Annotated in this window: 198 protein-coding genes, 2 rRNA genes, 4 pseudogenes, 1 CRISPR repeat array and 1 riboswitch; of the genes and pseudogenes, 165 read left to right on the forward strand and 39 right to left on the reverse strand. The window is 34.1% G+C overall.

Annotation, left to right across the window (positions count from 1 at the left end):
- The 51 genes from EPK97_RS14330 to EPK97_RS14580 all read left to right on the forward strand — a co-directional run.
- Positions 1 to 110 (forward strand): 16S ribosomal RNA (locus tag EPK97_RS14330); the annotation flags it as partial.
- 56 nt (positions 111 to 166) lie between these two features.
- Positions 167 to 283, forward strand: a 5S ribosomal RNA gene (rrf, locus tag EPK97_RS14335).
- 380 nt (positions 284 to 663) lie between these two features.
- The gene (locus EPK97_RS14340; RefSeq protein ID WP_162037315.1) at positions 664 to 3,384 is read left to right on the forward strand and encodes a glycoside hydrolase family 38 N-terminal domain-containing protein; all 2,721 of its coding nucleotides are present in this window, start codon (positions 664 to 666) and stop codon (positions 3,382 to 3,384) included.
- Positions 3,385 to 3,423: 39 nt separating this feature from the next.
- Positions 3,424 to 4,752 (forward strand): glycoside hydrolase family 125 protein, encoded by a 1,329-nt coding sequence (locus tag EPK97_RS14345; protein WP_162037316.1) that lies wholly within the window; start codon positions 3,424 to 3,426, stop codon positions 4,750 to 4,752.
- A 21-nt stretch (positions 4,753 to 4,773) separates the two neighbouring features.
- Entirely contained in the window at positions 4,774 to 7,449 is a 2,676-nt protein-coding gene (locus EPK97_RS14350; RefSeq protein WP_162037317.1) for an endo-beta-N-acetylglucosaminidase, read from the forward strand.
- Between the two features lie 169 nt (positions 7,450 to 7,618).
- Positions 7,619 to 10,759, forward strand: coding sequence for an alpha-mannosidase (locus tag EPK97_RS14355; protein ID WP_162037318.1), 3,141 nt, complete (start codon positions 7,619 to 7,621; stop codon positions 10,757 to 10,759).
- Between the two features lie 113 nt (positions 10,760 to 10,872).
- On the forward strand, positions 10,873 to 12,597 hold the full coding sequence (locus tag EPK97_RS14360) for a sensor histidine kinase (RefSeq protein WP_162037319.1): 1,725 nt from the start codon (positions 10,873 to 10,875) through the stop codon (positions 12,595 to 12,597).
- Positions 12,590 to 14,110 carry a response regulator transcription factor gene (locus EPK97_RS14365; protein WP_162037320.1) on the forward strand — a complete coding sequence of 507 codons (1,521 nt, stop codon included), beginning with the start codon at positions 12,590 to 12,592 and terminating at the stop codon, positions 14,108 to 14,110. The genes EPK97_RS14360 and EPK97_RS14365 overlap by 8 nt, the downstream gene beginning before the upstream one ends.
- A gap of 261 nt (positions 14,111 to 14,371) precedes the next feature.
- Complete coding sequence (locus EPK97_RS14370; RefSeq protein WP_162037321.1) at positions 14,372 to 15,310, forward strand: ABC transporter permease; 939 nt, start codon at positions 14,372 to 14,374, stop codon at positions 15,308 to 15,310.
- A 17-nt stretch (positions 15,311 to 15,327) separates the two neighbouring features.
- Positions 15,328 to 16,260 carry a carbohydrate ABC transporter permease gene (locus EPK97_RS14375; protein ID WP_162037322.1) on the forward strand — a complete coding sequence of 311 codons (933 nt, stop codon included), beginning with the start codon at positions 15,328 to 15,330 and terminating at the stop codon, positions 16,258 to 16,260.
- A gap of 30 nt (positions 16,261 to 16,290) precedes the next feature.
- Positions 16,291 to 17,775: an ABC transporter substrate-binding protein gene (locus EPK97_RS14380; RefSeq protein WP_162037323.1), complete on the forward strand. Its 1,485-nt coding sequence runs from the start codon at positions 16,291 to 16,293 to the stop codon at positions 17,773 to 17,775.
- A gap of 150 nt (positions 17,776 to 17,925) precedes the next feature.
- Positions 17,926 to 19,344 carry a glycoside hydrolase family 1 protein gene (locus EPK97_RS14385; RefSeq protein ID WP_162037324.1) on the forward strand — a complete coding sequence of 473 codons (1,419 nt, stop codon included), beginning with the start codon at positions 17,926 to 17,928 and terminating at the stop codon, positions 19,342 to 19,344.
- Between the two features lie 21 nt (positions 19,345 to 19,365).
- The gene (locus EPK97_RS14390; protein WP_162037325.1) at positions 19,366 to 20,268 is read left to right on the forward strand and encodes an ROK family protein; all 903 of its coding nucleotides are present in this window, start codon (positions 19,366 to 19,368) and stop codon (positions 20,266 to 20,268) included.
- Between the two features lie 18 nt (positions 20,269 to 20,286).
- Positions 20,287 to 21,171 (forward strand): ROK family protein, encoded by an 885-nt coding sequence (locus EPK97_RS14395; protein WP_162037326.1) that lies wholly within the window; start codon positions 20,287 to 20,289, stop codon positions 21,169 to 21,171.
- A 266-nt stretch (positions 21,172 to 21,437) separates the two neighbouring features.
- Entirely contained in the window at positions 21,438 to 22,304 is an 867-nt protein-coding gene (locus tag EPK97_RS14400; protein ID WP_162037327.1) for a metallophosphoesterase, read from the forward strand.
- 392 nt (positions 22,305 to 22,696) lie between these two features.
- On the forward strand, positions 22,697 to 23,449 hold the full coding sequence (locus tag EPK97_RS14405) for an SDR family NAD(P)-dependent oxidoreductase (RefSeq protein ID WP_162037328.1): 753 nt from the start codon (positions 22,697 to 22,699) through the stop codon (positions 23,447 to 23,449).
- A gap of 383 nt (positions 23,450 to 23,832) precedes the next feature.
- On the forward strand, positions 23,833 to 24,471 hold the full coding sequence (locus EPK97_RS14410; protein WP_162037329.1) for a helix-turn-helix transcriptional regulator: 639 nt from the start codon (positions 23,833 to 23,835) through the stop codon (positions 24,469 to 24,471).
- Between the two features lie 6 nt (positions 24,472 to 24,477).
- Entirely contained in the window at positions 24,478 to 25,350 is an 873-nt protein-coding gene (locus EPK97_RS14415) for a hypothetical protein (RefSeq protein ID WP_162037330.1), read from the forward strand.
- 18 nt (positions 25,351 to 25,368) lie between these two features.
- Complete coding sequence (locus EPK97_RS14420) at positions 25,369 to 26,529, forward strand: beta-ketoacyl-[acyl-carrier-protein] synthase family protein (RefSeq protein ID WP_162037331.1); 1,161 nt, start codon at positions 25,369 to 25,371, stop codon at positions 26,527 to 26,529.
- 2 nt (positions 26,530 to 26,531) lie between these two features.
- Positions 26,532 to 27,350, forward strand: coding sequence for an RnfABCDGE type electron transport complex subunit D (locus EPK97_RS14425; protein ID WP_338075713.1), 819 nt, complete (start codon positions 26,532 to 26,534; stop codon positions 27,348 to 27,350).
- Positions 27,343 to 28,152: a beta-ketoacyl synthase N-terminal-like domain-containing protein gene (locus EPK97_RS14430; RefSeq protein ID WP_162037333.1), complete on the forward strand. Its 810-nt coding sequence runs from the start codon at positions 27,343 to 27,345 to the stop codon at positions 28,150 to 28,152. The genes EPK97_RS14425 and EPK97_RS14430 overlap by 8 nt, the downstream gene beginning before the upstream one ends.
- The gene (locus EPK97_RS14435) at positions 28,136 to 29,389 is read left to right on the forward strand and encodes a beta-ketoacyl synthase N-terminal-like domain-containing protein (protein WP_162037334.1); all 1,254 of its coding nucleotides are present in this window, start codon (positions 28,136 to 28,138) and stop codon (positions 29,387 to 29,389) included. The genes EPK97_RS14430 and EPK97_RS14435 overlap by 17 nt, the downstream gene beginning before the upstream one ends.
- 16 nt (positions 29,390 to 29,405) lie before the next feature.
- A complete protein-coding gene (gene fabG / locus EPK97_RS14440) occupies positions 29,406 to 30,158 on the forward strand; it encodes a 3-oxoacyl-ACP reductase FabG (protein WP_162037335.1) in 753 nt (250 codons plus the stop codon).
- A 35-nt stretch (positions 30,159 to 30,193) separates the two neighbouring features.
- Positions 30,194 to 30,412: an acyl carrier protein gene (locus EPK97_RS14445; protein WP_162037336.1), complete on the forward strand. Its 219-nt coding sequence runs from the start codon at positions 30,194 to 30,196 to the stop codon at positions 30,410 to 30,412.
- A gap of 3 nt (positions 30,413 to 30,415) precedes the next feature.
- Complete coding sequence (locus tag EPK97_RS14450) at positions 30,416 to 31,435, forward strand: DUF1702 family protein (protein WP_162037337.1); 1,020 nt, start codon at positions 30,416 to 30,418, stop codon at positions 31,433 to 31,435.
- Positions 31,422 to 33,179 carry a CRTAC1 family protein gene (locus EPK97_RS14455; RefSeq protein ID WP_162037338.1) on the forward strand — a complete coding sequence of 586 codons (1,758 nt, stop codon included), beginning with the start codon at positions 31,422 to 31,424 and terminating at the stop codon, positions 33,177 to 33,179. The genes EPK97_RS14450 and EPK97_RS14455 overlap by 14 nt, the downstream gene beginning before the upstream one ends.
- Positions 33,172 to 34,476, forward strand: coding sequence for an aminotransferase family protein (locus tag EPK97_RS14460; RefSeq protein ID WP_162037339.1), 1,305 nt, complete (start codon positions 33,172 to 33,174; stop codon positions 34,474 to 34,476). The genes EPK97_RS14455 and EPK97_RS14460 overlap by 8 nt, the downstream gene beginning before the upstream one ends.
- A 13-nt stretch (positions 34,477 to 34,489) precedes the next feature.
- A complete protein-coding gene (locus EPK97_RS14465) occupies positions 34,490 to 35,227 on the forward strand; it encodes a class I SAM-dependent methyltransferase (protein ID WP_162037340.1) in 738 nt (245 codons plus the stop codon).
- A gap of 5 nt (positions 35,228 to 35,232) precedes the next feature.
- Positions 35,233 to 35,595 carry a cupin domain-containing protein gene (locus EPK97_RS14470; RefSeq protein ID WP_162037341.1) on the forward strand — a complete coding sequence of 121 codons (363 nt, stop codon included), beginning with the start codon at positions 35,233 to 35,235 and terminating at the stop codon, positions 35,593 to 35,595.
- Positions 35,582 to 35,995 (forward strand): hotdog family protein, encoded by a 414-nt coding sequence (locus EPK97_RS14475; protein ID WP_162037342.1) that lies wholly within the window; start codon positions 35,582 to 35,584, stop codon positions 35,993 to 35,995. The genes EPK97_RS14470 and EPK97_RS14475 overlap by 14 nt, the downstream gene beginning before the upstream one ends.
- A gap of 11 nt (positions 35,996 to 36,006) precedes the next feature.
- Complete coding sequence (locus EPK97_RS14480) at positions 36,007 to 37,056, forward strand: class I SAM-dependent methyltransferase (protein WP_162037343.1); 1,050 nt, start codon at positions 36,007 to 36,009, stop codon at positions 37,054 to 37,056.
- On the forward strand, positions 37,049 to 37,459 hold the full coding sequence (locus tag EPK97_RS14485) for a hotdog family protein (protein ID WP_162037344.1): 411 nt from the start codon (positions 37,049 to 37,051) through the stop codon (positions 37,457 to 37,459). The genes EPK97_RS14480 and EPK97_RS14485 overlap by 8 nt, the downstream gene beginning before the upstream one ends.
- Entirely contained in the window at positions 37,422 to 37,670 is a 249-nt protein-coding gene (locus tag EPK97_RS14490; RefSeq protein WP_162037345.1) for an acyl carrier protein, read from the forward strand. Before EPK97_RS14485 ends, EPK97_RS14490 begins: the two co-directional genes overlap by 38 nt.
- A 4-nt stretch (positions 37,671 to 37,674) precedes the next feature.
- The gene (locus EPK97_RS14495; protein WP_162037346.1) at positions 37,675 to 38,559 is read left to right on the forward strand and encodes a glycosyltransferase family 2 protein; all 885 of its coding nucleotides are present in this window, start codon (positions 37,675 to 37,677) and stop codon (positions 38,557 to 38,559) included.
- Positions 38,560 to 38,583: 24 nt separating this feature from the next.
- Complete coding sequence (locus tag EPK97_RS14500) at positions 38,584 to 39,936, forward strand: class I adenylate-forming enzyme family protein (protein WP_162037347.1); 1,353 nt, start codon at positions 38,584 to 38,586, stop codon at positions 39,934 to 39,936.
- Positions 39,937 to 39,938: 2 nt separating this feature from the next.
- Positions 39,939 to 40,868: a hypothetical protein gene (locus EPK97_RS14505; RefSeq protein WP_162037348.1), complete on the forward strand. Its 930-nt coding sequence runs from the start codon at positions 39,939 to 39,941 to the stop codon at positions 40,866 to 40,868.
- Complete coding sequence (locus tag EPK97_RS14510; RefSeq protein ID WP_162037349.1) at positions 40,865 to 41,659, forward strand: alpha/beta hydrolase; 795 nt, start codon at positions 40,865 to 40,867, stop codon at positions 41,657 to 41,659. The genes EPK97_RS14505 and EPK97_RS14510 overlap by 4 nt, the downstream gene beginning before the upstream one ends.
- A gap of 1 nt (position 41,660) precedes the next feature.
- Positions 41,661 to 42,500 (forward strand): alpha/beta fold hydrolase, encoded by an 840-nt coding sequence (locus tag EPK97_RS14515; RefSeq protein WP_162037350.1) that lies wholly within the window; start codon positions 41,661 to 41,663, stop codon positions 42,498 to 42,500.
- 61 nt (positions 42,501 to 42,561) lie between these two features.
- Entirely contained in the window at positions 42,562 to 43,728 is a 1,167-nt protein-coding gene (locus EPK97_RS14520; RefSeq protein ID WP_162037351.1) for a glycosyltransferase family protein, read from the forward strand.
- Positions 43,729 to 43,908: 180 nt separating this feature from the next.
- Entirely contained in the window at positions 43,909 to 44,193 is a 285-nt protein-coding gene (locus EPK97_RS14525) for an acyl carrier protein (RefSeq protein WP_162037352.1), read from the forward strand.
- A gap of 22 nt (positions 44,194 to 44,215) precedes the next feature.
- Positions 44,216 to 46,282 (forward strand): hypothetical protein, encoded by a 2,067-nt coding sequence (locus tag EPK97_RS14530; RefSeq protein WP_162037353.1) that lies wholly within the window; start codon positions 44,216 to 44,218, stop codon positions 46,280 to 46,282.
- 28 nt (positions 46,283 to 46,310) lie between these two features.
- Complete coding sequence (locus EPK97_RS14535) at positions 46,311 to 47,507, forward strand: nucleotide disphospho-sugar-binding domain-containing protein (RefSeq protein WP_162037354.1); 1,197 nt, start codon at positions 46,311 to 46,313, stop codon at positions 47,505 to 47,507.
- Between the two features lies 1 nt (position 47,508).
- Entirely contained in the window at positions 47,509 to 48,543 is a 1,035-nt protein-coding gene (locus tag EPK97_RS14540; protein ID WP_162037355.1) for a Gfo/Idh/MocA family protein, read from the forward strand.
- A 146-nt stretch (positions 48,544 to 48,689) separates the two neighbouring features.
- Positions 48,690 to 49,043, forward strand: a complete 354-nt coding sequence (locus EPK97_RS14545) for a VOC family protein (protein WP_162037356.1) — start codon at positions 48,690 to 48,692, stop codon at positions 49,041 to 49,043.
- A gap of 121 nt (positions 49,044 to 49,164) precedes the next feature.
- Positions 49,165 to 49,701, forward strand: coding sequence for a hypothetical protein (locus EPK97_RS14550; RefSeq protein WP_162037357.1), 537 nt, complete (start codon positions 49,165 to 49,167; stop codon positions 49,699 to 49,701).
- A 68-nt stretch (positions 49,702 to 49,769) separates the two neighbouring features.
- Positions 49,770 to 50,495: a PDZ domain-containing protein gene (locus EPK97_RS14555; protein WP_162037358.1), complete on the forward strand. Its 726-nt coding sequence runs from the start codon at positions 49,770 to 49,772 to the stop codon at positions 50,493 to 50,495.
- The gene (locus EPK97_RS14560) at positions 50,485 to 51,726 is read left to right on the forward strand and encodes an NAD(P)/FAD-dependent oxidoreductase (RefSeq protein ID WP_162037359.1); all 1,242 of its coding nucleotides are present in this window, start codon (positions 50,485 to 50,487) and stop codon (positions 51,724 to 51,726) included. The genes EPK97_RS14555 and EPK97_RS14560 overlap by 11 nt, the downstream gene beginning before the upstream one ends.
- Positions 51,723 to 52,583: a PDZ domain-containing protein gene (locus tag EPK97_RS14565; RefSeq protein ID WP_162037360.1), complete on the forward strand. Its 861-nt coding sequence runs from the start codon at positions 51,723 to 51,725 to the stop codon at positions 52,581 to 52,583. The genes EPK97_RS14560 and EPK97_RS14565 overlap by 4 nt, the downstream gene beginning before the upstream one ends.
- 122 nt (positions 52,584 to 52,705) lie before the next feature.
- Positions 52,706 to 53,542, forward strand: a complete 837-nt coding sequence (locus tag EPK97_RS14570) for a class I SAM-dependent methyltransferase (RefSeq protein ID WP_162037361.1) — start codon at positions 52,706 to 52,708, stop codon at positions 53,540 to 53,542.
- Entirely contained in the window at positions 53,536 to 54,123 is a 588-nt protein-coding gene (locus EPK97_RS14575; RefSeq protein ID WP_162037362.1) for a class I SAM-dependent methyltransferase, read from the forward strand. Before EPK97_RS14570 ends, EPK97_RS14575 begins: the two co-directional genes overlap by 7 nt.
- A gap of 73 nt (positions 54,124 to 54,196) precedes the next feature.
- Positions 54,197 to 55,147 (forward strand): aldo/keto reductase family protein, encoded by a 951-nt coding sequence (locus EPK97_RS14580; RefSeq protein ID WP_162037363.1) that lies wholly within the window; start codon positions 54,197 to 54,199, stop codon positions 55,145 to 55,147.
- Between the two features lie 115 nt (positions 55,148 to 55,262).
- Here the strand turns inward: EPK97_RS14580 and EPK97_RS14585 are convergent, their stop codons facing one another.
- Complete coding sequence (locus EPK97_RS14585) at positions 55,263 to 55,631, reverse strand: DUF423 domain-containing protein (protein ID WP_162037364.1); 369 nt, start codon at positions 55,629 to 55,631, stop codon at positions 55,263 to 55,265.
- A gap of 613 nt (positions 55,632 to 56,244) precedes the next feature.
- Positions 56,245 to 56,346: riboswitch (purine riboswitch) on the forward strand.
- Between the two features lie 192 nt (positions 56,347 to 56,538).
- Between EPK97_RS14585 and purE the strand changes: the two genes are divergently transcribed.
- The 12 genes from purE (at position 56,539) to purD (ending at position 70,639) form a co-directional block, all read left to right on the forward strand.
- Positions 56,539 to 57,030, forward strand: a complete 492-nt coding sequence (gene purE / locus EPK97_RS14590) for a 5-(carboxyamino)imidazole ribonucleotide mutase (protein WP_162037365.1) — start codon at positions 56,539 to 56,541, stop codon at positions 57,028 to 57,030.
- Complete coding sequence (gene purK / locus EPK97_RS14595) at positions 57,027 to 58,229, forward strand: 5-(carboxyamino)imidazole ribonucleotide synthase (RefSeq protein ID WP_162037366.1); 1,203 nt, start codon at positions 57,027 to 57,029, stop codon at positions 58,227 to 58,229. Before purE ends, purK begins: the two co-directional genes overlap by 4 nt.
- A gap of 235 nt (positions 58,230 to 58,464) precedes the next feature.
- Entirely contained in the window at positions 58,465 to 59,760 is a 1,296-nt protein-coding gene (purB, locus tag EPK97_RS14600; protein WP_162037367.1) for an adenylosuccinate lyase, read from the forward strand.
- A 146-nt stretch (positions 59,761 to 59,906) separates the two neighbouring features.
- The gene (locus tag EPK97_RS14605; RefSeq protein ID WP_162037368.1) at positions 59,907 to 60,791 is read left to right on the forward strand and encodes a phosphoribosylaminoimidazolesuccinocarboxamide synthase; all 885 of its coding nucleotides are present in this window, start codon (positions 59,907 to 59,909) and stop codon (positions 60,789 to 60,791) included.
- 23 nt (positions 60,792 to 60,814) lie between these two features.
- On the forward strand, positions 60,815 to 61,057 hold the full coding sequence (gene purS, locus EPK97_RS14610; protein WP_162037500.1) for a phosphoribosylformylglycinamidine synthase subunit PurS: 243 nt from the start codon (positions 60,815 to 60,817) through the stop codon (positions 61,055 to 61,057).
- Between the two features lie 20 nt (positions 61,058 to 61,077).
- Positions 61,078 to 61,767 (forward strand): phosphoribosylformylglycinamidine synthase subunit PurQ, encoded by a 690-nt coding sequence (gene purQ, locus EPK97_RS14615; protein ID WP_162037369.1) that lies wholly within the window; start codon positions 61,078 to 61,080, stop codon positions 61,765 to 61,767.
- On the forward strand, positions 61,748 to 63,988 hold the full coding sequence (purL, locus tag EPK97_RS14620; protein WP_162037370.1) for a phosphoribosylformylglycinamidine synthase subunit PurL: 2,241 nt from the start codon (positions 61,748 to 61,750) through the stop codon (positions 63,986 to 63,988). The genes purQ and purL overlap by 20 nt, the downstream gene beginning before the upstream one ends.
- Positions 63,973 to 65,412, forward strand: a complete 1,440-nt coding sequence (gene purF, locus EPK97_RS14625) for an amidophosphoribosyltransferase (RefSeq protein WP_162037371.1) — start codon at positions 63,973 to 63,975, stop codon at positions 65,410 to 65,412. The genes purL and purF overlap by 16 nt, the downstream gene beginning before the upstream one ends.
- Positions 65,413 to 65,566: 154 nt before the next feature.
- Positions 65,567 to 66,610, forward strand: coding sequence for a phosphoribosylformylglycinamidine cyclo-ligase (gene purM, locus EPK97_RS14630; protein WP_162037372.1), 1,044 nt, complete (start codon positions 65,567 to 65,569; stop codon positions 66,608 to 66,610).
- The gene (purN, locus tag EPK97_RS14635; protein ID WP_162037373.1) at positions 66,607 to 67,224 is read left to right on the forward strand and encodes a phosphoribosylglycinamide formyltransferase; all 618 of its coding nucleotides are present in this window, start codon (positions 66,607 to 66,609) and stop codon (positions 67,222 to 67,224) included. Before purM ends, purN begins: the two co-directional genes overlap by 4 nt.
- A gap of 543 nt (positions 67,225 to 67,767) precedes the next feature.
- A complete protein-coding gene (purH, locus tag EPK97_RS14640) occupies positions 67,768 to 69,309 on the forward strand; it encodes a bifunctional phosphoribosylaminoimidazolecarboxamide formyltransferase/IMP cyclohydrolase (RefSeq protein ID WP_162037374.1) in 1,542 nt (513 codons plus the stop codon).
- A 61-nt stretch (positions 69,310 to 69,370) separates the two neighbouring features.
- A complete protein-coding gene (gene purD / locus EPK97_RS14645) occupies positions 69,371 to 70,639 on the forward strand; it encodes a phosphoribosylamine--glycine ligase (RefSeq protein WP_162037375.1) in 1,269 nt (422 codons plus the stop codon).
- A 164-nt stretch (positions 70,640 to 70,803) separates the two neighbouring features.
- On the opposite strand, the gene EPK97_RS14650 is transcribed toward purD, so the two are convergent.
- Positions 70,804 to 71,370, reverse strand: a complete 567-nt coding sequence (locus EPK97_RS14650) for a TetR/AcrR family transcriptional regulator (protein ID WP_162037376.1) — start codon at positions 71,368 to 71,370, stop codon at positions 70,804 to 70,806.
- Positions 71,367 to 72,254, reverse strand: a complete 888-nt coding sequence (locus EPK97_RS14655; protein WP_162037377.1) for an SDR family oxidoreductase — start codon at positions 72,252 to 72,254, stop codon at positions 71,367 to 71,369. Before EPK97_RS14655 ends, EPK97_RS14650 begins: the two co-directional genes overlap by 4 nt.
- A gap of 216 nt (positions 72,255 to 72,470) precedes the next feature.
- Between EPK97_RS14655 and EPK97_RS14660 the strand changes: the two genes are divergently transcribed.
- The 7 genes from EPK97_RS14660 to EPK97_RS14690 all read left to right on the forward strand — a co-directional run bounded on the left by EPK97_RS14660 (position 72,471) and on the right by EPK97_RS14690 (position 78,907).
- A complete protein-coding gene (locus EPK97_RS14660; protein ID WP_162037378.1) occupies positions 72,471 to 73,139 on the forward strand; it encodes a Bax inhibitor-1/YccA family protein in 669 nt (222 codons plus the stop codon).
- A gap of 238 nt (positions 73,140 to 73,377) precedes the next feature.
- Positions 73,378 to 74,424 carry a DUF3048 domain-containing protein gene (locus tag EPK97_RS14665; RefSeq protein ID WP_240903839.1) on the forward strand — a complete coding sequence of 349 codons (1,047 nt, stop codon included), beginning with the start codon at positions 73,378 to 73,380 and terminating at the stop codon, positions 74,422 to 74,424.
- A gap of 399 nt (positions 74,425 to 74,823) precedes the next feature.
- On the forward strand, positions 74,824 to 75,141 hold the full coding sequence (locus EPK97_RS14670; protein ID WP_162037380.1) for a PadR family transcriptional regulator: 318 nt from the start codon (positions 74,824 to 74,826) through the stop codon (positions 75,139 to 75,141).
- Complete coding sequence (locus EPK97_RS14675; protein WP_162037381.1) at positions 75,138 to 75,689, forward strand: DUF1700 domain-containing protein; 552 nt, start codon at positions 75,138 to 75,140, stop codon at positions 75,687 to 75,689. The genes EPK97_RS14670 and EPK97_RS14675 overlap by 4 nt, the downstream gene beginning before the upstream one ends.
- A gap of 1 nt (position 75,690) precedes the next feature.
- Positions 75,691 to 76,632 carry a DUF4097 family beta strand repeat-containing protein gene (locus tag EPK97_RS14680; protein ID WP_162037382.1) on the forward strand — a complete coding sequence of 314 codons (942 nt, stop codon included), beginning with the start codon at positions 75,691 to 75,693 and terminating at the stop codon, positions 76,630 to 76,632.
- Positions 76,633 to 76,762: 130 nt separating this feature from the next.
- Positions 76,763 to 77,893, forward strand: a complete 1,131-nt coding sequence (locus EPK97_RS14685; protein ID WP_162037383.1) for a DUF4097 family beta strand repeat-containing protein — start codon at positions 76,763 to 76,765, stop codon at positions 77,891 to 77,893.
- A gap of 132 nt (positions 77,894 to 78,025) precedes the next feature.
- Positions 78,026 to 78,907, forward strand: a complete 882-nt coding sequence (locus EPK97_RS14690) for an SPL family radical SAM protein (RefSeq protein WP_162037384.1) — start codon at positions 78,026 to 78,028, stop codon at positions 78,905 to 78,907.
- Positions 78,908 to 78,946: 39 nt separating this feature from the next.
- Here the strand turns inward: EPK97_RS14690 and EPK97_RS14695 are convergent, their stop codons facing one another.
- Positions 78,947 to 79,525 carry a hypothetical protein gene (locus tag EPK97_RS14695; protein ID WP_162037385.1) on the reverse strand — a complete coding sequence of 193 codons (579 nt, stop codon included), beginning with the start codon at positions 79,523 to 79,525 and terminating at the stop codon, positions 78,947 to 78,949.
- Positions 79,526 to 80,235: 710 nt separating this feature from the next.
- On the opposite strand from EPK97_RS14695, the gene EPK97_RS14700 reads away from it, so the two are divergent.
- From EPK97_RS14700 to EPK97_RS22440, 13 genes are all read left to right on the forward strand, one after another.
- A complete protein-coding gene (locus EPK97_RS14700) occupies positions 80,236 to 80,526 on the forward strand; it encodes a YerC/YecD family TrpR-related protein (protein WP_162037386.1) in 291 nt (96 codons plus the stop codon).
- A 28-nt stretch (positions 80,527 to 80,554) separates the two neighbouring features.
- Positions 80,555 to 81,316 carry a sirohydrochlorin chelatase gene (locus EPK97_RS14705; protein WP_162037387.1) on the forward strand — a complete coding sequence of 254 codons (762 nt, stop codon included), beginning with the start codon at positions 80,555 to 80,557 and terminating at the stop codon, positions 81,314 to 81,316.
- Positions 81,317 to 81,475: 159 nt separating this feature from the next.
- On the forward strand, positions 81,476 to 82,390 hold the full coding sequence (locus EPK97_RS14710) for a diacylglycerol kinase (RefSeq protein ID WP_162037388.1): 915 nt from the start codon (positions 81,476 to 81,478) through the stop codon (positions 82,388 to 82,390).
- Between the two features lie 20 nt (positions 82,391 to 82,410).
- A complete protein-coding gene (gene rlmD, locus EPK97_RS14715; protein WP_162037389.1) occupies positions 82,411 to 83,811 on the forward strand; it encodes a 23S rRNA (uracil(1939)-C(5))-methyltransferase RlmD in 1,401 nt (466 codons plus the stop codon).
- A 319-nt stretch (positions 83,812 to 84,130) separates the two neighbouring features.
- Positions 84,131 to 86,590 (forward strand): CRISPR-associated helicase Cas3', encoded by a 2,460-nt coding sequence (gene cas3, locus EPK97_RS14720; RefSeq protein WP_162037390.1) that lies wholly within the window; start codon positions 84,131 to 84,133, stop codon positions 86,588 to 86,590.
- Positions 86,591 to 86,756: 166 nt separating this feature from the next.
- Positions 86,757 to 87,464 (forward strand): type I-C CRISPR-associated protein Cas5c, encoded by a 708-nt coding sequence (gene cas5c / locus EPK97_RS14725; protein WP_162037391.1) that lies wholly within the window; start codon positions 86,757 to 86,759, stop codon positions 87,462 to 87,464.
- Between the two features lie 11 nt (positions 87,465 to 87,475).
- Positions 87,476 to 89,374 (forward strand): type I-C CRISPR-associated protein Cas8c/Csd1, encoded by a 1,899-nt coding sequence (cas8c, locus tag EPK97_RS14730; RefSeq protein WP_162037392.1) that lies wholly within the window; start codon positions 87,476 to 87,478, stop codon positions 89,372 to 89,374.
- A 15-nt stretch (positions 89,375 to 89,389) separates the two neighbouring features.
- A complete protein-coding gene (cas7c, locus tag EPK97_RS14735) occupies positions 89,390 to 90,253 on the forward strand; it encodes a type I-C CRISPR-associated protein Cas7/Csd2 (protein ID WP_162037393.1) in 864 nt (287 codons plus the stop codon).
- Positions 90,243 to 90,902 carry a CRISPR-associated protein Cas4 gene (gene cas4 / locus EPK97_RS14740; protein WP_162037394.1) on the forward strand — a complete coding sequence of 220 codons (660 nt, stop codon included), beginning with the start codon at positions 90,243 to 90,245 and terminating at the stop codon, positions 90,900 to 90,902. The genes cas7c and cas4 overlap by 11 nt, the downstream gene beginning before the upstream one ends.
- Positions 90,899 to 91,930 carry a type I-C CRISPR-associated endonuclease Cas1c gene (gene cas1c, locus EPK97_RS14745; RefSeq protein ID WP_162037395.1) on the forward strand — a complete coding sequence of 344 codons (1,032 nt, stop codon included), beginning with the start codon at positions 90,899 to 90,901 and terminating at the stop codon, positions 91,928 to 91,930. Before cas4 ends, cas1c begins: the two co-directional genes overlap by 4 nt.
- Before the next feature lie 9 nt (positions 91,931 to 91,939).
- Positions 91,940 to 92,230, forward strand: coding sequence for a CRISPR-associated endonuclease Cas2 (gene cas2, locus EPK97_RS14750; RefSeq protein WP_162037396.1), 291 nt, complete (start codon positions 91,940 to 91,942; stop codon positions 92,228 to 92,230).
- A gap of 166 nt (positions 92,231 to 92,396) precedes the next feature.
- A CRISPR array of direct repeats spans positions 92,397 to 94,214; the repeat unit is 32 nt; unit sequence GTCGCACCTAATGTAGGTGCGTGGATTGAAAT.
- 1 nt (position 94,215) lies between these two features.
- Positions 94,216 to 94,458: a hypothetical protein gene (locus tag EPK97_RS14760; protein WP_162037397.1), complete on the forward strand. Its 243-nt coding sequence runs from the start codon at positions 94,216 to 94,218 to the stop codon at positions 94,456 to 94,458.
- 44 nt (positions 94,459 to 94,502) lie between these two features.
- The gene (locus tag EPK97_RS22440; protein ID WP_338075716.1) at positions 94,503 to 94,985 is read left to right on the forward strand and encodes an RsiV family protein; all 483 of its coding nucleotides are present in this window, start codon (positions 94,503 to 94,505) and stop codon (positions 94,983 to 94,985) included.
- A 71-nt stretch (positions 94,986 to 95,056) separates the two neighbouring features.
- On the opposite strand, the gene EPK97_RS14770 is transcribed toward EPK97_RS22440, so the two are convergent.
- Positions 95,057 to 95,788, reverse strand: a complete 732-nt coding sequence (locus EPK97_RS14770) for a TMEM164-related integral membrane acyltransferase (protein WP_162037399.1) — start codon at positions 95,786 to 95,788, stop codon at positions 95,057 to 95,059.
- Between the two features lie 433 nt (positions 95,789 to 96,221).
- Between EPK97_RS14770 and EPK97_RS14775 the strand changes: the two genes are divergently transcribed.
- The 5 genes from EPK97_RS14775 to EPK97_RS14795 all read left to right on the forward strand — a co-directional run bounded on the left by EPK97_RS14775 (position 96,222) and on the right by EPK97_RS14795 (position 98,590).
- On the forward strand, positions 96,222 to 96,551 hold the full coding sequence (locus EPK97_RS14775; RefSeq protein ID WP_162037501.1) for a PadR family transcriptional regulator: 330 nt from the start codon (positions 96,222 to 96,224) through the stop codon (positions 96,549 to 96,551).
- Between the two features lies 1 nt (position 96,552).
- Positions 96,553 to 97,347 (forward strand): permease prefix domain 1-containing protein, encoded by a 795-nt coding sequence (locus tag EPK97_RS14780; protein ID WP_162037400.1) that lies wholly within the window; start codon positions 96,553 to 96,555, stop codon positions 97,345 to 97,347.
- Between the two features lie 102 nt (positions 97,348 to 97,449).
- A complete protein-coding gene (locus tag EPK97_RS14785) occupies positions 97,450 to 97,644 on the forward strand; it encodes a YwbE family protein (protein WP_162037401.1) in 195 nt (64 codons plus the stop codon).
- 148 nt (positions 97,645 to 97,792) lie between these two features.
- On the forward strand, positions 97,793 to 98,296 hold the full coding sequence (locus tag EPK97_RS14790; protein WP_162037402.1) for a DUF6933 domain-containing protein: 504 nt from the start codon (positions 97,793 to 97,795) through the stop codon (positions 98,294 to 98,296).
- Positions 98,297 to 98,395: 99 nt separating this feature from the next.
- Complete coding sequence (locus tag EPK97_RS14795; RefSeq protein ID WP_162037403.1) at positions 98,396 to 98,590, forward strand: tautomerase family protein; 195 nt, start codon at positions 98,396 to 98,398, stop codon at positions 98,588 to 98,590.
- A gap of 139 nt (positions 98,591 to 98,729) precedes the next feature.
- Here EPK97_RS14795 and EPK97_RS14800 read toward each other — a convergent pair whose 3' ends face one another.
- The gene (locus tag EPK97_RS14800) at positions 98,730 to 99,344 is read right to left on the reverse strand and encodes a TetR/AcrR family transcriptional regulator (RefSeq protein WP_162037404.1); all 615 of its coding nucleotides are present in this window, start codon (positions 99,342 to 99,344) and stop codon (positions 98,730 to 98,732) included.
- Positions 99,345 to 99,556: 212 nt separating this feature from the next.
- Between EPK97_RS14800 and EPK97_RS14805 the strand changes: the two genes are divergently transcribed.
- The 12 genes from EPK97_RS14805 (at position 99,557) to EPK97_RS14860 (ending at position 117,082) form a co-directional block, all read left to right on the forward strand.
- Positions 99,557 to 100,738: a YhgE/Pip domain-containing protein gene (locus EPK97_RS14805; protein ID WP_162037405.1), complete on the forward strand. Its 1,182-nt coding sequence runs from the start codon at positions 99,557 to 99,559 to the stop codon at positions 100,736 to 100,738.
- Positions 100,739 to 101,114: 376 nt separating this feature from the next.
- The gene (locus EPK97_RS14810) at positions 101,115 to 102,380 is read left to right on the forward strand and encodes a class I SAM-dependent methyltransferase (protein ID WP_162037406.1); all 1,266 of its coding nucleotides are present in this window, start codon (positions 101,115 to 101,117) and stop codon (positions 102,378 to 102,380) included.
- A gap of 2 nt (positions 102,381 to 102,382) precedes the next feature.
- A complete protein-coding gene (locus EPK97_RS14815) occupies positions 102,383 to 104,968 on the forward strand; it encodes a metallophosphoesterase (protein ID WP_162037407.1) in 2,586 nt (861 codons plus the stop codon).
- A gap of 353 nt (positions 104,969 to 105,321) precedes the next feature.
- On the forward strand, positions 105,322 to 105,507 hold the full coding sequence (locus EPK97_RS14820; RefSeq protein ID WP_240903830.1) for a hypothetical protein: 186 nt from the start codon (positions 105,322 to 105,324) through the stop codon (positions 105,505 to 105,507).
- Between the two features lie 43 nt (positions 105,508 to 105,550).
- Positions 105,551 to 106,435: an SDR family NAD(P)-dependent oxidoreductase gene (locus EPK97_RS14825; protein ID WP_162037408.1), complete on the forward strand. Its 885-nt coding sequence runs from the start codon at positions 105,551 to 105,553 to the stop codon at positions 106,433 to 106,435.
- 230 nt (positions 106,436 to 106,665) lie between these two features.
- The gene (locus EPK97_RS14830; protein ID WP_338075715.1) at positions 106,666 to 108,738 is read left to right on the forward strand and encodes a choice-of-anchor J domain-containing protein; all 2,073 of its coding nucleotides are present in this window, start codon (positions 106,666 to 106,668) and stop codon (positions 108,736 to 108,738) included.
- Positions 108,739 to 109,078: 340 nt separating this feature from the next.
- On the forward strand, positions 109,079 to 111,154 hold the full coding sequence (locus EPK97_RS14835; protein ID WP_240903831.1) for an immune inhibitor A domain-containing protein: 2,076 nt from the start codon (positions 109,079 to 109,081) through the stop codon (positions 111,152 to 111,154).
- Between the two features lie 463 nt (positions 111,155 to 111,617).
- Positions 111,618 to 112,715 carry a threonine aldolase family protein gene (locus EPK97_RS14840; protein ID WP_162037411.1) on the forward strand — a complete coding sequence of 366 codons (1,098 nt, stop codon included), beginning with the start codon at positions 111,618 to 111,620 and terminating at the stop codon, positions 112,713 to 112,715.
- Between the two features lie 193 nt (positions 112,716 to 112,908).
- Positions 112,909 to 114,696 carry an alkaline phosphatase gene (locus tag EPK97_RS14845; RefSeq protein WP_162037412.1) on the forward strand — a complete coding sequence of 596 codons (1,788 nt, stop codon included), beginning with the start codon at positions 112,909 to 112,911 and terminating at the stop codon, positions 114,694 to 114,696.
- Between the two features lie 263 nt (positions 114,697 to 114,959).
- Positions 114,960 to 116,123 carry an MFS transporter gene (locus EPK97_RS14850; protein ID WP_162037413.1) on the forward strand — a complete coding sequence of 388 codons (1,164 nt, stop codon included), beginning with the start codon at positions 114,960 to 114,962 and terminating at the stop codon, positions 116,121 to 116,123.
- Between the two features lie 12 nt (positions 116,124 to 116,135).
- On the forward strand, positions 116,136 to 116,666 hold the full coding sequence (locus EPK97_RS14855) for a carbonic anhydrase (protein ID WP_162037414.1): 531 nt from the start codon (positions 116,136 to 116,138) through the stop codon (positions 116,664 to 116,666).
- A gap of 98 nt (positions 116,667 to 116,764) precedes the next feature.
- Positions 116,765 to 117,082, forward strand: coding sequence for a thioredoxin family protein (locus EPK97_RS14860; protein ID WP_162037415.1), 318 nt, complete (start codon positions 116,765 to 116,767; stop codon positions 117,080 to 117,082).
- A gap of 40 nt (positions 117,083 to 117,122) precedes the next feature.
- Here the strand turns inward: EPK97_RS14860 and EPK97_RS14865 are convergent, their stop codons facing one another.
- Complete coding sequence (locus EPK97_RS14865; protein WP_162037416.1) at positions 117,123 to 117,962, reverse strand: DUF2935 domain-containing protein; 840 nt, start codon at positions 117,960 to 117,962, stop codon at positions 117,123 to 117,125.
- Positions 117,963 to 118,030: 68 nt separating this feature from the next.
- On the reverse strand, positions 118,031 to 119,209 hold the full coding sequence (locus tag EPK97_RS14870; protein ID WP_162037417.1) for an oxalate decarboxylase family bicupin: 1,179 nt from the start codon (positions 119,207 to 119,209) through the stop codon (positions 118,031 to 118,033).
- 288 nt (positions 119,210 to 119,497) lie between these two features.
- On the opposite strand from EPK97_RS14870, the gene EPK97_RS14875 reads away from it, so the two are divergent.
- The 3 genes from EPK97_RS14875 (at position 119,498) to EPK97_RS14885 (ending at position 123,350) form a co-directional block, all read left to right on the forward strand.
- On the forward strand, positions 119,498 to 119,719 hold the full coding sequence (locus EPK97_RS14875; protein ID WP_162037418.1) for a YdbC family protein: 222 nt from the start codon (positions 119,498 to 119,500) through the stop codon (positions 119,717 to 119,719).
- 79 nt (positions 119,720 to 119,798) lie between these two features.
- Positions 119,799 to 121,541 carry an ABC transporter ATP-binding protein gene (locus tag EPK97_RS14880; protein ID WP_162037419.1) on the forward strand — a complete coding sequence of 581 codons (1,743 nt, stop codon included), beginning with the start codon at positions 119,799 to 119,801 and terminating at the stop codon, positions 121,539 to 121,541.
- Between the two features lie 45 nt (positions 121,542 to 121,586).
- Positions 121,587 to 123,350 carry an ABC transporter ATP-binding protein gene (locus EPK97_RS14885; RefSeq protein WP_162037420.1) on the forward strand — a complete coding sequence of 588 codons (1,764 nt, stop codon included), beginning with the start codon at positions 121,587 to 121,589 and terminating at the stop codon, positions 123,348 to 123,350.
- Between the two features lie 318 nt (positions 123,351 to 123,668).
- On the opposite strand, the gene EPK97_RS14890 is transcribed toward EPK97_RS14885, so the two are convergent.
- The 4 genes from EPK97_RS14890 to EPK97_RS14905 are packed head-to-tail and all read right to left on the reverse strand — an operon-like array spanning position 123,669 to position 127,291.
- Positions 123,669 to 124,412 carry an IucA/IucC family C-terminal-domain containing protein gene (locus EPK97_RS14890; protein WP_162037421.1) on the reverse strand — a complete coding sequence of 248 codons (744 nt, stop codon included), beginning with the start codon at positions 124,410 to 124,412 and terminating at the stop codon, positions 123,669 to 123,671.
- A complete protein-coding gene (locus tag EPK97_RS14895) occupies positions 124,399 to 125,217 on the reverse strand; it encodes an ABC transporter ATP-binding protein (protein ID WP_162037422.1) in 819 nt (272 codons plus the stop codon). Before EPK97_RS14895 ends, EPK97_RS14890 begins: the two co-directional genes overlap by 14 nt.
- 41 nt (positions 125,218 to 125,258) lie before the next feature.
- Positions 125,259 to 126,284, reverse strand: coding sequence for a FecCD family ABC transporter permease (locus EPK97_RS14900; RefSeq protein ID WP_162037423.1), 1,026 nt, complete (start codon positions 126,282 to 126,284; stop codon positions 125,259 to 125,261).
- Entirely contained in the window at positions 126,281 to 127,291 is a 1,011-nt protein-coding gene (locus EPK97_RS14905) for a FecCD family ABC transporter permease (protein ID WP_162037424.1), read from the reverse strand. The genes EPK97_RS14900 and EPK97_RS14905 overlap by 4 nt, the downstream gene beginning before the upstream one ends.
- A gap of 186 nt (positions 127,292 to 127,477) precedes the next feature.
- Here EPK97_RS14905 and EPK97_RS14910 point away from each other — a divergent pair, with 186 nt between their 5' ends.
- The 9 genes and pseudogenes from EPK97_RS14910 (at position 127,478) to EPK97_RS14945 (ending at position 138,483) form a co-directional block, all read left to right on the forward strand.
- Positions 127,478 to 128,473 carry an ABC transporter substrate-binding protein gene (locus EPK97_RS14910; RefSeq protein ID WP_420826797.1) on the forward strand — a complete coding sequence of 332 codons (996 nt, stop codon included), beginning with the start codon at positions 127,478 to 127,480 and terminating at the stop codon, positions 128,471 to 128,473.
- A 143-nt stretch (positions 128,474 to 128,616) separates the two neighbouring features.
- Positions 128,617 to 129,960, forward strand: coding sequence for an aspartate aminotransferase family protein (locus EPK97_RS14915; RefSeq protein ID WP_162037502.1), 1,344 nt, complete (start codon positions 128,617 to 128,619; stop codon positions 129,958 to 129,960).
- Between the two features lie 3 nt (positions 129,961 to 129,963).
- On the forward strand, positions 129,964 to 131,490 hold the full coding sequence (locus EPK97_RS14920; protein WP_162037426.1) for a pyridoxal phosphate-dependent decarboxylase family protein: 1,527 nt from the start codon (positions 129,964 to 129,966) through the stop codon (positions 131,488 to 131,490).
- A gap of 4 nt (positions 131,491 to 131,494) precedes the next feature.
- Positions 131,495 to 133,285, forward strand: a complete 1,791-nt coding sequence (locus EPK97_RS14925; protein WP_162037427.1) for an IucA/IucC family protein — start codon at positions 131,495 to 131,497, stop codon at positions 133,283 to 133,285.
- Between the two features lie 7 nt (positions 133,286 to 133,292).
- A complete protein-coding gene (locus tag EPK97_RS14930) occupies positions 133,293 to 133,832 on the forward strand; it encodes a GNAT family N-acetyltransferase (RefSeq protein WP_338075718.1) in 540 nt (179 codons plus the stop codon).
- On the forward strand, positions 133,819 to 135,156 hold the full coding sequence (locus tag EPK97_RS14935; protein ID WP_162037429.1) for a lysine N(6)-hydroxylase/L-ornithine N(5)-oxygenase family protein: 1,338 nt from the start codon (positions 133,819 to 133,821) through the stop codon (positions 135,154 to 135,156). The genes EPK97_RS14930 and EPK97_RS14935 overlap by 14 nt, the downstream gene beginning before the upstream one ends.
- Positions 135,153 to 136,940: pseudogene (locus EPK97_RS14940) on the forward strand (IucA/IucC family protein); the annotation flags it as partial. The gene EPK97_RS14935 and the pseudogene EPK97_RS14940, both read left to right, overlap by 4 nt.
- Positions 136,941 to 136,988: 48 nt before the next feature.
- Entirely contained in the window at positions 136,989 to 137,549 is a 561-nt protein-coding gene (locus EPK97_RS21960) for a GNAT family N-acetyltransferase (protein ID WP_338075719.1), read from the forward strand.
- On the forward strand, positions 137,539 to 138,483 hold the full coding sequence (locus EPK97_RS14945) for an alpha/beta hydrolase (protein WP_162037431.1): 945 nt from the start codon (positions 137,539 to 137,541) through the stop codon (positions 138,481 to 138,483). The genes EPK97_RS21960 and EPK97_RS14945 overlap by 11 nt, the downstream gene beginning before the upstream one ends.
- Positions 138,484 to 138,497: 14 nt before the next feature.
- Here EPK97_RS14945 and EPK97_RS22690 read toward each other — a convergent pair whose 3' ends face one another.
- Both EPK97_RS22690 and EPK97_RS14950 read right to left on the reverse strand, forming a co-directional pair.
- Positions 138,498 to 138,746, reverse strand: a complete 249-nt coding sequence (locus EPK97_RS22690) for a hypothetical protein (RefSeq protein ID WP_476695769.1) — start codon at positions 138,744 to 138,746, stop codon at positions 138,498 to 138,500.
- Between the two features lie 63 nt (positions 138,747 to 138,809).
- Entirely contained in the window at positions 138,810 to 138,953 is a 144-nt protein-coding gene (locus EPK97_RS14950) for a hypothetical protein (RefSeq protein WP_162037432.1), read from the reverse strand.
- Positions 138,954 to 139,307: 354 nt separating this feature from the next.
- Here EPK97_RS14950 and EPK97_RS14955 point away from each other — a divergent pair, with 354 nt between their 5' ends.
- The gene (locus tag EPK97_RS14955; RefSeq protein WP_162037433.1) at positions 139,308 to 140,717 is read left to right on the forward strand and encodes a DEAD/DEAH box helicase; all 1,410 of its coding nucleotides are present in this window, start codon (positions 139,308 to 139,310) and stop codon (positions 140,715 to 140,717) included.
- Positions 140,718 to 140,834: 117 nt separating this feature from the next.
- Here EPK97_RS14955 and EPK97_RS14960 read toward each other — a convergent pair whose 3' ends face one another.
- The 4 genes from EPK97_RS14960 to EPK97_RS14975 form a co-directional block, all read right to left on the reverse strand.
- A complete protein-coding gene (locus EPK97_RS14960; protein WP_240903833.1) occupies positions 140,835 to 141,908 on the reverse strand; it encodes a CotS family spore coat protein in 1,074 nt (357 codons plus the stop codon).
- Between the two features lie 75 nt (positions 141,909 to 141,983).
- Positions 141,984 to 142,760 carry a HipA family kinase gene (locus EPK97_RS14965; RefSeq protein WP_162037435.1) on the reverse strand — a complete coding sequence of 259 codons (777 nt, stop codon included), beginning with the start codon at positions 142,758 to 142,760 and terminating at the stop codon, positions 141,984 to 141,986.
- 5 nt (positions 142,761 to 142,765) lie between these two features.
- Positions 142,766 to 143,854 (reverse strand): glycosyltransferase family 4 protein, encoded by a 1,089-nt coding sequence (locus EPK97_RS14970; protein ID WP_162037436.1) that lies wholly within the window; start codon positions 143,852 to 143,854, stop codon positions 142,766 to 142,768.
- Positions 143,855 to 143,860: 6 nt separating this feature from the next.
- The gene (locus EPK97_RS14975) at positions 143,861 to 144,670 is read right to left on the reverse strand and encodes a sugar phosphate nucleotidyltransferase (protein WP_162037437.1); all 810 of its coding nucleotides are present in this window, start codon (positions 144,668 to 144,670) and stop codon (positions 143,861 to 143,863) included.
- A gap of 223 nt (positions 144,671 to 144,893) precedes the next feature.
- Between EPK97_RS14975 and EPK97_RS14980 the strand changes: the two genes are divergently transcribed.
- The 4 genes from EPK97_RS14980 (at position 144,894) to EPK97_RS14995 (ending at position 148,202) form a co-directional block, all read left to right on the forward strand.
- Complete coding sequence (locus EPK97_RS14980; protein ID WP_162037438.1) at positions 144,894 to 146,033, forward strand: glycosyltransferase family 4 protein; 1,140 nt, start codon at positions 144,894 to 144,896, stop codon at positions 146,031 to 146,033.
- A 6-nt stretch (positions 146,034 to 146,039) separates the two neighbouring features.
- Positions 146,040 to 147,107 (forward strand): CotS family spore coat protein, encoded by a 1,068-nt coding sequence (locus EPK97_RS14985; RefSeq protein ID WP_162037439.1) that lies wholly within the window; start codon positions 146,040 to 146,042, stop codon positions 147,105 to 147,107.
- On the forward strand, positions 147,091 to 147,873 hold the full coding sequence (locus EPK97_RS14990; protein ID WP_162037440.1) for a hypothetical protein: 783 nt from the start codon (positions 147,091 to 147,093) through the stop codon (positions 147,871 to 147,873). Before EPK97_RS14985 ends, EPK97_RS14990 begins: the two co-directional genes overlap by 17 nt.
- A gap of 83 nt (positions 147,874 to 147,956) precedes the next feature.
- On the forward strand, positions 147,957 to 148,202 hold the full coding sequence (locus tag EPK97_RS14995; protein WP_162037441.1) for a hypothetical protein: 246 nt from the start codon (positions 147,957 to 147,959) through the stop codon (positions 148,200 to 148,202).
- 65 nt (positions 148,203 to 148,267) lie between these two features.
- On the opposite strand, the gene EPK97_RS15000 is transcribed toward EPK97_RS14995, so the two are convergent.
- On the reverse strand, positions 148,268 to 149,545 hold the full coding sequence (locus tag EPK97_RS15000) for a UDP-glucose dehydrogenase family protein (protein WP_162037442.1): 1,278 nt from the start codon (positions 149,543 to 149,545) through the stop codon (positions 148,268 to 148,270).
- A gap of 253 nt (positions 149,546 to 149,798) precedes the next feature.
- On the opposite strand from EPK97_RS15000, the gene EPK97_RS15005 reads away from it, so the two are divergent.
- The 3 genes from EPK97_RS15005 to EPK97_RS15015 all read left to right on the forward strand — a co-directional run bounded on the left by EPK97_RS15005 (position 149,799) and on the right by EPK97_RS15015 (position 152,895).
- On the forward strand, positions 149,799 to 151,151 hold the full coding sequence (locus tag EPK97_RS15005; protein WP_162037443.1) for an alpha/beta hydrolase: 1,353 nt from the start codon (positions 149,799 to 149,801) through the stop codon (positions 151,149 to 151,151).
- Positions 151,152 to 151,227: 76 nt separating this feature from the next.
- Positions 151,228 to 151,815: a hypothetical protein gene (locus tag EPK97_RS15010; protein ID WP_162037444.1), complete on the forward strand. Its 588-nt coding sequence runs from the start codon at positions 151,228 to 151,230 to the stop codon at positions 151,813 to 151,815.
- A gap of 231 nt (positions 151,816 to 152,046) precedes the next feature.
- Positions 152,047 to 152,895: a hypothetical protein gene (locus EPK97_RS15015; protein WP_162037445.1), complete on the forward strand. Its 849-nt coding sequence runs from the start codon at positions 152,047 to 152,049 to the stop codon at positions 152,893 to 152,895.
- A 366-nt stretch (positions 152,896 to 153,261) separates the two neighbouring features.
- Here the strand turns inward: EPK97_RS15015 and EPK97_RS15020 are convergent, their stop codons facing one another.
- Complete coding sequence (locus tag EPK97_RS15020) at positions 153,262 to 154,179, reverse strand: aldo/keto reductase (protein WP_162037446.1); 918 nt, start codon at positions 154,177 to 154,179, stop codon at positions 153,262 to 153,264.
- A gap of 94 nt (positions 154,180 to 154,273) precedes the next feature.
- Entirely contained in the window at positions 154,274 to 155,032 is a 759-nt protein-coding gene (locus tag EPK97_RS15025) for an MBL fold metallo-hydrolase (protein ID WP_162037447.1), read from the reverse strand.
- 120 nt (positions 155,033 to 155,152) lie between these two features.
- Here EPK97_RS15025 and EPK97_RS15030 point away from each other — a divergent pair, with 120 nt between their 5' ends.
- The 6 genes from EPK97_RS15030 (at position 155,153) to EPK97_RS15055 (ending at position 161,299) form a co-directional block, all read left to right on the forward strand.
- Positions 155,153 to 155,569 (forward strand): Lrp/AsnC family transcriptional regulator, encoded by a 417-nt coding sequence (locus tag EPK97_RS15030; RefSeq protein ID WP_162037448.1) that lies wholly within the window; start codon positions 155,153 to 155,155, stop codon positions 155,567 to 155,569.
- Between the two features lie 177 nt (positions 155,570 to 155,746).
- Positions 155,747 to 156,868, forward strand: coding sequence for a stalk domain-containing protein (locus EPK97_RS15035; RefSeq protein WP_162037449.1), 1,122 nt, complete (start codon positions 155,747 to 155,749; stop codon positions 156,866 to 156,868).
- An 80-nt stretch (positions 156,869 to 156,948) separates the two neighbouring features.
- Complete coding sequence (locus EPK97_RS15040; RefSeq protein WP_162037450.1) at positions 156,949 to 158,187, forward strand: hypothetical protein; 1,239 nt, start codon at positions 156,949 to 156,951, stop codon at positions 158,185 to 158,187.
- Between the two features lie 78 nt (positions 158,188 to 158,265).
- Entirely contained in the window at positions 158,266 to 158,955 is a 690-nt protein-coding gene (locus tag EPK97_RS15045) for a response regulator transcription factor (RefSeq protein WP_162037451.1), read from the forward strand.
- Positions 158,952 to 160,343 carry a sensor histidine kinase gene (locus EPK97_RS15050; RefSeq protein WP_162037452.1) on the forward strand — a complete coding sequence of 464 codons (1,392 nt, stop codon included), beginning with the start codon at positions 158,952 to 158,954 and terminating at the stop codon, positions 160,341 to 160,343. The genes EPK97_RS15045 and EPK97_RS15050 overlap by 4 nt, the downstream gene beginning before the upstream one ends.
- Before the next feature lie 287 nt (positions 160,344 to 160,630).
- The gene (locus tag EPK97_RS15055) at positions 160,631 to 161,299 is read left to right on the forward strand and encodes a tetratricopeptide repeat protein (RefSeq protein ID WP_162037453.1); all 669 of its coding nucleotides are present in this window, start codon (positions 160,631 to 160,633) and stop codon (positions 161,297 to 161,299) included.
- 82 nt (positions 161,300 to 161,381) lie between these two features.
- On the opposite strand, the gene EPK97_RS15060 is transcribed toward EPK97_RS15055, so the two are convergent.
- On the reverse strand, positions 161,382 to 161,603 hold the full coding sequence (locus EPK97_RS15060; RefSeq protein WP_162037454.1) for a DUF1128 domain-containing protein: 222 nt from the start codon (positions 161,601 to 161,603) through the stop codon (positions 161,382 to 161,384).
- Positions 161,604 to 161,755: 152 nt separating this feature from the next.
- On the opposite strand from EPK97_RS15060, the gene EPK97_RS15065 reads away from it, so the two are divergent.
- The 8 genes from EPK97_RS15065 to glpX all read left to right on the forward strand — a co-directional run bounded on the left by EPK97_RS15065 (position 161,756) and on the right by glpX (position 170,149).
- The gene (locus EPK97_RS15065) at positions 161,756 to 161,959 is read left to right on the forward strand and encodes a hypothetical protein (RefSeq protein ID WP_240903834.1); all 204 of its coding nucleotides are present in this window, start codon (positions 161,756 to 161,758) and stop codon (positions 161,957 to 161,959) included.
- Between the two features lie 375 nt (positions 161,960 to 162,334).
- Positions 162,335 to 163,531: an NADP-dependent malic enzyme gene (gene ystJ / locus EPK97_RS15070; RefSeq protein ID WP_162037455.1), complete on the forward strand. Its 1,197-nt coding sequence runs from the start codon at positions 162,335 to 162,337 to the stop codon at positions 163,529 to 163,531.
- Between the two features lie 163 nt (positions 163,532 to 163,694).
- Positions 163,695 to 164,738 (forward strand): type I glyceraldehyde-3-phosphate dehydrogenase, encoded by a 1,044-nt coding sequence (gap, locus tag EPK97_RS15075; protein ID WP_420826796.1) that lies wholly within the window; start codon positions 163,695 to 163,697, stop codon positions 164,736 to 164,738.
- On the forward strand, positions 164,717 to 164,887 hold the full coding sequence (locus EPK97_RS15080; protein WP_162037457.1) for a GapA-binding peptide SR1P: 171 nt from the start codon (positions 164,717 to 164,719) through the stop codon (positions 164,885 to 164,887). The genes gap and EPK97_RS15080 overlap by 22 nt, the downstream gene beginning before the upstream one ends.
- Positions 164,871 to 167,519, forward strand: coding sequence for a pyruvate, phosphate dikinase (gene ppdK, locus EPK97_RS15085; protein ID WP_170295539.1), 2,649 nt, complete (start codon positions 164,871 to 164,873; stop codon positions 167,517 to 167,519). The genes EPK97_RS15080 and ppdK overlap by 17 nt, the downstream gene beginning before the upstream one ends.
- A 59-nt stretch (positions 167,520 to 167,578) precedes the next feature.
- On the forward strand, positions 167,579 to 168,214 hold the full coding sequence (locus EPK97_RS15090) for a helix-turn-helix transcriptional regulator (protein ID WP_170295540.1): 636 nt from the start codon (positions 167,579 to 167,581) through the stop codon (positions 168,212 to 168,214).
- A 15-nt stretch (positions 168,215 to 168,229) separates the two neighbouring features.
- Positions 168,230 to 169,054 (forward strand): pyruvate, phosphate dikinase/phosphoenolpyruvate synthase regulator, encoded by an 825-nt coding sequence (locus EPK97_RS15095; RefSeq protein ID WP_162037506.1) that lies wholly within the window; start codon positions 168,230 to 168,232, stop codon positions 169,052 to 169,054.
- A 108-nt stretch (positions 169,055 to 169,162) separates the two neighbouring features.
- Positions 169,163 to 170,149 carry a class II fructose-bisphosphatase gene (gene glpX, locus EPK97_RS15100; protein ID WP_162037458.1) on the forward strand — a complete coding sequence of 329 codons (987 nt, stop codon included), beginning with the start codon at positions 169,163 to 169,165 and terminating at the stop codon, positions 170,147 to 170,149.
- A 57-nt stretch (positions 170,150 to 170,206) separates the two neighbouring features.
- Here glpX and EPK97_RS15105 read toward each other — a convergent pair.
- From EPK97_RS15105 to EPK97_RS15120, 4 genes and pseudogenes are all read right to left on the reverse strand, one after another.
- Positions 170,207 to 170,278 (reverse strand): annotated as a pseudogene (locus EPK97_RS15105) (IS6 family transposase); the annotation flags it as partial.
- Positions 170,279 to 170,378: 100 nt separating this feature from the next.
- Positions 170,379 to 170,813: a hypothetical protein gene (locus tag EPK97_RS15110; RefSeq protein ID WP_162037459.1), complete on the reverse strand. Its 435-nt coding sequence runs from the start codon at positions 170,811 to 170,813 to the stop codon at positions 170,379 to 170,381.
- 348 nt (positions 170,814 to 171,161) lie between these two features.
- On the reverse strand, positions 171,162 to 171,845 hold the full coding sequence (locus tag EPK97_RS15115; protein ID WP_162037460.1) for an SOS response-associated peptidase: 684 nt from the start codon (positions 171,843 to 171,845) through the stop codon (positions 171,162 to 171,164).
- Positions 171,846 to 171,856: 11 nt separating this feature from the next.
- Positions 171,857 to 173,395, reverse strand: coding sequence for an NAD(P)H-hydrate dehydratase (locus EPK97_RS15120; protein ID WP_162037461.1), 1,539 nt, complete (start codon positions 173,393 to 173,395; stop codon positions 171,857 to 171,859).
- A 140-nt stretch (positions 173,396 to 173,535) separates the two neighbouring features.
- Here EPK97_RS15120 and EPK97_RS15125 point away from each other — a divergent pair.
- Positions 173,536 to 173,769, forward strand: a pseudogene (locus tag EPK97_RS15125) (cupin domain-containing protein); the annotation flags it as partial.
- 132 nt (positions 173,770 to 173,901) lie between these two features.
- Here the strand turns inward: EPK97_RS15125 and EPK97_RS15130 are convergent.
- From EPK97_RS15130 to EPK97_RS15145, 4 genes are all read right to left on the reverse strand, one after another.
- Positions 173,902 to 176,175 (reverse strand): YcdB/YcdC domain-containing protein, encoded by a 2,274-nt coding sequence (locus tag EPK97_RS15130; RefSeq protein ID WP_162037462.1) that lies wholly within the window; start codon positions 176,173 to 176,175, stop codon positions 173,902 to 173,904.
- A gap of 52 nt (positions 176,176 to 176,227) precedes the next feature.
- Complete coding sequence (locus tag EPK97_RS15135) at positions 176,228 to 178,525, reverse strand: M56 family metallopeptidase (RefSeq protein WP_162037463.1); 2,298 nt, start codon at positions 178,523 to 178,525, stop codon at positions 176,228 to 176,230.
- Between the two features lie 81 nt (positions 178,526 to 178,606).
- Positions 178,607 to 178,987, reverse strand: a complete 381-nt coding sequence (locus EPK97_RS15140) for a BlaI/MecI/CopY family transcriptional regulator (protein ID WP_162037464.1) — start codon at positions 178,985 to 178,987, stop codon at positions 178,607 to 178,609.
- A 382-nt stretch (positions 178,988 to 179,369) separates the two neighbouring features.
- Positions 179,370 to 180,731 (reverse strand): MATE family efflux transporter, encoded by a 1,362-nt coding sequence (locus EPK97_RS15145; protein ID WP_162037465.1) that lies wholly within the window; start codon positions 180,729 to 180,731, stop codon positions 179,370 to 179,372.
- Between the two features lie 233 nt (positions 180,732 to 180,964).
- On the opposite strand from EPK97_RS15145, the gene adh reads away from it, so the two are divergent.
- Together adh and EPK97_RS15155 are read left to right on the forward strand one after the other, a co-directional pair.
- Entirely contained in the window at positions 180,965 to 182,485 is a 1,521-nt protein-coding gene (adh, locus tag EPK97_RS15150; protein ID WP_162037466.1) for an aldehyde dehydrogenase, read from the forward strand.
- A gap of 1 nt (position 182,486) precedes the next feature.
- A complete protein-coding gene (locus EPK97_RS15155) occupies positions 182,487 to 182,828 on the forward strand; it encodes a DUF779 domain-containing protein (RefSeq protein WP_162037467.1) in 342 nt (113 codons plus the stop codon).
- Between the two features lie 123 nt (positions 182,829 to 182,951).
- On the opposite strand, the gene EPK97_RS15160 is transcribed toward EPK97_RS15155, so the two are convergent.
- Together EPK97_RS15160 and EPK97_RS15165 are read right to left on the reverse strand one after the other, a co-directional pair.
- Positions 182,952 to 184,271 (reverse strand): D-arabinono-1,4-lactone oxidase, encoded by a 1,320-nt coding sequence (locus EPK97_RS15160; protein WP_162037468.1) that lies wholly within the window; start codon positions 184,269 to 184,271, stop codon positions 182,952 to 182,954.
- The gene (locus tag EPK97_RS15165; protein ID WP_162037469.1) at positions 184,259 to 185,446 is read right to left on the reverse strand and encodes an amino acid deaminase/aldolase; all 1,188 of its coding nucleotides are present in this window, start codon (positions 185,444 to 185,446) and stop codon (positions 184,259 to 184,261) included. The genes EPK97_RS15160 and EPK97_RS15165 overlap by 13 nt, the downstream gene beginning before the upstream one ends.
- A gap of 205 nt (positions 185,447 to 185,651) precedes the next feature.
- On the opposite strand from EPK97_RS15165, the gene EPK97_RS15170 reads away from it, so the two are divergent.
- Together EPK97_RS15170 and EPK97_RS15175 are read left to right on the forward strand one after the other, a co-directional pair.
- Complete coding sequence (locus tag EPK97_RS15170) at positions 185,652 to 187,442, forward strand: 5'-nucleotidase C-terminal domain-containing protein (RefSeq protein ID WP_240903835.1); 1,791 nt, start codon at positions 185,652 to 185,654, stop codon at positions 187,440 to 187,442.
- 571 nt (positions 187,443 to 188,013) lie between these two features.
- Complete coding sequence (locus tag EPK97_RS15175) at positions 188,014 to 188,253, forward strand: hypothetical protein (RefSeq protein WP_205690273.1); 240 nt, start codon at positions 188,014 to 188,016, stop codon at positions 188,251 to 188,253.
- Between the two features lie 105 nt (positions 188,254 to 188,358).
- Here EPK97_RS15175 and EPK97_RS15180 read toward each other — a convergent pair whose 3' ends face one another.
- Positions 188,359 to 188,682, reverse strand: a complete 324-nt coding sequence (locus EPK97_RS15180) for a dehydrogenase (RefSeq protein WP_162037470.1) — start codon at positions 188,680 to 188,682, stop codon at positions 188,359 to 188,361.
- A 192-nt stretch (positions 188,683 to 188,874) separates the two neighbouring features.
- Between EPK97_RS15180 and uptA the strand changes: the two are divergent.
- From uptA to nfsA, 6 genes and pseudogenes are all read left to right on the forward strand, one after another.
- Positions 188,875 to 189,477, forward strand: a pseudogene (uptA, locus tag EPK97_RS21965) (undecaprenyl phosphate transporter UptA); the annotation flags it as partial.
- 15 nt (positions 189,478 to 189,492) lie between these two features.
- The gene (locus EPK97_RS21970) at positions 189,493 to 189,969 is read left to right on the forward strand and encodes a nuclease-related domain-containing protein (RefSeq protein WP_338075720.1); all 477 of its coding nucleotides are present in this window, start codon (positions 189,493 to 189,495) and stop codon (positions 189,967 to 189,969) included.
- Between the two features lie 4 nt (positions 189,970 to 189,973).
- Positions 189,974 to 190,228 (forward strand): hypothetical protein, encoded by a 255-nt coding sequence (locus tag EPK97_RS15190; RefSeq protein ID WP_162037472.1) that lies wholly within the window; start codon positions 189,974 to 189,976, stop codon positions 190,226 to 190,228.
- Between the two features lie 439 nt (positions 190,229 to 190,667).
- Positions 190,668 to 192,650, forward strand: coding sequence for a methyl-accepting chemotaxis protein (locus EPK97_RS15195; protein WP_162037473.1), 1,983 nt, complete (start codon positions 190,668 to 190,670; stop codon positions 192,648 to 192,650).
- A 35-nt stretch (positions 192,651 to 192,685) separates the two neighbouring features.
- Positions 192,686 to 193,315 carry an MBL fold metallo-hydrolase gene (locus EPK97_RS15200; protein ID WP_162037474.1) on the forward strand — a complete coding sequence of 210 codons (630 nt, stop codon included), beginning with the start codon at positions 192,686 to 192,688 and terminating at the stop codon, positions 193,313 to 193,315.
- Positions 193,316 to 193,335: 20 nt separating this feature from the next.
- Positions 193,336 to 194,076 carry an oxygen-insensitive NADPH nitroreductase gene (nfsA, locus tag EPK97_RS15205; protein ID WP_162037475.1) on the forward strand — a complete coding sequence of 247 codons (741 nt, stop codon included), beginning with the start codon at positions 193,336 to 193,338 and terminating at the stop codon, positions 194,074 to 194,076.
- A 166-nt stretch (positions 194,077 to 194,242) separates the two neighbouring features.
- Here the strand turns inward: nfsA and EPK97_RS15210 are convergent, their stop codons facing one another.
- A complete protein-coding gene (locus EPK97_RS15210; protein ID WP_162037476.1) occupies positions 194,243 to 195,937 on the reverse strand; it encodes a M4 family metallopeptidase in 1,695 nt (564 codons plus the stop codon).
- Between the two features lie 868 nt (positions 195,938 to 196,805).
- On the opposite strand from EPK97_RS15210, the gene EPK97_RS15215 reads away from it, so the two are divergent.
- Positions 196,806 to 198,029, forward strand: coding sequence for a cytochrome P450 family protein (locus tag EPK97_RS15215; protein ID WP_162037477.1), 1,224 nt, complete (start codon positions 196,806 to 196,808; stop codon positions 198,027 to 198,029).
- Between the two features lie 158 nt (positions 198,030 to 198,187).
- On the opposite strand, the gene EPK97_RS15220 is transcribed toward EPK97_RS15215, so the two are convergent.
- Complete coding sequence (locus EPK97_RS15220; RefSeq protein WP_170295541.1) at positions 198,188 to 198,754, reverse strand: isochorismatase family protein; 567 nt, start codon at positions 198,752 to 198,754, stop codon at positions 198,188 to 198,190.
- A 293-nt stretch (positions 198,755 to 199,047) separates the two neighbouring features.
- Here EPK97_RS15220 and EPK97_RS15225 point away from each other — a divergent pair, with 293 nt between their 5' ends.
- From EPK97_RS15225 to EPK97_RS15260, 8 genes are all read left to right on the forward strand, one after another.
- Entirely contained in the window at positions 199,048 to 200,085 is a 1,038-nt protein-coding gene (locus EPK97_RS15225; RefSeq protein ID WP_240903836.1) for a class I SAM-dependent methyltransferase, read from the forward strand.
- A gap of 31 nt (positions 200,086 to 200,116) precedes the next feature.
- A complete protein-coding gene (locus EPK97_RS15230; RefSeq protein ID WP_162037478.1) occupies positions 200,117 to 201,313 on the forward strand; it encodes a M24 family metallopeptidase in 1,197 nt (398 codons plus the stop codon).
- Between the two features lie 232 nt (positions 201,314 to 201,545).
- Positions 201,546 to 203,111 carry a DNRLRE domain-containing protein gene (locus EPK97_RS15235; protein ID WP_162037479.1) on the forward strand — a complete coding sequence of 522 codons (1,566 nt, stop codon included), beginning with the start codon at positions 201,546 to 201,548 and terminating at the stop codon, positions 203,109 to 203,111.
- 135 nt (positions 203,112 to 203,246) lie between these two features.
- Complete coding sequence (locus EPK97_RS15240) at positions 203,247 to 203,816, forward strand: hypothetical protein (RefSeq protein ID WP_162037480.1); 570 nt, start codon at positions 203,247 to 203,249, stop codon at positions 203,814 to 203,816.
- Between the two features lie 9 nt (positions 203,817 to 203,825).
- On the forward strand, positions 203,826 to 204,191 hold the full coding sequence (locus EPK97_RS15245) for a hypothetical protein (RefSeq protein ID WP_162037481.1): 366 nt from the start codon (positions 203,826 to 203,828) through the stop codon (positions 204,189 to 204,191).
- A 47-nt stretch (positions 204,192 to 204,238) separates the two neighbouring features.
- Entirely contained in the window at positions 204,239 to 205,636 is a 1,398-nt protein-coding gene (locus EPK97_RS15250; protein ID WP_162037482.1) for a hypothetical protein, read from the forward strand.
- A 15-nt stretch (positions 205,637 to 205,651) separates the two neighbouring features.
- Positions 205,652 to 205,993: a hypothetical protein gene (locus tag EPK97_RS15255; protein ID WP_162037483.1), complete on the forward strand. Its 342-nt coding sequence runs from the start codon at positions 205,652 to 205,654 to the stop codon at positions 205,991 to 205,993.
- 120 nt (positions 205,994 to 206,113) lie between these two features.
- Positions 206,114 to 207,307, forward strand: a complete 1,194-nt coding sequence (locus tag EPK97_RS15260) for a cytochrome P450 (RefSeq protein WP_162037484.1) — start codon at positions 206,114 to 206,116, stop codon at positions 207,305 to 207,307.
- Positions 207,308 to 207,435: 128 nt separating this feature from the next.
- Here the strand turns inward: EPK97_RS15260 and ytvI are convergent, their stop codons facing one another.
- Entirely contained in the window at positions 207,436 to 208,533 is a 1,098-nt protein-coding gene (gene ytvI, locus EPK97_RS15265) for a sporulation integral membrane protein YtvI (protein WP_162037485.1), read from the reverse strand.
- 171 nt (positions 208,534 to 208,704) lie between these two features.
- Here ytvI and EPK97_RS15270 point away from each other — a divergent pair, with 171 nt between their 5' ends.
- The 5 genes from EPK97_RS15270 (at position 208,705) to gatB (ending at position 215,006) form a co-directional block, all read left to right on the forward strand.
- Positions 208,705 to 209,082: an ATPase gene (locus EPK97_RS15270; RefSeq protein WP_162037486.1), complete on the forward strand. Its 378-nt coding sequence runs from the start codon at positions 208,705 to 208,707 to the stop codon at positions 209,080 to 209,082.
- Between the two features lie 229 nt (positions 209,083 to 209,311).
- Positions 209,312 to 211,645, forward strand: coding sequence for a sensor histidine kinase (locus EPK97_RS15275; RefSeq protein WP_162037487.1), 2,334 nt, complete (start codon positions 209,312 to 209,314; stop codon positions 211,643 to 211,645).
- A gap of 122 nt (positions 211,646 to 211,767) precedes the next feature.
- On the forward strand, positions 211,768 to 212,055 hold the full coding sequence (gatC, locus tag EPK97_RS15280) for an Asp-tRNA(Asn)/Glu-tRNA(Gln) amidotransferase subunit GatC (RefSeq protein ID WP_162037488.1): 288 nt from the start codon (positions 211,768 to 211,770) through the stop codon (positions 212,053 to 212,055).
- 41 nt (positions 212,056 to 212,096) lie between these two features.
- A complete protein-coding gene (gatA, locus tag EPK97_RS15285; protein ID WP_162037489.1) occupies positions 212,097 to 213,554 on the forward strand; it encodes an Asp-tRNA(Asn)/Glu-tRNA(Gln) amidotransferase subunit GatA in 1,458 nt (485 codons plus the stop codon).
- 15 nt (positions 213,555 to 213,569) lie between these two features.
- Entirely contained in the window at positions 213,570 to 215,006 is a 1,437-nt protein-coding gene (gatB, locus tag EPK97_RS15290; RefSeq protein WP_162037490.1) for an Asp-tRNA(Asn)/Glu-tRNA(Gln) amidotransferase subunit GatB, read from the forward strand.
- Between the two features lie 215 nt (positions 215,007 to 215,221).
- On the opposite strand, the gene EPK97_RS15295 is transcribed toward gatB, so the two are convergent.
- Entirely contained in the window at positions 215,222 to 215,530 is a 309-nt protein-coding gene (locus EPK97_RS15295; protein ID WP_162037491.1) for an alpha-helical endospore appendage domain-containing protein, read from the reverse strand.
- A gap of 417 nt (positions 215,531 to 215,947) precedes the next feature.
- Here EPK97_RS15295 and EPK97_RS15300 point away from each other — a divergent pair, with 417 nt between their 5' ends.
- From EPK97_RS15300 to EPK97_RS15325, 6 genes are all read left to right on the forward strand, one after another.
- Positions 215,948 to 216,544 (forward strand): RNA polymerase sigma factor, encoded by a 597-nt coding sequence (locus EPK97_RS15300; RefSeq protein WP_162037492.1) that lies wholly within the window; start codon positions 215,948 to 215,950, stop codon positions 216,542 to 216,544.
- On the forward strand, positions 216,504 to 216,875 hold the full coding sequence (locus tag EPK97_RS15305) for a hypothetical protein (protein ID WP_162037493.1): 372 nt from the start codon (positions 216,504 to 216,506) through the stop codon (positions 216,873 to 216,875). Before EPK97_RS15300 ends, EPK97_RS15305 begins: the two co-directional genes overlap by 41 nt.
- A gap of 18 nt (positions 216,876 to 216,893) precedes the next feature.
- Complete coding sequence (locus EPK97_RS15310) at positions 216,894 to 217,490, forward strand: TM2 domain-containing protein (protein WP_162037494.1); 597 nt, start codon at positions 216,894 to 216,896, stop codon at positions 217,488 to 217,490.
- A gap of 21 nt (positions 217,491 to 217,511) precedes the next feature.
- Positions 217,512 to 218,753, forward strand: coding sequence for a DUF4097 family beta strand repeat-containing protein (locus EPK97_RS15315; RefSeq protein ID WP_162037495.1), 1,242 nt, complete (start codon positions 217,512 to 217,514; stop codon positions 218,751 to 218,753).
- An 86-nt stretch (positions 218,754 to 218,839) separates the two neighbouring features.
- Positions 218,840 to 219,265, forward strand: a complete 426-nt coding sequence (locus tag EPK97_RS15320) for a Fur family transcriptional regulator (protein ID WP_162037496.1) — start codon at positions 218,840 to 218,842, stop codon at positions 219,263 to 219,265.
- Positions 219,266 to 219,380: 115 nt separating this feature from the next.
- A complete protein-coding gene (locus tag EPK97_RS15325) occupies positions 219,381 to 221,132 on the forward strand; it encodes a glycosyl hydrolase family 18 protein (RefSeq protein ID WP_162037497.1) in 1,752 nt (583 codons plus the stop codon).
- Positions 221,133 to 221,257: 125 nt separating this feature from the next.
- On the opposite strand, the gene EPK97_RS15330 is transcribed toward EPK97_RS15325, so the two are convergent.
- Positions 221,258 to 221,602, reverse strand: coding sequence for a DUF2614 family zinc ribbon-containing protein (locus EPK97_RS15330; RefSeq protein ID WP_162037498.1), 345 nt, complete (start codon positions 221,600 to 221,602; stop codon positions 221,258 to 221,260).
- Positions 221,603 to 221,733: 131 nt separating this feature from the next.
- A complete protein-coding gene (locus EPK97_RS15335; protein ID WP_162037499.1) occupies positions 221,734 to 222,252 on the reverse strand; it encodes a gamma carbonic anhydrase in 519 nt (172 codons plus the stop codon).
- Positions 222,253 to 222,757 lie beyond the last annotated feature (505 nt).

The raw sequence follows: 222,757 nt of genomic DNA on the forward strand, positions 1-222,757 counted from the left end.
GTCGGTGAGGTAACCCTTAGGGGAGCCAGCCGCCGAAGGTGGGGTAGATGATTGGGGTGAAGTCGTAACAAGGTAGCCGTATCGGAAGGTGCGGCTGGATCACCTCCTTTCTATGGAGAATTAGTTCACTCGTTTTCAGTTTTGATGGTGTAACCACTGTCTATCGTTTGGTGATGATGGCGGAGGGGTACCACGCGTACCCATACCGAACACGACCGTTAAGCCCTCTAGCGCCGATGGTACTTGGACCGCAAGGTCCTGGGAGAGTAGGACGTTGCCAAGCAAAATATAAAGTTTAAAGAAAATGGCTCTGGTATTCATTACCAGAGCCATTTTTTTAATTCTTAAAATTAATTTTGACAAACTCCTCTGTATACATACATATTTCTTTATTTTCATAAGTCCGCGTGTATAATTTCACTACTATTTTGATGTTCTTATATATTCTTTGTACCTCCCCAATCTATTGAATATTCCGATATCCCTGAATCTTTTGTTTTTTTAAATGATGGATTTTTTTTAGATATGATGGAAAAACTTTATCTCCTTTAGAAGATGAATTGACTTTAACTTGGGATAAAAATATTGTAAGGATAAGTAGAGTAAAATCATGAACTTACTAGAAAGTAAATTGATTACGTTTACAATAGGGAAGTGGAAAAAGTGGAAAAGTTGACGGCACATATTATATCTCATTCACATTGGGATAGAGAATGGTACATGCCATTTGAAAAACATCGTTATGATTTAGTCAAGCTGATTGATCGTTTGTTGGATTTATTTCAAATTGATCCTCGGTTTAAAAGCTTCCATTTGGATGGACAAACCGTTCTTTTAGAAGATTATTTGGAGATTCGCCCAGAACGCAAACAGGAGTTAATGCAAGCAATACAAGATAAAAAAATATACATTGGTCCGTGGTACGTGTTGCAGGATGCTTTTTTGACAAGTAGTGAAGCGAATGTGCGCAATTTATTGTACGGATTGCAGGACAGCAAACAATACGGCGTAATGACAAAACTTGGTTACTTCCCAGATACATTTGGAATTTACGGCCAGGCACCTCAACTATTGAAACAAGCAGGAATTGAAACCGCAGCTTTTGGCAGGGGAGTAAAACCAACGGGATTTAATAATACCGTTGGAGAGATGCAAAGTTATGAATCTCCTTTTTCTGAAATGAACTGGTTATCACCAGATGGATCTTCTGTGTTAGGTATTCTCTTTGCAAATTGGTATTCCAACGGAAATGAAATACCGGTAGGAGAAGATGCGAAGTTATTCTGGGACAAAAAATTAAATGATGTACAAAAATATGCATCAACCCCACATTTGTTGTTTATGAATGGATGTGACCATCAACCCGTTCAAAAAGACATTGGAGAAGCGATAGAAAAAGCAAAAGAACTATATCCGAATATCCAATTTGTACATTCTAACTTTGATGATTACATCGAGGCAATCCATGAGCATCTACCTGAAAATTTGCAATCGATTCATGGAGAATTACGCAACCAGCGAACGGATGGCTGGTCTACGCTCGTTAATACAGCTTCAGCAAGGATTTACCTAAAACAGATGAATCAAGAGTGCCAATCTTTATTAGAAAAAGCCGCTGAGCCATTATCCGTGATGGCCTATTCACTTGGTTTTGAATATCCACGCCATTATTTGCGTTATGCATGGAAAACACTAATGCAAAATCATCCGCATGATAGTATTTGTGGGTGTAGCGTAGATGAGGTTCACCGTGAAATGGTAACTCGTTTTGAGAAGGCAAAACAAACGACAGAAATGATTATTGATGATAAAACAGCGGAAATCGCTGCAAATATCCATACAAACTACTTTAATCATGCAGAAAACAGCGTTCCACTTGTTGTTTTTAACGCTTCAGGTAAAAAAAGAAACAAAGTGATTACTAAAGTGATTGAATTTGAAAAAATATATTTTGAAGACATGCCTTATGAACAAATTCCAGATTATTTGCAAACAAAACCACTGCCAAAGTTAAACATAACCGATAGTAACGGCATCGTACAGTTGTCTGAAATAAAAGATAAAGGTGTGAAATTTGGCTACGATTTACCAGATGATGGATTTAGAAAAGCGTATTTTGCAAAGATCATTGAAGTACAGTTTATGGCTAAAGATCTTCCTGGATTGGGGTACAGCACTTATTATGTAACAGACGTCAAAATGGGCGATCATACAACTGAACGAAATATTTTAACCTCGGATCGTGAACTAGAGAACGAATTTCTTCACATCGAAATTCATGATAACGGCTCTTATACGTTAACGTACAAAGAAACGGGTAAAGTATATCATCAACTCGGAATTTACGAAAACACGGGTGATATCGGAAATGAATACATGTTCAAAAAAACACAAGATGATTCGCTGACAACAGAACAATTAGCCGCAAACATTACAGTAATAGAAAATAATCCGCTTCGTGCTGCTGTAGAAATTGTTCATAACTGGGAAATCCCTAAATGTGCTGCTGAAAGTTTTGAAAAAGAAAAATTGAAACTGACATGGCACAAAAATCGGTCATCTGGTCGTTCAGATGAAACAACAGTGATTCAAATTCGTACTAGACTTGCGCTCGATAAAAAAGCAAAGGGTCCACATATTAAAGCCTTGATTAATAATTCGGCAAAAGATCATCGTATCCGTGTCTTGTATCCTACGAATTTGCACAGTTCTCATCATTATGCAGATAGCATTTTTGAAGTTGTGAAAAGAAACAACCAACCTGAAATAGATTGGGAAAACCCAAACTTTGATCATCATCAGCAAGCGTTTATCAGTGTGTCAGATGAAAATCAAGGATTAACGATCGGAAATAAGGGTTTAAATGAGTACGAAGTGTTGCCGGAAAAAAATACAATAGCAGTCACAATCCTTCGATCAGTTTCTGAACTAGGTGACTGGGGAGTCTTTCCGACTCCTGAAGCGCAGTGTTTAGGAGAAAATACAGCAGAATGGACAATCATCCCACACGTAGGGAATGTGGTTACTTCACAAATGGCACAGCAAATGTATGAATACCAAACACCATTGATCGTTGTTCAAACAGATTCGCATGATGGAGATTTACCAAAAGCAAAATCTTTCTTGCAATGGCAAGGACAGTCACTCGCCCTGACCTCTGTAAAACTGGCAGAAGAAAGCAATGATATCATGACCCGCTGGTTTAATACGTCTGATAAAAACGTAAACTTAACTGCAACATTTGAAGATACATCATCCCATTTTCATAGCAACATTGTCGAGGAAAAATACAATGTTCATGAAGGAAATGAAATAAGGAAAACAGTTAAACCGTATGAAATCATTACTTTAGGATGGGGAATGGAAAAAAGACGTGAAAGGTAGAACAAGACCTATTAATCTATCAAAAGGAGATCAGACAGCATGAAAAAAGAAAATATCGACATTCCACAATCAATGCGAAATCTAATAGATAAAGTAAAACAACACTTTCCTGATGATGCCAAACTGCAAAACATGTTTGAGATGTGTTTCGTAAATACATACCTGACAACATTAAAGCCACAAAATGACGGTACAACCTTCGTCATTACTGGAGATATTCCAGCAATGTGGCTTCGCGATTCAGCTGCACAGGTAAGACCCTATCTAATCCTTGCTGAGGAAGATGAAGAAATGGCTGCACTCATCGAGGGTGTTGTACGCAGACAGTTTCAATACATTAACCATGACCCGTATGCCAATGCATTCAATGAAAACTTGAATGGAAAAGGGCATCAATCGGATGAAACCGATATGACTCCATGGATATGGGAGCGCAAATATGAGATTGACTCTCTGTGTTATCCGGTCCAGCTCGCCTATTTGCTGTGGAAATCCAGCGGCAGAACCACTCATTTCGATGACAACTTCGTGCAAGGTTTGAACAACATTTTAAAAGTATGGAAGACAGAGCAAGATCACGAACAAGATTCTCCATACCGTTTTGAGCGTTATGATGTTCGTCAATCAGATACATTAACACGTGATGGAAAAGGTGGAGAAGTGAAAAAAACTGGAATGACCTGGAGTGCATTTCGTCCGAGTGATGATGCTTGTCACTATGGATATTTAATTCCTTCTAACATGTTTGCCGTCGTCGTGTTGCAGTATGCAGTAGAGATATGTGAACAAGTATTGCTAGATTATGATCTTGCTAAACAATGTCTAGTGTTAGCTGCAGAAATTAAAAATGGTATTGAAAGCTACAGTATCTTTGACCATCCGATTTATGACAAAATCTACAGTTATGAAACCGATGGATTTGGAAATTACAATTTCATGGATGATGCGAATGTACCGAGTCTACTTGCTATGCCTTATTTAGGGTACTGTGAGTTTAAAGATTTAACATATATCAATACACGCAACTTTATATTGAGCCGTAACAACCCTTATTATTACGAAGGAAAAAAAGCCGAGGGAATCGGCAGTCCACATACACCTGATCATTATATATGGCATATTGCATTAGCCATTCAGGGGATGACTGCCAATGATGAAAAAGAAAAAACTCATATTTTAGAATTGTTTAAACAAACCGATGGAGGAACTGGATTTATGCATGAGGGATTTGATGCTGATCATCCTGAGAACTTCACAAGAGATTGGTTTTCTTGGGCCAATTCGATGTTTAGTGAGTTTGTTTTAAGTTTACTCAACATTGCTGTCAAAGGAAGTCCGCTTTATCAAAGGCTTCAAAATAAATATTAATCCAAAAGGAGTTGTCCAATGATGTCAAAGTCAAAGTTGTTATTAGGTACATTGTTATGTTTGGGACTATTATTTATTATTCCTACTATAAGTTCAGCATTCGAACAACCACACTCATCGTATTGGTTTCCAGAGGATCTAATGCAATGGAGTCCAGAAACTGACCCAGATGCAGTATACAACCGAAGCCAGGTCCCATTAGCAGAGAGAAATACACTGTACGCTGTGAATGACACAGCACAATCTGAGGCAAAACTTGTAGCATTGTCCGCATTAAATCAACAAACAAGTGGTGTACCATCACAAGGTAGTAAAGACTTTTACTCTAACACATTTGGTTACTGGCAGTATGTAGATATTATGGTGTATTGGGCTGGTTCATCAGGTGAGGGAATCATAGTTCCACCAAGTGCAGATGTAATCGATGCTTCCCACAAAAATGGTGTTCCCATCTTAGGTACCGTTTTCTTTCCACCAGAAGTATTTGGGGGGCAGTTTGCTTGGATAGAACAAATGCTTGAGCAGGAAGCAGATGGTTCTTTCCCAGTTGCCGACAAATTAATTGAAGTCGCACAATACTATGGTTTTGATGGCTGGTTTTTTAACCAAGAAACAAATGGTGGGACCAAAGAAACAGCTCAAAAAATGCAGGACTTCCTCGTTTATATCCAAGAGAAGAAACCCGAAGGCATGCATATTATGTGGTATGATTCCATGACTAGAGATGGAAATATATCATGGCAAAATTATTTAACAGATGCAAACAGCTTTTTTGTGCAAGATGGAGAAAAGCGTGTCTCTGATAGCATGTTTTTGAACTTTTGGTGGAGCAATCAACAACAGAGTTATAACAAAGCAAATGAAATTAGCAGAAGTCCATATGATTTATTCGCTGGAATTGATACTGAAGCGGCTGGAACTTCAACAAATGTACCATGGAACGGGCTTTTCCCATCTGGCAAAGCACCTTATGCATCTTTAGGTATTTACCGTCCAGATTGGACATATAAAACTTCGGATACAATGGAGCAATTTTACCAGAAGGAGCAAGACTTTTGGGTAGGATTAGATGGTGATCCTGCTAATACAGAAGATCCTGGAAGATGGAAAGGCATGGCGAATTATTTTATAGGCAAAACAGTGATTAATAAATACCCGTTTGTTACTCATTTTAATACGGGCAGCGGTAACCTTTTCACAGTTGATGGAGAGGTCATGAGTGAGCAGTCTTGGAACAATCGCAGCCTACAGGACATTTTGCCAACTTGGCGCTGGACAGTAGAAGGAGGACAGTTGCTTACCCCTGAATTTGATTGGGAAACTGCATATTATGGTGGAAGTTCTTTGAAGATATCAGGGATGGTTGATGCAGATGAACCAACAAATATTAAGTTGTATAAAACGAATTTAACGGTAGATAAGGATACAGAACTATCCATCACTTATCAGACGAATACAAATGAAGCAGATATGAAGGTAGGAATCAGCTTATTAGATGATCCAGACCAATTTATTTACCTACATAAAGAAGATGATGAAGATGAAGATGACAGTATGGAAGAAGAATGGGTAACCCAAGTATTAAAGTTAGAAAAATATGAAGGAAAACAAATTGCAGCTATTTCCTTATATTTTGAAAGTGAAGAAGATGTTCAAGATTACACGATGAGTATAGGCGAGATGAAGTTGTATAACAAAAAAGAGAAATTGAATTTAGATCAACCAGAATTATTCCAAGTAAAAGATAGTTCATTTGAAAATGCTGTTTTTGCAGATGTATCACTTACATGGAATGCAGTAACTGACGCAGATCATTACGAGATCTACAGAATAATGGCAGATGGAAGTAAGGAATTTATCGGTGCTACACCAAATCAAATATTCTTTGTATCTGAAATGAGACGTGACGGAAAAGAAACGGAAACATCGTTTGAAATCGTAGCTATAGGTTCTAATTTTGAAAAAAGTGAAGATGCTGGAGTGAAGATGGAGTGGCCCTCATATCCAGTTCCTGTAGCGAATTTTACAGTGGATAAAACAGTGATTGGTCCAGGTGAGGAAATTCAGTTTTTCAACACATCTTCATCAGTGACAGAATCATTGTACTGGGAGTTTGAAGGTGGAATGCCAGCAACAAGTACAGAAGAAAATCCAATTGTGACGTTTGCAAACGAAGGTCTTTATACGGTAACCCTAACTGCTATTAATAGTGAAGGTGAAAACGTAATAACAAAAGAAGATCTGATCTTTGTTACAAAAGGCGCTGAAAACATGACGAATGTTGCATTGAACAAGTTTGTAGAGGCCGACGATGCATGTGCTGCTTCTGAAGCAGCGGTTTTTGCTGTGGATGGGACAGTAACGAATAAATGGTGTGCATTAGGTGATGCACCGCACTGGTTGAAAGTTGACCTTGGAGTAGAATATTCCATCGCTAAATTTGTGACAAAACATGCTGAAGCTGGTGGTGAAGGTGCAGCTTATAATACAAAAGCCTATTCGATTGAAGTCAGTACAGATGGTGAGAGTTGGACAACTGTTACTGAAGTGATGGAGAACACAAAAGCTATTTCAGAGGATTCAATTGCATTAACGTCAGCAAGATATGTACGTTTATGGGTTAATCAACCGACACAGGGCGGTGATCAAGCAGCTAGAATCTACGAATTTGAAGTTTATGGGTTTCCTGCTCAGTGATTAGCTTCAGCTATGCTGAATGAATTCATTTACTAATTTGATTTTAGCTATTTTATTTCGGGGGAAATGATATTTTTTGATATTTTTCTCCCGAAATGTTTTTTTTAGAGAGAATCATTTTGATCCAATTTAAATATTTAGCTAAATGCTCAGAAAGGAAGAAGTGGACTTGTTTCATACAGAAAACAAACTAGAGGCGAGAATTCAAGAGTTGTTAACATTTAGATACCAGCAGAAAAGGGGGATTTTCAGTTTCCGTTGTCAGGAGGATGAGGGGGAGATTGGCCAGTATCCACTTGAGTTGACTTCTAATCAAACCATAAACGTTGACGATAACTGGAAAGGAAGGGATAAATATATTTGGCTTCAGGCGGATGTGGACATCCCACACGAATGGAAAGGGAGAAAAACTGTCGGTTTATTTGATTTTGGAAATACTGGTGGTGGGAATAATTCAGGCTTTGAATCGTTATTGTTTTTGAACGGACGTCCTTATCAAGGTGTTGATTCTAACCATCAGGAAGTTTTTTTTCCAGAAGATGCAGTAGGGAAAACGAATCGTTTGGATTTTCGGTTGTGGTCTGGTCTCGAAGGAGGAGGTCTTCTTAAAGAGCAAGAGCATAAGATCAAAACGGCACAAATCGCTTGGTTGGATGAAAAAGTGGATGATTTGTATTATACTTCGCTTGCCACTTTACAAACTGTGAAAGAATTGAGCGAGGATCAACCAGAAAAACAACTTCTACTAAATACCTTGAACCAAACTTACTTAATGATTGATTGGTCTTTACCTGGCAGTGAAAGTTTCTATCAATCTTGTTACGAAGCGCAAGCAAACTTAAATGAGAAGATCAACCAAATTGAAAAACAGCACCCAGTAACAATCCATTGTATAGGTCATACACATATTGATGTTGCTTGGCTGTGGCGTTTAAAACACACACGAGAAAAAGCGGCCCGTTCGTTTTCGACCGTGCTTCGTTTGATGGAACAGTATCCAGAATATGTTTTTTTACAAACACAGCCGCAACTGTACGAATATATAAAAGAGGACTATCCAGAAATATATGATCAAATGAAAACACGTATTAAAGAAGGCAAGTGGGAGCCCGAAGGAGCAATGTGGCTTGAAGCTGATTGTAATGTCACAAGTGGCGAATCATTAGTACGTCAAATTTTATATGGAAAACGATTTTTTGAAAGAGAATTTGGTGTGACCTGTAAATATCTATGGCTGCCTGATGTATTCGGTTACAGTTGGGCTTTGCCGCAAATTTTATGCAAATCAGGAATTGAAACGTTCATGACTACTAAGATTAGCTGGAATCAATATAATCGCATGCCGCATGATACTTTTCATTGGAAAGGTATAGATGGTAGTGAAATCTTAACTCATTTTATAACAACACCTGAACCTTGGAATTCAGATGACTCTTGGTTTTATACGTACAATGGACTTGTATCAGCGAAAACGGTTAAAGGTCTATGGAAATCGTATCAAAATAAAGATGTAAATCAGGATTTGTTATTGTCTTATGGTTACGGTGACGGCGGCGGTGGTGTCAATCGCGATATGTTAGAGTTACGAAGAAGATTAGATCGTATGCCGGGTCTTCCTCAAGTGAAACCAACAAAAGCGGGAGAATTTTTCGACAAACTCCATCAAAATATTGAGAATACGGAAGGTTACGTGCATACATGGGACGGTGAGCTGTATCTTGAGTATCATCGTGGTACATATACAAGCCAAGCACACAATAAAAAAATGAACCGCAAACTAGAATTGGCCTACCGTGAAGCAGAATGGTTAAATGTGATGAATGCTCTGAGCAGGGGTTGGAATGAGTATCCTCAAGCGGAATTGGATGAAGGGTGGAAGATCATCCTGCGTAACCAGTTTCATGACATCATTCCAGGTTCCTCAATCAAGGAAGTTTATGAGGATTCCAAAGTAGAGTATGAACAGTCTTGGGATCTGCATCGAAGTATCTCTAATAAAGCATTGGCTGGGTTGATAGATTCTAGTGTACAGCAGTATACAGTTATGAACGCTTCACACTGGCAACAGGGAGAGCTGGTGCAGGTAACATATGATGAAGTAAATCAACAAGATGGTAATTGGCGTGATCAGGAAGGAAACCACTTAATATCTCAAAGATCGGAGCACGGATGGTATGTGCAGGTCTTAGGTTTAAAAGGTTTTTCTGGTACAGAAATATTATTTGAACCTCATTCCAACAAGCATCAGACAGAATCAGTGAGTTTATTTGATTATACAGATTCTTCAATTAATACACCTTTTTATAAGATTAAATGGAATAAATCAGGACAGATCGTACAGATCTATGATAAGGTTGCCGAGCGACAAGTCTTTGCAAATAGGGAAAAAGGAAACATACTTCAGGTGTTTGAGGATAAACCGTTGGCGCATGATGCATGGGATATTGATATTTTCTATAAGGAAAAAATGGAAGAAGTAACAGAGCTCACCTCTGTGGAATTGGTTGAATGTGGTCTATTGCGAGCGGTAATTCGTTTTAACTGGACTTATCTACAATCAACCATGAGTCAAGATATGATTGTCTATACACGTTCGAAACGGATTGATTTTAGTACAAACGTGGATTGGCATCAACAAAGGAAATTGTTAAAAGTGGCCTTTCCTGTAGATGTGCGTACAACTGAAGCAACCTATGATATTCAATACGGCAATGTGAAGCGGCCAAACCACCAAAATACAAGCTGGGATATGGCACGTTTCGAAAGTGTCGGTCACATGTGGGCTGATTTATCAGAAACAGGTTATGGAGTCAGCTTGCTTAATGATTGCAAATATGGTTACGACATTATGGACAACATCATGCGACTGACATTGATTAAATCAGCCACTCATCCTGATCCTACAGCAGATCAGGGAGAGCATCAATTCACATATTCACTGTTACCACATCAAGGTGATTGGAGACAAGCGGAAACGGTACGAGAAGCATGGGTTTTAAACGAGCCATTACAGGCGATAAAAGGTACGTTAACTGCTCCGTTTTCATCATTCTTGAACTTATCTTGCCATCACGTTCATATCGATGCCATTAAAAAAGCAGAGAATGATCATGCGGTTATTGTACGTCTTCATGAATTTGAAGGAAGAAGAGCTGAAGTAACTATTACTTCAGACTGGGGTATTGAAGAATGGCAAGAGGTTGACTTAATGGAACAACCGATATCCGACATTTTTAAGGGGAATTCGATCAATTGTTCCATTAAACCCTATGAAATCAAAACATTCGCCATAAAATTCCTACGAAGGTAAACACATTTTTTTAGTATAATAAACTTAGCATCTTTCAAGAGATGTTAGGTTTATATGCTTATCCAGACAATACACATATATTTACAACAGGAGCAGGAGGTGTATCGTCAACAATGTTCAATAAAATTAAACAATATCGACATAAAGTGTTTTTTCAAATATTGCTAGCAAATTCTTTAATTATTATCATTTTTATGTTTCTACTTTTTGCTGTTCTGTGGTCCTACTATACGGAAATAGAGGTACAGAGAAAAATTGACGCCAATACTGCCATTTTAGAACGAATGGAAACTTATTTTAATCATAAACAAGATTTGCTGAAAACAGCGGTTCATGATCTTAGTTATACAAACAAAGAAATAATGGATGAAATTGTCTTTTCATTGGATCATAGTGAACAAGAATTAATAGAATATCGTCTAGAAAAATATATGCTAAGCAGTTCCTTTCAAATGGTTAGTAGTTGGTCATTTTTTGAAGACTATTTTGGACAAGATGAAGATGTGAGAGCAGTTACCTTAACAAGTGAAAAATCACTCAGTGAAAAAAAACTATATTCTAGACGGCATATGGATCAAAAATCTAAAAATACATTTCAAATATCCCATCCCTTGTACTACGGAAATGCAATGGAGCTGCTAGGTATACTAAATGTATATTATGATTATGCTGGAATCAATGATCTGCTAGATTCACAAAAGGAGCAGTTAAAGGGAACGGTATATGTATATACAGAAGAGGGAAAACTTCTATATTCCACAGAAGGAGGGATTCTGTTAAAAAATATCAATGTCCCGAGTTATGAAACGTCAATAAATACGATTCAGATAGATGGAGAAAAGTTTTATGCTAACAAGTTAGTAGATGAGCGATCGCAGTTAATGTTTGTTGGTATGATACCAAAAAAAGAAGTTGAACAAGTGACAACAGTTCATGTTGTGATGTTGTTATTGACTGTAGCTTTAGCTTCGACAGCCATCACAATGACATACTGGACCATGCGAAAATATTCAAAGCGCATTCAGTCTATTGAACAATCAATAAAAAAAGTACAAACCGGGGATTTAAATGTAAGAATCCCAGAAAATAATAACCAAAGGGATGAATTAAGCACGATATCGAATAGTTTTAACAAAATGTTAGAAGAATTAAACCGATATATCGATATTGTATTTGTGTCTGAAATTAAGCAAAAAGAAGCCGAGATGAGAGCATTGCAATCACAAATTGACCCACATTTCTTGTACAACACTTTAGAAGCGATTCGGATGAAAGCCATTGCTGATGGCAACAAGACAACAAGTGAAATGATTGTTCTATTAACGAAAATGTTCCGTTACTCGATGAAAAATCATGATGAAGTGACCATAGAGGATGAAATTTCACATGTAAAAAGCTATTTGAATTTGTTCCAAATTCGTTATCCAAATCGATTAAATGTAGTCTATGAAATTCCAGAGCATATATTAGCTTATCCTATTCCAAAATTTATTCTTCAACCGATTATTGAGAATTATATACTGCATGGATTAAGGAAGGATGAATACTCGAATTTGCTTACAATTCATATCGAAGAGCAGAAGAAGACACTAAGTATTCGAATTCAAGATAATGGAATAGGTATTGAAAGCGATCGCTTAGAAAAAATAAGAGAGATGTTGAATGATGAAAGTGAAGTGTTAGATTCCTTAGGTTTGTCGAATGTTCATCAAAGAATTCGTTTGAAATTTGGAGATGGATATGGACTTGAGATTAATAGTGTAGAGCATAGAGGGACCGAGGTTACAATTAACATTCTGGTTCCATTTTGGAACAGAGGTAGGGAAACGCATGTATAGAGTGTTTTTAGTTGATGATGAACCATTTATTGTAGAGGGTATGAAGTCCATTATTAATTGGGAAGATTATGGTCTTCAGGTCATTGGAGTAGCGTATGACGGCAAGCAGGCATTACAAGCATTAGAAAATCTGGAATGTGACCTTTTGATCACTGACATCATGATGCCAAATATGAACGGTCTTGAACTAATTAAGGTAATTAAACAGAGAAATCAAGATATGAAGTTTATTGTCGCAACTGGTTATCAAGAATTTCAATACGTGAAAAAAGGGATCTCTTTAGGGATTGAAAATTACTTGTTAAAACCGATAGATGAAGGAGAACTTATATCTACGCTTAGAAATGCTGTTGAAAAATTAGATAAAGCCAAACATGATGATGAAGATAGTTATATACTTAGAGATAACAGTATATGGAGATGGTTGAACCAAGACATTAGCAATCAAGAATTTACAGATCGCTTAGAATTGTATGGGATGGCACCATTCATGAATCCATTGGCTGTAGCTATTTTGCAGGTGGAATTTGATCAAACCACCCAAAAAAGATCTTTCTCTGAATTAAGAAGGTGGATTGAATCTTGTTTTTCTTGTATTTGTACATTAAGTCCAGAGCAGGAATTTATTTTAATTTGGTCTGGCGTAGAAGTGAGTCATGTCCAGCAGGACGTAGAACATTTGCAAGCCGAACTGCGTAATCATAAAAAACTTGCACAATATTTTATCGCTCTTGGGTCAGAAGCGAATTCAATAGAAGAAATATTTTCAAGCTTTTTTCGGGTTAAAGAATTAAGGGCTTATCGCTTTGTTCTACCTGAAAACACGCACGTGATTACGGAAACAGGAACTCAAAATTATCTCCAAACATCAAATCTCATGATAGATTACAATTTTCAAGACCTTGTGAATCATGTATTGAACGGTGATCTAGATGGTGCCATGCAGTGGGTTGATCAGGCATTTCAGCGATTTGTCGAAGTGATATCAGTTGATATACCAAAATTATCTAAAGGATTTGCCATTAAACTATTATCGATTGTTTTAAACGCAATAGAATCTCAAATAGATCTAAACGTCTTTTCGGAAATGGTCACTAGAATTATGCATACAAATACGATTGAAGAGCTGAAACAAGTTATGAACCAGTTTATTATCGAAACCTTTGAAAATATTGAGAGGCATAATCAACAAATGAGTCCTATTATTAAAAGTGTTTTGCAATATGTACATGAACATTTGCATAAGGAACTTTCTTTAAAGACGTTAAGCCAGCGTTTCCATGTGAATACCAATTATTTAGGACAGCTTTTCCAAAAGGAAGTGGGTACCGTATTTTCAGATCATATTAACCACCTGCGAATTGAAAAGGCAAAGAAACTGCTGAAGCTGCCCCAGTATAAAGTGGGTGAAATTGGTAAGATGGTCGGTTATTCAGACCCTACTTATTTTTACAAGCAGTTTAAAAAGAGCATCGGTTTAACCCCAACGGAGTGGCGTAGTAAACAAGTGTAAAAATAAAGTGGATTGATCTATTTTCTCATCTTTACGTAACACAAAGGTGAGTTTTTTTAATGTTAGGAAAGTGTGATTTTCCACCATATAATGACCAAAGAGTTTGCTGTTGTATTGGTTTTCAGGTTATTTGAACATAGTAGATTTTGGGAAATAAGATTAGTCCAGCAAATCTAATAATTGTTAACTATCGAGTGAGATTGAACGGTTATACAATATAGATGAGGGAGAGAAATATAATTGAAAGGATCGGAGGGCTACATGAAATGGTTTAAAAATACTCTAAAAGATTTATATGCTAATCGCATATGGCTAATGTTTGTTTTACCAGCAACCATTTGGTTCATCATTTTTTCTTATTTACCAATGATTGGACATGTTATTGCATTTAAAGATTTTAGAATTCATAGAGATGGCTTTTTCGCCAGCCTATGGCATAGCGAATGGGTTGGATTTGAAAATTTCGAGTTTTTATTTAAAACGAATGTGGCTTGGGAGATAACACGCAACACGATTTTATACAATTTAGTATTTATTTTTCTAGGACTTTTTTTAGCGGTGGCTTTTGCAATTGGCTTAAGTTTACTAGCAAATAAAAAGCTAACAAAAATTTATCAAACGGGAATGCTGTTTCCTCACTTTTTATCTTGGGTTGTTGTAAGTTATTTTGTTATGACCTTTTTAAGTACTGATCGCGGGGCAATTAACAGTCTATTATCTTTCTTCGGAGTGGAAGCGATTTCTTGGTATTACGAGCCGATCTATTGGCCTTTCATTCTTGTTTTTATGGCGATGTGGAAAGGTGTAGGATATCAGATGATTGTGTACTTAGCAGCTATTGTCGGCATCGACCGTTCCTACTATGAAGCGGCAATGATTGATGGAGCATCGAAGTGGCAGCAGATCCGCCATATAACGATTCCGATGATTACTCCTTTAATGATGATATTGACCATTATGAATATTGGGAGAATTTTTTACTCTGATTTTGGCTTGTTTTATCAGGTTACACAAAATTCAGGTGCATTATATGACGTTACAAATACCATCGATATGTATGTGTATAATGGGTTGACAACATTAGGGGATATGAGTATGACAGCCGCTGCAGGATTTTATCAATCAGTTGTGGGTTTTGCGCTAGTGATTATAACAAATTATGTGGTGAAGAAAGTTGATGAAGACTATGCTTTATTTTAGAAAAGGGGAATATGACCATGACAAAAAAAGCAAATAATTCATCATTGACATTGACAAATGGATATACTCCATATGGCTTAAAGGGGATTTCTAATGTTATCTTGAGCATCATGATGGCAGTTTTCTCGTTCATTTGCCTCTTTCCATTTATATATGTCATTATTATTTCTTTCACTGCTGAAGAAAGTTTAATACGAAATGGGTTCCAGATTATTCCGGATGCCTGGAGTTTAGAAGGGTATAAATATTTGTGGAAGTCGCAGGGACAAATACTACGTTCGATTGGGGTCACCCTGTTTATTACTGTATTTGGGACATTGTTAAGTGTGGTAATGATTTCTTTATTTGGATATGCGATATCACGAAAAGAGTTCAAATATCGTAGATTCTTTACATTTTTAGCTTTTTTCACGATGTTGTTCGGTGGTGGTTTAGTACCAACTTACATCGTTGTGACACAATTTCTTGGTTTACGAGATAACGTTTTGGCATTGATTTTACCTCTTGTTGTCCAAGCATTTTGGATCATCATTATGAGAACCTTTTTCATAAGATCTGTACCGGAAGCGGTGATTGAATCGGCACGAATTGATGGTGCAAGTGAAATTAAAATATTTATGAAAATTGTGATGCCTTTATCTTTACCCGCTATTGCAACAATTGCGTTATTCAGTACACTGACTTATTGGAATGACTGGTTTCAGGCACTTCTTTACATCACTGATCCAGATTTATATCCGCTGCAAGCGCTGCTTTCCAAGATTGAAAGCAACATTGAATTTCTTAAGGAAATGAAATTGATATCTGGATTACAGGCGGGTATTGCTATACCAGAAGATTCGGCTAAAATGGCTATGGTGGTTATTTCAACATTACCTATCGCACTTTCTTATCCGTTTTTCCAAAAATATTTTGTAGAAGGGTTAACGGTAGGAAGTGTTAAGGAATAGATACATTGATATTATAAGGGAGGTTTTACAATGAAGAAGTTTTTATTATTAATGTCAGTAGTGTTAAGTTTTAGTTTTATACTTGTAGGATGTAGTGATAATGAAACAACAGAACCTGGCACAGATACAACGAACACAGAAACAAATGCCACGCTTGAGCCGTATGAGATCAAGTGGTACGCGATTGGTGGGCCTCCACAAGATCTTGATTTGGTATTGGAAGAGCTTAATCCATATTTGAAGGAAAAAATTAATGCTACTCTAGATTTGGAGTTTATCGACTGGGGTGAGTATGACAAAAAAATGACAACAATGATTACTGCTGGTGATAAATTTGATATCGCTTTTACTAGCTCTTGGGCAGCAAATTATATAATAAACGCTCAAAAAGGTGCTTTTCTAGGATTGAATGATCTTATGGATCAATATGGACAGGATATGAAGGCTGTTATTGATCCAGCGTTCTTAGAGGGTGCAAAAATTGATGGGGAATTGTATGCTGTTCCTGTGAACAAAGAAGTTGGGCAACAAAGCGTATATGTATTCAACAAACGTCTCGTTGATAAACACAATATGGATATTTCAACGATTCAATCTTTAGAAGATTTAGAACCGTTTTTAAATACGATTAAAAATAATGAAGCAGATATAGAAGCACCAATCGCACCATTTTCACCATATTTGCCGTTTGACTACATCTTACAAGAGAAATTACCGTTTGCAGTGAACATGGATGGGGATCAAGCGAAAATAGTGAATTGGTATGATGAACCAGAAACGATGGAAACGTTAAAAACAATGCATCAATATTATAATGCAGGTTACATACCAGCTGATGCCGGTACAAATGAAAATGCGACTTATGATTACCAAGTAGAAAATTGGTTTGTTAGAAAAGAAATGTACCAGCCTTATGCAGAACTTTTGTGGCAGCGTTCTGGTAATTATGAGGTAGTCGTTCAACCGATGCATGATCCTATTACGTTTAATAACTCAGTTTTGGGCTCTATGCATGCCATCTCAATTACATCAGACAACCCAGAACGTGTAATGATGTTTATGGATTTACTGAATACCGATCCTTTTGTCCGTACTACAATTGATAAAGGAGTTGAAGGTGTCCATTATGAAACACTTGATAGTGGAAAAATTAGAGATATTGGTACAGTGCGCTCAGAGCGCTACTCCGTACCTACCTTTGCACTAGGGAATCATTTCATCCTACCTCTATATGAGGATGATCCAGATGATAAATGGGAATCTTTCCAAACTTTTAATGATTCATCAACTAATGCACCTACGTTAGGATTTGTATTTGACACTGATTCTGTTCGTACTGAAATAGCAGCTATCTCTAACGTAGCGGAACAGTACAACAAATCGTTAATGAACGGGGCTGTAGATCCAGAAAAATACTTGTCTGAAGCGAATAAAAAGTTTACGGATGCTGGTATAGATACTGTTATTGAAGAAATGCAAAAGCAATATGATGAGTGGAGAAATGCACAAGGGTAAATAAATGAGTGAAATGGTTCAAGCATATCTTGAACATCGGCGAATCAGATGGTGAATCTACACCACCTGATTGAAAATCATTGATTTTAAACAAACTGGTGCGGATGATGAATGGATCATCCGCACTATGTTTATTGAAAGGTGAAATGTATGATACAAACCAATGAAGATCATTGCGGAGATTTACAATTTGTCTTTCCTGAACATTTTTGGTGGGGCTCCTCATCATCTGCAACGCAAATGGAAGGTGGAGCATATAAAGATGGGAAAGGAGTAAACATTTGGGATTATTGGTATGAGACAGAACCTGATCGTTTTCATCATGGGATAGGGCCTACTCAAACTTCGCAATTTTACGAAAAATATCGTGAAGATATTCAACTGATGAAGGCAACAGGGCATAACAGTTTCCGATTCTCGATCTCGTGGTCAAGAATGTTTGCAAAAGGAGTAGGGGAGGTCAATCCAAAGGCTGTTTCGTTTTATAACAATGTGATCAACGAGTTAATTAAACAAGGAATAGAACCATTCGTCAATTTATACCATTTTGATATGCCACTAGACATGCAAAAGATAGGGGGATGGGAAAATCGAGATGTTGTCAAGTTTTATGTTAACTATGCAAAATCTTGCTTTGAGCTTTTTGGTGATCGTGTAAAAAAATGGTTTACTCATAATGAACCAATCGTACCGGTAGAATGTGGTTATTTATATGGTCATCACTATCCTGCACTATGTGATTTTCAAAAAGCGGTTCAAGTAGCTTATCACTCCATGTTGGCCAGTGCAGAAGTGATTAGGGTATACAAACAACTTTGGCAGGATGGGAAAATCGGTATTATTATCAATTTAACTCCTTCATATGCTCGCAGTGCTCATCCTGAAGATGTCAAGGCAGCGAATATTGCCGACTTACTGTTCAATCGTTCTTTTTTAGATCCATCTGTTAAGGGAGGATACCCTGTAGAACTTGTAGAGTTTTTACGAAATCACAACTTTTTACCTTCGTTTGAACGGGAAGATTTAAAAACGATAAAAGAGAATACCATTGACTTGTTAGGGATCAATTATTATCAACCGAGAAGGATTAAAGCGAAGGAGCATATTCCTAATCCTAAAGCACCTTTCATGCCAGAACAATTTTTTGATTATTATGAAATGCCAGGACGCAAGATGAACCCTCATCGTGGATGGGAAATATATGAAAAAGGAATTTACGATATTTTGATCAACGTAAAAAACAATTATGGCAATATTGAATGCTTTATTTCTGAAAACGGAATGGGCGTGGAGAATGAGCAGAGATTCTTAGATGATGATGGCTGTATACATGATGATTATCGAATTGACTTTTTCAAAGGTCACCTTAGGTGGGTCCATAAAGCTATCGAAGAAGGAGTCAACGTGAAAGGTTACCATCTTTGGACGTTCATGGATAATTGGTCTTGGTTAAACGCATATAAAAATCGCTACGGTCTTGTATCTGTAGATTTAAATAGAGATGGTGCAAGAATGGTTAAAAAAAGCGGACTTTGGTTTAGTAAGTTAGCTGAGAATAACGGATTTTAATCTTATTTGTAGGTGAACACAATGGAACGATATGTTATATTTGATGTTGGTGGAACAACAGTGAAACATGCAATTATGAATGCGGAAGGTGTAGCGATTGAATCTTCTTCATATCCTACACCAGCGCAAGGAAACGATGAAATTTATGAACTGCTATTACAACTAATCAACGAGAGTAAAAGAAAATACCCTGTCAAAGGAGTCGCTTTAAGTATTCCGGGTGCTGTGGATATAAACTCAGGTGAGGTGTATTACGCAGGTTCTGTCATAGATCTTATGCATTCAAATGTCAAAGAAAAGTTAAAAGAAACTGGACTTCCGATTGAGTTGGAAAATGATGCGAATTGTGTGGCTTTAGCCGAAAATTGGAAAGGCAATGCTGTCAATACTGATAACTTTGTCTGCATTACGTTAGGTACAGGTATTGGGGGTTCGATATATTTAAATGGGAACTTATATCGAGGAAAACATGGCATGGCTGGAGAGATTGGTTTAATGTTACTTCATGCTGATTCAAAAACACCTGAACAGCTTCTATTTGAAAAATATTCTTTTAGCCGATTAGGATCAACTTGGAACTTGGAAGATAGAATTTCAAAGAAATTAGAGAGACCTTTGACAGGAAGAGAGATATTTGCTTTATATGAGCAGAGAGATGAAGGAGTTACAAAAGAGGTAGAATCTTTTTATCATACATTAGCAATAGGAACTTTAAACATCATTCATGTCATGGCACCTGAGAAAATATTGTTCGGTGGTGGAATCAGCTCACAGCATAATTTCATCTCTAAAATTAAACAAAAAATTAGTACCATACGCCCAGAAGCTTTAGAGTTAACAGAACTTGACCATTGTCATTTCTATAATCAATCTGGACAACTAGGGGCATTGCATCATTTTCTTAAACAAACAAATAAATGTTGACAGGGTGTGAAGATATATATGATTTTCGGAGGAATTGAAGCAGGTGGAACAAAATTTGTTTGTGGCATTGGGAATGAAAAAGGCGAAATTACAAATCGTGTATCCATCCCTACCACGAATCCAACAGAAACGATGGCACAAGTAAAGCATTTTTTTAGAGGGACTCAATTGGATGCAATAGGTGTTGGTTCTTTTGGTCCCATTGATTTAAATCGAAACAGTGAAACGTATGGATATATTAAAAATACACCGAAGATGGAATGGAAGGATTTTGATTTTGCTGGAGCGATAAGCTCGATTTGGAACGTGCCTATTGGTTTTGACACAGATGTTAATGCTGCTGCCCTTGCCGAAAGTATGTGGGGAGCCGCAGAAGGACTTCCTAGCTGTTTATATATTACCATCGGCACAGGTATTGGAGCAGGTGTTATTGTTCAAGGTTCGATGTTAAGTGGGATTTCACACCCAGAAATGGGGCATGTTCGCGTGAGAAGACATCCTGAAGACCATTATGAAGGCTGTTGTCCGTATCATCATGATTGTTTAGAAGGGCTTGCTGCTGGACCTGCTTTAGAAGAGAGATGGGGGAAAAAAGGTGTTGCCTTAAAAGATGTAGATCAAGTGTGGGAGTTGGAAGCCTATTATTTATCGGAAGCGCTTGTTAATTTTATTTTAACCCTTTCACCGATGAAAATTGTCCTGGGTGGTGGGGTCATGAAGCAACATCAGTTATTTCCACTCATTCAAAAAATGGTTCAAGATAAACTAAATGGTTACCTATCTTTTAATGAGTTGTCACAAGAAAATATTGCTCAATATATTGTTCCACCAGGGTTGGCGGATGATGCCGGACTGAAGGGGGCAATTGCACTAGCGAAGAGAGCTTGCCAGAGCAAGTTATGATCAACAATGATAATAAATTCAATCACGTTTACCCTCATTAACACCTAACATAACGTTTGTTGTATAAAGAGTCCGTTCCTCAATCTGAATTAGGATTTTTTGATAAAACAACGTATTCCAAATGTTTACACAACAGGTGTTGCTTCTGCATGTTCGTATAATCTTTTCAGTGCTGAAAAGATTATACGAACATGCATTTTTAATGAAGGTTTTGAATAAATCTGTTAAAGTGTTAACATATGTATTTATTGGGATGTGAGATTGGGATGAAAGAAAAGATTTCCAGAAGAAGTTTTCTGAAAAAAATATGGAAAAGTGGCTTAGCTTTAATAGGATTAACTGTATCCATCCCTACCTATTCTTATTTTGGTGAGAGAAAGTGGCTTCAAACAAATCAGATTAAGTTGAGTTCTAAAAGAATACCTTCACAGTTTTCAGGATTAAAGATCGTTCACTTTAGTGACTTGCACCTTGGTTTTCATATGGATGATCAATATTTAGATGATTTAATTAAACAAGTAAATGCTCATTATCCAGATATCATCTGTTTTACGGGTGATTTAGTAGATGAAGATGCCTCTATATTAGAAGCTTATATACCTAAGCTACAACAGTTTGAGGCTTCTTATGGCAAGTTTGCAGTATTAGGTAACCATGATTATAGAAGTAGAACAAAAACAGCTACAGGGGTTACTGAAGCTTTAAGACGTTCAGAATTCAATCTGCTCGTGAATGAGAATATACAAATTAAAAGAAATAATGCAGTGATTAATATTAGTGGTGTCGATGATATTATGGATGGTAATCCTAATTTGGACAAAACGCTATTAGAAGCTTATAAAGATACATATACGATTTTGCTTGTTCATGAGCCAGATTTTGCAGATGTTGCACAGAATTATCCGATAGATTTACAGCTCTCTGGGCATAGCCACGGAGGGCAAATAAGATTACCTTTAATCGGACATATTATTACGCCACCTATGGCTAAAAAGTACGTAAATGGTTTGTATGAAGTAGGGGATTCGTTAAAGGTATATACAAACAAAGGGATAGGTACAACAATTTATCCTTTTCGTTTTTTTTGCAGACCTGAGATTACGGTCATTACTCTTGAAACCTCGTCAGTATAACTACACTATAAATATAGTAGATTAAAGGTTGGACATAATTTTATTGTAATGTAGAAAAAAAGTAACGAAAAACAACCGCTCTAGCACAGCAGAGCGGTTGTTTTTCGTTTTTTAATGCCTAAAGTTCCATCACCAAAAATGTAATAAAATCCCTTTTATGGATTTGTTTTAAGTTCAGTGTTTTATATATATATATTATTCTTATTGTACTCCATGTTATATCCAAAAATGTGAAGATATGTTCATGTTTTAAACAAAATATGCCTAATTCAAATCAATTTGTGCTGAGTCATGTCAGCTCTCCCTAAGAGATAATAATTCTATTGTGGAAGATAAGATTTTTCAGTGGAATTAAAATTTACCAAAATATGATATTGAAAGGTTGAGAAAATATGGGGAGATTAGATGGCAAAGTTGCTATTATTACAGGTTCTGCGAGTGGAATGGGGAAAACGGAAATATTTCTTTTTGCAGAAGAAGGTGCAAAAGTGGTAGTTACTGATATTTTAGAAGATAAAGTAAAAGACATCGTTTCAGAAGTTAACACAAATGGTGGAGAAGCTATTGGATTTTATCACGATGTCACATCAGAAAAAGACTGGATTCGAGTTGTAAAGGATACGATTGAGCAATTTGGGAAAATAGATATATTAGTAAATAATGCAGGAATAGTAAATGCTGCTTCATTGCTCGATGATAGTGTAGAACAATGGCAGAAAACTGTTGATGTTAATCTTACAGGGACTTTCTTGGGAATGAAACATGTAATTCCAAATATGATGGAAAATAATGGAGGATCTATCATTAATATTTCTTCAATAACTGGATTATCTGGAGGTTTGGGAGGAAATTCTTACTCCGCTTCAAAAGGTGCAATACGCATATTAACAAAGGGTGCAGCCATAGATTATGCCAAACAAAACATTAGAGTTAATTCTGTACATCCTGGTTTCATTCAAACACAAATGCTAGAAAATCTAATAAGTAATAAAAAAATAATGAAAATGTTTATGAATCTTACTCCTTTACCTCGATTTGGAAAACCTGATGACGTCGCAAGAAGTGTATTATTTTTAGCTTCTGATGAGTCTGCCTATATAACAGGAATTGAATTACCAGTAGACGGAGGGTATTCTGCAAAATAAATAAACTAGCATAATGACTGGATAGTTAAAATTTTGTTCTTTTAAGAAGCCAGTAGATTCTCATCAACTAAAGGATCTACTGGCTTTTTTTTCATCATCACTTCTGTCAAAAATATCTTTTATTTTCATTTAATTGACAATTTATGCATGATTTTAGGCAATTTGTGCTGAGTCATGTTGGATATCTCTAAGAGATAATAATGGTAATCATTTGAAAGGAGGTGAAGGAGCATGTATTTTTCCAGAGTTAATTTTAGCTGTTCATTGTATTTACCATATTTACAACATGAATATTTTTATTTGAATACCAATGATTTTTACAATTTAAATGAAACATAATGTAAGGAATTTTGGAACAAAAAAGTATCGAGGAGGGAGACGTTTTGAATGAAATTCTAGTTTTAATTTATCAGAATGATACTAATAATTTGCTCGAAAAATTTTCAAAAGATTTTAAAGTAGAAGTTATAAGTTGTTTAATTAATATAAAAGAAAAACTATTATCTGAAAAATATAAACTACTGGTGTTCATGTCTCCATTCAAAAAAATTCCAAGTCATTTTAAATTAGAAGAACTAGCAGTCCCCGTCATTAGTATGTTGGGAGTGGGAAAGCTTCAAATGGTTTCTTTTCTTAAGACGTTAAAATATATCAATTTAGTAAATGATTTAGGCATGAGTTTAAAAGAACAGCCTCACTCCCCATTATTTTATGAGTCTTTAGTTTACATCGAAGAAAACTTGTGCAGCAATGACTTATCCCTCAAAGATGTAGCAAATACAATGTTTGTTAGTCACACACATTATTCAAGATTTTTTAGAAGATATATGGGAAAAGGATTTAAAAAATACATTACTGAGAAGAGAATTCAGAAGGCAAAATTCTTATTGGAAAGTAATTTACAAGTGACAGATGTTTGTTATGAAATAGGTTATACTGATTTGACACATTTTGCTAGAACTTTCAAAAAGTTAGTGGGTGTTAATCCATCACAATACAAAAAAATAATAAATGAGGACTGATAAAATTTGCAAAAAAAAATTGTAACGATCTTAGTGGCATTTGTAATTTTGACCATTAGTTATGCTGTTTACGATTTTTTAAAACCATATGAACTTCCAGATGTTGATGCAGATCTTTCCAAGAATGATTTAAGTTTAAATTTTGAAAATGAACGAGCTTCTTATCGAAAATATGTTATTGAAACAAATGAAAGCCAAAACCTACATAATGAAAAACAATATCATTTGGTAGTAGAAAAATTAAAACAGCATTTGAAAGAAGATCAGGAAAATCTTTTTTATCTCAATGAGTTAAGGATTGTTATGAATAACAATGGTGAGATAAATAAGTATATTGACTATATAAACGAAATGAATTACACCTCCAAAGAAGCCTTCTTACAACTCGCCTTAGCCTATATTGACAAACTACAAGAACTAAACTTAGGGACAGGTTCTCTTGGGAAACTGTCAACTCTTTCCATTCGTGAATTAAATAAAATCATTGAAAATGATGAATACCACTGGTTGGCTCATTATGCTAGAGGATTAAATAATTTATACTGGCCCCTTGGTTTAAAGAGAATTGATAAAGCAAAACAGGATTTATCCTATTGTTTATCCATCGCAAAAAAATATAAAAACTACGAAAATCCACTCTGGCAGGAAATTTATATTGCTTATGGAGATGCATTGATTAAGGGTGGTGAAATTAGTACTGGATTTCAAGTATGGCAGGATGGTTATAACTTATATCCAGATAATATTGGACTAAAAGAAAGAGTAGGGTCAGGTGAAGAGGGTGCATATTCAATCGTAAAAAAAGAAAGGGGAATCGATATTTTCCAAAGACCTGACAAAATGTTAACAGATATCAGTGGCCTTTGGGATCAAAAATAGGGTAGTGGAGATGAGGGTATGAATGTTTATATTACTGGAATTGGTGTATGTACATCTGTTGGAACTACGGTTGAGGAAACATGGAAAAAAATACTGCTTGGTAAACATGGAACTAAAAAAATAAGCAAGTTTCCAAATTTAGAGCTGAATGCTTGTGAAATACCAAATATTCGGGGTCTTAATTGTAATTTTTCCCACAAGGATGACATCGGAAATGCAACAAAGTTATTCCTGAAAACTGCAGAAGAAGCAATACAAGACGCTGAGTTAGAGATCAATGACAACGCCAAAATTGGATTAGCCATCGGTACAACGATGGGGGAAATTGATTGTTTAGAAGAAAGATTGTTAAACAAGTCGTTTCATGCAAAATTTCAAGGTGGTCCCGATACGATAGCCAATCAATCCTATAAGTTATTAAATTTAAACGGACCTTCATGGACGATTACAAATGCTTGTGCAGCAGGGAATATTGCGATTAGTCGAGCCATGGATGAAATTTTTTATCAACATGCAGACGTGATGATCGCTGGAGGAGTGGATGTCCTTTCTTGGGTCGCTATTCATGGTTTCAGGAGTTTAAAAGCTATGAGTCCGGATTTATGCACACCATTTGATAAGGAACGTAAAGGATTAATTTTAGGTGAAGGAGCTGGCGTATTAATTCTTGAAAGTGAACGTCATTTAATGAAAAGAACCAAATTGCCAAGAGCTAAATTGTTAGGTTACGGGCTAAGCAGTGATGCTCATCACATTACACAACCAGATCCGAATGGTCTTGGAGCGAACAATGCAATGAAATCAGCGATAAAGATGGCTGGAATTAGTGTGGAGGATATCCAATATGTGAGTGCGCATGGCACGGGAACCGCGGCAAATGATCTGATGGAAGCAAAGGCAATTAAAGCAGTTTTTAACCATACGAATCCATATGTAAGTTCTATAAAAGGTCAAATTGGACATACGTTAGGCGGAGCAAGTGCCATTGAGGCTGCATTATGTGTGCAGGCTATCAACACGAATACTTTACCCCCTAACATTCATTTGAAAAATCAGGACCCTGAAATAAAATTAAATGTGATCAAAAATTCTCCGGTAAAAACTCATGTTGATCATATGATGTCAAATGCTTATGCGTTTGGTGGAGTTAATACTTCAATTATAATTGGGAGGCCATAATGGTGGAAAAAAAATTAGATCTTATTACATCATGGACAGATTATAAAATTGATCCAAGGAATTTAATTTTGGTTTTTTTACTTTCTTTTGTTGTAGCTGGACAAACATACTTGAATTTTAATCAAGGAGTAGATGCGATCTTTGTATCCATTCTGACTACAGTCACTACGGAACTCGCTTTAGCAAGGATCATATTAAAAAAATGGATTATTCCTAAAAGTGCTTTTATTACTGCATTAGGCGTCAGCCTTTTAATTAATTCCTACTTACTCTGGCCATATGTGCTGACTGCATTTTTATCTATATGTATAAAGTATATTTTACGATATAAGGGAGGGCATCTATTTAACCCGAACAATATTGGTGTAGTTATCGTTATATTCACCTTGCCTCAATTTGCAGTGACTACTCCAAAACAATGGTCAAACGGCTTTGAAGTGATGACGATCATTCTGCTCTTAGGTTTTGTTGTTGCCTACTTTGCTAAGAGGTTAGACACTGTTATTGCCTTTTTATCTACATTTACTATGATCGCTTTCGTAAGATCCTTTGTTTTTGGTGCCCCGTTATTAGCCGCCTTAGGACCATTGTTAGGAGCATCGATGCAATTATTCACCTTTTTTATGATGACTGATCCAAAAACAACACCAAATACAAGAAAAGGAAGGATTTTATTCGCGATATTCATTGCGATTATTGATGGAATTTTAAGAATACAGCGGATTCCAAATGCTCCGTTTTATGCGTTGTTTATCAGTACGATTTTATTTATGATTCCATATCGATTGTATTTAACTAGAAGGAGTGTTAGTAATGTTTGACACTTTTATTAAAGGAAGCAGCGTACTAACCCCTAACAGCATAGGTTTAGAAAAACTACCAGGCAATAGGCTTGAGGATTACTTTAAAGAAGAAAAACAAAAAGTGGATATAAACGTTGATTTAGTTGGAAAACGTTTAGGATTTACAGGTTTTAAAAGATTACCCAGAGAAACAAAGTTAGCTTGTTATGCAATTGAACAAGTTCTTGAAAACAGTGGGACACCTATTCCAAAACAAAAATGTAATCAAACGGCTGTTATCATCGCTAGTACTTTCTCAAATTTAAATCCCATCGTAGAGTTATATAATGATGTTGAAAAGTTTGGTGCAGACAAGCTTAATCCAGCTATTTTTCCTAATACAGTCATTAATTCCATAAGTGGTTATGCATCTATCATGTTTAATATCACTGGACCAAACATTACCATTTCACAAGGCAAGTTTTCTGGTCTAAAAGCACTGGAATTTAGTTTGGATTTGCTGCAGAAACAATTAGTGGAAAATGTCGTGATATGCGAATTGAATCTACAACCTCCTCAGTTATTTCATGGATTAATATCTAGGCATGTCCAAAAAGAATCAATTGCTTCTTTACTTCTTTCGACACATCCATCTAAGAATACAATCATTATGGATAAAAACCCGAAGTTGATCGATATAAAGGCAGAAAATAAACTAAACTCATCTTTTGCAATTTTGGAACTCCTATATTTATTAAAACAAAAAACACACATTTACTTAAAAAAGAGTTCTGATGCGAATTGTTTTGTTTGTGAGGATGGTGATGATATTGCAAGATAACCTTGTAACTGGGACAAGCATATTAAGTGCTGGAGGAATTGGTATTGAGGAAGTGTGGCAGTCGATATTGGAAAAAAGGCAAAAGATCACCCAAAGAATAAAAACATTAAGAGATAGTGAAAGCATTCAATATCCAGTGTATGAAATTGAAAAATTTGATTTAAGTAACTGGCTTTCGAAAAAACAGATCGATGTTATGGTTGAAAATCATTTAATTGATGATTTGGATTTTAGACTTCTAGTTTTATCTTCCATCTTAGCACTAAAAAATGCGAAGTTACAAGTGAATCCAAATTCCAAAGTATCACTTATTGTTGCCCATGAAAATCCAGGAGTTGTGAGTTTAATCGATCGAATGTTTATGGATGACGATTATATAAATAAAGCTAGAAATGTGAGGGAAAAATTTGCACTCCATCAGCAGCAATTTTATAATTTACAGTCATTTCCTCATCTCTTTTATTTGGCAAAAATTTTAAATATAAGTGGATCAACATTTATAGTGAATAATGCTTGTGCTTCAGGAACCTATGCATTGGAGTTAGGGAATTTGCTTATCAAAAGCAAACAAAGCGATGTTGTACTCATCGTTTCTTCAGATTATGCGCATTTTACAGAATATCTTTGGTTACAACAAAGAGGATTTTGCTCTGAATCAGGGGTGATTCGTCCTTTTGATAAAAACAGGGATGGCACAGTGTTAGGTGATAGCGCTTCAGGCATTGTGTTGGAATCAAGCAATCATGCTGCTGCCAGAAATGCACCTGTTAAATGCTGTTATCAGGGTGCAGTACTGCAACAAGACCATTGGAAAATGACTTTGCCTGATGTATCAAAACATACTTATTCCAACATCATAAAAAAAATCATGGGGGATTTAAACATTCATCAATTGGATTTACTAGTCCCGCACGCAACAGGCAGCCCGCTATGGGATAAATATGAAGCAAACCAAATAGCAAAGTGTTTTCAAGAAAAAGCGATGCCGCTAATTACGGCATTTAAACCTTATATCGGTCATTCATTAGGAGCCAGCTCTTTAAGTGAAACGGTATTATTGATTCAATCACTTATAGCAAATACGATACCGCCAATTTTAAATTATGGTGAGGTAGACCATAAAATACCACTTCCTACAATTGCAACAAAGTTTGAATATAAAGATCTTCATCATGTCATGAAAACTGTATCTGCATATGGAGGGTTTCATTCTGCTTCACTATTTTCAAAAATTTAAAAAGGTGGGGGCAACAATGAGTGATGTTCAATTTAATTTCAAACATAAAACTGCATTGGTTACGGGTGGAACAAGAGGAATAGGCAAACAAATTGTTCAAGATCTAGTGAAATCAGGTGCAAATGTGATATTTACCTATTCTTCACAAAAAGAAGCTGCTCAATCAATCATTAGGGAATTATCAATCCATTCTTCTCCAACAATCCAAGGTATTCAAGTAGACTTTAGAAAAACAGATGAAATCACAAAATTAACAGAATCTTTAGAAAAAGTTCCTAATTTGGACTTTTTGGTGAACAATGCAGGCATGAAAATCGATAAACCGATTTTTTTATTAAGCGAAGAAGATTGGAAAGATGTAATGAATGTGAACCTCATGTCTGCCTTTTTACTTTCAAAACAATTCGTTCGAAAATTAGCATTAGCCAAAGGGTGTGTTGTGAATGTATCTTCCGTATCTGGCTTAGCGGGTACCATGGGTCAAACTAATTATTCAGCTGCTAAAGCAGGTATCATAGGTTTCACTAAATCATTAAGCAAAGAATTAGCGTCTTTAGGGGTTAGGGTAAATTGTGTTGCCCCAGGTTATATCGAAACGGATATGACCAAGGAACTGATGAAAGAAGAAGGCATCAATATAACACAAGAGATACCCTTGCAAAGACTAGGAAAACCTTGTGAAGTATCTGCAACTGTGATGTTTTTATTATCTCAAGCTTCCTCATATATCACTGGGAAAGTGATCATACCAGATGGTGGCTTGTTATAGATAGAACACGTACTTATAGAAAAGGAGAATGAATTATGTATAAAGATGTGGTTATAGAATTTATAAGTGACCTGATTGAAAGGGAGGTATCTGATCGAGATTTTGATACACCTTTCCCTGACTTAGGGATAGATTCTCTGATGGCACTTGAATTAGCCGTCCATATTGAAAGAGAGCTATCTATTGTAATTACTGAACAGGAATTAGCAGATCTTACTTGTATAAATGATCTTCTAGGAAAGTTAAAGGTTTAAATGATGTTCGTTTTATATGTTGTACTTCTTATCCTTGGTTTCGTGTTTCTCAAATTTTTGATTTTAAAAATAATATATGCTAGGACGTTTCATCGATATATTGATAGAAAAAAGAATGATTTTTACAATCTCTTTTTTCAGAAAATTCTGTCTAGTTTTCTTTATGGATTTAAATTAGGTTTGCAGTGGATCACCACACCAAAACATGTGAAACAAAAAATGATGAAAAAGGTTGAGCCTTATTATCTTGGATTTGCATATGAAGGTTATAGTATGGCAATCGCTGCGAAATTGACGGTTACAGGTCAAAAAAAATATTTTGAAAGGCATGTTAAAAAAGTGGATCCTACAAATATATACCAATATTATGTTGGTTTAGGGTGGTGGTTATACAAGGTTTATGTTTTTAACCCAGCAAGATATCAAAAATGGATCAATCACTTAGACCCTCGTTTAGCTCCAGTGATTTATGATGGCATTGGATTTTCTGCAGCCTTAGAGCGTTATCATCAAGACAACCATTTTATTGCTAGTTTTCAAGTATTGAAAGAAAGAGAGCAAAGAGTATTATATCAAGGAATTGGACGATGTTTATGGTTTTTAAAACAATTTGATTTAGTGCTTGCTTTGGACAGTTTGGCAGCTTTACCTAAAAAATATCATAAAGATTGTGCATCAGGGTTAGGGTTAGCTGCTGCATATAGCTTTTTTGATCGAATGGATCAAGTTTTCATGGTAACAAATAAAATTCCCAAGTTATTAAAGGCAGCTTTTTTGCAAGGAATGGGATTTGGTTTTGAAGCAAGGAGGTTGCAAAATCCCCAATTATTTAAAAATATGATGTTGGCATTAAATGTGAATCAAAGAAGAGAAGTAACCGCCTTACTGGATATCGTTGATTCTGTAAAGCAAGAATTAAACGAGAACGATGAAATCAATCAAGGTGAATTTTATTACTTATGGATTGATTTTGTAAGAGAGTGTGTAGAGAAAAGAGGAGGTAAATTTTATGAAGGTTCGTAACATTTTATATTTATTATGTTCCGGTATTTTAATTTTAGCAGGTTGTAACACTTTCGGTGCAGGAGAAAAAGTGGACTTAAATTTTAATTTTAAAGAGGTAACAGAGGTAGCCAATGTTGAGTTTGATCATGAAATCCCTGTTTTTGATGAAAAGGTGAACAACATTATGCCTTGGTTAGCTTCAACAGGTGCATCAGTTGCGACAGGGGATTACAACAATGATGGATATATGGATCTTTATTTTACAAATTCCAAAAAAGGCAGTTTAAATGTTTTGTTCCAAAACAATGGGGATGGTACATTCACCAAGGTTGACTCGATTCTATCGGATATCAATCAAGAAGGAATATCTGCAACGGCTTTATTCTTAGACTACGACAATAATGGAACGTCTGACTTGTATGTTGGATTTTGGGGTCAAAGCAAGCTCTTCAAAAATAATGGAGACGGGACATTTACAGAAGTTTCTGAAGAAGCTGGTGTTAATCAATTCTCCTATGCTGCGAAAGCAATCACTTTAGACTATAACAAAGATGGTTTTTTAGATATTTATGTGGGCAACTATTTTAGAAGTGAGAATAACTTATGGAATCTAAAAACAACAAAAATTATGCATGATGATTTTGAAAATGCTAGAAACGGCGGTTTTAATCAGTTATATAAAAATAATGGAGACGGTACTTTTACTGAAATAGCAGAACAAATAAATCTCAATGATACGGGTTGGACACTTGCTACAGGCTCAGCTGATGTCAATCACGACGGTTACCCTGATATATATAATGCAAATGATTTTGGTCCTGATGTACTTTATATAAATGAAAACGGAAAGAAATTTAAAAAAATCATTCAACGTAATGGCATTGGGTTAGATACGCATAAAGGCATGAATGCTGATTTTGTAGATATTTTCCATAAAGGAGAACTTGGTATTTATGTGAGTAATGTAAGTAAACCTACTTATATTATTGAAGGGAATGACTTTTGGTATCCAAATGATGAAGGACAATACGAGAATATCGCAAAAAAATTAGGGTTGAATTTTGCTGGTTTTTCATGGGGAGCTAAATTCTTCGATACAAATAATAGTGGTGAGTTCAGTTTAATCGTCACGAATGGATTTATTACAGGAAAAAGTAAAGATAATTACTGGTTTGATTTAGGAACACTTGCTACAACACCAGAGAGTATTGTTGAAGATACTAAAAATTGGCCGGCTATTGGTAAAAAAGATCTATCAGGAAACGAAAATAAATTTTTATTTCTGAATCTTATGCAGTCAAATAACGGATTTGAAAATGTTGCATTACAAGCGGGAATTGATTTCACTGAAGATGGAAGAGGAGTATCTGTCGTAGACCTTGATAATTCTGGTGAGTTGGACTTGGTTTTTGCAAACCAAGGAGGGAAGGCCAGAGTTTATAAAAATCAAATAGAAGGAAACAATTGGATAAAACTTAGTTTACAAGGTGTTTATCCTAGTAATAGAGACGCTATTGGTGCAAGGGTAACTATCGTGTCGGGAGATAAAACAACACTGATTGAAAAAGATGGTGGGAATGGATTTGGTGGGCAAAGTGACCCAAGAATACATTTTGGAATTGGAGAACGGAAAAAAATTGATGAAATAATAATAAAATGGCCTAGTGGAAGAATCCAATCTTTGAAAGATATTAAATCGAATCAAACGCTTCATATTAAAGAGAACAACAACCTGCCTATGAAGGGGGAACATAATGAGTAGATATTATGTGATTCATCCTTTTACGAATATGCCTAAAAAAAGCAATTTAACGGAGGAAGAGGTCAATAATCAATTCTTTATGGCTTATAAAGGTGAAAGGCATTGGGTACTAAACAAAAATGATCAAGCCTTTTTAAATTTATCCAATGCAGCCTACTCATTAGATCAATCGAATGCAGTGATCTTAAAAGCTATTTTTGAACAGTATAACAGGCTTTCAGCTTCCATTATGGTGAATCAGGGACACTGGATTGCAAATAAATTAGCTGAAAAATTATTGAATTTAGCACCGAAATTTAGTTCTGTGTTTTACTCAAATGATGGGACAGGTGCAATGGAATCAGCTTTAAAAGCAACAAGACAATATTTTATTGAAAATGATATGCCAAATAAACAAAAGTTTATCAGTGTGAATGGTGGTTATCATGGGTCAAGCATGGGAGCACTTTCGATTACAAACTTAGGGTTTGAGGGTGTTTTTGGTGACCTGTTACAAGGATGTATAAGCAGCCCTTCACCTGAAGATTTTCGTGAAAAAGAAGAAGAGTTAGATGATCGTCATGCGAAACAAGCTGCATATGAATTAGAACAAACTATTTTAAAAGCGGGACCAGATACCGTTGCAGCTTTTGTAATAGAGCCAGTACAGAGTGTGAATGGCATTCGTGTATTTCCAGATTTATATTTTCAATTGGTGAGGCAAATTACGAGGAGATACAACATTCTTGTTATTGCAGATGAAATCACTACAGGGATTGGTAGAACAGGTGAATGGCTAACCAGCTCCTCACTCATGTTAGACCCTGATATTATCACAATTTCTAAAGGATTAACCGCTGGATATTTTCCCTTGGGGGCCACTTTGTTTTCTTCTCAAATTACGGACCATTTGATTGAGAAAGGTTCGGGGTTTCCACATGGCACAACTTTAAGTGGACATCCTGTCGGTTGTTCGATCGCTATCAAAGTTTTGGAAATTTTTGAAACAGAAAATCTTCCATTCAGAGCGAAAGAAGCAGGGGAATATATCATGAATGAACTAAGAGAAGGACTGAATAAGGAAGACATCGTTAGGGAAATTCGAGGCAAGGGTCTCATGATTGGAATAGAACTGAACATAGATTCAGAGGAAGATGTTGAGAGATTTAACACCATCAAAAGCAATATTAAAAAATCAGGGATTTTAGCAACGTTTTCCCATAACGTCATTAGTTTATATCCACCATTAAATATTTCAAAGAGTGATATGGATTATATGATTGATGCGCTAAAATCAAGCATATTATTAATAGGTTAGGAGATTAAAATCTATGAGTAAAAATAATGAATGGAAACACTTTTTTGGCTCAGCCTATCAAAAATTTTCTCAATATATCCTTACAGAAGATAGAACACAAGTTGAAGTAGAAAACATAGAAAATATTTTAAATTTGCAAACTGATTCTAACATTTTAGATTTGGGATGTGGAAACGGAAGAATTACAATCCCACTTGCTCAAAAAGGTTATCATTTAACAGGTTTTGATGGCTCAAACTATTCACTAAACATCGCTAGAAAAAATGCTGGGAATTTACCGATTACTTGGATTGAAAACCAGATTAAAGATTTGGATAGCGAGCAGAAATTCGATGCCATTTTAAGTATTGGCACAGCTTTTGGTTATGTTGATGAACATGAAGATAAAACTACAATGAAAAAAATATATGACATGTTAAACCAAGGTGGAAAGTTATTAATTGATACGGAGAATAGAGATTTTATGCTAAATGAATATAGGGAAAATGCATGGAATGAAATGGGTGATCAGATCGTTTGGTCAAAAAGGAAGTTCAATCCGATGAACAGTAGATGGCGTGAAGTGATCAGTTGGAATAAAGATAACAATCAAGAAAGCTCCATTCTTGATGTAAGGATATACTCAGCCCATGAATTAATAACCATACTAGAAACGATTGGATTTAAAGTACAGAAGCTATATGGAAGTTTGAAATTAGACGATTTCCACATACGAAGTTCTAGAATCGTTATTGTAGCAGGAAAGGGGTAATGAAAATGAAACAAGATCATATTGTCATTAAAAAAGAAGATCGAGATTGGATAGAAGGTATGTTTCATAATTCAGAGTATCAAATGTTATATTCTGAAACAGACGAAGAAAAAGAGACACAGGCTTTTATTGTCAGGTTTGGTCCTGGAGGGTTTATCCCATATCATGATCATCCAGGTAGAGAATATGCTTATGTTATTGAAGGAACCATGAAGGTTGGAGATGATATTCTTGGTCCTGGAGATTTTTTAACTGCAGGCAAAAATGAAAAACATATAGTAGAAACGCAGGATGGTGTTACTTTTTTAACGATCATTGAAAAACCAATAGATATTGTTGAGGATGTTACGGAAGATGGAACTTTTTAATATGTTGCCCCAGAAATGGCCATTCCGCTTTATAGATCATATTACAGCTTATAAACAAAGGGAATATATTCGAGGAACGTATTATATTTCACAAGCAACATCGATCATAAAAGATCATATTCAAACCTTCCCAGCTTCTTTTATAACAGAAGGTTTAGCTCAACTAGCTGTTATTTTTATTACTTTGGAGACAAAACCTTTGCGAGAGAATGAGGTTCCGCTGTTGGGTTCGATCAAAATGGAAAGCTTTCAAGATTTGCCCTGGCATTTAGAAAAAGTCAAATATGAAATTTCCCCTATTAGAATCGTTGATAGTCAAGCTGTTTTATATGGGGTAGCCTCAGTAGAAAAGAAGGTAATTTGTAAGGGAGAATTATGCGTTGCCAAATCAATTCGTTAGGAGAAAGGAATATGGCGATTTCTACTAATTTATTTACAGAGAAATATTTTACTGCATATCAATATGCTAGTCGTTACACCGCTGAGAAAATATTAGAAGTATTCAATCTACATGGATTGTTTTTACGTGCTGCTGTTGCCCATCAACGACTTGAGATAATTGATAAATTAAAGTGTACAGAAGCATTTATTCCTTCATTAGATTTTGCGCTAAATTTTTTAGTACAGGAGCTGTATGTTGTTCAGGATGTAAAAGATGCTGACTATTATAGCAGAACAGAAAAAAAATTGGAGACATGGATAGATATAAATATAGAAACAAATATCAAACATTCGTTAAAAATGATAGATTTCGTTGCTGATCATTGGGCATACATTCTATCAGGAAAAAATTCTCCAATTCATTTATTATTTGGGGCTCAGGGTGAACAGATCTGGAGGGATTATTTTCAACACCCGAGCGATTTGTATTATGTTCATAATCAGTGGCTGGCTTTATACCTGAACCCGATAATGGAAGATGGCCAAAGTATATTGGAGCTAGGAGCAGGTTATGGATCTGGAACAAGATGTATATTAAATAATCTAAACAATAACAAGATTCATTATACTGCATCGGATGTAAGCCCTATGATTGTCAGACATTTAAGTAGAGAGTTCCCCCATATAGAATCATCTGTTGTAAATTTTGATAAAGATCTTTTTACTCAGCTGAATGGAGAAAAATATGATTATATTGTTTCGATTAATGGCCTTCATTGTTCTTTTGATATTCAAGCTGCACTAGTTAGGATAAAAAAATGCTTAAATCCAGGTGGAAAAGTGATTTTATCAGAATGCATTAGAGATTTAAACCATTCATACTTACATCAGGAATTTATCTTTAATTTACTTCCTGGGTACAAAATTTATCAAAATGGGAAATTTTTTATCAATGGTTTTCAAACCAAATTGAAGTGGGAAAAGGCTTTTAAAGAAACAGGGTATAAAAATGTGGAAGTCATTTTAAATGAAGGGGACTTAACCTTAGGAGCCATTATTGTTGGTGAACATCATGAATAAGAAAAACTATAACCACCACATTAAAAAACCGATAAATCAAATTGATAAATGTATTACATTAAATGAAAAAGAAATTATTTTTGAGAAATTTGTGTCAAACGGGGATTTTTTATTAATAGGCCACTTTGAAGATTTGAGTATATTTCCTGGACTATTGCTTACAGAAGCGATTATTCAAGGAGTGGAGTACATCATAGGAAAACAAAGAAGTGAATTTATGATAAAAAATGTAAACGTTCGATTTTTAGACATCATTCCTGCAGGGAATATCGTAACCATTCATGTTCAACTTCTAGACCAGTTGATTAAATCGTATGCAGTCATAGAGGATCGAAAAGTAATGACTTATCAATCGGAGGTATATTATGGGACAATTTCAAATGATCGTCGTAGATTTACTTAGTGATGAAGGGTGTGGCGTTTTGCCAAAAGAAGAAATCATTCTTTCAAATCGTTTTATAGATTTAGGGTTTGATTCTCTTAAATTTGCCGAATTTTTAATTCATCTCGAAAATCGAACTGGAAAAGAAATACCTGATGAAATATTAAATTTTAACTTGGAAGAGTCGATTGAACAGTTTCTAGAAATCATCTTTTCCAAGTATATAGGTTAAACATATGGATGTTTCTGTTATTATTCCTGTGTATAATCAACCGCATGCTTTAGACTTATGTTTAGAAGGATTTTGTGTACAAACAACGAGTCAAATTCAATTTGAAATTATCATTGTTGATGATGGTTCTGAGGATGACATCACCCCTTTCATTAAAAAATGGGAGGGGAAAATAGAGAACCTCATCTATATCAGAACTGAAAATGTCGGTAGAGCAAGCGCTAGAAATATGGGTTTAAAAATCTCACGAGGAAATGTTGTTGTGCTTAATGATGCAGATAGAATTCCAGATCCCCATTTTATTCAGGCACATGATATACTCCATCGTAACAATAATGACCTCATTTCAGTTGGTCACATACGTGAATTGTATTTCTCAAACATTCAACATAACAGGGATGTTATAAAGTCATGTGTTATGAATGCAAAGTTATATAAAATACCTAGCTACTGTAAAATGGTTTATCAATGTTATGACGAAGCTGGCATGTCAATTTCCAGTATCCCATGGGTCAGTACTTTTAGCGGGAACTTGTCGTTTAGAAGAACGCTTTTGGAACAAGTTGGGATGTTTGAAGAGGCGTTTTTAAAATGGGGATTTGAACATTTTGAGTTGGGATATCGAGCTTTTAAACGAAACTATCAGTTTGTATATAACAAGTCAGCGATAAATTACCATTTGGCACATAAAAGACCGACTGGATTTTATAAAAAATCAATAGAAGAGAGTTTAGAAATTTTATATAGACTCCATCCCAAAGAAGAAATAAAATATTTTAAGCAATTTTTCCTTGGCAGTTTAAGTTTGCAGCAATTTGAACAAAAAGTTTCAGGCAAGTTGCCAGCATGGAATCACAATCAAGCTTCTTCACATGTACTAAGTTTTTAATTCAGATGAAGGATGATGAATGATATGAAAGCAATGGTAGATAACTTTGTTAACTCCATCTTTGTTAACTCCAGAACTTGCCTGTGGTCCATAAATCCAAAGGTCACTTACAAGGAGCTTGAAAATTTAGTTGAAAACAACATCAACATAATTAAACAAAATAAAATTCATCACGATACTTTAGTTATTTTGGATACGAATCTTGGATGGAAGTTAGTTCCTATTTTACTTGCATTTTTTAAATGCAGGATCACGGTTTTGCCATTTGATTTCAAAGAACTTCCAGAAGATTATGCTTCTTACACGTTAATTTCTCAAAGTCATGTTGATGAACGTGGATGTTTAAGCAATGTGGAAGTGAACCATAAAAGACAAATTTTAAATGATATCGCTTTAATTCTTTGTACATCAGGTTCTTTAGGAAAAGCGAAAGCAGTAAAGTTAACTTATGACAATATTATGTACAATGTGATTGCCAATGCAAAGATCTTAAATCAGATAGATTCAGAACGCTTTTATATTAGCAGACCTTTATACCATGCGTCAGCGATCATAGCAGAAGTATTTACGGGCTTAATCTTAAACAAATCTATGTATTTTAGGCAAAAAAATTTCACTCCCAGTTCTTTTTTACAGGATGTGAAACAGAAAGAGTTAGACACGATATTTTCTACCCCGACGATCATGTATCAGCTCACAAAAATAAAAAAAACAGAGAAATTACCTATAAAAAATATTGTGCTCAGTGGTGAAATACCAAAATATAAACAAATTGAAGAAATATCAAATTATTTTGATGAGTCACAAATCATCAATGCTTATGGTCTGACGGAAGCAAGTCCTAGAGTGTGTATCAATTTAAATGTATCAAAAGAAAACTATAACAACGTAGGAAGGCCATTAGAAAACATTCAATTAAAAATCAAAGAAAACGAACTATATATTCAAGGGCCAAACATAATGAAGGGTTATTGGAACAATGAGGATAAAACAAATGAAGTGAAACACGAGGGTTGGTTAAGAACGAAAGATATCGCGATCCTGGAAGACGATGGTTCCATAACCATCATGGGGCGTAAAGATGATTTATTAATCCGGGCAGGGGTGAACCTGCATGCACATACGCTTGAAGAAATTATAAACAGCAATAACAACATCAAAGATTCTTTTGTGTATGGCATAAACAGCAATAAATTAGGACAAGAGATTATTTGTTTGCTTGTTTCAAAATCGGTAGATTTTAAAGTCATAGATTTGTTTCAATATTTAAAGTTAAGAAATGTGCCTCAAAGGTTTTGGCCTGATAGAGTGAAATTTGTAAAAGAAATTCCTAAAAATAAAACTGGAAAAAGAAAACGTTTAGTTTGGTGGTGTTAAGATTGAGTCGATTTTTACACACAAAGGAAGTCAATTGGAAGTTGCCTTCTAAATTAGGTATTTCTCATAAACATCTAAACTGTTTACAGTTATGTGTAAATGAATGGCTGCAACAAAAAGGTAGAACTAGTTTAATCGAAGTATTTATTATTCCCTTAAACTGTGAGTTGGATGGCAAAAAAATAAAAAATGAACCGAGTGGTTTTAATAGAGGTATTAAACTTTATAAACGTCACCATAGTTATGATCCTTCACTAATTGAAGAGTTGATGGAAAAGGTTGGACATTGTTTAATTGAATTCGATTCTTCCTATGCACAATTTTCAAGTTATTATGACGATATTTCAATTCCTCACTGGTCCATGATTTTTGATCACGATGATCAATCTTATGATCTGTTAGATGATTCTGGGATTGCAACATATTTTACTTATAATAAAGGAGCTGTTCCTAAAAAATTAATACATGATTTAATGAATCCAACCTCTCTAAAAAGCATTTCATACGTGGAAATGACAAATCCAACTGTAAGTTGGGAAGAGGAATTTCATGAAATTGTACTACAATCAATATCCAATATGAAGTCGTATGGAATGAATAATTTGCATTGGTTTTTTGATCATTTTGGGAAGAACTATAGTGATTATCCATCGCAAAAAGAATTGGATTATGTCGTTTATTTTTTTCGAAAACCAAGGGAAATTTTATTTTTGGCTTGGAAAAATGGTCTGCTTCCAGAACAATATCAAACGGAATCGTTAGGGAATATTTTAGTTCAATTAACGCAAGCTTGGGGAATTGTAGCTGGGTATGTTCTGAAATGGGGTGTTTCTAAAGTAAACAACTATAACGATAAAATGAAACAGTATTTACAAACCTGCATTCAATTAGAAGAAAAACTATTGTCGTATATGAAGGAGGCGATAAAATGAATATGGAAAAACTTGTTACCTTTCAAGATAACGGAAATATATTGGGCGTTTTGCACCTCCCTGACCATTATCATAATAAACGTACTCCTATCGTTATATATTGTCCAGGTATGAATGGGGAAAGATATGAAGTTCATAGACTCGCTGTAAAATTTGCTAGATATTTATGTGATAGAGGAATAGGATTTTTTAGATTTGATTATTATGGCATTGGTGTAAGTGATGGTTTATATCATGAAATGACGAATACAACAAAGGTTTCAAACGTTCAACAGGCGCTGAAATTTCTACAAGAGGAAAATGTAGTTCAAGCAGAAAATGTTATTTTATTAGGGTTTAGTGATGGTGCAAGAATTGCACTTAAAACCGCTAATCATAGCGACGTGAATAAAGTTATTATGTGGAGTCCGATCATCTGGGATATTGTCGACGATGAGAAACAAATATCAACAGAAAATAAGTTTATACTTCATCCTCAGTTTAAAACGATCATGAAACCGTGGATTGGTCTTTGGTTAGGCATGAATTATTTTCAGGATTATCAAAATTTTCAGTTAGAAAAAGAAGTTGATCATTTTAGTGGTAATCTATTGCAAATATATAGTGATGATGATCCAATCGCAGGATATACATGGTCTAAGTTGCAGAATTATCAAACGTTTATTGAAACAGCAGATATTCATTTTGTAAAAAAAGCGGGACATTTATTTACTTCTGTTCCACTTGAAAACATATTGATGGAGAAAACATATCATTGGATAATAAAACAATTTAAAGAGGAGGTAAGTTAAGATGATCACAACTCAGAAGAAGTATGGGGTTGATAAGAAGATTTATGGTGTCGTTTCTCAAAATGATCGTAATCCAAAGGTCATCAGCTTATTTTTTCCAGGATATGGACAAGCAATGAGTGAAAAAAACTATTTATTTTCAACGATTCGTAAGGTGCTAACTCCCCTTTTAACAAATTATAAATTTATTCAATTTGATTATTTTGGTCATGGAGACAGCATGGGAGAACTAGGAGAAGTTAGCTTATCTACTATGATTGACAGTGTCATGCAAGTATTAGACGAAGAACTCATTCCAGAGGTGACGAAAGTACAATTCATTGCCAATGGTTTGGGATGTGTAATTGCAAATGAAGTATTCAAATTGCTCAACAATAAAATAAAAATCGAACTCCTGTTCATCCATCCGCCTATACAAAAAATAAATAAAATAAAAAAAATTTTTCCCAAACACATTTTAAATGAATTAGAAAGAAAAGGCAGCATGGACACCCAAAAGTTATGCCCTGGAATGGATTATTATACATTTAGTGATTTTAACATGGAGCAAGTCGGTTTTTTTTCTAGATTAGGTTCTTATATGTTATATTTACACGGTCAAAAGTGCAGTTATAAGTTTTTAAGTGAAATAGATGAGTTAAATTTTGTCAACGAACTAAAACAATTATATAATAATACAAAGGTTGTTATTGGTGAGAAAGATGAAGAAAGTATTAAAATGTTAAATCAAAATCTACCTGAAATATATATCATTAAACTTCCTGACGTTCACTATTTTCATGACCATCCTAAAGCAGTTGATTTTATCATCCAAGCTATCCACAAAGATGAAGTACGATGAAGGAAAACGTAAGCATCAGTACTTGACCAAAATAAATAGGTAGGGAGGTGAGGAATGAACCATGAGGATTTTGATGACGTCAAAACCTATTTTAGAACATATTTTAGTTTTGTATAATATAGGTCAAACACTTGCTAAACAAGGAGTGGAAATATTTGTTTTAAACGTACCTGGCTTTAAAGATATACCCATTATGGAGCATTGGAATTTTATAGAAAGCAAATGTAAAGAAATGTCTTTTGAAGATAACGCTTCATTCCAATCGTTAGCTCACGAAATTAAAAATGAATTTCAGCAAGAAGAACAACATTTAATAGAAATGTTAAGTGTGATTGAACATCATCATATAGATGTTGTGTTATTGGATTCTAGTCTGTCTGGTGCCTCCTACGCATGTGAAATAAAGCAAATCCCATGGTTTAGTGTTGAACCGGCTAGCTTTACTTTAGAAGCAAAACAGGAAAATGAGCCTGAAGAGAACGAAACGATTATTCTCTTTATGCAGAGATATTTAAATCAATTAAGAAAAAAATATCAATTAACACCACTCCCACGCAGCTACAGATCAAACATTTCATATGTTGGCGTTTCCCCTTATTTGCACATGATCCCAGCGAACAATATCAATCAAGTAAACACACCCAGTCATTTTTTCTTTATCGGTCCACAGTTATATAAAAACAGCAAGCAATATTTTAAAAAGACCAAATTTCATCATCATGTGTTGATTGAGACATTAACTTATGATAATCCTCAATTTTTAATCCAAACTGTTCATTTTATTGAAGAATGTATCCGTTCGTTGCACGATAAAGAAAACCTCATCATACGTTGCACATCGTCTATGATGCAAAAGATCAAGGTGAAACAAAAAAACGTGTTATTCGTTGATTGTAAAAAACATCAAGTGATGCCCTATTTAAATTGCAAGTTAGTACTGAACCAAGGAAGTTATGGTTCGTTTTTTAACAGTATTAAAAACAAAATACCACAAATCTCCGTGCCGCAAGGATGGGATAGTCGATATTTTACTAACTTTGTTGATAGAGATGGTTTAGGTGAAATTGTTGAGCCTTCTGAATGTTCACAAATAAAAATTTTAGAACAATATAACAAAATCATGTCAAATTTTTCATCCTATCGAGATAATATTAAACATTTTAATGATAAATGTAAAAAAATCGATCCCACTTTTAAAATAATGAATATATTCAGGAGTATAAAATAACAAAATTAGCTGGTAGTTTGTCTAGAAAAACTGAGTCATTAAATAATACATATAGGTAAACTTAAAAATATAAGAAGTTGTTCAAAAATCCCCTATGGATCGTCCTATTAATTTCTTATTATTAGGGATCGAAACTGAACTTTTTGAACACATAATATATTAATGGGAGCGGTGGTAAAAATGGAACAATCTAAATCTGAATACGGTTTAAGTGAAGCTGAAGTTTCTATTATAGTAAAAAATAATATTATAAAAATATTAAAAACAAAGGAGAAAATTGAAGATACCGATCACCTAGCTGAGTATGGATTTGATTCCATTGGAATGATTGAATTAATCATTGATCTTGAAGAAAAGTTTCATATTTTATTTGATGATGAAGAGCTTCTGCCAGAAAACTTTCAAACGATAAATCAAATTACAAGGTTATGTATGGAAAAACTAGAATCGTTTACACAAAAATAAAATACGTTAAAGGAGGAATACAATGAATACGATACCTTCTTTGTTTCAAACGGACTTGAGGAAAATGGCACAAATAAAAGAGGTTGAAGTTGAAAAGTTCTGGAAATCATATCAGTTGAAAGAGCATAAAAGCAAGGATATTCTCTTAACCGTCACAGATGATTATAAAATGTTAGCCTATAGTTTATATTATGGTTTGTATACGAATAAAGTGGTGGAGGTTGTCTCTCCAGCATTATTAGAAAAAAAAATCACTTCTCTAATAGAAAGGAAAAACATAAATTCAATCACTTTGCTAGGCATGTATCCCACAATTCAAAACAAACATTTATTGATAGTACAAAAGGTTTTATATCAACACTACTTTGACATTGATTTTGGATTTTTTGTACCTAAAAATAGTGAAGAGTTAGTGCACCAATTGGACAAAAGTTTAAAGTGTTTTAATAGCAACAGCACTCAAAATGTATTAATCTTAAATACAAGCAAAGGAGAATTCCCAAAGTCAGCTCATTTGCAAACATTTTCATCTCAAACTTTGAATAATAATGAATTGAAAGAGTTAGTTAGTAATCCATTAAAAACTTTTAATATGATCAGTCATGGTAGAGATAATGAGGTTTTACTCAACGATTCATTGTTATGCGGCAAACATCTAGATACATCCCTAGGTGAATTTGAACATCATAAACTTCCACATTGTGCTCATTTTGGAGAATGTTTTTATTCAGAGGAGTTATTAATTAAAGCAACGGAAGTAGAGGCAGATGTTGTGTTTTTAAATACGTGTTTAGGATTTAGGATTGGGGAAGGTAACTTTGATCAAAATTACCTCTTAAGTGCTTCTTTTTTAAAGGGTAAAACTTCAGCATTAATAGCCTCCCCTTTTATTAAAAATGGTCAATCATATGAAAACATATTGTTTCATTATTTACTATCCAGTGGTGAAAGTTTAGGGAAAATTACAAGTCTATTAAATAAAAGTGCGCTGATTAATCACCACGATTTCCCGCAGCTATTTTTGTATGGAGATCCTACATTAACATTTAAAGAGCAGGATGAAAATGTAAGGGAATATGTAGAGTTAACTTCATTGGATGATAACATTTTTGCATGTGAAGAAACGTGTTTCCTTTCTATTGAGATCACAAACGAACGTATAAAAAAGGCGTTAATTAATAAAGAGCTAGATGTATTTGTATATAATCAAAAACAAGAGGTTTATTACAACATTATTTACTTAAAAAATAAGGTTTATATTTATATTTATTCACTATATCCTTTGAAAATGATAGAATTACAATTAAAATCGCCACTAAACATAACATCGATAGATCAACCCATCCAATTATTTGAAAATTTAAACAACTTTAATATTAACATTTTAAAATGTAAATCTCTTCTAAATGAAATAAAATCCTTGAAAAAAAATTTCTCAAATGTATCACAAGCTGCTGCTTTTTGTTTTTTCTATAAAGAAAAGCAAGAAATAACCCTCCATAAGATGAAAGAACTTATTGAAAGATGTGAGGAATTATTACTTGAACATCTCTTGAAAGTAACAAAAAAGCAAAGGTTCGGTTTTACAGAATCTTACTGGAATAATATTGATTTGATAAGTGATTACAAGACTTCAACTCCATGTCCGTATTGTAAAGAGCCAAGTATACTTATTCGTGGAACAGGCAAGGTCGATTATCAGTTTGAAAGAAATGTGATTATGTGTCCTGTATGTGGCATTGTGAATGACCTCCCTAAAAATAGCTCTATATCAGTGAAAATCATTTCTGAAGAGTCCTTATCTGTTCACTCTATACATACCGTATTGGTTCAAATCATAAATCATATGCCTCATTCCTGCACATATTTAACAGGGTTAGAATTTGTATATGGAAAAGGTGAGGGGGTGGAGGTGTTTGATCAAATACAGCAAGTCAAATGTAAACCAAATCAAGTGAAAGAAGTCAAATTTCAAGTTAATTTAAGCCCTAAAACTCAAATTAATCAACATTGGCTATCTGCTTACGTGATAAGTAATCATGATATTTATAGTGCCCATAAAAATATTTGGACGAATAACTTGAAGTAAAAGCAAAGAAGTGAAGAGAGGTGAGATAATGAAAAAAATTTTTTGGGGGTTAAGCGGTGGCTTAGGTCCTATTGTTCGAGCCGTACCCATTGCTGAATTTTTTAAAAAAAAAGGATATGAGATCAGCTTTAATACTTATGGTTCAAATGAAGAAAAATTTATATTGAACCTTGGTTATCATGTTTTAAGTGATTGGGATCATATCCCCCCTCCTGTGAAAAAATATACTTTTTTGCCTACTCCATTGTTTTATGATTTAAATACGTATTATGCAAGGTTTGGATTTATGGATGAACATTTTGTTGAAACCTTGATTATGGAAAGAATAAAGTTGTTACAAGAATATCAACCGAACATCGTATTTTCTGATTTAAGCCTTCAGACAGCCATTGCTGCTAAATACCTAGATATCCCGCATATCACAATAAATCAATCCTGTTTTCATCCAGAAGGCTTAAGAATAAGGTGGTGGGAAAATAAACCTGAAAACTTGCCTGACATTGTACATGTAGTAAATAAAGTATTAAGTAAATTGGGTTTGGATCATATTAGTTGTTTGGAAGAGTTAAATCGAGGGGAGCTGGATCTTATTCCTAGTTTACCAAGTTTTGACCCTATACATGCTGATAATGTGCTCTATACTGGCCCTCTAGTTAATGATTTTTTAATTGAGGAAGAGGTCCTGCCACAATCAGAGTTTCATCCTGATATTATGATTTATCCAGGGAGATTAAAGGATGGGGCAGGAAACTCAGGACTATTTGTTTTATACCATTCTTTGCTTACGCTCACCCAAAGTCACTATAAGGTTTTAGTATCCATTGCTAAGGATGAAACACTTCCTAAAGAAATAACGAACTTGTTAACTAATAATATAAAGATTGTCAGGTGGTTTAATCCTTCAATGATCAAAGACAAGAAACTGTTCATACATCATGGTGGTCATGGCAGTTGTATGGCTTCACTGAAATATGAAACTCCTTCAATCATTATTCCAACCATATCCGAAAGAGAATTTAATGCAAGACAAGTCAAAAAGCTAGGAATAGGTGAATATGTAGTACCAGCTTATATGAATGAGGAAGTGATGCAACGAGTGGTATCGAAAGTGCTTCTTTCCAGCAGCTATAAAAATGAGTTGAAAAAGCTGAATGAGAATGTAGATTACTGTTTAGATAATGTATTAACTAAAATACTAGATCATTTAACAGGAAGGAATGAATAAAATGATCCAAAAACTAAAAGTAGGAGTGATTGGAACAGGTGCGATTGCTCAGAATAGGCACATCCCCGAGTATAAAAAAAATAGAGTTGTTGAACTCGTAGGCGTGGTTGATATAAATTTAAGCAGGGCTAAAGAAGTAGCGGATCAATTTAATATTCAACACTATTATCAAAGTACAAAGGATTTAATTGAACACCACGACTTGGATATCATTTCAATATGTACACCCAATCATACACATACAGAGATTGCGAAAGCGTGTTTAAATAAAGGAATACATGTGTTGTGTGAAAAACCGTTATCCACTCATTATAAGGATGCGTTAGCTTTGAATAAATTAGCAGAGGAAAAAAATGTGTATTTGGCAGTGGGTTTAAATCAGCGATTGGTGCCAGCACATCAGAAAATAAAAGAAATTTTAGACCATGGTGATTTTGGCAAAGTTTATCAAATCAAAGCTTCTTTTGGTCATAGCGGCCCAGAACATTGGAGTGTAGAAGGAGAGAAAAATTGGTTTTTTGACAGAGAAAAAAGTTTTTTTGGGAGTTTAGGTGATTTGGGCATACATAAAATTGATCTTATTCGCTGGTTTTTAAATGAGGAGATCACAGAAGTATCTTCACTTAAATCTACGATTGAAAAACCTACAAATGTAGATGATAACGCGATCGTTATCATGAAAACTGAAGGGGATACATTATGTACGGTAACAACCAGTTGGACCTACACACCTTGGGTTCATAATGAACTTATGATTTCTTGTGAATTTGGAACATTATTGTTAGAGCAAAACCCTGACAAACCTGGATTGACGATTTTAAAAAAAAATATGGAAGAAACAGTAGAAGTGGATTGGTTGATGAAAGAAAAAAGTGGATACTGTCATTCAGGTTTAATCAATTATTTTGTGAATTCAGTAATGAGCAAGACTGAGCCTACTTTTATTTCCGCCAAAACGTTTCTAGGTACATTAAAAGCAACTTTTGCTGCTGAACAATCGGCAAAAACTAAACAAACTGTTTGTATCAATGATTAATTGCAATATATTACAATACTTGGACAAAATATAATGTTTATGGTATTTTTTAAACAGATATGAAAGTGAACTTTCTATCTTAGATGGACTTCAATGCACTTCACTTTTGTAGGTTGTTTTATAATGATTTATGGAGGGATTGTGTTATGGAAAAATTATTTGAGAGAGTTGACACGATTATAATTCAGGTGAAGGATTATAAAGAAGCTGGACAGTGGTATATGGATCGGTTGGGTTTAGAATCCTCTTTTGAAGATCCAAAAGAAAAGTACATCGTGTTAAAAGTATCAGAAACGCCAATTACTTTACATGAAGTTTCAAATGTTACAACGCCTCAGAATAGCTGTTATCCTATTTTATACGTAAAAGATATTGAAAAAGTTCATAAACATTTACAAGAAAAAAATGTGAAGGTAGAGGACATTCAAGCAGATGGCTCTGTTACTTTTTTTGATTTTTATGATTTATACGGAAATAAATTAGAAGTCTGCCATTTCTAACAAAATATCAAAAATAACAGAAAGCTTTGAAATATAAACTGAGAAATACATGTCAGCATCCTTCATAATATAATTAAGTATTTGGCCAAATCTTAATTATATTATGAAGGATGTGTTTTTTATGTTTAAAAGTTTACTAAAAGAAAGTTTATTGAAAAAAATTAAAATGTCTTTACCAACATCTAATAGTTCTACTATTTTAGAACTACCGGATGGTAGAACTGAAAAGTTAGAGTTTACTCAAGTGAAACCTACTCAATTCACTGTATCCGATTCAGATTTTGAATTAAAAAGTGGAGTAAACGTGGAGTTGGATATTCACAATGTAAACCTTGAAGCAACGTCAAAAGTATTATGGCCAGGTGAAAAGGTCACCGTTAAGGGTGGTATAGAATCACATGGACAAGCTTTAAAAGGAGTAGTAAATATTCCAGTAAATAAAACGATTCATGATGGTGTAAGAGGAGAATCTTGGTTATATTGGAAAATTGGAACACCAGAAGGTGTATTCATGAATGAGAAACCAATCCATATGGTTGGTGAAGTGAAAGGTCTTCCACCACAAGATTCTCAGTTCAGCTCAGAAGATGTCATTACTTTGAACAACGAAAAGGGTGAATTTGCAGGCACAATTTATAACTGTTGCCAATCAAATTAACCTAGCTTTTTATACTGGCAAAAGCATTTGGCTTTTGTCAGTATTTTAAAACATTCTGGAGGTAATTTATGTGTGTCTCAAAAAAAATTTTAATAGAACGTGAGATTGAAAAAGTATTTTGGTCTATCGTTCACATAGATGGCATAACAAGTTGGTTAGTGGATAGCGGATATCACGAAAGTAACGACGAACTGCAAGTAAGAGACAAGTTTCATTACCAATATGGAAACATAACCAATACAGGATTTGTTTTTAAAAAGCTCCCTCCTAAAATGATTGAATTAAGAAACATTTATAAAATTAGCTTTAACAACGAGGAACGAATCATGCCTTTGAGGACTTTATTTTCTTTAGAATCATTTGATGAGAATAATACACTGTTACAAGTTGATATTTTTGGTTTTCATAGAGATCATGGCAAGAAGATGAAAGATATATTTGACTATACCTATAATAAAGTGCTAATGAACTTAAAATCTGTAAACGAAACCGGAATTGATTGTAGAAAACAGCTGTTTAAAGAAAATAACTTGGGTATCCTGTTTACAGAAAAAAGTACGGATAAACATAAGCAATGCATCACCATTACACATATTAAAAAAGGCACACTAGCAGAAAAAATAAAGCTCAAACCACATGACATCATTGAGCAGATAAATGGAATGAAAGTGAATAGCTATAAAGAGTTTTCCAGATTAATTGATTGTTCACAGTTTAAACTCAAAAACTTAATAATCAAAAGAGAAAATGAAAGAAAAATCTTATATATGCGTGGTGAACCGATTGAATTATGATGTGATTATCACTGGAGCAAGGTGCGCAGGTGCTTCCTTAGCTATTTTGTTAGGTCAATTAGGATATAAAGTATTATTGTTGGATCGTTCTCAATTTCCTAGCAATACTACATCAACACATATTGTTGGTGAGATTGATATTTATAAAGAATTAGGAGTTTTTGAGCAATTAGAAGAATCGGGTGCTCCTAGCCTCCATAGAATGCGTATTGATTTGGATGGTACTTTTTTTGAATCAGATATCATTGTTACACAAAGGGCATTAGGATTAAGAAGAACCGAATTTGATTACATTTTATTACAAAAAGCCTCTTCATTTTCGAATGTTACAGTGAAACAAAACCATAAAGTGAATAAAGTTCTCAAGGACAATGAGGGTAAAACGATCGGGGTTGAAGTGAAGAGTAGAAATGAAGTATCCAAACAATATGGAACAATAGTCATAGGAGCGGATGGTAGAAATTCTACAATAGCTTCACAAGTTCATTCTCCATATGTCTATGAATCTGAAATGATGAGAGCTGGATTTTATGGCTACTTTAAAAATGTTAACCCTCTTACACATCCCTGTGTAGAATGGTACTTCAATCAAGGTGATATTATTTTTTGCACTCCCACTAATGATGATCTACATACCATTTTAGTTATGCCGCATCCCGATCACTATACAGACTCGCAACAAAATATCAAAGAAACTTTGCTTAAATCTATTATGAAGAACAAAAACTTACGTTTAAGATTAGAAAATGCTTCTATCATAGATGGGGTAAAAGGCATAGGTCCATTAAAGATGTTTATCAGACATTCATTTGGACCTGGCTGGGCTTTAGTCGGTGATGCGGGAGCATGGATTCATCCAGTCTCAGGAACAGGCATGGATGACGCAGTTTTATCCGCAAAGGAATTAAGTATTGCCATTGATTTATATTTTAAAGGTGTCAAATCGTGGGAAGATGCACTCCATGTTTATCAAACCAAAAGAGATCAAATTATCAACATACAAATCAATCGTGTGTTATCTACTCTTCAAAGGGCTGATCAGCCTCTAACACCTGAAAAACAAGCGTGGTTAAAACTGATTTGTACATTCCCCAGTATTGTATATGATCTGGGCAATGCAGGCAGTGACGTTTTAGATTTTTTACATTTTAAGAATCAAGATGACCTTAAAATGTTAGTGAGTTTGGAAAAAAGAAAAATTATTCATGAAATGAGGAGGAATCACACATGATCAATTCAGCATTAAACAAAACAATCAATATCATTCATATTGAATCATCAATTGAAAAAGTATGGAGAGGTATAGCTATACCTGACGGATCAAATGCATACTTAAGCGATAAAGCCGAAACGACAGGAGACCCGCAAAATCCACAGCCTGGTGATGTGTTTCATTTTATATATGGGGACATAGAGAATGAAAGCAAATGTGTAGAATCCGAATTCCCTACAAGATTTAGATTGTTAGATCAATATCAGTCTATGTTACCCGATGGAACCTTGGTTCCTTACAACTTAGACACAACATTTAAACTAAAGCAAGTAGATGAAATGGTTGAACTTACTGTAGAAGTGGCGGGTTATGGGGAAGAACCAAATGATTTATGGATTAGAGAATGCATGGAAACAGGATGGAGACGTTCATTAATCAATCTTAAATGCGTGCTAGAATTAGGTTTAGATTTACGAAATGAGTTGTTTGGCTATCCAAGAATAGGTGTGAATAATACTGGAGTATCAGACTATTATTCCGCAACCTTCAATCTAGAACTAGGCAAAGGAAATTATATATTGGAATGTTTCCCAGGTGGCCCCGCTTATGAGGCCGGTATTCGTAAAGGTGATGTGGTTACAAAAATATCAGACGAACCTGTAAACAATTATTGTGAGTTTGTGAAGGAGCTTTCAAAAAGCTACAGCGTCAAAAAGGAAATTAATATCGAATATTTACGAAATGGGCAAATGCACACTGCGATCCTGAACCCAACTTATGATGATCGTTTTACGGGATTGATCGATCCTAATACAAACTCAGAAGATTTAGTAGAAATTAGGAAACAAAGAAAGGAAACAAGACTTAACAGATAGTTGGTAAAGAATTGTTCGATAAGTCCCCTTTTTCCAGCTCATGGATGAATTGGTGTCAGTATAATAGATCCAGCACAGGAAGTGCTGATGTAGAAAAGTTTTGAGATAAGGAGTTGTATAATTTGAGTTCATATTTTGACAACGTTGCTAATAAGTATGATGAGACAAGACACATTCCTGAAAGATCATTTCAAAAAATAATAGATTTTATCATAGATTTAACAGCATTGGATATCAATCATTCGAATGTTTTAGATATTGGTGTTGGAACAGGTCGAACAGCTCTGCCTTTAGTTGAAATGGGATATGAATACACTGGAGTGGATATATCCAAAAACATGTTATCCCAATTTTTAATTAAACTTGGAGGGGAAATTCCTAAAAATTTGACGCTCTTACATCAAGACCTATTAGATATTCACTTTTTAGAAAAATCTTTTTCCCATATTTTTTCTTACCATGTTCTCTATTTTATTGAAGAGAAATCCCTTTTAATAGAAAAGATCAAACGGCTTTTAAAAGAAGGGGGGACTTACATACATTGTGATGAAATTTTGCTAAACAATTTTTATATTGATGATCTGACAAAACAGTGGTACATGCTTGCAAGTCAAGGCAATCGTAAATTAGAGGAAATGTTGGCTGAAAGTGATGGAACGATTTCAGATAAAGAAGATGTGGTATATAAACTAAAAAGTACACTTGAGCAACTGCATTTTAAAACAGAAATTATAAAAGGACCTAAATGGATTCAAAAAATGAGCAAAAGTGATTTGATCTCTTATTTTGAAAATAGACGGGATATTTATACAGGGCATTTAACAGAGATGGAAAGAGAAAAAATATTTATTGAATGGAAAACGATAGTTGATGAAAAATGGGGAAGCAGGCCAGAAAAATTCATTAGAAAACAGCTATATGTTCTTAAATTTGTTAAAGAAGGAGAACATACATGTTAAATTTTCATGAATACCTGAAATACTTAAAGAAAAATAAAGTATTTGGCATGATGACTGAGGATGAACTACAAGCACTGCTTTTATGTGTCATGAACCATGATGTTGATGGTGACATCGTAGAAATAGGTGCTTGGGCGGGATTATCAACGATACTATTAGCGATGGGTGATGCTCTTTCCCGGTTACAAAGAAGGGTGATTACCATAGATCATTTCAAAGGGAGTTTAGAGCATCAAGCACTGCTAAAAGGAAAATCAACGTATCATATGTTCATGAGAAATATTACATTGTGTAAAGTGAAAGACAAAATTAAAGTGTTACAAATGGATTCCCAAGAGGCACATAAATTATTAGATCAACAGATTAGTATTTTGTTTCTTGACGGTTCTCATATGTACCCTCATGTAAAAAAAGAGCTCAAATACTATCCCGAAAAAGTAAAAAAAAATGGTCTAATACTCATTCATGACTATGAACCACAGTGGCAAACAAAAATTGCAGTAGATGAATGGATACAAGAAAACGAAGAATATGAAAAAGTTGTATTAATAAATACACTTTTAATTGTTAGGAAGAAATGATTCTGATTCCATTTTTAGCCTTAATTCCATGCTGAACTGCTGATAATGTTGCTAAATCAAGGAGGGGGATTTAATGAAATATCGTCGTTTAGGCAAAACAGGATTAAAAGTAAGTGAGATTGGTTTAGGAAGTTGGTTAATTGATGAACGTACATCAGAAGGTAATAATGCAGAAACGATTGTTGATCGCGCTTATGAGTTGGGAATTAATTTTTTTGATAGCGCAAACTCTTATTCAAAGGGTACAGCAGAAGTGGTTTTAGGAAAAGCACTGAATAAATACCCTCGACATTCCTATGTATTAGCAACAAAAGTATTTTTACCAATGGGAGGGGGTCCTAACGACAAAGGATTATCTCGAAAACATATAATGGAACAATGTGATGCAAGTTTAAAAAGACTGGGTGTAGAATACATAGATTTGTATCAATGTCATCGTTATGATTTAGAAACACCTCTTGAGGAAACATTACGAGCATTAGATGATTTAGTCTCACAAGGAAAGATTTTATATGCTGGAGTAAGTGAATGGAGTGCAGTCCAATTAAACGATGCTGTCCGTTTGTCTAAAAAATTGAATTTACATCAGATTGCTTCTAACCAACCTTATTATAATATGTTCCATCGTGATATCGAAAAAGAAATTATTCCTTTATCTGAACAAAAAGGAATAGGTCAGGTTGTTTATTCTCCATTAGCTCAAGGTGTTTTAACTGGTAAATATAAACCAGGAACAGCATTCCCCAAAGGTTCAAGAGCTTCCAATCACAAAGCCAATATGTATATGGGATATGTGCTTAAAGAAAAACAGCTCCAAAAGGTTGCGAAATTAAAAGTGATTGCTGAAAGAAATGAAATTAGTGTTTCCCAGCTTGCACTTGCTTGGATATTACGTTTACAAAATATCTCAAGCTGTATCATCGGTGCATCTCGAACTGATCAAGTGAATGAAAATGTAAAGGGATCTGGGATAGAATTATGTACTGAAGACTTGCAAGAAATTGAGAGAATCTTAGATTATTAAAATGCACGATAAAGCAGCGTTCATATACGGTTTATCAAATTTTTAGTTTGAATATCCCCCCCCACCTAGCTCATTTGCATATGTGGGGGGCATCTTACTATAATGGTGAATATGATTACTTTTGTTTTAGTGCCGCAATACATACCAACAAAAATCCAATTAAAAAGGAAGTTCCACCTATAGGGGCTAGTGCTCCGAAAATTCCAATATCAGTTAAGCTTAAGATGTAGATACTTCCTGGGAATATGACAGTTCCAGCTACTAACATTCTTCCTGCCCACAAAATAGAGCTACCTGACAGTTTATCCATAACTATTGCAACAATGATAACTGCAAGAGAACCAAATAAATGATACTGTACTGCAATTTGATAGGTTGAATATCGCTCCTCTGTTAATATATCTTGTAAAATGTGTGAGCCAAACGCTCCAAGTGCAACTGCTAAAAAAGCTAATATGCTGCCCGTTATTAAGTGATTCTTCAAAAAAAAGACCTCCACTTTAAATTATTGATCTGGTGAAAGTATATTTGAAACAGTTAGATATTTCAACAATTTTCAGGGAACTGTTGGATGTTCAACTAAATAAATGCTCCATAATGATACCAAAATTTTAGAATAAAGATATAGTTATTTATTCAAATAAAAAGGATGCAAGTTTTAGCAGCATCTTTTTTTGATTTTCATTTTGATTCTAATGAACTTTTCATTAGTGGAAATCTAGAAAAAGTGGATGAAACCACCTTTAAAAAAACGCTTTACAATAATGTTAATGGTACTTATAATACAGATTATTATACTTGGGATGGAACCCAATTTATTCTTCAAGAATTGAATTGATCCATCCATGAATAAATATTCTAAATTAAAATATTTATTTTCATATTTTCACCTAATTTCCAAAATTTTATGAATAATTTGTGTATGTTTTCTCACTTTAATGTGATGAAAAACGAACATTCAAAAGATAATCATAATTAATGTTCGTGAATTAGTTGACACGGCCATGTGACACTGTTAAACTAAAAACGAATTGAAAAGTCATTATTATCTTTCATTATAGAAAGACATCGTTAACGGATTTTTTATGTAAGGATAAATTTAATAAGTAATGGTAACTCATATAATATCGGGAATAAGGCCCGAAAGTTTCTACCCAGAAACCGTAAATTTTTGGACTATGAGCAAAGTAATAAGATAAGAGTAGGGATTTCATTCTCACAACATCGCTGATAGTATCGTTTTTTGTCTAGGAAAGTCCCGATGATTTACTCTTTTTATCCTATTACTTTACATAGTTGTTATAAGGGTAGGTTCTTTGAACCTACTTTTCTTTTATTTGAAATATAGGATGAATATGGAGTATATTCTCAAAAAAAGGTAGGGATAAAAAATGTCAACAAACGCAAAGGTTGGAGTCATCATGGGTAGTCAATCTGATTGGGAAACAATGAAACATGCTTGTGATGTACTTGATGAGTTAGAAATTGCCTATGAAAAGAAAGTAGTTTCAGCACATCGAACACCAGATCTTATGTTTGAATATGCTTCTTCAGCAATTACAAAAGGTTTAAAAGTAATTATAGCTGGAGCAGGAGGTGCTGCGCATCTACCGGGTATGGTAGCAGCTAAAACAGAACTTCCAGTGATTGGTGTACCAGTAAAGTCTTCTAACTTAAATGGTTTAGACTCTTTGTTATCTATTGTTCAAATGCCTGGTGGGATTCCTGTCGCAACTGTCTCAATTGGTAAAGCAGGAGCTACAAACGCTGGGCTTTTAGCTGCGCAAATTTTAGGTGCTTTTGACGAAGATGTACAGATGAGAATTACAAATAGGCGAGAAAACATAAAACATACGGTTTTAGAAAGCAGTGAAAATTTATGAACCAAGGTCAAGTAATTCTCCCAGGTAGTACAATCGGTATTTTAGGTGGGGGACAATTAGGTCGTATGATGACATTATCAGGCCGTCAAATGGGTTATCGTTTTGTTACGTTAGATCCTGTTGAAGACGGACCTTGTGGTCAGGTTGCAGATGAACAAATTGTTGCTAATTATGATGATTTTCAAGCAGGTGAGAAGTTAGCTGAACTTGCTGATGTTATTACTTATGAATTTGAAAACGTGGATGCTTCTGTAGCAGATATGTTATTTAATAAATCTTATGTGCCACAAGGAAGTCAATTACTATATACCACACAACATCGTTTAAGAGAGAAGATAGCAATAGAAGCTGCAAATGTGCCTGTAGCTCCATATGCTGAAATAAAAACTGTACAAGAGTTAGCTGAGGCTGTTGAACGCTTCGGTGTTCCTTGTGTACTGAAAACAGCTGTTGGTGGCTATGATGGCAAAGGACAATGGGTGATTCGGTCTAAAGCTGAGATCTCCGAAGCATTTAATACATTAAGTAAGGCGAAGACAGATTTAGTATTAGAGCAATTTATTCATTTTGAAAAAGAGTTATCCGTTGTAGCAGCTCGAAACTTAGATGGGCAAGTTAGCACTTTTCCAGTGGCTGAAAATATACATGTGGATAACATTTTGCATACCTCCATTGTTCCTGCAAGGATAAACGAAGATATACAGGATAGAGCAAGACAACTTGCGACAAATATTGCTAAATCCTTAAATGTAGTTGGACTCATCGCAGTTGAAATGTTTTACACTAAAGATGGAGAGTTGTATGTGAATGAACTGGCTCCTCGTCCACATAATTCAGGGCATTATACAATGGATGCATGTTATACTTCACAATTTGAGCAGCATATCCGTGCGATATGTAACTTACCATTACAATCTACAGAATTAATATGTCCCGTTGTGATGGTGAATATTTTAGGTGAACACGTTGATCCATTATTAAAATGGATGGAACAGAATGATCAAAGCTCAAGTCAAGATTTAATAGTAAAAGTTCATTTATATGGTAAAAAAGAAGCTAAAGCAAAACGAAAAATGGGTCACATTAATCTGTTGACTAATAATATAAATCAAGCCTTAGATTGGATTGACAGTACAGGAATTTGGGAAAAAAAGTCTTTAAGAGGTTGTTCAAAAAGTCCACTTTTGATCACGAAGTAGCTCTAAGAAGAGATATCGACATCGAAGATTGCACTCACATTTGAAGTCCGGTGCTCATGTAACAAATCACTACACTTGCTACACCCCAAAAAGTGAAGGACTGCTTTGAAGGTTAATCCGAATACTTTATGGGGACCCCGTTAATACTGGCTTCGGCATGTTCGCACAATCTTCTCGGTGCTGAAAAGCGAACTTTTTGAACACATACATTAAGTGAAAAGGAAGGGGTTCTTTTATGATAGAACGTTATAGTAGACCAGAAATGACAGCCATTTGGACAGAGGAAAATAAATTTAAAGCTTGGTTAGAGGTAGAAATCAATGCTTGTGAGGCTTGGTCAGAGTTAGGGATTATTCCAAAAGAAGATGTAAAACTTTTAAGAGAAAAGGCAAGCTTTGATATCGATCGAATTTATGAGATAGAAAAAGAAACGAGACATGACGTTATAGCATTTACTCGTGCTGTTTCAGAAACCGTTGGACCTGAAAGAAAGTGGGTTCATTATGGACTTACATCAACGGATGTTGTAGATACAGCTAATGGCTACTTAATTAAACAAGCCAATGAAATTCTTGAAAAAGATATTATTCAATTTATTTCTATTTTAAAAGAAAAAGCAATTGAGCATAAAGATACGGTCATGATGGGAAGAACACATGGTGTACATGCTGAACCAACGACATTTGGACTGAAGATGGCGCTTTGGTACGAAGAAATGAATCGTAATTTAGAACGTTTTAAAAGAGCAGCAGATGGAGTCCAATTTGGTAAAATCTCTGGAGCTGTTGGAACGTATGCCAATATTGATCCTTTTATTGAACAATATGTTTGTGAAAAACTAGGTACAAAAGCTGCGCCGATTTCAACGCAAACATTACAGCGTGATCGTCATGCTGATTATATGGCGACACTTGCATTAATTGCGACTTCTTTAGATAAATTTGCAACAGAAATTCGTGCCTTGCAAAAAAGTGAATTTAGAGAAGTAGAAGAAGCTTTTGCTAAAGGCCAAAAAGGTTCATCAGCAATGCCTCATAAACGAAATCCAATAGGTAGTGAGAACATTTCTGGATTATCTAGAGTGATCAGAGGGCATATGGTATCTTCATACGAAAATGTACCATTATGGCATGAAAGAGATATTTCTCATTCCTCAGTTGAACGTGTGATTTTACCAGATGCAACGATTTTATTAAATTATATGTTAAATCGTTTTGGAAACATTGTGAAAAACTTAACGGTATTCCCTGAAAATATGAAAAAGAACATAAAAAGAACGTTTGATGTACCTTTCTCAGGTAGAGTGATGACAAAACTGATAGATAAAGGTTTAAGTAGAGAACAAGCTTACGATACCGTTCAACCTCGTGCTATGCAAGCTTGGGAACAGCAAAAGTCATTCAGAGAAATTGTAGAAAATGAACCAGAGATCAACCAGTATTTATCTACTGAAGAAATTGAAGATTGCTTTAATCCGAACTGGCATTTAAAACACGTAAACACAATATTCGATCGTTTAGGTTTAATATAGAAAGAAAGAATAACATCACAGGATGGATTAAAGCCCCGCAAAAGTGAAATACGATTTTGGTTTCTGGGGTCCCCGAAAAGTATTCGGAATATGCAACTTCGAATATTGTTCACTTTTTGGGGTATTTTTGAAAGGAGGGTTAACCTTTGAACTCAACGCCTACATTATTAACGGCTGTAGATTTGATTGATGCACCTTTAGTTTATAAAGGTAAGGTTCGAGAGCTTTATGATTTAGGGGAACATTATTTAATGGTTGTAACAGATCGTATTTCTGCATTTGATTATATTTTAGAACCAGGCATTCCTGATAAAGGAAAAGTCTTAAATCTAGTCAGTAAGTTTTGGTTTGATCAAACAGAACCTATGATACCGAATCATATGGTGCATGCAGATGTGAACTTATTAAATGATGTGATAAAAAAACCGGAATTACTACAAGATCGAGTGATGGTAAGCCGCAAAGCAGAACGAATCGATATTGAATGTATAGTAAGAGGCTATATTACTGGTGGTGGATGGAGACAATATCAAAACAATGGTGAAATTAACGGAATTAAGCTGCCAACAGGAATGAGAAAAAACCAGAAGTTAGATGTCCCTATTTTTACCCCTTCTTTAAAAAATGATGTTGGACATGATGAAGACATTCCAGTTTCAAAAATGCAAGAAGTTGTAGGAAAGTCACTAACCACAGAGTTGATGGTAAAAAGCTTGGAATTATACCAATTTGCACATGATTATTGTGAAAAACGTGGAATTATATTAGCAGATTGTAAGTTTGAATTTGGTTTTGTTGATGGAGAACTTATTTTAATAGATGAAATTTTTACCCCTGATTCATCAAGATATTGGTCTGAAGAAAAATATGCTCTAGATATAGATATTGATAGTATGGATAAAGAACCTGTTCGTACATTTTTATCACATACGACTTGGGATAAAAATAGTCAGCCAGATCCGTTGCCATCAAAAGTGGTAGAGGAAACATCTGCGAGATATAAAGAGATTTTAAATAAATTAGATCAATAGGTCATAGGAGGACAATGAGAGCAATGATAAAAGCAACCGTTCATGTCACGATTAAACAAAGCGTTTTGGATCCACAAGGAAATACAGTACAAGGTGCTCTACATTCTATGGGATTTGAAGAAGTGAATGACGTACGTATCGGTAAATATATGGAATTATCATTAGATACAACGGATAAAAACGAAGCAGAAAAAAGAGTAACAGAAATGTGTGAAAAATTGTTAGCTAACACTGTAATCGAAGACTACCGATTTGAATTAAATTAAGGAATGGAGGCAGATATCAAATGAACTTTGCAGTTCTAGTATTTCCAGGATCCAATTGTGATATAGATTGTTATAAAGCAGTCGAGGATACGACTGAGCAATCTGTAGAATATGTATGGCATACAGCAACAGATCTATCAAAATATGATTGCATTATTTTACCTGGTGGTTTTTCTTACGGAGATTATTTAAGAAGTGGTGCAATTTCTAGATTTGCTCCCGTCATGAATGAAGTGGTCAAAGCAGCAGAGCAAGGAAAATATATTATTGGCATATGTAACGGATTTCAGATTTTATTAGAATCTGGCTTACTGCCTGGAGCGATGAGAATAAACGATACTGTAAAGTTTCGCTGCCATCACAGTGATTTGAAAGTACAAAACAATACAAATCCTTTTACACATGAATATAAGATAGGGGAAGTTATTGATATCCCGATTGCTCATATGGAAGGAAACTATTATTGTGACGAAACGACGTTAGCTTCTTTAAAAACAAACAATCAAATCGTATTTACGTATGAAGGTGAAAACCCAAATGGTTCTGTTGAAAATATTGCTGGCATTTGTAATGAAAAAGGGAATGTTCTTGGCATGATGCCTCATCCGGAGCGAGCAGTTCATGAACTTTTAGGTTCAGCAGATGGTAAAAAAATGTTCACATCAGTTTTAAGTGCATGGAGGGAAAAAAATGGCGTTGCAATCGGTTAAAGAACCAACAATAGAACAAATTGCAGATCAGAAAATCTATCAACAGTTTGGTGTTACAGACGAAGAATTCGATAAAATATGTGGTTTTTTAGGTCGTAAACCGAACTATACAGAAATCGGTGTTTTCAGTGTGATGTGGTCAGAGCACTGTTCATATAAAACGTCCAAGCCTATTTTAAGAAAATTCCCAACAACAGGAGAACGTGTTCTAATGGGTCCTGGGGAAGGTGCAGGAATCGTAGATATTGGCGACAATCAAGCCGTTGTTTTTAAAATAGAAAGTCATAATCATCCATCAGCAGTAGAACCTTACCAAGGGGCAGCAACAGGAGTTGGTGGCATTATTCGTGATATTTTTTCCATGGGAGCTCGTCCAATCGCATTATTAAACTCTTTGAGATTCGGAAGCTTAAATAATGATCGTGTAAAATATTTGTTTGAACACGTGGTTGAAGGGATTGCAGGATATGGAAACTGTATCGGAATTCCAACCGTAGGTGGAGAAGTCAATTTTGATGATAGCTATGAAGGGAATCCGCTAGTGAATGCCATGTGTGTTGGTTTAATTGATCATGATCAAATTCAAAAAGGGGTAGCTGAAGGTGTAGGTAATCCCGTATTTTATGTTGGACCAGCAACTGGACGAGATGGAATACACGGTGCCACATTCTCTTCTGAGGAATTAACAGAAGAAACACAGGCGAAACGTTCTGCAGTGCAAGTTGGTGATCCTTTTATGGAGAAACTTGTGATGGAGGCTTGCCTTGAACTGATCGATTCAGGTATTGTACTAGGGATTCAAGATATGGGTGCAGCAGGTTTAACATGTTCTAGTTCTGAAATGGCAAGTAAAGCAGGAAACGGAATGGAATTGTATTTAGATCAAGTACCACAACGTGAGGAAGGCATGACAGCTTATGAAATGATGTTGTCTGAATCTCAAGAACGTATGTTATTTGTGATAAAACCTGAACATGAAGAACAAGCAGTAGGAATTTTTAAACGTTGGGGATTAGATTGTCCAAAGGTTGGAAAAGTTACAAATGACGGAAGTTTGAAGCTATTCCATCAAGGAGAGCTTGTTGCAGATATGCCTGTAACAGCTTTAGTGGATGAATGTCCAGTGTATAACAAATCATCAAAAGTACCTGCTTATTATGAAAGTAACCAGAAATTAGAACTTTCCTATGATGAAGTGAAGGACTTGAATCAAGCATTGAAAGACATCCTAGCTTCTCCGACCGTTGCAAGTAAAGAATGGGTATACAATCAATACGATTATATGGTGCGTACAAGTACAGCAGTACAACCTGGTTCAGACGCTGCTGTAGTCACGATTCGTGGAACACGTAAAGCATTAGCAATGACAACAGATTGTAATAGTCGTTTTGTTTACCTCGATCCAGTGGTTGGTGGGAAAATTGCTACGAGTGAAGCGGCAAGAAATATTGTTTGTTCTGGTGCAGAGCCACTTGCAATCACAGACAACTTGAATTTTGGAAATCCAGATAAACCAGAAATCTTCTGGCAACTGGATCAATCAGCAGAAGGCATTGCTGAAGCGTGTAATGTTTTAAATACACCTGTTATAGGTGGAAACGTAAGTTTATATAATGAAAACAATAAAGGTGCGATCAATCCTACACCTGTTATAGGTATGGTCGGTCTTGTTTACGACGTTGATCACATTACTACACAAGCATTTAAAAATGATGGAGACATCGTTTTCTTATTAGGAGATACAAAAGATGAATTAGGTGGTAGTGAGTTTCAAACGATCATTCACGGGAAAACAGAAGGGAAACCACCTGTTTTAGATTTAAATAAAGAAAAATTATTATTAGATACAGTGCTTCAAGCTATTCAAAAAGGTTTAGTTGCTTCTGCTCATGATTTATCGGAAGGTGGATTGGCTGTTGCATTAGCAGAATCATGTATCAGCGGGGATAAAGGAGCAGAAATTAACTTCCAAACGAACTTACGCTCAGATGTAGCTTTATTCAGTGAAAGTCAGTCCAGGATTTTATTATCCGCAACTCCTGAACAAGCTGAAACATTAGAGAAATGGCTTTTAGAGCAAGCTGTATCTTATCAAAAAGTAGGAAAAGTGACTAACAACTCAGACCTTCACATCCATGTGAATGATCAGCAAGTCATCCAGTCATCTGTAGAACAACTAGAAAAGGTTTGGAAGGATGCGATTCCATGTCTTATGAAGTAAAATACCCTCTATGGACAGGCAATTACTACAATGAAGGAATGGACCCCGAAGTTTTTGATAAATTAAAAGAGGAGTGTGGAGTCTTTGGTGTGTTTGGACACGCCGAGGCTTCTTTCCTTTCTTATTATGGGCTTCATTCTCTACAGCATAGAGGCCAAGAAAGTGCGGGGATTTGTACTTCAGATGGTACACAATTTCATTATCATCGGGGTATGGGTTTAGTAAAAGAGACATTTGAGAATGATAAACTTCTTGATTTAGCTGGTTCCATTGGAATAGGACATGTTCGTTACTCTACTTCAGGTGAGAGTGGAATTAATAATGCTCAACCGCTTGTTTTTAAATACAAAGAAGGGGATTTAGCGCTCGCAACAAATGGAAATTTAGTGAATGCACCTGATTTAAGAAAAAAATTAGAACAGCAAGGTTCCATCTTTCAAACTTCAAGTGATACGGAAGTTGTAGCTCATTTAATTGCGAGATCCAAACATGAAAAGCTGGAAGATGCAGTGAAGGAAGCTTTACAACAAGTAGATGGTGCATTTGCATTTTTATTTATGACACAGCATAAATTGATTGCTGCTTTAGATCCTCATGGATTACGTCCGTTTTCAATGGGGAAACTTGGTGATGCGTTTTTATTTACTTCGGAAACATGTGCATTTGATGCTGTTGGAGCAACGGCTGTTCGTGATCTGAACCCTGGAGAAATGATTATTTTAGATGAGAATGGAATGAGGGAAGATCGTTTTTCTGAACCTAAACAACGTGCTTTATGCTCCATGGAATATATTTATTTTGCACGACCAGACAGTGATATTGAAAATAATAATATTCATACCGTTCGTAAACAAATGGGTAGACAATTAGCTACCGAAGCATTTACAGATGCAGATGTAGTAACAGGTGTTCCTGATTCAAGTATTTCAGCTGCGATTGGTTTTGCAGAACAAACTGGAATTCCATACGAATTAGGATTGATTAAAAATAGATATACAGGCAGGACGTTCATCCAGCCGAACCAAGAGTTACGTGAACAAGGTGTAAAAATGAAACTGAGTGCGGTTCGTAAAGTTGTAGAAGGAAAACGTGTCATTATGATTGATGATTCTATCGTACGTGGAACGACAAGCAAAAGAATTGTTAATTTACTTAGAGAAGCAGGTGCAACAGAAGTACATGTAAGAATCACTTCTCCTCCGTTTCAGAATCCTTGTTTTTATGGGATAGATACACCAAGTAGAGAAGAATTAATTGCTTCGGCCAAAACAGTAGAACAAATCAGACAATCGATTAATGCGGATTCACTTACCTTTTTAAGTCAAGAAGGATTAGTCAAATCTATAGGCAAAAATGTGGAAACACATGGGATGTGTTTTGCTTGTTTTGATGAGAAATACCCAACGAAAGTGCCATCTTGTTGAGTAGGCTTATAGTGCTAGCTCGTAAGTGGTACAAACGATGGACCAGCACGTCCTGTGAAAGTAAACACCTGCACCAGTTCATCCAAGAACTGGTGACAAGGCACCAGCAATTCTTGTGCTGGTAATCAATTTTGTTCTTGAGGAGTGAGAGAAAATGTCTGATGCTTATAAACAGGCTGGTGTAGACATTAACGCCGGTAATGAAGCAGTTGAACGGATGAAAAAACACGTAAAAAATACGTTTCGTCCAGAGGTATTAACGGATCTAGGTGGATTCGGCGGTTTATTTTCATTAAATAAAGATAAATATGAAGAACCCATTCTTGTTTCTGGAACAGATGGTGTTGGTACTAAATTAAAACTTGCATTTGCAATGGACAAACATGACACCATTGGTGTTGATGCTGTAGCAATGTGCGTAAACGATATTATCGTTCAAGGTGCAGAGCCATTATTTTTCTTAGATTATTTAGCTTGTGATCGAGTTATTCCCGAAAAAATCGAGTCCATTGTCAAAGGCATCTCAGATGGCTGTAAACAATCTGGTTGTGCATTAATCGGTGGGGAAACCGCAGAAATGCCAGGTATGTATGCTGAAGGAGAATATGACATTGCAGGGTTTGTTGTTGGTGTTGTAGACAAAAAGAAAATGATCGACGGTTCTTCCATTCAAGAGGGAGACCTCGTGCTAGGATTAGCATCTAGTGGGGTTCATAGCAATGGTTTTTCATTAGTTCGTAAACTATTACTTGAAAACGCTGGATACACGCTGAATGACCATTTAGATGAATTAGATGGAAAACTTGGTGATGTGCTTCTAAAACCAACGAAACTGTATGTTAAACCTGTTTTATCTATGTTGGAAAAAGTTCAGTTAAAGGGACTATCACACATTACAGGTGGAGGTTTTATTGAAAACATTCCTCGTGTTTTACCTGAAGGTGTGAATGTAGATATTAAAGATGGTTCTTGGGAAGTGCCTGCAATATTCTCATTGTTGCAAAGTAAAGGGAACATTAGTAAAGCGGATATGTTTCGTACATTTAATATGGGAATCGGTATGGTTATCGTTGTATCCGCTAACGATGCTGAGGAAGTAATTCACATTGCAGAACAACAAGGTGAATCTATTTATCAAATTGGTAAAGTAACAAAAGGGAGTCAAAAGGTGACATTTAATGGAGATGAAATAAAATGAGTTCATTTCGTATAGCTGTATTTGCATCAGGAAGTGGCTCAAATTTTCAAGCCATTTTAGATCATATCAATCAAGGGAAGCTGGATATCCATATCGAGCTTCTTGTTTGTGACAGACCTGAGGCAAAAGTGATAGAAAGAGCTAAGAACGCGGGGATTCCTGTATTTGCATTTCGACCTAAGGATTACACTTCGAGAGAGATGTATGAACAAGAAATTGTAAACGAATTACAAAAAAAACAAATCGATCTCATCGTACTCGCAGGTTATATGCGTCTGGTTACGGATACTTTGGTGAAACCTTACTATGGAAAAATGATTAACATTCACCCATCACTATTACCTTCTTTTACAGGATTAGATGCCATAGGGCAAGCCTATGAATATGGTGTGAAAGTAACAGGTATCACGGTGCACTTTGTAGATAATGGCATGGATACAGGACCGATTATTAAACAAGAGCCTGTAAAAATTCATGAAACAGATACAATAGAGGTACTAGAACAAAACATTCATAAAGTAGAACATCGTATTTATCCAGAAGTGATTGATTGGATTGCAGAGGGAAGAGTTAAGTTAGAAGGTAGAAAAGTTAGCTTTTACCCCAAAAAGTGAATAATAATCAATGATGTAATATCCGAATACTTTTCGGGGACCCCAGAAGTAAACAAATAGGTGAATAGAAACTAAGCGGCTTATTCCATATAGAATAAGCTGAGACATCATTAAAACCGTATCTATTCTCAACAGAAGTTTTATATATAGAAGGGTTACCGTTTCTGGTTAGCATCAATAAATACTTTTGTAAACATAGTGAAGGATATTATCCAATCAATAGGTGTATTTAAAAAATAGCGGTATTTAGCGGTCTTATTTAAGCAAAAATAAGCCCTGTATAAAAAATAAAGGTAAATAATGGTCTTAAATCAGTGATTTAATTGGATTTTGCTATGAAAATGGGAAAAACAGTGAATTTAAGACCAACAAATACCCTTATTTTAAAAAGAGTGTTAAAAATAGCAATATAAGACCATGAAATACCTTTATTTCTATTCAATTTATCAAAATCATAATTGGTTACTGATGAATAGGTTAATTGGATCGGAAAATCCTATTTCAATAATCAATAAATATACAAATAACAGGGAGGAACTATACGTGAGTATTAAAAGAGCATTGATCAGTGTATCGGATAAAACAGGGATTGTAGAATTTGCTGATCAGTTATCCAAATTGGGTGTAGAGATTATTTCCACTGGAGGAACTAAAAAACTATTAGAAGAAAAAGGTGTGCCTGTTATTGGTATTTCCGAGGTGACAGGTTTTCCAGAAGTTTTAGATGGTAGAGTAAAAACACTTCACCCAGCAGTACATGGTGGTTTACTAGCTGTGCGTGATAGTGAAAAACATCAACAGCAAATGAACGAATTAGAATTGGATTATATCGATTTGGTTGTCGTCAATTTATATCCATTCCAACAAACTATTGAGAAATCAGACGTGACTTACGAAGATGCAATTGAAAATATCGACATCGGTGGACCAACAATGTTAAGATCTGCTGCTAAAAATCATGCATTTGTTACAGTAGTCGTAGATTCCAATGATTATGCTGAAGTGATTGAGCAGATCAAAAAGAGTGAAGATACTTCATTAGAAACTAGAAAAAAACTAGCTGCAAAAGTCTTCCGTCATACAGCAGCATACGATTCTCTTATTTCAAACTATCTATCAGAACAAATGGGTGAGGAATTCCCAGAAAGATATACAGTAACTTATGAAAAGGTGCAGGATTTACGTTATGGGGAAAACCCTCATCAAAAGGCGGCATTTTATCGCAAACCTTTAGCAGATGAAGGGAATATTACTACAGCTGAGAAATTACACGGAAAAGAATTATCTTATAACAATATCAACGATGCGAATGCGGCTTTACAAATTTTAAAAGAGTTTAATGAACCTGCTGTCGTTGCCGTAAAACATATGAATCCTTGTGGAGTAGGTATTGGGGAGACAATTGAAGCAGCTTATCAAAAAGCATATGAAGCAGATCCTGTTTCTATATTCGGAGGTATTGTCGCTTTTAACCGTGAAATCGGAAAAGAAACAGCAGAGAAACTACATGAGATTTTCTTAGAAATTATTATTGCCCCTAGTTATACAGAGGAAGCCATTGAAGTTTTAACAAAAAAGAAAAACATTCGTTTATTAAAACTAGGAGCAGCGCAACAAACTAACAAACAAGACCGAATTGTTACATCAGTGAACGATGGCATGTTAATTCAAGATATTGATACGTACCAATTAACGGATGAAGACATTAAGATTGTGACAGATCGCAAACCTACTGAGGAAGAATTGAAGCAGTTATTATTTGGTTGGAAGGTTGTAAAACATGTAAAGTCTAATGCGATCATATTAGCAAATGATGATATGACTATCGGGGTAGGAGCAGGACAAATGAACCGAGTAGGTGCTGCTAATATTGCAATACAACAAGCAGGAGAAAAAGCAAAGGGATCTATATTGGCTTCCGATGCATTTTTTCCAATGGGTGATACATTAGAATTAGCTGCAAAAGCAGGAATAACCGCAGTGATTCAACCTGGTGGATCTATAAAAGACGAAGAATCTATAAAAGTTGCAAATGAATATGGGATTGCCATGGTAGTTACAGGTGTGAGACATTTTAAACATTAGGATCTTAATCAATATGATCATAATTGCCAGTTAAATTAGATTTTGAATAGGAGGTTAAAAAATGAAAGTTCTTGTCATAGGTAGAGGTGGAAGAGAACATACAATCATATGGGCATTAAACAAAAGTCCAAAAGTAGAGCAAATTTATTGTGCACCTGGTAATGCGGGCATTGCTGAAATAGCTGAATGTGTGGACATCAATGAACATAACTTCGAAGAGTTAGGGCAATTTGCAAAAAAGACAAACATAGATTTCGTTGTAGTCGGACCAGAAGACCCTCTTTTTGCTGGGATTGTAGATTATTTTGAATCCATTCATATTCCTGTATTTGGTCCTAGGAAAAATGCAGCGATTATTGAAGGAAGTAAAGTATTTACGAAAGATTTGATGAAAAAATACAACATACCAACAGCCGCATATGAATCTTTTGATTCTTATGAAAATGCACTTCAGTATTTACATCAACAAAATCTGCCTATCGTGATCAAAGCGGACGGATTAGCAGCTGGAAAAGGTGTCATTGTAGCGCAGACGATGGAAGAAGCAATAGCGGCTTTAAAAGACATGATGTTGGATAAAGTTTTTGGTGAAGCAGGTAATAACGTAGTGATTGAAGAGTTTTTACAAGGACAAGAGATGTCCATTTTAGCGTTTGTGGATGGTGAAGTCGTTCGTCCGATGGTTCCTTCACAAGATCATAAACCCATCTTTGATGGAGATAAAGGACCGAATACTGGAGGGATGGGAACTTATTCCCCTGTACCCCATATTCCACAAGCCGTTGTGGATGAAGCCATCGAAACCATTCTAATACCAGCATCTAAAGCGATGGTGAGTGAAGGAAGAACTTTTAAAGGTATTTTATATGCTGGTTTGATGATTACGGAGAACGGACCAAAAACGATTGAATTCAACTGTCGATTCGGAGATCCGGAAACGCAAGTTGTTCTGTCACGTTTACAAACGGATTTAGCAGATATCTTTTTAGCGACGATCAATGGCAGACTGCAAGAACTAGAAATCAACTGGAGTGAAGAAGCTGCAGTTTGTGTCGTATTAGCTTCAGGAGGTTATCCAGGGGCTTATGAAAAAGGCATTTCGATGACTGGTTTAGATCAGGTAGAAAGTTCTGTTGTTTTCCATGCTGGAACGGCTTTAAAAGATGGACAAATCGTAACAAATGGAGGTCGTTTAGTAGGTGTGACAGCAACTGGATCAAATATCGCAGAAGCGCGACAAAAAGCGTATGCTGATGTTGAAAAGATTCAATATGAAGGAAAACATTATCGTACGGATATAGCACAAAAAGCACTAGTTGCACAACAATAAAAAGTGGATATAGAAGTTAAAATTTATTGAAAGTGAGCTATTGAACTTTCAATCCACGTTAAAATGCCGTTACTCAAATTTAGAGTAAGGGCATTTTTTTATAAATATGTGTACAATTATTTTTAATAATATTAACATGTTCATACTAATATTACAGGTTATTGTTATTTTACTAACAATTTATCAACAATATCATCACATAACTTAATAAGTCCATCCTCATCTTCATCCATCAGGCCATGTACAATCATTCCAATGCTCAACATATCCACAATTTTTAAGAGCTTTTGATCAATGGAGTAGTGTTCAGTTAGCTCTTTAGAAACAATGTTCTCTTCCATGATTCTCTTCTTCATTTTTACAAATTCCTGTTTATATTTTGGATCTTGAAAACATTTACTGATAAACAAAAACATCATGGAGAGATTTTCAGATTTATGTTTTATGGACTGGATTAGGTCTCTATTAAATTGTTTAAGGTTCTTTTCTAAAGACACTCCCTGTTCTATTTTTATCCCTTCTAAGCTATTATTTATTGAAAAAATGAAAGTTTCTTTAATTAAATCGTCAATATTCGAAAAATAATAATAAAACCCACCTTTACTGACGTTTGCTTTATTAACTACTTTGTTGATACTGATTTTTTCCAAACCTATTTCCACGATTAGTTCAATGGTTGACTGTAAAATATGTTCCTTTTTCTTTTTCGATTTCTCTGATATTTTCTTCATGATTTACTTGTATCATTCCTTTTCTCCATAAAATCTCTATAATATGTTTCAAGTTTTATTTTTCCATAACGAGGTGCAACAATATCATTTGTCATCACATTACAAAAGAATAAGGCTAATGCGTAATAACGTTTATTGAATATTTTTAACAAACGAATGAAAGGACTAACTACCCAAATTGGTACATTTACTACTTTTTCTTTTTTATCTGCAGACTTAAAAGCAAGATTAGCCATCTTCTTATAGCTGAGCACCTCTGGACCTCCAACCTCAAGTTCAACGTTATCCTTGTCAAAATTATTAACGCAGAATTTTGCCAGATCGCTGCCATGAATCGGATTCATTTTGTTTTTGCCATCTCCTATAAGATATACTTTCCCCTTCGCAGCCATTTCCAAGTACTCTGTTAAATCAGAAAAATATCCTGTTGGTTTTATAATTAGGTGATTTATAGGGCTTTGTTTTAGTTTTTGAACAAATCTTTTTTTAGCTTGCAGCACAGGAACATCTAAATGGTCTCCTAAAACATGAATATAGATAAACTTCTTAACGTTGCAGGACTCAGCTTCTCTAAGTAGGTTTAAATTCCCCTGATAATCTACATCCATATAAGTTAATCCGTCCTTTTGCTTGGTAATACCTACTGATGTGAATACATAATTCACACCATTACAAACCTCTTTTAATGTCTCTGGTTTTGTAATATCCCCTTCTATGATTTCATCTATCTTATCTATAACCTTCGGTTCAAAATAATTACCTCGATATTTCAAAGCGTCAGAATTTCTTACTAAAGCCTTTACTCTGTAACCACGCTCACTTAATTCATTTACTACAAAACGTCCTAAATATCCTGTTGCACCAGCAACCAACACGGTATCCATTTTTTAAACCTCCCATATATTTTTAGACCTTATTTTATTTTAGACTAAATAGTCGGTTTTATAAAGGGGCTAATTTGGATATTTTTAACTTATATATTCAATCGGAACTTATGTATAGAAGTTTAAATACATAGTTGGAAAAGCAAAACATATAGATATATGGTAAAATACTATTATCTGTTTTATTTTATGATTGAAAGTGAGGAGTTCAGTAATATGGAGTATCAGCAAAACCAAACGTTTACAGGTGAGTATGAGGATACGTATAATCATTCGTTTCATAAGTTGATGAGAATGTTTACGATTTCTCTATTGATCTCATTTGTTGGGACTTTAGTAGGAACACAAGTACCTGCTGCATTAATGTTTCCACTAGTGATTGTACAATTAGTAATGATTGTTGCCTCTATGTTTATCCGTCGTAGAGGAAAGCCAATTGGTTATGCATTTACGTATACCTTCTGTTTTATAAGTGGGATTACATTGTATAGTATCATTGGTGCTTATGTGGCAGCAGGTGCAGGATCATTAGTTACTACAGCTTTATTGTTAACTGTATTAATTTTTGTTGGGTTATCAGTATATGCCTATAATTCAAAAAGAGATTTTAGCTTTTTAGGTGGATTTCTTATGGTTGGGTTATTTGCATTAATTGGTCTTAGTATAATCGGAATATTTTTTCCAGCTTTACACTCAGGGACATTAGGACTTGCCATTTCATTTGCAGGGATTTTAATTTTCTCAGGATTTATCTTGTATGATATTTCTCGTTATAAAAACGGAGTTGCAGACGAAATGATCCCACTAGCTGTGCTTAGTTTATATTTAAGTTTCATTAATTTATTTTTGTACTTGTTACAATTTTTGGGGTTATCCAGAGATTAATATTGAGAGATATACAAGTAAGGCGCTGTCCATTTGATAGCGCCTTTTTTACGTTTTAAAATAGTTTTAACATTCCACCATGAGGAAATTGTCCCAACCATACCTCGATTGTTTTTATCACTTAAAAATAATTGAATGGTAACAGAGGAAATTTTTAGCTGTAAAATTTATCTAATCTATGGTTTAATAGAAATGCCAATTCTATAAAAAATTCATAGCAGGTGGTTGATTCGTGAGAATGAGAAGTTTAGGATTATTTATCTTTGTATTATGTTGTTCGATATTTTTTGCTGGGTGCGCAGAAACCCTCCCAAATGAAGCAGAAGAAGTGATAGAAACCGTCGAAGTAGTTGAAGAAGAGCCAATTGTTGAAGAACCAATTGAGGAACCTGAGATTGATTATCCTTATGTTTTTCCGTTAACTGGAGTAGGAACTGAAGAGGAAGCAGTACAGCGTCCGGTTATGGTTATGGTAGAAAATTCGCCATTAGCAAGACCGCAGAGTGGATTACATTTAGCAGATGTTGTTTATGAGATTTTAGCTGAAGGTGAAATCACAAGATTTGTATCTGTTTTTCAAAGTGAATCACCAGAAATCATTGGACCAGTTCGCAGTATTAGACCTTATTTTGTTGAGATTGGTGAAGGATTAGATGCATTAATTGTACATGCTGGTTGGAGTCAGGAAGCGATGAATATGATTTCTGGGCGTGGTCTTCCTAATTTTGACGAAGTATATGGAGATGGTGCTTATTACTGGCGTAGTGATGATCGCAGACCTCCACATAATCTCTATACCAATACTGAATTAATACGTAAAGGTGCAGCAAATAAAGGATATCGTGATACATGGACAGATGTAGAAATGACGTTCGCAGATGTAGAGACAATACTTGATGGAGATCCTGCAAATCAAGTAGAAATCCCCTATCTTCTTGGATATAAAGTGAACTATGAATTTAACGAAGAAGAAAATGTGTACTATCGCTATATGGCGGGGGAAGCACATAAAGATCGTGAAACTGATGAGCAGTTAATTGCAAACAATATCCTCATCGCTGAAGCGAATCACTATATTTTAGACAATGTTGGACGAAGAGATGTGGATGTATACGGACCAGGAACAGGTTACATCATTCAATCGGGCAAAGTAAAATCAATTACTTGGGAATATGTTCATGGGATCATTCGTGCTTTTGATGAAAACCAACAAGAGATTCCATTATTATCAGGTAAAACATGGATACATATTGTGCCTGTGGGTTCTGAGATTAAAATACAATAGATTTAGAACTATATTAAAGTTAATTCTTGATTGATAAAAAATTGACTGATCATAATACATAACTTATTTTTAGAAAAATATAAAAAATAGCAGAAAAGACCAAATCTCGTTTTGATTTGGTCTTTTATTAATACTTAACTGTAGATTTTTTATTGAATATGATAATAGCAGCATAATAACGTTTAAGTTCATTTGTATAAAGATGCTAACTAAACAGAGTGTTAAGTGCATCTAATCTTCTGACTACCTAAAGAAGTTGATTATCCAAATTATATTTTTTTCAGTACCTTGCAATGTTCACTAGTGTGTAGTATCATATACATAATAAATTACAGGAAATTTTTTTGAACAACTACTATACATTAATCAATAGTGAATATAAATGAAGGAGGTGGGGGCATGAACGTTCAATTTAAAAAAGGAGTGCTGGAATTATGTGTTCTGGTTCTGATTTCTAAAAAGGATCAATACGGTTATGAGTTAGCTCAAAATATTTCACGAAAAATTGAAGTTGCCGATGGAACGTTATACCCTCTTTTAAGAAGATTAACAAAAGAAGAATATTTATCTACTTATTTAGCAGAATCATCAGAAGGACCTGCGAGAAAATATTACGCTTTAACAGAACATGGTAAGACATATATGAATTTGTTAGTTGAGGAGTGGCATCAATTTTCAAATGCCGTGAATGATTTTATAGAGGAGGTATTAAATTGAGTAAAAATGATTTTTTGAATCAATTAGAATTTTTATTAAAAGATGTGTATGAATCAGATAAAAATGAAATTTTGTATGATTTTTTAGAACATTTTGATATCGGATTATCGAATGGAAAATCTGAAGAAGAGCTTGTTAGAGAGCTTGGAGATCCAAAAGTCATTGCAAAGGATTTATTGGCTGATTATAGAGTGACTAAGGCAGAAAAAGATAAATCAATCGGGAACATGTATAAAGCAATATTAGCAACTTTCAGTTTAAGTTTCTTTAATATCGTATTTATCGTCGGACCTGTCATCGGAATATTTGGAGTGTATTTAGCATTGTGTATCACTGCAGTTGTACTCACGATTTCTCCTTTGTTATTAATTCCAAATGTTATGTTTAACGGTTATGCAAATATTGAATTGAACTTTTTTGCATCGATTATGTTATGTGGCTTAGGGATTTTAATGAGCATTGGTATGATTCATACAGGTAAATTCTTGTATAATGTAACACTTCGTTATATTAAATTTAACATTAAAACAATTAAGGGAGGAAAATAAAATGAAAAAATTTGCTTTCTTAGGTATCATTTTAATCATTGTAGGAGCTGTAGGGGCATTCGTTTTTATAGACGGTGCGTTTGAAACGGTTGATATTTTTGAAGAAAAAATAGCATCGGGTAATCAATATAAAAATATTGAAATTGATACGAGTTCAGTAGATGTGAATGTTATACCAACAGACAAAGAAGAGTTAAGAGTTATGTTAAGTGGTGAAGTAAGCAGTCGATATGAAGAGGTATATGACTTGGTATTGAAAGAAATGGGAGATACGTTACAAATCGAGTTAAAAGAAAAGAATATTTTTTTTAATGTAGGGTTTGTCATTAATAACGTAGATCTACAAGTAGAAATTCCTCAAAAACTATATGACTCATTTAAAGTTGATGTAACTTCTGGAGATATTGAAGTTGCACAATTACAAGCAAATGGCCTTATATTATCTACGAGCTCAGGAGACGTTAAAATTGAAGAATTAAATGCAAATGATGTTGAGTTAACTGCTACTTCTGGAAATATCTCAGCTAAAAATGGAGTCATATCTTCAAATATATTAATCGAAACATCAAGCGGTGACATTGACGCAGAAAATATAATCACTAATATACTTACTATGGAAGTAACTAGTGGTAATATTGAATTTACCAATAATACAGTAAAAACATCAAACTTACAAACATCAAGTGGTAATATAACCATATATAATGATGAGCTTAAAGGAGATATAAAAGCCAAAACAACGAGTGGTGATATCACAATTGATTTGGAACAAGAAAATGAATCATTAATACTTGATTTTAAAACCTCTTCGGGAGACGTGGATATTAGAAGAGAAGGGTATTTATTTGAGGAGAAATCTGATTCGCGAGCAATCGGGAAAATGGGTTCTGGAAAATATAATATAGAAGCAAGAGCTTCATCTGGAGATATTACTTTAAAATAATAATAAATGGAATTTTATTAGTTAAACCTTACGTTATAACTAAATATGGTACAAAATAGATGAATTTGTTAGTTGAGGAATGGAACCAATTTTCAAATGTAATTAATGATTTTATAGAGGGGATATTAAAATGAATAAAAATGAATTTTTGAAACAATTAGAATTTTTATTAAAAGATGTACATGAAGCAGACAGACGTGAAATTTTGTATGATTTTTTGGAGCATTTTGATATCGGGTTAGCGAATGGAAAATCTGAAGAAGAGCTTGTTAGAGAGCTTGGAGATCCAAAAGTCATTGCTAAGGATTTATTATCTGACTATAGAGTGACCAAAAATGAAGATAAACCAAATGGAAATAAATACAAAGGGATACTAGCAAATTTCAGACAAAGTGTTTTTAAAACGATTGATATTTTTGAGGAAAGAATAGTATCTGGAGAAACATATAATAATATTTATATTAAAACGGGTTCAACAGATGTAATCGTTGTACCAACAGTTAAAGATGAAATCAAGGTTAGATTAAGTGGTGAAGCTAGCAAGCGATATGAAGATGTATTCTCTTTGAATTTAAAAGAAATGGGAGACACTTTACAAATTGAATTAAAACAAAAATCGGTTCTTTTTACTGTAGGATTTTCAATAATTAAGGTTGATCTATATTTAGAAATTCCACAAAAACTATATGATTCATTTAAAGTAGATTTATCCTCGGGAGACATAGAAGCTAAAGAATTACAAGCAAAAGAGCTAATTTTATCCACAAGCTCTGGGGATGTTGAGATTGAAGGATTACAGGGGAATAATGTAAAGTTATATTCGGCATCTGGAAATGTTGGGGTACAGGATGGAAACGTATCTTCTAATATCTCCATAGGATCGTCAAGTGGTGACATCAAGTCCGAAAACATAACCGCAAACTCATTAACAATGGAAGTGTCAAGTGGTAAGATTGAATTCACAAATAGTGAAGTAAAAACATCAAATATAGAAACATCAAGTGGTAATATAACAATATACAACGATGAGCTTAAAGGGGATATAAAAGCAACTACGACTAGTGGAGATATCACAATTGACCTAGAAGAAACAAATGAATCTCTAGCAATTGATTTTAAAACCTACTCAGGAGATGTTGATGTAAAAAGAGATGGTTATTTATTTGACAAGAAATCTGATTCAAGAGCAATTGGGAAAATTGGTTCTGGAGAATATAACATAGAAGCAAGAGCTTCATCTGGAGATATTACCTTAAGATAATATGACATAAAATGAATGATATTTAATTAGTCAAACCTTAAACACCTAAACGTTAGGTGGAGTTGATTCTTCATCTAACGTTATATTTATGTGTATAAGGTATTATTTATAATTTGAGTAGGTGGGTATTTCATGGAGTTGCATATCAAAGTGCCAAAACAAATATTAACAAAAGCGTCAGGTTATTTAAAAGGTTATACCCATACTTTAAATCCTTATGCAGGTTGTTCCTTCTCTTGTAAATACTGTTATGTCCGAGAAATGCCAATAGCGAAATTTAAAGGTGAAGAATGGGGGACTTGGGTGGATGTGAAAAAAGGAGCTTCTGATTTACTTAAAAAAGAACTAACGAAAGCTAAAAATAAAGGACCTGTTCATATTTTCATGTCGTCCAGTACAGACCCTTATCAACCAGCAGAAGCAAATCATTTCATTACTCGTTCACTTTTAGAAGTTATGGTTGAGATACAACCTGATTTTTTGTTTGTGCAAACTAGAAGCCCTCTAGTGACAAGGGATATACAATATTTTAAACAATTAAAAGATCGTATACTCATTAGTATGACGACAGAAACAGACTTAGATGAAATGCGTAAATTATTTACTCCAAGTGCACCTCCAATTGCAGCAAGGTTTAAAGCTTTGAAAGATTTAAAAGAAGCTGGAGTACCAATACAAGCAGCAATTTCACCTGTACTGCCGAGTTCAGAATCATTTGCAGAAAAATTGTCATCAGTTGTATCTCGTGTCTGTATTGATGATTATTTCATGGGCGATGGAACCCAGGGGAAAAGGACAAAAAGATTAGGAATTCAACAGATTTATGAAAAAGAAAAAATAGAAGAATGGTATGATCCTTCTGCATATTTACGAGTGAAGAAACAACTGGGTAACTACTTTTCAGAAGATCAGATTTTTGTGAGTCAGGAAGGTTTTCTTCCGATAATAAATTATAAAAACAATCACATCCTTGAATCGGATTTACTTAAGTTAATTATAGAAAAGAACGTATAGAGGTGTTTGGTTCTCCATACGTTCTAAACAAAAATTCCATTATCTTTTTGCTCTTCTTTTTCTATTTTTTGATTTTGAACTTGATCGTTTAAGATTAGATGATTTCCTTCTTGAAGAGCCGGATTTTCTTCTTTTTCTTCGTCTTCTTCTTCTCCTACTTCTATCCTCTAAGAGTGCTGCTTCTGCAGCAGTAGCTGCTGCCGCTCCTTTTCCGAAAGAGCCCAAAAGTAGCTTAAGCATAGGGGAAAACTGTTGAAGTTGTTTCATAAAACCATTCATTTTATTAATCGTATTAAAGATTCCTTCAACTCCACCTAATTTATCAACCATCGCTCTAATATCACCAATGGGTAAATTGGCTAATGGGTTACTTCCTCCTCCTGTAGGTGTTGATGATTGAACAGGAAGATTTAGATCTCGTGTCTCATTGAACGGCGCCGCCTGTGCTCCGTTGTTAAATGGGGTTTGTGCTCCATTGTATGGGACAGCGGGAGGGTAATTTGTATTCGCTGGGATCTGACCTGCATCCGTTTCATTTCTAATACCCGCTTTATAATAACCGTTATTTGGTGGAGTTGCATGTGTCACTGGTCTACGATATTGATTATGTCTTCTCAATTTGCCCACAATCCTTTTTTATAGGTATCCTTAAAAAGAGAATGACAAAATTTTATTAAGGTTACCTACTTATGATTTTGTTATACAATATGTAGTAGGCATTCGTGACGTATGGACGATTGTCACGGTTTACAAAAAAAAATTTAGAGGAAATTTAAAAAGTACCCTTTTGATCACGAAGTGAGAACTTTGCAGTAACACGACATCGAATTTTGCCCTCACATTTGAAGTCCGGTGCTCATGTAACAATCTACATTCCGCTCCAGCTTCTTCATGTTCGAACAAACTTCTTGGTGCTGAAAAGGGAACTTTTCGGCAAAGGATTTGCTGATGTCGACGTTGTCCACATGGATGTGGATGTGTTTAGTCGAGGTACATTAGCACCCTTTTGCCAGCTTAAGAATGTGACTGGTATTAAGTAGGGATCACGAAGTGATCCCCAAAGGTAGATCGGCCAGTTCATGAATGATCTGAGCCTATATTACGCTCATGTAAAAGTCTACACTTGCTGAACCCCAAAAAGTTCATCTTGTTCCCCGTTCATGGACGAATTGTTGTGGATGTAATTATTCAATTTTAGTGCCCTTTTATTTATCGTATTCCATTCTATTCTGTAAAGTATATGTAATTGAACGTTTGAATGCATTAGTCACTTAAAGTATGATATGATAAAATAGAAGAAAAAGATGTACATAGGGGATGAATTAAAGATGCAATTAAAGAAATTTAATGATAAATCCATAGAACAACTATTTGAAGCCATTTTATCTTTAGAAGATATTGAGGAATGTTATGTTTTCTTTGATGATTTATGTACCGTCAACGAAATTCAATCGCTATCACAACGACTAGAAGTGGCTCGTATGCTGAGAAAAGGAAGTACTTACAATCAGATCGAAGCGGAAACAGGGGCAAGCACAGCTACAATTTCCAGAGTGAAAAGATGTTTGAATTACGGAAATGATGGTTATAAAATGGCGTTGGAACGTATCAAAAAGTAATGAAAGAGTGTCCATCAGGAGGAGACATATGAAGTATGGATTACTAGTTATAAGCCACGGCTCTAGAAATGAAAATTGGGTCCGTTTAGTTGACCAAGCTGTTGATGAGGTTCAATTACCAAATTCCATACCAAAGGAATCTTCTTTTTTAGAACTAGTAGAAAATCGACTCATTCAAGATGGAATATACCGATTAGAGGCTAAAGGGATAACGGATATCATCGTTATCCCTTTATTTGTTTCGTCAGGAAGTACGCACTTGGATGAAATCAGTTATGCCTTAAGGATGACTTCAAAACCAACATTAGAAACGGACATGGAACCAATGGATATCAAAGCAAATATTCATTTAGGTGTACCTGTAGATGATGATCCTATTATCGCAAATATTTTGTATGAAAGAATAAGTGATTTATCGGATAACCCACAGCAGGAAGTGATTTGTTTAGTTGGACATGGATCAAAGGAAAAAGGATTTTATGCCAAATGGAGAAGTGGGTTAGATTCATTAGCTAGGCGGGTACAACTGATAGGGAATTTTGCTGGATCAGAATCAGCGATGTTATTGCCGAATCAAGTGGCAAGTAAAATGAAGGTATTGAATAAAAAGTATCCTGAACATAAGATCATTATTGTGCCTTTGTTTTTAAGTGAAGGGTATTTTACGAATGAAGTGATTCCTAGTCGTTTAAAAGACTTTAATTATTTGTACAACGGTAAACCGATCTTACCTGATAAAAAAATTTCCCAATGGATTGAACAACAAGTCTCTTTAATGACTACCGAATAAAGAACAAATATCATAGAAGCAAATGCGAAGTAATAACCTTAAGACGATCATTATAACTTACACCTGTTGAGTGTTATGCTTTTTCATGTAATTAAGTTATAATTAGAAAAATAAGGCATAAGCATAGTAGCTCACGCACTTTAAAAGTAGGTGGAATTGATGGTTAAAAGAGCAAGATTAATATATAATCCTTCTTCAGGTAGAGAAGAAATGAAAAAAAGGCTGCCTGAGGTTTTGAAAAAATTAGAAAGTGGCGGTTTTGAAACCTCTACGCATGAAACAAAAGGAAAAGGGGATGCCGCTAAAGCAGCAGAAGAAGCAGTCAAAAGAGAATTTGATGTTGTTATTGCTGCTGGCGGAGACGGAACTTTAAATGAGGTTGTCAACGGTTTGGCAAATCAACCTTACCGTCCAAAGTTAGGCATACTCCCTTTAGGAACTACAAATGATTTTGCCAGAGCACTAGGTATTCCAAAGAACTGGTCAAGAGCGTGTGATATTATTTTAAAACAATACACAGAGTTGATTGATATAGGAAAAGTGAATAATGAATATTTTATAAACATTGCAGGTGGAGGCTCATTAACAGAGTTGACCTACGAGGTTCCTAGTAAGCTAAAAACGATGTTAGGGCAATTAGCTTATTATATGAAGGGATTAGAAAAACTTCCTCAATTTCGACCAATTCGTCTGTCACTCAAATCTAAAGAAATTACATTAGAAGAAGAAAAGGTCATGATTTTTCTTATTGCAAATAGTAACTCCGTAGGTGGGATGGAGAAAATTGCACCTACAGCAAGTTTAAGTGATGGTTTATTTGATATTTTTATTTTGAAAAAATGTAATTTAGCTGAATTCATAAGAATCGTAACCTTAACTTTAAAAGGAGCACATGTGAATGATCCACATGTTATCCATTTTAAATCAAACCATCTTCAAATTTCATCCTCTGATTATACACAAATTAATTTAGATGGGGAGTACGGTGGCACATTACCTAAAACCTTTTCCTTAATACCATCACATATCCCAATATTTATTGACGAGTCAGGTAAGACGACATATAACGATTAAATTGGAGTGATCCATAAACCATGAGTACAACAAAGAATCCACCTGTTACAAAAAACATGGAAGTAACGATAGAAATTATAGGCATAGGTCATAGCGGAGAAGGGGTAGGCCGAATTAACGGTTATACCCTTTTTATTAAGGGCGCACTTCCTGGTGAAAGAGTAAAAGCTAAGGTCATTAAAGTTAAGAAAAATTACGGATACGGAAAACTATTAGAAATAGTTGAAAAAAGTGAAAGTAGAACAGAACCTCCTTGTGATATTTACAATCAGTGTGGAGGTTGTCAGTTGCAGCATATGGATTATTCTGCACAGTTAGAATGGAAGAGACAGCGTGTGATGGCTAATCTTGAGAGGATTGGGAAGCTAGAGGTAGCGAACTCCCAAGGTACTGGAATCACCGTCCTACCTACTCTTGGAATGGACGAGCCATGGAACTATCGGAATAAAGCACAGGTTCCCATTGGTGAGCATGAAGGTGGTTTAGTGGGGGGTTTTTACGCGCAAGGTAGTCACAGAATTATCGATATGGATACATGTTTGATTCAACATGATCTTAATAATAATGTCATTCGTGAAGTGAAAAACATCGCGCAACAGTTAGGGATATCAGCTTACGATGAAGTAACTCATAAAGGATTACTTAGACACGTTGTGGTGAAAATCGCTTTTCATACCAATGAGCTTATGGTTGTATTGGTGACTAATGGAGAACGAATCCCAAAAGAAGAGGAATTCATAAACCAAATACGTGATAAATTCAGTCAAGTGGTAAGTATTTGTCAAAACATCAACATGAAGAAAACGAATGTTATTTTTGGCGATCAAACGAAAACCCTGTGGGGGAAAGAAGTTATTTATGATTATATCGGAGATGTGAAGTTTGCCATTTCAGCACGTTCCTTTTATCAGGTGAATCCAGTTCAAACGAAAATACTTTACGAAAAAGCATTGGAGTATGCTGGACTCACAGGAGAAGAAACCGTGATTGATGCTTATTGTGGTATTGGAACCATCTCATTATTCTTGGCTCAGAAAGCTAAAAAGGTTTATGGTGTTGAGATTGTAAAAGAAGCGATAGAAGATGCCAAAATCAATGCTGAGTTGAACGGAATGAGTAATGTTGAGTTTGTAGTAGGTAAAGCGGAAGAAGTGATACCGAAGTGGAAAGAGACAGGAATTGAAGCGGATATGATTGTTGTTGATCCACCTCGTAAGGGGTGCGATGAAACATTGTTGCAGACAATTATTGCGATGAAACCGAAGCGGGTTGTTTATGTTTCTTGTGATTCAGCTACACTGGCACGGGATTTGCGGATTTTGGAGGATGGTGGGTTTCGGACGGAGCAGGTTCAGCCTGTGGATATGTTTCCACATACTGTGCATGTGGAGTGTGTTACACCTTTAGTTTTAAACACATGAATTAACTGAAATGATTTAGCATTTTATTTATTGTTGTTTTACTTAAAGTTTTCAGCTTTTTCATATCTGAAAAAGTAAGTGCGAATGTAAAGAAAGCATATGATAAGAAAAATTATATAGAAATTAAGTCAAATATGACTCTTAAAACAGAAGGATCACAATTGTATCTTCTGTTTTCTATTTCTATATAAGCTATAAGAAAGTTTCCAGTGTAAATGTTTATCATATTATACAAAATAATTTTTAATGAAAAATGAATATGGAAGATTCATATTAGTATATTTAAAATTAATACATTTATAGGGAGGAATTAATTCAAATGCATTATATCGCGCATATTCGTGAAAGCGATAAACATATACAAACTGTAAAAGAACACTTATTAGAAGTAAAAGAGCTAGCTGAATCATTTGGAGCGAAGATAGGTGTAAAACATTTGGCAGGTCTTGCAGGATTACTTCATGATTTAGGAAAATATACGGATGAGTTTAGAAATTACATACTAGAAGCCATAAAAAATCTTGATGCACCACCTAAAAAAGGAAGTGTAGATCATTCCACTGCGGGAGGCAAATTACTATACAATCTTTTTCATACTGATCAAAAAAACGATCAAGAAATAGATCTTCTTCTTTTTAAAATGATAGTAGCTGAAATCGTAGGTAATGCCATCATATCACATCATTCATATCTTCAAGACTTTTTGAGTCCAAATTTAGAATCAGATTATTTAAAAAGAGTCCGAGATAAAAAGATAATTGATTTTGATAAAACTAAACAATACTTTTTTAACTATGTTATGAGTGAAGCGGATTTTCATGAGTATGTCAATAAGGCGGTTGAAGAACTTAAACAGTTTAATGAAAAGAATTCAGATGAAATTTTCGAGAAAAAACTTATGTTTTTAACAAAATTTATCTTTAGTGCTTTAATTGATGCTGACAGGACTAACACAAGATTATTTGAAGAAAATAAAATAGACGAGACGAAACAAAACCATCAGGAGTTGTTTGAACTATATTATACAAGGCTCATGGACAAACTTAATTCATTTAAAAATGATCCAGATGCTACTAAACCTATTAACGTTTTAAGAACGAATATGTCAGATCAGTGCGAACAATTCGCTGAACATGAATCCGGAATATATACATTATCTATCCCAACAGGTGGTGGGAAAACATTAGCAAGTTTAAGATATGCATTAAAACACGCTATAATACACAACAAGAAGCGTATTATTTATGTCGTACCCTATACAACGATCATTGAACAAAATGCAAAGGAAATTCGAGATATATTAGATGATTCTAGGAATATTTTAGAGCACCATTCAAATGTGGTAGAGCATGAGATTGACGATGATGAGAACGAAGATGGGACTATGAGTTTGCAGGAAAAGTTAAGTTTAGCCAAAGACAATTGGGATTCACCGATAATATTCACTACAATGGTTCAGTTTCTTGATGTTTTTTATGCAAAAGGAACGAGGAATATTAGACGACTCCACAACCTATCTGAAGCGGTTATTATATTTGACGAAGTTCAGAAAGTACCTATTTCTTGTATCTCATTATTTAATGAGTCTTTAAATTTTTTAAAAAACTACTGTCATTCGAGTATTATTCTTTGCACAGCTACTCAACCTGCTTTAGATTTTGTAAAACATCATTTGGATATTAACAAGAAGCCAGAAATCATCAAACAGTTGGATCATGTTGTAGAAGCATTTAAACGAGTAGAAATCATTGACAGGGCAACGAATGAAACATTTAACAATGACAAACTCTACGAATTTATTGAAGAGCAAATGGAACAAGTTCAAAGTGTATTAGTGATATTAAATACGAAAGCGGTTGTGAAAGATTTATACAATCTCTTGAATGAGAAAATAAGCGGGATTCCAATTTACCATCTGAGTACTTCAATGTGTGGTGCACATCGTAAAGAAATTTTAAACGAGGTGAGGGACCGGCTTGAAGCCACTCAGCCTATTATATGTATTAGCACCCCGTTGATTGAAGCAGGGGTAGACATAAGTTTTGATTGTGTGGTTCGTTCGTTAGCTGGATTAGATTCTATTGCTCAGGCAGCAGGCAGATGTAATCGTCATGGGAAAGAGGATTTTCAATATGCTTATGTAATTGATCATGAAGAGGAGAATCTAGCTCACTTAAAAGAAATACAAAAGGGTAAAAAAATATCAAGTGAAATTCTAAAAGACTTAAAACAAGATCGTACTAGTTATGGTGGGCATATTTTGTCAAGACTGGCAATGAAGAAGTATTTTAAAGAGTTTTATATCGAATTAGAGACCAATTTATATTATTTTGTAAAAAAATTAAAAAGAAACATGACAGAATTATTGATGGAAACTAGAAATAACAATAGTTATCATAAAGCCTTTCGTGAAAATACGAAGCAAGCCTTTCCATTAATTTCAGTAAATAGCTATAAAACGGCGGCAAAACATTTTCATGTGATTGAAGAAGTTGCCACTTCTATAATTGTACCTTATGGTGATGATAAAGATGAAGGGAAAGATATCATTGCGGAATTAAACAGTAATCACTCTATTCAAGATTTTACAATATTATTACGGAATGCTCAGCAATATACCATCAATCTATATCCGAATGAATATGAACAATTAGTTCAAAACAAGGGATTAGAAAGTTGTTTAGATGGCAAGATTTTAGTTTTAAAAGAAGCTGCTTATGACGGTGAATTCGGACTTAATGTAAAAAATGATAGTAGATTTGGACTTCTTGACTATTAAGATTTTCTTATCTTATAAATCGGTATAAGTGTATTATTCGATCTTCACTCATATTAGGGATAGCAAATTATAGCTTAATTAGAACAAAATTGTTAAATATTGATGTTAATTGTAATATAGAGTAACATAAAAATATTGGTAATATAAGAAAGAAAGGAGTGAGGTTATGAGGAATAGTATAGAATTTGAGGTTTATGGTGACTATGCTCTATTTACGGATCCCTTGACTAAAATGGGAGGGGAGAAACTCTCCTATCAAATACCGACCTACCAAGCCTTAAAAGGAATTGTCGAATCCATTTACTGGAAACCAACCTTGTTAATAGTAATAGATTCAGTACGTATTATGAAACCCATTCGAATGGAATCAAAAGGAATTCGTCCTATTGATTATGGTGGAGGAAATACATTAGCGAACTACACCTATTTAAAAGATGTAAAATACCAGGTGAAAGCACACTTTATTTTCAATCCACATCGAACAGAATTGGCATATGATCGAAACGAACACAAGCATCATAACATTATGAAACGGGCGCTAAAAGCAGGAGGACGAAGAGATATATTTTTAGGAACGAGAGAGTGTCAAGCTTATGTAGAACCTTGTGCATTTGGCAAAGGGGAAGGATTTTATGACACATATGACGGAGATATTCATTTTGGCACTATGGTTCATGGGATTAACTACCCTGATGAAACAGGGAGAAACGAAATGGAAGTGCGATTATGGAACCCCGTAATGAAAGACGGTGTCATTAAGTTTATTAGACCTGACCAGTGCATACAAGTTCGAAAAATCAAGAATATGGAACCTAAATCCTTCAACCCTGAAAATCTACAATCTGCAGATGAACTTTTAGAACATTTAGAATAGGAGGTCAATAGATGAGTTGGTTATTAAACCTATATGAAACCTATCAATTAAATGAAGACCAAGTAGGAAACATAAGAAAGAGACAGAATGGTCAGGAATATACGCTGCTTCCTATTTCTCACACCACACAGAATGCGCATATCGAGGTTCAAATCACAGAAACAGGTGGATTTCATTCAGCAGAAATCATTGACAAACAGGATGCGAGCACTTTAATTCCGTGTACGGAAGATGCAGCAAACAGAGCAGGTTCGAAAATTGCTCCTTATCCTCTACATGATAAGTTAAGTTATGTAGCGGGGGATTTTGTAGCATATGGAGGTAAAATAAAAAAAGAAGAACCTTTTACATATTATATAAAACAATTAAAAGAGTGGACAGAATCATCTTATGCCACAGATGAAGTGAAAAGTATTTATATATATTTAAGCAAGAGAAGATTAATTAAGGATTTAGTAGGGGATCGAAAATTGTTTTTAGATGCTCATGGACAGTTGATTGGAACTTGGGATAAGAAAAAATATGATATTTTGTATGGTGATAAGCCACTTATCTTTTCAACTGTAACAGGTGGACAAGAAAGTGCATTTATTCGATTTAATGTTCGTTCACATCAGGAAACTAAAAAGGCTGTATGGAAGGATAAAGCTATATATGAATCTTTCATTCAATACTATCGCTACTTGTTAGGTGAACAAGATATTTGCTATGTGACAGGTGAAAATTTACCTAGTACAGATAAGCACTCAAACAAAATACGAAATGCTGCTGATAAAGCAAAGCTAATATCAGCAAATGACAGTAGTGGATTTACGTTTAGAGGTCGGTTTGATAAAGGAAATGAAGCCGCAAATATTAGTTATGAAGTTTCTCAAAAAGCACATAATGCCCTGAAATGGTTGATTAATCGTCAAGGGAAAACCATTGATAATCGTGTGTTTTTAGTGTGGGGCAACGAAAGTACTGAGATTGTTGATCCTATACAAGATGCGTTTGATGTATTATCTAAAACGCAGACAAATCAACAACAAGAAAGATCATCATTTACGAACGAGGAATATGCGAATGAAGTAGCAAAAGCCTTGGATGGATATAAAAGCAATCTATCATCCAAGGCTAATGTGAATATATTAGTTCTTGATTCTGCTACAACAGGTCGTTTAGCAGTACTGTACTATCGAAACATGAATATTGAAGATTATATAGATGGACTCAAAAAATGGCATGCAACCTGTGCTTGGAGCCATCGATATCGAAAAAATGACAAGGGTAAACAAACTCAATTTTTTGGTTCTCCAGCAACGAAAGATATAGCTTTTGCAGCCTATGGACCAAAAGCGAATGAAAAAGTTGTAAAAGGACTAATGGAGCGTATGCTTCCTTGCATTATTGATGGTCGAAAAATCCCTTTGGATATTGTCAGAAGTGCCATTCAACGTGCTTCATATCCAGTTTCGATGGAAGAATGGGAATGGGAAAAAACACTAAGCATTACATGCTCTTTAATAAATAAACAGGAGGGTTATAAGGTGGCATTAGATATTGAAATTAATGATCGCAGTTATTTATTCGGCCGCTTATTAGCGGTTGCAGATGTTTTGGAAAGACGGGCTCTGGACAAAGAAGACACACGTTCTAGTAACGCTACTCGTTATATGAATTCTTTTTCAAGGTATCCAGAAAGAACTTGGAAAACTATTTATGCAAGCTTGTTACCATATCAGGCTAGGTTGGGAAAAAGAGCGAATGACTTATCTGATGTGATGGATGAAGTCCTTTCTAAATTTAAATTTGATGAATTCAATAATGAACCATTATCAGGTAAATATTTATTAGGTTTCGGTAGTCAACGACATGAATTGTTTAAAAAAAAGAAAAAAGATACTAATATTAATGAAAATAAACAATAAAAAGGAGTAGTGAAAATGACAATATTAGATCATAAAATTGATTTTGCAGTTGTATTATCTGTAACTAAAGCCAATCCGAATGGTGATCCATTAAATGGAAATCGACCAAGACAAAACTATGATGGGCATGGAGAAATATCAGATGTTAGTTTAAAACGAAAAATCAGAAATCGCTTACAAGATGAAGGGGAATCTATCTTTGTTCAATCTAATGATCGTAAAATTGATGATTTTAAAAGTTTAAGAGAGCGTGCTGAAGGCAATATAGCACTACAGGAAATATTAAAATCTAAGAACAGCTCAAGTGATGAGTTTGCAGCGATTGCATGTGAACAGTGGATTGATGTACGGAGTTTTGGACAAGTTTTTGCATTTAAAGGAACAGGTAAAGGAACAGGAGTATCTGTTGGTGTTAGAGGACCTGTTTCAATTCATACTGCAACAAGTGTAGATCCCATTGATATTACGAGTATGCAAATTACCAAAAGTGTGAATTCTGAGCCTGGCAAAGAGAAAGGTTCAGATACAATGGGGATGAAACATCGTGCAGATTTTGGTGTCTATATCTTTCACGGAAGCATCAATACACAACTAGCAGAAAAAACTAGATTCACAAATGAAGATGCACAAAAGATAAAAAAAGCGCTAGTAACATTGTTTGAAAATGATACTTCAGCTGCTAGACCAGATGGGAGCATGGAAGTGCATAAAGTTTTTTGGTGGGAACATAATTCAAAATTGGGTCAATATTCCTCAGCTAAAGTGCATCGTTTATTAGATATAAAGAAACATAAACCAGAACCAAAGGAGTTTAAAGATTACGCTATAGAGCTAGGTGAATTAGATAATTTAAAAGTTGAGATTATAGATGGGCTTTAGTGAAGAAGACAGCTTTTTGATGTTATCTGGTATTCAACATTTTCAGTTTTGTAAACGACAATGGGCGCTGATCCATATTGAACAACAGTGGGAAGAAAATGTTAGAACGATTGAAGGACAGCATCTTCATCAAAAGGCAGATCAACCATTTACTAAGGAAAAACGTGGTGATAAACTTATAGTTCGTGCGATGCCAGTAAAATCTAGCGAATTAAAGATAACAGGGATTTGTGACGTAGTAGAATTTATCAAAGATAAAAATGGTATAGAAATAGATGGTGTTGAGGGAAAATTTGTTGCATATCCAATAGAATATAAACGTGGAAAACCTAAAAAGAATGATTCGGATATCTTGCAATTAACTGCCCAAGCGATGTGTCTAGAGGAAATGCTGATTTGTGAGATTGACATTGGATATATGTTTTATAATGAGATAAAACATAGAATGGAAGTACCGATTACTATAGAGCATAAAAATAAAGTTAGATCCATCTTTGCAGAAATGTATGATTATTTCAATCGAAAACGTACACCTAAAGTAAAGACAGGATCATTCTGCAAAAACTGTTCCCTTCAAAACATTTGTTTACCTAAATTAATGAATAAGCAATCTGTAAAAAGATACATCGAAGGGAAGATTAATGAATGAAAAAACTATTGAATACCTTGTTTATTACTCGACCAGATGTTTACTTATCATTAGATGGAGATAATATTGTTCTATTAAAAGAAAAGGAACGGTTAGGCAGGTTACCACTACATAACTTAGAATCAGTTGTATCTTTTGGTTACACAGGTGCAAGTCCAGCACTTATGGGTTATTGTGCAGAGAGAAATATTTCGATTGTATTTTTAACTAAGAGTGGTAGATTTCTTGCACGAGTTATTGGACAAAGTAAGGGGAATGTAGTTCTAAGAAAAAAACAATATCGATTATCAGATACAAAAGATATGTCAGCAAAAGTAGCTCGGAATTTTATTGTCGGAAAAATATACAATAATAAGTGGATCATTGAAAGAATGACTAGGGATTATCCACTGCGGGTAGATGTCGCTAAATTTAAAGAAATTTCTAGTCATTTATCATCTATCATTCTTGATGTAAGAAACTGTGAGGATTTAGAAAGATTACGAGGTTTAGAAGGGCAAGCATCGGTCAGTTATAATAAGCTCTTTAACCAAATGATATTACAGCAAAAAGAGGACTTTTTCTTTCACTTTCGGTCACGAAGACCTCCATTAGATAATGTGAATGCGATGTTATCATTTGCATATACGTTATTGGCAATCGATATGGCATCAGCTTTAGAAGGTGTTGGATTGGATTCATATGTTGGATTTTTGCATAGAGAACGACCAGGTAGAGTGTCCTTAGCTTTAGATGTGATGGAAGAGTTGCGAGGAGTTTATGCAGATAAATTTGTCTTGTCACTAATTAATAAAAAAGTCATAAATAACGAGGACTTTATTAAAAAAGAAAATGGAGCTGTTATCATGACTGATGAGGCTAGGAAAAAGTTTTTAACAGCTTGGCAAAATAAAAAGCAAGATAAAATAACACATCCTTATCTTGGTGAAAAGATACCTTGGGGACTAGTACCACATGCACAGGCTTTATTATTAGCTCGATATTTACGAAATGATCTAGATGAGTATCCACCTTTTTTATGGAAGTAGGTGTATCTATTGTTAGTGTTAATTACCTATGATGTAAGCACTGTGAGTAGTGGAGGGCAAACGAGGTTACGAAAAGTATCTAAAGCATGTCAAAATTATGGTCAACGAGTTCAAAACTCAGTATTTGAGTGTATAGTAGATACTACTCAATTTGCCTCTTTAAAATTAGAACTTATTGATATTATAGATGAAAAACATGATAGTCTAAGGTTTTATCGATTAGGTAAAAATTATAAGACTAAAGTAGAACATATAGGCGTGAAGGATTCTATCGATATCGAAGAACCTTTAATTTTTTAGTGCGAATGTGAAGCAAACATAGAATTCTAGGGACATTCGCACTTACTTTTTAAAATTATATTTACAAAATTTATCATTTTTATATTGAATTCTTTATTTTTAAAAAGAATAATGTGTTTTTGATTCAAAAATCTATTGTTATATAGTTATTTTATTAAAAATCGCAGTCGCACCTAATGTAGGTGCGTGGATTGAAATTTAAAGTTAGTTCTACTTCATTTTCATCATTAAAGTCGCACCTAATGTAGGTGCGTGGATTGAAATTCTTTGCGGTTTATTTGTTTCGAGATATGTTTATTGTCGCACCTAATGTAGGTGCGTGGATTGAAATAATTGAAATACTAGTAAATAAATACAGCCTTGTCGTCGCACCTAATGTAGGTGCGTGGATTGAAATATTATCTCCGACATACAATGGCTTCATACATGTGTCGCACCTAATGTAGGTGCGTGGATTGAAATTTCGAATGCAGATTGTAATTGCCCGTTCCAAGTGGTCGCACCTAATGTAGGTGCGTGGATTGAAATATGACTCCACATCTTACGCTTTCTTACCTGAACAGTCGCACCTAATGTAGGTGCGTGGATTGAAATTTAATTTGGGTGTGATTATGATGGGTTTAAAGAAGTCGCACCTAATGTAGGTGCGTGGATTGAAATAAATAGGTTGGAACTCAAGCTCAGATGCATCGTTGTCGCACCTAATGTAGGTGCGTGGATTGAAATTTTGATAGCAACTCAGATACGATCGTTGAATCACGTCGCACCTAATGTAGGTGCGTGGATTGAAATCTCAACAAAAGCGAAGCATCAACGAATGGGAAGTCGCACCTAATGTAGGTGCGTGGATTGAAATATTAAATAGTTTGAACTACATTCCGTACACCTTCGGTCGCACCTAATGTAGGTGCGTGGATTGAAATATTGATTCATGTTCAACATCCCATGCCCTGAGCTTGTCGCACCTAATGTAGGTGCGTGGATTGAAATTTGTAATGCTGCTAAATCTACTTGACTATCGAAGTCGCACCTAATGTAGGTGCGTGGATTGAAATTTATTGGGCAGAGGATATTTTGTTAGAGGACACAGTCGCACCTAATGTAGGTGCGTGGATTGAAATCCATTCGTACTAGTGCTTTTGGTGTTAGTGAAAAGTCGCACCTAATGTAGGTGCGTGGATTGAAATACCTAAAGCTTCATAATCCATTTCATCATTGATGTCGCACCTAATGTAGGTGCGTGGATTGAAATAGATGAGCGAATTAAAGCCATTGTTGAGGGGGTGGTCGCACCTAATGTAGGTGCGTGGATTGAAATTCAACTGCAGCATCCACCACATCACCAGGTATTAGTCGCACCTAATGTAGGTGCGTGGATTGAAATACATGTAAGCTGTTCAATATAGTTCCTTTTCCTGGTCGCACCTAATGTAGGTGCGTGGATTGAAATCTGTTGCAGACAATTCTATGTTTTATGTTGGGCAGTCGCACCTAATGTAGGTGCGTGGATTGAAATAAAATGACACGACCTAAACCTAGTGTAGTATATATAAATAATCCCCTAATGTAGGTGCGTGGATTGAAATAAAATGACACTTGAAGAATTTACGAGGAAAGCTAGTCGCACCTAATGTAGGTGCGTGGATTGAAATCCCTTCCTGAAGTAAAAGATAATACAAAGTTAAACGTCGCACCTAATGTAGGTGCGTGGATTGAAATTTCCCAATTAAAAAAACAAAACATGAAAGAATATTGTCGCACCTAATGTAGGTGCGTGGATTGAAATCATTATATAAATTGAGAAAAAGATGGGGAGTAAATGTCGCACCTAATGTAGGTGCGTGGATTGAAATTCACTCCATAGTGCAGCATACACACATTTGAAAAGTCGCACCTAATGTAGGTGTGTGGATTGAAATTTACGCTTTCTTACCCGAACACAAAAAGATTTCGTCGTACCTAATGTAGGTGCGTGGATTGAAATCTTGAACAACGTTGTTGAGGGAATCAAATCGAAGTCGCACCTCATGAATGAATCTGAGATACCACCTATCGAAAAAATTGATGAAATAGAAGACAAATCATTTCAAAATGTAATAAATGACTCAGAGAATATATTTAATAAAAGTAAAAACATAATAAAAACTAAGATAAACTTAGACACATCAAATAGTGATGTGACTGTAATAGAAAATGCTATATTTTCTGAAGACGAAGCTCTATCGTAAAACCTGAAATTCATGGATTAATAGACAAACAAATTGAATATGAAATTAATAAAAAAATATCAGATTATTATAATGCAGAGATGATGGAAATCAAGTTAAGTGCTACGGAGTATTTAGAAGATATGAAGCAATATGATATACCTGTTTCCAAATCTGTACTAAATATGGACTATAAACTGATCGAAGCTGGAGATTTAGTTTCTATTGTTATTACAATTAGAACCTATATTGGTGGTGCTACTGATATGTCTAGAGTGATGTCTGTGAATATAATCAATGAACCAGTAGGTAAGCAAGTGGGTATTTCGGATATATTTGATGTAAATTCATTGAATCATCTTATATTACAGTATATGAGTTACAACAAAAAGAACTATTCAACATTTTCAACAGGAGAACTTACTCTTCAATCTGTAAGAGAAGATCAAGCATTTTATATTGAGAATAATACACTGTATATTTTATTTAATAAATATGAGATTGCTCCCGGTGCAGGAGAGATACAAACAATAGCCATTCCTTTATAGAGATTGTACACATAGATGCAAAAACGACTAATTAGAGGAAGTGATGACTGTTCTTCGTGTAGATATATTTTTTAACTTTTTTGCATATGCTTCTTTTTCTCCGTAAACCAGAAAGGCAAATACAATATAAAAAACGTAACAAGAGCTATAATCTCTAGTGGTATGATATACCAAGGCCATGGACCTAAATAATCAATTATTGAAGGATTGATCGGTTTTTTTGAGACGTACATATAATTGCTACCAATCATAATATTAAAAATAAATATGAATAAAGTATAGAGATTTAGATAGAAAAAGGCTCTCCATAAAGATTTCCAGGTAGGTCGAAAACCTTCTACAAATACCATAAATAAATTAGCAACTACAATTCCGCCATGAGCAATAAAGAACTGAATATATCGAAAATGTGGGAAGGTATATAAACTAATATCTGGAGTAATCATGGCTTGAAGTGCACTGCCTACTCCAACAAAATAAGTGAACTCAAAAAGACGATAACTTTTGAACCAAAGTAACAAAGCTGCTAGTAAAAGAGAGATACTACTTAAATGAAGTGGAAGTGCATTTCGAAATCCCCATTCGTCAACCCACCAAAGCCAAGCATGAAGACTTATATCTGAGACAATTAGAACTATAATTAATAAACCTCTAGATATTGTGTTAGGGATTGGTCGCTGCAAATCGCTTCTGTACCAATAAATACCCAAAATAATTACAATAACAACGAATAAAGAAAAAAGGTGTTCAAGAGAAAAAAGGACAAATTGGCTTTCACCATCGGACTGAATAAAAGAAAGCACGATAACCACTCCTTTATTTTTAAAATATAAATATTACACTTTGTATAGAAGTTAGAAATGTATGATTTAGTTAGAGTGTGGTCAAATTTGAATGGAAATATAATTTAGATAAATAGTATCATATAAACTTAACCATTATTGCTCCAATGTAATGAGATCATATGTAAATTAACTGAATTTAATTTTTCCACCAGATATAAATTTCACTCAAGAATTAGTAAGGTATTTATAAAGTCCTCAAACATAAGCTTTGAGGGCTTATTTTATTTACCATTAAACACAATTTTTCAAAACTAAGTACTTTACCTGTCGTAGTAATTATGATATAGTAAAATTACTACGACAGATAAAGTACTACAGGTGGAGTAATTTGATTATAATTATAATTTTAAAAATCATAACAACAAAAGTAATGAACGAAAGGAGAATATATTTGATTAGCAGTGATGTTATTAGAGGATATAACGATACGATTATTCTATTTATGTTACTTGACAACGATTCTTACGGGTATGAAATATCAAAGAACATCAAAGAATTTTCAGATGAAAAGTACATTATAAAGGAAACAACCTTATATTCTGCTTTCAATCGTCTGATGAAAAACGGCTACATTGAATCTTTTTTTAAGGAAGAAACGCATGGTAAGAGGCGCACGTATTACAGGATTACCCAATCAGGGATAAACTACTATATGGAAAAGTGTAAAGAATGGGAATTAACGAAGGAAGTTATTAATCGATTTATTAAGGAGGATTTTTAAAATGGAAACAATTATGAATTATTTAGATAATATGTTTGCAACTTTACCAAAAACAGAACAAATCAAAAGCATAAAAGAAGATTTATTATCCAATATGGAAGACAAATACAATGAGCTGAAAAGTAGTGGTAAGTCAGAAAATGAAGCAATAGGTATTGTAATTTCAGAATTCGGAAATATTGATGAATTAATGAAAGAGTTTGACATTGAGCTTGAAAGAGACGAACTTCCAATCCTTACAGAAGATGAAGTGAATAATTATTTGAAAGTAAACAAAAAATGGAGTATATTCTTTGGAACTGGCGTGTTATTATGTTTGCTAGGAGTAGCTCAATTAATTTTAATACCGCAATTAATAGCCGATGGCTTCATAACTGGTTTATCAGAAGATATTGATGATATGCTTCTCATTCCTTTATTTTTACTACTCGCAATAGCCACTGCTATGTTCACCTATGCTGGAATGGGAATGTCATTTGGTAAATATAGGTCAGTAGAAAAACGTTTTAAACTACCGGCACATTTAAGAAAGTCTATTGAAAACAAAAATGATTCATTCCATCCAACCTATACACTTTCTGTTATTGTTGGAGTAGTGCTGAGTATCTTATCACCAATAGCTATTTTTATTGAATCAGCAATAAATGAAAATGCATCAAGTTATGGAGTAGTTTTTCTTTTGATTATCGTTTCGATCGCTACTTATATCTTCATATATTTTGGATGGATAAAAATGAGTTATGATGCACTATTAAATATTGGAAAGAATTCAAAGCCCAACAAAGAGAACATATAATGTGATTAGTTTTTCACAAACAACCAAAAATAGATATAAACAAACCTCTTAGACCCTCTTACAATCAAAGGGGGTTCACTTTTCGCTAAAGGAGTAACAAAAATGTCTGGAACGAAACGGGAAAACATTAAACAAGGTACAAAAGTTAAAGTAGTACAAAAACAAGACCAGCGTTCAGGTAAATTAACAGAAGGTGTAGTTTCGAAAATACTTACAAATTCATCAACTCATCCTCATGGTATTAAGGTTATGCTCACAAGTGGTATTGTGGGGAGAGTTAAGGAGATATTAGATTGAGTATTTTAGTACAACACTATAGATGGGGAAATAAATGAAATAAAACCTGTAATTGCAAAATCAAAAGAGATAAAAATAATAAAGTAAAGTAAAGTAATCAGATTTTAAAAAATTTCATAAATTTAATGAATATATCGAAGGTGAAAATATGCTTATTCAATGTACTAAAAAATTAGCTGATGCTATGAAAATAAAACTAGAGGATTATACTCATGATCGAGAATCTTTTTACGATTGGCATGCTAATTTGTTTATGTTCGATAGGAGAAAAGGTGTAATTCTAATGAACAACAAAACTCGATATTGCATAGTATTGTACGGTTTAAAATTAAATGATTTTAAAAAATTTGATGATATCTTCATATCTGCTATAGAAGAAACATTTTTGGCAGAAGGGTTGCCACCTCTCAAAGTTAAACAATATTTGAAAAATTGTGCTGAAGTGAAGTATACAAAAACTCATGATAGGAGTATATTAGGACAAATTAATGATTTTCATATCCATATTTCTTGGGAAATAGAACACCACCTTCCAAGTGAAAGTATAAATTTAGTTGAACTTAATAAATGGACGGGTAAACTGATGACTGGTCCAGCAATGGGTTATAAGTATCCTATTGATTTACTTAGGAAAGAGATAGAGAATATTTAATAAGTGAAAACTTGATCGTTTCAGCGGCTAATATAAAATATAAGTCCCTTACAATGTAATACTGGTGTTATTATACTCAATAATAGGAGGATATAAGTTATGCCATACATAAATCTTCAAATAACAAAAGGAGCTACTCGTGATCAAAAAGCTAAAATCGTAAAAGAGTTTACGGAAACGCTAGTAAATGTACTCGGTAAAAATCCAGAACATACGCATATTGTAATCCAAGAAATTGAGGATGAAAATTGGGGTTTTTCTGGAATTTTAACGGATGACTTTCGAAAACAGTAAAGACCATGAGTTGAAAACGATATGATATTGTATAGTAGGAGAGACTGATTGAATTTATTATAGATGATAAAAAAACAAGGAGGTTGCCCTAGCCCTCCTTGTTTAATTGTTTTGAAAGAATTAATTTATACATAATATTTTACAAATTATTATCAATTACCAACCCCGCAGCACTCGTAGGTCCTTTTAAAATAATTTGAGTCATCATGAAAGACATTTCCTCTGGAGAAGGATATTCTTTCTCTTTTAACCACCAATCAACCATACCAACAAAAGCGGAACTAGCAAAATGAATATATATTTTTTTTGGAATTTTAAAATCCGTATCGTCCATTCCTAGTTCAATTAAATTATCTTCAAATTTACGGACAATGACATCCTCTAGCTTATTTCTAAAATCATAGATCCCGTGTTCACCAAACATGACTTGATAAAAGGAACGATGCTTTTCAACATTTTCATAAACCTTCTGTACGGTCATTTGTATTTTTTTGATTTTTATCTGTTTTTTTTCAATATGGTTTTTAGGATCATAGATATTCATAAGTTCATTTAGAACGGAATCCATCATTTGTTCCAATAAATCATACTTGTCTTGATAATGTAAATAAAATGTTGCTCGGTTTATCATTGCTTCATCTGCAATGTTTTGGATTGTGATACTGTCAAAGCCTTTTTGCTGGATCAACTTTAAAAATGCGCCCCTAATTAATTTCCTTGTTCTTGTGATCCGAAGATCCACTTTGTTTCCCATTTCATAGTCCTCCAATCATTTTTTGTATATTAAACAACAATGAATGGATCTATGTCGTTTATATAACAAACCAGTTGACATTGATTATTGTGTGTCTTTGTATTTCTCTAATATAATGACAGTATAATCAACAAGGTGATAATTAATCAACAAAATGTTTAAAAAAGTAAACCTTTCTTAAAGTGGAGGGGTTTCTAAAGGAGTGAGAATGTATGATGAAACTGTTTTTTAGACAGAAGTTATTTTGGGTCGGATTAGGTGGCACTATCATTGCTGTTTTTATATTCACGTTTGCTTTTATGGGTTCAACGGTGAATCCAACGCCAGAAGGACTTCCTATCGCAGTTGTCGTGCAGGATGAAGGGATGCAGCTCCCTAATGGAAGTAATATGAATTTTGGAGAATTATTAAAAGAAAAAATGAATGGAATTGATAACTCATCGGTTAAATGGTCATTTCTCTATAATGTGGATAAAGCTACCCAAGAAATGAATGAGAAAAACTACTATGCAACCATAGTGTTACCTGAAAATTTCTCTCGTGATGTTTTTTCATTATTATCCGAAAATGCCAACCAACCACAAGTGACTGTTTTTATTAATGAAGGAATGAATATGAGTGGAGCTACGATTTCATCTCAATTTACAAATGGAATTCTAACTACATTTAATCAACAAATACAAGATCAATTGTTTACACAGGTAGAGCAAGGTCCATTACAACTTACAGTTGATCAAGCAAAAGCATTAGCGCAGCCCATTCATATCATAACTGAAAAAGTAAACCCAGTTGGAACAAACTCAGCAAATGGGAATACACCAGCATTTTTTACACAAATTTTGTGGTTAACGACACTAATCAGTTCTATGATTCTGTATTTACTACTGAAGAAATTGAGTAATAAAACGACCTTTTTATCTGTATCTTCTCAACTAATCGGGGGAATTATATTTGTTACTACGATTTCTGGACTCATTTTATGGATAACTGAAGGAGTATTAAATGTCAGTATTCCAAACAGTGGAGAAATGCTTATGTTGATGTTATTTACAGGGCTCTCATTTTTCTTTATTCAAAATGCCTTATTAAATTGGATGGGTTTTATAGCAGCCCCGCTTATAATACTCTTATTCTTTTTCTCTATGCCGATCTTAACGATGGCCCCAGAGCTTTTACCTAATATTACACAAAATTGGCTGTATTCTTGGGTACCATTTAGATTTAGTGTAGAGGGATTTAAAGATCTATTATTTTTTGGAAAGTCCTCATTTGAAGTTGGAATTGGTACTTTAACTTGGATTGGTATAGGTAGCTTGTTTTTCATGTATTTATCTGTGGTGAAACCACAAAAAGGGGAGAAAGAAGAAAAACAGATAGATGGAGTAGAGGCATAGACAGTTGATTCGAATCGATATATTTTCATTCAATTTTACTCATTAAACGAGCTAATCCGTAAGCAAGGGCGTCTTTGGTAACTAAGGAGTTTGAAGGAAGCTGAATCGCGGTTATTGGAATGAAACAAAGTGATGAGAAGATAAAAAATTAAAAAAACACCTAGAATGATTAATTTTCAAGAAAGTGATTGCTCTAAAAGTCTGAAATAGACGATAAGGCAATCCCTTTTTTCTTTGTATCCATTATGATTGGAAACATTTACAGATACAGTACAACCCTGTAATATAATAAACTAAGAATATTCGTAGAGATTTTGATAAATTAGTGATTATTTTAGTTTTCTGAATCAACATAGATCCAAGGGGGTAGATAGTTATGGCCATAGTCCAATTAAGTTCAACAAACCCGAACTTTTCATTTATGATCAAGAAAAATCCAAATTCAGGCATGCTGCTCAGATCCATTCGCAAGGGTAAAGCTTATGGCTGGTATTCTGATGAAGCTACATTTAATGTATATTTCAAGGATGCAGATAATGAAGTGTCCTTTAAACAAGATAAAAATGAGAACTTTGAATATTTGAATGTATCTCGATACAACAGTCCTTTATTTCCTTTAGCTGCGATTAATGAGTTTTTTAAAACGCCTTTGAAAACATTGGATGAACGAGATGAGGAAGGCTACGAGCATTCATTATTCATGAATATGGTACATATCGAAAGAATTAGATATATCGATTTTTTTAGTAAACATATGAAGGATTTTTCGTTTGATGCCGAGCCTCTTACACATAAAAGTTACGCTTTAACGATTTCTACTAAAAAGAGTTTATATCAGTTATTGCATGTTTCAAGTGTGTTGTGTTTGTTTTTATCTACGTTTGGAAATGAGTATCTTGATACATCTGATAGTTTATTAGAAAAATATATTCAGAGCATCAATGTCATCGATGCACCATTTTATATACGAAGTTTATTCGTTAGAAACTTCCTATCTTCTAAAAATAGATTTAATAAATATAAAGCAGCGTTGGAAAATACAAACCGTTACGACATTCAGTTTGATTTTGGAGGTACTGCTTTTCAGCGGAGAAACTATATTGCAAACTCCTTGCCTTTTGACAAATCAATATTGGATATTGGGTGTGGGGAAGGTTTTTATGCTTTTCCATTTTCTAAAAAAATTGAAGAAAGCTATTATGCTATTGATATAGACAAAGATCTTCTTCGAGATGTGAACCTGAAAGCCAGAGCCAAAGAAATTGATAATATTGTAACTTTTCATTCTATGGATCACTTCTTAGAAGGGTATGAGGGAGAGCAAGTAGATATTATCCTAACCGAAGTGATTGAGCATATGAGTGAGGATGAGGCTAAAAAGTTTATCCTTCAAATTGTACAACATGTTAACTTTGACAACTTTATTATTACAACGCCGAATTTTGATTTTAACCAGTATTACGAAATTAACAATTTTAGGCATGACGATCACAAATGGGAAATGGGTCGGGAACAATTTAGACAATGGTTTATAGATGTGACGAAGGAATTAAACCTAGACTATGAATTTGTAGCTGTAGGTGATGGAGTGAATAACATTCAAACAACACAAGGTGTCATTTTAAGGAATAAGGGGGCGTAACGATGCAGATACAAACAAAAATGCATACGATCTTCATGCTGATCGGTTCAACGGAGTGTGGTAAAACCACTTTTGCTAACGAGGTTTTAATCCCCCAGTTAAAGTTTGAGGATGAATCGAAAAATGTGAAATCCAATATACAATACATTTCTTCAGATCGCATTCGACAAGAAGTGCTCGGTGTAGATTATGATAAATACGACCAACTTATGTTGGAGGCAAGTGATCAGTCTTTTCATTTATTGTTTGAAAAATTAAAAATGGTGACTTCATTTCCTATTAATGCGGAATTCGTAATAGTAGATACAACGGGGTTGACTGAGGATTTTAGAGCAAAGGTTAAAAGTGTTGCGCATGAAAATAACTACAACTTAGAAGTGATCCTATTCGATTATAAAAAAAGAGAAGATTATTACGCTTCAGAACGTTCCAAGAAATTAATCTCAAATCACATCAATCGATTAAAACGAGATGTACTTGGTTCACTGGCGAGAGAAGGATACTCTAAAATTCATAAAGTACGTGGAAAAGATTTTTACTCGATCACTGAGGGGAAAGCAAATTCTGATTATACCGTTGTGATTGAGGATCAGGATGAATATTTTCAAACGATATTACCGCAGGATCAAAGGGTGATTATTGTTGGGGATGTACATGAATGTGTTCATGAGCTAAAAAGTTTATTGCAGGATCATGGGTTCTCCATACAAGCAAATAAGATTACAGTTCCTGATAAGTTAAAAGATACAAAAATCCTTCTAGTTGGGGACTGGATCGACAAAGGAAAACAAACGAAAGAAATCATTGAATTTTTATATGAAAATCAAACGCACTTTTTATTTGTGTTGGGTAATCATGAGAATTTTGTTTATAAGTACATTCGAGGGGAAATTAAAGGAGTTGATCAAGAACTTCTTCACACTTACTTTGATTCAACTAATGTTTTGTTTAAAGATGAAATTTTGCTAGAAAAGTTTAATGAACTAGTTTCTATTTCCAAACCATTTTATAAATTCATAGGTATGAATGGGTCTTCTTTTGTTGTCACACATGCACCTTGTAAAAACAAATACATTGGAAAATTAGATGCAAACTCTATTCGCCACCAACGTAATTTCAGAATCAACCGAGATGAATCATTAGAGGAACAGCTAGCCTTTTTACAAGAAGAAGCAGTGAGTAATTATCCTTATCATGTGTTTGGGCATGTTGCAGCAAAACAAGCGTTTCGTATTAAAAATAAAATTCATATTGATACAGGAAGTGCACACGGAAATGCGCTAACATCTGTAAGTATCTCCTTTAGACCGTTTATAAAATCACATCAATCCAAGCAGGCGGTTCTCAAGGACGACCTTCCAATATTGTTTAAACGTGAAAGAAAAGTATCCATTCAAGATTTGGAAAAAGAAGAAACTCGCAGATTGTTTTACTGCTCTCGCAACAAAATTAATTTTATATCAGGAACGATGTCTCCTGCTGACAAAGATGAAGTAGAGCATAATCTCGAATCATTAAAATCTGGATTGAATTATTTTGCAGAAAAAGGGATGGAGAAGCTAGTGCTTCAGCCTAAATATATGGGATCAAGATGTAATATCTATTTGCATAAGGATCTTGAACAGTGTTTCGCAGTGAGTCGTAATGGTTATAAAATAAAGCAGATTGAGTTAACGGAAGTTTATCAACAATTGTTAAACAAATTCATTGGATATATGGAAGAAAATAAAATTGAAATGCTCATTTTGGATGGAGAATTACTACCGTGGAGAGCGCTAGGTGATGGATTGATTGAGAGGCAGTTCAAACCGATTGAGAAAGCTTTAGAAACGGAGTTTGATTTTTTAAGAAAAAATGGGTTTGAGGGTGCACTTGAGAAATTAAAAGAAAATTACAAGGAAAGTGGTTTTGAAAAGGACCAGTTTCACATTGGTAAAAAGGAATTGAATCAGAAATATGGTGCAAGCATCTATCAAAACTATAAAAATGTAACTGAAGTTATGAAATCATATGTTTCATTGGAAGAGCATGAAGCAGATTATGTAAATTACAAAGAGCAGCTTGAATTATATGCCCAAGAAGAAGATCTGCAGTATAAACCTTTTGCATTGTTAAAAGTGGTATACGAAAATGGAAAAGAAGAAATACCTGATTGGGTCACTTCGGAAATGTATCGTTTCCTATCAGATGATGAGTTCATCACCATTGATTTAACTGAGCCTGAAAGTTACGAAATAGCGGAACAGTTTTTCTCTAAGTTAACTGCCCAAAATGGGATGGAGGGTGTTGTAATCAAACCTGAAGTGGTAGAAAAAAATGTAGTCCCTTACATGAAAGTTAGAAATCCAAATTACTTATCTATCATTTACGGTTACGATTATCGTTTTCCACATAAATACAATAAGTTAATGAAACAAAAGAGGATTCATAAAAAGCTTCGTACTTCTTTAAATGAATATCACTTAGGAAATAAAATGTTAAATGTCGGTTATGATGAAATAAAACCTGACAATGAAACTTATAAGGAAGTAGTAGCCAACCTATTGTTTGAGGTTGCGGGAGAAAAAGAAATTGATCCTAGGCTGTAGTTTTGTTGATTCGTAAACAAATATTGAAGTATATTTATTTAACTAGAAGAGCATTCCTCTTCTAGTTTTTTTATAACATATGAATTAATCAGTTTTATAAATTCAATGCATCAAGAAAATCAACCTTTAATGTAGGATCGACAACATCTCTGAAAGGTTACTTATAAAGGATTTTCTTATAGAGATTACTTTTTACATAAGAGGGGTTTTAAGTTAATTTGTCGAATTAAATTGAATTATGTAATTGAGGAACTTTAGAAAAAGGTTTAAATGACCTCATATGAAAGCTTGGTGACAAATTAAGTGTAGGTACAGTACATACTTTTCAAGGTGCTGAGAGAAGAATTATTATTATGTCTACAGTTTATGGCAATGAAGATGGTTGTTATTTTATAGATGTAAATAAAAGCATGTTAAATGTCGCTGTATCTCGTTCAAAGGATAGTTTTATAGTATTTGGAGATATCAATAGTTTCAAGAAGAATAAAAGCAGTGCAAGTGGATTATTAATGAATTACATCAGTAAAAATGCTGTTTAGAACTTAAGGTAAAGATTTTTAATTCATAGAGAGGATGAACAAGATGGAGGATAAAAAGATTTGCCTCATCACAGGTGCTAATTCTGGAATAGGAAAGGCTGCGGCTATACAAATAGCCAAGAAAGGCTATCATGTGATTCTTGCTTGCAGGAATCAAACAAGAGGGGAAAAAGCGCTACAGGATGTAAAAACAGTAAGCAGCAGTGAATCGGTTGAACTAATGCTTGTAGATATGTCATTAAAATCTTCTATTAAAGATATGGTTAAAAAATATCGTGCAAAATACAATAAATTAGATATACTTATTAATAACGCAGCATTTTTTGATATTAGTCAAAAAGAAGTCAAGTTAACAAATGAAGGTATAGAAAGTGTATGGGCAACCAATCACTTAGGACCGGTACTATTAACACAACTTCTGCTAGAACCTCTCGAACTCAGTCCTCAAGGTCGTGTCATTACTATTTCTTCAAAAGGTTTGATTGTTCATCCTTTTATACAAGTTCAACTTGAAGATCCAGAATTTCGCACTCGCAAATTTAATGTTTCCAAAGCATATTACCAATCTAAAATTGCACAAGTCACGTACACCTATTGGCTTGCCAAGAAATTAGAAAATACCAAAATAACAGTAAATTGTGTTCGTGTAACAAATGTAAAGCTGGATATCAGCCGCTATCCTAATCTTTCAAGTCTTGCTAGATTTGCCTACTCTCTAAAAAGCAAGAGTTCTTTATCACCTGAAGAAATGGCAAAAACATATACTTATTTAGCAACTTCTGATGAAGTGAGTAGAGTGACTGGAAAATATTTTGATGAAAAAAATCAAATGGTTAGTTCTTCAAAATATAGCCATAACTTCGAGAATGTGAATAAGGTAATGGATTTAACTATGAAGTACTTGGAGACTTCATTGGTTGTTCAATAAGATAATAACAAAAAATTCCATTAAGTAGTTGACAGAAAAGCACCTATAGGGTGCTATTTTTTTCGAATCGAAAAGATATGTTAAGTAATATGCCATCAAATATTTTTGTAAACCCTACCATTTTCCAAAATTTACACTTGTTATAAATATGAATCACATTGTATAATTGTACGATGTCATGTTTCGTGACATAAAAAAGAAATACATACAACATGAGAGGGGAAATAAGTGTGAGGAAAAAAGTGATTTCAGCAATTTCAACTGCAATTTTGTCAGCATCATTGATTGTTCCGTCGTTTTCAGGAGTACAAGTTTCAGCAGCACCCCCAAGTGTAAATACAGAGAGATATGGGGATGTATTAGATATTGGCTCTGAATTAAGACAGCAATCTGAAGATTTAAATTTTCTACAAAGTGCAGAAGAAAAACTGATAGAACAAGCAGTAATTATTGCGGAAAATGAGGAAATGTCAAGTTCTGATAGTGATTCGGAAAGCAATTTCACATTTGATGGAGGAACAAAATACTTTTTAAACAGAGATCTAAGTTTGAAAACATTTACATTAAGAAGTGTTGGCAATAATGTAGAAATATGGGTTGCTGATGATCTCTCATTCCCTGAGGGAGATAGTCGACCTGCTCATGTGGTAACACAAGAACAAGCAGATCAAATGAGAGATGAGTTTGAAGATAACATTTATCCTAAAGTAGTCGACTTCTTTGGTGCACCTGATACGCTTACAGGTCAGGATGCAGTGTTGCCCGGTCTTTTAGATCTTCCAGAAGACTATTATCTATCTGAAGAAGGGAAAAATATTATTCTAGTAGATAACATTATTGATGATCAATACAATGATCCTTCCTATCCGTTTTTCGTAGCTGGATTTTTCTGGTCAACTTATGAAACTTATATAGACCGTAATATTATCTCTATTGATTCTGTCGATTGGGATACTAGATTAGAAAGCACATTTTTTGGAACTGTTGCTCATGAATACCAGCATCTTATTCATAGTGATAAAGATGGTGATGAAACAAACTGGATTAATGAAGGAATGTCCGATTTTGCAGAATATATCGTAGGATATGGGCACCCAATGGGTCATGTAAACTATTTCCTTGATCACCCAGAAAATTCACTTGTGGAATGGGATGAGTATTATGCAAGTGGAGACCCTGAAACGTTAGCAGATTATGGTCAAGCCTATTTGTTACAACTCTACTTGAGTGAGCAATTTGGTAAGGAGTTTACACAAGCATTACTTAATGATGAAGCAAACGGAATTGAAAGCGTGAATAATCAATTAAATTCATTTGATACAGGGATTGATTTTGGTGAATTATTCAAAAACTTTAGCACAGCTGTAGCCATCGATAGTAATACACCTGGAGATGGAATATATGAATTTGAAAGCATTGATTTAAAAATTAATTTTGAATCTGCTGCTGAATTTGAAAAGGATGGAGTTCCGGCATGGGGAGCTAATTATAAAGTGATTGAGTTGGATGATAAAATACGTTCAATTAACTTTGATGGTGTTAATTTCCTTCCTCAGAAATGGTTATCTGTTGCAGATCCATTAGGTTCTGACAATGAAGTATTGTGGGCTAACGATGGAGACGAAATTGATAACAGTATTATCATCACAGCCGATCTTACAGGTGTAGATGAAGCGACATTAACATTCGATAATTTCATTGATATTGAAGAGCAATGGGATTTCGGTGTAGTTCAAGTATCTGTAGATGAAGGTGCAACTTGGACTAATTTAGCCAATGAAAATACACGTTCCGATGTTGTAGAAGAAGGTTACCCGGCAATTAAAGAAAACCTACCTGGATTTACTGGTCATTATACAGATTGGCAGCAAGAAACATTTGATTTATCTGCATATGCAGGACAAGAGATTTGGGTATCATTCCGTTATTTAACTGATTGGGGTTACAATGATACAGGTTGGTATGTAGATAACATCTCAATTCCAGAAATCGGATTTACTCAAGATGGAAGTTCTTTAGATGGATTATATTCATTAAATGAACTAAACAGTGAATACGTAGAGTATGCTGTAACGTTTATCAACGAAAGTAATGTAGGTAAAAATGGAAAGAACACTAAATATAAAGTCGTAGATGTAGATCCTTTTAACGTGACAGAAGAAGATGCACTTGAATTACGTCAATTATTTAATAATGGTACGAACTATATGATTATCTGGTATGCTCCAACAGGTGGAGAAAAAGGTGCAGTAGACTTCACTTATGAAATTACTACTAAAAGTGAAGAAAAAGTAAAAAAATAATAGAAGTTGAATAAAGTAGGGGCTGTCATTAGGCAGCCCTCTTTTAATATTTTCAAAAAATAAAAATCTTTTTGTCAGATGTTGGAGGATTATTTGGGATGTAATATTTTAGTATATAGTTCCTTTTAACTATTAATATAATATACTAAAATATTACAAATATAATAATATATTATATTTTTCGACAAAAGTTCTTAAAATACACCCGATAATACCTACAAATTTCGACACAATAACGATATTAAGGTATGTATACTGAATATAAACAAGCCTTAATCTGATTTTAGAGATTGTCATATGGAAGGTCTTGTAAATACATATGCATGAGAGGAGAAAAATGATGAAGAAAAAAGTATTTTCTGTAATTTCAACAGCTTTATTATCGATCTCACTAATTGTTCCAACATTTTCTGGAGGTCAAGTTTCTGCTTCAACTAACGATATTGATACTGCAAGATATGGAGATGTCATAGACATTGGTTCTGAATTAAGACATCAATCCCAAGATTCCGACTTTTTACAAAAAGCTGAGGAGCAACTAAAAGAACAAACTGCTATCATTTCTGAAAATGAAGAAGATTCAAGTTCTGAAGAAGCTTCAGATGGTAACTTTACATTTAATGGGGGAACTAAATATTTCTTAAATAGAGATTTAAGTTTGAAAACATTTACATTAAGAAGTGTTGGCGATAACGTAGAAGTATGGGTTGCAGATGATCTTTCGTTCCCTGAGGGAGATAGTCGACCTGCTCATGTGGTTACACAAGAACAAGCGGATAAAATGAAAGATGAGTTTGAATTAACTATTTATCCTAAGGTAGTAGATTTCTTTGGTGATCCAGATACACTTACTGGTTCGAATGCGGAATTACCAGGTCTTGTAGGTTTCCCAGAAGATTATTACTTATCTGAAGAAGGTAAAAATATTATTCTAGTAGACAATATTATTGATGAACAGTTCGAGGACCCATCCTATCCGTTTTTTGTAGCTGGATTTTTCTGGACAACGTTAGAACAATACATAGATCGCAATATTATAACAATCGATTCTGCAGATTGGGAGAATAGATTAGAAAGCACATTCTTTGGTACTGTTGCACATGAATATCAACATCTTATTCATAGTGATAAAGATAGGGATGAAACGAATTGGATTAATGAAGGAATGTCCGATTTCGCGGAGTATGTTGTAGGATATGGTCATCCAATGGGTCATGTGAATTACTTCCTTGATCACCCAGAAAATTCTCTAGTAGAATGGGATGAGTATTATAATAGTGGCTCGCCTGAAACATTAGCTGATTATGGTCAAGCCTATTTGTTACAACTTTACTTAAGTGAACAATTTGGTAAGGAATTTGTACAAGCTTTATTGAATGATGAAGCTAACGGAATTGAAAGTGTGAGCAATCAATTAGCTGCATTTGATACAGGAATTGAATTTGGTGAATTGTTCAAAAACTTCAGTACTGCTTTAGCTATCGATAGTGACAAACCTGGAGATGGAAAATATGAATTTGAAAGTATTGATTTAAACATCAATTTTGAATCTGCTGCTCAATTTGAGAAGGATGGAGTTCCGGCTTGGGGAGCTAACTATAAAGTGATTGAGATTGATGACAAAATACGTACGATTAACTTTGATGGTGTTGATTTCCTTCCTCAGAAATGGTTAACTGTTGCAGATCCATTAGGTTCTGACAATGAAGTATTATGGGCTAACGGAGGAGACGAAATTGATAACAGTATTATCATCACAGCCGATCTTACAGGTGTAGATGAAGCGACATTAACATTCGATAATTTCATTGATATTGAAGAGCAATGGGATTTTGGTATGGTTCAGGTTTCTGTAGATGAAGGTGCAACTTGGACTAGTTTAGCCAATGAAAATACTCGTTCCGATGTTGTAGAAGAAGGTTACCCGGCTATTAAAGAAAATCTACCTGGGTTTACAGGACATTATGCAGATTGGCAACAAGAAACATTTGATTTATCTGCATATGCTGGACAAGAAGTTTGGGTATCATTCCGTTTCTTAACAGATTGGGGTTACAATGATACAGGTTGGTTCGTGGATAATATCTCTATCCCTGAAATCGGATTTACTCAAGATGGAAGTTCTTTAGATGGATTATATTCATTAAATGAACTAAAAGGTGAGTATGTAGAGTATGCTGTAACGTTTATCAACGAACGTAATGTAGGTAAAGATGGAAAGCATACAAAATATAAAGTCGTAGATGTTGATCCATTTAATGTGGAGGATGAAGATGCACTTGAATTACGTCAATTATTTAAAAATGGTACGAATTATATGATTATCTGGTATGCTCCAACAGGTGGAGAAAAAGGTGCTGTAGACTTCACTTATGAAATTATTACTAAGAGTCAAGGAAATCCAAAAGATAATTAAAATGAGTATAGAAGTGTAAGAATATAATAGTATGATAGATGAGAAGGGATTGCCTAAAGGTCTTAAAACAGATCAACGGGCAATCCCTTTTTCTCTTACAAAATGCTATTAAATCAATAAATAATGATATGTAGAAAAAAGACATGTTATTTAAATTTGACAGTTATTTTATTTTTTAACAGAATCATGAGTGTGTTAATATATGGGGACAAGATACGTAGTTTCGTCATTAGTTTAAATGATGTTATGAATGAAAGTAGTGATTCTTTAAAATGAAATTCAGTGTTTTCTTGTTCATTCTCGGTATATTAACGATGTTTTTGAGTCTTTTAATTGGAGTTATGTCATTCATTTCAGGGGATTTTATGGTTATGTGTTATTTCGGGTTTCTGAATGGAGCTTTAGCTGTTGGTATTGCTGAGTTACTGCAGAGGAAGTAGATACTTTGAAAGGGGTTATATTAATGAGTCAAAGTAATACTCTAGTTGAAGCATTTAAACAGACCAATTATCAACTTAATGGTCATGGGAAAAGAAATATCCAGATATTAAAAGAAGCAATAACTGAATTGGATGGTTTACAAGAAAGTGATATGTATGGTCAGGGGAAGATCATAGAAGATTTTCAAGCAAAGATGGCTGATTATTTAGGAAAAGAATCGGCAGTATTTTTCCCAAGTGGAACGATGGCACAGCAGATAGCATTAAGAATTTGGTGTGATAAAAAAGTACTAAAAAAAGTGGCTTATCACCCTTTGTCTCATTTAGAAATTCATGAAGAAGATGGGTTGAAAAAGCTGCATCATATTGAATCCGTATTGCTTGCTGATAAAACAAGATTGATTGAACTGGAAGATGTGTTAAACATAGAAGAGGATGTAGCTTGCATATTACTTGAATTACCTCAACGTGAGATTGGTGGTCAATTACCTGATTTTAAAACGCTTGAAGATATATCTGGATATTGTCGTGATAAAGGCATTAAGTTGCATTTAGATGGAGCAAGACTTTTTGAGATATTACCATATTATAAAAAGTCAGCAGTTGAAATATGTAATCTTTTTGATAGTGTTTATATCTCATTTTATAAAGGGATTGGAGGAATTGCAGGGGCTATACTTGCTGGGGATCCATCATTTATTGAAGTATCAAAGGTATGGAAAAGAAGGCATGGTGGAGATTTAATTAGTTTATATCCCTATATAGTAAGCTCTGAATATTATCTTGATCAGAGATTACCTAAAATGAATCAGTACTATGAATACGCGATAGAAGTAGCTGAATTGTTCAATCAATGTCGTTCTGTTTCAACCCTACCTATTCAACCTGTTTCTAATATGTTTCATGTGTACTTTAATATTTCCAAAGATAAATTAGAACCTATACTTACAGCTATTTATAAAAAAACTGGGATTGGTCTCACAAGTTATGTAGTAGAAAAAAGTGAACAAAGTTGTTATTGTGAGATAAATATTGGAGATCAAGTTACTAAGATTCCAAAAGGGAAATTGACAAAAGGATTTCAGATGTTAGATGAAAGTATGAAAAATCTTAAGTACTAAATAATATATTTGAATAGTTTAATGAGACTCAAGCTAGAATGCTTGAGTTTTTTCTTTGAAAAACATTGATATCTATTTAATATTTAACAAGATTTTATTGAAAGATAACATAATTAGGGTTTCTATTTCATTCCCATTTAACACACTCACAGTACATTAAGAAAGGGTTGAATAAGTGGGGAGGAAATGACAAATGATGAATTGGAAGAAAACATTTTTATCTGTTAGTTTAGTTAGTTCTTTGGTCGTTAGTAGTTTTGGAGGAATTTCTAAGGGAAGCAGTACAGCAGAAGCAGCTTCAAAAAAAGAAGAATTGAAAAATATTATATTTATGGTTGGAGATGGAATGGGTGTGCCATACATGACTGCACTTCGTTATTGGCATGACGATCCAAGCACAACCGAATATGAAAAAACAGCATTTGATCCTTATTTAGTAGGATTGCAAACGACCTATCCAATAGATGAGGAACATAATATAACAGATTCAGCATCAGCTGCTACAGCCATGTCTGGAGGAGTAAAAACATATAATGGAGCTATAGCTTTAGATAACGATAAATCAGAAGTGAAAACAGTACTTGAGCAGGCAAAAGAAAATGGAATGTCTACAGGTTTAGTTGCAACTTCACAAATTAATCATGCCACACCTGCTGCTTATGCTTCACATGATGAATCTCGTAAAAATTATGATCAAATTGCAGATGACTACTATGATGATTTAATAGATGGAAAGCATAAAATTGATGTGATTCTTGGTGGAGGTACTTCATATTTTGTACGTGAAGACCGTAATATTGCTGAGTTATTCGAAGCAGATGGTTATAGTTATGTTACTTCTCGAAATGAGCTTTTAAATGATAACAATGATCAGATCTTAGGATTATTTGCACCTAAAGGCATGGACAAAATGATTGATCGTGCCGAAGATATCCCCTCTTTAAGAGAGATGACTAAAGCAGCAATTGATAGATTAAGTGAAGATCAAGATGGTTTCTTTTTAATGATTGAAGGGAGTCAGATTGATTGGGCTGGACATGATAATGATACTATCGCTGCGATGAGTGAAATGATAGATTTTGAAGAAGCATTTAAAGAGGTTATTGATTTTGCAAAACAAGATGGTGAAACGCTTGTTGTTGTGACTGCAGATCATTCTACTGGTGGATTTTCTATTGGAGCAGATGGCGTGTATAACTTCTTCATTGATCCAATTAAAGCAGCAAAAAGAACACCTGATTTTATGGCAAATGAGATTATAAATGAAGCGGACATTGAAGAAACATTAAACGAATTCATTGAGTTAGAATTAACACTAGAAGAGATTCAATCGGTTAAAGATGCAGCAGAAGTTGATGAAGAAGAAAGATACTCAGAGATTGATAATGCAATAGAAGATATTTTTAATAAACGTTCTTTATCTGGTTGGACAACTGACGGACACACAGGGGAAGAAGTACCCGTATATGCTTTCGGTCCAGAAAAAGATCGTTTTGTAGGATTAATTGACAACACTGACAATGCAAAAAGAATATTCGAATTGTTGCAAAGAGATTCAGTGGAAAATAGTGATAGTACTGAATCGGCTGCAATTGAAGATTTAACTGCAAAAAGAATTCTACCAATAGATACAGAGGATAAGTTAAAACTAGATCAAAAAATTACTCGTGGTGAAGTTGCATTACTTTTACAACGTGCTTTAGATTTAGAAGTTTCTGATAATAAGGCAGTTTTTAAAGACGTAAGTGAATCACATCCATATGCAGAAGCAATTGCTGCAGTAACAGAGGCGGGGATTTTCCAAGGTTATGGAAATGGTGAATTTGGAGTAAATGAAAAGCTGACAAATGAGCAGCTGATCGTTGTTTTTGAAAAAGCATTCCAAAAAGATATTTCTAATGAAGAGTTAGAAGATGATCCAAAACACAAAGTGTCTATAATAGAATTTGCAGTAGCTTTATCTAATGTTTTAGACATCTAAGTTCACAAACTATGAAATAAATAAAATAAATATGATTTTTGAAAATTAGCAGACTTACTTGAAAAAGTGAGTCTAGTTTTTTGCTTTGTCTTCATCTTAAGGCTTATGAATCAACAAGTTTTTCTTCTTTTTTCTAGGGGTGTGATTTATGTCACAATTCCTTATTTCAGCACCTACTATAATCATTTATAAACATGAAGTATTCTTATCAAGGTGCTAAGGAATAATCACTTATGAAGAAATCACGAAGGAAGGATATCTAAATGACCACTTTATCAATCACAAATAGACCAACATTTCAATTATCATTACAAACATTTAGTCTAGTTTCTAGTTTTATGGTATGGGTAATCTTATCATCCTTAATGCCATTTATTTCCCAAGATTTAAATCTGACCGCCACACAAATTACATGGATCACCTCGGCCCCAGTAATATCAGGGTCTTTACTTAGAATACCAATGGGATACTATACTGGTAAATTTGGAGCAAGTAAAGTTTTTATCTTTAATTTTATTGCTTTAATAATCCCGGTTTATTTAATCAGCACCTCTACATCTTTTATTGCTTTATTTTCATTAGGTTTATTGATTGGGATTAGCGGAGCTACATTTTCCATCGGTGTTACTTCATTGCCAAAATATTATGCTAAAGAAAAACATGGTTTTGTGAATGGCATCTTTGGATTGGGGAATATTGGAACAGCCTTTACATCTTTCCTTGCACCGGTTTTAGCCAATTTACTTGGATGGAGACTCACCATTCAGTTGTATTTAATTCTAATTATTTTCATGATCTTTATTCATTTTTTCTTTGCAGATAAAACAGAACAAACGACCACTGAAAAATTTATAAATCCTATAAATTTTTTGCGAAAAAATAAAAATATATTCGTTATATCACTCTTTTATTTTCTAACATTTGGAACGTTCGTTACATTTACTGTGATGCTGCCTACTTTATTAGTTTCAGTATTTGAATTATCCGAAGTGGATGCAGGTTTAATTACAGCTATTTTTATTATTATTGCAACCTTGATACGTCCAGTTGGCGGGATTTTAGGAGATAAATTTAATCCGTATTTCCTTCTAGTCATCGTATTTACAACGATTGGCCTTTCAAGCTTACTATTATCTTTAGTTAATGAGTACAACATTTTTATTATTGCGATTATGATTTTATCTTTAAGCTCAGGAATAGGAAATGGGGTTGTATTTAAGGTTGTACCTATGGTTGCAACCACACAAACAGGAGTTGCAAACGGCATTGTTGCAGCTACGGGAAGCTTTGGAGGTTTTATTCCTCCTTTAGTTATTGGTTTTATCATAGGTGCAACAAACAGCTATACAATCGGTTTTATTTTGTTTAGTATTCTTTCTGCAGTTTGTCTAATTATAATTCTATCAAAATATAATATTGAAAACTAAGGAGGCATCCCCATGAATAAGACACTATTGGATGAAGTGATTGAACATAACAGATCATTTGTTGATGATCATCGTTATAAACAAATTATAATTGATAAAAAAATCCATAAAAAAACGGTCGTCATTTCTTGTATGGATGCTAGATTAATAGAATTGTTGCCAGGAGCATTAAATATGAAAAATAGCGACTATGTTTCTATCACTACAGCAGGCGCGATGATCAATGATCCGTATGATTCAGTAATGAAGAGTTTAATTGTAGCCCTTCATAAATTTGAGATTAACGAAGTCTTTATTGTAGGACATACAGATTGTGGGATGAACTGTTTAAAAACAAAAGATATCATTGGGGAATTACATCCATTGGACGATGAACATTCTAAATGGCTTGATGGCTTTGATGATTATCAAAAAAATGTTTTGCATTCTATAAATATAATTGAAAATCATGAGTTAGTTCCTGATCACATTGCCGTTCATGGGTTATTAATTCATTCAGGTACAGATGAGCTTGAGTTAATCAAAAATGGTTATCTATTTTAACTTATTCAAAAAAACGATGTATTGTAATCTATTTAACAGATACTTTCCTTTAGTAAGTATTATAATGATCACATATTCAAATAAGGGAGAGATACCAAATGGAAAGAATTCAAACATTAGAACAATTTCAAGAACAAATTAGCAATGATAAATTTACAGTGATGAAGTTTGATACGAATTGGTGCCTAGATTGTAAAAACCTTGATCTATTTATCGATCCGATTGTTGAAGAACATTCAGATAAACAATTCTTAGCTGTTGACGCAGAGAAGTTCCAGGACTTATCAGAAAAATATGAGGTAAGAGGGATCCCAAGTTTATTAGTATACAAAAATGGGGAGAAAATAGCTCATTTACACAGTAAGTTTGCAAAAACGCCTAATCAGATTAGAGAGTACCTTAATGAGTTGAAATAAATACTAATTTTGAAAAGCCATTGGACATTGTCTGACGGCTTTATCCATTTTCCTCCTGGAATGATGGTTTCGTTAATGGACAATTTTCGATTTTATAAATGTCAGGATTATATGCAGCTAGTTTACGTAGGAAATAACATGATTCAGGGAAATGGTGTTCTATGAAACGAAGTGTTGACCTGTTTAAAACTTCACTGTCTTTATACATCTCAACTAGTTTTTCTACTAAACCATATAATGAAACAACAGATTCAGATACTTCTTTGGCAAACGCTCTTTGAACTGGGAAACCAGGTGCAGTAAATATTAAATAACCTCTAATTTGACGATTTTTTAGTATATGTGCGAGAAATTTCTTTTCTGATTCCTCAGCTTCTTTTATTAGAAGGGTTTCTACGGGGTCCATGATGTCTATAAATAAATGTGCGTGTCCTAGGTGATCGTCTAACCAAAGTTCCATTAAATCTACTAATGATAAAGGGGGTGGGGTTTCACCTCTCATGGCATAAGATAATATTCTAAGGTATTCTCTGTTTTCGCTTAGTGTCCCATTTAAGTACGTTGGCCACATATTTAAATTCACTTTGTTTTGTAGTCTTAAATGTTGAATATATCCTTCAAATTTATAATAACCTTCTGCAACAGGATAAACTTCGGAAGCAAAATTTTTCATTTCAGGAGAGGAATAAGAGAGTTCTGGATTTATAGAATCCAGTTTTTTTCTTAACGAACGAAAGGCATGGATATATTGAGAAGCAATTCCTATCCATTTTTGCTCAGATGGGGCTAAAAAATCGTGAATGAAATGAGCATGGTCTTCTAATACTTCCAGCCAAAATTGATGCTCTTCCCATGCAGTTAGTTGATTTTGATTGTTCATTTTAAGTTCCCCCCTATTTTTATCTCAATTTAATAATATGCATACATTAGGAGTTTAAGATGTATACTTTATAATTTTGGATATTTAACAACTGGCGATTTTTGCTTTCGTAAGCTATTCATTAATTGAGGTCCTACATGTAAGTTAGTTTGAACAAGTTCATGAGGAGTTAATGCCATCCATTGATTTAATGAGATGTCTTCAAAACGATGACTTTGGAATATTTCAAGAAACCATAAACTTTCTTCTCCAATATTTTGTATATAGTGTCCGAAAGCAAAGGGAACGTATCCAACGTCACCAGCTCTAACATTAAAGGTGCGTGCTGTTCCATTTGCTGCAAAGGCTGTCATTCGTCCTATTCCAGTAAGGTAATATTGCCATTCATCGTTGTTTGGATGCCAGTGCATTTCTCTCATTGCGCCAGGTTTAATTTCAACTAATGCCGCAGCAATTCTAGTGGAGATAGGGAAATTAGAAGAATCTGCTATCCGAACTGTACCTCCTGAAGTTTGAATAGGTTTTTGCGAAAGTAATTTGTGAGTAAAGCTTTTTGGGACCGATCCATGTGGACTCTCAATTCTCTGACTTTTTAAAGAACCAGGCACTTTTGCTTGATACATGTATGTCTGTTTATTTGGGACGTGGGTAAAGGCGTTTTCTGATACACCAAAATTGGCTGATAAAATCTCCTTTGGTGTATGTGCAAACCAATCTGAGATCGTGAAGGTATCAAACTCTGAAAAGTTTCCATCATCAAAAACAAGTAAAAATTCACAGCCTTCTTCTAGTCCTTGAACAGAGTGTGGTATTCCTGGCGGAAAGTACCACAAATCCCCTTCTCCAATATCTGCAATAAAGTTTCGTCCGTCTTGATCAACTGCTGTGATTCGTGCTTTTCCTAAAAGCATATACGCCCATTCCACTTGTTTATGCCAATGCAATTCACGAACTCCTCCTGGTAAAAGTCGCATATTGACACCTGCAAGTGTTGTAGCAATGGGTAGTTCTCTGGCAGTTACTTCTCTACTCCATCCTCCAGGATATAACTGCATATTTGTATCGGAAAAAGAGAATTTAAGGTTGGGGATACTTCCGGAATCAGTTACAGGAGGTACTAACATATCTGGATTCTCTATATCGCGCATAATATCCCTTGGTCCAAGATCAGTTGCCCCAGCCCCGTCACTTCTAATGGGTTGAGGTATGGTTCCAAATTCATATTGATTTTGAGGTCGTTTATACATACAAACAGCTCCTCAATTAAAATTGATTATTTTAACTACTTTAGTTTATGAAGCATATTAATTCGTATGTCAGGGGGTTTTAAAATCATATCACTTCTGTACTGAAAATCACTTTAATGTGAGGGAAAATAACTCATACTTAAATTTAGAACAAATGTTTGTCCGACTCTTATTTTGTGGTATAATTAATTCTTACTATCTTAAATTAGATGAGAAATAAATAGCTATTATATAAAAGTGTTCACTTCATAAATTAATACAGTAAACCATAATAACGGAGGTACTCTTATGTCAGAAATCAAATACGAAATCTTGAAAACAATTGCTAAGCTCTCGGAATCACCAAAGGGTTGGACAAAAGAATTGAATTTAATTAGTTGGAACGGTCGCGATCCTAAATACGATATTCGAGATTGGGCTCCTAATCATGAGAAGATGGGAAAAGGTATGACATTATCAAACGAAGAAGTAAAAATGTTACAACAAGTTTTAAAAGAAATTGACTTTTAATTAATGAGAACTATATAGTAGATAAACTGTTACAAATAATAATTTGGTATATGATTCTATCTAGAAAAGGAGTAGATATATGTCTTTTGTAATGAAACTAAAATGGTTTTTTAAACAGCGTTGGAAAAGTTACGTGGTAGCCATTACCATTATGACCATTGTGACTCTCCTTACCATGATCCCACCGATTATGATTGGAAACATTGTAGATCAAATTGGGGATAATGAGTTAACATCAGAATCTTTAACCAAAACGGTACTTTTACTTGGGTTTTTAGCGGTTTTACTCTACATATTAGTTTATACGTGGATTACAACTTTATTTCGAAACTCGGCTTTGATCGAAACCATCTTAAGAAAAAAACTTCTAACAAATTTAACTAAGATGAGTCCAGGTTTTTTCCAAAGGAATACGACAGGAGATTTGATGGCTTTAGCTACGAACGATGTGTTGGCAATTGGTCAAACAGCAGGATTTGGTGTAATGACCTTGGTGAATACGATTGTAGGTGTTTCGGTTGTTGTTATTATGATGGTCTCATTGATTAGTTATAAATTGATGCTGGCTGCTTTCATTCCCCTCCCTTTTCTAGCTTTAGTGATCAACAAACTTGGGAAAAATGTAAGAGTTAATTTCCTTGGAGCACAAGCTTCATTTGGTAAAATGAATGATCAAGCATTGGAGTCTATATCAGGGATGAGAGTGATACGTTCCTACGTTCAAGAGGAAAACGATATTGACGCTTTTGATAAGGTGACTACAGAAGTTTTGAATAAAAATAGAAAAGTGGCTATTTTTAATGCCCTTTTTCAACCTTCAATTTCACTCATTGTTGGATTGAGTGTTGCGATTGGGATTAGTTACGGCTCGTATTTAGTCATTCAAAATGAAATTTCATTAGGAGATTTAATCACGTTCAACATATTTTTAGGTATGTTAATATGGCCAATGATTGCTTTTGGTGAGTTTATAAATGTTCTACAGCGGGGAAGTGCTTCTGCAGATCGAATGGATAACATTTTATCTCAAGATCCAGATGTAAAGAATGGAGAAGTTACATCGAAAGTTGATGCTCCATTAAGTATAGAAATGAAGGATTTAACATTTAGTTACCCAGGTTCCAATGCACATAGTTTGGCACAAGTCTCTTTTCGCTTAGAACGTGGACAGACGTTAGGAATTGTAGGTCGAACAGGAAGTGGAAAAAGTACGTTATTGAAACAACTGTTGAGACAATATCCAATTGATAAAGAAAAATTGTTTATTTCTGAAATCCCTGTGGAACAGATAAGCCTAGAACAATTGAAAAGCTGGGTATCCTATGTACCACAGGAGCATATGCTTCTATCTAAAACATTAAAGGAAAATATTAAATTAGGAAAACCAGATGCAACACAAGAAGAGATTGATCGAGCTATTAAAATGGCTTCCTTCACGAAAGATATATCAAGGATGACTGATGGGCTGAAAACGGTAATCGGCGAGCAAGGTGTAATGTTGTCTGGTGGTCAGAAGCAGCGAGTTGCTATTGCTAGAGCATTGTTACTTGATGCTGAAATTCTTATATTAGATGATTCACTATCAGCCGTGGATGCAAAAACGGAAAATAAAATTTTACACGAAATCAGAAATGAACGTGCTGGAAAGACAACTATGATTACTTCACATCGATTATCAGCAGTAAGTCATGCTGATTGGATCCTTGTTATGGATGAAGGTCGTGTTATTGCAGAAGGAACTCATGAAGAGCTTATGTTTCACGGTGGCTGGTATAAAGAACAGTGGGAACATCAACAGATGGAAGCTAGTTTAGACGATTAAACAAAACAAGATGGGGAAACCATTTTAAAAGGGAGTGATATTTTCATGGAGCCTAAACAAAACGTTTCCAGAAGACTTTTTCAATATGCTCTTCATTATAAATTTAGAATTATAGCTGCACTCCTCATTCTTTGTGGTGCTGTTGGAGCAGAACTAGGAGGACCATTAATTATTCAGATCATTATTGATAATCATCTTTCCAATGAAACCATAGAAATATCACCTATCTTGAGTTTAATTGGTCTGTATGTTGGTCTCTTAGTTACGGCAAGTTTGTTAAATTTTATACAAGGATATGCATTACAAACGACTGCCTTACGTATCATTAAAAATATGCGGATGGATTTAATGAAACATATTCAACGTATTCCAATCCGTTATTTTGATAATACACCTATTGGTCAAGTTGTATCGAGAATAGCGAATGATACTGAAGCAATACGTGATTTATTTATGAGTTTTATGGCAACTTTTGTAGTAAGTACAGTACAGTTAATCGGTATTTATGTGTTTCTATTTATTTTAGATGCTAGGTTGGCACTACTTTGTCTTCTAATTCTGCCTATCTTTGCTTTGATCATGTACATACATCTTAAGTATTCAAAAGGTTTTATTACGATCATGCGTGCCCGTTTAAGTGATATGAATGCGATGATTAATGAGTCTATTCATGTGATGCCTATTATCCAAGCATTTAGAAGAGAAAAATTAACAGTGGAAGAATTTGAAAAATTAAATCAAGATCGTTATGAAAATCAAATCAAACAAATTAATGTATTTGCACTTTCATCTCGTAACATAGTGGGTACCATAGGTAGATTAGTCACGGCAATGGTCATTTGGTACTTTGGTAGTCAATCTCTAGAGGGAGCGATTCAGTTCGGGGTGTTTTATGTATTTATTGATTATTTAGGGCGAATATTCCAACCTATTATAGGGATATTTGATCAGCTAACTAATGCACAGAGAGCATTTGTTTCAGCGGGAAGAGTATTTACAATACTTGACATGGATGGAACAGAAGTATCTAATGCGGATCATGAGCCCCGTCCAGAAGGGCGTGTTCGGTTTGATGATGTGACATTTGCCTATAAGTCTGGTGAAAATGTATTAAAGAATATTTCTTTTGAAGCTCAAAAAGGAGAAACGGTCGCACTTGTAGGACATACTGGATCAGGAAAAAGTTCAATCATGAATCTTCTATTAGGATTTTATGAACCCAACGATGGGAAAATAACAATCGATAATGTAGATGTGACTATGTTCTCAAAACAAGCTTTACGAAAACATATGGGGATTGTGTTACAGGATCCATTTCTTTTTGCGGGGGATATAAAGTTCAATGTTAGTTTATATAATGAAGAGATAGATATGAATAAAGTGAAAGATGCGCTGCAAAAAGTAGGGGCTTCCACATTTGTTGAACAACTTCCGAAAGGGTATGATGAACCGGTTGTTGAAAGAGGCAGTACTTTATCAGCAGGGCAGCGACAATTGATTTCATTTGCAAGAGCGCTGGCTTTTGACCCGTCCATTTTAATATTAGACGAAGCCACAGCTAGCATAGACAGTGAAACTGAAGGATTGATTCAAAAGGCACTTAAGGTCGTAAGTGAAGGAAGGACAACGTTTGTGATCGCACATAGATTGTCTACGATTCGGGATGCAGATCAAATTTTAGTACTTCATAGAGGTGAAATCGTAGAACGGGGTAATCATGATGAGTTGATGGAATTAAAAGGTCGTTATCATAAGATGTATCAGCTGCAAAAAGGAGAAAAGGCAGAAAAAACTGCATCCACATCATAGAAAATAAAAATATAAGTTATATCAATTAAGAATAAAAGATTTGTACCTCTTGGATTATCATTTGTATTTAACAATGAAGATAGAATGAGAAGATTAAGGGAGTGGCATCTAGAAATCATATAATTATCAAAAATAAATCTTTTTGGACAATACTCTAATATAATCTTTCTATGTAAAGAAAAGATAGCGGAAATAGAATTAAGATGAGTTTATATCTATCAACAGTCACGTCTTGACGAACGTTGTATCAGCAGTAAACCTTTCAGTAGGGGTAATGAAAACCCCTATTGAAAGGTTTACTTTATTAGAAAATGCTTTTCATTGAAGATTAGCAATAGGACAGTTCCTACAATGGGTTCGATCCATTGTATGGTGTTTTAAGCAACATGTTTTACGAATACGGAAAGTCTCTCCTTCTTGTTCAGGGTGATCTATCATTTTACCTTCAATAGATAACGGATTTGTAGAGTGCAGACCAAACAATGCTGGTTTAGCATATTGAGTAAGATATAAGTAATCTTGTTCAATAAGATTTCTTGCTGAATCGTTTTCTACCATTTTAAACCCTTCCTTATACATAAAGTCAATGTATACTAAAACATTTTCCCATAGAATCGATGTTTTAAGATTTGTAATCCGATTTAATAGAACAAAAAAAGGTTGAAAATTATTTATAAATAAACATGACAAAATTTTGTCTCTATCAGTAGTTGTGTTTTTAGATGTCTCTAACCATGCTGATGGATCGATATAAATATAAGGAGTATTTTTATCTGAATAATAAATTGTAATATTTTTTAAGTCGGCAGAAATAGGAAAACGATAAAAACTCATGATAAACGGAATTGCACACATCATATGTGCATAGTATTTGCTAAATATAGATGCAGAGGCAGCCAAATTCTCTGTTTTAATTTGTTCTGCAAATCGGACTAACCATGTTTTTAATCTCTTTTCATCAACCAAGTTTTTACCTAGCAAGGTAATAGCAGGATTGTCTGGTTTTTCAAATAGGATATGAAATTTTTCCTTAATAAACTGTTGTTGTTTAAAAGATAACATGATTTTGTTCCTTCCTTTCAATTTTCCTACCTTTTCCAGTTGGAATACACATCGGTGTACAAAAAATGGGATCACAAACGACCTGGCATTTTAGATCAAATACTTGCTGCATCATTTCAGGTGAAATAACATCTTCTGGTTTACCTTCTGCAAATACTTTTTTATCTTTAAGTGCCACAATATGATGAGCATAACGACATGCAAGGTTGATGTCATGTAAAACCATAATAATGGTGCGATTTTCTTTTTCATTTAACTCAAATAATAAGTCAAGAATTTCAATTTGATGAGTTACATCTAGATAAGTTGTTGGTTCATCTAGAAGAATTGTATTAGTATCTTGTGCTAAAGTCATGGCAATCCATGCCCTTTGTTTTTGTCCACCAGATAGAGAATCAATAGGCACATCCTTGTATTCTTCCATATGTGTTTCTTTTAGAGCTTGCATTACCTTTTTTTCATCCTGTTTTGACCATTGACGCAAAAAACTTTGATAACAATATCTGCCTTGTTTTACGAGCTGCAGTACAGTAAGTCCTGAGGGAGCGCTTGGGTTTTGCGGCAAAATGGCAAGTTGTTTAGCTAATTGTTTGGTTGACATTTGATGGATGTTTTTACCATCTAATATAATTGTTCCTGTTGCAGGTTTTAATAGTCGAGCCATACTGCGTAATAAAGTTGATTTGCCACATCCATTACTTCCTAAAAAAACAGTAATTTTACCTATTGGGATTTTAATATTTAATTGGTCGAGAATTAATTTTTCACCGTATTTCATAGTGATTTTACTTGCGGTTAAAGACATATTTTATCCCACCTCAATAATTTAAAATAATAGATTCGCAATCAGCGAGTTTTCTTTAACAATAAATAAATGAAGAAAGGGGCTCCGATAGCAGACGTAAAAACACCTACTGGAATACTTATCGGTTGAAATGCGGTTCTACCTATAAGATCTGCTAACATGACAATGATGGATCCAAGTAGAGCAGAAGTAGGGAGAACACTACCAAATGTTGATCCTACTAACTTACGAGCGATATGAGGTGCCATTAAACCAACAAATGCAATGGTTCCACCAATAGCTATAGCAGAGCCCGCTAAGGCAACTGCAATTAAAAAAAATATAATGCGTTGTTTTTGCAACGGACTGCCAACGCCAATGGCAATATCGTCACCGAGTTGGGTTACATTTAAGCTTCGCAGCAAGATAAAGCCTGCAGGGAGAAAGGTAACAATCCAAGGCAGATACGTATATACTTGTGTCCAGCTTGCCCCATAGATACTTCCTGTTAACCAGATCATTGATTTACTAGCTACATGAGGGGGACCCATTATCATCATCATCGTAGTCATTGCAGTGGATACGGCAGACATACCAATACCAATTAGTACTAATCGTATTGGAGAGATCCCATCTTTCCAGGCTAGCAAGTAAATGATAATTCCATTGATGAGTGCACCAGCAAATGCTGCTAGGGGTAAATATTGAATACTAGCAGTAGGTAAGAGTGTAATATAACTAATGGCCGCTACTGAAGCTCCTCCACTAATCCCTATCACATTGGGTGAAGCTAGAGCATTTTTGATCATACCTTGCAAGATTGCACCTGAAACAGCAAGAGCTGACCCAATCAGGCTTGCTATGATGACACGTGGCATCCGTAGTTGCACGATTGACAAGTTGTCTTTCATTGATCCTTGACCTAGAAGTACTTTTAATGACGTTAGTGGATCAAAAGTTTTCCCAAGTGAAAGGCTCAACCAAAATAACACGATTTGAATGATCAATAGGTTGATTAAAACGATCATTGTTTTATTTGCAAGGAGAAAAGAAATGTTAGATGTTCGAATAGTGATCATTTTTTTCATGATTGCATTCTTCCTTTACGGACGATATAAATGAAAAATGGGACACCGATTATAGCGGTTGTTACACCTATAGGAATTTCCTGTGGCATCCCTATTAAACGGGAAATGATATCTGCTAGCAGCAATAAACATGCTCCTAATAAACCACTGAAAATGATTACCCAACGTGAGTTTAGACCAACAAAAAATCGAGCCATGTGAGGAATGACTAAACCAACAAATGAAATAGGTCCAGCAATGGATACAGAACTACCAGCCAATATAATAATCAATAACCCTATCGATAATTTTACCCAAACAGTGTTCTGACCTAAACTTTTCGCAACATCTTCACCAAGTTGCAGAGCGTCTATCTTTTTAGCAATAATTATGGAACCAATCCAACCAATGCACATATAAGGGAAAACTTCTCGTAGCATATCCATACTTCTTCCAGCGATTGAACCTGAAATCCAGAATAATACTTCATCTAGTGCACTTGCATTGATGATTAAAAAAGCATGCGTCAAAGAAGTTGTAAAAGCAGCAACAGCTGCACCGGCCAAAGTTAAACGAATGGGAGAATGATTTGTTTTTGTTGTTTGCCCGAGAATATAAACAAGTGTTCCAAATATAGCAGCTCCTAAAAATGCGATCCAAGTAAATTGACTTAAAGAACTAATAGAAAACATAGAAACAGCTATGACCACTAGTAGTGAAGCTCCTCCGTTAACCCCCAAAATTCCAGTATCTGCAAGTGGGTTTTGAGTTAAAATCTGCAAAAGTGCCCCTGCAATCCCTAAGCTTGCTCCAACACAAGCCGCAATTAAAGCTCTAGGAAAACGAACATCTCGAATAATGACGTGCTCATTGGAACCATTGAAATCAGAAAATGAACTCATGATGTCATTCCATTGTGTAATATAAACACCTAGTTTGATACTAAGAATAAATAACAAAAATAATAGATTTAGTATAAAAAAAAGAACAATCCATTGTTTCTTCAAATGTTTGGATACAAAAATCATAGATGTATAAGTGTCCTTCCATATGTATGATGTACGCTCATTTAATCAATGTTGTATATTTTATCAATTTAATTATTGAAGAAGTATTGACATCGTGATGATTAAACGATTATGATATTAACGATAATGATAATCATTTTCAATTAAGTATACTACATAAAAGGGAGATTGAGAATCATGAATTTTTTGTTGCGTAAAAATAACGTGATCTTGTTTGTGTTTTTTTTGATTATTGTGCTTGTTGCATCAGCTTGTGGCGCAAATGAAGGAGATATAGCAAGTGAAGTAAATGAAGTTGAGGATGTGAATGTAACTTCAGAAAATGTAGAAGTAGTGGACACATCTTATATAGTAAATCATGCTATGGGAGAAACAGTTATTCCTGATACACCAGAAAGAGTTGTAATTTTAACGAATGAAGGAACCGAAGCACTGTTGGCTTTGGATGTGAAACCAGTTGGAGCCGTTCAGTCTTGGTTAGGAGATCCATGGTATACACATATTGAAAATCAGATGGGAGGGGTAGTGAATTTAGGTACAGAAATGGAACCAGCGATAGAAGAAATTATCGCATTAGAGCCTGATTTAATTATTGGTACAAAAATTAGACAGGAACAAATTTATGAACAGCTATCAGCAATTGCTCCAACTGTTTTTTCAGAAACATTAAAAGGGGAATGGCAAGAAAATTTTGATCTGTATGCAGAAGCATTAAATAAAAAAGTAGATGGGGAGGAAATCATCTTTCAATTTAATCAAAGAATAGAAGATTTTAAACAAAAAGCTGAGAAAGAGTTGGAGAAAGAGGTCTCCATTATACGCTTTTTGCCAGGAACAGCTCGTATTTATCATAAGCAATCATTTTCTGGAGTCATTTTGGATCAGCTCGGAATCAAGCGCCCTATCGTTCAAAATGTTGATGACTTTATGGTTGAAGTTTCAAAAGAAAGTATTCCTGATATGGACGGCGATATTTTATTTTACTTTACGTATGACGACGGAAGTGGACAAGGGACACAAACCGAAGAAGAGTGGTTGAATGATCCTCTATGGAACAATCTTAATGTAGTCAAAGAAGGAAATGTTCATAAAGTAAGTGATGCCATTTGGAACACAGCTGGTGGAGTTTTAGCTGCAAATATCATGTTGGATGAATTATTTAAAATTTATGAAATAGAATGATATTGTTTTAATTCACACATTCATTAATCAAGGGGGGTGAAAAGGAGTTTTTTTTAATTACTTAATGAGAATGATTATCAATTTCAATATATTAGGAGTGATTATGTTTGCAAAAAAATGATGAAGCTTTTTTAAATAATAAAATGTTATTAAGTCAGCAAACGAAAAGGGAATCTAACGCTCGTTCCTATCCAAGACGTATACCGATAGCAATTCGAGAAGCTTCAGGAATTTTCGTCAAAGATGTAGAAGGGAATTCATATATAGATTGTCTCGGTGGTGCTGGAACACTGGCATTAGGACATAACCATCCGGTTGTAGTTGAAGCGATTCAGTCATTTTTATCAGAGGGTTATCCCTTGCACACGTTAGATATTACAACACCAGTTAAAGAACAGTTCGTAGATGAATTATTAGCAAGTCTTCCATCCTCATTTGCAAGAAGAGCAAAAATCCAATTTTGTGGACCTTCAGGTGCAGATGCAGTCGAGGCAGCCATAAAGTTAGTAAAAACAGCTACAGGAAATCGAAGTGTATTTTCATTTCATGGTGGATATCACGGAATGACACACGGAGCACTTAGTTTAATGGGAAATACAAGTCCAAAAGAGAAAATTACAGGACTGATGTCTGATGTTCACTTTCTCCCTTTTCCATATGATTATCGTTGTCCGTTTGGTTTAGGTGGAGACCTAGGTATTTCTACTGGAATTCATTATATTCAAAACGTACTTGATGATCCTGAAAGTGGAATTGTATCACCATCTGGAATGATTATGGAGGTGGTACAAGGAGAAGGAGGTGCGATTCCAGCACCAAATGAATGGATGCGAGAGATAAGACGACTAACAAAAGAAAGAAACATACCGCTTATCATTGATGAAGTTCAGACAGGGATAGGTAGAACAGGTGCAATGTACGCATTTGAGCATGCAGATATTACACCTGACGTGGTGATTCTTTCCAAGGCAATAGGTGGGTCCTTACCCCTTTCAGTTGTACTTTATGATGAATCATTGGATCGTTGGGAACCAGGAGCACATGCAGGAACTTTTCGTGGAAATCAAATGGCCATGGCAACGGGAATAGCAACGTTACAATTTGTACTAAAAAATAAGTTGGATGTGCATGCAGAAAAAATGGGTGATTTGTTCATGTCTAATTTGCGTAAAATCCAACATGAATACAGCAGTATTGGAGAAGTACGAGGACGGGGATTAATGATCGGGTTAGAAATTGTGAATTGTAATAAACCCGCTGATCAACTAGGTGCTTATCCATCAAATCCGGATAAAGCTCGTTTTATTCAAGCAGAATGTTTCCGTCGTGGTTTGATCGTAGAATTAGGTGGAAGACATGGCAGTGTCATACGATTCCTACCTCCATTAATCGTGAACGAAGAACAAATTGAACAAATCTGTTCTATTTTTTATGACGCTATTCAAGCAGCTGATAAACAAGAGATGAAGTTGATGCAGGAGGTTTAATCCATGGCTTCAAGTAAAACGTCAGAAAAGGTATCCATTTTTGATCATTATTTCCCAGCCAATAATGAAGAAAGTATAGAATTGTTTGAACAAGCGATGTTGACGATACAGCATGTGGTACAAACTTTTTTCAAAGAACAATCCAAACCATACAGTGGGGCAAATCCTAATAAATTAAATGAGATTTGCAATGAAGTGATGCAGATTCCAAACATTGGAATGGATTTAAAAAAGGTCATTGAAAAAACAGGTGCCAAGATACTGGAAAATTCGATTGGCGTTACACATCCAACATGTTTAGCGCATTTACATACTCCTCCTCTTACTGCTTCTATAGTAGGGGAAGTTATCATGAATGTGATGAATGCATCTATGGATTCTTGGGATCAGAGTGCGGTTGCTACCCATATCGAAGAACAAATGATTCAATGGCTGGTTCAAGTTTATGGTTTTTCTCAACAAGCAGATGGAATTTTCACCAGTGGTGGTACCCAATCCAATTTCATGGGAATTTTGTTAGCAAGAGATCATTTTATTTTTAAAAAGTGGCATTGGAATGTAAAACAAAAGGGCCTACCACCTGAAGCGAACAGAATGAGAATATTATGTTCTAAAGAAGCTCACTTCACCGTATCACAATCAGCAGCTTTATTAGGATTAGGTGAAGATGCTGTGATCGCTGTTGATACTGACGATAATGCTCGTATGCGTCCTGACTTGTTAAGACAAAAATTAGAAACTTTGAAACAAGACGATTACTTTCCGTTTGTCATTGTAGCTACAGCAGGTACAACCGACTTTGGTAGTATTGATCCACTTTTCGAAATAGGTGAACTTTCTGAATCCTATAACATTTGGCTTCATATTGATGCAGCTTATGGTGGAGCGATTCAATTCAGTGATCAACATAAACGAATATTGACAGGAATTGAACAAGCAGATTCTCTTACGATCGATTTTCACAAATGGTTCTATCAATCCATTAGCTGTGGTGCTTTTTTAGTCAAAAATAGATTAGTATTTCAATCCTTACACCGCAATGCTGATTATTTAAATTCACTTGAAGATGAGCAAAGAGGCATTCCTAATTTGGTGGGTAAATCCATACAAACCACACGACGTTTTGATGCTTTAAAGCTTTTAATGTCTTTGCAGCATGTAGGACTCGAACGTTTTTCGCAAATGATTGATTACACGATTCATCTAGCCAAACAAACAGCTACTTATATTGATCAAGATCCATCTTTTGATCTTATACAATATCCAACGTTAAGCACTGTTATTTTCCGCTATCGATCGAAGTTGATTCAAACAATGGATTTACAAACAAGAAGTAACGAAGTTCATCAGCATATTCGATTAGGATTATTACAAAGTGGCGAAGCAGTGGTAGCAAAAACAAAAGTAGACGGTTGGGTTAGCTTGAAATTTACTTTGTTAAATCCACGCACTGAAATGAGGCATATTCAACACATATTGCATCAAATTAAACAAATTGGTGAATCTTTTGATCAAGGAAGGGTGAGTTGAAAAAGTGTTATCTAGTAAACATATTGCTGAAGAGGCTACGATGCAAAGCTTTTTTAATTGTTACTTAAAAGAAACAAATCAATATGAGTGGGATGAGCAAACTCAAATGATCAGATGTCCTTTACAACATGTTGGTGGGGAACTGATAGTGAAAGTGAAGTACTTTTCACTAACAGGGCGTCATTTGTTTTATTTTCCTGTGAAATATGAAACAGATGGAAGAGACAAATCACTAGAGCTTGATTATGTTACCCTCATATCGTTTCTATGTAAAGAATTATCGATGTCAGAAAATCATCAAGGAACACAAGATGAGTTAATGCTAAGAGTGATCCAAAGCTGCCAACAAATATCTCGATTTTTAGAGGCAAGAAACAATGAATTTGAGGACTTATATTCATTAAATCCAACATTTATTGAAACAGAGCAAGCCCTTCTCTTTGGTCATTTATTGCATCCAACACCTAAAAGCAGGCAGGGGTTCAGTGAAGAGGAGGTTCCAAAATACTCTCCAGAAATGAAGGGGCAGTTTAGTCTCCATTATTTCCGTGCTCATCGTTCCATTGTGGAGGAAGACTCAGCAGTTGAAAAGTCAGCTACTGATTTGATCAAAAGTGAATTGTTGCAAGATCCTGAAGTGGAAAATTCTTTTAAGCAGAAGTATTGTCAGTCAGATGATTATGCATTAATTCCAATACATCCTTGGCAAGCTCAATATTTATTGCAAAAACCACAAGTGAAAGATTTGATATCGAAAGGAAAATTACAATATCTAGGAAGTGCAGGCACTGCATTTTATGCAACCTCTTCACTGCGAACTGTATATCATTCTAGAGCTTCAATGATGTATAAGTTATCGCTCAATATTAAAATTACCAATTCCTTGCGAGTGAATAAGCGTAAAGAATTAGAGCGAGGTGTTGAAGTGAAACGATTATTAGACACAGAAGTTGGTAAGGTGTGGGGAAAAAAATTCCCCGATTTTTCAGTTATTACCGACCCTGCTTATATAACTATTCGTTTTGAAGGGGAGGAAGAATCGGGGTTTGAAGTGGTGCTCAGAGATAATCCTTTTCAAGAAGGAGAAGAGCACAATGTAATGCCAATCGTTGCTTTAGGTCAAGATCATCCATTAGGTAAAAATTCTTTATTAGGCGAAATCATTCATGATTTAGCAAATCAGGAAGGACGTTCAACTGAAGATGTAAGTCTAGACTGGTTCCGCAATTATTTGAACATATCATTGCAGCCTCTCGTTTGGTTGTATATGACGTATGGAATTGCTTTGGAAGCTCACCAGCAAAATAGCATTGTGAAATTAAAAAATGGTTATCCAGAAAAGGTATATTATCGAGATAATCAAGGTTATTATTTTTGTCAATCTATGCACGAAACCTTGGAACGATTCCTTCCTGATATTAGTAAAAAAAGTCAAACGACCTGTGAAGATGCGATAGCAGATGAGAGATTTCGTTATTATTTCTTTTTTAATCACTTATTCGGATTAATGAATGCTTTTGGTTGCAGTGATCTTATTGAGGAACATAAATTGTTAGCAGAGTTAAGAGAACAATTAGAACAATTAAGACCTATAAACCGAGAACCCTCTGAGCTATTAGATAGTCTCCTAGATGAAAAAATTGTTCCTAGCAAAGGAAATTTATTAACTAGATTTTATGATATGGATGAGCTTGTTGGATCATTAGCCACCCAATCTGTATATGTCAAAACACACAATCCGCTCACAGCTAAGGAGGTTTATGGTGTTGAAAGATACCAGCTTAACGATAATTGATCAAGAAATAGAAAAAACGATCTCTTTTCGTCCAGTAAAGTTAACAAAAGATGTGAATAGACTCCATAATTGGATGCACCAGCCGCATGTGATTCCATTTTGGAATCTTGCAATATCCCTAGAAGACTATGAAAAACACCTTCAAAATTTTATGAATGATAATCATCAAACATTATATATAGGTGAACTGGATGGAACACCTATGAGCTATTGGGAAGCTTACTGGGCGAAGGAAGATATTATTGGTCAATATTATAATGTTGATCCCTATGATCAAGGCATCCATCTATTAATCGGACCATCAGAATACATTGGTAAAGGTTTGTCTCTACCTTTTTTGCGAACTATGGTGAAATTTCAATTTCGGCATTTACAAACAAAAAAAGTAATTGCAGAGCCAGATATTCGTAACGAGAAAATGATTCATCTATTTGAAAAATGTGGCTTTGAAAAAGTGAAACCGGTTGAATTACCAGACAAAACAGGGATGTTGATGTTTTGTGATCGTGAACGTTTTAAAAGGAGATGGAATTATGAAGATTTATGATGTGATTGGAGTTGGGGTCGGACCGTTTAATTTAGGACTTGCAGCTTTACTTGATCCAGTTACAGAAATCGAAGCTCTATTTTTTGAACAAAAACCGCAATTTGAGTGGCATGAAGGAATGCTCATTGAAGGTACGACATTACAAGTTCCTTTTTTAGCGGATGTGGTTACTATGGCGGACCCTACTAGTCCATTCAGTTATCTCAACTATTTAAAGGTTCATCAACGTTTATACCATTTTTACTTTCTAGAACAATTTTTAGTGCCACGTAAAGAATACAATCATTACGGACAATGGGTAAGTTCACAATTGGATTCATTATTGTTTCATCATCGTGTGGAAAATACCCAGTTTATTCAAGAAGGAAATGATCAATATTACAAGGTAGAAGTGCGTGAGCAAAATAGTAATAAAGTTAAAAGCTATTATGCAAAACATCTAGTTCTTGGAATAGGTAGTGAACCTTATGTATTAGACACTCTTGATCAGCATTCAAACGAGGATGTTTTCCATTCGGCTCTTTTTTTACAAAGACAAGAGAGAGTTAAACGAGCTGAATCTATTACGGTGATTGGATCGGGACAAAGTGCAGCGGAAGTTTTTTATGAATTGTTAAAAGAACAACTTGAGTATGGTTATGAATTAAATTGGTATACTCGTTCACGTGGATTTTTCCCTATGGAATATTCCAAGCTAGGTTTAGAGCACTTTTCTCCTGATTATATTCAATATTTTTATCAATTGCCTCAGTCAAAGCGGGATCAGATTCTACCTAAACAAGATTTACTATATAAGGGGATTAGTGCAAAAACCATCGCTGATATACACGAACAGCTCTATCATTTAAGCATCGGTAATAGAGAAATACCAGTGAATTTGCTCGCATTAACAGAATTGCAACAGGCAGAGGTAATGAATCAAAATGGGCGAGTAAAGTATAAACTTCACTTACAGCAGATAGAGGAGGATGCTTCATTTACGGCAGAAAGTGAAGTTGTCATTGCAGCTACTGGATATAAACATCCTATCCCTTCTTTTATTTCAGATATTCGTTCACACATCACCTGGGATGAACAAGGTCGTTATATTGTTGGCGAAGATTATAAATTACAACTTACTAACCAAACAGAGCGTCATATCTTTGTACAAAATGGTGAGGTTCATACTCATGGTATAGGTGCTCCAGATCTTGGACTCGGTGCTCATCGAAATTCTGTGATTATTAATAGTTTAACAGGTCGAGAAGTTTATCCTATTCAAAAGAAAAATGTATTTCAACAGTTTGGTATAAATAAAAACAATCGAAGAGGTGTAAATAAATGAATTACATCGATGAATTGAAACATATAACGCCAGATATTTGGAAGCAAGCTGGCGTTCAATTGTTAGAAAAAATGTTTGCGGAGTTTATGTATGAATATATTATCGATCCTGAAATCATGCAAAGAGATGGCGATATCGGACGATACAGATTACTGCTTAATGAAGGAATCGAATATCGTTTTAAAGCAAAACAACGTATGTTTGACAGTTATCAAATTGTCAAAGGATCGATAGAACGAGGAGTTCATGGAGTATTTTTAACAGCAACACAGCCTATCCAATTTTTATTAGATATCCAAAAATTGATTGGAATGCGCCCAACTACGACAGGACATCTCATTAAAGAATACCAGCATACATTACTGGCGGACTGCCACATTTTATTAAAGAAAAAAAATAAACAAGCTAATTTGCTAGAAATGGATTATGCACAGATTGAAGGCGAAATGGAAGGACATCCTTGGATTACATACAATAAGGGTCGAATTGGTTTTGGATATGATGACTATTTGGCATATGCTCCTGAAAACAAACAAGAGGTGAAGTTGACTTGGTTAGCAGTTGACAAAAGCATTGCATCCTTTCAAGTGACTAGCTCACTTTCTTATGAAACATTGATGTTGAATGAACTGGGTGAAGATCTTATAAATCATTTTAAAGCTATTTTAACAGAGGAACACATTTTACTAGAGGATTATTTATTCATCCCTGTTCATGAATGGCAATGGAACAACCTATTGATTCCTTTATTTGCTGAAGACCTTGCTTTAAGAAAAGTCATACCACTTGGTGAAGGAGCAGATTTATATTTACCACAACAATCTATCCGTACATTTGTAAATATGAGCAGCAAACATAAACATCATGTAAAATTGCCAATGAGTATATTAAATACATTAGTGTATCGTGGTTTGCCGGGTGAAAGAACAGTAATTGCCCCGGAAATAACGGAATACATTCAAGGTATTTGTGAACAAGATCGATTTTTGAAAGAAGAATGTCGACTTATTTTACCTGGAGAAGTGGCTTCGATACATGTTAGACATGACTACTATGAGAAATTAGAAGATGCACCATACCAATATATTGAAATGTTAGGAAGTATTTGGCGTGAGAGTCTTTATTCATATCTTGATGAAGGGGAGAAAGCCATTAGCTTAGCATCTTTACTTTATGTAGATGATCAAGGAAGACCGTTTATTGGTCAGCTAGTGGAACGATCCGGACTGTCCGTACAGGCATGGTTTGAAAAATTCTTTAATGTAATTATGCCTCCGTTACTTCATTATTTATATCAATACGGAACGGTATTCTCACCACATGGACAAAATACGATAGTAGTTTTGAAAAACAATCAGCCTCATAGATTGGCAATTAAAGATTTTGTAGATGATGTAAACATTAGTGATCAACCACTGACTGAACTGGAAGTATTATCAGATGAACTAAAAAAAGTGTTACGCAGTGAACCACCGGAAGGTCTTTGCCAATTTATTTTTACAGGGTTGTTTATATGTCACCTACGATATCTTTCTAATATTCTAGAAGATCATTATCAATATGAGGAAAATAAATTTTGGGGTCAGCTTCTTCAAGCGATCATAAATTACCAAACACGTTTTCCAGAGCTGCAAGATCGATTTGAGTTGTTTAATATGCTTAAACCAGAGATGACTAAATTGTGTTTAAACCGAAATCGGATGTTGGATTATGGTTATGAAGATGATGGTGAACGTCCACATGCATCAGAATACGGCAAAGTAAAAAATGCTTTATACGAAGTACATCGATTACGTCAAACCGTTACTTATGTAGATATTCAATATAAAAAAGTGGTTACTGTTCGTCCAGTCTCTTATGAAAAAGATTTAGAAATAATATATAAGTGGATGCATGAAGAACATCTAGCACCATTTTGGAAGTTGGATGTCTCTTTAAATGAATTTCAAAATTATTTAAAAAAATCACTTGAGGCTGAACATAAAGATATATATATCGCTAGTCTTGATGACGAACCGGTTTGTTATTTTATGACATATAAAGTATCAGAGGACCAAATCCGAAACTATTATGATGTTGAAGAGGGAGACTTAGGAGGGCATTTTGCAATTGGAAAAAGAGAGAATTTAAGAAAAGAAGTTATGATCCCCTTGTTACGAGGACTTCTCTCTTTTGGTTTTTATAGGTATGATACAAAACACATCATTGTTGAACCTGATATCAGAAATCGGATTGTGATTCCTACTTTAAAGCAGTGTGGGTTTGAGATTCACTCCTATATACAACTGCCTCATAAAAAAGCAGCACTGATGATATTAAGGAAAGAGCAATTTGAAAAACAAATGTCAGAATTGAAAAAAATAACTAATGGAATAGATGCATATGCCTATTGATCCTCAGATTCATCAATTATTACAAAAAATAGGGAAGAGGATGACGGACCTTGGTCATCCTCCTATCTCTCAATTAACACCTGAACAATCACGCTATTTTCATCGAGAAGCGCGAAAAATGTTTGTTAAACAAAGAGAGGGTGAGGTGACTGTAACAAATAAGATTATTCATCGAAATATTCATCCGGATTTGCCTGTACGTATTTATCAGCCCATTCAACAAGAATCACATCTTCCAATTCTTGTTTATTTTCATGGAGGGGGCTGGGTATTCGGTGACTTAGAAAGCACCGATGATGTTTGCAGTTTTTTAGCAAAGGTTGCAAAATGTATTGTTGTTTCCGTTCAATATCGCCTTGCTCCAGAAAACAAATATCCCTTGCCTTTTATTGATGCTGTGGATGCAGTCAGATGGACTTATCATAATGCAGGTGTTTTTGGTGGGGATGCAAACCGGATAGCTGTTGGTGGTGAAAGTTCAGGAGCTAATTTAGCAGCAGTTGCAGCTATAAAAATAAGAGAAAGCGATGATATAAAACTTGTAGCTCAATTGTTAATTACCCCTGTTACCAACTATGGTTTTAATACATCATCTTATCGTGCGGGTTATACTTACAGTCTTTCAAAGGAAACGTTAATTTGGTTTTGGAATCATTATTTGGAAAATGCAGAGCAAGGAAAGGAAATCTATGCTTCTCCCTTACAAGTACAAACTGCTGAAGGTTTACCCCCGACTTTGATTATTACAGCTGAGCTTGATCCTTTGCGTGATGACGGTTTTTTATATGCTGAAAAATTGAAATCTTCTGGTGTTGATGTGGAGTATATTTGTTATGAGGGATATGTGCATAGCTTTGTACATATGATACATATTGTTGAACGTACAAAGTATGTTTTACATGAAATTGCACTTCGGTTTGGTAAGATGTTATAACAAAACATTACATGTTAGTAGCTTGAATCACCACCACTTGAGTTTGAGCAGCTTGAATCACCACCACCTGAGTTTGAGCAGTTTGAATCTGAACCGCTAAAGTCATTATTTCTATGATCGTTTAAATATGTGGGGAACAAATGAGAATTTCCAATAGACAGTTTCTTAGTTCTTTTTTTATGGTTATTATCGCTATAAAGTGCAATGCAAAACAAAATAACAATTGGAACGATTACGAAAAGCAAAAACCATATCATTATCATTACTCCCTTCTGTTTTAAATTGATAACTACTATACGGACATTAAAGAAAGTTCACTATTTGTATTAAAATTTCCCATCGGGTGGATCAAACCACTGGGATGATGCATCCGGGGGTTTAGTTTGATAATTATTTTTTTTGTCGCTATAAAGTGCAATGCAAAACATAACAACAATTGGAATGATTACGAACAGCAAAAGCCATATCATTATCATTACTCCCTTTGGTTTTTAGATTTTTAAAACTTTTATTTATTATGTTAATCTTTTCATAAAGTTTCAAATTGTTTTATAAAAAAATCACTTTGCCAGATTACTATAATATGATAAAGTTGATGTATTCAATAAAAATAACGATATTGAAAAAGCGCCCATTGTGGTGCTTTTTTACACTTTTAAAATTTGTTATTCACACTTAAGGTTTGCCAATCGGCGAGTTTTCTTTAATGGGTATGAGTGTGTAATGTTCCACCCATATATTGTATTTGGATATTATGAGTAGGATAAATAACAATTATTTGGAAAAAGCTACTCAATATAAATAAAAAAAGAAGGTAAATGAAAATGCAAAATTTTTTACAACTTGGCGTACGAGAAGAAATAAATAATCTCTTGAAAGAAAATGGGATTTTCAAACCAACTCCAATTCAACAGCAAGCCATTCCACATTTGTTAGAAGGAAGAGACGTAATTGGTAAGGCCCAGACAGGAACTGGTAAAACATTAGCGTTTGTGTTGCCGATATTAGAAAAAATTGATCCTGATAAACCAGAAATTCAAGCGATCATTGTTACACCAACACGTGAATTGGCGCTGCAAGTTACTGCTGAAGTGAAGAAACTTGTTGCTAAAATACAAAACCTTAATGTGTTAGCGGTATACGGTGGACAAGATGTGGAAAAACAGTTGCACAAACTAAAAGGAAATAATCAGATTATTGTAGGTACACCAGGTCGTATCATAGACCATTTAGGGCGTGGAACGATCAAACTTTCTAATGTTTCCATGCTTGTGTTGGATGAAGCTGATCAAATGCTGCATATCGGTTTTTTATCTGAAGTAGAAGAGATCATTCAGCGCACACCATCCAGCAGACAAACGATGTTATTCTCAGCAACGATGCCGCAGCAAGTAAGATCCTTAGCCAATCAATATATGAGAAAACCAGAAGATATTCGCGTAAAAGATACGGAGATCACTGTATCAGATATCAAACAAATCGCAATCGAAACAACAGATCGTGCGAAGGAAGATGCATTAGTAAGCACTATCGAGAAATATCGACCATTTTTAGCGATTATATTTTGTCGGACAAAGCGAAGAGCAAGTAAATTAAATGAGGCATTAAGAGAAAAAGGATTAAATTCAGACGAGCTTCATGGTGATTTATCCCAAGCAAAAAGAGAACAGGTAATGAAGAGGTTCCGTGAGTTGAAAATCCAATTTCTAATTGCTACAGATGTTGCTGCTCGTGGATTGGATGTAGAGGGAGTTACTCATGTGTTTAACTACGATATCCCTCAGGATGTGGAAAGTTATGTTCATCGAATAGGAAGAACTGGACGAGCTGGTGAAAAAGGATTAGCAATTACATTTGTAGCTCCTAAAGATCGTAATGCATTAAATCAGATTGAAAGAGGGATAAAGATCTCCATAAAAAAGCAAACTGTAGATGGAGAAACGACTGTTCAGCGTTCTAATAAAAATAAAAGTACAAATAGAAATTCAAATCAGAAGAAAAAGTATAACGGTGAACGTAAATTTGGAAATAAAACAAAAAATGCGAAAGAGAATAAAGAACAAAAAGGACGACGTGGTGAAAGTAGAAGAGGGGAAGGTAGAGCTTCATCAAAAGCTTCTGGAAAAAGTAATGGTACTAAAACAGCTAAGTCTGCTAGGTTTGCTAAAAAGACGAGCAATAATTCTAATAAAAGAGGAGCAAATCAAAAACAAAAGCGAAATAGCTACAGATGATTTCATTTAAAGAAAACGGAAGAAAAAGGGTTCCTACAATTTAGGATTTTATAAATGAGTGGAGGATACCCTTTTTTGAGCCTCTGTAGACTTTTTGAACGACCATTATAAGCTGATTCAAACTTGATGAATCAGTTTATTTAATTCCCGCGATTTAATTCTTTCATATTCCAAAGCACCATGTAATTCATCAACTAACATTGGGGATTTTCTTACATATCTTTCTCGAATGACGTCATACAACTCATAAGGAAATAACATATCGATAAACATAATTTGTTTTTGTTCTGAGGTTAGAGGTGCAACGGATTCATACGCTTCAATCATGACATTAAATTGTTCTTCGTTCCAGACACCTGTAGTATCAAGTAATGGGATAATCATTTTTCTCAAATCCCGAATGGGTAAATCATAGGAAACGGTATCTAGATCAATCACCCATATTTGTTGTTCAAGGTCTAGAAGTGTGTTTCCTGTTCCATAATCTTGGTGACATAAATTTGGAGTAGCTTCAATTTGCTCAACCCATTCCATATATCCGCTTTCTAATAATCGACGTAATGTATCAATTCCCTCTTTAATAAATACGTCAATCTCATTTAAATAAGCTTGAGAAAATGGATCATCTGGAAATTGTTTTGCAACTAACTTCCATGTCTCCATCTGCTGGCATCTTTTAATATAATGATTTGGCCAACGACCAAGTTTTTTAAAAACAGGAACACCGGGAGGAGGTAGATAACCAACAGACGCGATGTGGAAATTTGCAAGTCCTCTCATAATGAATTGTAGGTCTTCTGTAACGGTTAACTCAAACGGTCTTCCCTCGATCCACTCATAAACTACAAATAAAAACGGCCCATGTTTTGTATATAGTTCACCCTTTTGATTTGGGATAATACCAGGTACTCTTGTTCCTTTTTTAGCTAAGTAATCCTGTGCATGAATTGAGAACAGTGCTTTCTTTTCTGGGCGATGGATTCTTTTTAGACAAAATGGACCTTCCTCTGTATGAACCTTCCAAACAATGGCCATTTGTCCACCTTGAATGACTTCAATATGGTTTACTTTTTTTCCCCAATTGCTAATTATCGTCTCTGCGAGTTGAATTAGTTTTTGTTCTTCTTCTGGCGACAAGACATATTCATTGCTTTCTTCCTTATTTTCATCTTGTAAAGGGTCTACATTCAAAATTCCCACCATCCTTAACCTATTTTTTAATGTTTAACTTGGCTTCTTTTTGATCTGCATTTTGTTTTTTATTTTCTATTTCTTAAGCAAGGGTGAATATATTTCATTTATAAATTGATTGATCACACGTGGAATCACTTTGTGACGTCTGTAATTTAAGGCCTTTATTACGTTTTTTTGTTCTACTTTAGACATTTTCCATTCCTCTGGGATCATAGACAATATTTCCTCAAGTAACAAGGTAGGAATGGTTTGAATGACTTCAATTTGTTCTAAAAATTCTTTTTCATTTGGAATAAAGCTTGCCAAAGTTTCGTGGGCTGCAATGTTTAATACAGTTTCGGGAAGATTTTTTAAATCGTCAGCTGTCCATGATAATGAAGAGAATATTTCTGAATGATCCATGATCCAACATTGATAAACGCCAGGTGTTTTGTTTTGTAACAACACATTATGATGTGTTCGATTTGTATTACATAACCAATAGTCAAACACGACCATTTTTACAAGGTCATCCACATTAGAAATAAGACCTGCTTCTACTTCATTTAAACTGATAGATTCATCTAAATAAAGGATTGCAGATTGGTTTTTAGATAAATAATGTTGTTTATACGGAATGAGATTTGGGATTTCATCTAAAAATAGTGTAGGTATTTCAATAATTTGAACTTCTGGAACAGGAATTTCCATATATTTAGCAATGCAGTAAGCGATCCATTCATTCATGAGTGATTTTTCTTCACCAGCATGTAAAAAATTCACAGCGTAATTTTGATTGTTGTCAAAAGAAACAAGATGCTTATGATTTGATTTACTTTTTAAAGGTCTTTGATAAGAGATAGGAAGCATCCTGATCAACTCTCTTTCACAACTTTTTGGAGCAGTTCAATATACTTGCATGCACACTGTGAAATGGAAAAATGGTTAACTACTCTTTGAGTAGCAGCTTTGGATATATTCTCATATAAAGCAGGGTCATCGAGTATTGTATATATGGATTTTGCAGCTTCTTCAATATGGTTTTCTCGAAATAAATAACCTGTTTGCTTATGAATGACAATTTCAGGTATAGAAGAAATATTTGGTGCAACAACAGGGACACCACAGGCCATGGCTTCAATGAAGGTATTTCCAAAAGATTCTCCTTTAGTTGTGGCAATCGTACATCCACCAGATTGTTTAATTTTTGCATAAAGATGTGGCATTTGTTGGTAAGGGATGACAGGAAACCATTTAATGACCTCATTTAACTGCTGATTATCCCTTTGATTTTCAAATTTAATTCGGTCTTTACTTTGATCTCCACCAATAACCCAAAACTCAATGTCATCTCGCTCTGATTGTACAAGATTAGCGATTTTTAAAAGCTGCTTCCAATTTTTCCTCTGATCTAGCCTTCCAATAAATGCAACAATTTTTTTGTTTGTTACTAAGGGGGGATCAGCCACCATATCAATTTGTTCTTTAGGAAGCTCTCTGAAAAAAGAAGTGTCTACCCCATTATAGATAACTTCTGTGGGAGATTGATGTTTAATTAAAATGGATAATACTCTTTTCTGATGCTCTGATGGAACTATAAATTTGATCGGGTTCACTTTATCGAAGCCTTCCAAATTTCGTTTTAATTTAATAATCTCTGGGGTTCGAGCTTCGATCAATATAGGTCCTTTAAAATTTGTTTGTGACAGCCAATTGTAAGCTTGATTTGTATCTACCACAATGACCGCGTCATAATGATTGTGTTTCAGCAAATGATGAATTTCTTTCTCATCTTTGGTTACATAAACAGGAGCAACGTCCTTCATCATATGCAACCCACCAAGATCCTTACAATATAAAAACTCTATATCTATCCCATGTTTTTTGAAGAAAATGGCACGGTTCCGCCATCCAGCATTCACTCCGCCAACAGTTAAAAGGCGCCATATGACTAATAATTTCAAGTTTAGTCACTCCTCAATATCCTTTAAATATGTGATCGCTTTTAGGTATTCTTCTTTTCTTCCTATGTCAAAACGTTCAGCGGTAATAAGTTTACCAAGGCACGCTTCTGACTTTCGAAGTTCATTGATGGCGTCAGTAAGTTGGATTTCTCCATCTACACCTGCGTTGATATTTTCTAAATACGAAAAAATCGTTGGTGTAAATATATACCTTCCTATTACTGCTAAGTTTGATGGAGGGTTATGGATAGGTTTTTCAACGATATGAGTTACTTTAAACAAATCAGGTTCTATTTTATTCGTTTTTACAATGCCATAGTTTGAAAGTTGCTTGGGATCTACTTCATAAAGTCCTAATACACTTTTTTTATGTTTTTCATAAACACTGGTTAATTGCTTTAAGGCAGGCGTTCTGTTATTTAAAATAATTTCGTCTGGCAACAAGACAGCAAATGGTTCATTTTGAATGAATCTTTTTCCTAACTTTATGGCATCACCTAGTCCTTTTGCAAAGGGCTGTCTTATATATTGAATATGAACATCAGGTATTTTAATTTTATCTAATAAATGTTTTTTGTTTTTTTGTTGCAAAAAAGTTTCTAGTTCAATAGAGCGATCAAAATAATCAAAGATTAAATTCTTTGAACGGGAAACGATGATTAAAATTTCTTCAATACCAGAAGAAATAGCTTCTTCGACAATGTAATCAATAGCGGGTTTATTTCCAATTGGAAATAACTCCTTAGGTACCACTTTTGAAATTGGCAAACAACGCGTACCGTAACCTGCTGCAGGTATGATTGCTTTTTTTATCACATTTACATAACTCCTCTTATTTTTTAATCCAGTATATTCTGTTGAATTTAAGTGGGAAGTTGTCTAAAAACCCAATTTTTTTAAAAACGAATGAGATTAGGAACACCCTTCATTTCATTCTCGTATCATACAGATAAGGAAACATTTACTTTCAATGAGAAGATGTTCAAAAAGTTCCTGGAAATTAAATTTTTTGAACACGTACTTTGAATGGAGGCTGAAAATGAAAATTGCTTTAATCTCTACAGAAAAACTACCGGTACCAGCAATACGAGGTGGAGCTATTCAAATATATTTAAACTCGGTTGCTTCCATTATTGCTAAAAAACATGATGTGACAGTAATTTCTATACAAGACCCAGAGTTACTAGAGGAAGAATCAAAAAACAATGTAAGGTATGTTCGTTTTCCTGAAAATCAATATGTTGAATTGATTGAGCAATATATACAAGTAGAAAATTTTGATGTGGTTCACTTATGCAATCGTCCCAACTGGATTGAGCAGCTTTGTGATGCAGCACCACAAACGAAATTTGTATTAAGTGTTCATAATGAAATGTTTTCCTATGAAAAAATGACGGATGCAGAAGGGAAACGTTGTGTACAACAGATTTCCCAAATTGTGACGGTAAGTGATTTTATAGGGAGTACAATAACAGATCGATTTCCAGAAGCAAAAAATAAAACAAAAACTGTATATTCCGGTGTTGACTTACATCAATATCAACCTTCGTGGTCTTTAGTAGGTAAGAAGACAAGAAGTAATGTTAGAAGTGAACTGGAGCTACAAGGGAAAAAAGTAGTTTTGTTTGTTGGCAGACTTAGCAAAGTTAAGGGTCCTCATCTCCTTCTTCAAGCACTTCCAGCAATCATTGAAAAACACCCTGATGTGATGATGGTTTTTATCGGTTCCAAATGGTTTGGTGACGATAATCTGAACAACTATGTAAGACATTTGTATACGTTAGGTGCAGTATTTGAAAATAATGTGACTTTTATAAAATTTGTTAGGCCGCAAAATATTCCTCAATTGTATGCGATGTCAGATGTGTTTGTATGCTCATCACAATGGCAAGAACCTCTTGCTCGTGTTCATTATGAAGCAATGGCAGCAGGTCTACCGCTTATTACGAGTAATCGAGGTGGTAATCCTGAAGTCATTGAAGAAGGGAAAAACGGTTACATCATTCATGATTTTGAAAATCCACAAGCGTATGCAGAAGCGATTAATTTGTTATTAAATGATGCTAATAAACGAGCTAGTATGGGTAAGTATGGCCGAAATAAAGTAGAGAAGAATTTTAGTTGGAACCGAGTAGCTGAAAATTTATTACATGTTTATGAGGGAGTCAAGGAGAGGTGATGACATTTGGAAGAACAGGAATACACTCAGGAAAAGCACCTAAAACGTGTATTACATTTATACCCATTTGATATTGGGGCGGTTAGATTATTAGAAAGTAGAAGTGGGAGAACGACATGGGAAGTAGATACAGATCAAGGTACAAAAATACTGAAGCAAGCAAACATGAATCCAAAACGGATGCTGTTTATTGCTGGTGCCCATAATGATTTGCTCCAAAAAGGGTTGGCAATTACTTCTATCCATAAAACGAAAAATGGAGCCATTTGTGTCGGTGCGGAAGATCATGCTTACGTTGTATATGATCATGTGAAAGGCAATGAAATGATTTATTATAACAAAGAGCAAATGAAGAAAATATTTGATTTTGCAGGTAAGTTTCATCAATTGTCAAAAGAATATCTTCCAGCCATTGAGAGTAAAACACGAAGCAGGTTGAATAAATGGCACAAGTTATTCAGGTGGAAACTTCAGGAGTTAGAAGGAAACAAACTTTTAGCTCAAACCTATCCAGATGAACCTTTCTCTTTATTATTTTTAGAATATGTAGATAAAATGCTTGAAAGAGGAAGAGCTGCATTAAAAGAACTTGATGATGGCCCGTATGAACATTGGATCAAACAATCTATAGAAGATAAAAGTTATTGCCAACAGGATTTTACACTTGCACGTTTTACTGAATTAAACGGGGAGCCCTTCATGAGAGAGCTTCATTCGATAACCTACGATTTACCTTCTAGAGATTTGAGAATTATTTTAAATAAAATGATGAAAAAGTTATCAGTATGGGATATTGATTTTATTATTCAATTGCTTCGTGAGTACGATGCTTGTTATGCATTAACTAGAGATCAATATCGTGTTCTTTGGACTGATTTGAAATTCCCTCATCTTTTCTGCGCAATTGTACACAAGTATTTTTTAAGTCAAAAACGTTCGTGGGGTGATGAAAAATATATTTGGGCTTTACAAAATGTTATTGCAGTTGAAGATTCTAAGGAACAATTTCTTAATCAATTCTCTGAAATAACGGAAGCCATAAAAGAAGGTGAACGAGGTGAGAAGGCTGAATAAAAAAAAATTAATAAATACACAATCTAACATTCCAAAGCTTGAATTGGAAAAGTTTAAGTTTTCTCCACCAGGTCCTATGGGATGGAGTTTTGCTGAATATGAAAAAATGCTCGAAAACCACGAAAAAATTGTACTCAATGAATCAGCGGTTGAGGAAAATTTAGCGAATCTAGAAGGAAAACGGTTGCAGGAATATCCTAGTGAAGGACTAGTTTCTGAGCAAGATACAAATGAAAGTTTAGAGGATGTAGGTGTAGAAGATACTTTACAAAGTGAGAAAACAGAGATTGCTATAGATGATTCAGCAAAATCTGAGTATGTAAATCTAGGTGTAAGAGACGATGAGTTTGAAAGTTTGGATGAAAATACCGTCGAAGAAAAAGGTACTAAAAGTATTGATCTAATAAGTGGAGAGGAGGCAGATGAAAACAAAATGTATAGCAGTAGAGGAACAAAAGCAAATTTATTAAAGATTATAAATCCTGAACAGTCTAAAAAAGAAATAGAAGTGGAGTCAATACCAGAAGAAGCTGAAAAACAGGCTGATAATCAAGAAAGTAATCAAGTGAAAGAGAAACAAGAAAAAGAAACAAATTATAAACAAACGAAACAAGAGAAAGAAACAAATAATAAACAAACGAAACAAGAGAATAAAATAAAAAAGAAATCAAATAAAGTGATTGTACCTAATGACCTTTCGGCCCCACCGTGGTTATTGAACGGAATAGATAAAACCCAAAAAAAGAAACGTAAGAAAAAGAAGTAAAAAACATTATTAAATTTGTCAATTATGTATGGGTTGTTGCATATCATGTAGCGTAATTACCTAAGGATGAGGAGGAATTTTAGGTGGGAAAAGTTAATAAAGTGAAGGTAGATTTGGACTTCGAAGAAGGTTTTGAACTGTCTCATAAAAAGAGTGCAGAGGAAGTTTTAAAAGCAGTGATGCAACAGATTAGTAGTGGATCATTTGAAGAATTAGAAGTTGAATTAGAATATGATGATGGCAGTACTTATGAATATGTCATTGGCGAAGATGCAGAAGAAGAAGATGACGATGAAGAAGAAGATGACGATGATGACGATAATGAGTAAAATTTAATGTATGTACAGGTAAAAATCTGACTCAACTGATATGAGTCAGATCTTTTTTTTTGGATCTAACGACCTAAGCCAATGTATTTGAATCCATGTTTTTCTATGGTATTTCTATTCAGAAAGTTTCGAGTGTCTAGGACAATACTTCCATTCACACGTTGTTGAATGTCCTTCCAATCTAAATATAAAAACTCATTCCAGTCTGTAGCTACAATGATACAGTCAGCATCATTCAACGCATCATTTACATGATGGAATTGAATTACATGGGGAGTTTCATACTTTGCTTTCGGGTCATAGACGTGTACTTTGGCGTTATGTGCAACTAATTTATGAATCAATCTAATCGCAGGGGATGATCTAATGTCATCTGTGTTTGGCTTAAAGGAAAGACCTAATACGGTAACTTTTTTGTCAGTTAAGTTTGGAATATAAGATTTTAATTTATCCATATAAACAGCTACTTGGGATTGGTTAACTTCCTCAACTGCCATGAGCAGTTTCGGTAGCAGCTCTTGTTTTTTTGATGTATGAATTAAGGATTGAAGATCTTTAGGAAAGCAGGACCCTCCATAACCGATGCCAGCTTGTAGAAATTGCGTTCCTATTCTTGGATCACTACCAATTCCCTTAGCAACATCCATAATATCTATATTAAACACATCACATATCCTCGCCATCTCATTCATAAAAGAGATTTTAGTCGCTAAAAAGGAATTTGAGGCATATTTTATCATTTCAGCTCCCTTTAAACTAGTAACAACAAAAGGGGCATCAATACCATAGTATAGTTGTTTCATCGATAATAGGGACTGTTGATCATGATCTTCTAACCCCACAACAATTTTGTCTGGATGAAGCATATCATACACTGCAGAACCTTCTCGAAGAAATTCAGGATTAGAAACAATATGAAAGAGGCTACGTTTTACTTCAAGTTCAAGTAACATTTCCACGAGTTTATCGTTTGTCCCAATGGGAACGGTGCTTTTTGTAATAATGGTTTTATGAGAATAAATTGTATTTGCAATTATCAGTATAACATCGTTTACATATTGTAAATCAGCTTCACCATCTGGAAGTGGTGGTGTGCCTACAGCAATGAGTATAATTTCTGCTTTTTCAATTGCATCCACAATATCTTCAGAAAAAGAGATGTTTCTGTTAAAACTAATAAGTAATTTTTCTAAACCTGGCTCGAATATTGTAATAGAACCTTCTTGTAGTTTTTTTATTTTCTCACTGTTTTTATCAACACATCTTACCTTATGACCAAGCCTTGCAAAAATTACTGCGGATGTTAAACCTACATACCCTGCTCCTATGACACAAATTTCCATTTGAACACTCCTTCGTGTTGAAGAGATGATATAGTTTATATCAAACCATCTGATTTTGTGACAATGAGATATAAAGGATTTGAAATGGTATAATATTGACATAAAAAATGATTGTGAATAATTTTTAATTTTGGAGGTGGCAACATAGCTTTAACCATAAATATGAGGCTATGAATCTATGAGAATATTTGAAGCGATATTATTTTTACTAGTTTTAATAATGATCATATCTTTGTTTAATAGGAAACTGAGAATGGCTAAATTAATAAAGGTGTTACCGTGGTTATCTTTATTATTATTGATTATTCACGCTTTTATTGAGGGAATGCGTTGGCAATTGAACACATTGTATATATTAGTTATTTTACATATATTTCTAAGTTCTAAGCTTTTTAATCAATGGATAATAGAACATTTGCGTCTAAAAAAGGCAATCTCTGTTTTGATGATATTGTTTTTTGTAATATCGTTACTATTTACTTACGCATTTCCAGTGTATAAAATGCCAGTACCAGATGGGAAATATGAAGTTGGAACCGTTTCATTTGATCTTATAGATAAAAATAGACAAGAGATATATAGTGAGAATGATTCTTCAAATAGAAAAATTAAAATACAGATGTGGTATCCTGCACAAGATGTTCAGGGGTATAATCTAGTACCTTGGTTAGAAAAAGATGCACCTTCGGTTGCAGAAGGGGTAGCCAAAATGATGGGATTCCCTGATTTCGTTTTAAGTCACACTGCTTTAGTTATGTCTAATTCATATGAAAATCCACCAATATTCGAAGGCGAAGGGGTATGGCCAGTTGTTATTATATCTCACGGGTGGACGGGATTTAGAAATGTTCATGCAGATGTAGCCGAGTTGTTAGCTAGTCATGGTTATTTGGCTATCTCTATCGATCATACTTATGGATCAGCAGTGACTGCATTTAATGACGGAGAAATAACTTATGTCAATGAGGATGCACTACCGGAAAGAGAAATCACTCCTAACTATTTGGAGTATGCAAATACGTTAGTAAATACATTTGCAGGGGATATAAACTTAACATTAAATCAGTTAGAGGAATTCAATGAGGGTAAGGTAGATGAGAAATTTAAAGGGAAATTAGATCTATCAAATATTGGATTAATAGGTCATTCTACAGGTGGAGGAGCTTCAGTAGCCACTGCTTTGGATGATGATCGAGTCAAAGCTTTACTAGGTATGGATGCTTGGGTAGAACCTATTCAAAAAAATAAGTTGAAAGCAGGGTTGCAAATCCCTTCATTATTTTTAAGAAGTCATGAATGGGAAGAGGGATTAAATAACGAAAATTTATTCTTTTTGTTAGATGAAAACAGACGACCTACAGAATTGTTTCAAATTAATAATACGGGACATCAGGATTTTTCAATGATTTATATGTATTCTCCACTCAGCAAGTACTTTCATATTACAGGTGAACTGGATGGAAGAGAGGGTGCCAAGATACAACATGAATTTATTTTGAACTTTTTTGATTTACACCTCAAAAATTCAGCTAAAAAGTCCATTGATGACGTTGCTAACGAATATGATGTAGTGAATAAAATCTATAGTAAAACAACGAATGAATAGTTTGTCTACGTGACTAGTACATTTATTATTTAATTAAAGGAAGGCTAATGAAATAACAATCAGGAGGTATATTTCAATGAATCGTGAAAGTGAGATGGATAATGAAAAATTAGTGAAATTGCGCAAACATCAATTTATTTTAAATAATCTTACTATGCTAATCATTTTGATATTTTTTTTAGGTTTAACGATGTTGGATATTACTACAAAACAATTTTATTTTGGAGCGGCTACACTATTTATTGTTCAATTCATCTTCTATTTAAAATATGGTATAACTGATTTGTTGCTGCATACTAAAAAAATGAGAGAATTGCATGAATACGAGAAAAAGAAGTTAGGTAAAGAGGAGAGGAAACAACGATTTTTAGTGATAGGATCACAATTTTCTTTAATAGTTTGCTTTGTTATTCTGGGTACAATCGCTCCTTATGAAGAGAAATTCTTTAGAATATTAACTTTTTCATCTTTACCTCAGCTTGGTATTTCTTATTTCTTTTTTTTCATGATGATTCTCATGAATGTAATTACATTTTTTCGAAACCGAGCGTTTGATCGCAGTAAAAATCTTGAAGGATTTACGATGAAGATGTTTTTAATCAGTCTATTATTTGCTTTCTTTATTTCTAGTATTTTCTTAAGTTCCATCTTTTTCTTTATTTAATATTGAATAACATAAATTATTTATAAAAAATTAGCGAAATTGAGAAGACATCAATTTGTTTTATTAAATATATTTTTTGTTTAAAGAATTCTCGACCTAAGTCTAGGTAACAACATAGTCTAAGGTCTATTTAGCGTGTAATAAAAATGGTTTAAAGTAACATTTAGGAAAATAAAACATATCTCAATTAAGAGGTACTGTCTAATTAAGTTACTTAATGAGGTGAGGAAAATGAATGATCAAATTAGATCGTTTAGAAATGAAAAAATATTGTTATCTACAGGGATGGCTGGTTTTATTACGGGTTTGTTTTGTTTCATTTATATTGTTTATCAGGGTGGTTCAATTGTCCCTCCAGAAGGTGACATCTTTAAAGCAATTTCTTTTAATTTTGCGATTGGCTTATTTGCATTCACAACCGCTTTCCTTATGCCTTTTGTTAACTTTTCAAAGGGAAAGGGTAATATCTTTCGATTTTCAGTTTTGATCACATTTCTAATTGCAATATTTATTGAGACATTTCAGAATATGAGAGGTATTGATCCAAGATTTACATCTAGCACTGAGCCTTTGGATCAAATAGTGGGGTCTATGTTTGGGTTGGATGCAATGTTGATTATATTGACATATTTATTTTTTACATGGCAAGTATTTCGTCCTAGTACTCTACGGTTTTCACCAAACTTGGGTTTAGGTATTCGTTATGGCATGTTATCAACCTTAGTTTCTTTTGCAGCAGGAATCTGGATCTCAACATTATCCAGTCGATATACTGGGATAGATGGCAATATTATTTGGCTTCATGGATTAGGTTTTCATGGTGTTCAGCTTATTCCCTTCATGGTGTGGTTACTTGGAAAAAGCAGGATTCATGATCAGAAGAGTTTGATCCATGTGACAGGTATACTATGGTTGATTATAATTCTATCCATTGGAGTTCAAACCTATGTTAGTCAGTCTATTTTTGAGTTGTCCCCTATTATGATTACTGCATATATTTCGACTATATTGTGTTTCATTTTGATCAGTTATGTGTTATATCATGTTCTACAGGTGAAAAAGGATGTTGACTTCAAGTAGGTGGTTTGAGTTGAATTCATCATCCCATTTATTTTCCGTACAGTTTCAAATGTGGGAAAATAGCGGGATTTAATGGTCTTATATCTTGTTTTTCAAACCTTCTGAACAAAATAGCGGGAACCAGTGGTCTTATTTGATGGATATTTATCAAATTAATGCAAAATAAAGCGAAAATCAACTAAATAAGGTCATTAATTACCGTTAATTTTTAATTTTGGTTAAATTCTAACTAATAAGACCACCAAATACCGTTATTTTTAATTGCTTCCTCAGCTTGGCTGTAAACAAACTTCTAAACCTCTTTATTTTTGATTTTAAAGTTCATTGTTTTTAATATTGGATTTTTCAATGTAGATATCAGCTGTGTTACCAAGGAACAGGATCAGCTTTAAGTTCTTTTTCCCAGAATGTTTGTAGTTGTTGTTTCATTTCACTGCTCATTTTTTGATTACTAGCGGTTAGATTATCAAATAACTGTTGTTCATTTTTTACACCAGGTATCACTGTAGATACTGCATCATAAGAAAGAATAAATCTTAAAGCAGCCTGTACCATGTTTTGGTCTACGTCAGTGACATAATCAATTTGATTTAACAGCTCAAATCTACGATTAATGACCTCTTCAGACCATCTGCTTCGAATTCCCTTAAACTGACTGTTTGCATTGTACTTTCCGGATAACCAGCCTGAATCAAGTGGAACTTTGGCAATAATACCAACACCCTTTTCTTTTGCCATTGGAAATGCTGCGGCCGTCTCTTGATGAAAAATATTAAACAATACCTCTAATACTTGGCTGTTAGTATTATGTATAATCTCTAACATTTCTCTGCTAGAATCAACAGAAGCTCCATAAGCTCTTATTTTCCCTTCTATTTTTAATTTTTCCAGTTCTAAATAGATAGGACTCTCTCCATTTAAAAATTCAAAAGGTGGATTATGTAATAAGATCGTATCGATATAATCAGATTGTAACCTTTTTAAACTTGTTTCTAGTGAAGTTTTTAATTGGGTCGGGCTGAAATCTTTACCAACCTTCGTATTTACCACAACTTGATCTCTTTTACCTGAAAAAGCCTTTCCTAATAATTCCTCACTCTTTCCTCCACCGTAATTTGGAGCTGTATCAAAAAAATTGCATCCTTGATCTAGAGCAGAATGAACTAAATAAATGGCTTCTTTCTCAGACATGTTTCCCCAGTCTTTTGCATTTCCTAATTGCCATGCACCAAAACCAACTTCTGAAACCTTAATACCTGTACTGCCTAATATCCTAGTTTCCATATCATAAATACCTTCCTTCTATGTTATATGAAGAATTTTAACACAGATATTGAGGTTCCGCCTTCATCATCTCACCACAGTAATTAGTTCTCTATTAAAAAGAAATTATTTCTCCATCATCGGGTACTAATATATTGTTGGAAAGTCCCTTTCCTTCAATGAAACGTTTTAACTCTTTTCTTGTTAGTAAAGCGTGGTTAATAGCCTCCATATGGGAAACAATAATAGTTGATTGCTGAGCCTCCATGTAAGTTTGATGTATATCTTCTTTTGTCATAATAATAGGATCGCCTTGAAGAAATTGTGCACCACCTCCATTCACAATAATCACATCTGGATTATAAGTGTTAATGGCATCTTGAACATCACTACACCAAATTGTATCTCCTGCAATATAAAGAGTCTTTTCATCGATATGTTTAAAAACTACTCCCGAGACTTCCCCCATTATTTCCCCTATTTGACCTATCCCGTGTTTTCCATCTGTTTTAGACAAGCTTATTTCTCCAAATATGGAGATATTAGTTAAAGAATCTACGTTTTGAAATCCTTCTTTTTTTATTGTTTCAGCTTCTATTTCAGATTGCGCAAAAATTATAATATCTTTAGGTAAAATCTCAATAGCTGCGGAATCAAAATGATCTGGGTGTAAGTGAGTTACAATTACAGCATCCACTTTGATTATTTCTTCAACTGGAACTGGTAAACCTACTGTTGGATTACGTTTGTCTTGATTCGGAGTGTTTGGATATGGTGGATAAGTGCCCTTTTTTGCTAAAAATGGATCAATTAAAAATTTCTTACCAGCATAGTTTAAAACCATCGTTGCATTTCTTATTTGTCTAATATTCATTCTATCTTCCCCTTTTCAATGACTTTCCATTATATGATAATATTTAGATAAGGAAGGTGTACATATATAAAATCAAGGATATTTGATTAAATACTTGATTTATGAAAGAGGTTGTTATTTATGATAGATAATACGGATGAAAAAATCCTTGAAGAGTTATTAAAGAATGGTCGTATTACAATGAAGGAGTTAGGAGAAAAAGTTCATTTAACGGGTCAGGCTACAGCTTCTAGAGTGGTTAAATTAGAGGAAGAAGGTGTAATAGAGGGGTATACGATTAATCTAAATCAAGGAAAATCAGGATATTCTATCCATTCATTTATAAATATTTTTACAAAAAATCCTTCTCATAAAGCCTTTTTATCATTTGCTGAAGAAAAACAAAAGTATATCTTGAATCATTTCAAAATTACTGGAGAAAGCTGTTATCTTTTAGAGTGTAGGTTTCCATCAAATGATGAACTGGATCAATTTTTAACCGAATTAAACATACATGCTAATTATAAATTGGCTATTGTGATAAATAAGAAAAACTAAATAAGTACTGTTCGATAAGTGGGAAACCAAGAAATTGGTTTCCTATTTTTCTTTTAAAACAAACTGTAACTCTTTTGTAACCCACAGTACTGGTATGTAATATATGATTTAAATATAAGAAAAAAACTTAATCTATCTTCGAAATCAAATAACTCATAAACACAGGGAGAGGTTCAAATGAAAAAAAATGCAATGATGATCACATTAGCAGGAACTTTATTAGTTGGAGGTACGTTCCAAACTAGTTTAGCAAATTCTAATTCATTACAAGAATCAGAAATCACATCAGAAATAAACTTTATTCAGAACTTAGAACAAGCAGTAACGATAAAAGATCATGATTTATCTTTTGAAAAAGAGGAGATAGCAGTTAATGCCGTTCTACCAGAAATTCAAGGTTTAAAAGACGTGCACTTTCAAGGTGAAATCAATGAGAAAATTAAAATGATGTTTGAAGAGAAAATAGAAGAATTAGAAAAGGATGCAATAGAGCATGCACAAGAAGCCAAAGAAAGTGGGTGGAATTTTCATAAATATTCATTAGATATGAGTTATGATATGAAAATTGCTGGAGATTTAGTTTCTATTGTGATTGGAACAAGTACTTATACAGGGGGGGCAAATGCAACTACTATTGTAGATTCGGTAAATATAGTAAATCAATCCGAAGCGAAAGAAGTAAGTATTACAGAATTAATGGAAAAAGATAAAATCAATGAATTGATTCTAGCAGAAATTAATAAAAATCCAGATCAATATTTCACACCAGGTGATCTTGGTTTCCAAACAGTTAAGGAGGATCAAGCCTATTACATTGATAGAGAAGAAGTAGTTTTAATTTTTGATGAGTATGAAATTGCTCCTGGAGTTGCGGGTACACCGTATATTTTCATCCCATTTGTTAATGAAAGAATGGATCATAAGTATAGTAAAGATGTATCTCCATCTGAAGAGATATTTGTAGTCACTAACGGAGAAGTACAAAGCTTTACTCAAGAACCTATCATTAAGAACAATACAACGATGGTTCCTCTTAGAGGAATATTTGAAGTGTTGGGTGCAGGTGTGGAGTGGGATCAAACAACAAAAACAGTGAAAGCCAACAAAAATGACACTGAAATCTTATTAACGATCGGTGATAATGTGGCCAATGTGAATGGCAAATCTATCATTTTACAACATCCTTCTATAGTTCTAAATGGCTCAACAATGGTTCCTCTTCGATTTGTTAGCGAAGCACTTGGTGCCAGCGTGGATTGGAATCAAGAAACAAAAATAGTGACAATTAAGACAAATTAATATTTATAGTATAGTTAGAATGAAGCAATGAAATAATAAGAAAATCATATAGGCCAACTTTGGAGATTGAGTGATGTAAATTGTTAAAAATATTTAAAAATACCAGCATGATATATATAGTTTTGATTATACTTTCTGGATGTAATGTGCTTGAGTCACCTACTTCTCTTATAAAACCACCTAAGTTAGGGCAGGATCAAGCAGCCTTAATGAATGCCGTACAAGCAGTTTTGCCTGCAGGAGTGAAACTGCTTAGTCCAGTTGAAAAAGGTGATGCATCTCCTTTTTCGCTCATAGATTTAGATCGGGATCATAAGGATGAAGCCGTTATTTTTTATTATGATGCTGTAAAAAATACAGGGATAAAAGGTTTGATTTTTATAGAGAAAAATGGGATTTGGCATTTGGATCAAACCTTTTCAGGTTTAGGTATCGAGCTATTTGATTTACAGTTTGCTGATGTTACAGGAGATGAGAAGTTAGAGATTATAGCAGGTTATGCAAATGGTGTCTTAGAAAAAGGTTTGAATATTTATGAATGGCAGCAAGGGAGTATTAAGACATTATTTGATACTGCCTATTCTCAATTTGCTGTGGATGATTTAAATCAGGATGGATTAAAGGAAATAACAATCTTGTTAGTTAATCGAGGGGTTTCAGCAGTCGTAACTACGTATCTCTATAGTCAAAATGAATTTATAGCTCTTGATCCAATGTTATTAGATGAATTCGGGAGTTATGAAAATGTCATCTCAGGTTTTGTGACAAATGAAAGACGAGGGCTGGTATTGGATATTCAAGTAGGGGCTCATGCTGCTTATACTGAAGTTTTATTATTAGAAAATAATCAACTTCAAAAAGCTTCTGAGGAAATGGAGAATTTAACTTGGAAAGACTATCCCGTACATAGTGAAGATGTAGATTTGGATGGGATCATTGAAATTGGTAAATTAATTCGTCCTGTTGGATTTGAAAATGAATCCTATGCATCTACCCCATATATTACGGGGTACTATCAGTGGAGTGATAACGATGAGTTGAAATTAAAAGTACAAAGATTTTATGAGTATCAAAAAGGATTTTATTTTGAATTTCCTAAGGAATGGAATAACTTATTAACGATCGAGAGATCTGATGATGAACAGGAAATATCCTTTGTAACCATAAACGGAGGGGAATTAATTTTTGATGTGATCTCTGTGCCTGTGGAGGAGTGGAAATCAAATGAGAATACATTTGAATTAGGTCGGACAAATGAATATGTATTTGCCATGAGTGTAGATAACTCAGAGTTATACACCTATTTTCACCTTCTATAATTTTAAAAATAAACATTAAAATTACACTTCACTATTGTGGGATTAAGTAAGTGATAATTGAAAAGGTGAGAGGGTTATATGAGAACGGTACTAGTATTGGAAGATGAAATGAGTATACGCAGTTTTATCACGCTAAATTTAGAGAGAAATGGTTATAAAGTGATCGAAGCGGAAACAGGAGAACAAGCATTAGAACTATTTTTAGAACACAAAATAGATATTGCATTATTGGATGTCATGTTGCCTGGAATGGATGGGTTTGAAGTCTGTCAAAAAATGAGAGAAATGAATGAGCGAATTGGAATTATCATGTTAACCGCTAGGGTACAAGAGGTGGATAGAGTTCATGGATTGATGTCTGGAGCGGATGATTATATTAACAAACCCTTTGTACCCTCAGAGTTAATGGCAAGAATCTACTCCTTAATAAGAAGGATGAATGTCTCTTCGGATGAACAATATAATAATAATAAAGAGTTAATCACTTTATTTCCTAATGAGAAAAGAATCAAAAGAGGAGAACGAATGATTGATTTGACCCCAACAGAGTTTATGATATTAAAGCTTTTGAGAGAACAGAATGGGCAAGCTGTAAGTAGAAATGATTTATTAGATGAAGTTTGGGGACTTGATTATCCAGGGGATCCTAAAATAGTGGATGTGAATATGAGAAGGCTTCGTCAAAAAATAGAAGACAATCCCTCAGAACCAAAATGGATTCAAACGGTATGGGGTTATGGATATAAATGGACAGGTGATACGCCATGAATGGCATAAAAAGAAAAATCGTCATGAATTTTATGTTTATCATATTATTGACGATTTTACTGCTGTTAGGTGTGTTTTTTTCTGTGGTTTATAATTATTATTATAATGGCGTTTCGAATGCACTAATGAATCATGCACATACAACAGCTTCGTTTGCAAACCGATATATGACTCTTTCTCTTAGTAATATCGAACAAAACTTATCACAAATTAAAGAGAATTTTGCGCACGATCAAGCAGAATTGCAAATTTTAAATACAGACGGTAATATCCTAATAACAACTAGTGGATTCAACATTAATGAAACTGTGGATACGGATGATATAAGGAAGGCATTACAAGGGGAGAATGGGATTTGGAGAGGAGTTAACAAAAGTACAAACGAAAAAATCATGTCTGTCTCTACTCCGATTTTAGTGGATGGAAAAATAACCATAGTTGCAAGATATATGACTTCACTTGAACAAATCGATCAAAAAATAAAAAATACAATGATTTTTAGTATAGGTATTGGTCTTATCGTAATGCTGATCGTTTTAATAATAAGTTATAAATTAGCCTCCAATATATCTACCCCCATTAAAAACATCACTGAAGCTTCACGTAAAATTGCTAGAGGAAGATATGATATCAAGTTAAACGAAAATGATCGGGATGAGATCGGTATTCTTTCTAAAAACTTTAATGAGATGGCAGTTGAAATTAAAAAAACAGAACAGTTAAAAAATGAATTTATATCTTCGATGTCTCACGAATTGAGAACACCACTTACAGGCATTAAAGGTTGGAGTGATACACTTCTAACAGGCGATCAAGATAACAAGGAAGAGACAGAGCGAGGATTAAAGATTATCAATAAAGAAGCGGATCGTTTAATGGGATTAGTAGAAGAATTATTAGATTTCTCTAGATTAGAAGCCTATAACTTGAATTTATCCATTTCAAAATTTTCAATAACTCAATTGCTTGATGAAGTTATTTTGCAAATGAGTATAAAAGCCGAGCGAAAAGGAATTCTAATCAATTTTAATCATAAGGAATATATTGAAATTAATGCTGATAAAAACCGCTTAAAACAGGTGTTTATTAATTTACTTGATAATGCCATAAAGTTTTCCAATATTGACGATTCAATTGAAATTACAGTAGAAGATAATAACTATAATGAAATTAAAGTATGTGTCAAGGACCATGGAATTGGGATTGAGGAGGACAAACTAGAACAGATTACAGAAAAGTTTTATCAAGTAAATGCGAATAAAGAAGGAACAGGAATAGGACTAGCTGTAGTAAAACAACTTGTCCAGCTCCATAAGGGACAGCTTTCTATAATAAGCGAGTGGAATAGGGGGACGGAGGTTGCTGTCATATTACCAAAAGAGGTTTAAGAGGCAGACAATTTTCTCATCATCTCACTTCCACGAATGCTGCCTTCAATATATTTTACAAAGGAAAATTGACAAACTCCTCCAGAAGGAATAAAGCGGCTAAGTAAAATAATACTGCTCCACCAAAGTGAAGGAAAATAAGACAAAGTGGCTTAGTACTATTCATCTAATTTTTAGTGCAATTCATTACCTTTGTTTGCTGCAGGAAATTTCGCTGGTATAATACAATAATAATGAGTTGTTCTCATACATTAAATTATAATCCAGAACATGGTGGGTGTTTTTTTATGACGAAATTTATTGGTTTTATTTTATTGTGGCAAATCCTTGGAAATCCATTTATAGCTTTACTCGTGATTTTTATCATTTTATATTTTTTAGACAGACGTTTTTTGGGGTTCTTTCCTAGCCTAACAAAACCTTTTAAACGTATGAGAAAAATATCAAATTTAAGACAGCAGATTAGACTGAACCCTAATGATGTCTCTTCTAGATATGAATTAGCTAGTCTACTGATGGAAAAGAAAAAGTATACTGAAGCAAATCAGATTCTTATTGAGATCCTCCCTCGCATGGATCAAGATTCAAATGTGTTGTGCGATCTTGGTTTGACACATCTTAAGATGGGCAACATTCCAGAAGGAGAAAAATATATATTAGAAGGACTAGAAATAAATCCTAGAACGGGGTATGGACAGCCGTATCTAGAGTTAGCTAAAGTTTTTATTCAAAGTGATCGTGATAAAACTTTTCAATATTTACAGGAATTTCGCGGCATTCACTCTTCTTCCTGTGAATCCTATTATTTATTAGGAAAACTTTATGAACAAAGTGGAAGAAAGGAAGAAGCTAAGGAGGCTTTTAAAGAAGTTACAGAAATTTATAAATCATTACCTAAATATATGAAACGTCATGAAAGAAAATGGGCGATTCGCAGCAGACTTAAATCTAAGTAAAAATGAAATTACAAACCCCAAAAAGAGATCACACAAAAGTGTGTGTTTTCTTTTTGGGGTTTCCATTGCAAAAGCTAAATCTTTATTTGCGTAAATCTCCCAATTCCTTCACGATCGCTTCCATTTCTGAAATACTGTAATTATTTTTACTCGTTACTAAATCATAAATATCTTTAATGTCTTCGTATCGTTCTAAACTAAAATGCTCAGGTTTCATAGCGGCAGCTGTTGCCATTTTTAATTTTTGTATGATTTCTTCTACCATAAAACGGATATTTTCATTTGTTTTTTGTGTTAAATCCATTAGGTACATCCTCCCTTTTAATATTTCAGGTTCAGTGTTGAAAAATCACAACTAATTGTATCACGAATAACAAAGAAGTGGTATGATAGAGACATACCATTCAACAAAATGGTCTTTGGGAGATGATGAAATTTTAAAGGAGATGTTTTGAATTGAATTCCCCAAATCAAATGTGGTTATCTATCGAAAAAGAGTATAGAAAAATGATTGTTAACAATGTTTGGTGTTCAAATTGTAGCGATGCAGTTAGCATTGCACAATATGTGATACAAGAGCATTCAACTGGTATAGTATTACAAGGTAAATGTAAAAACTGTGGACAAGAAGTTGTAAGAGTAGTAGATTTTGAAAACTAACTTATCAGGATTATCTTTTTAATTTCCCTCATTCAAATGATCATTTAGTAATAAATTCATTTAATTAATATCATTATTTAAAGAACAATATAAATTCTATCAAGTCCTATGCTGGTACCCTGTCCCACGTTTGTGGGCTTTTTTATATTCCCCACCCAGAGGAATTTATTTTGCATTGAATAAATACACATTATATTATCTCCTATACCAATAATATCCTATCATATTTTGTTGTTTTTGCATCATTAATCACATTAATTTAATTAAATGCACATTATATAAAAATAATAAATTTATATATTGTGCATTATTAATATATATGATACATTATTTAAAACACATTAACACATTAAAGTAAGAGGGTGAGAGGTTGTAATGTCATTACGTGAAGAAGCACTAGAACTGCATCGATTGAATAAAGGGAAATTAGAAGTGAATACTAAAGTTGAAGTTAAAACGGCTAAGGATTTATCCCTAGCTTATTCACCAGGGGTAGCAGAGCCGTGTAAAGAAATCCACAAACATGAAAATGCGGTTTATGATTATACCATAAAAGGGAACAGTGTTGCTGTTATCTCTAATGGAACTGCCGTATTGGGTCTTGGTAATATTGGTGCTAAAGCATCACTTCCAGTAATAGAAGGAAAAGCTGTTTTGTTTAAAAGTTTTGCAGGAGTAGATGCTTTCCCTATTTGCTTGGATACAACAAATGTTGATCAATTTGTTGAAACTGTTAAATTGCTTGAGGCTACTTTTGGCGGTATTAATTTAGAAGATATTGCTGCACCCGCTTGTTTTGAAATTGAAGAGCGTTTAAAAGATGAATTAAATATCCCAGTTTTTCATGACGATCAACATGGCACAGCCATTGTAACAGTAGCTGGATTAGTGAATGCACTAAAATTAGTAAAAAAATCAATGGGCTCCATTAAAGTAGTAGTGAATGGTGCAGGATCAGCAGGTATTGCTATTGTTAAGTTATTAAATCGGTTTGGTGTGAATGATATGATTTTATGTGATTCTAAAGGTATTATTTTTGAAGGACGCGAGTTTGGTATGAATGAAGTTAAACATGAAATGGCTTGTTATACAAACCTTAAGAAAGAACAAGGAACTTTGGCCGATGCGATGAAAAAAGCAGATGTTTTTATTGGTGTTTCTGCTGCGAATGTTGTAACAAAAGAAATGGTACGTTCCATGAATCAGGATGCGATCATATTTGCTATGGCAAATCCAATTCCAGAAATTATGTATGAAGATGCTATTGAAGCAGGCGCAAGAGTAGTAGGGACTGGGCGTTCTGATCTTCCAAACCAAATCAATAATGTCTTAGCCTTTCCAGGAATATTTCGGGGCGCATTAGATGTACGCGCATCCGATATTAATGAGAAAATGAAAGAAGCAGCCGTATTTTCTATTGCTTCTCTTGTTTCAGAACAGGAGTTAAGTAAAGACTATGTTATACCCGCGCCATTTGATAAACGTGTTGCTCCAGCTGTAGCTAAAGCGGTAAGTAAAGCCGCGATTGAATCAGGAGTTTCTATGGATACTTATAATACTGCGCTTATTTAATTAAACTGACTCGGAAATTCATTTTCCGAGTTTTAATATATCATTTTATTTTAATAATGACACATTAAATATATTTATAATTTTATATATTGTGCATTATATTTAAATATGATACATTATATATAAATAAGACGTATTATATAGGATTAGGGGATGAATGATAATGATTGGTATTAATGGAATGGGGAGAATTGGTAGACTTGTTTTACGTAAGGCTTTTGACTCAAACCTTAGTCTAAATGACTCTAGGGTTATTGCAATTAATAGTAAATATTCTATAGAAACGGTAAGTCACTTAATTAAATACGATACAGTTCATGGGAAGTTCAATGGTTCCGTAGAAATCGAAGATGGGGATCTGATCATAAATGGTTTTAGAGTGAAGGTAACTTACGAAATGTACCCTGAGGACATACCTTGGGAACAGCTTGGTGTAAAGGTTGTCATAGATTCAACAGGACAATTCAACAACAGAGAAAGTGCACAAAAACACTTACAATCAGGAGCATTGACTGTTATTAACACAGCCCCTGCGAAGGATATGGATTTAACAGTAGTGATGGGAGTAAATGATCACCTCTTCGACCCGGAGAGTCATAAACTTTTATCATCAGCTTCGTGTACAACAAACTGCGTAGCACCTATTTTAGACGTTTTAGATAAAACGTTTTCTATTAAAAATGGATGGGTTACTTCCGTTCATTCCTATACAAATGATCAAAAACATTTAGATAATCCACATCATGATTTACGTAGAGCACGTGCTTGTACTCAATCTATTATTCCAACAAGTACTGGGGTAGGTAAAGCACTTAAAAATGTAATACCACACCTAGCACCGATTATTCAAGGATTGTCTGTTCGTGTACCTACTCCAGATGTTTCACTCATTGATATGACAATCCAAGTGCATGATGATGTCACATTAGAAAAGGTTCGAAAGGTATTTGAAGGTGCAGCCAGAGGTCATTTATCTCCATATTTGGACTATATAAATGATCCATTAATTTCAAGTGATTTTATAGGAAATGAAAAATCAGCTGTGATTGATGGGTTATCATTATCTGTTGCTGAAGATCAAATCAAAGTGTTGGCTTGGTATGATAATGAATGGGGATATTCTTGTCGAGTAGTTGATTTAGCGCATTTGGTGATCAATAAACAAAAACAAGGAGAGTGTGAATTATGGGACAAAACGGTCATATAAACGATTTAGGTACCATTATATGTAAACACTGTGGGGAAGTAATAGATACAGTAGATACGGACAATGTCATCACATTTTATAGCTCTTGTAAAAATGATCATTGCAATGAATTAAATTCGGAGGTACTTTTCAATGACAGTGAAGGTTAAACGCATATTCCATTTTCATGAAGGCAACGCAAATATGAAATATTTACTTGGGGGTAAAGGTGCAAATCTTGCAGAAATGACCAATATTGGACTACCAACACCTCCAGGTTTTACAATAACTACAGACGTATGCAGAGAATACTATAAATGCAATGGACGACTTCCTGAAGGTTTATTTGATGAAGTATCAAGTGCATTGAAAAAATTGGAACAGGTGAAGAATCAGACTTTTGGAGACCTAGAAAATCCACTATTAGTGTCTGTTCGATCCGGTTCTGTTGCTTCAATGCCAGGGATGATGGATACCATTCTAAACTTGGGATTAAATGATCAGACGGTAAAGGGACTGGCTAAAAATGCTCAGGATGCTCGTTTTGCCTATGATTGTTATCGCAGATTAATTCAAATGTTTGGGAACGTCGTTTTTGGTGTGGAATCACATTCATTTGAAATAAAGCTGCATGAAATAAAAATGAAAAATAAATACCAACATGATAGTGATATCCCGGCAGAAGACCTACAATTATTAATTGAACAATTTAAACAATTGATTAAATATCACGCAAATAGAGAATTTCCTCAGGATGTTAATGTTCAGTTGAGTTTGGCAATTGAAGCTGTATTTGAATCATGGAATAATCAACGTGCCAAAGTGTACCGTAAAGCTTATGGTATTCCAAGTGAACAAGGAACTGCAGTAAACATTCAATCTATGGTTTTTGGAAATTTAGGGGAAGAAAGCGGTACAGGAGTTTTATTTACTAGAGATCCTTCTACTGGAGAAGCTAATTTATTTGGAGAGTTTTTAACAAATGCTCAGGGTGAAGATGTCGTAGCAGGAGTAAGAACACCTATTGCAATTGAGTTTCTAAAGGAACAATTTCCTGAAATCTATGATCAATTATATAAAACTGCTTATTTACTTGAGAATCAATATAAGGATATGCAGGATATCGAATTTACCATTGAAAATAACAAATTATATATATTACAGACACGTAATGGAAAACGTACAGCACAAGCCTCAGTGAAAATCGCTGTGGATTTATCCAAAGATGGGCTGATTACTAAAAAAGACGCATTGCAAAGAATAGAAGTGAATCAATTGGAGCAGCTTTTTCATCGTTCTATTGATGATCAAAATAAATTAGATGTTATTGCAAAAGGACTTCCAGCTTCATCTGGTGCAGCTTCTGGGCAAGTTGTGTTTGATCCTGATACTGCTCAAAAACTGTCTAATGATGGAGAAAAGGTTATTTTGGTTAGAATTGAAACAACACCTGAAGATATACATGGTGTGTTTGCAGCAGAAGGGGTTTTAACCAGCAGAGGTGGAATGACTAGTCATGCAGCAGTAGTAGCTAGAGGTATGGGGAAACCTTGTGTTTGCGGTTGTAATGAATTAGAGATTGACTTAAAGGCAAAGTCCTTTATGGTTGGTGATATTAGTGTGAAAGAAGGAGACTGGATCTCGATAGATGGATCTTCCGGTCAGGTTATTCGAGGTAAAATAAAATTAAAGGATCCTGAAATTTCAGAAGAGTTATCCACTTTATTAAACTGGGCAGACGAAATAAGAGAATTAAAGGTTTATGCAAATGCGGATAGTGGTATAGATGCAAAAAAAGCTCGTGAGTTTGGAGCAGAAGGAATTGGGTTGTGTCGTACGGAGCATATGTTCATGTCACCAAGCAGGTTGCCTATCGTACAAAATATGATCATGGCTCAAACATTTGAAGAACGTAGAATTCATTTAGATCGTTTATTGCCATGGCAGCAATCAGATTTTGAAGATTTATTTTATGAAATGAATGGTTTACCTGTTACGATTCGATTGTTGGACCCACCTCTACATGAATTTTTACCTAAATTAGAAGAATTACTATTACAAAAACAAAGAGTCGATTTAGGTGTTGATAAAGAGACAAATATAAATGAGTTAGATTCATTAATTAATAAAGTTCGCAATTTACATGAGATGAATCCGATGTTAGGACAACGAGGATGCAGATTAGGCATTTTATTTCCAGAAATTTATGATATGCAGATTGAAGCTATATTTCGAGCTATACTCTCTAGCCTTCAAAAAGGAATAGAAGTAATGCCACAATTAATGATTCCACTTATAAGTGATGTGAATGAATTAAAAAGGTTAAGAGAATTAGTAAACCAAGTTGCAAAGGAAATTTTGGGTGAAGAAATTAAGTATTGTAATTATGAAGTGGGTACGATGATAGAAGTTCCACGTGCAGCTTTAACAGCAGATGAAATTGCTCAATATGCAGATTTCTTTTCCTTTGGAACAAATGATTTAACACAAATGACCTTTGGATATAGTAGGGATGATGCAGAAGGTAAGTTCCTTGATAAGTATACAGAGGAAAAAATATTAGAAAATAATCCATTTGAAGTTTTAGATCAAAAAGGAGTAGGTAAATTAATACAATGGTCTGTAGAGATGGGTAAAACTGTAAAACCAAATCTGAAGACGGGTGTTTGTGGAGAACATGGTGGGAACAAAGAATCCATTCTCTTCTGCCAGCAAATTGGGTTGGACTATGTTAGCTGCTCTCCATATCGAATTCCACTAGCAAGAATCGCCGCTGCGCAAAGTGCAATTGAATTTAATTAACTTTTAGTTAATAATTAAAGTAATATGTTAAGTTTTTATTGTGAGGAACGTATGCACTTTTGGAGGTGAAAACGATCGAACTAACATCTCGTCAATTAAAAATCATAGAAATTGTACAAGAAAATGTACCTATAACTGGAGATCAAATTGCAGAATTGATTGGGGTGAGCAAGCCTACAATACGTTCAGATTTATCCGTACTTGTCATGGTCGGTTATCTTGAAGCCAAACCAAAGGTTGGATATTTCCCGGGAAAATCAGCATTGCCTAACTACGAAGCGGCTAAAAAATTAGAGCAAATTAAGGTTAAAGACATCCAAAGTATTCCTGTTGTTGTAAAAGAAACAACAACGGTTCATGATGCAGTAGTTACACTCTTTATGGATAATGTTGGGAGTTTAGTCGTGAGCGATGATGATGGAACTTTAAAAGGAGTTTTATCAAGGAAAGACTTGTTAAAAGTCACATTAGGTAATCCTGCATCTTCTACAATGCCTGTACACCTAGTAATGACAAGACAGCCTAATATCGTTACCATTCAACCAGATCAATCTGTAATTGAAGCGGCTAAAAAAATGATTGAACATGATGTGGATACGTTACCTGTGATTTCTAAAAAAGATGAAATCATAGGTAGAATCACGAAAACGAATATGACTCGTTTATTGTTGGACTTAACAGATACTTTATTATAATTCATTGGAGGATTCATAGTGGACGAGAAACTTAGATATAAAATTTATATTTGTTCAGATTCCATAGGAGAAACTGCGGAAACCGTAGTGAAAGCTACTGCACGTCAATTTGATATGACTCAGATCGAAATCAAAAGAGTAGGTCATATACAATATGAAGATCAAATAAAAGTTGTCATGGAAGATGCACATTCAGAAAATGCAGTCGTTGCCTATACACTTGTTCAACCAGAGTTGCGTGAAATGATGAAACAAGAAGCCATTCGTTTAGGGGTAAGAGCAGTTGATATCATGGGTCCAATGATGCAGGCTTTCATTGATACATTTAATAATATACCTAAACAAGAACCTGGATTACTTCATAAAATGGATGAAAATTACTTTAAAAAAGTAGAAGCTATAGAATTTGCCGTTAAATTTGATGATGGTCGTGACGTAAGAGGACTTTTACAAGCTGAGTTGGTTTTGGTTGGTATTTCCAGGACATCTAAAACTCCTTTAAGCATCTTTCTTGCACATAAAGGAATTAAAGTGGCTAACCTTCCATTAGTACCTGAAGTGAAACCACCAAAAGAGTTGTTTGAAATTCCTCGAAGTAAAGTGATCGGTCTTTCTATGCAGCCTGAACAGATATTAAGGATTCGAAAAGAAAGATTGAAAGCTTTGGGTATGCCTTCTGGAGCAAATTATGCCACTCTAGAACGCATAATAGAAGAGCATAAAATAGCAAGCGATTTAATGAAAAGAGTCGGATGCCCAATTATTGATGTAACGGAAAGAGCCATTGAAGAAACAGCTGCAATTATTATAAGTTTACACGATAGCAACTTACATTCATAACTAATGGATTAAAATATAATCAAAAATATGTAATAAATCTAATTAAAACCATACTAAAAATATAGGACTCGGTTCAGATTAAAAAATTCATAAAAAGGAGAGGGTATCATGGAGCGTGAATTAGCATTAGAAATTGTAAGAATTACAGAGTTAGCTGCATTAGCATCTGCTCCTTGGATGGGACGCGGTAATAAAGAGGGGGCTGACCAAGCAGCTACCTCTGCTATGAGATATATATTAAATTCAGTATCTATGAAAGGTACAGTTGTTATAGGTGAGGGTGAAATGGATGAGGCACCTATGTTATATATAGGCGAAAGTGTTGGGAGTGGAGCAGGTCCTGAACTAGACGTTGCAGTTGATCCTTTAGATGGTACAGAAATAGTAGCCAAGGGACTCAATAATGCCCTTGCTGTGATTGCAGTAGCAGATAAAGGGAATTTACTTCATGCCCCCGATATGTACATGGAAAAATTAGCGGTTGGACCTGAGCTTGTGGGAGTTCTAAGTATTGATGATCCTTTAAAAGATATGATTACTAAAGCTGCTAAAGCTTTAAATAAAAGAATTCCCGATTTATCAGTTACAATATTAGACCGTGAACGTCATCAGCATTTAATATTACAACTACGTCAAATCGGTGTCCGAATCAAATTATTAACCGAAGGGGATGTAGCAGGTGCCATAGCTCCTTCATTACCAGAAGCAGGAGTTGATATGTATATTGGTTCTGGTGGTGCTCCAGAAGGAGTATTAGCTGCTGCAGCCCTTCGTTGCTTAGGTGGAGAGATACAAGGGAGACTGATGTCTGGGACTCAAGAAGAATATGACCGTTGTAAAAAAATGGGATTTGAAAGGCCGTGTCAGGTCTTAACGATGGACGATATGGTTGGAACGGACGATGTCATTTTTGCTGCAACAGGTGTTACTGAAGGTGATTTTTTAAGTGGGGTTCGTTATCTTTCAGGTCAGAGAGCAGAAACGGATTCAATCGTTATGAGGTCCAAAACAAGGACGGTAAGAAATATCAAATCTATTCATTACTTACCTAATAAAGAATTTTTTAAAGAAAAAGAAATTTCGTTAGTGGAATGATTTTTCAATAATTTATATATTTTAATCAAATTGATTAAGAAATAAGGCATTGTTCGCCACACGTTTCTTAATGAAACGATGATCTTGTTCCACTATATTATTGAGATATTTCACTTGCCTTATTTGGTTTACAAGTTTATCTCTCGATTCACTTTGACAAATATCAATCGCTTTTCCGTCTGTTTGGATGGATATTAATCGAGAGATAAGTTTTCACAAAATAGATTGTTTACTCTATTTGATCTAAAAGGAAAGGGAATGAAAATTCATCATCTACAAAAATTCCACTTCCATATCTGCCTCTAGCAATAACAAAAACTAAATTCCCTCCATTAAGACGTTCGATTTCTGGTGATAAATCTTCAAAAATAAACCTTGCTATACTTTCTATACTAGGGTCAAAATCAACTCTTAGAATCGGAAGTACTGGTCCAAGCTTTGGAACAGTAGCACCTTTCATAGCAAGTGTTCTTTGCCTCCATTTAATACCTATTCTTTTATCAAACAATTGCTGCGCAGCGGTGATATCCACGATAATAGCACTTTCTTCTTCTCCTTCAGCAACTCCTAAAACGATGTCAAAAATAGGAATGCTAGCAAATCCGAAATTGGTAACAAATTGAGTCATAACAATGGGTACAACTGCTGTTACAATTCTAGGCATTTCTCTACCTCCTTAACTAATTTACATGACATTTTTTTATACACCGTTGGTACTAGTGAGGGGGTTATCTCCTCGTTGATACATTGTATGGGGGATAATTTGTCTTTTATTCAGATTTATTTAAGTATTTCCTTCGTAGAATTTGCTTTATGGACTAGTTTCCATATGTTCCAAACCTGTCTCACGGTATGTTGGATTTGCCAAGCGTTATGCGCAAGAAAAAAAACGCAGGATAAAATCTGCGTTTTTTTCTATATCTTTATGAAATAAAGTATAACGAAAAATATAATATGAAACCTTTTCCAGCATATAAAAAAGGTCACACACTTTTTAACTTTTTAGAGGAATTTAAAATAAAAAATGTTCCGTATGTTCTTCGATACAATCAGGCGAATCATTCTTCACGTTACCAACCACATTGGAAACAGGATAAGCTTTCATTTTATCTGAAGGATAAGGTTTGAACAAAGTCTTAACAGTATCAAAGTGATAATTTTCATGATCAAGCCATTGATGTTCTTCTTCTTCGTCTAAAATAACGGGCATTCGATCGTGAATGTTAGACAAAAGCTGGTTGGGTTCTGTAGTGATAATTGTACAACTGTTTAATTTTTCTCCTTCAGCATTTATCCACGTATCATATAATCCAGCTAGTGAAAACAATTTATTATCTTTAAGCTGGATTCTCATGGGTTGCTTTATTCCGTTTGTTTTTTTCCATTCATAGAAACCATCTACTGGAATGATACATCGTTTATTGTGGACAATTTTTTTGAAAGATGCTTTTTCTTGTATCGTTTCAGCTCTTGCATTTATAGATTTATACCCAATTTTATCATCTTTTGCCCATGAGGGAACTAGCCCCCACTTCAGTTGTCCTATTCTATTTTTCCCTTTGTGTGCAATGATAGAGGTGATCATTTGTCCAGGTGCAGCATTATATCGAGGTATATAACGAAAAGGAACTGATTCTAACAAGTAACGACTTAATAATTCATCAATTGTAACGGTTATGGTGAATCTTCCACACATAATTTCTCCTCCTAGAGTTCCTCTATTATATCCCCAGCGATTAACGAATGTTGTGAATATCTTTTTGAAGCTGCACGATCACCAGCTAATCCATGATGGTATACACCAAGAACTGCTGCTTGTTCAGCAGTGTAATTTTGTGCTAACAATCCAGCGATCATACCAGCAAGTACATCACCGGACCCTCCAGTGGCCATGCCTGTATTTCCTGTATTATTAATATATACATCTCCATTCGCTGTAGCAACAACGGTATGTGCACCTTTAATTACAACAACTATCTTATGTTTAATCGCATATTCTCTAGCAATTTGAATTCGATTCTCCTGAACTTCATTGATTGTACAATTTAAAAGTCTTGCCATTTCTCCAGGATGTGGAGTGAAAATGACAGGTGTATCTTTACGATCCCATTTTTCAAAATGTTCAGCATCTGAAATGATATTTAAAGCATCAGCATCCATAACTAAAGGACACTCTATCCGTTCCCAAAGCTTACGAAGCCACAGATCATCTTCTTTAAACCTTCCTAATCCAGGTCCAATCACAAGGGCTTGTTTATTTTCACTTAATTGTATAATATCTTCTGCTGATTGAACATTCCATTCTCCACTTTTTTTGTCCTCAACAGGCACTAACATCACTTCAGGTAAGATTCCTAACATTTGGTTCGCTATCGTTCGTGGCAAAGACCAAGTAACTAATCCACAGCCAGCTCTCAAAGCTGATTTAGAGCAAAGTAGACCAGCACCACTCATTTGTAATGTTCCTGCTACAACCAGGGCATGACCATAAGTCCCTTTATGTGTATTAGATTCTCTAGGCAGATTCATATTTACGTTAAGTTTTTTTTCAAAAACAGAAGTTTGAAGTGAAAAGGTTTGTATTGAATATTGTTTAGTTGTTGATATCGGGATGCCAATAGGTTTTACTATAACATCTCCTGCTATTTCTGCGCCTGGTGATTGGACAAGACCACATTTTAAAAAGGCTAAAGTTATCGTTTTCTCTGCTTTGATACAAGGTTGATAAAGGATTCCCGTATCGGCATCAAGTCCACTTGGGATGTCGATTGAAAAAATAGGCAACTTTGATTCATTTACTTTGTTGATCAAAGAGGCATAAGGTTCTTTTGGGGCACCTTTAGTACCCGTTCCTAGAAGAGCATCAATAATACCTTCATATCGATTCCAATCAATCGTTTTATTTTGATACACATCTGTTAAGAGTTTTAAGTTTTTCGTGATATTATGTTGTGTGATCATATCCCCCTTAAATAGGTCTGGGGACTGTGCATATAGGATATCAATCTCAAAACCAGCTTCCATCAAATGTCTAGCAGTAACTAAACCATCCCCACCATTATTGCCTTTTCCAACAAGAATCAACCATTTTTTGTGGTTTGATCTTTTATGTTTTTTTGTCCACACTAAGATTTCATTAGCCACTTCTCGTCCCGCATTTTCCATTAATACTAACGATGGAATTCCAATCGTATTTATCGTATAATGATCTAGTTTACGCATTTCATCTGATGTAACTACATACATAATTAAAACCTCCCATCCATGTTCTAACCATCTATAACTTTCATTTTCATATTAGACAAGAACCCACTGTTTTTATTATAATATACGAAAATAAAAAACTTAATCTAGAATACCAATGTTATTTTATGAGGAGTGTTAATATGGATTATCAAGATCAAGCCATTAATATAAGTGAAAAACTATCTAAATTCAAAGAGCATTGGACTCCTAAAGTGATTAGTGAAATGAATGATTATCAGTTTAAATTAGCAAAATTTTTGGGTGAGTTTGTATGGCATAGTCATAAAGACACCGATGAGGTTTTTATTATAATAGAAGGCGAAATGAAAATAGCATTTCGTGATGGAGAAGTTAAACTTTCCAAAGGAGAATTAACTGCTGAAAACGATGTATGGATTTAAAAGTTATTTTAAAATGGCACAACCCTTAAAAAATGTATTAAAGGATTGTGCGATTTACCTTTTTTACATATTTAAAATTAATAATAAAATATTGGGTGTAGGTTATTACCTAATAATGAATTTATCATTATTCATGGTGTTAGGTAAATTTACTAAGTTACGGATATATATGGCTAATTGAGCAGTAGTTACTGACTCTTGTGGGTGAATCTCACCGTTTTCATTTTTTGTAATAAGCCCTAAGGCATCTGCAAGTTCAACTTGATCTTCATATTTGTCAGAAATGAGATGACTATCAGTGAAGTTGGAGATAGACAGTTCTTGTTCTAAGATAGCTTCTGAATCTAGCAATCGAACAAACCAATAGGCAAGTTTTTCTCTCGTTAGTGATTCATCAAGATTGAAAGTTTCTTGTTCCGTATCAATGATTCCTTTATCTGCAGCACTTTCAATAAATGGATATGCTGCCATGTCAGGCTGAATGTTATGGAAAGTTTGAAATCCTGATAAACCATCAGGATAGTTGTTAATATAATCTTTATTGTATAAAGATTTTACGAGTATACTTATTCCTTGTTCAACTGTTAATGCATGATCCGTTTGTACCTGCCCATTTTTATCAGGCATAATGATTTCAGATTGTATCATATAATTAATTTCATCTTCTGCCAAAGAATGATTTACCTTGATATCAGGGACTTCAAAGGTATCTACACCATATAACTTTACAATTTCACCTGTTGTCGCATCCACATATTGTACTTTGAAATTTATTCCGTAGATTAAATTATAGTGTGCCTGTTTCAAATCCTCATAATAATCATTGTATTTGTGTTCATAATATAAATCTGTGGACATTTGATCTAGATATGCAGAGAAAGCTTCCTCCTGACTTATAACAATGTCACCGATAGGAAATTGATCCATGTCATCAAGACTCATAAAATATTCTATTAATTTTCCATTCTTTTTGGAAACTATAACGTTGATTTCATCCCCTTCATAAGGAATCCCGTTGATTAATCTGTGAAATTCAAAACTATAATTTTCATTTCTAGTGGAATAATCTTTAGGATGATCTCTCCACACAATATCTTGAGAATTGACAGGGGAAAGCTGGTTTATATATTCCATTGCAAATTCTCTAGCTTCATTTATTGATAACTCGGACACTTCATTAGTATTTGGCGTATTTAATTTATCAGTTGAACTCAAGTAATAGAAGTCTCCGGTGTCACCATCAATCATCATCTCGCCATTATTATTATTCACATTGAATGATATAGAGTATTTTAAGTTTTTTTCTAATTTTAGTTCTTCTATTTTATCAATTTCTATTTCTGATTGTTCCACCTTTAATATTTGCTCCAATATTTTTAAGACGTATTGTTCTGTATTGCCTTTAATGAAACTATACGTCGATTTGTCAGTAGATTTAGATAAAGGTTGATATGTGGAGATAGAATTTAGTTCACTAATATCCATGGACTCTCCGTCAATATAGTATGTTCCTTCTATGGCATTGATCTTATTTACAGAAGGATCTACGGCATAAGCTAAATAAATATCTTTGCTCGAAGGTGAGTTCCATTCGCTAATATATTTTAGCTGTACATTTAATTCATTTTTCAGTTGCTGCTTAATTTCATCTTCACTTAACATGTTGCTTGGAGAATCATACGTATGATCTTGTAGGGAGGAATAATAACTCTCATAAGGTTGATTATAATAGTTATAACTTCTGATCCTTCCATCACCTTGAACGAGTATCCAACCTCCCTGATCTGAAATGCGTATACCATTCTTCATTTTATAAAATTCATACTCTGTTTGAAGAATTTCGGTTAAAGGTCTTTGAAAGTCGTGATAATAACTATACTTCATGCCATAATCACTCATATCATATATTTGATTTAAAAATTCCTCAGCAATATCTCTACTTTCTTCAAGATCAACTTTGGGAGGGAATGAATTCCCTTTTGTTGCTGCATCGCCACCAAAGGAGGCAGCAATTAAAGTTAGCTCTTTTCCATAAAATATAAATGTACCTCTTAAATCTGGAGGAATATACTGTTCACCATTTTCACGATAATATAATTTAAATTCATCCTTTTTAGAAGGATCCTTTCCATCAAAAGTAAATTCTTCTAGATTAGCTGATGCCAATACATTTGGATACATTTGTTTTACTCTAATTACTAAGTCTTCTTTTGTTATTTTAGCTGTTTCTTCAACTTGTTGATTTTCTGAGTTGTTTTCATGATCAATTGATTTATTTAAGCTGGTTTCTACTTGTGGATCTGTATAATTCCCCGGAAAATAAATGTACAAAATACTAAAAAGAGCTAGACTTAGAATGAAACTCAATATTATTTTCATTAATTTCTTAACTCCTATCTTTAAAACAATATATTTATAAAAACCATCTGAATTACTTCATAAAATCATATACTTCTACTGATCTTGAACCATATTGTTCTTGTGTATATCCTCCTAATACATATAGTTTATCATCGATGAGTTCTGTTGCTTGACCATATCTTGCATGATTCATATTAGTAACCTCTGTCCACTTGTCTGTTTCAGGATCATAAACTTCAACGTTTGATAAATGATTATAATCATAATACCCACCGATTGCGTAAATTTTCTCATCGATCACTTCAGTTGCATGGTTATCTCTAGGTTGATTCATACTAGTTAATTGTGTCCATGTATCCGTTTGTGGATCATAAACTTCTACACTTGATAAATAATTTTCTTTTCTATATCTCATAAAATTTCCATTAAATCCACCTACTACATAGAGCTTTTCATCGATGACTCCTATTGAAAAATCTTCTCTTGGTTTATTCATGTTAGCTAACAGTGTCCAAGTATCCGTCTCTGGATCATATACTTCCGTACTCGATAAAGTGTAGTCACCTCGACCACCTATAGTATAAATTTTCCCATCGATTACTTCAGTTGCAAATCTAAATCTAGCTTCGTTCATACTAGTTAATTGTGTCCATGTATCGGTTTGAAGATCATAAACTTCTACACTTGAAAGGACACTATAATCTACTTGATTTCCATCCCCACCAACTATATAGATTTTTCCATCAATGACTTCTGCTGAATGGTTGCCTCTAGCTTGATCCATACTAGTCAATTGTCTCCAAGTATCCGACTGTGGATCATACACTTCTACGTCTGATAAATAACGATAATCTTCTCCATCATATCCATACCCACCAACTACATAAATTTTACCATCGATCACTTCAGTTGTATGGTTATTTCTAGCTTGATTCATACTAGCCAATTGTGTCCAAGTATCCGTTTGTGGATGATACACTTCTAAGCTTGATGAATACACATAAACTCCATCTTTAATTACAGATCCTCCAACAATATAAATGTTGCCATCGATGACTACTGATGCATTATCAGGATAACCTGCTTGATTCATACTGGAAACCTCAGTCCAAGTCCCTATTGTATCTATTGTCAGATTTTCTGGATTACTTTCTTCTGTTTCATGATCTGATTGAATGTTGCCAACTACTGATTGAGATGCGTCTTGACCATTGTTATTTAAATCAAATACTGTGAATCCAACAAGAATAATACTTGCGGTTATCATAATAGAGAGCATAATCCATTTCCGAGATTGTTTTTTAAACATATTAATTCTCTTCATTCTTGATTTCATATCTGAAAGACCAGCGGACATCCCTATGGAACTAGGAATGAAGGTTGGTTTTGATACTTTTCCTAAAACACTTAATAAAGTGTTGCCATATGCCAGGTGTTCGTCTTTTTTTAGTTGAGATAAAACGGAGGCATCACACGATAACTCACAATCTTTACGCAATTGATAGAAGCTGTACCAAATAATAGGGTTAAACCAATGAATGGCTAAAACTATGATACTCATCCATTGAATAAGCACATCCTTTTTTTTGAAATGTGTTAACTCATGCAACAACACATACTTCTTTTCATTTTTTGACAAGCTTTCTAATAATGGTTTAGAAATCACAATTTTAGGTACTAAAAAACCAATTATCGATGGCGAGTCTATCTTGTCATCATTTATTATTTGTATATTTGAACTTACCTTTAATTTCTTTTTACATGCTTCTAACAGAGATAAAATGTCAACATCTTTACATTTCGGTTGTTTCGATAATCTCCAGTTATAATCGATATTTTCGATCAAAAAGAATATAAAAACCATCAACACACCAAACAACCACAACATCCCTAATGAACTTAGATTAAAAATATTGAATTTTATTTGTTTAACAGCCACACTTTCTGAGATTGAATCCTTTTCACCCACTTCCATAATTTCTTTATTGAAATTCGTCAATGTTAGATTCGTCATTGTTTGAATAGCAACAGGCGGTTCATTCATTTCATTTATAGTTATATTCTCATTTTTACCTTTAATGTTTTCCATATTTAAGGGAGGTGATGTTGTTTGATTCCTAACAGGAGTTTCAATAGGTTCATTTATCTTAAATTCTGAAAAAGTGGGGAAGTATTGAACTAAACTCAATGAACTTTCAAAACTAAAAGGAATCAGAAGCCTTATAATCAATATAAGCCAAATGTAATAGTGCCAATGTGCAGAGAGTTTATCGTTCAGAACTCTTTTTATAAAGAGAATGAGGACTGCTATAATACCCCCTATAAGAGAAAAATTTAAAACAATTGAAAATAAATTTTGTACATCCATGTTTTCACCACACTTTATTAGCGATATGGAAACAATCATAAAATTTTATTAATCTGAGTTTCTCTTATGCGTAAGTTAGAATTAATCTTCATTTTTTTTCTGATTAAGGATCTTTCTTAATTCTTCAATTTCCTTATCCGTTAACTTCTCATTTTTAATAAAATTTAAAATAAACATTTGACGTGAACCAGCATAGATCTTTTTTAAAAAAGATGTTGTCTCTCTTTTCCGACATTCCTCGGCAGAGAGAAGAGGGTAAAATTGTTTAAAGCGACCTTCCTTCTTAACACCCAACACTTCTTTTTTTACTAAACGGTTGATTAAAGTGTGTATCGTTTTGGGGTTCCACTCTGTTGAATCTTTTAGCTTATCAATAATTTCAGCTGAAGTTTGGGGAGATTTTTTCCACAACTGCTCCATGATTATCCATTCAGCATCTGATATCTTAGAATGAGTACTCATATAATACACCTCCTTGGTCTAACATTATAAATACTACGGGCGTAATACTTATTACCATATTACACTCGTAATATTTAAATTGTCAATAGTAATGTTAAATGTAAAAAAATCATTAACATTGAATAATCCAAATTGGGTTTCAGAATGTTAACCATTTGATTGGATGATCCACAATAATAAACTTATAAAATAAATAACTTACTTATTAGTATCTTCACCAAACATATTAAATTCCCAGATTTTCCAGTAGTAGATGAGAATCCAATTAAAGAATCAATGAGTATATTCTTAGATGTAGAAGAAGCAGACAGAAAATGAACTTTTTATAAGCAGCATAATATAAATCACCAATTCTACTTTATAATAGAATTGGTGATTTATATTATGTGTCAGCTTGTTTTTTTGTTTTAACTAAAGCCATCTTTTCCCATGCACGAGAACGCCATCTCCATAGCATAGCCAATCCTCTAATCCATTCATCTAAAATATATCCGATCCAAATTCCGTAAAGCCCATAACCAAAATGAATTCCTAAAATATAAGCGGTTGGAACACTGACACCCCACATAAATAGGGCTCCCATATAAACAGGAAATTTGACATCCCCAGCCGCTCTTAATGAGTTATTGATGACAAGGTTTAAGGCTCTTCCTGGTTCAAGAATAATAGTCATCAATAATAAACTAGTTCCCAAGCTAATAATTTCAGCATTATCTGTAAAAATGCTTAATAATGGTTTGGCAAGGAAGTAAAAAGCAGTTGCAATCATTAAACTAATGAACATGCCTATTTTTAAGCTGTGTATAACTTGTTTATAAGCTTTTTCGTTTTCTCCTGCTCCAATACGATGACCGACAATAATCTGAGTTCCTTGTCCGATAGCTAGTGAAAATAATAGGATGAGAAACATGAGATTAAATACATAAACACGAGTAGTAATGAACATGGTTCCAAGTAAAGCTATGAAGGCTGTAATTGTAAGCTGTTGTGTATTATAAAACAAACCTTCTCCAGCAGATGGTACCCCTATTTTAATCAGTTTTCTGACATGTTCTTTTGGAAAATAAAATAGATGGCGAAAGCTTATGGGTTGCTTTACTTTAGTAATTAAAAATATAAACAGTATTGTTAATCCAATTGAGCGGCTAATCACTGTAGAAATGGCTACGCCTGTAACACCTAATACAGGAATTCCGAATGGACCAAAAATGAATAAATAGTTTCCAATTACATTAATGATATTCATAGTAAGTGTAGAATACATCGTTTGTTTCGTGTATCCATGACTACGAATGATACCTGATACGGTCATGATTAACGCTTGAATAAACAAAAATCCACTAATAATTTGCAAATAGGTTTTAGCCTCAGACATTAACTCAGGTGGTGTTTTCATCCATTTCAAAGCATAGGGAGCACAGATATATAAAACCAAACTAAGTCCGAGTCCAATCACGATATTTAGTGAAATAGATGTTCTTCCAATTTCAAAAGCTGTTTTTTTATCGTTTGCCCCTAGATTTTGTGCAACTAGTATCGTTGTACCTGTGACAACGATACCAAACATCAATATAATGAAATTTTGAATTTGATTGGAAATTCCAACGGCTGCTACAGAGTTATCAGAATACTGACTAAGCATGATTGTATCAGCATTTCCCATTAAAATATATAATAAAAATTCAATAAAAATCGGCCAGGTTAAATGAAAAAGAGATAGTTTTTTCTTTGGTTTTTCACTCATTTTTTAATTAATCCCTTCACTTTTGTGGGTTATATTTCGAGTAATTTGGTTATTATATCACGATTGACCATTGGTGAATACCTAAAAAACGATGATCATCGAAATTTGAGAATTGGGGAAAGGAAAAGATTTTGAAAATACAGGTATTACAGGTTCCATCTCGAATAAATTATAAATAGATAGACAAACTTTTGTGAACTTTATCATTTCAAAATTCGTGAGGAGGAAAAAATATGATTTATGCAGCTCCAGGAATGCAAGATGCAATGATTAACTTTAAAAAAAGGTATGATAATTACATTGGAGGAGAATGGACTGCTCCAACAAAAGGTGAATACTTTGAGAATGTGAGCCCAGTTACGGGTCAAGCCTTTTGCGAAATCGCTCGTTCAAAATCGGATGATATTGAAATGGCACTTGATGCAGCGCACAAAGCAAAACATAGCTGGGGTAAAACCTCAGTCACTGAAAGAGCACAAATTCTAAACAAAATTGCGGATCGAATGGAAGAAAATTTAGAAATGTTAGCTATTGCGGAAACATGGGACAACGGTAAACCTATTCGTGAAACAACGATTGCAGATCTACCATTAGCCATTGATCATTTTCGCTATTTTGCCGGATGTATTCGTGCACAGGAAGGTAGTTTAGGGGAGCTTGATCAAGATACAGTATCTTATCATTATCCAGAGCCACTAGGTGTAGTTGGACAAATCATCCCATGGAATTTTCCATTGTTAATGGCAGTATGGAAATTAGCACCTGCACTTGCTGCGGGCAATTGTGTAGTTTTAAAACCTGCCGAGCAAACTCCAGCATCCATTATGGTATGGGCTGAACTCATTCAAGACTTATTACCACCAGGTGTGTTGAATATAGTGAATGGATTTGGAGTTGAAGCGGGCAAACCACTCGCGTCAAGTGATCGTATTGCCAAGATAGCTTTTACTGGTGAAACCACAACAGGACGTCTAATTATGCAGTATGCATCAAACAATATTATTCCTGTTACCCTAGAGTTAGGTGGGAAATCTCCAAACATATTTTTCAAAGATGTAATGGATCAAGATGATGACTTTTTGAATAAATCCATTGAAGGGTTTGTTATGTTTGCTTTAAATCAAGGTGAGGTTTGTACATGTCCATCACGTGCTATCATTCATGAATCTATTTATGATCAGTTTATGGAAAGAGCGTTATCACGTGTAGCAGAAATAAAACAAGGAAATCCTTTAAATATGGAAACGATGATTGGAGCTCAAGCTTCCTCTGAGCAAATGGAGAAAATATTAGCTTATTTTGATATTGCTGAACAAGAAGGGGCAGAAACGCTAATTGGTGGTAAAAGAAATATTCTTGAAAGCGAATTCAAAGATGGATACTATATTGAGCCTACCGTTTTTAAAGGACATAATAAAATGCGCATTTTCCAAGAAGAAATTTTTGGACCTGTCGTATCTGTTACTACTTTTAAAGATGAGGAAGAAGCTTTAGAAATAGCAAACGATACTTTGTATGGGTTAGGCGCAGGCGTTTGGACTAGAAACATGAATACAGCCTATCGATTTGGACGTAATATTGAGGCAGGTCGTGTATGGACCAATTGTTATCATGCTTATCCAGCTCATGCAGCTTTTGGTGGATATAAAATGTCTGGTATAGGAAGAGAAACACATAAAATGATGTTATCTCATTATCAACAAACAAAAAATTTATTAATCAGTTACAGTCCACAGGCATTGGGATTCTTTTAAGATGGATGAGAAGGTTATCGCTACAGATGCGGCGATTGGATTGATTAAAAGGCTGAGAGAGAAACATGGTCCACTCCTTTTTCATCAATCTGGCGGCTGCTGTGACGGGAGCTCTCCCATGTGTTATCCAAAAGATGATTTTTTAATAGGAAATAGTGATGTGTCCATCGGTGAAATTGGAGACACTCCATTTTATATGAATAAACAGCAGTATGAGTATTGGAAGCATACTCAATTGATTATTGATGTAGTACCTGGCCGTGGAGGAATGTTTTCATTAGAAGGACCAGAAGGATTTCGTTTTTTAACAAGATCCCGCGTGTTTCCAAAAAATGAGACATAACAAATTCGTGTCCAAGCACTTATTGGGAATATTTTGTGAATGTTATTAGTTATTGGTTCAATGACAGGGTCCCAATCATAAATGTATCGAGCAATTTTTAGGGACCCTAACTATTTTTTAAAGTCATTTTTTAATATCGAATACCCCCTCCAAATAATCATTTAAAAAGATTCCCTCTGGATCCATTTGATCTCTTAACTTTTGAAAATCATTCCATTTTGGGTATAACTTTTTTAATTTTTCTGAAGTTAAGGTATGCATTTTTCCCCAGTGAGGTCTGCCATTATATTTTTGCATAATCGTTTCCATCTCTTGAAAATACGACTCATACTTCATACCTTTATACATATGAACAGCAATATAGGCTGAATTCCTTTGATAGGATGGACTTAACCAAATATCATCTTTTTTTACATAACGACATTCAATTGGGAAGTGAACGGCAAATTGTTGTTGATCCATACATCTTTTCATTTCTTCAACAACTTTTTTTAGTTTTCCTTCAGGTACGCAGTATTCCATTTCATTGAAACGGACCACTCTATCTGATGTATAAACAAATGGACTATAATTTATATTTTCTGCATTAGGTACACCACTAGCTGAAATTCGGCTGATTGTTTTGCTTAAACGAGGGAAAAGGCGACTTGCTTCTGATAATATCCAAAAAACATAATTTTCTAAAACTACATTTTTAAATTTTTGTAAAGGTCGACTAGGTGAAGGTGTTTGATTCGTTTCGTTCGTGATCTTAATCTGAGTTGTTTCGGTGTGAGGGTAATAAAAAAATTCAAAGTTTCGATTGGTTTTTAAATGGTCTAATTGTTCCAAACAATTTGTTATCGATTGTTTGAACGATCTACAATGCAGTTTGTATGAAGGGACCACTTTAAGTTTAACCTTGACTATAATCCCTAATGCTCCAAGGGAAATGGCTGCAGCTTTAAACATATTTTGATTTTTTTCATCTGAACAAATGATCACTTCGCCCGTACCTGTTACGATTGTGAGCTCTTTTATTTGCGTTGATAGATTCCCAAGACTTACACCTGTACCATGTGTTCCAGTACTCAAAGCACCTGCGATAGATTGGTGGTCAATATCACCCATATTTTCTAGGGCAAAACCTTGCTGATGTAAAAGCAAACTAAGTTTTTTCAGTTTTGTTCCCGCCCAAACTTCTGCCCATTGTTCTGAATCGTTTACTTCTACAATCCCTTGCATATCATCTAGTGAAATTAGTAATTGATTTGTATGAACTAAAGGGGTGAAAGAATGCCCCGAACCTACTACACGTAAACGTTGTTTTTGTTCTATACAATGATGAATGAGTTTTACAACCTCCTCAGTGTTTTGAGGGTAAATGATATTTTGAGGTGAACTTTTTACTAGTCCTGACCAGTTTTTCCATTCATTTATAGGTTTTTGTTTTAAAGAAAGCATTTCCCTGCCCCCCTGTAAGTCAAATATTCATCTACAATTTCGCCATTTGAAATACAATATAATTGATTAAAGCGCTCACATAACTCACCGCTTTTACTATGACGGAAAAAGATAGGATCACCTATGTCCAAGTTCTCTTTTCCTTTATATAAAATAGGAGTCTGTACTTCACCAGCACCTTCCAAAGAATGAAGTTTTGTTTTTTCTGGTAAATAAGGAGCTGGCAGTTTATCCTTTCCTGTTGCTCCAGAAGCAACATATCCTCCACCTGTACAAGTAAATATATTTTCTTTTGGTTTGCGTACAATGTCTAGGGCAAAACCCGCTGCTGGTTTATATTGAAATTCCTTATACGAATCAAATAATAGAGGAGAGAAAAATCCAGACCCTACAGTGACCTCAGTTATCACTTCTTCCTTACAAGTGCTTGCTAAGCTACCTGTCCCACCTCCATTGACAAACCGAAATGATAGGTCATATTCTTTTATTGAATCTATGATTTCTGCTCGTTTTTCTTTTATCTGCTCAATAGACTGTTTTTTAAGTAATTGAACTACTGAATTTGTAAGTGGCTTTCCTTTCACTTGATCACCGACACCTGCAATTTGTGCTTCATAACCCATTAAACCATCTAGTTTTAACTGTTTGGATTGTTGAATGGTATAAATAAGTTGATGTATTTCGTGAATTGAACGAAGAGGAGAACGATAAACTCCGAATCTGAAATTGGGATAAACCAAAGACATATCCACATCGATGCATACTGGTATTTTAATATCTTCATCTTTAACAATACTTTCGATGAGTTTGATATGTTTGAAACAATCTACCATGAAGGTGATTTGTTTCCCTTCTCTTATTTGTTCAACAATAGAAGTGATGTAATCCGTATTGGTGATAGGATATCCCAATAATAGATCGTCAAACCCATGTTCAGAGAGGAAGACAGCTTCAGGTGCAGAGTAACACATCACCCCTTGAAAACGCTCACTTTTTTCCATAATTCTTTCTAAAATTGGTACACTGCGAATGGATTTACTAGCTATTCTTATTTTTTTATTTAAACTGTGACCTAAAATTTGGGAGATGTTATCATCGAGCAGATCAACATCCAAAAAGGCAAATGGTTTTGCAATATGGTTAGTAGCTTTTTTATATTGAATATATGTATTCATTAAACTCCTCCCTTAATAGAGTATATAATTTTAGAGCATTTATATAGTATATTCTATAACATGGATTGATTTTCCTTTGTATATCAATGGTTCTAGCTTAAATTGATTATATTTATAATAAAGTTGAATAAAAATAGTTGAATTTTTTAAATAATAGTTTACACTTATGATGCAATCAAATTTTAATATTGCGGAGGGGAAAGACATGAAGCGTTTATTTATTATTGCTTTAAGTTGTTTTTTAATTTTTACTAGTTTTAGTTCTGTTTTTGCAGAAGGGGACAACTCAACGGATACTGGAGTTGAGGAAAATCAAGGTGGAGAGGAACAAGCAGTAAAAAAAATAACGATCCTACATACGAATGATACACATGCTAGAATTAATGAAGGTAAATATGATGGTATGGGACTTGCAAAATTATCTACGCTTGTTAAAGAACAAGAAGCAGATAATGCAAATGTACTTTTACTTGATGCGGGAGATACATTCCATGGAACGACTTTTGCTACTTTAGAGCAAGGGAAAAGTATTGCAGAAGTTTTTAACGCTGTTGGTTATGATGGAATGGCTGCAGGAAACCATGACTTTAACTATGGTTATGAAAGATTACTAGAATTAAAAGAGATGGTTACTTTTCCAGTATTGAGTGCAAATGTGATTGTTGAAGAAACGGGAGAATTATTATTGCCTCCTTATATGATTCAAGAAGTAGATGGTGTAAAACTAGGAATCTTCGGTTTATCTACACCAGAGACGCACTATAAAACACATCCAAAAAATGTAGAAGGTTTAAAGTTTACTGATCCTGTTGAAGCGGCTCAAACAATGGTAGCAGAACTTCAATCACAAGAAGTGGATGTCATCATCGCTTTAACACATTTAGGAACAGATGCTTCAAGTACGGATACTAGTATTAAGGTAGCTGAAGGAGCACCTGGAATTGATTTAATCGTTGATGGACACAGCCATACTGAAGACAACATTGGTGAAAGTGGAACTTTAATTGTAAGTTCTGGAGAGTATACTAAGAACTTAGGTGTGGTAGAGCTTTCTTTTGATGAAAATGGTGAGTTAGTAAGTAAAGAAGGAAGTTTAATTACTAAAGAAGATGCAGCAGAAGTTGAACCAGATACAGAAGTTCAAGCTGTAATTGATGCGATTACTGCATCTCAAGAAACAATTTTAGCAGAGGTTGTAGGTTCAACAAGTGTAGTACTTGATGGTGAAAGAGAACAGGTTCGAGCAGGTGAGACAAACTTAGGAAACCTAATTACAGATGCGATGTTAAATGAAACTGGAGCGGATGTAGCACTTACTAATGGTGGTGGTATTAGAGCTTCGATTGATGTAGGTGAAATTACAAAGGGTGAAGTGATTACTGTATTACCTTTTGGAAATTACATCGTTACTAAAGAAGTTTCAGGTGCAGTCATTAAAGCAGCATTAGAAAATGGGATTGATTCTTATCCAGATGCAAAAGGAGCATTTCCACATGTAGCAGGTATTGATTATACAATTGACGTTTCCAAACCTGCTGGAGAAAGAGCGGTATCTATTCAAATTAATGGAGAACCTCTTGATTTAGAGAAAACTTATGTATTGGCAACTAACGACTTCTTGGCTGCTGGTGGAGATGAATATACGATGTTTGCAGATATTGCGATTAAAAATGAATATCCAGCTCTAGATGAAGTACTTATTCAGTATATTCAAGAAAAAGGTGAAGTGAGTCCTGTGGTTGAGGAGCGTATAACTGCCATAAATGAAGTAACAGAACCTGAAGTAACAGAACCTGAAGTAACAGAACCTGAAGTAACAGAACCTGAAGAAGTACCTGAATCTAGTACAGGGATTTATATAGTGGTTCCTGGTGATTATTTATCTAAAATAGCAGTAAAATATAATACTACTTGGCAAGAACTTCAAAAATTGAATCAGCTAGACAATCCAAACTTAATCTTCCCAGATCAAGAAATAATCGTTCCAGCTGAATAAATAGCATCGAAATTTAATACATGATAAACCCGAACTTTGGACAGTATTTTAGTCTGATTTCGGGTTTTTTTATGTTTTCCACTTCATAAGTAAAATTTTTGGGGCAAATGCCATATGTTAGGCATACTTTATTATGAATAATGAATATGGGGGGTAAGATGATTGATTCAACAAGTCATTCACAGACATCATTGTCGTCAGCGGCTAAGGTCCCTACCTCGTCCTAAATTACGCACATATGGTAGCATTCGTCAAAAGCGGAAACTGAAAACACTGAATATCAATTCCAATGAACAATATGTACCAGAAGAAAATATAAATATGAATATCGAAACTTACGATTATCCCGATTATCCAGTGATAGCCTATGCGAGAACACGGCCAAATGGTTATTCAGTTTGTGGATATGGGTATCCAACTTCTATCTATTAATACTTAGGTACAAAAACGGAAAGTGAGATGTAAATTGCATCTCACTTTCTTTGTGCTCATAATTGGGCATTTGTAGGAGGCAATTCGTCTAGATATAGCATACTTTGATATGGAGAAGTTAGAAAAGGAGGTTCATTCATTGAGTCATTATCAATATTTTAATTCCCTATCTGGATATCGTCAGCAGCCCCCACGACCAAGACCGCGTCCTAGACCAAGACCACGACCACGACCAAGGCCATATCCGTATTATCCGTACCCTAGACCAAGACCGAGACCTTATCCATATCCAAGACCAATACCAGTGCCGTATCCTTATCCATATCCTTACCCTCAACCTCAACCGTATCCGTACTATCCACCACAGCCATATTATTAAAGAAAACTCGCCGATTGGCGAGCCTTTAAGAAAGAAAAACCACCTTCTATTCAAAGGTGGTATTCTTTTTTATAAGGACGACGTCACCGATAGGTGACTTTCTTATTATTTTTTTTGCCCTACGAATGCATTTCTAAATGCCTTGCTTATTTTCGACTCTTCTATACCCCATAGTATTGAAAATTCAGCACATACATTTTCATCAAACCAATCGGATAGTAGTTTTCGATTTTGTGCATTCTCTAAAATATATTTTGAATTAATCAATACTTTTTTATAATAAAGTTCTTCAGCTTCTTTTATTTTTTCGGGTGGAATCCATGTATTTAAACGTTTGATGGTTCTATAGATTTCTTTATTACACGCCCTTCGAATTTTTCTGGCAGTAGGCAAGTCTAAATTATGTTTTTGTGAATCTTGATGCTTCATCATCATCTGCTCCTCTCTACAATTATTTGTATGCAGAAAGAAGCGGCTTAGCTACTAGGCTAGTTACTCAAAGAATATGTTAACATCTAAATTTACATTTTATAATGAAAACTTTTAGGAATGATCTTGGTATGACAAGCTTTATGTTAGAATAAGATGTGATAAAGACACAATAAAGGCAGGGAGTAATGGATGGAATTAATAACAGAGATCATACATCACATATTTATTTGGTTAACAGAATTAGGTTATTGGGGCATCATGATTGGTTTAATGATTGAAGTGATTCCAAGTGAAATTATTTTATCCTATGGTGGGTTCTTAATTTATCAAAATAAAATTACTTGGACTGAAGCGATGGTTTTTGCAACGATTGGGGGAACATTAGCACAAATCTTTCTTTATTGGCTAGGGAAATTTGGTGGTAGACCTTTAATAGAGAAGTATGGTAAGTATATCTTAATACATAAAAAACATCTTGATTTATCTGAAAAATGGTTTAATCAATATGGGACAGGTATGATTTTTACAGCTCGATTTATTCCAGTTGTTCGGCATGCCATTTCTATACCAGCTGGATTAGCGAATATGTCTTTTATTCGTTTTAGTGTTTTAACAACTTTAGCTGTAATACCCTGGTCTGCTTTTTTCTTGTTTTTAGGTACGACATTGGGTGAGAATTGGGAGCAAATTGATGAAAAAGCACAACCATATATTTTACCATTTATTATTGTTTCTCTACTTCTCACTGTTTTATATTTGGTTTATAAAATAACCAAGAAAAAGAATGGCTCTTCTCAAAATTATGGTATTGAAGGAGAGAAAATAGTAAAACATCAGTTAAAGTATCTTCCAAGGGACTATAAAGTTTTTCATGATATAAAATTAAAAACAAATGGAAGAACACAACAATTTGATCATGTTGCGATCGGACCCAATGGTATATTTCATATTGAAACAAAACATTGGTCTGGTGAAATTCGTTTTACTTCCCAGGGAATTCAAAGGAGTAATAATAAAAACAGTGCAGATCCAACGGCACAAATGTATAGACATGATTATATTATAAAAGAACTATTGAGAAAAAATAATTTAAAAACTAGTATTCGTGGACTAATCTGTTTTTCTCATCCTAATAGTCAGATTATAGGTCAAAGTCCAGCTTTTAAAACGATAAAGGTAGATCGCCTATTACATACCATCCAAACCTATAGAACGAATAAACCTGTATCTAAGGAAGAAATGAAACGACTTTCAAATATAATTGAGAATAGCCTTGGAAGTTAATTCATTGAAAAGAAATAGTGCATTGATAGACTTAGAAAATTTGTTTCAGTCAGACCTTTCTTCAAAGGATAAGTTATTTGCAGCACATAGAAGTATGGCTGCTACATTAAATGAATGTTCTGCAGGTGAAGACTATTCCTGTCCAATTAGACTGACGGCAGTCATCTCAAACCAGAGAACTGGACCTGTTTTTCATAGTATACATTTTTCATTTCCACATTATTGGATATTAGAGGGGAAAATAGATTGTCAAACATAGGGTGGATTTGAACGACGAGGTTAAGAGATTTAAGGACAGATGTTCTTTTTTTATTCTATTATAACAAACAAAAATAAGATATCATTTTAATTGGTTAATTATTCTAATTTATAATAATGATTATTGTGAGTAAAGATTTAACAGACTTTTATCAAGGTAAGTGGATAAATATTTATTGTGACATGTAGTTATATTGGATAAAAATGCAGAAACATTCTTACATGTTCATCCAATGGAGAATGAGTTAAGTAGTTCTGGAGCAGTATTTCATACTAATTTTCCGGAAAGAAATTGAATGAATTATTTTTTTATACATATAATTAAATTTTTATTCATATTTTTCGAAAAAGATATAGACGTTTTGAATGAGTAAGGTTAAAATTTACAATTATAGAATGGAAAATTCATCTAAATACATCGTCTGGGGGAGAAATATACTGTGTTTAAAAAAATGAGAACTAAATTAATTGTAGTTATGGCTTTTTTATTAATATCTATGTTAGTTACGACTCAATCACTAACGTACTTTTACATGAAAAAAAATATGGAGAGTGAAATTATTACTCAAGGAAAAGGTACTGTAGAACAGCTTGAACATAATTTTGAAGTTTATTTTAAAGATTATGAAAAAAATATTGAAAGATATAGTGTAGACCAAAGGATACAATCTTTTATAAGTAACAACAATGGACAATTACTTTCAGAGATTGATCAGGACTTTAGTACGTTTTTACAAACGAATGCTGATGTTTCTATGATTTATTTTGGAACAAGTGATAAAGGCATGTTCGACATGCCTAAGAAAGATAGGACTGGTTATGATCCAACTGAAAGACCTTGGTATCAAAAAGCAATGGCGTATCCAGATAAAGTAGTTTGGACTGAGCCGTATATCGGACATTCCAGTCAAAAATTAATGATTACAGCAGCGAAAACGATTCGTGTTGATAATGATATTAAAGGAGTAATAGCAGTAGACATTTTATTAGAGACACTAAGTCAGATTGTAAATGAAATTAATGTAAGCCATAATGGTAGTATTTTCTTATTAGATCAAAATGGCAACGCTCTCATATATACTGACAAAGAAGGTGAGGATTTATCAGAGAAAGCACATATTGCACAGCTATACGAAAGTGATTCTGGTAAGATCTCTTATCTAAGTGGGAATGAAAAGAGATTGTTGTACTTTGTGACTATACCTAATTTAGGGTGGAAAATATCTGTTGATTATAATCAAGAGGATTTATTTACAAAGCTAAACAACGCATTGTTTTTAAGTATGATTATTGGTGGTATTGCCATACTGTTGACTATAGGAGTTATTTATTTAGCTGCAAGGAGTATTTCTAAACCAATTGTTTTATTACGTGAGCAAGTTGAAATGGTATCTTCAGGTAATCTTTCAAACAATACGACCGTAACAGCAAAGGATGAAGTAGGAGATTTAGCATTACATTTTAATAAAATGATAATAAATATGCGAAACATTATTTTTAGTGTAAAAAGGGCTTTAACAGGTGTTCTTGGATCATCAGAAAGATTACAGAAGGTAAGTAAGGAAATGATCGGTACGAGTGAGCAAATAGCTGTAGCGGTAGAAGAAGTTGCTCAGGGGGCAAGTCTGCAAGCCGTTGACACAGAAAAAATGAATGAAAAAACGATCCAATTATCAAACAAAATTAATCAAGTTCATCTTTCTATCAATGAAATTAAAGAGCTGTCCATCAAGTCCACTGATGCAAGTAATGAAGGACTTCAAAGTTTAGAAAATTTACAGATAAAATCTGATCAATCTAATCGTGAAATTAGTTCAGTAGAAAGTGTTTTAGTAAACCTTATCGAAAAAGTGAAAAAAATAGAATTAGTGTCTCAATCCATCTTTGAAGTTTCTGAGCAAACAAATTTGCTTGCTCTAAATGCTAGTATAGAAGCAGCAAGGGCAGGTGAAAGTGGAAGAGGTTTCGCAGTAGTGGCACAAGAAGTTCGGAATTTAGCCGAAAAATCAGCTAAAGAAACAAGTGAAATACATGGTATAATATCTGCAATACAAGTTGAATCTGAACACGCAAAAGATGCTATGGGTAAAGCGATTGCCATTAGCCTCGAACAACAAGTAGCTGTAAGCCATTCAGGAGATACTTTTAAGAACATCACATTCATGATGAATCAATTGATTGAATCCATTGATCATATTGTAATAGAGATCCAGCAAATGCATGAAAATAAGGATGTAGTAAATGATTCAATTAAAAGTATATCGGCAATATCCCAACAATCTGCTGCTACAACAGAAGAAGTAAGTGCATCTACTGATGAGCAATTAGCCTCTATACGTTCGGTCTCTAAATCAGTACAAGAACTTAATCAAGCCTGTTTTCAGTTAGAAGAGCTTATTTCACAATTTAAGTTAGAAGAATAATAAAGAAGTTTCGTTTATTTGAGGAGGATACACATTTGAACAAATTACGAATTGAAATCTTTACATTAGGCCCCTTAGCAACTAATGCTTATTTAATTTCTAATCCAAGTGATAAGAAAGGGATTATTATTGATCCTGGCATGAAGCCGCAGGTATTAATTGAGCATATAAAAGACTTAAAAATAGAAGCTATATTGCTTACACATGCACATCTTGATCATATAGGTGGGGTAGATGAGATACGAAAATTAAAGAAATGTCCAGTGTATTTACATAAGTTAGAATCTAAATGGTTAACGGATCCTGACTTAAATGGATCTACAAGATGGCCTGAATTAGGACCACCTTTTTCTACCACTCCAGCAGAATTCACTTTAGAAGAAGGGCAAACATTACGATTTTTAGATTCAGAGTTTAAGGTGTTTCATACACCAGGACATTCTCCTGGGAGTGTTAGTTTTTTACATGATAAAGATATTTTTAGCGGTGATGTTTTATTTCAACACTCAATGGGAAGAACTGATTTACCAGGTGGAAACTCTGAGCAGCTATATGAATCCATTTATGAGAAACTGTTTGTATTAGAGGACACAGTGAAAGTTCATCCTGGTCATGGACCTTCAACGACCATAGGACATGAAAGAGAGCATAATCCTTATTTATAAAGGAAGGAGGAGCTAGGAAATTGAATGAAACGATTAATTTGCTAAAGTCCCATCGCTCGATTCGTAAATACAAATCTGATCCGATACCTCAGGAATATGTAGATGAAATAATAACGTCTGCTCAAATGGCTTCTTCTTCAAGTCATGTGCAAGCTTATAGTGTAATTGGGGTAACGGATCAAGAGAAGAAAAAAGAGTTATCAATATTATCTGGAAATCAAACATATATTGCAGATTGTCCTTTATTTTTCGTATGGTGTGCAGATTTATATCGATTACAGGTTGCTTGTGAAATGGAGAAAACGGAAATAGTTTCTGGTACGATGGAAAACTTTATAGTGGCTACAGCAGATGTTACTTTAGCAGCTCAAAACGCTGCAATTGCTGCAGAATCGTTGGGTTTAGGTATTGTATATATTGGAGGGATTCGTAATCAATCAAAGGAAGTGACTGAATTGCTTCAATTACCAAAGCTTGTTTATCCTGTGTTTGGGATGTGTTTAGGTTTTCCTGATCAAGAACCTTCTCAAAGACCCCGTTTACAAACCAATTTGATATATCATCAAGAAGTTTATAATACGAGCAACACAACGAACGAATTAAAGATATACAATCAAATCACAAATGAATATTACTTAGAGCGGACAAAAGGAAAAGTAAACACAAATTGGTCAAAACAAATGTCTAATAAACTTCAAACTGCATCACGTAAACATTTAAGAAAATACTTGGAGGATCAAGGATTCGGATTTAGTGAATAAGATGGAATGACAATATACAAGTTATGGAACCTATGAAGATGGCTCTATTACTTTCAAATTTTTTATCTACTCCCTTTATTGAAATATAAAAAGCGATAAAGGGAGTAGAATTTACTTAAATTAAATAAATTAACATAGTCATTTATTTAAATAATTGCATTTTTAATTAATTGCCGATGCCTACAGATGCATAACCATTTGCAACTGCGTTATATTCAGCACTGTTAGTACCATGTAAATCTGCAGCAGCCTGTAACAAAGCATTACGTGCATCAATAAATTGTGACTGAGAATTTAAATATCTCGTAAGAGCACGATAATAAATTTTTCCTGACTTTTCTAGACCAATATCTGTTGCAATATTGTAGAAAGCTTTATTTGGAATACCGCTGTTTATGTGTACTCCTCCCCAATCCCCTTCTCTTGTATTAGGAAGCGATACATAGTCATCCATATGAGCTGGCTGTCTTCCATTAAGGGTTGGATCATACATATATCTCATCGCATCTCCTTCAATATCTGGAGTATAAATATCTTCACCTAACAACCAATCTGGTGTGCCTTCATAGTCAGCTTCTACTAAGATTCCAAAAACATCTGAGAATGATTCATTTAATGCACCCGGTTGAAATTCATAGACTAGGTTTGCTGAATAATCCGTAACGGCATGTGTTACCTCATGTGCTACTACATCTAGAGATTCAGAAAAAGGAGTGTATTCTGTACCACTACTAGTTATGCCTCCATCTCCATAAATCCATTGTGTACCCACCCATGAAGCATTAATATATGATCCACCTTCTGGGTCTCCAACATGGACACTTGATATAAAATCGCTTCCTCTATTATCAAAACTATTTCGGTTATGTTTATTTAAAAAATAATCATAAACAACTCCTCCATAATAATGAGCATCTACTGCCGCTTTTTGACGTGTAGAATTAAAGTTGTTGTTACTATCAGTAACTAGAGACCCTGTTTGATATCTATCATTAGCATCATAAGTTCTAATAATACCATCCCTTGTTACATCATATAAGTAATATGTTCCATTATATAAATACGTATTAATGGTTCTAGTTTCTCCTGAAAGTCCTGTACCTGTTCCAATTTCAGCAGAATCTTGAATTCGATTATAGGATTTAAGTACCTCACCTTTTTTGGCATCAATAAAGGAAAACTCACGACCAATATATGGTTCTAAAAATTGAAGCTCTACAATATATACAGGCATCCATTTACCTTCATGTTGATACATATAAAGATCAGCGGTTGGCTCAGTTGTATATGTATCCTCTTTGGGTGTAAAGCTTAGTTGATTTTCCGCTACCTCTATTGAGTCTGATGAAGATAGTTTAATAGATTTGCTCCATTTTTTATTGACTAAACTAGGTTCTACTTGTCCATTTAAGGAGGTTATAACACCACTATTATCAGTATGTACTGTTAATTCTGCTCCATAAACAGGAATCCCATCAACTGTGAACTGAGTTTTATAATGTGTCATACCAAGTTCATCCGAATCACTCGTTAAAATTTCAAAATCTCCGTCTACTATATTAAATAAATCTTTATTCTCTTCAAGAAAACTTGAGATATCAGTATTTTCATCTGATAGTTTACCAGATATATAACGAGGGATACCTTTCTTTTCGTTCCATGAAACATTAAATTCACCCTTTTCTTTCAAGGATTTTTCTTTCATTTTATCTAGTTTCTTCATTTGTTTATCATTTACTTCTTTAGAAGCCGTTTCTGGAATGGGGGAGTTTGCAGAAACATTATCAATAATTGAAGTAAACAGTACACCAAAAGTTAACATAGTAGCTAATAGTATTGACATAATATTAATCTTTTTCATCATTGTTTCTCCTTTCAATTTCCAAGCTATGAATTAATAATTATTTGGGAGGTCACTTTTTTTTATTTACTTACCTCCCTTTGAATACGCTTACAATTAAGAAGTACATTAACGATTTTGAACCCTATCTGTCATTATAAAGTTTAAAGTTTTTAAGCTGCAATGTAATAAAGTAATGAAACGAATTAAACCCTTAGTAAATTCCTAATATAGTAAAATCCCTCCTTTTGTAATAATGATTGCCTTTAATCAATCTGTCGTTATTTTCTTCATTTACTTTCCTCTCTTTGAATAGATTGACAATTGAGTAGGCAATGTAATGTTGTATTTATGTAACAACACTATTACATAAATACAGAATAACGATGTAATATAAGGTTGTCAATACATATATTACAATAATTTAGCAATAACCTCCTATTACTATTAAAGGGAGTACGTACGATGCATTATACTTATGGATATGCAAGGGTTAGTATACATTAACAAGATTTATTGATGTAATAAAATGGTTATATCACAGACTTTTTTTGCACAATAACCTATTAATTATCTCGAAAATATGTTATTATGTTATAAGTAACTATAATAGTTATACCAATATTGATTTAACGATTTTCATCATGTCAACAGTCCGTTATAAGAGGGAAATAACGGACTGTTGAAGCTAATAGAACTCGTACCACATGTTACCCCCCCAAAAAAAACACCAATACTGATTCTCAAGTAAAACTTCATAATCATAATAAAGAATTAATTTTAATATAATTAAATTAACAAAAAAAGTAATTGAATGCATTTTTTGTTATAGAGTATTTGTACTTCAAAAAATCAGAAACTAGAAAATATGATTTGGGAGGAACTATTTATGGAGAAAGTTGTTTTTGATCTTTACTCAACAGAATATCAGGAGAATCCGTATCCAACACTATCTTATTTTAGAGAACACGATGAACGTATCCATGAATTTACGATTAAAAGAGGGACTAACGAAGTAAAGAGCTGGTTAGTAACACGTTATAATGATGTTGTAACCTTAATGAAAGATGAGAGGATTACAAAAGATATCTTAAATGTGATGTCTAAAAACGAAATACAACAACAAAATTATATTGAAGAATATGAGTTTTTTATTAACAATATGTTGTTTAATGATCCTCCTGATCATGGGCGATTACGCTCTTTAGTACATAAGGTTTTTTTTCCACGTATGATTGAAGGATTAAGAACAAGAATTGAGGAAATCTCTAAAAATCTTCTTGATCAGATGGAAACAAAAACAAATGTAGACCTAATGGAAGATTATGCAGTCCCTTTACCTATTATAGTCATTTCAGAAATGATGGGGATTCCAGAAAAAGATCGCAACCAGTTCAGAATCTGGTCAAATGCATCTACTAGTGTTGCAAACGGAGATGAGGAGATAGAGAAGCTCAACTCCTATATAAAAGACTTCATTCATTATCTTGAAACGATCATAGAAGAAAGAAAACAATATCCACAAGACGATATCATTAGCGGTTTAGTCATGGCTCAGGAAGATGGACAGAAACTTTCTAAAAAAGAACTTCTTTCTATGCTTTTTCTCCTAATTGTCGCTGGTCATGAAACAACGGTAAATTTGATAGGTAATGGCATGTTAGCTCTCCTTCAACATCCTGAACAGCTAGGCAAATTGAGAAAACATCCTGCACTTGTAGGTAGAGCAGTTGAAGAATTATTACGATTTACCAATCCTGTGGAATTTGCAACAGCTCGTTATGCGATAGAGGATTTTACTCTTTATGGAAAAGAAATTAAAAAGGGTGATATGATATTTTTAAGTCTTGCGGCAGCCAACCGTGATCCAAATTATTTTGACAATCCAGAAGAGCTCGATATTACTAGAGAAGAAAACAAACATATTGCTTTTGGCTTTGGGATGCACCATTGTTTAGGAGCACCACTTGCTCGTCTGGAAAGTCAAATAGCATTTCAAGCTTTAATCCAACGTTTTCCGAATATCAAACTTAATGTGAACGAAAAAGAACTCAAGTGGCGACATTCTGAAATTTTCAGAGGACTTTTAGAGTTACCAGTTAGTCTAAAATAAAGGTCTTAGTTTTACAAAATCTGTATTTTTGTTTATTAAATATACAAATAGTATTGAATTTTTTATTGTAATTTTTAAAATGAAATGATTAACACCGTCTTAATTAACAGACGGTGTTAATATAATGATGAAAAACAATAAGTTCATTTTAATTGTAACTAACGATAATTGTCATGTGTTGGATCAAACAAGTCTTCTTGTGCACTTCTAACAACCGAAAAGTGATCCATATTGTCATGACCATGAAGTATTTCATTATGATGATTTATTATTTGCTCTGCTGATAAAGTAGAAGTGTCTGAAGTTGAGTGCCCATCCTTAACTAAAGTGACATCAAAATGGTTTACGGTTGCACTCCTTACAGCTGTGTCAATACAATTTTCTGTTTTACAACCCATGATTACTAAATGTTTGACATGATTTGCTTCTAAATAACTTTTTAATTTTGTATTATAAAATGCATTCGTTGCTTTTTTATCAAATATTTTTGAAGTTTCCGGAACATTGATATTTTGATGGATTTGAAATCCATTGCCTTTTCCTTCACTAACATCTAAATCTCTAACAAAAATAACTAAAGCCTCTGATTTTAAAGCTTTTTTAACAACTAAGTTAATATTATCCACTAACTTATCTTTCATAAAAACGTTTTTTTGATTTTGATTCCCTTCAATCAACTCTTGTTGGGCATCAATGATTAATAAAGCTTGGTTTTTAATAATCAAAACACTCCTTTTCTTATACAATTAAATTCCTATTCTTAAACACCTCACTAATTTTATAAATCATAAAAACCGCCTCCTTTCTTTGTAGTTAACTTAACAAAATTGATAAGAAAATACAATCCTAATCATTCTTACAGTTGTTCTAGATTGTTTCTCTCATTCAAAACATGTGCATATCCAGCTTTAGACATTTCAAAATCTAAACGAACTTAGAAAAAAGGGTTAATTAAAAGGAAATCCGATAGATGTTGATGAATATAATATAACAATGAATGAATATTGGGGGGATTTCGTTGGAAAACACAATGGTTTTTCCTTACAGCGAACAAGATTTTAATAAAACTGAGTTAGCTCCGAGCTATAGAGTTGAATTAAGAGACCCAAAGAATGAAAAACTAGATAAATTTATCAAAGCGAATGTAGTAAGTGATTGGTCTGATTTAAGCTGGGAAAAGATTGGCAAGCCGTATATTGTAAATAAGATGTCTGTAGATCGTCTGAATTGGGAAAAAGAAAACAAACAGGACATGTCAGTGAAAACTTCTTGGGAATTCTTTAACCGCTCTTTCCATGAGTGGTTTGTAAAGGATGTTCCTAGTGAATTGTCAGAAAAAAAGAAAGAGTTCACAAAAAGTTTGTCCAAATTTAATATGAATGAAGTGAAAATGGCATTAGGTGACACCGTAAAGTTAAACTTATGGAATTATGTACACCGGGTTCAAGATGGCATTTGGGACCCACGTGGAAAACGTGCTTTATTTGAAGGATTGGATGTAAAAAAACCTCGGATTTTATTTTTAGGTGCTGCTGAAGGTTATGAAGCAATGCAACTAGCAGCGATGTATCCTGGTGCGGAAGTCGTCCTAGTGGACTATGATGAATATTGTAAAACACACCGATTTGAAGAGTTTTCGTCTACATATCCATTTCTAGGAGATAATCCTTCAACAGGCAGTCCTAAAGTATGGTATAAGGATGAAATGAATATTGAGTACGAAGTCGAAGATATTCGAAATCTTAAATATGGGAAAGAATTTGATATTGTTCTAAGTGTAGGTTTATTAGAGCATGTACCAGATGAGCATAAACCTGAAATTTTAGATATGCACCGACGATTTGTAAAACCCGGTGGATATATCATCATGACGACACCTCGTAATCAAATTCGTTCTAGAATATATTACAATATTATGGCGGATGTAATGAATCATACATACAGAGAATTAATGGATATTCGTCAAATGGGGTTATATGTATATGAGGCAGGTTTTGATATAATAAGACATGGATTTATAAAAGTTCATAATGGAATTATAGCTCAAGTTAGATAATCAATTGTATATAATAGAGGAGATATTATAAATGTCACAACATGCAACTAGGCAAAATAAGCTGCAACAAAAATTAAAAGAGAATCAGCTACATGGTTTTTTAGTCACTCAAAATGTAGATATTTTTTATTTAACAGGTTCTATGCAAACAGGATATTTGTTTATCCCAGTAGAAGGAGAGGCTGTTTTTTATGTGCGTCGAAGTGTTCAACGTGCTCAAGAAGAAAGTTCTTGTATCGTAAAAGCTTTGGGGTCTTTTAGGAATTTTGGAGAAACACTTAAAAATGATTTTCCCCAAGTTTTCGAATCTAAAAATGAACCTATAGTAGCAACAGAATTTGATGTGCTTCCTATTCAAATATTTAATAGACTACAATCCATTATGCCTGATGTAAAGTGGAAGGATGGATCAGTCTTTATTCGAGAGATTAGAATGATTAAATCTCCTGATGAAATTTTAAAAATTAAATTTGCAGCAAGTGCAGTTAATCAAGCATTGGAAACAGCTTTAGGTAAACTGAAGGCAGGCATGACTGAAGTGGAGTGGATGAGTGAAATTGAATACTCTCTTCGTTTACAAGGGCATGTTGGGTTAATGAGAATGAGAGGATTTAACCAAGAGCTTGTTACCGGTATGGTAGCTGCTGGTATTTCAGCAGCAAAACCTACTTATTTCGATGGACCTGCTGGAGGAGAGGGGTTAAGTCCAGCAAGTCCTCAGGGGTCAGGGAAAAACATCATAGATAAAAATGTACCGATATTGGTTGATTTAGGTTGTTGTATTGACGGTTATGTTATTGACCAAACTCGAACTGTGGTAATAGGAGAATTATCAGAGGAATTAGTCAAAGCCTATCAAACTTCTGAACAAATTCTAAAATCCACCGAGGCTTTGTTAAAACCAGGTACTATTTGTGAAGATTTATATATTAATGCACTCGAGCTCGCAGATGAAGTAGGGTTAAAAGAACATTTTATGGGATATGGAACGGATCAAGTAAAATTTTTAGGGCATGGTATAGGCATGGAAATTGATGAATACCCTGTACTTGCTAAAGGGTTTAAATACGAACTAGAACCTGGCATGGTCATTGCAGTTGAACCTAAATTTACTTTTCCTGAAAATGGTGTTGTGGGAATAGAAGATACCTACCTTATAACGGAAGATGGATTTGAGAAATTATCAATTACTAGAGATGGGATCATTCGTATTAGCGAATCTATTTAATAACTTTTTAATATTATAGATAGAAACGTTGGATCATAAGCTCCAACGTTTTTTATGTTTAAAATAGTCATATTCTACTATAAGTCCTAATATTGAATTATAAATCTATCAAATCCAACATAGATATTTTTACATTAAATTAATAAAAAACTGGATTTTTTTTAACAAAACTCCTATAATATTAAAAATATTGCCATTAATCAACAACACTTAACTATTGGGAGGAACTGTAATGTCTTTTGTTTTTAATAAAAAGAACTTAATTATTTTACTAGCTACCATCTTTATCTTATCTTTATTTATTTCTTGGAAATCTATCAATGAAACGGATGCCGCAACCACTTCATTTCGATTTGTGGTCATGGGTGATAGCAGAGGATCTAGTGATGGTATTAATGAAACAACATTACGATCTTTATTAACAGAAGTTGAATCATTGCCTATTCAACCGGAGTTTATATTTTTCACAGGTGATCAAGTGATGGGTGGGTCAGATGTAGCTCAGGAATTGTCCGATTGGAATGATCTAGTAGATGATTATTTTCCATTAAATAAGATATATCCTGCACTTGGAAATCACGAAGATGATGAGACGATTTTTAGCAATTCATTAACTCACCTTCCCACAAATCAATTAGAAGGGTACCAGAGGACATCTTATTATTTTGATTATGGAAATGCTAGATTTATAACTTTAAATTCTAATCGCAAAGATCAAAATGGGAACTACATTATTGACTCAGTTCAACGTACGTGGTTAGAAAGTATTCTTGAAAAAAGCGGGAAAACACATCATTTTGTTCAATTTCATGTTCCAGCATATCCAATTGGAGCACATTATGGAAAGTCCCTTGATGCAAATCGTGAACAAAGAGATGCACTTTGGGATATATTTGATGAATACAATGTATCAGCTGTTATGACAGGACATGAACACAACTATAACCGACGTGAAATAGACAGTTCATTTAATGCAACTGGTTATAGATTTGAAAATAGTATATATCAAGTAACGATAGGTGGGGCTGGAGCACCATTATCAACTACAAATCGAGATTCACAGAATGTAGAGATAGGTCCAATAGCAAGCTATCATTATATGGTAGTTGATGTAGTAGATGAAATCGCAAAATTCAACTTATATGATATGAATAGCAATTTAATAGATTCTTTTGAGGTTAAACGAAGTTCGACACAATCTCCAACTACTACGACTATAGATTTTCAAAATGGTCTGTATCCAACTTCAGCATATGAAGGTACGTCTGATAGTTATCTTTCTGAGAATGACTCCATTGTATACTTTGGTTCTGAAGCAACATTACTCATCGATGGAGATGATCCTTCAAGAACTGGCAAAAATAAATATGCTATTTTGAAGTGGGATGTTTCAGATATTCCTGAAAACAAATCAGCTATTTCTGCTAATATAACTTTGGACGTAACTGACGCTAGTTCAAGTTCATATGAAATATATGCATTAAAACGTGATTGGTCTGAAGCAGAAGTATCTTGGGAGGAAAATACTAATGGTTCAAATTGGGAACAATTTGGAGCAGATAGTCTATCAGATCGTGGTTCATCAGTATTAGGTGTCATTACGGCTAATACTACTGGTACATATACAGTTGAATTAAATGGTGACGGAATTTCAGTTGTTCAGTCTTGGATCGATGATTCATCCTTAAATTATGGATTGATTATAGCAAATTCAAGCAATACAAATGGTCTTGATATTAGCTCTAGTGAAGCAGTAAATTCAACTCTGCGTCCTAAACTTACTATCAATTATGAGTAGTAGTATCATTTAGTTGTAAAGCTGAGGCTCACTTTTCATTTACAAATAGACTTGTAGTGTACGGTCCATTGGCAATTGCTCTCTTAAATTAAATATTATTTAAACTAGAATTACAGGAGGCTGGTTAAAACCATAATGAAGCCGATATTTTCTGCACGTGATTTGGCGGTTACGCAAGCTGGTGTTGCCGCCCTTCTTTTTATACTCATGCCTATATTACATTGGGTAGATGATAGTCAATATAAATGGTTATCGATTTTTCATGGTGTTGGTGCAACACTTACGATACTAGTAAGCTGTTATATGTTACATTTGGTATACCCATTATTAAGAGGAAAAGATGGGGCAGTTAAACGATTAAAATTCGTTTTGTGGTTAGTCAATATTTTAACCTTAGCTTCCATTATCACTGCCAACTGGTTATATATTGGGTACCGGGCACCTGATGGGGCTAGGCAGTGGTTTATTTATCATCACCCTTCTATTCATCTAATATTGATGGAATATAAAGAATTTGTGGCGTTATTTCCCTTACCATTAGGTATAGGGGCGTTATGGATTTTGCATCGATTTGGGAAACAGATGGAACAAACAACGAATACGGCCATTTCTTCAGTGATCGCAATTTTATTAACAATCATGTGGGTTTGTTTAATCATAGGATTTGTTTTTGGACTTGCAATGGTGAAAATAAAAGGAGTATAGGTGAGATATATGATCAAACAAAGAAAAACTGGAGAGATATTGGCGGTGTTTATATCTATTTTTCTAGGTTTGTCTGCATTAATAGCTAGCCATATATGGAGTATTACAAATCCAGCAGCTGCAAATTATGTTTTGTTAAAAGTTGGTTCTTGGCTCCCCGGTTGGTGGGGAATAGGTACTTACGCAGGAAAAGAAATGATTGGTCTTATATTTTGGATTGTGAGTTGGATTATATTACACTTCATATTAAAAAACATACAAGTTTCATTAAAAAAGTGGTTGACTGTTTTTATGTTTAGTATATTTGCATTATTAATAATTACCTGGCCACCTATTTATCATGCAATTTGGGGCTGGCTACCTACAAAACCTTAACAAGAACCTGCACTAAGAGGATGACATTTAGCAGGAGGCTATTATTTATGTCTGTTCAAAATAAATATAAATTGAGTTTTTCTATAACTTTTGTTGTCATCGTTTTACTAAGTTCATTTTGGATGACTTCTATACCGTCTTCAGGATTTTTAAATTCTGAGGAAAATCAATCTATTCAGTTTAGGTTTGGGTATATTAAACCATCTAATGAGTCTAAGAATTTGGGGGGAATTTTTGAAAGTATAAAAGATGTAACCTATTTTGCAGGAGCAGATCGATTATCAAATAACGATAATGGAACTAACTTATCTAACTTTTATCCTTTTTTTGATGACGTATCCACGGAACTTTCATTTAATGAAAAATATACTTACTTACCTTATGATATGACTGGTAAATATGGTAGAAGTGTATATGCTATAGATTATGTAAATGCAATAATGTTATTTCTACGTGGGGATGAGTTAATTAGTCAAAATGCAGCCTCATATCAAATAGAGTGGCTTAAATCTATGATTGAAACAAGTGATCAACTTTATCACATTATTTTTATCAATGAAGTACCACAATCTCCATGGTTTTGGGATGTGATGGATGAGTTACAAATTAATTTAGTGATAACTGAAAATGAATTGTACTCTCCATCATCATTAGTTGTTCAAGAGCCATCTGATTGGGCATCTGCATTTGTAGATCATTGGGACGTATGGAATTTCAGTTCAAATTCTAACATTCAAACCCTATTACTTGATGCACTTGATGTGGATTTGACAATAACTGCACTAGACCTATCAGGTGAACCAATCGATCAAATGAAGCAGAATCTCTCATCTTTGCAATATGATGAGTTTGTTCAGACGAATACGATGATACCAATTCAATCATTATGGCGATATCATCAAGGTTCTGATCAAATCAGGTCTACTATACCTGAAGGGTATGATATAACAGGTGAGAATCCAATTACTGAACGTTATCAAATCCCATCTGATGATTGGCGAAGTCAAGGTTATGATGATTCCAATTGGAATGTTGGCCAAGGTCCATTTGGAGATATGAATGAGAAGATTCCATTAAACTTAAATCAAAAGTTACCTAAATTAAACGATTCAGTAACTTATTATTTCAGAAAAACATTTGATTTACTAGATGATCCATTTCAAATTGATCATTTGTTTATATATATGACGTTTGAGGATGGCTATGTTGCTTATTTAAACGGAGAAGAGATTAGTCGTGATGGAATGAAGGTGGGATTGACCACTCATAACACATTGGCTCAACCAAATGAAACTTATATCTATGAAGAAAAAGATATAACAAATCATAGAGATAAGCTAGTCGTTGGACAAAATACGATAACAGTTGAAGTTCATCGAAGTCATCCTAAATCATCGAATTTCATTTTTGATCTTAGTTTAATTTATCAAATAGAAAACAAATGAATGAGGACATAAATCATGAAAATGAGAACATATATGATCATGTTATGTATCATGATATTGCAGGGCTGTGGAAATCAATCCTCCCAATATCAATTAATAGCATCAATTCAATTTACTAACCAACACCTTATGATTGATAATGGTGATTCTTTTGTTTGGGAGAATTCTCTGATTACAATAAACGATGAATATACTTATGAGATGGAATATATCCCTAGAGGTAAAACAAGTATTCCATATCAAATGTTTCTTAACGAAAAAGGTGAAGTATATCAGCCTAGTTTACTAAAGGTTCGAAATGTAGAAGTTATTGTACCTAAGTTTGATGGCAAAAACGATGCTGTTTATACCTGGTAATAGTGTTTACTATATAACAATATCAACCAATAAGTGGTAAAATTTCATTTACTTTCATAACTTAAATAGAGTAGAATTTAAGGTAATTAATGCAAAATTTATATTTAAGGAGAATGGTAAATGGAGAATACAGGGGAAGAACAAATGAAAGAAGGTCAGATAAGACTAGATAAATGGGATCCGTTTGAATGGTATAAACAGAAGAGGGAAAATGAACCTATTTATTTTGATAACAAGTCAGGTCAATGGAACGCTTTTTTATATGATGATGTTAATTACATATTAAGTAATTATGAACAATTTTCATCTGCAAGATATCAAGCTGGGGAAAGAGATCCTTTTGGAAATAGCCTTCTTTTTATTGATCCTCCAAAACATAAACAGATGAGAGATTTAGTAAATAAATCTTTTACTCCTAAAGTAATGCGTTCATGGGAACCTCGTATTGAATATATTTCAGATACATTAATTGACGATATGATAGGGAAAACAACGATAGAGCTGGTAAATGACTTTTCCATGCCATTACCTGTCATTGTTATTGCAAATATGCTGGGAGTCCCTACTGAGGAATTAAATCTGTTCAAAAAATGGTCAGATCAAATGGTTGAAGGAGACTATAATGCATCTGAAGAAGAGATAAAAATTACAAGAGAAAAATATGAAAACACGATGAAAGAGTTATTCCATTACTTTTCAGAAATTATAAATCATAAGAAAAACCATTTACAGGAAGATATCATCTCAATATTACTTCAAGCTGAAGTGGACGGTAAAAAAGTTACACATGAAGAATTAATTGGTTTTTGTATTTTACTACTTGTTGCAGGAAATGAAACGACAACTAATTTGATTACTAACGCTGTGTATACCCTTTTGGATGATCAGGATAGTTTTCATAAATTAAAACAGGATCTACAGTTGTTACCTTCAGCAATAGAAGAGGTATTACGTCACAGGTCACCCATACAATCTATGAATCGTAAGGTTAAAAAAGATATAAAGTTTAGAGGAATGCAGCTAAAAGAAGGGGATTTGATTAATGCTTTTATTGGTTCAGCTAATCGTGATGAGTCAAAATTTCTTCATGCTGATCAGTTTATTATAGATAGAAACCCAAATCACCATATAGCGTTTGGTAGTGGAATTCATTTTTGTTTAGGTGCACCACTTGCTAGAATGGAAGCTCGGATCGCTTTAGCAAAACTTATAGAAAGTGTTCCTAATATGCATTTTTCAGATGATATGGAAATACAACCAATAAATAGTATGGTTGTATACGGATTAAAGAAATTACCAATTCGAATAAAATAATGGATGTTATTAAAAAATCATCATCATTGTCTTAAGGAGCAATGGTGATGATTTTTATTTTATCTAATAGAAGCCCCCTACTTCGAGCATAAAGTGTTTAGTAAGGGATGAAATGTAAGTGGGATAACTTACTGTTCTTTAGGATGAAATTCTTCCTCAGGCAAACGAATCCATTTCTGTAAATATCCTTGAACATATAATTCCTTAATTAAAATCGTAAGGATTGGAGCAAGAATCAAACCTGCAATGCCAAACAGCGATAAAGATATAATCATAAAAGTAAGCATCGTAAAAGCAGATACTCCAAGAGAATCACCCACAATTTTCGGTTCTAAAATTTGTCTTAACCCAATCACTACGACCCATACAACTGTTAATTTAATTGCCAAGCTTGTATTACCAACGATGAACAAATATATAACCCATGGTAAAAAAACAGTAGAGACCCCAAGTAAAGGTAATAAATCAAAAACGGCAGCTAACAAGGAAACTGAAAAAGCATTATTAACTCCAAAGATTAACAACGAAATAAATATAACAACAAAGGTAAGACTAATTAATTTAAACTGTGCTTTTATGTAACTTACAATTCCTTTTAGTACATAATCTTTTAAAAAGTAAAATGCTGACTTAAATGTATTCGGCGTTTTTTCTTTGGCTACTGATTTCCAATCTGCAATTTCAACACTTAAAAAATAAGCTAATATTAAACCAATAAAAAAGTTCACTATAAATGATGAAAATGAAGAGAGTATGGCTGTGAGGCTAATTAGAAACCATTCTGCTAATTGCGCTCCTTTTTCTGTGATTGTAGAAGCGTAGCTTTTAATTTGATCCGTTATATTATCTGGGAGTGCCTGATATTCTGAACTAATAAATTCAACTTGTGCAATGATTTCATCTTGAATAATGACTTGGTATTCAAATATTTTACTTGTGAAGGACTCCATTTGATTTATAAACAATGCTCCTCCACCAATAAAAGCTCCCAAAACCACTAAAATAAATAAAAGCATGGATATAGCAGTAGCAATTGATTTTTTTATCCCTTTTCGGTTTAGAAAACGGGCAAAAGGTTCAATGATAAGGAAAATAAAAAAGGAGAAAAAGACTGGTGCAGCTATCTTGTACAAATAACTAAAAACCCACATCGTTAAAAAAACAGTTAACACAACAAGTCCAATATCAATGGCTGTTTTGTAATACTTTCTATAAAAGGAAATCATACATCTACCCCATATTTCATATATTTTTAAAAATCTTACATAAATTATACTGAATTTCATTTATTTTCTCAAACATAGCATCAATTGGACATGCCTATTAATTTTTAGTAACATAATAGAATAAATATTACTATTGTAAATAAATCAAAATGATAGATGGGAGGAAGGAATATGTTTCGATTAGGACAAAAAGTAGTGATAGTAGAAGATAAATTTGAGCAAAACCTTCCCGTAGGATCATATGGATATATCATTGCAGTTGATAAAAATCCTGACAATGCATTTGACTTTGTGTTGCGAGTACCCAAATCTGGAAAACATATATATGTTCCAGCATGTGATATAGAAACGGAAGAAGTATTATTAAGAAGAGAAGCTGAAAAAGTAGAAAGAGAAGCTTTGATAGATTTTGCGCTAGCCACAAAAAATGAAGAACTGTTCAATAAAGTGATGAATGGGAATCATATAGATACAACAGATGAGTCCAAAGAAAACCCACTGAGCCACGATGAATTTTTGAAGCAGGTTCATTTGAAAGCTTGGATATAATAGTAAGCTTTCTTAGATATATGATAGATCGAAGTTGTAATTTAACTTTATTTAATAGACCTCCTTTTCAGGATGGTCTATTTTTTTAAATAAAAAAAGAGGTTGCACCCGCTTGTTAATATACAATCTCTTTTTTGTTTGGTAAAATGCAGGTGTAATAGTTTCCAAACTTTAGAATTAAAAGGTTTTTTTAACTTAATTAAAATCATTGGTATAAGGGGATATTTTTATGAAAAATGTTTTAAAAGGAAGTTTATTATTCATTTTATTCATCTCTTTATTGTGGTGCTTAATTATAACTTTTCGATATCCTTTTATTGGTATAGAAGTAGAACAAAATGAGCAACATCATTGGCTTGTAAAAACAATTTATGATACTGGTGCAAGTGCTAAGTTTGATCTTCAAGTAGGGGATCGAATTTTAAAAGTGAATGATCAAGCTCCAGATCATTTTCCAACTATAATAAAATCTAATTCAATAGAACAAGCTCATGAGATCACCGTATTAATTGATGGTTTAGTACAAGAGATTATTTTAGATAAAAATACGATTGTTGTAGATGATGTCACTGCGCTTTTAGCTGGGTTAATTTGTTTGTCTTTGGCTATTTTGATATATTTAAAGGCTAGCATATCACAATCAGCTCGCATGTTAGCCTATTTTTTTCTTTCCGCAGCCATTATCTGGTTTAGTTTAGGAGCTTCTATCAGAGCAGACATGATTGGAGGCTATTTAATCACAACCTTTATGATGGTTTTACAAGTAGTATTTTTTCATTTTTTGTTCGTGTTTTTTAAAGAAAAAGGAAACATAACTCTTTCGAGCAAACTGTTAGATTATTTGTATGCGATTATCATTGTAGTAGCCTTGATTAGACTTCTAGGATTTATCCCTTCCTTATCTTATATCGCCGTACCTTTTAATGGTATATTCACATTAATATTTTTTACCATTGCTTTTTTGATTAATATCTCGTTTCTATCGTATGTTTATTTGAAATATTGTAAGGATAAAACGACGCATTTTACATCAATCATTAAAAGTGTGTGGGTTTGTTTGATCGTATCTTTTTCCCCTTTTATCCTACTATCCATAGTCCCTGAATTATTAACTGGTAGAGTTATTATTGACTTCATTTATTCAAGCTTGTTTTTACTCTTGCTCCCAATATTTTTTGCATATTTGATTGCATCCAATCAAATATTCGATATCGGTTTAGTTTTGCGTCGGTTTTTATTTTCAATTTTATTAGGTCTCTTACCAAGTGGTTTCTTTACAGGGTTTTATGCCCTAATATTTTATGATGAAATAGCTGTGAAACCCATATTATTTTTATTTTTATCATCCTTAGTTTTAGTTTCTTGGATTTTATACGCAACAGAGTACTATACGACAAAAATGGAAAAGTTTATTTTCCCTAAAAAATATTATTTACAGTCTATGTTAAAGAAGGTTTCCCAAAGACTAGGTTCTATTTCAAGTTTTCGAGAATTGAAAGATATGATATTAGTTGATATAACTGGAACATTAGAAGTTTTTGGTGGTGCTATTCTATTTAAATATAAAGATGAAAAGATTGAAATGGTTTATGAAGGAGAAATAAATATTAACGAAATTGAAAAGTTGTTGCATTCACCTGCACTTTTTGAGCATTCTTCATATACATGTTTAGAAATAAACCATCATGAAGAATATACAAGTTATTTAATTCTGACAAGGAAGAAAAACAATACATTGCTAGGTAAAGAAGAAATTCAGTGGTTAAAATTGATTACCACTTATCTAGCTGTTAGTTTGGAGAATATTCATTTAATACGTAAATTAACGCAAAAATTAGAGAAATTCGCCTTTAACCTTCCAACAAACCAGGAGGCTAAAGAAATTCAATGGTTCCGTAAAATTATGTTTGAGTTACAAGAGGAAGAAAGGGTACGGATTGCTTCCGACCTTCACGATACAACCATGCAGGATTTATTTTTTCTGAAAAGAAGATTTGTTTCTATAGCTGAGAAATATGTGATGAGTTTAGAGGATCAGAAACAGTTGGATAGTATGATTGAATTTATAGAGATGATCAATGTGAATCTACGTCAAAGCTGTTTTGAATTAAGTCCTTACTTATTAAAAGATATTGGTCTTATTAAAACAATACAAACGATGCTGGACAAGGAAGAATACAATTGTGAATTTGAGTTATTCTTTTTCGCGGAGTCTAATTCGATTGAAGAGTCAACAGATTTACAAACCAAAACACATATTTTTAGAATCATTCAGGAGCTATTAAACAATGCAAAAAAACATTCTAAGGCTTCCATAGTAACCTTTAGTTTAAGTGTTATAGATCATTTTATAAACTTGAAGTATGAGGATGACGGAGTTGGAATAGAAAGTCATTTTAAAACTGGAAAGGACTTGGAGTATGGGGAATCAAATGGTATAGGTATGGAACAAATGAAGGGGCGGGTGATGTTACTTAGAGGAACATTGGAAATAGATACTTCAGCTGATTATGGAGTGACAATAAATATTCATATACCAATGAAAGAGGTTATTATGAACTAGAAAAATAACCCTCCCACACACAGGATTGAGTTAAAAAAACAAGTAAGCTATAATGATGTAATGACTTAAAGTATTTTATACTACTACTAAGGATGTAGTGGTTTAGGGATAGGGGGATTAATATGAGCATATCCATCAAAGATGTGGATCACGTGGCTAAATTAGCTCGTCTTGAATTAAATGATGAAGAAAAGGATCAATTTACAAAACAATTAAATGCCATATTACAGTATGCAGAAAAACTGAATGAATTAGATACGGAGAACATTCAACCTACAACACATGTATTGGAACTTACGAATGTGATGCGTGAGGATGTGACACGTGAATCTTTACCACTCAAAAAAGTATTTCACAATGCTCCTGAAGAAGAAAATGGTCAAATTAAAGTGCCTGCAGTACTCGAATAAAACATATAAACAAAAGGTTCATTTTGGAAGGAGGCTTTACTGTGTCTTTATTTCATAATCGGTTAAAAGACATACATAATCAACTAGTTAATAAACAATTAAAAGTATCAGAATTAGTGAATGAATCGTTTGATCGAATTCAAAAGGTAGATTCAAAGGTGAAAGCTTTTTTAACATTAGATGAAGAGAATGCAAGAACATCTGCTGCAAAATTGGACGAGCTTTTAGAACATAGGAGCGAAAGAGGTTTATTATTTGGTTTACCTGCGGGTATTAAAGATAATATTGTTACAGAAGGGTTAAGAACGACTTGTGCTAGTCAATTTTTATCAAATTTTGATCCTATCTACGATGCTACAGTAATGAAAAAGTTAAAAGCAGCTCAATCCGTTACGATTGGAAAAATAAATATGGATGAATTTGCTATGGGGGGCTCCAACGAAAATTCAAGCTTCCATCCTACTCATAATCCATGGAATACGGAGTATGTACCAGGAGGCTCTAGCGGTGGATCGGCAGCAGCGGTTGCAGCGGACGAGGTTTATTTTGCACTAGGATCAGATACAGGGGGTTCCATTAGACAGCCAGCAGCTTATTGCGGGGTAGTTGGTTTAAAACCAACTTACGGTTTAGTTTCCCGTTTTGGACTTGTTGCTTTTGCTTCTTCATTAGATCAAATTGGTCCAATTACTAAAAATGTAGAGGATAATGCATACGTTTTACAAACAATAGCTGGATACGACGTTATGGATTCGACTTCAGCCAATGTGGATATTCCTGATTATCTTAGTGCGTTGACAGGGGACATCAAAGGTTTAAAAATTGGCGTACCTAAGGAGTATTTGGGTGAAGGTATCGATCCAAAAGTAAAGGAATCAATTATTAAAGCTTTAAATGTTCTTGAAGGTTTAGGTGCCGAATGGGAAGAAGTTTCACTTCCACATACAGAATATGCAGTAGCAACCTATTATTTACTTGCATCTTCTGAAGCTTCTTCAAATCTGGCAAGATTTGATGGTGTACGTTATGGTGAGAGAACAGAGAATCCAGACAATTTATTAGATGTATATTTGAAATCACGCAGTGAAGGATTTGGTCAAGAAGTAAAACGTAGAATCATGCTTGGGACTTATTCATTAAGTTCTGGATATTATGATGCTTATTATTTAAAAGCTCAAAAAGTTCGTACATTAATTAAACAAGATTTTGATAAAGTATTTGAAAAATTTGATGTTGTCATTGGTCCTACTGCCCCAACGACAGCATTTAAATTAGGATCACAAATCGATGATCCATTAACGATGTATTTAAATGATATTTGTACAATACCAGTTAGTTTGGCGGGTGTTCCTGCAATCAGTGTACCATGTGGTTTTGCAGATGGTTTACCTGTTGGATTACAAATTATTGGGAAAGCTTTTGATGAATCTACCGTATTGCGGGTTGCACATGCATACGAGCAGAGTACAGAATTTCATCAAAAGCGACCACAGCTTTAGGAAGGAGGAAATGAAATGTCTGAACCAAAATTCGAAACCGTAGTTGGATTAGAGGTCCACGTAGAATTGCATACAAATTCCAAGATCTTTTGCGGATGTTCCACTGAATTTGGAGCTCCTCCAAACTCACATACATGCCCAATTTGTTTAGGTTACCCCGGGGTATTGCCAGTTTTAAATAAAAAAGCAGTTGAGTTTGCAATGAAAGCAGCGATGGCTCTAAATTGTGAAATTGCAACAGAAAGTAAATTTGATCGAAAAAATTATTTTTATCCTGATTCCCCAAAAGCGTATCAAATTTCTCAGTTTGATAAGCCGATTGGTGAAAATGGTTGGATTGATATTGAAATAGATGGGCAAACCAAAAGAATTGGAATCACTAGACTTCATTTGGAAGAGGATGCAGGTAAATTAACACATGTTGATGGTGGTTACGCATCATTGGTAGATTTTAATCGTGTAGGTACTCCACTTGTTGAAATTGTATCAGAACCAGACCTTCGTTCTCCTGAAGAAGCTAGACTTTATTTAGAAAAATTAAAAGCGATTATTCAATATTGTGATGTATCTGATGTGAAAATGGAGCAGGGCTCCTTACGTTGTGATGCGAATATAAGTCTTCGTCCTTTTGGACAAGAAGAATTTGGTACTAGAGCGGAATTGAAAAATATGAATTCATTTAGTGGTGTCAAAAAAGGATTAGAATACGAGGAATGGCGTCAAGCAGATGTGATCACCAGTGGCGAAGCGGTAGTACAAGAAACGAGACGTTGGGATGAGTCTAAGGGTAAAACCTTCTCGATGCGTGGAAAAGAAGAATCTCATGATTATCGATATTTTCCAGATCCTGATCTCGTGCAGATGTACATTGATGATGAATGGAAAGAACGTGTAAGAGCTTCAATTCCTGAATTGCCCGATTCACGTAAAAAAAGATATACTGAGCAATTTGATTTACCGAGTTATGATGCAGAGGTCATGACTTCTTCAAAACATTTAGCTGACTTCTTTGAAGAAAGTATACAGTATACAAGGGATGCAAAATCAGTATCAAATTGGATGATGGGTGATTTGTTAGGGTATTTAAATGCTAATAATTTAGAATTACCTGACGTAAAAGTGACTGGTAAAGGATTAGGGGAAATGATCGGTTTAATTGAAAAAGGAACGATTAGCTCCAAAATAGCCAAACAAGTATTCAAAGATATGATTGAATCTGGCAAAGCGCCTCAAACGATTGTTGAGGAAAAAGGTTTAGTACAGATCAGTGATGAAGGAGCAATTAAATCCATCATTGAGCAAATCATTGAAAAAAATCCTCAATCTGTTTCTGATTACAAAGCAGGGAAACAAAAGGCGATTGGTTTCCTAGTAGGACAAGTCATGAAAGAAACCAAGGGGAAAGCGAACCCTGGATTAGTGAACAAACTTATTAAAGAAAGTCTAGATTAATCCCACAAAGTAAAGTACAGAAAAGCAAAAAACCGCTAGTTCCTAATGAAAGGAGAAGCGGTTTTTTGTTTTGGAGTGGAATTGAAATTTTTGACAAGTGACAATTGAAAACTTAACAGTACAAAACTTAAACAACATAATATATTAAATACCAAGTGATAAATCTTATGTTGTTTATATAATGTATGAAACTCATAAACAAAGTGTGAAAAAACTTACTCTACGTCTAAACCTTCAATTAATTCCTTAACGTCATCAAGTTTAAAGTCAAGTAGAATTTGCTTTTGAATGACTCGTTTTAAGGTATCTGCAACATTGGTATTTACATAAATTAAGTTTGTAATATCAGAGTGGTCACTTTGTTTAAAATTGTCAACAACAGCTTGGATTTTTTCACCCTCGGCATTAATGATATGAGATAGACCTATTTCCTCCATAGCGATAGAAGTTAATAACAAATCAATCGCTTTTTCACGATCTATAGTGATTTTGGGATCAAAATTTGGAACTTTAGGTAAAGTCAATTTTATTCCTCCTTCATTTAGCGATAATTTATGGTATGTAGTAATTTAGGCATTGTGCCTGTATTTAAATTGTGAATTCAGTCTAAAATGATAAGATGAAAATCCCGAAACATGCGGCATTAAAAGAAATGTGATGGTAGCACTAGCGATTAACCCTTGCATGATTCCTTTGTTTTTATTCGAAAAATAAGCAATGGCAGGTAGCATATAAAATAGTTGTGAAATACCTAATAAATAAACGATCTATAAGTACTATTTTTCACTAGTACCTATTCGGGTTATTGAAAATATTTTTATTTTTTTAAAATTTTGAAGTGGAGCCGAAAAAAAATACGTCTAAGTATATAATTAAGGAAAAAGAGAAACTGTATTTTAAAAATTCATCAGTTAAATGAAATGGAATAAGGTGGTGAGGCGATGGATCAACTAACAGATGAACAGCTTGTAAAACAAATTCAAAGGGGTAAAAATGAAGCTTATCGTTTGTTGGTGGAAAGGCATAAAAATTATATTTTTACGCTTATATTTCAAATGATTGGACATCGTGAAACCGCTGAAGATTTATCTCAAGAAGTGTTTATTAAGTTATTTAGAACACTTTCTTCTTTCCAAGGAAGTTCAAAATTTAAAACTTGGTTATATCGTTTAACTGTGAACCTTGTAATAGATCATCGCAGGTCTCAAAAAAGAAAGTCAGTTGTTGCTTGGCTGGATGAAACTAAGGATAAATTATTAACAGATTCTAATGAAGAACCAGAAACAAAAACGATAATCAAAGAAAAACAGGAAATGGTACATCAACTTATTAACGAGCTACCCGATAAATACCGCATTATTATTTATTTACATCATTTGAAGGAGTTTTCTTGTTCTGAGATAGCTGAAATTATGCAACTCCCAATAAAAACAGTAGAAACTCGATTGTATAGAGGTAAAAAAAGATTAAGGCAAAAGTGGATGGAGGTGGATAGTCATGTTCAGGAAAACTCAAAAGTCCAATCAAGAACAGTTTGAAGATTTAGAGCAACAATTGAATTCATTACCCATATTTGAAACATCTCCAAGTTTCATAGATGATGTTATGCTTCATACGAAAGAGATGGGTTCAAAAAAGAAAGTAAATATCCACAAACAATTTAAACAAAGAAATGAAGCCATTCATATTATTATCGCAAGTGCGGCGACTTACTTTTTTATTTCCGAGGGAATATTTTCTACATTTATACAGATGAATCCTGAACAATTTAGTATGGAAGTACATGATACAGTAAATGGTGCCATCACATATGGTTCTGAATTTTTTAATATGATTTCTACAAAAATTTCACAGATAGTCAATCAATAAATTTAAGGAGGGTTAAGTATGGAAAAACATGAATTACCTGGGGATACTCAGCCACAACAGGAAAAGATGGACGATTTTATCGAGCAAAGAATACATCAGCATAAACAACAAATGAATTCAGACTCTATTCCTTTCCAAACTACGAAATATAAAAATAAATTTGTAACGGGGTTATTAGCATTTTTATTACCAGGGATGGGGCATTTTTATTTAGGTTTAATGCAAAGAGGGGTTATGTTTATGCTGCTTTTAGCCATAGACATCGTATTCATTGTTTCACTAGGTATGAATTTTGAGGATTCAAATGTTCCTTTGATTGTGTTACTATCTTTTGTTATTCCAGTTATATATTTTTATAATATATTTGATGCTTTGCAAACAGCAGATATGATTAATTCACAAGGTGCTTCAAAGGATACAAATGTGAATGTAAGAGACGGAAAGACATTTGGTTATATGTTAATAGCAGCTGGTACACTACTTTTTATTATCAGCAATAAACCATCTTGGTTGAGTATTGTGTTTGATTTTTTCGGTTCCTATTTAGGTGGTATTGCTTTAATTCTGGCAGGAGGACTATTGCTTTTTAGTGAATTGAAGAAAAAAAATCAATAATGAGGTGGAGAGTGAATTTTTATGATAAAGGTGGGTAGATATACAGCAGCCTTGTTGTTAGTACTTGTTGGGGCAGCATTGCTCATGGATCAAACAAGAGATACGACATATGTGGAAGAGATAATACAATGGTGGCCATTTATTATCATTTCTTTTGGAATAGAATACTTATTATTTCAATTGAAAAATAATAATGATAGAGATGTCAAAATAGATATAAAGTCTGTTATATTAAGTTTAATTATTGTGTTGGCCCTTTCTGGATTAACTTCAGGTTTTCCTGTATCTGTATTAAATCAATTGGAATGGGTTAATTATCGTTCTGCTACTGAAAATGATATGAAATTTGAAAAAGAAGCTGAAATGATATCTTTTTCCGAAAATACAAATAAATTATATATTGAAAATTTAAATGGAAAGATTGATATAAAACCTACTGATCAACAAGATTTCAAATTTGAAACAACGATATACGTCTCTAAAATGGATCAAGAAAATGCAAAAAAGATAGTAAATGAGTCCAAACTTGAGTGGAGTGAAGGGAATACTTTACAAGTATTTGCAAAGGGAAAAGAGTATTATAAATTTGGACTGAAATATAAACCTAAAATTAACTTAGTTATACATGTACCAGAATCAAGAGCAATTGATATTCAATTAAAAATGAAAAATGGTTCTTCTATAGTTACTGATGTTTCAGTACTTAATTATTTAGAAGTGGATACAACAAATGGAGACATTCATATTACTAACATAGATGGCAAGGTAATCGCTAATACTACAAATGGGAATATTGAGGTTTATTCCATAGGTGGTAATACAGTGCTTGATACAACAAATGGAAATGTTTTTGCTAAGGATATTGTTGGAAACTTCAGTGCTGATACTACAAATGGTAAAATAGAGGGAGAAATGATTGATGGAAAGGTTGAGGCTGATACAACAAATGGATCAATAACATTGGTTGAAGTATACGATGAAGTGACAGCGGATACAACAAATGGCGGAATTAAAGTGAAGTCTCAAGTTGTTGATGGAAGCTGGTATTTAGATACTACAAATCAAAGTATAGAGGTCATATTACCTGAAAATGAAGATTTTACTTTTAGAGCGGAGTCGAATGCAGGAGGGTTTTCTAGTGATTTTCCTTTTTATATCGATAAGAAGCTTATGGGAGGAATAGTTGGCACTGGTGAACATAAAATAGCTGCATATACTTCCAATGGTTCAGTTATTGTGAAAAAGTGGGATCTAGAGCTTTAAAATATCTCAAACGTTGACAAAAAGTTAACATCAAACGTATTATAGATATAATAACTTATGATCAAATAGAAAGGCGGTAAGGGATTATGACGTCCCAATTAGAACATGCCTTAAAGCAATTAAAAACTAGTGGTGTTCGTATGACACCGCAAAGACATGCGATCCTTACGTTTATGTTGAATACAGATACACATCCAAGTGTAGATGAGATTTTCAAAGCGCTTGGTGGACAGTTTCCTAATATGAGTGTTGCAACTATATATAATAATTTAAAAGTATTTTTAGATGCTGGTTTAGTACGTGAATTGACGTTTGGTGATGGTGCTAGCAGGTTTGATGCTAATGTAGATGAACATTATCATGCGATTTGTGATGATTGTGGTAAAATTGTTGATTTTCACTCTCCTCCTCTTTATCAAATTGAGGAAATTGCATCTGAAAAAACAGGATTTATTGTTAAACATCATAGAATGGAAGTGCATGGTACTTGTCAACAATGTAGTGAAGCATAATTTGTCATTTATTTTAACAGTAAAATCATTTAATATAAGACGTGTTGGTTCTTCTTTTTTTCAACAAAGAGGTACCTTACGTCTTTTTATTTTTCAGACATAGGATGTGGATGGATTGAATCAGTTTAAAATTTCAACTAAAAAGAAAAAACGTAACATACTATTTAGAATGATCTTATTTAGTTTATTATTGTCTGTTATTATATTTTTTTCATATGTGTTCTATCAAAGCTGGTTATCAGGACAACCTTCTTCTGATAGAGTTATGGAAGATTTTAATGGTTTAGCCCAACCTATTTTCTATCAGAATGAATTACAGCCTCATTCTGCTTTAGGCAATGATAAAGGATTAAAAGTTCCGCTGGATTTCGTCAAAGAACACATTGATCCAAACATTAGGTTTGAAGAAGATACTGGGTCAGTGATCATTACAACAGACAAACAAGTCATTCATTTCAAAACAGATCAGTTGAGTGCAATGATAAATGAAAATCCGTATACATTGCAATTTCCAATTGAGATTATTGACGATACGATCTATTTTCCAATCTATCATCTATTGGAGTTTTATAATTTAAAAGTAGTAGAGTCAGAGGAGACAAATGCAGTATTAATATGGAATGCGGGGGATTCGATTCAATGGGGGAATGTTGTTAGCCAAGATCAGGCAGAGGTAAGTATCCCTTTACGAACAGAACCTACTATAAAAGCATCTATTTTATATGATATTTCCATAAATGATAAGGTTATGGTTTTAGAAGAAAAACCAAATGGTTGGTATTTTGTGCAGCTGGAAAGTGGTTATAGAGGTTATTTGGAAGAACAATATATCTTACTAGATGTGCTTGAGATTATACCTGATCAAATAAAAGAAAAATCAACTTTAGTTTGGAACCCATTAGGAGAAAAAATTAATTTAACCTGGGAAGCCGTTTATAATAAAAAAACGGATACTTCTGTTATCGGTAATATGCCAGGTTTGAATGTAATAAGCCCAACATGGTTCCATCTTTTGGATGAGTCAGGGAACATTGAAAATAAAGCGGATACTGAATATGTAAATTGGGCACATTCACAAGGTTATCAAGTATGGGCTTTGTTCAGTAATAATTTTGATCCAGATTGGACAAGTGCCGCTTTATCCAATTATGAAACCCGTATGAATATGATCAAACAGCTTGTAAGTTATGCTGAATTATATGATTTACAAGGGATTAATATCGATTTTGAAAATGTATATTTAAAAGACAAAGAAAATCTTACTCAATTTGTGCGTGAACTTACACCTATTTTACATGAACAAAATCTTGTTGTTTCTATTGATGTGACCATTCGAGGTGGAAGTGAAATGTGGTCGTTATTTTATGACAGGAAAGCCTTGGGTGAAGTTGTAGACTATATGATGGTTATGACATATGATGAACATTGGGCTTCAAGTCCAGTTGCTGGATCGGTTGCATCCTTGCCATGGGTTGAAAAAGGTATCGTAGACATTATAAACGAGGATCGGGTACCTGCTGAGAAACTACTTTTAGGTGTACCTTTTTATACTCGTTTATGGACGGAAGAAGTGGTAGATGGTAATACATCTGTTTCATCAAAAACATTGTTTATGGAAACAGCACTTCAGATGATTGAGGATAAAAACTTAGATGTACAGTATAAAGAAGATGTAGGGCAAAATTATGTTGAATATAAAGAAGGAAATGCGACATATAAGATTTGGTTAGAAGATGTTGTTTCCATAAAAGCACGTTCTGAAATTGTGAAAAAGTATAATTTAGCAGGCATAGCTTCATGGAGAAGAGGTTTTGAAACACCAGATATTTGGGATGCTATCGACAAAACACTTAACAAAAGACCATAAGTATTGAAGAAACTTATAAAGTGAACCTTTGAGAATCAACTAAAAAGGCTGCCCAATTTTCTCAGTAGAGAGTTGGACAGCCTTATTTTATATTTTATTCATTACATTACATTAGACTACATTTATTATTGTTCTTGATCTTTTTCTGCTTTGTTTTTATCAAATGTAAGAATGGTTCTGCAATGCATACAACGATCCGTTTTACCAATATGGCGAGTTGCTTTTCCACACTCTGGACATTCCAATGTAATTGAACTTGTAGAAAGTGTTCCAGCCCAGAAGTATACAGCTACACTACCCAGCAAACTAATTGTACCTATAATCATAAAAGGAATTGAAATGATATATTTACCTAAGTTACCCCATAATAACATACCACCAGTACCAATAATCATGATCCCCATACCGCCTAAAGTCAATAAAAGCCCCCATAAACGTAATTCGTTAATTTTACTTGATTTTAGAAACATTTTTTAATCCTCTTCTCATCATTAATAAAAGTTCACCTGTAATTTATTTTCCAAAACAATATTATCTCTATTCAATATTATATTAGAGCAGTACAATTGAAACAAGCGAAAATAATGTTACAACTTTAATACTAATCAGAAGGGGTTATGGATTTATAATATTTCCCTTTAGTAACGTATCCTTCTTGAATTCTTTTCATATCTTTTATATCACTTTGTGTTAATTCTCGAACTACTTTTGCAGGTCTACCATAAGCTAAACAGTTTGGGGGGATTTTTTTCCCTTGTGAAACAAGACTTCCCGCCCCTATAAATGCTCCTTCTCCTATTTCTGCGCCGTCTAAAATGATGGATCCCATCCCAATTAATGCTTTGTTTCTAATCTTACAGCTATGAAGTATAACTTGATGCCCAACCGTAACGTCATCCTCAATAATAAGTGGATAAGCTGGACTTTGATGTAAAGTACAATTGTCTTGTATATTACTCCTTTTACCAATGATTGTTGGAGAAACATCACCTCTAATTACTGTGTTAAACCATATACTGCTTTCCTCACCGATAGTTACATCTCCAGTAACCGTTACGTAATCAGCTAGATATACACTTTTATCGATCGAAGGTTTCTTTCCGTTGTATTCATAAATCATATTAGTACCTCATTGTTAATATTTTTAATTCATAAATTCCTTACAAATGGTTAAGTCTAATATACAGATTCATAATAATAAGATCAAGAAAAGTGCAGTCATTCAATGGTTCGAGTTATTATCTGAACATTCTAAAAAAACTTACTTTATTGCAATGTTATTTTTTTTCCTAAATATTATTGACAGGCTGTATGATTCTGTGATAAATTTAATTTCGCTGCTTCGGAAGGCAAATAAACATGAGAAGTAGCAAGTAAGAGTTTAATAGATTCGAAGAGTGATTTGGACATCATTTTTCAAAAAAATTATTGACAAGAATTGATCGAAAATGTTATGATAATCTAGTCGCTGTCAAAACAGAACGACGGCACTTAAGAGAAAGAATTGCACCTTGAAAACTGAATAACGAGTGAACTTAAGGAGACCTGAAAGATTTTCAGGAATCCAAACAAATAGCTCAAAAGTTTTAAACTTTTGGGAACCCGGATATAACATGTAACAAAGA

This window comes from Chengkuizengella sediminis (genome assembly GCF_010078385.1).
In the GTDB taxonomy this organism is placed as follows: Bacteria; Bacillota; Bacilli; order Paenibacillales; family KCTC-33759; genus Chengkuizengella; species Chengkuizengella sediminis.

Excerpts from the sequence above, each read along its gene's own strand:
- EPK97_RS14345 (WP_162037316.1), top strand. The coding sequence starts at position 3,424 with ATGAAAAAAGAAAATATCGACATTCCACAATCAATGCGAAATCTAATA.
- EPK97_RS14350 (WP_162037317.1), top strand. The coding sequence starts at position 4,774 with ATGTCAAAGTCAAAGTTGTTATTAGGTACATTGTTATGTTTGGGACTA.
- EPK97_RS14360 (WP_162037319.1), top strand. The coding sequence starts at position 10,873 with ATGTTCAATAAAATTAAACAATATCGACATAAAGTGTTTTTTCAAATA.
- EPK97_RS14365 (WP_162037320.1), top strand. The coding sequence starts at position 12,590 with ATGTATAGAGTGTTTTTAGTTGATGATGAACCATTTATTGTAGAGGGT.
- EPK97_RS14370 (WP_162037321.1), top strand. The coding sequence starts at position 14,372 with ATGAAATGGTTTAAAAATACTCTAAAAGATTTATATGCTAATCGCATA.
- EPK97_RS14375 (WP_162037322.1), top strand. The coding sequence starts at position 15,328 with ATGACAAAAAAAGCAAATAATTCATCATTGACATTGACAAATGGATAT.
- EPK97_RS14380 (WP_162037323.1), top strand. The coding sequence starts at position 16,291 with ATGAAGAAGTTTTTATTATTAATGTCAGTAGTGTTAAGTTTTAGTTTT.
- EPK97_RS14385 (WP_162037324.1), top strand. The coding sequence starts at position 17,926 with ATGATACAAACCAATGAAGATCATTGCGGAGATTTACAATTTGTCTTT.
- EPK97_RS14390 (WP_162037325.1), top strand. The coding sequence starts at position 19,366 with ATGGAACGATATGTTATATTTGATGTTGGTGGAACAACAGTGAAACAT.
- EPK97_RS14395 (WP_162037326.1), top strand. The coding sequence starts at position 20,287 with ATGATTTTCGGAGGAATTGAAGCAGGTGGAACAAAATTTGTTTGTGGC.
- EPK97_RS14400 (WP_162037327.1), top strand. The coding sequence starts at position 21,438 with ATGAAAGAAAAGATTTCCAGAAGAAGTTTTCTGAAAAAAATATGGAAA.
- EPK97_RS14405 (WP_162037328.1), top strand. The coding sequence starts at position 22,697 with ATGGGGAGATTAGATGGCAAAGTTGCTATTATTACAGGTTCTGCGAGT.
- EPK97_RS14420 (WP_162037331.1), top strand. The coding sequence starts at position 25,369 with ATGAATGTTTATATTACTGGAATTGGTGTATGTACATCTGTTGGAACT.
- EPK97_RS14430 (WP_162037333.1), top strand. The coding sequence starts at position 27,343 with ATGTTTGACACTTTTATTAAAGGAAGCAGCGTACTAACCCCTAACAGC.
- EPK97_RS14435 (WP_162037334.1), top strand. The coding sequence starts at position 28,136 with ATGATATTGCAAGATAACCTTGTAACTGGGACAAGCATATTAAGTGCT.
- fabG (WP_162037335.1), top strand. The coding sequence starts at position 29,406 with ATGAGTGATGTTCAATTTAATTTCAAACATAAAACTGCATTGGTTACG.
- EPK97_RS14445 (WP_162037336.1), top strand. The coding sequence starts at position 30,194 with ATGTATAAAGATGTGGTTATAGAATTTATAAGTGACCTGATTGAAAGG.
- EPK97_RS14450 (WP_162037337.1), top strand. The coding sequence starts at position 30,416 with ATGTTCGTTTTATATGTTGTACTTCTTATCCTTGGTTTCGTGTTTCTC.
- EPK97_RS14455 (WP_162037338.1), top strand. The coding sequence starts at position 31,422 with ATGAAGGTTCGTAACATTTTATATTTATTATGTTCCGGTATTTTAATT.
- EPK97_RS14460 (WP_162037339.1), top strand. The coding sequence starts at position 33,172 with ATGAGTAGATATTATGTGATTCATCCTTTTACGAATATGCCTAAAAAA.
- EPK97_RS14465 (WP_162037340.1), top strand. The coding sequence starts at position 34,490 with ATGAGTAAAAATAATGAATGGAAACACTTTTTTGGCTCAGCCTATCAA.
- EPK97_RS14470 (WP_162037341.1), top strand. The coding sequence starts at position 35,233 with ATGAAACAAGATCATATTGTCATTAAAAAAGAAGATCGAGATTGGATA.
- EPK97_RS14475 (WP_162037342.1), top strand. The coding sequence starts at position 35,582 with ATGGAACTTTTTAATATGTTGCCCCAGAAATGGCCATTCCGCTTTATA.
- EPK97_RS14480 (WP_162037343.1), top strand. The coding sequence starts at position 36,007 with ATGGCGATTTCTACTAATTTATTTACAGAGAAATATTTTACTGCATAT.
- EPK97_RS14485 (WP_162037344.1), top strand. The coding sequence starts at position 37,049 with ATGAATAAGAAAAACTATAACCACCACATTAAAAAACCGATAAATCAA.
- EPK97_RS14490 (WP_162037345.1), top strand. The coding sequence starts at position 37,422 with ATGGGACAATTTCAAATGATCGTCGTAGATTTACTTAGTGATGAAGGG.
- EPK97_RS14495 (WP_162037346.1), top strand. The coding sequence starts at position 37,675 with ATGGATGTTTCTGTTATTATTCCTGTGTATAATCAACCGCATGCTTTA.
- EPK97_RS14500 (WP_162037347.1), top strand. The coding sequence starts at position 38,584 with ATGAAAGCAATGGTAGATAACTTTGTTAACTCCATCTTTGTTAACTCC.
- EPK97_RS14510 (WP_162037349.1), top strand. The coding sequence starts at position 40,865 with ATGAATATGGAAAAACTTGTTACCTTTCAAGATAACGGAAATATATTG.
- EPK97_RS14515 (WP_162037350.1), top strand. The coding sequence starts at position 41,661 with ATGATCACAACTCAGAAGAAGTATGGGGTTGATAAGAAGATTTATGGT.
- EPK97_RS14520 (WP_162037351.1), top strand. The coding sequence starts at position 42,562 with ATGAGGATTTTGATGACGTCAAAACCTATTTTAGAACATATTTTAGTT.
- EPK97_RS14525 (WP_162037352.1), top strand. The coding sequence starts at position 43,909 with ATGGAACAATCTAAATCTGAATACGGTTTAAGTGAAGCTGAAGTTTCT.
- EPK97_RS14530 (WP_162037353.1), top strand. The coding sequence starts at position 44,216 with ATGAATACGATACCTTCTTTGTTTCAAACGGACTTGAGGAAAATGGCA.
- EPK97_RS14535 (WP_162037354.1), top strand. The coding sequence starts at position 46,311 with ATGAAAAAAATTTTTTGGGGGTTAAGCGGTGGCTTAGGTCCTATTGTT.
- EPK97_RS14540 (WP_162037355.1), top strand. The coding sequence starts at position 47,509 with ATGATCCAAAAACTAAAAGTAGGAGTGATTGGAACAGGTGCGATTGCT.
- EPK97_RS14545 (WP_162037356.1), top strand. The coding sequence starts at position 48,690 with ATGGAAAAATTATTTGAGAGAGTTGACACGATTATAATTCAGGTGAAG.
- EPK97_RS14550 (WP_162037357.1), top strand. The coding sequence starts at position 49,165 with ATGTTTAAAAGTTTACTAAAAGAAAGTTTATTGAAAAAAATTAAAATG.
- EPK97_RS14555 (WP_162037358.1), top strand. The coding sequence starts at position 49,770 with ATGTGTGTCTCAAAAAAAATTTTAATAGAACGTGAGATTGAAAAAGTA.
- EPK97_RS14565 (WP_162037360.1), top strand. The coding sequence starts at position 51,723 with ATGATCAATTCAGCATTAAACAAAACAATCAATATCATTCATATTGAA.
- EPK97_RS14575 (WP_162037362.1), top strand. The coding sequence starts at position 53,536 with ATGTTAAATTTTCATGAATACCTGAAATACTTAAAGAAAAATAAAGTA.
- EPK97_RS14580 (WP_162037363.1), top strand. The coding sequence starts at position 54,197 with ATGAAATATCGTCGTTTAGGCAAAACAGGATTAAAAGTAAGTGAGATT.
- purE (WP_162037365.1), top strand. The coding sequence starts at position 56,539 with ATGTCAACAAACGCAAAGGTTGGAGTCATCATGGGTAGTCAATCTGAT.
- purK (WP_162037366.1), top strand. The coding sequence starts at position 57,027 with ATGAACCAAGGTCAAGTAATTCTCCCAGGTAGTACAATCGGTATTTTA.
- purB (WP_162037367.1), top strand. The coding sequence starts at position 58,465 with ATGATAGAACGTTATAGTAGACCAGAAATGACAGCCATTTGGACAGAG.
- purS (WP_162037500.1), top strand. The coding sequence starts at position 60,815 with ATGATAAAAGCAACCGTTCATGTCACGATTAAACAAAGCGTTTTGGAT.
- purQ (WP_162037369.1), top strand. The coding sequence starts at position 61,078 with ATGAACTTTGCAGTTCTAGTATTTCCAGGATCCAATTGTGATATAGAT.
- purL (WP_162037370.1), top strand. The coding sequence starts at position 61,748 with ATGGCGTTGCAATCGGTTAAAGAACCAACAATAGAACAAATTGCAGAT.
- purF (WP_162037371.1), top strand. The coding sequence starts at position 63,973 with ATGTCTTATGAAGTAAAATACCCTCTATGGACAGGCAATTACTACAAT.
- purM (WP_162037372.1), top strand. The coding sequence starts at position 65,567 with ATGTCTGATGCTTATAAACAGGCTGGTGTAGACATTAACGCCGGTAAT.
- purN (WP_162037373.1), top strand. The coding sequence starts at position 66,607 with ATGAGTTCATTTCGTATAGCTGTATTTGCATCAGGAAGTGGCTCAAAT.
- purD (WP_162037375.1), top strand. The coding sequence starts at position 69,371 with ATGAAAGTTCTTGTCATAGGTAGAGGTGGAAGAGAACATACAATCATA.
- EPK97_RS14650 (WP_162037376.1), bottom strand. The coding sequence starts at position 71,370 with ATGAAGAAAATATCAGAGAAATCGAAAAAGAAAAAGGAACATATTTTA.
- EPK97_RS14655 (WP_162037377.1), bottom strand. The coding sequence starts at position 72,254 with ATGGATACCGTGTTGGTTGCTGGTGCAACAGGATATTTAGGACGTTTT.
- EPK97_RS14660 (WP_162037378.1), top strand. The coding sequence starts at position 72,471 with ATGGAGTATCAGCAAAACCAAACGTTTACAGGTGAGTATGAGGATACG.
- EPK97_RS14665 (WP_240903839.1), top strand. The coding sequence starts at position 73,378 with ATGAGAAGTTTAGGATTATTTATCTTTGTATTATGTTGTTCGATATTT.
- EPK97_RS14670 (WP_162037380.1), top strand. The coding sequence starts at position 74,824 with ATGAACGTTCAATTTAAAAAAGGAGTGCTGGAATTATGTGTTCTGGTT.
- EPK97_RS14680 (WP_162037382.1), top strand. The coding sequence starts at position 75,691 with ATGAAAAAATTTGCTTTCTTAGGTATCATTTTAATCATTGTAGGAGCT.
- EPK97_RS14685 (WP_162037383.1), top strand. The coding sequence starts at position 76,763 with ATGAATAAAAATGAATTTTTGAAACAATTAGAATTTTTATTAAAAGAT.
- EPK97_RS14690 (WP_162037384.1), top strand. The coding sequence starts at position 78,026 with ATGGAGTTGCATATCAAAGTGCCAAAACAAATATTAACAAAAGCGTCA.
- EPK97_RS14700 (WP_162037386.1), top strand. The coding sequence starts at position 80,236 with ATGCAATTAAAGAAATTTAATGATAAATCCATAGAACAACTATTTGAA.
- EPK97_RS14705 (WP_162037387.1), top strand. The coding sequence starts at position 80,555 with ATGAAGTATGGATTACTAGTTATAAGCCACGGCTCTAGAAATGAAAAT.
- EPK97_RS14710 (WP_162037388.1), top strand. The coding sequence starts at position 81,476 with ATGGTTAAAAGAGCAAGATTAATATATAATCCTTCTTCAGGTAGAGAA.
- rlmD (WP_162037389.1), top strand. The coding sequence starts at position 82,411 with ATGAGTACAACAAAGAATCCACCTGTTACAAAAAACATGGAAGTAACG.
- cas3 (WP_162037390.1), top strand. The coding sequence starts at position 84,131 with ATGCATTATATCGCGCATATTCGTGAAAGCGATAAACATATACAAACT.
- cas5c (WP_162037391.1), top strand. The coding sequence starts at position 86,757 with ATGAGGAATAGTATAGAATTTGAGGTTTATGGTGACTATGCTCTATTT.
- cas8c (WP_162037392.1), top strand. The coding sequence starts at position 87,476 with ATGAGTTGGTTATTAAACCTATATGAAACCTATCAATTAAATGAAGAC.
- cas7c (WP_162037393.1), top strand. The coding sequence starts at position 89,390 with ATGACAATATTAGATCATAAAATTGATTTTGCAGTTGTATTATCTGTA.
- cas4 (WP_162037394.1), top strand. The coding sequence starts at position 90,243 with ATGGGCTTTAGTGAAGAAGACAGCTTTTTGATGTTATCTGGTATTCAA.
- cas1c (WP_162037395.1), top strand. The coding sequence starts at position 90,899 with ATGAAAAAACTATTGAATACCTTGTTTATTACTCGACCAGATGTTTAC.
- EPK97_RS14780 (WP_162037400.1), top strand. The coding sequence starts at position 96,553 with ATGGAAACAATTATGAATTATTTAGATAATATGTTTGCAACTTTACCA.
- EPK97_RS14785 (WP_162037401.1), top strand. The coding sequence starts at position 97,450 with ATGTCTGGAACGAAACGGGAAAACATTAAACAAGGTACAAAAGTTAAA.
- EPK97_RS14790 (WP_162037402.1), top strand. The coding sequence starts at position 97,793 with ATGCTTATTCAATGTACTAAAAAATTAGCTGATGCTATGAAAATAAAA.
- EPK97_RS14795 (WP_162037403.1), top strand. The coding sequence starts at position 98,396 with ATGCCATACATAAATCTTCAAATAACAAAAGGAGCTACTCGTGATCAA.
- EPK97_RS14800 (WP_162037404.1), bottom strand. The coding sequence starts at position 99,344 with ATGGGAAACAAAGTGGATCTTCGGATCACAAGAACAAGGAAATTAATT.
- EPK97_RS14805 (WP_162037405.1), top strand. The coding sequence starts at position 99,557 with ATGATGAAACTGTTTTTTAGACAGAAGTTATTTTGGGTCGGATTAGGT.
- EPK97_RS14810 (WP_162037406.1), top strand. The coding sequence starts at position 101,115 with ATGGCCATAGTCCAATTAAGTTCAACAAACCCGAACTTTTCATTTATG.
- EPK97_RS14815 (WP_162037407.1), top strand. The coding sequence starts at position 102,383 with ATGCAGATACAAACAAAAATGCATACGATCTTCATGCTGATCGGTTCA.
- EPK97_RS14820 (WP_240903830.1), top strand. The coding sequence starts at position 105,322 with ATGTCTACAGTTTATGGCAATGAAGATGGTTGTTATTTTATAGATGTA.
- EPK97_RS14825 (WP_162037408.1), top strand. The coding sequence starts at position 105,551 with ATGGAGGATAAAAAGATTTGCCTCATCACAGGTGCTAATTCTGGAATA.
- EPK97_RS14835 (WP_240903831.1), top strand. The coding sequence starts at position 109,079 with ATGAAGAAAAAAGTATTTTCTGTAATTTCAACAGCTTTATTATCGATC.
- EPK97_RS14840 (WP_162037411.1), top strand. The coding sequence starts at position 111,618 with ATGAGTCAAAGTAATACTCTAGTTGAAGCATTTAAACAGACCAATTAT.
- EPK97_RS14845 (WP_162037412.1), top strand. The coding sequence starts at position 112,909 with ATGATGAATTGGAAGAAAACATTTTTATCTGTTAGTTTAGTTAGTTCT.
- EPK97_RS14850 (WP_162037413.1), top strand. The coding sequence starts at position 114,960 with ATGACCACTTTATCAATCACAAATAGACCAACATTTCAATTATCATTA.
- EPK97_RS14855 (WP_162037414.1), top strand. The coding sequence starts at position 116,136 with ATGAATAAGACACTATTGGATGAAGTGATTGAACATAACAGATCATTT.
- EPK97_RS14860 (WP_162037415.1), top strand. The coding sequence starts at position 116,765 with ATGGAAAGAATTCAAACATTAGAACAATTTCAAGAACAAATTAGCAAT.
- EPK97_RS14865 (WP_162037416.1), bottom strand. The coding sequence starts at position 117,962 with ATGAACAATCAAAATCAACTAACTGCATGGGAAGAGCATCAATTTTGG.
- EPK97_RS14870 (WP_162037417.1), bottom strand. The coding sequence starts at position 119,209 with ATGTATAAACGACCTCAAAATCAATATGAATTTGGAACCATACCTCAA.
- EPK97_RS14875 (WP_162037418.1), top strand. The coding sequence starts at position 119,498 with ATGTCAGAAATCAAATACGAAATCTTGAAAACAATTGCTAAGCTCTCG.
- EPK97_RS14880 (WP_162037419.1), top strand. The coding sequence starts at position 119,799 with ATGTCTTTTGTAATGAAACTAAAATGGTTTTTTAAACAGCGTTGGAAA.
- EPK97_RS14885 (WP_162037420.1), top strand. The coding sequence starts at position 121,587 with ATGGAGCCTAAACAAAACGTTTCCAGAAGACTTTTTCAATATGCTCTT.
- EPK97_RS14890 (WP_162037421.1), bottom strand. The coding sequence starts at position 124,412 with ATGTTATCTTTTAAACAACAACAGTTTATTAAGGAAAAATTTCATATC.
- EPK97_RS14895 (WP_162037422.1), bottom strand. The coding sequence starts at position 125,217 with ATGTCTTTAACCGCAAGTAAAATCACTATGAAATACGGTGAAAAATTA.
- EPK97_RS14900 (WP_162037423.1), bottom strand. The coding sequence starts at position 126,284 with ATGAAAAAAATGATCACTATTCGAACATCTAACATTTCTTTTCTCCTT.
- EPK97_RS14905 (WP_162037424.1), bottom strand. The coding sequence starts at position 127,291 with ATGATTTTTGTATCCAAACATTTGAAGAAACAATGGATTGTTCTTTTT.
- EPK97_RS14915 (WP_162037502.1), top strand. The coding sequence starts at position 128,617 with ATGTTATTAAGTCAGCAAACGAAAAGGGAATCTAACGCTCGTTCCTAT.
- EPK97_RS14920 (WP_162037426.1), top strand. The coding sequence starts at position 129,964 with ATGGCTTCAAGTAAAACGTCAGAAAAGGTATCCATTTTTGATCATTAT.
- EPK97_RS14935 (WP_162037429.1), top strand. The coding sequence starts at position 133,819 with ATGAAGATTTATGATGTGATTGGAGTTGGGGTCGGACCGTTTAATTTA.
- EPK97_RS14945 (WP_162037431.1), top strand. The coding sequence starts at position 137,539 with ATGCCTATTGATCCTCAGATTCATCAATTATTACAAAAAATAGGGAAG.
- EPK97_RS22690 (WP_476695769.1), bottom strand. The coding sequence starts at position 138,746 with ATGATAATGATATGGTTTTTGCTTTTCGTAATCGTTCCAATTGTTATT.
- EPK97_RS14950 (WP_162037432.1), bottom strand. The coding sequence starts at position 138,953 with ATGATATGGCTTTTGCTGTTCGTAATCATTCCAATTGTTGTTATGTTT.
- EPK97_RS14955 (WP_162037433.1), top strand. The coding sequence starts at position 139,308 with ATGCAAAATTTTTTACAACTTGGCGTACGAGAAGAAATAAATAATCTC.
- EPK97_RS14965 (WP_162037435.1), bottom strand. The coding sequence starts at position 142,760 with ATGCTTCCTATCTCTTATCAAAGACCTTTAAAAAGTAAATCAAATCAT.
- EPK97_RS14980 (WP_162037438.1), top strand. The coding sequence starts at position 144,894 with ATGAAAATTGCTTTAATCTCTACAGAAAAACTACCGGTACCAGCAATA.
- EPK97_RS15000 (WP_162037442.1), bottom strand. The coding sequence starts at position 149,545 with ATGGAAATTTGTGTCATAGGAGCAGGGTATGTAGGTTTAACATCCGCA.
- EPK97_RS15005 (WP_162037443.1), top strand. The coding sequence starts at position 149,799 with ATGGCTAAATTAATAAAGGTGTTACCGTGGTTATCTTTATTATTATTG.
- EPK97_RS15010 (WP_162037444.1), top strand. The coding sequence starts at position 151,228 with ATGAATCGTGAAAGTGAGATGGATAATGAAAAATTAGTGAAATTGCGC.
- EPK97_RS15015 (WP_162037445.1), top strand. The coding sequence starts at position 152,047 with ATGAATGATCAAATTAGATCGTTTAGAAATGAAAAAATATTGTTATCT.
- EPK97_RS15020 (WP_162037446.1), bottom strand. The coding sequence starts at position 154,179 with ATGGAAACTAGGATATTAGGCAGTACAGGTATTAAGGTTTCAGAAGTT.
- EPK97_RS15025 (WP_162037447.1), bottom strand. The coding sequence starts at position 155,032 with ATGAATATTAGACAAATAAGAAATGCAACGATGGTTTTAAACTATGCT.
- EPK97_RS15030 (WP_162037448.1), top strand. The coding sequence starts at position 155,153 with ATGATAGATAATACGGATGAAAAAATCCTTGAAGAGTTATTAAAGAAT.
- EPK97_RS15035 (WP_162037449.1), top strand. The coding sequence starts at position 155,747 with ATGAAAAAAAATGCAATGATGATCACATTAGCAGGAACTTTATTAGTT.
- EPK97_RS15045 (WP_162037451.1), top strand. The coding sequence starts at position 158,266 with ATGAGAACGGTACTAGTATTGGAAGATGAAATGAGTATACGCAGTTTT.
- EPK97_RS15050 (WP_162037452.1), top strand. The coding sequence starts at position 158,952 with ATGAATGGCATAAAAAGAAAAATCGTCATGAATTTTATGTTTATCATA.
- EPK97_RS15055 (WP_162037453.1), top strand. The coding sequence starts at position 160,631 with ATGACGAAATTTATTGGTTTTATTTTATTGTGGCAAATCCTTGGAAAT.
- EPK97_RS15060 (WP_162037454.1), bottom strand. The coding sequence starts at position 161,603 with ATGGATTTAACACAAAAAACAAATGAAAATATCCGTTTTATGGTAGAA.
- ystJ (WP_162037455.1), top strand. The coding sequence starts at position 162,335 with ATGTCATTACGTGAAGAAGCACTAGAACTGCATCGATTGAATAAAGGG.
- gap (WP_420826796.1), top strand. The coding sequence starts at position 163,695 with ATGATTGGTATTAATGGAATGGGGAGAATTGGTAGACTTGTTTTACGT.
- EPK97_RS15080 (WP_162037457.1), top strand. The coding sequence starts at position 164,717 with ATGGGACAAAACGGTCATATAAACGATTTAGGTACCATTATATGTAAA.
- ppdK (WP_170295539.1), top strand. The coding sequence starts at position 164,871 with ATGACAGTGAAGGTTAAACGCATATTCCATTTTCATGAAGGCAACGCA.
- glpX (WP_162037458.1), top strand. The coding sequence starts at position 169,163 with ATGGAGCGTGAATTAGCATTAGAAATTGTAAGAATTACAGAGTTAGCT.
- EPK97_RS15110 (WP_162037459.1), bottom strand. The coding sequence starts at position 170,813 with ATGCCTAGAATTGTAACAGCAGTTGTACCCATTGTTATGACTCAATTT.
- EPK97_RS15115 (WP_162037460.1), bottom strand. The coding sequence starts at position 171,845 with ATGTGTGGAAGATTCACCATAACCGTTACAATTGATGAATTATTAAGT.
- EPK97_RS15120 (WP_162037461.1), bottom strand. The coding sequence starts at position 173,395 with ATGTATGTAGTTACATCAGATGAAATGCGTAAACTAGATCATTATACG.
- EPK97_RS15130 (WP_162037462.1), bottom strand. The coding sequence starts at position 176,175 with ATGAAAATAATATTGAGTTTCATTCTAAGTCTAGCTCTTTTTAGTATT.
- EPK97_RS15135 (WP_162037463.1), bottom strand. The coding sequence starts at position 178,525 with ATGGATGTACAAAATTTATTTTCAATTGTTTTAAATTTTTCTCTTATA.
- EPK97_RS15140 (WP_162037464.1), bottom strand. The coding sequence starts at position 178,987 with ATGAGTACTCATTCTAAGATATCAGATGCTGAATGGATAATCATGGAG.
- EPK97_RS15145 (WP_162037465.1), bottom strand. The coding sequence starts at position 180,731 with ATGAGTGAAAAACCAAAGAAAAAACTATCTCTTTTTCATTTAACCTGG.
- adh (WP_162037466.1), top strand. The coding sequence starts at position 180,965 with ATGATTTATGCAGCTCCAGGAATGCAAGATGCAATGATTAACTTTAAA.
- EPK97_RS15155 (WP_162037467.1), top strand. The coding sequence starts at position 182,487 with ATGGATGAGAAGGTTATCGCTACAGATGCGGCGATTGGATTGATTAAA.
- EPK97_RS15160 (WP_162037468.1), bottom strand. The coding sequence starts at position 184,271 with ATGCTTTCTTTAAAACAAAAACCTATAAATGAATGGAAAAACTGGTCA.
- EPK97_RS15165 (WP_162037469.1), bottom strand. The coding sequence starts at position 185,446 with ATGAATACATATATTCAATATAAAAAAGCTACTAACCATATTGCAAAA.
- EPK97_RS15170 (WP_240903835.1), top strand. The coding sequence starts at position 185,652 with ATGAAGCGTTTATTTATTATTGCTTTAAGTTGTTTTTTAATTTTTACT.
- EPK97_RS15180 (WP_162037470.1), bottom strand. The coding sequence starts at position 188,682 with ATGAAGCATCAAGATTCACAAAAACATAATTTAGACTTGCCTACTGCC.
- EPK97_RS15210 (WP_162037476.1), bottom strand. The coding sequence starts at position 195,937 with ATGAAAAAGATTAATATTATGTCAATACTATTAGCTACTATGTTAACT.
- EPK97_RS15215 (WP_162037477.1), top strand. The coding sequence starts at position 196,806 with ATGGAGAAAGTTGTTTTTGATCTTTACTCAACAGAATATCAGGAGAAT.
- EPK97_RS15230 (WP_162037478.1), top strand. The coding sequence starts at position 200,117 with ATGTCACAACATGCAACTAGGCAAAATAAGCTGCAACAAAAATTAAAA.
- EPK97_RS15235 (WP_162037479.1), top strand. The coding sequence starts at position 201,546 with ATGTCTTTTGTTTTTAATAAAAAGAACTTAATTATTTTACTAGCTACC.
- EPK97_RS15240 (WP_162037480.1), top strand. The coding sequence starts at position 203,247 with ATGAAGCCGATATTTTCTGCACGTGATTTGGCGGTTACGCAAGCTGGT.
- EPK97_RS15245 (WP_162037481.1), top strand. The coding sequence starts at position 203,826 with ATGATCAAACAAAGAAAAACTGGAGAGATATTGGCGGTGTTTATATCT.
- EPK97_RS15250 (WP_162037482.1), top strand. The coding sequence starts at position 204,239 with ATGTCTGTTCAAAATAAATATAAATTGAGTTTTTCTATAACTTTTGTT.
- EPK97_RS15255 (WP_162037483.1), top strand. The coding sequence starts at position 205,652 with ATGAAAATGAGAACATATATGATCATGTTATGTATCATGATATTGCAG.
- EPK97_RS15260 (WP_162037484.1), top strand. The coding sequence starts at position 206,114 with ATGGAGAATACAGGGGAAGAACAAATGAAAGAAGGTCAGATAAGACTA.
- ytvI (WP_162037485.1), bottom strand. The coding sequence starts at position 208,533 with ATGATTTCCTTTTATAGAAAGTATTACAAAACAGCCATTGATATTGGA.
- EPK97_RS15270 (WP_162037486.1), top strand. The coding sequence starts at position 208,705 with ATGTTTCGATTAGGACAAAAAGTAGTGATAGTAGAAGATAAATTTGAG.
- EPK97_RS15275 (WP_162037487.1), top strand. The coding sequence starts at position 209,312 with ATGAAAAATGTTTTAAAAGGAAGTTTATTATTCATTTTATTCATCTCT.
- gatC (WP_162037488.1), top strand. The coding sequence starts at position 211,768 with ATGAGCATATCCATCAAAGATGTGGATCACGTGGCTAAATTAGCTCGT.
- gatB (WP_162037490.1), top strand. The coding sequence starts at position 213,570 with ATGTCTGAACCAAAATTCGAAACCGTAGTTGGATTAGAGGTCCACGTA.
- EPK97_RS15300 (WP_162037492.1), top strand. The coding sequence starts at position 215,948 with ATGGATCAACTAACAGATGAACAGCTTGTAAAACAAATTCAAAGGGGT.
- EPK97_RS15305 (WP_162037493.1), top strand. The coding sequence starts at position 216,504 with ATGTTCAGGAAAACTCAAAAGTCCAATCAAGAACAGTTTGAAGATTTA.
- EPK97_RS15310 (WP_162037494.1), top strand. The coding sequence starts at position 216,894 with ATGGAAAAACATGAATTACCTGGGGATACTCAGCCACAACAGGAAAAG.
- EPK97_RS15315 (WP_162037495.1), top strand. The coding sequence starts at position 217,512 with ATGATAAAGGTGGGTAGATATACAGCAGCCTTGTTGTTAGTACTTGTT.
- EPK97_RS15320 (WP_162037496.1), top strand. The coding sequence starts at position 218,840 with ATGACGTCCCAATTAGAACATGCCTTAAAGCAATTAAAAACTAGTGGT.
- EPK97_RS15330 (WP_162037498.1), bottom strand. The coding sequence starts at position 221,602 with ATGTTTCTAAAATCAAGTAAAATTAACGAATTACGTTTATGGGGGCTT.
- EPK97_RS15335 (WP_162037499.1), bottom strand. The coding sequence starts at position 222,252 with ATGATTTATGAATACAACGGAAAGAAACCTTCGATCGATAAAAGTGTA.